208 protein-coding genes, 3 tRNA genes, 1 pseudogene and 2 riboswitches (2 of these 214 cut by a window edge) are annotated in these 222185 nt (G+C 67.0%); of the genes and pseudogenes, 119 read left to right on the plus strand and 93 right to left on the minus strand.

Annotated features, from left to right (window positions below):
* Window positions 1-236, plus strand: the 3' portion of a protein-coding gene (gene hemA / locus ACGRVM_RS00810; protein ID WP_377169660.1) for a 5-aminolevulinate synthase. Its footprint begins 979 nt before the window's first position; the window shows 236 of its 1215 coding nt (coding positions 980-1215); its start codon lies off the left edge, out of view; its stop codon occupies window positions 234-236.
* A gap of 100 nt (window positions 237-336) precedes the next feature.
* Window positions 337-795: a c-type cytochrome gene (locus tag ACGRVM_RS00815; RefSeq protein WP_377169658.1), complete on the plus strand. Its 459-nt coding sequence runs from the start codon at window positions 337-339 to the stop codon at window positions 793-795.
* 88 nt (window positions 796-883) lie between these two features.
* On the opposite strand, the gene ACGRVM_RS00820 is transcribed toward ACGRVM_RS00815, so the two are convergent.
* From ACGRVM_RS00820 to ACGRVM_RS00840, 5 genes are all read right to left on the minus strand, one after another.
* Complete coding sequence (locus ACGRVM_RS00820) at window positions 884-2434, minus strand: TRAP transporter large permease (RefSeq protein WP_377169656.1); 1551 nt, start codon at window positions 2432-2434, stop codon at window positions 884-886.
* Window positions 2431-2928 (minus strand): TRAP transporter small permease subunit, encoded by a 498-nt coding sequence (locus ACGRVM_RS00825; protein ID WP_377169653.1) that lies wholly within the window; start codon window positions 2926-2928, stop codon window positions 2431-2433. The genes ACGRVM_RS00820 and ACGRVM_RS00825 overlap by 4 nt, the downstream gene beginning before the upstream one ends.
* Window positions 2929-2983: 55 nt before the next feature.
* Window positions 2984-4069, minus strand: a complete 1086-nt coding sequence (locus ACGRVM_RS00830; RefSeq protein WP_377169651.1) for a TRAP transporter substrate-binding protein — start codon at window positions 4067-4069, stop codon at window positions 2984-2986.
* A 78-nt stretch (window positions 4070-4147) separates the two neighbouring features.
* On the minus strand, window positions 4148-5272 hold the full coding sequence (locus ACGRVM_RS00835) for an acyl-CoA dehydrogenase family protein (RefSeq protein ID WP_377169648.1): 1125 nt from the start codon (window positions 5270-5272) through the stop codon (window positions 4148-4150).
* A gap of 8 nt (window positions 5273-5280) precedes the next feature.
* Window positions 5281-6456, minus strand: a complete 1176-nt coding sequence (locus ACGRVM_RS00840) for a CaiB/BaiF CoA transferase family protein (protein ID WP_377169646.1) — start codon at window positions 6454-6456, stop codon at window positions 5281-5283.
* 81 nt (window positions 6457-6537) lie between these two features.
* Between ACGRVM_RS00840 and ACGRVM_RS00845 the strand changes: the two genes are divergently transcribed.
* Complete coding sequence (locus tag ACGRVM_RS00845) at window positions 6538-7455, plus strand: LysR family transcriptional regulator (RefSeq protein ID WP_377169644.1); 918 nt, start codon at window positions 6538-6540, stop codon at window positions 7453-7455.
* Between the two features lie 48 nt (window positions 7456-7503).
* A complete protein-coding gene (locus ACGRVM_RS00850; RefSeq protein WP_377169642.1) occupies window positions 7504-8193 on the plus strand; it encodes a UTRA domain-containing protein in 690 nt (229 codons plus the stop codon).
* Here ACGRVM_RS00850 and hutU read toward each other — a convergent pair.
* Genes hutU through hutI form a run of 4 tightly spaced genes read right to left on the minus strand, consistent with a single transcriptional unit; the run spans window position 8187 to window position 13418 of the window.
* The gene (gene hutU, locus ACGRVM_RS00855; protein WP_377169640.1) at window positions 8187-9866 is read right to left on the minus strand and encodes a urocanate hydratase; all 1680 of its coding nucleotides are present in this window, start codon (window positions 9864-9866) and stop codon (window positions 8187-8189) included. The genes ACGRVM_RS00850 and hutU overlap by 7 nt on opposite strands.
* Complete coding sequence (gene hutG / locus ACGRVM_RS00860; protein WP_377169638.1) at window positions 9863-10675, minus strand: N-formylglutamate deformylase; 813 nt, start codon at window positions 10673-10675, stop codon at window positions 9863-9865. Before hutG ends, hutU begins: the two co-directional genes overlap by 4 nt.
* Window positions 10672-12204: a histidine ammonia-lyase gene (gene hutH, locus ACGRVM_RS00865; RefSeq protein ID WP_377169636.1), complete on the minus strand. Its 1533-nt coding sequence runs from the start codon at window positions 12202-12204 to the stop codon at window positions 10672-10674. Before hutH ends, hutG begins: the two co-directional genes overlap by 4 nt.
* Window positions 12198-13418, minus strand: a complete 1221-nt coding sequence (gene hutI / locus ACGRVM_RS00870) for an imidazolonepropionase (protein WP_377169634.1) — start codon at window positions 13416-13418, stop codon at window positions 12198-12200. The genes hutH and hutI overlap by 7 nt, the downstream gene beginning before the upstream one ends.
* Window positions 13419-13505: 87 nt before the next feature.
* On the opposite strand from hutI, the gene ACGRVM_RS00875 reads away from it, so the two are divergent.
* Complete coding sequence (locus ACGRVM_RS00875; protein ID WP_377169632.1) at window positions 13506-14864, plus strand: formimidoylglutamate deiminase; 1359 nt, start codon at window positions 13506-13508, stop codon at window positions 14862-14864.
* Here ACGRVM_RS00875 and ACGRVM_RS00880 read toward each other — a convergent pair.
* The gene (locus ACGRVM_RS00880) at window positions 14825-15409 is read right to left on the minus strand and encodes a HutD/Ves family protein (protein ID WP_377169630.1); all 585 of its coding nucleotides are present in this window, start codon (window positions 15407-15409) and stop codon (window positions 14825-14827) included. The two genes, ACGRVM_RS00875 and ACGRVM_RS00880, sit on opposite strands and share 40 nt — an antisense overlap.
* 153 nt (window positions 15410-15562) lie before the next feature.
* Window positions 15563-15652, minus strand: a tRNA-Ser gene (locus tag ACGRVM_RS00885).
* 241 nt (window positions 15653-15893) lie between these two features.
* Between ACGRVM_RS00885 and ACGRVM_RS00890 the strand changes: the two genes are divergently transcribed.
* From ACGRVM_RS00890 to ACGRVM_RS00920, 7 genes are all read left to right on the plus strand, one after another.
* Complete coding sequence (locus ACGRVM_RS00890) at window positions 15894-16778, plus strand: SPOR domain-containing protein (RefSeq protein ID WP_377169628.1); 885 nt, start codon at window positions 15894-15896, stop codon at window positions 16776-16778.
* 62 nt (window positions 16779-16840) lie between these two features.
* Window positions 16841-18022 carry a D-alanyl-D-alanine carboxypeptidase family protein gene (locus ACGRVM_RS00895; RefSeq protein ID WP_377169626.1) on the plus strand — a complete coding sequence of 394 codons (1182 nt, stop codon included), beginning with the start codon at window positions 16841-16843 and terminating at the stop codon, window positions 18020-18022.
* Complete coding sequence (gene tmk, locus ACGRVM_RS00900; RefSeq protein ID WP_377169624.1) at window positions 18019-18651, plus strand: dTMP kinase; 633 nt, start codon at window positions 18019-18021, stop codon at window positions 18649-18651. Before ACGRVM_RS00895 ends, tmk begins: the two co-directional genes overlap by 4 nt.
* A complete protein-coding gene (locus tag ACGRVM_RS00905) occupies window positions 18648-19772 on the plus strand; it encodes a DNA polymerase III subunit delta' (RefSeq protein ID WP_377169622.1) in 1125 nt (374 codons plus the stop codon). The genes tmk and ACGRVM_RS00905 overlap by 4 nt, the downstream gene beginning before the upstream one ends.
* A 9-nt stretch (window positions 19773-19781) precedes the next feature.
* On the plus strand, window positions 19782-20585 hold the full coding sequence (locus ACGRVM_RS00910; RefSeq protein ID WP_377169620.1) for a TatD family hydrolase: 804 nt from the start codon (window positions 19782-19784) through the stop codon (window positions 20583-20585).
* Window positions 20585-21409, plus strand: a complete 825-nt coding sequence (locus ACGRVM_RS00915; RefSeq protein ID WP_377169618.1) for an MBL fold metallo-hydrolase — start codon at window positions 20585-20587, stop codon at window positions 21407-21409. The genes ACGRVM_RS00910 and ACGRVM_RS00915 overlap by 1 nt, the downstream gene beginning before the upstream one ends.
* A gap of 4 nt (window positions 21410-21413) precedes the next feature.
* Window positions 21414-22343 carry an AEC family transporter gene (locus ACGRVM_RS00920; RefSeq protein WP_377169616.1) on the plus strand — a complete coding sequence of 310 codons (930 nt, stop codon included), beginning with the start codon at window positions 21414-21416 and terminating at the stop codon, window positions 22341-22343.
* Between the two features lie 18 nt (window positions 22344-22361).
* Here the strand turns inward: ACGRVM_RS00920 and ACGRVM_RS00925 are convergent, their stop codons facing one another.
* Genes ACGRVM_RS00925 through ACGRVM_RS00940 form a run of 4 tightly spaced genes read right to left on the minus strand, consistent with a single transcriptional unit; the run spans window position 22362 to window position 26115 of the window.
* Window positions 22362-23594, minus strand: coding sequence for a mandelate racemase/muconate lactonizing enzyme family protein (locus tag ACGRVM_RS00925; protein WP_377169614.1), 1233 nt, complete (start codon window positions 23592-23594; stop codon window positions 22362-22364).
* A gap of 17 nt (window positions 23595-23611) precedes the next feature.
* The gene (locus tag ACGRVM_RS00930) at window positions 23612-24601 is read right to left on the minus strand and encodes a threonine ammonia-lyase (RefSeq protein WP_377169612.1); all 990 of its coding nucleotides are present in this window, start codon (window positions 24599-24601) and stop codon (window positions 23612-23614) included.
* On the minus strand, window positions 24598-25431 hold the full coding sequence (locus ACGRVM_RS00935) for an alpha/beta fold hydrolase (protein WP_377169610.1): 834 nt from the start codon (window positions 25429-25431) through the stop codon (window positions 24598-24600). Before ACGRVM_RS00935 ends, ACGRVM_RS00930 begins: the two co-directional genes overlap by 4 nt.
* Entirely contained in the window at window positions 25432-26115 is a 684-nt protein-coding gene (locus ACGRVM_RS00940) for a haloacid dehalogenase type II (RefSeq protein ID WP_377169608.1), read from the minus strand.
* Between the two features lie 305 nt (window positions 26116-26420).
* On the opposite strand from ACGRVM_RS00940, the gene ACGRVM_RS00945 reads away from it, so the two are divergent.
* Window positions 26421-26849 carry an FKBP-type peptidyl-prolyl cis-trans isomerase gene (locus tag ACGRVM_RS00945; protein ID WP_377170061.1) on the plus strand — a complete coding sequence of 143 codons (429 nt, stop codon included), beginning with the start codon at window positions 26421-26423 and terminating at the stop codon, window positions 26847-26849.
* 70 nt (window positions 26850-26919) lie between these two features.
* Here the strand turns inward: ACGRVM_RS00945 and ACGRVM_RS00950 are convergent, their stop codons facing one another.
* Both ACGRVM_RS00950 and ACGRVM_RS00955 read right to left on the minus strand, forming a co-directional pair.
* On the minus strand, window positions 26920-28035 hold the full coding sequence (locus tag ACGRVM_RS00950) for a glycine cleavage T C-terminal barrel domain-containing protein (protein ID WP_377169606.1): 1116 nt from the start codon (window positions 28033-28035) through the stop codon (window positions 26920-26922).
* Between the two features lie 46 nt (window positions 28036-28081).
* Complete coding sequence (locus ACGRVM_RS00955; protein WP_377169603.1) at window positions 28082-29065, minus strand: NADPH:quinone reductase; 984 nt, start codon at window positions 29063-29065, stop codon at window positions 28082-28084.
* Window positions 29066-29164: 99 nt separating this feature from the next.
* Here ACGRVM_RS00955 and ACGRVM_RS00960 point away from each other — a divergent pair, with 99 nt between their 5' ends.
* The gene (locus ACGRVM_RS00960) at window positions 29165-29482 is read left to right on the plus strand and encodes a hypothetical protein (RefSeq protein WP_377169601.1); all 318 of its coding nucleotides are present in this window, start codon (window positions 29165-29167) and stop codon (window positions 29480-29482) included.
* A 16-nt stretch (window positions 29483-29498) separates the two neighbouring features.
* Here the strand turns inward: ACGRVM_RS00960 and irrA are convergent, their stop codons facing one another.
* On the minus strand, window positions 29499-29972 hold the full coding sequence (irrA, locus tag ACGRVM_RS00965; protein ID WP_377169599.1) for an iron response transcriptional regulator IrrA: 474 nt from the start codon (window positions 29970-29972) through the stop codon (window positions 29499-29501).
* Window positions 29973-30216: 244 nt separating this feature from the next.
* On the opposite strand from irrA, the gene fabA reads away from it, so the two are divergent.
* From fabA to ACGRVM_RS00985, 4 genes are all read left to right on the plus strand, one after another.
* On the plus strand, window positions 30217-30726 hold the full coding sequence (gene fabA / locus ACGRVM_RS00970) for a bifunctional 3-hydroxydecanoyl-ACP dehydratase/trans-2-decenoyl-ACP isomerase (RefSeq protein WP_377169597.1): 510 nt from the start codon (window positions 30217-30219) through the stop codon (window positions 30724-30726).
* A gap of 100 nt (window positions 30727-30826) precedes the next feature.
* Complete coding sequence (fabB, locus tag ACGRVM_RS00975) at window positions 30827-32056, plus strand: beta-ketoacyl-ACP synthase I (RefSeq protein ID WP_377169595.1); 1230 nt, start codon at window positions 30827-30829, stop codon at window positions 32054-32056.
* A 6-nt stretch (window positions 32057-32062) separates the two neighbouring features.
* Window positions 32063-32881: an enoyl-ACP reductase FabI gene (locus ACGRVM_RS00980; protein WP_377169593.1), complete on the plus strand. Its 819-nt coding sequence runs from the start codon at window positions 32063-32065 to the stop codon at window positions 32879-32881.
* A gap of 121 nt (window positions 32882-33002) precedes the next feature.
* The gene (locus ACGRVM_RS00985) at window positions 33003-33674 is read left to right on the plus strand and encodes an FAD-binding oxidoreductase (RefSeq protein ID WP_377169591.1); all 672 of its coding nucleotides are present in this window, start codon (window positions 33003-33005) and stop codon (window positions 33672-33674) included.
* 25 nt (window positions 33675-33699) lie between these two features.
* Here the strand turns inward: ACGRVM_RS00985 and ACGRVM_RS00990 are convergent, their stop codons facing one another.
* Window positions 33700-34572, minus strand: coding sequence for a glycosyltransferase family 2 protein (locus ACGRVM_RS00990; RefSeq protein ID WP_377169589.1), 873 nt, complete (start codon window positions 34570-34572; stop codon window positions 33700-33702).
* 108 nt (window positions 34573-34680) lie between these two features.
* Between ACGRVM_RS00990 and miaB the strand changes: the two genes are divergently transcribed.
* From miaB to ACGRVM_RS01045, 11 genes are all read left to right on the plus strand, one after another.
* Entirely contained in the window at window positions 34681-36003 is a 1323-nt protein-coding gene (miaB, locus tag ACGRVM_RS00995; protein WP_377169587.1) for a tRNA (N6-isopentenyl adenosine(37)-C2)-methylthiotransferase MiaB, read from the plus strand.
* 272 nt (window positions 36004-36275) lie between these two features.
* A complete protein-coding gene (locus tag ACGRVM_RS01000; RefSeq protein WP_394624012.1) occupies window positions 36276-36833 on the plus strand; it encodes an OmpA family protein in 558 nt (185 codons plus the stop codon).
* 10 nt (window positions 36834-36843) lie between these two features.
* A complete protein-coding gene (locus ACGRVM_RS01005; RefSeq protein WP_377169583.1) occupies window positions 36844-37143 on the plus strand; it encodes a hypothetical protein in 300 nt (99 codons plus the stop codon).
* 182 nt (window positions 37144-37325) lie between these two features.
* A complete protein-coding gene (locus ACGRVM_RS01010; protein WP_377169581.1) occupies window positions 37326-38333 on the plus strand; it encodes a PhoH family protein in 1008 nt (335 codons plus the stop codon).
* Between the two features lie 22 nt (window positions 38334-38355).
* Window positions 38356-38844 (plus strand): rRNA maturation RNase YbeY, encoded by a 489-nt coding sequence (ybeY, locus tag ACGRVM_RS01015; RefSeq protein ID WP_377170059.1) that lies wholly within the window; start codon window positions 38356-38358, stop codon window positions 38842-38844.
* Window positions 38845-38908: 64 nt separating this feature from the next.
* Complete coding sequence (locus ACGRVM_RS01020) at window positions 38909-39865, plus strand: hemolysin family protein (RefSeq protein WP_377170057.1); 957 nt, start codon at window positions 38909-38911, stop codon at window positions 39863-39865.
* Entirely contained in the window at window positions 39858-41393 is a 1536-nt protein-coding gene (gene lnt / locus ACGRVM_RS01025) for an apolipoprotein N-acyltransferase (RefSeq protein ID WP_377169579.1), read from the plus strand. Before ACGRVM_RS01020 ends, lnt begins: the two co-directional genes overlap by 8 nt.
* Before the next feature lie 39 nt (window positions 41394-41432).
* Window positions 41433-41480, plus strand: a riboswitch (SAM-SAH riboswitch).
* Between the two features lie 5 nt (window positions 41481-41485).
* Window positions 41486-42685, plus strand: a complete 1200-nt coding sequence (gene metK, locus ACGRVM_RS01030) for a methionine adenosyltransferase (RefSeq protein WP_377169577.1) — start codon at window positions 41486-41488, stop codon at window positions 42683-42685.
* Window positions 42686-42728: 43 nt separating this feature from the next.
* Window positions 42729-43484, plus strand: coding sequence for a biotin--[acetyl-CoA-carboxylase] ligase (locus ACGRVM_RS01035; RefSeq protein ID WP_377169575.1), 756 nt, complete (start codon window positions 42729-42731; stop codon window positions 43482-43484).
* The gene (locus tag ACGRVM_RS01040) at window positions 43484-44254 is read left to right on the plus strand and encodes a type III pantothenate kinase (RefSeq protein ID WP_377169573.1); all 771 of its coding nucleotides are present in this window, start codon (window positions 43484-43486) and stop codon (window positions 44252-44254) included. Before ACGRVM_RS01035 ends, ACGRVM_RS01040 begins: the two co-directional genes overlap by 1 nt.
* A 6-nt stretch (window positions 44255-44260) precedes the next feature.
* Complete coding sequence (locus ACGRVM_RS01045) at window positions 44261-45928, plus strand: ribonuclease J (protein WP_377169571.1); 1668 nt, start codon at window positions 44261-44263, stop codon at window positions 45926-45928.
* Between the two features lie 86 nt (window positions 45929-46014).
* On the opposite strand, the gene ACGRVM_RS01050 is transcribed toward ACGRVM_RS01045, so the two are convergent.
* Together ACGRVM_RS01050 and ACGRVM_RS01055 are read right to left on the minus strand one after the other, a co-directional pair.
* The gene (locus tag ACGRVM_RS01050; protein ID WP_377169569.1) at window positions 46015-47562 is read right to left on the minus strand and encodes a DEAD/DEAH box helicase; all 1548 of its coding nucleotides are present in this window, start codon (window positions 47560-47562) and stop codon (window positions 46015-46017) included.
* A gap of 215 nt (window positions 47563-47777) precedes the next feature.
* Entirely contained in the window at window positions 47778-48722 is a 945-nt protein-coding gene (locus ACGRVM_RS01055) for a glycosyltransferase family 2 protein (RefSeq protein WP_377169567.1), read from the minus strand.
* A 150-nt stretch (window positions 48723-48872) separates the two neighbouring features.
* Between ACGRVM_RS01055 and ACGRVM_RS01060 the strand changes: the two genes are divergently transcribed.
* From ACGRVM_RS01060 to grxD, 3 genes are all read left to right on the plus strand, one after another.
* Entirely contained in the window at window positions 48873-49484 is a 612-nt protein-coding gene (locus ACGRVM_RS01060; RefSeq protein ID WP_377169565.1) for a type III secretion system chaperone family protein, read from the plus strand.
* A gap of 105 nt (window positions 49485-49589) precedes the next feature.
* Window positions 49590-49826, plus strand: a complete 237-nt coding sequence (locus ACGRVM_RS01065) for a BolA family protein (protein WP_377169563.1) — start codon at window positions 49590-49592, stop codon at window positions 49824-49826.
* 43 nt (window positions 49827-49869) lie between these two features.
* Entirely contained in the window at window positions 49870-50232 is a 363-nt protein-coding gene (grxD, locus tag ACGRVM_RS01070; protein ID WP_377169561.1) for a Grx4 family monothiol glutaredoxin, read from the plus strand.
* Between the two features lie 85 nt (window positions 50233-50317).
* Here the strand turns inward: grxD and ACGRVM_RS01075 are convergent, their stop codons facing one another.
* The 3 genes from ACGRVM_RS01075 to ACGRVM_RS01085 all read right to left on the minus strand — a co-directional run bounded on the left by ACGRVM_RS01075 (window position 50318) and on the right by ACGRVM_RS01085 (window position 52931).
* Complete coding sequence (locus ACGRVM_RS01075; RefSeq protein WP_377169559.1) at window positions 50318-50998, minus strand: DUF1638 domain-containing protein; 681 nt, start codon at window positions 50996-50998, stop codon at window positions 50318-50320.
* Window positions 50999-51077: 79 nt separating this feature from the next.
* Window positions 51078-52055 carry a phosphatase PAP2 family protein gene (locus ACGRVM_RS01080; protein WP_377169557.1) on the minus strand — a complete coding sequence of 326 codons (978 nt, stop codon included), beginning with the start codon at window positions 52053-52055 and terminating at the stop codon, window positions 51078-51080.
* A gap of 171 nt (window positions 52056-52226) precedes the next feature.
* Window positions 52227-52931 carry a corrinoid protein gene (locus ACGRVM_RS01085; RefSeq protein WP_377169555.1) on the minus strand — a complete coding sequence of 235 codons (705 nt, stop codon included), beginning with the start codon at window positions 52929-52931 and terminating at the stop codon, window positions 52227-52229.
* Between the two features lie 208 nt (window positions 52932-53139).
* Here ACGRVM_RS01085 and ACGRVM_RS01090 point away from each other — a divergent pair, with 208 nt between their 5' ends.
* Window positions 53140-54222, plus strand: a complete 1083-nt coding sequence (locus ACGRVM_RS01090) for a PA0069 family radical SAM protein (RefSeq protein ID WP_377169553.1) — start codon at window positions 53140-53142, stop codon at window positions 54220-54222.
* A gap of 13 nt (window positions 54223-54235) precedes the next feature.
* Here the strand turns inward: ACGRVM_RS01090 and bmt are convergent, their stop codons facing one another.
* Both bmt and ACGRVM_RS01100 read right to left on the minus strand, forming a co-directional pair.
* Window positions 54236-55243, minus strand: a complete 1008-nt coding sequence (bmt, locus tag ACGRVM_RS01095; protein ID WP_377169551.1) for a betaine--homocysteine S-methyltransferase — start codon at window positions 55241-55243, stop codon at window positions 54236-54238.
* 118 nt (window positions 55244-55361) lie between these two features.
* Window positions 55362-55676: a DUF1476 domain-containing protein gene (locus tag ACGRVM_RS01100; RefSeq protein ID WP_377169549.1), complete on the minus strand. Its 315-nt coding sequence runs from the start codon at window positions 55674-55676 to the stop codon at window positions 55362-55364.
* 171 nt (window positions 55677-55847) lie between these two features.
* Between ACGRVM_RS01100 and purC the strand changes: the two genes are divergently transcribed.
* The 6 genes from purC to ACGRVM_RS01130 all read left to right on the plus strand — a co-directional run bounded on the left by purC (window position 55848) and on the right by ACGRVM_RS01130 (window position 61098).
* Window positions 55848-56609 (plus strand): phosphoribosylaminoimidazolesuccinocarboxamide synthase, encoded by a 762-nt coding sequence (gene purC / locus ACGRVM_RS01105; protein WP_377169547.1) that lies wholly within the window; start codon window positions 55848-55850, stop codon window positions 56607-56609.
* A gap of 74 nt (window positions 56610-56683) precedes the next feature.
* The gene (gene purS / locus ACGRVM_RS01110; RefSeq protein ID WP_377169545.1) at window positions 56684-56914 is read left to right on the plus strand and encodes a phosphoribosylformylglycinamidine synthase subunit PurS; all 231 of its coding nucleotides are present in this window, start codon (window positions 56684-56686) and stop codon (window positions 56912-56914) included.
* Window positions 56914-57582: a phosphoribosylformylglycinamidine synthase subunit PurQ gene (gene purQ / locus ACGRVM_RS01115; protein ID WP_377169543.1), complete on the plus strand. Its 669-nt coding sequence runs from the start codon at window positions 56914-56916 to the stop codon at window positions 57580-57582. The genes purS and purQ overlap by 1 nt, the downstream gene beginning before the upstream one ends.
* Window positions 57583-57723: 141 nt before the next feature.
* Window positions 57724-59442, plus strand: a complete 1719-nt coding sequence (locus ACGRVM_RS01120) for a sensor histidine kinase (protein WP_377169541.1) — start codon at window positions 57724-57726, stop codon at window positions 59440-59442.
* A 6-nt stretch (window positions 59443-59448) separates the two neighbouring features.
* Complete coding sequence (locus ACGRVM_RS01125) at window positions 59449-60783, plus strand: sigma-54-dependent transcriptional regulator (RefSeq protein WP_377169539.1); 1335 nt, start codon at window positions 59449-59451, stop codon at window positions 60781-60783.
* Between the two features lie 48 nt (window positions 60784-60831).
* Window positions 60832-61098, plus strand: coding sequence for a hypothetical protein (locus tag ACGRVM_RS01130; protein ID WP_377169537.1), 267 nt, complete (start codon window positions 60832-60834; stop codon window positions 61096-61098).
* A gap of 45 nt (window positions 61099-61143) precedes the next feature.
* Here ACGRVM_RS01130 and ACGRVM_RS01135 read toward each other — a convergent pair whose 3' ends face one another.
* Window positions 61144-62376, minus strand: coding sequence for a glycerophosphodiester phosphodiesterase family protein (locus ACGRVM_RS01135; protein WP_377169535.1), 1233 nt, complete (start codon window positions 62374-62376; stop codon window positions 61144-61146).
* Between the two features lie 560 nt (window positions 62377-62936).
* Between ACGRVM_RS01135 and ACGRVM_RS01140 the strand changes: the two genes are divergently transcribed.
* Window positions 62937-65681 carry an Rne/Rng family ribonuclease gene (locus tag ACGRVM_RS01140; protein ID WP_377169533.1) on the plus strand — a complete coding sequence of 915 codons (2745 nt, stop codon included), beginning with the start codon at window positions 62937-62939 and terminating at the stop codon, window positions 65679-65681.
* 122 nt (window positions 65682-65803) lie between these two features.
* Here the strand turns inward: ACGRVM_RS01140 and ACGRVM_RS01145 are convergent, their stop codons facing one another.
* Window positions 65804-66025: a sulfurtransferase TusA family protein gene (locus ACGRVM_RS01145; protein ID WP_377169531.1), complete on the minus strand. Its 222-nt coding sequence runs from the start codon at window positions 66023-66025 to the stop codon at window positions 65804-65806.
* 93 nt (window positions 66026-66118) lie between these two features.
* On the opposite strand from ACGRVM_RS01145, the gene ACGRVM_RS01150 reads away from it, so the two are divergent.
* The 3 genes from ACGRVM_RS01150 to ACGRVM_RS01160 all read left to right on the plus strand — a co-directional run bounded on the left by ACGRVM_RS01150 (window position 66119) and on the right by ACGRVM_RS01160 (window position 69617).
* Window positions 66119-66874 (plus strand): cytochrome c biogenesis CcdA family protein, encoded by a 756-nt coding sequence (locus ACGRVM_RS01150; RefSeq protein ID WP_377169529.1) that lies wholly within the window; start codon window positions 66119-66121, stop codon window positions 66872-66874.
* 74 nt (window positions 66875-66948) lie between these two features.
* On the plus strand, window positions 66949-68253 hold the full coding sequence (locus ACGRVM_RS01155) for a hypothetical protein (protein ID WP_377169527.1): 1305 nt from the start codon (window positions 66949-66951) through the stop codon (window positions 68251-68253).
* Window positions 68250-69617 (plus strand): cytochrome P450, encoded by a 1368-nt coding sequence (locus ACGRVM_RS01160; RefSeq protein WP_377169525.1) that lies wholly within the window; start codon window positions 68250-68252, stop codon window positions 69615-69617. Before ACGRVM_RS01155 ends, ACGRVM_RS01160 begins: the two co-directional genes overlap by 4 nt.
* Window positions 69618-69642: 25 nt before the next feature.
* Here the strand turns inward: ACGRVM_RS01160 and ACGRVM_RS01165 are convergent, their stop codons facing one another.
* Window positions 69643-72045: a GcvT family protein gene (locus ACGRVM_RS01165; RefSeq protein WP_377169523.1), complete on the minus strand. Its 2403-nt coding sequence runs from the start codon at window positions 72043-72045 to the stop codon at window positions 69643-69645.
* Window positions 72046-72218: 173 nt separating this feature from the next.
* Here ACGRVM_RS01165 and ACGRVM_RS01170 point away from each other — a divergent pair, with 173 nt between their 5' ends.
* The gene (locus ACGRVM_RS01170) at window positions 72219-73556 is read left to right on the plus strand and encodes a DUF2254 domain-containing protein (protein ID WP_377170055.1); all 1338 of its coding nucleotides are present in this window, start codon (window positions 72219-72221) and stop codon (window positions 73554-73556) included.
* 127 nt (window positions 73557-73683) lie between these two features.
* Window positions 73684-76104: a GcvT family protein gene (locus tag ACGRVM_RS01175; RefSeq protein ID WP_377169521.1), complete on the plus strand. Its 2421-nt coding sequence runs from the start codon at window positions 73684-73686 to the stop codon at window positions 76102-76104.
* Window positions 76105-76191: 87 nt separating this feature from the next.
* Here the strand turns inward: ACGRVM_RS01175 and ACGRVM_RS01180 are convergent, their stop codons facing one another.
* Window positions 76192-77499 (minus strand): HlyC/CorC family transporter, encoded by a 1308-nt coding sequence (locus ACGRVM_RS01180; protein WP_377169519.1) that lies wholly within the window; start codon window positions 77497-77499, stop codon window positions 76192-76194.
* Window positions 77500-77570: 71 nt separating this feature from the next.
* Here ACGRVM_RS01180 and ACGRVM_RS01185 point away from each other — a divergent pair, with 71 nt between their 5' ends.
* The gene (locus ACGRVM_RS01185) at window positions 77571-78389 is read left to right on the plus strand and encodes a metallophosphoesterase family protein (protein WP_377169517.1); all 819 of its coding nucleotides are present in this window, start codon (window positions 77571-77573) and stop codon (window positions 78387-78389) included.
* On the opposite strand, the gene ACGRVM_RS01190 is transcribed toward ACGRVM_RS01185, so the two are convergent.
* From ACGRVM_RS01190 to ACGRVM_RS01200, 3 genes are read right to left on the minus strand one after another with little or no spacing between them, the layout of a single operon-like run.
* Window positions 78326-79294 carry a tyrosine recombinase gene (locus ACGRVM_RS01190; protein WP_377169515.1) on the minus strand — a complete coding sequence of 323 codons (969 nt, stop codon included), beginning with the start codon at window positions 79292-79294 and terminating at the stop codon, window positions 78326-78328. The two genes, ACGRVM_RS01185 and ACGRVM_RS01190, sit on opposite strands and share 64 nt — an antisense overlap.
* A complete protein-coding gene (locus ACGRVM_RS01195; protein WP_377169512.1) occupies window positions 79291-80880 on the minus strand; it encodes a hypothetical protein in 1590 nt (529 codons plus the stop codon). Before ACGRVM_RS01195 ends, ACGRVM_RS01190 begins: the two co-directional genes overlap by 4 nt.
* Window positions 80867-81052 carry a hypothetical protein gene (locus ACGRVM_RS01200; protein WP_377170075.1) on the minus strand — a complete coding sequence of 62 codons (186 nt, stop codon included), beginning with the start codon at window positions 81050-81052 and terminating at the stop codon, window positions 80867-80869. Before ACGRVM_RS01200 ends, ACGRVM_RS01195 begins: the two co-directional genes overlap by 14 nt.
* 54 nt (window positions 81053-81106) lie before the next feature.
* Between ACGRVM_RS01200 and ACGRVM_RS01205 the strand changes: the two genes are divergently transcribed.
* Together ACGRVM_RS01205 and aroB are read left to right on the plus strand one after the other, a co-directional pair.
* Window positions 81107-81685 (plus strand): shikimate kinase, encoded by a 579-nt coding sequence (locus ACGRVM_RS01205; RefSeq protein ID WP_377169510.1) that lies wholly within the window; start codon window positions 81107-81109, stop codon window positions 81683-81685.
* Window positions 81682-82794 carry a 3-dehydroquinate synthase gene (gene aroB, locus ACGRVM_RS01210; RefSeq protein ID WP_377169508.1) on the plus strand — a complete coding sequence of 371 codons (1113 nt, stop codon included), beginning with the start codon at window positions 81682-81684 and terminating at the stop codon, window positions 82792-82794. The genes ACGRVM_RS01205 and aroB overlap by 4 nt, the downstream gene beginning before the upstream one ends.
* A gap of 72 nt (window positions 82795-82866) precedes the next feature.
* Here the strand turns inward: aroB and tyrS are convergent, their stop codons facing one another.
* On the minus strand, window positions 82867-84117 hold the full coding sequence (tyrS, locus tag ACGRVM_RS01215) for a tyrosine--tRNA ligase (protein ID WP_377169506.1): 1251 nt from the start codon (window positions 84115-84117) through the stop codon (window positions 82867-82869).
* A gap of 63 nt (window positions 84118-84180) precedes the next feature.
* Between tyrS and ACGRVM_RS01220 the strand changes: the two genes are divergently transcribed.
* The 9 genes from ACGRVM_RS01220 (at window position 84181) to ACGRVM_RS01260 (ending at window position 93506) form a co-directional block, all read left to right on the plus strand.
* Window positions 84181-85290, plus strand: coding sequence for an anhydro-N-acetylmuramic acid kinase (locus ACGRVM_RS01220; RefSeq protein ID WP_377169504.1), 1110 nt, complete (start codon window positions 84181-84183; stop codon window positions 85288-85290).
* Window positions 85290-86060 (plus strand): maleate cis-trans isomerase family protein, encoded by a 771-nt coding sequence (locus tag ACGRVM_RS01225; protein ID WP_377169502.1) that lies wholly within the window; start codon window positions 85290-85292, stop codon window positions 86058-86060. The genes ACGRVM_RS01220 and ACGRVM_RS01225 overlap by 1 nt, the downstream gene beginning before the upstream one ends.
* 81 nt (window positions 86061-86141) lie before the next feature.
* Window positions 86142-87458 (plus strand): hypothetical protein, encoded by a 1317-nt coding sequence (locus tag ACGRVM_RS01230; RefSeq protein ID WP_377169500.1) that lies wholly within the window; start codon window positions 86142-86144, stop codon window positions 87456-87458.
* The gene (locus ACGRVM_RS01235) at window positions 87455-88231 is read left to right on the plus strand and encodes a COG3904 family protein (protein WP_377169498.1); all 777 of its coding nucleotides are present in this window, start codon (window positions 87455-87457) and stop codon (window positions 88229-88231) included. Before ACGRVM_RS01230 ends, ACGRVM_RS01235 begins: the two co-directional genes overlap by 4 nt.
* A 104-nt stretch (window positions 88232-88335) precedes the next feature.
* The gene (locus tag ACGRVM_RS01240; RefSeq protein WP_377169496.1) at window positions 88336-89148 is read left to right on the plus strand and encodes a TIGR00282 family metallophosphoesterase; all 813 of its coding nucleotides are present in this window, start codon (window positions 88336-88338) and stop codon (window positions 89146-89148) included.
* Complete coding sequence (locus ACGRVM_RS01245) at window positions 89145-90080, plus strand: DMT family transporter (protein ID WP_377169493.1); 936 nt, start codon at window positions 89145-89147, stop codon at window positions 90078-90080. Before ACGRVM_RS01240 ends, ACGRVM_RS01245 begins: the two co-directional genes overlap by 4 nt.
* Before the next feature lie 57 nt (window positions 90081-90137).
* The gene (locus tag ACGRVM_RS01250; protein WP_377170053.1) at window positions 90138-91877 is read left to right on the plus strand and encodes an SLC13 family permease; all 1740 of its coding nucleotides are present in this window, start codon (window positions 90138-90140) and stop codon (window positions 91875-91877) included.
* 111 nt (window positions 91878-91988) lie between these two features.
* On the plus strand, window positions 91989-92729 hold the full coding sequence (locus ACGRVM_RS01255; protein WP_377169491.1) for a YebC/PmpR family DNA-binding transcriptional regulator: 741 nt from the start codon (window positions 91989-91991) through the stop codon (window positions 92727-92729).
* 192 nt (window positions 92730-92921) lie between these two features.
* On the plus strand, window positions 92922-93506 hold the full coding sequence (locus tag ACGRVM_RS01260) for an HNH endonuclease (RefSeq protein ID WP_377169489.1): 585 nt from the start codon (window positions 92922-92924) through the stop codon (window positions 93504-93506).
* Window positions 93507-93578: 72 nt separating this feature from the next.
* Here ACGRVM_RS01260 and ACGRVM_RS01265 read toward each other — a convergent pair whose 3' ends face one another.
* The gene (locus ACGRVM_RS01265) at window positions 93579-93947 is read right to left on the minus strand and encodes a hypothetical protein (protein ID WP_377169487.1); all 369 of its coding nucleotides are present in this window, start codon (window positions 93945-93947) and stop codon (window positions 93579-93581) included.
* 171 nt (window positions 93948-94118) lie between these two features.
* Here ACGRVM_RS01265 and lepA point away from each other — a divergent pair, with 171 nt between their 5' ends.
* Window positions 94119-95918 carry a translation elongation factor 4 gene (lepA, locus tag ACGRVM_RS01270; RefSeq protein ID WP_377169485.1) on the plus strand — a complete coding sequence of 600 codons (1800 nt, stop codon included), beginning with the start codon at window positions 94119-94121 and terminating at the stop codon, window positions 95916-95918.
* A 6-nt stretch (window positions 95919-95924) separates the two neighbouring features.
* Here the strand turns inward: lepA and ACGRVM_RS01275 are convergent, their stop codons facing one another.
* A complete protein-coding gene (locus ACGRVM_RS01275; RefSeq protein ID WP_377169482.1) occupies window positions 95925-96341 on the minus strand; it encodes a hypothetical protein in 417 nt (138 codons plus the stop codon).
* A 111-nt stretch (window positions 96342-96452) separates the two neighbouring features.
* Entirely contained in the window at window positions 96453-96572 is a 120-nt protein-coding gene (locus tag ACGRVM_RS01280; RefSeq protein ID WP_377169480.1) for an entericidin A/B family lipoprotein, read from the minus strand.
* Between the two features lie 161 nt (window positions 96573-96733).
* On the opposite strand from ACGRVM_RS01280, the gene ACGRVM_RS01285 reads away from it, so the two are divergent.
* Together ACGRVM_RS01285 and ACGRVM_RS01290 are read left to right on the plus strand one after the other, a co-directional pair.
* On the plus strand, window positions 96734-96934 hold the full coding sequence (locus ACGRVM_RS01285; protein ID WP_377169478.1) for a CTP synthetase: 201 nt from the start codon (window positions 96734-96736) through the stop codon (window positions 96932-96934).
* Between the two features lie 74 nt (window positions 96935-97008).
* Complete coding sequence (locus ACGRVM_RS01290; RefSeq protein WP_377169475.1) at window positions 97009-97323, plus strand: hypothetical protein; 315 nt, start codon at window positions 97009-97011, stop codon at window positions 97321-97323.
* A 142-nt stretch (window positions 97324-97465) separates the two neighbouring features.
* Here the strand turns inward: ACGRVM_RS01290 and ACGRVM_RS01295 are convergent, their stop codons facing one another.
* From ACGRVM_RS01295 to ACGRVM_RS01305, 3 genes are all read right to left on the minus strand, one after another.
* Entirely contained in the window at window positions 97466-97990 is a 525-nt protein-coding gene (locus tag ACGRVM_RS01295; RefSeq protein ID WP_377169473.1) for a bactofilin family protein, read from the minus strand.
* The gene (locus ACGRVM_RS01300; protein ID WP_377169471.1) at window positions 97980-99299 is read right to left on the minus strand and encodes a DUF5930 domain-containing protein; all 1320 of its coding nucleotides are present in this window, start codon (window positions 99297-99299) and stop codon (window positions 97980-97982) included. Before ACGRVM_RS01300 ends, ACGRVM_RS01295 begins: the two co-directional genes overlap by 11 nt.
* 322 nt (window positions 99300-99621) lie before the next feature.
* Window positions 99622-100083 carry a peroxiredoxin gene (locus ACGRVM_RS01305; protein WP_377169469.1) on the minus strand — a complete coding sequence of 154 codons (462 nt, stop codon included), beginning with the start codon at window positions 100081-100083 and terminating at the stop codon, window positions 99622-99624.
* Between the two features lie 86 nt (window positions 100084-100169).
* Here ACGRVM_RS01305 and ACGRVM_RS01310 point away from each other — a divergent pair, with 86 nt between their 5' ends.
* The 7 genes from ACGRVM_RS01310 (at window position 100170) to uvrA (ending at window position 111892) form a co-directional block, all read left to right on the plus strand.
* Window positions 100170-103589, plus strand: a complete 3420-nt coding sequence (locus ACGRVM_RS01310) for a hypothetical protein (protein ID WP_377169467.1) — start codon at window positions 100170-100172, stop codon at window positions 103587-103589.
* A 32-nt stretch (window positions 103590-103621) separates the two neighbouring features.
* On the plus strand, window positions 103622-104674 hold the full coding sequence (gene queA / locus ACGRVM_RS01315; protein ID WP_377169465.1) for a tRNA preQ1(34) S-adenosylmethionine ribosyltransferase-isomerase QueA: 1053 nt from the start codon (window positions 103622-103624) through the stop codon (window positions 104672-104674).
* A gap of 115 nt (window positions 104675-104789) precedes the next feature.
* The gene (locus ACGRVM_RS01320) at window positions 104790-106079 is read left to right on the plus strand and encodes an MFS transporter (protein WP_377169463.1); all 1290 of its coding nucleotides are present in this window, start codon (window positions 104790-104792) and stop codon (window positions 106077-106079) included.
* 179 nt (window positions 106080-106258) lie between these two features.
* Window positions 106259-106843: a DUF924 family protein gene (locus ACGRVM_RS01325; protein WP_377169461.1), complete on the plus strand. Its 585-nt coding sequence runs from the start codon at window positions 106259-106261 to the stop codon at window positions 106841-106843.
* 130 nt (window positions 106844-106973) lie between these two features.
* Window positions 106974-108371 carry a dihydrolipoyl dehydrogenase gene (lpdA, locus tag ACGRVM_RS01330; RefSeq protein ID WP_377169459.1) on the plus strand — a complete coding sequence of 466 codons (1398 nt, stop codon included), beginning with the start codon at window positions 106974-106976 and terminating at the stop codon, window positions 108369-108371.
* 30 nt (window positions 108372-108401) lie between these two features.
* Complete coding sequence (locus tag ACGRVM_RS01335; RefSeq protein WP_377169457.1) at window positions 108402-108938, plus strand: methyltransferase domain-containing protein; 537 nt, start codon at window positions 108402-108404, stop codon at window positions 108936-108938.
* A 95-nt stretch (window positions 108939-109033) separates the two neighbouring features.
* Window positions 109034-111892 carry an excinuclease ABC subunit UvrA gene (gene uvrA, locus ACGRVM_RS01340; RefSeq protein ID WP_377169455.1) on the plus strand — a complete coding sequence of 953 codons (2859 nt, stop codon included), beginning with the start codon at window positions 109034-109036 and terminating at the stop codon, window positions 111890-111892.
* Between the two features lie 3 nt (window positions 111893-111895).
* Here the strand turns inward: uvrA and ACGRVM_RS01345 are convergent, their stop codons facing one another.
* From ACGRVM_RS01345 to ACGRVM_RS01365, 5 genes and pseudogenes are all read right to left on the minus strand, one after another.
* The gene (locus tag ACGRVM_RS01345) at window positions 111896-113164 is read right to left on the minus strand and encodes a sensor domain-containing phosphodiesterase (RefSeq protein WP_377169453.1); all 1269 of its coding nucleotides are present in this window, start codon (window positions 113162-113164) and stop codon (window positions 111896-111898) included.
* Between the two features lie 106 nt (window positions 113165-113270).
* Complete coding sequence (locus ACGRVM_RS01350; protein WP_377169451.1) at window positions 113271-114368, minus strand: AI-2E family transporter; 1098 nt, start codon at window positions 114366-114368, stop codon at window positions 113271-113273.
* Between the two features lie 79 nt (window positions 114369-114447).
* Window positions 114448-115341 (minus strand): annotated as a pseudogene (gene mmsB, locus ACGRVM_RS01355) (3-hydroxyisobutyrate dehydrogenase); the annotation flags it as partial.
* Window positions 115342-115407: 66 nt separating this feature from the next.
* Window positions 115408-116541 (minus strand): carboxylate-amine ligase, encoded by a 1134-nt coding sequence (locus ACGRVM_RS01360; RefSeq protein WP_377169449.1) that lies wholly within the window; start codon window positions 116539-116541, stop codon window positions 115408-115410.
* Between the two features lie 132 nt (window positions 116542-116673).
* The gene (locus tag ACGRVM_RS01365; RefSeq protein ID WP_377169447.1) at window positions 116674-118176 is read right to left on the minus strand and encodes a CoA-acylating methylmalonate-semialdehyde dehydrogenase; all 1503 of its coding nucleotides are present in this window, start codon (window positions 118174-118176) and stop codon (window positions 116674-116676) included.
* Window positions 118177-118283: 107 nt separating this feature from the next.
* Here ACGRVM_RS01365 and ACGRVM_RS01370 point away from each other — a divergent pair, with 107 nt between their 5' ends.
* The 3 genes from ACGRVM_RS01370 to coaD all read left to right on the plus strand — a co-directional run bounded on the left by ACGRVM_RS01370 (window position 118284) and on the right by coaD (window position 120272).
* On the plus strand, window positions 118284-119180 hold the full coding sequence (locus ACGRVM_RS01370; protein WP_377169445.1) for a LysR family transcriptional regulator: 897 nt from the start codon (window positions 118284-118286) through the stop codon (window positions 119178-119180).
* An 86-nt stretch (window positions 119181-119266) separates the two neighbouring features.
* Complete coding sequence (locus ACGRVM_RS01375; RefSeq protein ID WP_377169443.1) at window positions 119267-119698, plus strand: CBS domain-containing protein; 432 nt, start codon at window positions 119267-119269, stop codon at window positions 119696-119698.
* 79 nt (window positions 119699-119777) lie between these two features.
* A complete protein-coding gene (gene coaD, locus ACGRVM_RS01380; protein WP_377169441.1) occupies window positions 119778-120272 on the plus strand; it encodes a pantetheine-phosphate adenylyltransferase in 495 nt (164 codons plus the stop codon).
* Window positions 120273-120278: 6 nt separating this feature from the next.
* Here the strand turns inward: coaD and ACGRVM_RS01385 are convergent, their stop codons facing one another.
* Together ACGRVM_RS01385 and gap are read right to left on the minus strand one after the other, a co-directional pair.
* Window positions 120279-120422 (minus strand): hypothetical protein, encoded by a 144-nt coding sequence (locus ACGRVM_RS01385; protein WP_377169439.1) that lies wholly within the window; start codon window positions 120420-120422, stop codon window positions 120279-120281.
* Window positions 120423-120513: 91 nt separating this feature from the next.
* Window positions 120514-121515, minus strand: coding sequence for a type I glyceraldehyde-3-phosphate dehydrogenase (gap, locus tag ACGRVM_RS01390; RefSeq protein WP_377169437.1), 1002 nt, complete (start codon window positions 121513-121515; stop codon window positions 120514-120516).
* 168 nt (window positions 121516-121683) lie between these two features.
* Here gap and ACGRVM_RS01395 point away from each other — a divergent pair, with 168 nt between their 5' ends.
* Window positions 121684-122652 carry a DUF808 domain-containing protein gene (locus tag ACGRVM_RS01395; RefSeq protein ID WP_377169435.1) on the plus strand — a complete coding sequence of 323 codons (969 nt, stop codon included), beginning with the start codon at window positions 121684-121686 and terminating at the stop codon, window positions 122650-122652.
* Window positions 122653-122759: 107 nt separating this feature from the next.
* Here ACGRVM_RS01395 and tkt read toward each other — a convergent pair whose 3' ends face one another.
* Window positions 122760-124775 carry a transketolase gene (tkt, locus tag ACGRVM_RS01400; RefSeq protein WP_377169433.1) on the minus strand — a complete coding sequence of 672 codons (2016 nt, stop codon included), beginning with the start codon at window positions 124773-124775 and terminating at the stop codon, window positions 122760-122762.
* 252 nt (window positions 124776-125027) lie between these two features.
* Between tkt and ACGRVM_RS01405 the strand changes: the two genes are divergently transcribed.
* Complete coding sequence (locus ACGRVM_RS01405; protein WP_377169431.1) at window positions 125028-125561, plus strand: hypothetical protein; 534 nt, start codon at window positions 125028-125030, stop codon at window positions 125559-125561.
* Window positions 125561-125935, plus strand: a complete 375-nt coding sequence (locus ACGRVM_RS01410; protein ID WP_377170051.1) for a cell division protein ZapA — start codon at window positions 125561-125563, stop codon at window positions 125933-125935. The genes ACGRVM_RS01405 and ACGRVM_RS01410 overlap by 1 nt, the downstream gene beginning before the upstream one ends.
* An 80-nt stretch (window positions 125936-126015) precedes the next feature.
* On the opposite strand, the gene ACGRVM_RS01415 is transcribed toward ACGRVM_RS01410, so the two are convergent.
* The gene (locus ACGRVM_RS01415) at window positions 126016-126468 is read right to left on the minus strand and encodes a hypothetical protein (protein ID WP_377169429.1); all 453 of its coding nucleotides are present in this window, start codon (window positions 126466-126468) and stop codon (window positions 126016-126018) included.
* A gap of 160 nt (window positions 126469-126628) precedes the next feature.
* Here ACGRVM_RS01415 and ACGRVM_RS01420 point away from each other — a divergent pair, with 160 nt between their 5' ends.
* Together ACGRVM_RS01420 and ACGRVM_RS01425 are read left to right on the plus strand one after the other, a co-directional pair.
* A complete protein-coding gene (locus ACGRVM_RS01420; RefSeq protein WP_377169427.1) occupies window positions 126629-128995 on the plus strand; it encodes an ATP-dependent helicase in 2367 nt (788 codons plus the stop codon).
* A gap of 104 nt (window positions 128996-129099) precedes the next feature.
* Window positions 129100-129303: riboswitch (cobalamin riboswitch) on the plus strand.
* 116 nt (window positions 129304-129419) lie between these two features.
* Complete coding sequence (locus tag ACGRVM_RS01425; RefSeq protein WP_377169425.1) at window positions 129420-129683, plus strand: hypothetical protein; 264 nt, start codon at window positions 129420-129422, stop codon at window positions 129681-129683.
* On the opposite strand, the gene ACGRVM_RS01430 is transcribed toward ACGRVM_RS01425, so the two are convergent.
* From ACGRVM_RS01430 to ACGRVM_RS01440, 3 genes are read right to left on the minus strand one after another with little or no spacing between them, the layout of a single operon-like run.
* On the minus strand, window positions 129680-130480 hold the full coding sequence (locus tag ACGRVM_RS01430; protein ID WP_377169424.1) for an iron chelate uptake ABC transporter family permease subunit: 801 nt from the start codon (window positions 130478-130480) through the stop codon (window positions 129680-129682). The two genes, ACGRVM_RS01425 and ACGRVM_RS01430, sit on opposite strands and share 4 nt — an antisense overlap.
* Window positions 130470-131270 carry an ATP-binding cassette domain-containing protein gene (locus tag ACGRVM_RS01435; RefSeq protein ID WP_377169422.1) on the minus strand — a complete coding sequence of 267 codons (801 nt, stop codon included), beginning with the start codon at window positions 131268-131270 and terminating at the stop codon, window positions 130470-130472. The genes ACGRVM_RS01430 and ACGRVM_RS01435 overlap by 11 nt, the downstream gene beginning before the upstream one ends.
* On the minus strand, window positions 131267-131755 hold the full coding sequence (locus tag ACGRVM_RS01440; RefSeq protein WP_377169420.1) for a Fur family transcriptional regulator: 489 nt from the start codon (window positions 131753-131755) through the stop codon (window positions 131267-131269). Before ACGRVM_RS01440 ends, ACGRVM_RS01435 begins: the two co-directional genes overlap by 4 nt.
* A 101-nt stretch (window positions 131756-131856) precedes the next feature.
* Between ACGRVM_RS01440 and ACGRVM_RS01445 the strand changes: the two genes are divergently transcribed.
* From ACGRVM_RS01445 to ACGRVM_RS01455, 3 genes are read left to right on the plus strand one after another with little or no spacing between them, the layout of a single operon-like run.
* Window positions 131857-132987, plus strand: coding sequence for a zinc ABC transporter substrate-binding protein (locus ACGRVM_RS01445; RefSeq protein WP_394624013.1), 1131 nt, complete (start codon window positions 131857-131859; stop codon window positions 132985-132987).
* Entirely contained in the window at window positions 132975-133640 is a 666-nt protein-coding gene (locus ACGRVM_RS01450; RefSeq protein WP_377169416.1) for a DUF1007 family protein, read from the plus strand. The genes ACGRVM_RS01445 and ACGRVM_RS01450 overlap by 13 nt, the downstream gene beginning before the upstream one ends.
* Window positions 133622-134497 carry a nickel/cobalt transporter gene (locus ACGRVM_RS01455; protein WP_377169414.1) on the plus strand — a complete coding sequence of 292 codons (876 nt, stop codon included), beginning with the start codon at window positions 133622-133624 and terminating at the stop codon, window positions 134495-134497. The genes ACGRVM_RS01450 and ACGRVM_RS01455 overlap by 19 nt, the downstream gene beginning before the upstream one ends.
* A gap of 14 nt (window positions 134498-134511) precedes the next feature.
* Here the strand turns inward: ACGRVM_RS01455 and ACGRVM_RS01460 are convergent.
* Window positions 134512-134588, minus strand: a tRNA-Ile gene (locus ACGRVM_RS01460).
* A 128-nt stretch (window positions 134589-134716) separates the two neighbouring features.
* Here ACGRVM_RS01460 and purM point away from each other — a divergent pair.
* The 3 genes from purM to rnd all read left to right on the plus strand — a co-directional run bounded on the left by purM (window position 134717) and on the right by rnd (window position 137589).
* A complete protein-coding gene (gene purM / locus ACGRVM_RS01465) occupies window positions 134717-135763 on the plus strand; it encodes a phosphoribosylformylglycinamidine cyclo-ligase (protein WP_377169412.1) in 1047 nt (348 codons plus the stop codon).
* Window positions 135763-136353, plus strand: a complete 591-nt coding sequence (gene purN, locus ACGRVM_RS01470; RefSeq protein WP_377169410.1) for a phosphoribosylglycinamide formyltransferase — start codon at window positions 135763-135765, stop codon at window positions 136351-136353. The genes purM and purN overlap by 1 nt, the downstream gene beginning before the upstream one ends.
* Window positions 136354-136431: 78 nt before the next feature.
* Window positions 136432-137589 (plus strand): ribonuclease D, encoded by a 1158-nt coding sequence (rnd, locus tag ACGRVM_RS01475; RefSeq protein WP_377170049.1) that lies wholly within the window; start codon window positions 136432-136434, stop codon window positions 137587-137589.
* 9 nt (window positions 137590-137598) lie between these two features.
* Here rnd and ACGRVM_RS01480 read toward each other — a convergent pair whose 3' ends face one another.
* Window positions 137599-138123, minus strand: coding sequence for a hypothetical protein (locus ACGRVM_RS01480; RefSeq protein ID WP_377169408.1), 525 nt, complete (start codon window positions 138121-138123; stop codon window positions 137599-137601).
* Window positions 138124-138256: 133 nt separating this feature from the next.
* Here ACGRVM_RS01480 and ACGRVM_RS01485 point away from each other — a divergent pair, with 133 nt between their 5' ends.
* Entirely contained in the window at window positions 138257-138664 is a 408-nt protein-coding gene (locus ACGRVM_RS01485) for a SufE family protein (RefSeq protein WP_377169406.1), read from the plus strand.
* Between the two features lie 91 nt (window positions 138665-138755).
* Here ACGRVM_RS01485 and purL read toward each other — a convergent pair whose 3' ends face one another.
* Complete coding sequence (purL, locus tag ACGRVM_RS01490; RefSeq protein WP_377169404.1) at window positions 138756-140921, minus strand: phosphoribosylformylglycinamidine synthase subunit PurL; 2166 nt, start codon at window positions 140919-140921, stop codon at window positions 138756-138758.
* 176 nt (window positions 140922-141097) lie between these two features.
* Here purL and ACGRVM_RS01495 point away from each other — a divergent pair, with 176 nt between their 5' ends.
* Together ACGRVM_RS01495 and ACGRVM_RS01500 are read left to right on the plus strand one after the other, a co-directional pair.
* Entirely contained in the window at window positions 141098-142153 is a 1056-nt protein-coding gene (locus ACGRVM_RS01495) for a pyridoxal-phosphate dependent enzyme (protein ID WP_377169402.1), read from the plus strand.
* A complete protein-coding gene (locus tag ACGRVM_RS01500; protein WP_377169400.1) occupies window positions 142150-143280 on the plus strand; it encodes a M24 family metallopeptidase in 1131 nt (376 codons plus the stop codon). Before ACGRVM_RS01495 ends, ACGRVM_RS01500 begins: the two co-directional genes overlap by 4 nt.
* Window positions 143281-143287: 7 nt before the next feature.
* Here the strand turns inward: ACGRVM_RS01500 and mazG are convergent, their stop codons facing one another.
* Complete coding sequence (gene mazG / locus ACGRVM_RS01505) at window positions 143288-144109, minus strand: nucleoside triphosphate pyrophosphohydrolase (RefSeq protein WP_377169398.1); 822 nt, start codon at window positions 144107-144109, stop codon at window positions 143288-143290.
* Between the two features lie 88 nt (window positions 144110-144197).
* On the opposite strand from mazG, the gene speB reads away from it, so the two are divergent.
* The gene (speB, locus tag ACGRVM_RS01510; RefSeq protein WP_377169396.1) at window positions 144198-145166 is read left to right on the plus strand and encodes an agmatinase; all 969 of its coding nucleotides are present in this window, start codon (window positions 144198-144200) and stop codon (window positions 145164-145166) included.
* A 47-nt stretch (window positions 145167-145213) separates the two neighbouring features.
* Window positions 145214-145612: a DUF1499 domain-containing protein gene (locus ACGRVM_RS01515; protein ID WP_377169394.1), complete on the plus strand. Its 399-nt coding sequence runs from the start codon at window positions 145214-145216 to the stop codon at window positions 145610-145612.
* On the opposite strand, the gene ACGRVM_RS01520 is transcribed toward ACGRVM_RS01515, so the two are convergent.
* Complete coding sequence (locus tag ACGRVM_RS01520) at window positions 145550-145834, minus strand: hypothetical protein (RefSeq protein ID WP_377169392.1); 285 nt, start codon at window positions 145832-145834, stop codon at window positions 145550-145552. The two genes, ACGRVM_RS01515 and ACGRVM_RS01520, sit on opposite strands and share 63 nt — an antisense overlap.
* 61 nt (window positions 145835-145895) lie before the next feature.
* Here ACGRVM_RS01520 and prfA point away from each other — a divergent pair, with 61 nt between their 5' ends.
* From prfA to ACGRVM_RS01535, 3 genes are all read left to right on the plus strand, one after another.
* Window positions 145896-146945: a peptide chain release factor 1 gene (prfA, locus tag ACGRVM_RS01525; RefSeq protein WP_377169389.1), complete on the plus strand. Its 1050-nt coding sequence runs from the start codon at window positions 145896-145898 to the stop codon at window positions 146943-146945.
* Window positions 146942-147778: a peptide chain release factor N(5)-glutamine methyltransferase gene (gene prmC, locus ACGRVM_RS01530; RefSeq protein WP_377169387.1), complete on the plus strand. Its 837-nt coding sequence runs from the start codon at window positions 146942-146944 to the stop codon at window positions 147776-147778. Before prfA ends, prmC begins: the two co-directional genes overlap by 4 nt.
* Window positions 147779-148021: 243 nt before the next feature.
* Window positions 148022-148672, plus strand: coding sequence for a DUF4167 domain-containing protein (locus ACGRVM_RS01535; protein WP_377169385.1), 651 nt, complete (start codon window positions 148022-148024; stop codon window positions 148670-148672).
* Window positions 148673-148951: 279 nt separating this feature from the next.
* Here ACGRVM_RS01535 and ACGRVM_RS01540 read toward each other — a convergent pair whose 3' ends face one another.
* The gene (locus ACGRVM_RS01540; protein ID WP_377169383.1) at window positions 148952-149857 is read right to left on the minus strand and encodes a LysR family transcriptional regulator; all 906 of its coding nucleotides are present in this window, start codon (window positions 149855-149857) and stop codon (window positions 148952-148954) included.
* A 163-nt stretch (window positions 149858-150020) separates the two neighbouring features.
* Here ACGRVM_RS01540 and ACGRVM_RS01545 point away from each other — a divergent pair, with 163 nt between their 5' ends.
* From ACGRVM_RS01545 to ACGRVM_RS01580, 8 genes are all read left to right on the plus strand, one after another.
* Entirely contained in the window at window positions 150021-150833 is an 813-nt protein-coding gene (locus ACGRVM_RS01545; RefSeq protein ID WP_377169381.1) for a glutamate racemase, read from the plus strand.
* Between the two features lie 44 nt (window positions 150834-150877).
* Window positions 150878-151921, plus strand: a complete 1044-nt coding sequence (gene argC / locus ACGRVM_RS01550) for an N-acetyl-gamma-glutamyl-phosphate reductase (protein ID WP_377169379.1) — start codon at window positions 150878-150880, stop codon at window positions 151919-151921.
* Between the two features lie 31 nt (window positions 151922-151952).
* On the plus strand, window positions 151953-152399 hold the full coding sequence (gene ccmE / locus ACGRVM_RS01555; RefSeq protein WP_377170047.1) for a cytochrome c maturation protein CcmE: 447 nt from the start codon (window positions 151953-151955) through the stop codon (window positions 152397-152399).
* Window positions 152400-152480: 81 nt separating this feature from the next.
* The gene (locus ACGRVM_RS01560) at window positions 152481-153092 is read left to right on the plus strand and encodes a holin-associated N-acetylmuramidase (protein ID WP_377169377.1); all 612 of its coding nucleotides are present in this window, start codon (window positions 152481-152483) and stop codon (window positions 153090-153092) included.
* Window positions 153083-153628: a holin family protein gene (locus ACGRVM_RS01565; RefSeq protein ID WP_377169375.1), complete on the plus strand. Its 546-nt coding sequence runs from the start codon at window positions 153083-153085 to the stop codon at window positions 153626-153628. Before ACGRVM_RS01560 ends, ACGRVM_RS01565 begins: the two co-directional genes overlap by 10 nt.
* An 81-nt stretch (window positions 153629-153709) precedes the next feature.
* A complete protein-coding gene (locus ACGRVM_RS01570; protein WP_377169373.1) occupies window positions 153710-155683 on the plus strand; it encodes a heme lyase CcmF/NrfE family subunit in 1974 nt (657 codons plus the stop codon).
* Window positions 155680-156132, plus strand: a complete 453-nt coding sequence (locus tag ACGRVM_RS01575) for a cytochrome c-type biogenesis protein (protein WP_377169371.1) — start codon at window positions 155680-155682, stop codon at window positions 156130-156132. Before ACGRVM_RS01570 ends, ACGRVM_RS01575 begins: the two co-directional genes overlap by 4 nt.
* A gap of 1 nt (window position 156133) precedes the next feature.
* Complete coding sequence (locus ACGRVM_RS01580) at window positions 156134-156913, plus strand: enoyl-CoA hydratase-related protein (RefSeq protein ID WP_377169369.1); 780 nt, start codon at window positions 156134-156136, stop codon at window positions 156911-156913.
* A 135-nt stretch (window positions 156914-157048) separates the two neighbouring features.
* Here the strand turns inward: ACGRVM_RS01580 and gltA are convergent, their stop codons facing one another.
* Complete coding sequence (gene gltA, locus ACGRVM_RS01585) at window positions 157049-158344, minus strand: citrate synthase (protein ID WP_377169367.1); 1296 nt, start codon at window positions 158342-158344, stop codon at window positions 157049-157051.
* A gap of 77 nt (window positions 158345-158421) precedes the next feature.
* Entirely contained in the window at window positions 158422-159831 is a 1410-nt protein-coding gene (gltX, locus tag ACGRVM_RS01590) for a glutamate--tRNA ligase (RefSeq protein ID WP_377169365.1), read from the minus strand.
* Between the two features lie 77 nt (window positions 159832-159908).
* Between gltX and ACGRVM_RS01595 the strand changes: the two genes are divergently transcribed.
* A complete protein-coding gene (locus tag ACGRVM_RS01595) occupies window positions 159909-161969 on the plus strand; it encodes a ComEC/Rec2 family competence protein (RefSeq protein ID WP_377169364.1) in 2061 nt (686 codons plus the stop codon).
* On the opposite strand, the gene lexA is transcribed toward ACGRVM_RS01595, so the two are convergent.
* From lexA to ACGRVM_RS01625, 6 genes are all read right to left on the minus strand, one after another.
* Complete coding sequence (lexA, locus tag ACGRVM_RS01600) at window positions 161963-162661, minus strand: transcriptional repressor LexA (RefSeq protein ID WP_377169363.1); 699 nt, start codon at window positions 162659-162661, stop codon at window positions 161963-161965. The two genes, ACGRVM_RS01595 and lexA, sit on opposite strands and share 7 nt — an antisense overlap.
* A gap of 80 nt (window positions 162662-162741) precedes the next feature.
* Entirely contained in the window at window positions 162742-163914 is a 1173-nt protein-coding gene (locus ACGRVM_RS01605; RefSeq protein ID WP_377169362.1) for a molybdopterin molybdotransferase MoeA, read from the minus strand.
* Between the two features lie 38 nt (window positions 163915-163952).
* A complete protein-coding gene (gene moaC, locus ACGRVM_RS01610) occupies window positions 163953-164429 on the minus strand; it encodes a cyclic pyranopterin monophosphate synthase MoaC (RefSeq protein WP_377169360.1) in 477 nt (158 codons plus the stop codon).
* Window positions 164430-165245: an indole-3-glycerol phosphate synthase TrpC gene (gene trpC, locus ACGRVM_RS01615; protein WP_377169358.1), complete on the minus strand. Its 816-nt coding sequence runs from the start codon at window positions 165243-165245 to the stop codon at window positions 164430-164432. It lies immediately after the preceding gene.
* On the minus strand, window positions 165242-166264 hold the full coding sequence (trpD, locus tag ACGRVM_RS01620) for an anthranilate phosphoribosyltransferase (protein WP_377169356.1): 1023 nt from the start codon (window positions 166262-166264) through the stop codon (window positions 165242-165244). The genes trpC and trpD overlap by 4 nt, the downstream gene beginning before the upstream one ends.
* Window positions 166261-166854 (minus strand): anthranilate synthase component II, encoded by a 594-nt coding sequence (locus ACGRVM_RS01625; RefSeq protein ID WP_377169354.1) that lies wholly within the window; start codon window positions 166852-166854, stop codon window positions 166261-166263. The genes trpD and ACGRVM_RS01625 overlap by 4 nt, the downstream gene beginning before the upstream one ends.
* Before the next feature lie 191 nt (window positions 166855-167045).
* On the opposite strand from ACGRVM_RS01625, the gene ACGRVM_RS01630 reads away from it, so the two are divergent.
* Complete coding sequence (locus tag ACGRVM_RS01630) at window positions 167046-168440, plus strand: divergent polysaccharide deacteylase family protein (RefSeq protein ID WP_377169352.1); 1395 nt, start codon at window positions 167046-167048, stop codon at window positions 168438-168440.
* Window positions 168441-168443: 3 nt separating this feature from the next.
* Here ACGRVM_RS01630 and ACGRVM_RS01635 read toward each other — a convergent pair whose 3' ends face one another.
* Genes ACGRVM_RS01635 through fabI form a run of 7 tightly spaced genes read right to left on the minus strand, consistent with a single transcriptional unit; the run spans window position 168444 to window position 175603 of the window.
* Window positions 168444-168980: an rRNA large subunit pseudouridine synthase E gene (locus tag ACGRVM_RS01635; protein WP_377169350.1), complete on the minus strand. Its 537-nt coding sequence runs from the start codon at window positions 168978-168980 to the stop codon at window positions 168444-168446.
* A gap of 34 nt (window positions 168981-169014) precedes the next feature.
* The gene (gene trpE, locus ACGRVM_RS01640) at window positions 169015-170523 is read right to left on the minus strand and encodes an anthranilate synthase component I (protein WP_377169348.1); all 1509 of its coding nucleotides are present in this window, start codon (window positions 170521-170523) and stop codon (window positions 169015-169017) included.
* A 14-nt stretch (window positions 170524-170537) separates the two neighbouring features.
* Window positions 170538-172379 (minus strand): peptidyl-prolyl cis-trans isomerase, encoded by a 1842-nt coding sequence (locus ACGRVM_RS01645; protein WP_377169346.1) that lies wholly within the window; start codon window positions 172377-172379, stop codon window positions 170538-170540.
* Window positions 172380-172430: 51 nt separating this feature from the next.
* Window positions 172431-173648 (minus strand): aminotransferase, encoded by a 1218-nt coding sequence (locus ACGRVM_RS01650; RefSeq protein ID WP_377169344.1) that lies wholly within the window; start codon window positions 173646-173648, stop codon window positions 172431-172433.
* Window positions 173649-173662: 14 nt separating this feature from the next.
* The gene (gpt, locus tag ACGRVM_RS01655) at window positions 173663-174163 is read right to left on the minus strand and encodes a xanthine phosphoribosyltransferase (protein ID WP_377169342.1); all 501 of its coding nucleotides are present in this window, start codon (window positions 174161-174163) and stop codon (window positions 173663-173665) included.
* A gap of 14 nt (window positions 174164-174177) precedes the next feature.
* On the minus strand, window positions 174178-174783 hold the full coding sequence (locus ACGRVM_RS01660) for a LysE family translocator (RefSeq protein ID WP_377169340.1): 606 nt from the start codon (window positions 174781-174783) through the stop codon (window positions 174178-174180).
* 13 nt (window positions 174784-174796) lie between these two features.
* Entirely contained in the window at window positions 174797-175603 is an 807-nt protein-coding gene (gene fabI, locus ACGRVM_RS01665) for an enoyl-ACP reductase FabI (RefSeq protein ID WP_377169338.1), read from the minus strand.
* A gap of 187 nt (window positions 175604-175790) precedes the next feature.
* Between fabI and pdxH the strand changes: the two genes are divergently transcribed.
* From pdxH to ACGRVM_RS01690, 5 genes are all read left to right on the plus strand, one after another.
* The gene (gene pdxH, locus ACGRVM_RS01670; protein WP_377169335.1) at window positions 175791-176396 is read left to right on the plus strand and encodes a pyridoxamine 5'-phosphate oxidase; all 606 of its coding nucleotides are present in this window, start codon (window positions 175791-175793) and stop codon (window positions 176394-176396) included.
* A gap of 190 nt (window positions 176397-176586) precedes the next feature.
* Window positions 176587-177165 carry a cold-shock protein gene (locus ACGRVM_RS01675; RefSeq protein ID WP_377169333.1) on the plus strand — a complete coding sequence of 193 codons (579 nt, stop codon included), beginning with the start codon at window positions 176587-176589 and terminating at the stop codon, window positions 177163-177165.
* Between the two features lie 53 nt (window positions 177166-177218).
* Window positions 177219-177656: a DUF192 domain-containing protein gene (locus ACGRVM_RS01680; protein ID WP_394624014.1), complete on the plus strand. Its 438-nt coding sequence runs from the start codon at window positions 177219-177221 to the stop codon at window positions 177654-177656.
* 72 nt (window positions 177657-177728) lie between these two features.
* Window positions 177729-177805 (plus strand) — tRNA-Pro (locus ACGRVM_RS01685).
* Window positions 177806-178428: 623 nt separating this feature from the next.
* Complete coding sequence (locus ACGRVM_RS01690; RefSeq protein WP_377169329.1) at window positions 178429-182088, plus strand: vitamin B12-dependent ribonucleotide reductase; 3660 nt, start codon at window positions 178429-178431, stop codon at window positions 182086-182088.
* A 113-nt stretch (window positions 182089-182201) separates the two neighbouring features.
* Here the strand turns inward: ACGRVM_RS01690 and ACGRVM_RS01695 are convergent, their stop codons facing one another.
* On the minus strand, window positions 182202-183908 hold the full coding sequence (locus tag ACGRVM_RS01695; RefSeq protein ID WP_377169327.1) for an alkaline phosphatase family protein: 1707 nt from the start codon (window positions 183906-183908) through the stop codon (window positions 182202-182204).
* Between the two features lie 412 nt (window positions 183909-184320).
* Between ACGRVM_RS01695 and ACGRVM_RS01700 the strand changes: the two genes are divergently transcribed.
* From ACGRVM_RS01700 to ACGRVM_RS01720, 5 genes are all read left to right on the plus strand, one after another.
* The gene (locus tag ACGRVM_RS01700) at window positions 184321-185691 is read left to right on the plus strand and encodes a metal-dependent hydrolase family protein (protein WP_377169325.1); all 1371 of its coding nucleotides are present in this window, start codon (window positions 184321-184323) and stop codon (window positions 185689-185691) included.
* A gap of 38 nt (window positions 185692-185729) precedes the next feature.
* Window positions 185730-186956 (plus strand): carbohydrate porin, encoded by a 1227-nt coding sequence (locus tag ACGRVM_RS01705; RefSeq protein WP_377169323.1) that lies wholly within the window; start codon window positions 185730-185732, stop codon window positions 186954-186956.
* Between the two features lie 84 nt (window positions 186957-187040).
* Complete coding sequence (locus ACGRVM_RS01710) at window positions 187041-187364, plus strand: potassium channel family protein (RefSeq protein WP_377169321.1); 324 nt, start codon at window positions 187041-187043, stop codon at window positions 187362-187364.
* A gap of 110 nt (window positions 187365-187474) precedes the next feature.
* A complete protein-coding gene (locus ACGRVM_RS01715; RefSeq protein WP_377170044.1) occupies window positions 187475-188560 on the plus strand; it encodes an HlyD family secretion protein in 1086 nt (361 codons plus the stop codon).
* A 3-nt stretch (window positions 188561-188563) separates the two neighbouring features.
* Window positions 188564-189628 (plus strand): FUSC family protein, encoded by a 1065-nt coding sequence (locus tag ACGRVM_RS01720; RefSeq protein WP_377169319.1) that lies wholly within the window; start codon window positions 188564-188566, stop codon window positions 189626-189628.
* Window positions 189629-189653: 25 nt separating this feature from the next.
* On the opposite strand, the gene ACGRVM_RS01725 is transcribed toward ACGRVM_RS01720, so the two are convergent.
* Window positions 189654-191123, minus strand: a complete 1470-nt coding sequence (locus tag ACGRVM_RS01725; RefSeq protein WP_377169317.1) for a metal-dependent hydrolase family protein — start codon at window positions 191121-191123, stop codon at window positions 189654-189656.
* Between the two features lie 171 nt (window positions 191124-191294).
* Here ACGRVM_RS01725 and ACGRVM_RS01730 point away from each other — a divergent pair, with 171 nt between their 5' ends.
* The 3 genes from ACGRVM_RS01730 (at window position 191295) to ACGRVM_RS01740 (ending at window position 194908) form a co-directional block, all read left to right on the plus strand.
* Window positions 191295-193595: a heavy metal translocating P-type ATPase gene (locus ACGRVM_RS01730; RefSeq protein ID WP_377169315.1), complete on the plus strand. Its 2301-nt coding sequence runs from the start codon at window positions 191295-191297 to the stop codon at window positions 193593-193595.
* Between the two features lie 10 nt (window positions 193596-193605).
* A complete protein-coding gene (gene cueR / locus ACGRVM_RS01735; protein WP_377169313.1) occupies window positions 193606-194007 on the plus strand; it encodes a Cu(I)-responsive transcriptional regulator in 402 nt (133 codons plus the stop codon).
* 133 nt (window positions 194008-194140) lie between these two features.
* A complete protein-coding gene (locus ACGRVM_RS01740; RefSeq protein WP_377169311.1) occupies window positions 194141-194908 on the plus strand; it encodes a MauE/DoxX family redox-associated membrane protein in 768 nt (255 codons plus the stop codon).
* Window positions 194909-194947: 39 nt separating this feature from the next.
* On the opposite strand, the gene ACGRVM_RS01745 is transcribed toward ACGRVM_RS01740, so the two are convergent.
* From ACGRVM_RS01745 to ACGRVM_RS01760, 4 genes are all read right to left on the minus strand, one after another.
* On the minus strand, window positions 194948-195508 hold the full coding sequence (locus ACGRVM_RS01745) for a CHAP domain-containing protein (RefSeq protein WP_377169309.1): 561 nt from the start codon (window positions 195506-195508) through the stop codon (window positions 194948-194950).
* Between the two features lie 208 nt (window positions 195509-195716).
* Entirely contained in the window at window positions 195717-196775 is a 1059-nt protein-coding gene (locus tag ACGRVM_RS01750) for a methyltetrahydrofolate cobalamin methyltransferase (RefSeq protein WP_377169307.1), read from the minus strand.
* Window positions 196776-196796: 21 nt separating this feature from the next.
* Window positions 196797-197726: a methylenetetrahydrofolate reductase gene (locus ACGRVM_RS01755; protein ID WP_377169305.1), complete on the minus strand. Its 930-nt coding sequence runs from the start codon at window positions 197724-197726 to the stop codon at window positions 196797-196799.
* Window positions 197727-197752: 26 nt separating this feature from the next.
* Window positions 197753-198073: a virulence factor gene (locus ACGRVM_RS01760; protein ID WP_377169303.1), complete on the minus strand. Its 321-nt coding sequence runs from the start codon at window positions 198071-198073 to the stop codon at window positions 197753-197755.
* A 261-nt stretch (window positions 198074-198334) separates the two neighbouring features.
* On the opposite strand from ACGRVM_RS01760, the gene ACGRVM_RS01765 reads away from it, so the two are divergent.
* Window positions 198335-199453 carry a Ppx/GppA phosphatase family protein gene (locus tag ACGRVM_RS01765; RefSeq protein WP_377169301.1) on the plus strand — a complete coding sequence of 373 codons (1119 nt, stop codon included), beginning with the start codon at window positions 198335-198337 and terminating at the stop codon, window positions 199451-199453.
* Window positions 199450-200166: an RlmE family RNA methyltransferase gene (locus tag ACGRVM_RS01770; protein WP_377169299.1), complete on the plus strand. Its 717-nt coding sequence runs from the start codon at window positions 199450-199452 to the stop codon at window positions 200164-200166. Before ACGRVM_RS01765 ends, ACGRVM_RS01770 begins: the two co-directional genes overlap by 4 nt.
* Before the next feature lie 3 nt (window positions 200167-200169).
* Here the strand turns inward: ACGRVM_RS01770 and ACGRVM_RS01775 are convergent, their stop codons facing one another.
* Window positions 200170-200352, minus strand: coding sequence for a hypothetical protein (locus ACGRVM_RS01775; RefSeq protein WP_377169297.1), 183 nt, complete (start codon window positions 200350-200352; stop codon window positions 200170-200172).
* A 213-nt stretch (window positions 200353-200565) separates the two neighbouring features.
* Here ACGRVM_RS01775 and ACGRVM_RS01780 point away from each other — a divergent pair, with 213 nt between their 5' ends.
* Window positions 200566-201042: a fasciclin domain-containing protein gene (locus ACGRVM_RS01780; protein WP_377169295.1), complete on the plus strand. Its 477-nt coding sequence runs from the start codon at window positions 200566-200568 to the stop codon at window positions 201040-201042.
* Between the two features lie 92 nt (window positions 201043-201134).
* On the opposite strand, the gene ACGRVM_RS01785 is transcribed toward ACGRVM_RS01780, so the two are convergent.
* Window positions 201135-203396, minus strand: coding sequence for a hypothetical protein (locus ACGRVM_RS01785; protein WP_377169292.1), 2262 nt, complete (start codon window positions 203394-203396; stop codon window positions 201135-201137).
* Window positions 203397-203549: 153 nt separating this feature from the next.
* On the opposite strand from ACGRVM_RS01785, the gene ACGRVM_RS01790 reads away from it, so the two are divergent.
* Window positions 203550-204212, plus strand: coding sequence for a thiamine diphosphokinase (locus ACGRVM_RS01790; RefSeq protein WP_377170042.1), 663 nt, complete (start codon window positions 203550-203552; stop codon window positions 204210-204212).
* A gap of 3 nt (window positions 204213-204215) precedes the next feature.
* Here ACGRVM_RS01790 and ACGRVM_RS01795 read toward each other — a convergent pair whose 3' ends face one another.
* The 7 genes from ACGRVM_RS01795 to ACGRVM_RS01825 all read right to left on the minus strand — a co-directional run bounded on the left by ACGRVM_RS01795 (window position 204216) and on the right by ACGRVM_RS01825 (window position 212599).
* Window positions 204216-205163, minus strand: coding sequence for a DMT family transporter (locus ACGRVM_RS01795; RefSeq protein WP_377169290.1), 948 nt, complete (start codon window positions 205161-205163; stop codon window positions 204216-204218).
* Window positions 205164-205170: 7 nt separating this feature from the next.
* Window positions 205171-206544 carry an L-serine ammonia-lyase gene (locus tag ACGRVM_RS01800; protein ID WP_377169287.1) on the minus strand — a complete coding sequence of 458 codons (1374 nt, stop codon included), beginning with the start codon at window positions 206542-206544 and terminating at the stop codon, window positions 205171-205173.
* Between the two features lie 196 nt (window positions 206545-206740).
* Window positions 206741-208012, minus strand: a complete 1272-nt coding sequence (locus ACGRVM_RS01805) for an amidohydrolase family protein (protein ID WP_377169285.1) — start codon at window positions 208010-208012, stop codon at window positions 206741-206743.
* Window positions 208012-208956 carry an ABC transporter permease gene (locus tag ACGRVM_RS01810; RefSeq protein ID WP_377169283.1) on the minus strand — a complete coding sequence of 315 codons (945 nt, stop codon included), beginning with the start codon at window positions 208954-208956 and terminating at the stop codon, window positions 208012-208014. The genes ACGRVM_RS01805 and ACGRVM_RS01810 overlap by 1 nt, the downstream gene beginning before the upstream one ends.
* Window positions 208957-208959: 3 nt before the next feature.
* Window positions 208960-210009: an ABC transporter permease gene (locus tag ACGRVM_RS01815; protein ID WP_377169281.1), complete on the minus strand. Its 1050-nt coding sequence runs from the start codon at window positions 210007-210009 to the stop codon at window positions 208960-208962.
* Window positions 209999-211555 carry an ABC transporter ATP-binding protein gene (locus ACGRVM_RS01820; protein WP_377169279.1) on the minus strand — a complete coding sequence of 519 codons (1557 nt, stop codon included), beginning with the start codon at window positions 211553-211555 and terminating at the stop codon, window positions 209999-210001. The genes ACGRVM_RS01815 and ACGRVM_RS01820 overlap by 11 nt, the downstream gene beginning before the upstream one ends.
* Window positions 211556-212599 carry a BMP family protein gene (locus tag ACGRVM_RS01825; RefSeq protein ID WP_377169277.1) on the minus strand — a complete coding sequence of 348 codons (1044 nt, stop codon included), beginning with the start codon at window positions 212597-212599 and terminating at the stop codon, window positions 211556-211558.
* A 323-nt stretch (window positions 212600-212922) separates the two neighbouring features.
* On the opposite strand from ACGRVM_RS01825, the gene ACGRVM_RS01830 reads away from it, so the two are divergent.
* Window positions 212923-213378 (plus strand): c-type cytochrome, encoded by a 456-nt coding sequence (locus ACGRVM_RS01830; protein ID WP_377169275.1) that lies wholly within the window; start codon window positions 212923-212925, stop codon window positions 213376-213378.
* 52 nt (window positions 213379-213430) lie between these two features.
* On the opposite strand, the gene ACGRVM_RS01835 is transcribed toward ACGRVM_RS01830, so the two are convergent.
* The 5 genes from ACGRVM_RS01835 to ACGRVM_RS01855 form a co-directional block, all read right to left on the minus strand.
* Complete coding sequence (locus ACGRVM_RS01835; RefSeq protein ID WP_377169273.1) at window positions 213431-215869, minus strand: GcvT family protein; 2439 nt, start codon at window positions 215867-215869, stop codon at window positions 213431-213433.
* Window positions 215866-216759 carry a phosphotransferase gene (locus ACGRVM_RS01840; protein WP_377169271.1) on the minus strand — a complete coding sequence of 298 codons (894 nt, stop codon included), beginning with the start codon at window positions 216757-216759 and terminating at the stop codon, window positions 215866-215868. Before ACGRVM_RS01840 ends, ACGRVM_RS01835 begins: the two co-directional genes overlap by 4 nt.
* A complete protein-coding gene (locus tag ACGRVM_RS01845; RefSeq protein WP_377169268.1) occupies window positions 216756-218753 on the minus strand; it encodes an ABC transporter permease in 1998 nt (665 codons plus the stop codon). The genes ACGRVM_RS01840 and ACGRVM_RS01845 overlap by 4 nt, the downstream gene beginning before the upstream one ends.
* Window positions 218750-219781: a quaternary amine ABC transporter ATP-binding protein gene (locus ACGRVM_RS01850; RefSeq protein ID WP_377169266.1), complete on the minus strand. Its 1032-nt coding sequence runs from the start codon at window positions 219779-219781 to the stop codon at window positions 218750-218752. The genes ACGRVM_RS01845 and ACGRVM_RS01850 overlap by 4 nt, the downstream gene beginning before the upstream one ends.
* A gap of 84 nt (window positions 219782-219865) precedes the next feature.
* Window positions 219866-220801, minus strand: a complete 936-nt coding sequence (locus tag ACGRVM_RS01855; RefSeq protein ID WP_377169263.1) for an ABC transporter substrate-binding protein — start codon at window positions 220799-220801, stop codon at window positions 219866-219868.
* A 219-nt stretch (window positions 220802-221020) separates the two neighbouring features.
* Between ACGRVM_RS01855 and ACGRVM_RS01860 the strand changes: the two genes are divergently transcribed.
* Window positions 221021-221797, plus strand: coding sequence for a DeoR/GlpR family DNA-binding transcription regulator (locus ACGRVM_RS01860; protein ID WP_377169261.1), 777 nt, complete (start codon window positions 221021-221023; stop codon window positions 221795-221797).
* Window positions 221794-222185, plus strand: the 5' portion of a protein-coding gene (locus ACGRVM_RS01865; protein WP_377169258.1) for an inositol monophosphatase family protein. 388 nt of this gene lie beyond the right edge of the window; only the first 392 of its 780 coding nucleotides appear in the window; its start codon is at window positions 221794-221796; its stop codon lies off the right edge, out of view. The genes ACGRVM_RS01860 and ACGRVM_RS01865 overlap by 4 nt, the downstream gene beginning before the upstream one ends.

The raw sequence follows: 222185 nt of genomic DNA on the forward strand, positions 1-222185 counted from the left end.
GCCATATCATCCCGGTTCTCATCAAGGATCCGGTCAAGACGAAGATGCTGGCCGACACGCTGATGGAGGATTGGGGGATCTACGTGCAGCCGATCAACTATCCCACAGTGCCCAAGGGCACCGAGCGATTGCGCTTCACGCCGTCGCCGCTCCATAGCGACGCCGATATCGATTACCTGATGAGCGCGCTCGTCATGCTCTGGAAGCAATGCGCGATTTCGCGCGCCGTCGCCTGAGCGTGGGCGGCACCCGGCCGAAAGGGTTTCCCTTGCGGCAATCCGCCCTAGCTCAACTCTCAAACACCACTTCGCGTACCCCAAAGGGAGGAAAACCCAAATGATCAGATCACTCGCAATCACCTCGGTCCTGCTGGCAACACCGGCCTTCGCTCAGGACATGGCCAGCGGCGACGCCGAAGCCGGCGAAGGCGTCTTCAAGCAATGTGCCGCCTGCCACGTCGTCGAGAACGAAGCGGGCGAGACGCTCGCCGGTCGCAACGGCAAGGTCGGCCCGAACCTTTACGGCATCGCGATGCGCACCTTGGGCACCTATCCCGAATTCCGCTACAGCGACGCGCTCGTCGAGCTGGGCGAAGGCGGCGCGGTCTGGGACGAGGAGAATTTCGTCGGCTACGTGCAGGACCCGACTGGCTGGCTGCGCGAGGAGCTCGACAACAACCGCGCCCGCGGCAAGATGGCCTACAAGCTCGGCTCCGAGGAAGATGCCCGGAACGTCTATGCCTACCTCGCCTCGCTCGGCCCGGCGGAGGGCGAGGAGACCAAGGCAGCCGAATAGGCCTCAAGGTTTCGAACGAAATGCCCGGCGCGCGCGCCGGGCATTTTTTGTGCGATTGGCGGCGGGAGGCATCCGACTCGCTCAGCGCTCAGAAGATGAGAGCGGGAAGCCATGTCGCAAGGCTCGGCAGAAACCAGATGAGCAGCACGCCCATGGCCTGCAGCCCGATGAAGGGCAAGACGCCCGCGTAGATATGGCCCGTTGTGACCTCCTTGGGTGCCGCACCGCGCAGATAGAAGAGCGAGAAGCCGAACGGCGGCGTCAGAAAGGACGTCTGGAGGTTGATCGCGATCAGGATGCCGAGCCAGATCGGGTCATGCCCCATCACGATGAGCGGCGGCACGAGCAGCGGCAGAAGGATCACTGAGATCTCGACGAAATCGAGGAAGAAGCCCAGCACGAAGATGAAGGCCATACTGAAGACGAGCGCGCCGGTCGCGCCGCCGGGCATGCTTAGCAGTAGGCGCGCGACGCGGTCCTCCCCACCGAGGCCGATGAAGACGAGAGAGAAGATGCCCGCCGCGAGGATCGTGGCGAAGATCATCGCCGTCATCGTGAGCGTCGAGCCGATCGCTTCCTGCACCACCTCCGCGCGCAATGCCGAGCGCAGGGCAAGGGCGATGGCGATGCCGCCGCCAAGCGCCAGAAGGATGTAGACGCCGCCCGCGATATAGGAGCCCAGCTCGAGATCGCTGCGCTGAAGGCGCACCGGAAAGAGCCCGGCGAGAATACCCAAGACCACCAGCGCGGCGGTGCCCAGCATGATGAGCTTTCGGCTGACGCCCAGCCGTATGCCGGCCATGAGAAGCGCGCCTATGGCGCCGACGGAGGCCGCCTCGGTCGGAGTGGCGATGCCGCCGAGGATGGCGCCCAGCACGGCGAAGATCAGCAGGATGGGTGGAATGATGGCGCCGATCACCTCGTTATGGTCCGGCTTCGGCTGATCGAACGCGGCGGGCGGCATCTCGCCGGGTCGAAGCACACCGCGCGTCAGGATATAGACGAGATAGAGACAGACCAGCACCAGCCCCGGCACGATGGCGGCCGCGAAGAACTGGCCGACCGACAGCGCCTCTACCGCGAATTTGCCCTGCTCGTATTGCGCCTGCTGAAAGGCGTTCGACATGACGTCGGCGAGGATGATGAGCAGCGTCGAGGGTGGAATGATCTGGCCGAGCGTGCCTGCCGTGCAGACGATCCCGCTCGCCACGCGCGGATTGTAGCCCGCGCGCAGCATGGTGGGCAGGGCGATCATGCCCATCGCCACCACCGTCGCACCCACGATGCCGGTCGAGGCCGCGAGGAGGGCGCCGACAAGAACCACCGAAATTCCGAGCCCGCCGCGAAGCTGACCGAAAAGTCGGCCCATCGTGTCCAGCAACTCCTCGGCGATGCGGCTTTTCTCCAGAAGCGCACCCATCAGCACGAAGAGCGGAATGGCGATCAGCACCTGGTTGCTGATGAGGCCGAAGACGCGCTGCCCCATCGAGCCGAGAAGCGAGATGTCCATCACTCCGAGCGCCCAGCCGAGATAGGCGAAGACGATGCCGACGCCCGCGATGCTGAACGAGACCGGAAAGCCCGAGAGAATGGCGACCATGAGGGCCGCGAACATGATGAGGTCGAGATATTCGGTCATGGGCGCGCTTTCGGCGTGAGCAGCCCGATCAGCAGCGCGACGGATTGCAGCATGACGAGGATGCAGAAGGCGGGAATGAGCGACTTGAGCAGGAAGACCGCCTCGATCCCGCCGACCGAAATGGGGCCTTCGAGAATGCTCCATGAGTTGCGCACCGATGGCCAGGACCAGTAGAGCAGCGCCGCCATCGACGGCAGCAACAGGAACATATGCCCGAAAATGTCGATGCGCCGTTGGTTCGCCGCGCTCAGCTTGGCAAAGAAAACGTCGACGCGCACATGCTTGTCCACCAGAAGCGTATAGCCCGCGCCCAGCATGAAGAGCGTGGCGTGAAGGTAGAGCACGCTTTCCTGCGCGGCGATGGAATTCACGCCGAAGACGTAGCGCCCGACCACGATGGCGAACTGGATCAGCACCATGAAAAGTGCGAGCCATCGAACGAGTCGCGCGACCCAGGTGTTGAGACTGTCGATCGCGGCGGCGATGCGGATCATGGGTGCCCCTCGGGTCAGATGCCGGTGCGCGGAGAGGCCCGCGCACCGGAGCGTTTCAGTAGCCGAAGAGCTTGGCGCGGGCGTTCATCTGGCCGTTATCGGCGTAGGTCATGTAGCTGCCGACGCTGTCGCGATAGGCGATGAAACTTTCGGTGATGCGCTTGACCAGCTCGTCGTCATTCTGGCGCAACTCGTCGATCACTTCCTTGGCGGCGTTGCCCATCGCGGTGATGATGTCCTCGGGGAACATGCGCACCATGACGCCCTGTTCCTCGACCAGCGACTTGAGCGAGAGCGCGTGCTTGGTCGTGTATTCCGTCCAGACCGGGTTGTAGAGGCTCTCGCAGGCGAAGGCGACGGCCTGCTTGAGATCATCCGGAAGCTCGTCATAGGCCGCGCGGCTCACGCCGCATTCCTCGGCGGACGAGGGCTCACCCACGCCGGGCCAGTAGTAATTCTTGGCCACCTGGTAGAAGCCGAGCGCCGAGTCGGTCCAGGGCCCGATGAATTCGCCTGCATCGAGCGCGCCTGTCTGAAGCGCCTGGAACATGGCCGGCCCGCTCATCGCCTCGGCTGCGACGCCCAGCTTGGTCATCATCTCGGAGGCGAGTCCGGTGGTCCGGAATTTCATGCCCTTGAGATCTTCGGCGGAATTCAATTCCTCGCGGAACCAGCCACCCCATTGCGGGCCGGAATTGCCGCACAGGAACGGCTTGATGCCGAAGCGGCCATACATTTCGTCATAAAGCTCCTGGCCGCCGCCATGCGCGAGCCAGCCCACCTGCTCGTCCGCGCGCAGGCCGAAAGGCTGCGAGCCAAAGAGAAGGATGCCCTTGGATTTCGAGCCCCAATAGGCCGGAACCGCGTGATAAAGCTCGGCCGTGCCTTCGCTCACGGCGTCGAAAACGCCGGGGCCGGGAACAAGCTCGCCCGCGGCGAAAAGCTTGACCTCGATGCGCCCGCCCGAGAGCGCGGTGATCCGGTCGGCAAGGTTTTGCGCCGCGACGCCCGGCCCCGGCAGGTTCTTGGGCCATGCCGTGACCATCTTCCACTGGCGCGTGTCCTGCGCGATGGCGGGGCTGGCGAGGGCGGTGGCGGCAGCGCCCACGGCACCCGCCTGAAGAAATTTGCGTCTTTGCATCGGTCTCTCCTTGTTGGCTGTTCGCATGCCCGATTCTTAACTCTGTCGGACTTCGCATTTAGTCTAGACATAAAAATGTCAGGCCAGCAATCCCCGCGCGATGATCGTACGCTGAATTTCGGATGATCCCTCGTAGATGCGGAAGATGCGCAGATCGCGCAGATACCGCTCGAGCGGGAAATCGCGGGTATAGCCGTAGCCGCCGTGGATCTGGAGGGCGCGGTCCGCGATGCGCCATGCGGCCTCGGAGGCATAAAGCTTGGCGAGCGCGCTTTCGGTCGAGTAGCGCGCCCCGGTGCCGCGCAGGATCGCCGCCTGCATGCCAAGCGCGCGCGCGGCGGCCAGCTCGGTCGCGTTGTCGGCGAGCATCCATTGCAGGCCCTGGAAATCGGCGATTGCATGCCCGCCCACCTTGCGCTCCTTGGTGTAGGAGATGGCGGCGGCCTGTGCGGCGGCGGCGATGCCGGTGGCCTGCGCCGCGACCTCGATCCGGCCATTGTCGAGCACCTTCATCGCGGTCTTGAAGCCGCTGCCTTCCGCGCCCAGAAGGTTCTCGGCAGGCACATGGCAGTCGAAGGCGATGCCGAAGACATGCCCGCCCTTGAGGCCCATCGTGCGCTCGCTTGCGGCGATATCGACACCCTCGGTCCCCTTCGGCTCGACCAGAAAGGCGCTCACGCCGCGTGCGCCGGCGTCCCGGTCGGTCTTGGCGAAGACCACCATGAAATCGGCGGCGCCCGCGTTCGAGATGAAGCATTTCGCGCCCCTGATGCGATAGCCGTCGCCCTCGCGCGCGGCGAAGGTGCGCATGTCGGCGGGGTTCGATCCGGCCTGCGGCTCGGTCAGAGCGAAGGCGCCGAGCCGCTTGCCCTCGGCGGCCTCGGGCAGGATGCGCGCGCGAAGCGCGTCGCCTGCGCCCAGCAGCAGCGCGTCCGTTGCCAGGAAATGCGCGGTCAGCATGGAAGCGGTGGACCCGCAGGCACCCGCGATCGCCTCGACCGCGGCATAGAGCGCGGGGCCCGAAAGGCCGATGCCGCCATACTCCTCGGGCAGGTTCATGCCCATGAGGCCCATTTCGGCCATGGCGGGCAGATGACTTGTGGCGAAGAGCGCCTCCTCGTCGATCCGCGCGGCCTCGGGGGCCAGAACCTCGGCGGCGAAGCGTTCGATCTGCTCGATGACGGCGCGTTCGTCGTCGCTCATGGGGTAGATCATGCTTTTTCTCCTGTCGCGATCATGGCCAGAATATCCGCCGCATCCGCGCCGAGGGCGGGGGCGGGTTTGCGATGGGCGCGCGGGGCGCCGCTGAAATGGACGGGCTGTTCGGGCACGCGCAGCCGCCCGAGACGGGGATGCTCGACATCGGAGGCCAGGCCGCGCGCCTCGGCCTGGGGCGAGGTCCATGCGTCGGCGACGGACTGGATCTCGGCTGCGGGAATGCCCGCTTCGGAAAGACGGCGGACGATCTCGCGCGTATCATGGCGCCGCGCCCAGTCTTCGATATGCTCGGCCAAGGCGGGCTCGTTCGCGCGGCGCAGCGTGTCGCTGGCGAAGCGCGCGTCCGAAGTCAGGCCGGGCTGGCCGATGACGTCGCAGAAGGTGGCGAAGAGCCTGTCGTTGAGCACGGCCACGGCGAAATGACCGTCCTGCGCGCGGTAGGTGCCGAAAGGCGCCGAGAGAGGGTGACGGTTGCCGGTGCGCGTGGGCGTCTCGCCGCCCATGAGCGTGCGGCAGGCGAGGATGGGCATCATCGAGGTCAGCGCGTCGAAGAGGCCCACATCGACATGCCGCCCCTTTCCGGTGCGGCTGCGATCGAAAAGGGCCACCATCGCGCCCCAGGCGGCGAAAAGCCCGCCCGCCACGTCGGCCAGCGCCTCGCCGACCATCGTCGGCTGGCCATCCGGCTCGCCCGTGGCGTCCATGAGCCCGCTCATCGCCTGAATGATGATGTCATAGGCAGGCTTTTTCGCGTTCGGCCCGGTCTGCCCGAAGCCCGAGACCGACACGAAGACGAGGCCCGGATGCTCGGCCATCAGCGCCTCGGCCCCAAGGCCGAGCTTGTCCATCACGCCGGGGCGGAAATTCTCGACCAGAACATCCGTGTCGCGCAGAAGCGCGCGGACGGCAGCGATGCCCTCCTCGGTTTTGAGGTCCAGAACGATGGACCGCTTGCCGCGATTGACCGTCTGAAAAAGCAGGCTTTCGCCGTCCCGGAAGGGGCCGATATGGCGGTAATCGTCGCCCTGCGTAGTCTCGATCTTGATGACCTCCGCGCCGAGGTCGGCCATCATCGCGGTGCAGTAGGGGCCTGCGAGAACGCGGGTGAAATCCAGAACGCGGACACCCGCAAGCGGCTGCCCGGTGCCATTTTCCGTCACTGTCTGCACGGCATCTCTCCCATCATTGTCGCTGGAAGATACGCGCGGCGCTGCTATAGTCTGAAATATACTCTTCAAATATAGAGATTGATGAAACCTATACCCATCGCCCTGCGGCAGATCGACTACGTGATCGCCACCGCCGATACCGGCAGCACAGCGGCCGCCGCGCGACTGCTGAGCGTCTCGCAGCCCTCGGTCTCGCTCGCCATCGCGAAGGTGGAGGCGCATCTGGGCCGCGCGCTCTTTGCCCGGTCTGCTGGGCAGGGCGTCGTGCCGACGGCTTTCGGGCGGCAGAAGCTGGGCGAGTTCCGACAGCTTCGCGCGCGGGCCGAGCAGGCGCTGACCGGCGGCGAGCAGGGGAGTGAGGTGTTGGATCTCGGCGTCTTCTCCACCCTTGGGCCACGCTATGCGCCCTCGCTTGTGCGGGAATTCGAGCAGGCCCATCCCGGCGCGCGGGTCCGGCTGCATGAAGGCGATATCGAGACGCTGGCCGAATGGCTCGAGGGTGGGCAGATTGACGTGGCGCTCACCTATGATTTCGGCCTGCCCTCGACATGGGAGGTGATGCCCCTCGCCGATGTGCGTCCCTACGGTCTGGTGCCGGCGGGCCACCGGCTCGCCGGGCGCGCCACGGTGGAACTGGCCGAGCTTTTGCAAGATCCGCTGATCCTCATGAACCTGCCGCACAGCCGGGGTTACTTCCTCACGCTGGCGCAGATGAATGGCGTGACGCCCCGCATCGCCTACGAGACCGGATCGGTCGAGATGCTGCGCTCGATGGTCGCGAACGGGATGGGTGTCGGGCTTCTCGCCACCGACATCCCACACGGGACGGCCTATGACGGGCGCGCGGTGGTGCGACTTGCGCTCTCGGGCACGCTCGCCTCGCACCGCATCGCGCTCGTCCGCTCGAAGCGGCTTCGCGCCGACGCGCTGAGCGATGCCTTCTGCGCGCATGCCGCTGCTGCCTTGGCCGGTGCGCACGGCGGGCTTGGTGCGGTCTAAAATCTAGACTATAACCTCAATTGCATGCACTTGAACGAAGGTCCGTCCATGAAAGCCACCTATCGCGAGGTCAAGGCGGATATCCTGTCCAAGATCACCAAGGGTCATTGGGCGCCCGGTAGCCTCATCCCGAACGAGGTCGAGCTGGCCGAGACATATGGCTGCGCGCGCGCGACGGTCAATCGCGCGATGCGCGAGCTGGCCGATGACGGGCTGATCGAGCGGCGGCGCAAGGCCGGAACGCGCGTGCGGTCAAGCCCGGTGCGGCAGGCGCGCTTCGACATTCCGCTGGTGCGCCGCGAGATCGAGGACAAGGGCGCCGAGTATCGCTACAGCCTCGCCGCGCGGGCCGTCGAGGAGGCGCCGGACTGGCTGCGCGCGCGGCTTCAGCTCGAGGCCGGCGCGCGCGCGCTTCATCTCGTCTGCATGCATTACGCCAATGGCGATCCCTTCCAGCACGAGGACCGCTGGATCAATCTCGAGGCGCTGCCCGAGGCGGAGGAAGCGGATTTCACGCAGACGGGGCCGAACGAATGGCTGGTCGCGACCATTCCCTTCTCGACCGCCGAGATCAGCTTTTCGGCGGCGCTGGCCGATGCGGCGCTGGCCGATTTCCTGGCCTGCGATCCCGGCGCGCCGCTCTTCACGATCGAGCGCGCGACGTGGTTCGAGGGCGATGCGAACACCTTCGTGCGGCTCACCTACCGCCCCGGCCACCGCATGACGACGCGCTACTGAGCGCGCCGCCCGAGGATGCCGGGCAGGTTCAGCCCGTTCTCGCGCGCGCAATCGAGCGCGTCGTCATAGCCTGCATCCGCGTGGCGCATGACCCCCGTGGCCGGATCGTTCCAGAGCACGCGGGCGATGCGGCGATCCGCATCCTCCGAGCCGTCGCAGCAGATCACCATGCCCGAATGCTGCGAAAAGCCCATGCCGACGCCGCCACCATGATGAAGCGAGACCCAAGTCGCGCCCGATGCGGTGTTCAGAAGCGCATTCAGAAGCGGCCAGTCGGAGACAGCGTCAGAGCCGTCCTTCATCGCTTCGGTCTCGCGGTTGGGCGAGGCGACCGAGCCTGAATCGAGATGATCGCGCCCGATCACGATGGGCGCCTTCAACTCGCCGTTCCGGACCATCTCGTTGAAGGCGAGGCCCAGCTTGTGGCGCACGCCGAGCCCGACCCAGCAGATGCGCGCGGGCAGGCCCTGAAAGCTGATCCGCTCGCGCGCCATGTCGAGCCAGTTGTGCAGATGCGCGTCATCGACCAGCTCCTTCACCTTGGCGTCGGTCTTGTAGATGTCCTCGGGATCGCCCGAGAGGGCGGCCCAGCGGAAGGGCCCGATGCCGCGGCAGAAGAGCGGACGGATATAGGCGGGCACGAAGCCGGGGAAGGCGAAGGCGTTCTCGAGCCCCTCCTCGAGCGCAACCTGCCGGATGTTGTTGCCGTAATCCAGTGTCGGCACGCCCGCGTTCCAGAAATCGACCATCGCCGCGACATGCAGCTTCATCGAGGCGCGGGCGGCCTTTTCGACCGCCTTGGGATCGCTCTCGCGCTTGTCGCGCCACTCGGCCATGCTCCAGCCCTGCGGCAGGTAGCCGTTGACCGGATCATGCGCCGAGGTCTGGTCGGTGACGATATCGGGATGGACGCCGCGCTTGACCAGCTCGGGGAAGATATCGGCGGCATTTCCAAGCAGGCCGACGGATTTCGCCTCGCCCGCCTTCGTCCAGCGCTCGATCATCCCGAGCGCCTCGTCGAGCGTCTCGGCCTTCTCGTCGACATAGCCGGTGCGCAGACGGAAATCGATGCTGTCCGGATTGCACTCAACCGCGAGGCAGCAGGCGCCCGCCATGACGGCGGCCAGCGGCTGCGCGCCGCCCATGCCGCCGAGGCCGCCGGTCAGGATCCACTTGCCGGTCAGATCGCCGCCGTAATGCTGGCGCCCCGCCTCGACGAAGGTCTCGTAAGTGCCCTGAACGATGCCCTGGCTGCCGATATAGATCCAGCTGCCGGCGGTCATCTGGCCGTACATCGCCAGGCCCTTCTTATCGAGCTCATTGAAATGGTCCCAATTGGCCCAATGCGGCACAAGATTGCTGTTGGCAATGAGCACGCGAGGCGCGTCCTTGTGTGTCTGGAAGACGCCCACGGGCTTGCCCGATTGCACCAGAAGGGTCTGATCCTCCTCCAGATCCTTGAGGCTGGCCACGATGCGGTCGAAATCCTGCCAGGTGCGCGCGGCGCGCCCGATGCCGCCATAAACGACCAGTTCGTGCGGGTTCTCGGCCACATCGGGATGCAGGTTGTTCATCAGCATCCGCATCGGCGCTTCGGTCAGCCAGCTTTTCGCGGTGATATCGCTGCCGGTGGCGGGATAGATGTCGCGGGTGTTCTTGCGCGGATCGCTCATGCTCGGTCTCCGGAATGTTTGGGCAAGGAAGGGGCCAGATCGGACAATGTGGTCAGGATGCGGGCCAGATGTGCGCGCAGGCGGTCCGCCTTTCGCGCTTCATAGGGCCAGGGCGCAGCCTCGGCGCCGAGATAGCTCGACTGCGCGAGCTCCATCTGGATCGCGTGAAGGCCTTTCTGCGGCCGGCCGTAGTGGCGCGTGGTCCAGCCGCCCTTGAAGCGGCCGTTGAGGACGCTGGTATAGCCCTCGGCCTTGGCGCAGATCCTGTGGACGGCGTGCTCGATGGCCGGATCGCAGGTTTCGCCCAGATTGGTGCCGATGCTGAAATCGGGCAGGGTGCCGTCGAAAAGAAACGGGATCTCCGATCGGATCGAATGGCAATCATAGAGGATCGCCACGCCGTGACGCGCGCGCACGCGCTCGAGTTCGGCGGCGAGGGCTGCGTGATAGGGCGCGTGAAAGCTCCGGCGCCGCGCGTCGATCGCGGCCTCGTCCGGCGGTCGGTCCCAGATCGCGTTTCCGTCGAAATTGGTCAGCGGCACGAGGCCGGTTGTGTTCTGGCCCGGATAGAGCGATGCGCCCGAGGGATCGCGATTGGCGTCGATGACATAGCGGTGGAACGTGGCGCGCACCGATGTCGCGCCGGGCAAGAGGCCATCGTAGAGCCTCTCGATATGCCAGTCGGTATCGTCGAGCCTGCGGCCCCGCGCGTTCAGGTCGGCCATCATCGCACCCGGCACATGCGTTCCGGTATGCGGCAGGCCGAGCACGACGGGGCCGTCGCCGCGCGTGATCTCCACCGGGGTCATGCGCTCAGCTCCGGCATGGGAAGGCCCGCCGCCGCGGTCACATCTCCCGAGGCCACAAGCATTGCCGCGCGTTCGAGATCGGGCGCGAGATAGCGATCCTCGGCCAGTGCCGGCACGTCCCGGCGCAGGCGCGCGACGACGCGGGCGAGCGGCGCGCTCGTTTGCAGGGGGGCGCGGAAATCGACGCCCTGCGCCGCACAGAGAAGCTCGACCCCGAGAATGCGGTTGAGATTGTCGAGCATCGGCAAAAGGCGCCGCGCGCCATGGGCGGCCATGCTCACGTGATCCTCCTGATTGGCGGAGGTGGGCGTGCTGTCTGTGACGCAAGGGTTCGCCAGATGCTTGTTCTCGCTCATCAATGCGGCGGTCGTCACCTCGGCGATCATGTAGCCCGAATTCAGCCCGGGCTTCGGCGTGAGGAAGGCCGGCAGATCGTGGCTGAGCACCGGATCCACGATGAGCGCGACGCGGCGCTGGGCGATGGCGCCGATCTCGGCCAGGGCGAGCGCGATCATGTCGGCGGCGAAGCCCACGGGCTCGGCGTGGAAGTTCCCGCCCGAGACGATCATGTCGGCCTCGAGCAGGACCAAGGGATTGTCCGTGGCCGCGTTCGCCTCGATCTCGAGCGTGCGGGCGGCCTGGCGCAGCACGTCCATCGCGGCGCCGGTCACCTGCGGTTGGCAGCGGATGCAATAGGGATCCTGCACGCGCGCGTCGCCCTCGACATGGCTCGCGCGGATCTCGGAGCCGTCCAGAAGGGCGCGCATCGCCTCGCTCGCCGCGATCTGGCCCGGATGGCCGCGCAGCGCGTGGATTTCAGGCTGGAGCGGTGCGGTCGAGCCCATGACCGCGTCGGTCGACAGCGCCGAGGTCACCAGCGCCGCATGCGCCGCGCGCCACGCGCCGAAAAGCCCGGCCAGCGCGAAGGCGGTCGAGAACTGCGTCCCGTTGATGAGCGCGAGCCCCTCCTTGGGGCCGAGCTCGATTGGGGCGAGGCCCGCCGCCTCGAGCGCGGCGCCGCCCGGCAGGACCTCGCCGCCGAACTCCGCCTCGCCATGGCCCATCATCACGGCGGCCATATGCGCCAGCGGCGCCAGATCGCCCGACGCGCCGACCGAGCCTTGCGCCGGGATCACCGGCGTCACGCCCGCCTCCAGCATCGCCTCGATCAGATGCGTCAGCTCGAGCCGCACGCCCGAGGCGCCGCGCCCGAGGCTGACGAGCTTGAGCGCCATCATGAGCCGCGCGATCCGGCGCGGAATGGCGGGCCCGACGCCGCAACAATGCGACAGGATGAGATTGCGCTGGAGCGTGGCCGTATCCTCGGGCGCGATCTGGACCGAAGCGAGCTTGCCGAAGCCGGTATTGACGCCGTAGACGGCATCCGTCCCGGCTACGGCCTGCGCTATGCGTGCATGGGCGCGCACGATATCGGGATGGCAGGAGGGATCGAGCCGCGCGGGCGCCTCGCTCCAATAAAGGCGCGCCAGATCGGTCAGCGTCACCGCGCCGGGGGTCAGTGTCAGCATGCCGGAGCCTTCCCTGCGAAAATGCGCGCATGGAGCGGGTTGAAGCCGATGCGGTAGCTCAGCTCGGCGGGTTGGGCGATGTCCCAGATCGCGAGATCGGCGCGCATGCCCGCCTCGATCGTTCCGCAATCGGTCAGCCCGAGCGCGGCGGCGGCGTTGCGCGTGGTGCCAGCGAGTGCCTCCTCCGGCGTCATGCGAAAGAGCGTGCAGGCCATGTTCATCGCCAGCAGAAGTGACGTCATGGGCGAGGAGCCGGGATTGCAGTCCGTCGCCACCGCCATCGGCACGCCCGCCGCGCGCAGACCCTCGATGGGCGGGGCCTGCGTTTCGCGGATCGTGTAGAAGGCGCCGGGCAGGATCACGGTGACCGTTCCCGCCTCGGCCAGCGCGGCGACGCCGGCCTTGTCCAGATATTCGATATGATCGGCCGAGAGCGCACCGTGGCGCGCCGCCATGATCGCGCCGCCGAGGTCGGAAAGTTGCTCGGCATGGATCTTGACCGGCAGGCCCAATTCGCGCGCGGCGTCGAAGACGCGGCCAACCTGCTCGGGCGAAAAGGCGATCTCCTCGCAGAAGGCATCGACCGCATCGACCAGCCCTTCGTCATGGGCGGCGCGCAGGGCGGGAATGCAGACCTCGTCGATATAGGCATCCGCCCTCCCGCCGTACTCGGCAGGCACGGCATGGGCGCCGAGAAAGGTGGTGCGCACCCGGACGGGGCGGTCCTGCGCGATGCGGCGCGCGGCGCGCAGCATCCGCAATTCCGTCTCGCTGTCGAGGCCGTAGCCCGACTTGATCTCGAGCGTGCATATCCCTTCCGCCAGAAGCGCATCGACACGGGGCAGGGCGCTCGCCAACAGCGCCGCCTCATCCGCCGCGCGCGTCGCCTTCACGGTCGAGACGATGCCGCCGCCCGCGCGCGCGACCTCCTCGTAACTCGCGCCCTCGAGCCGCATCTCGAATTCGGCAGCGCGGTCGCCGCCATGCACGACATGGGTGTGGCAGTCGATCAGCCCCGGCGTGACGAGCCGCCCGCCGAAGCTTTGGCGCGGGGCATCGTGAAAGCTCTGGGGCAGATCCGCCTCGGGCCCGACCCAGACGATTCGCTCCCCTTCCACCGCGATGGCCGCTTTCGGGATCAGCCCGTAGGGCACTTGGCCCGCCACCATCGTGGCGGCGGTCACATCGACGTAGAGAGTTCTGCTATCCGTCATGATCTGTTCCAGATGGCTGAGGTTTCGCTTTGCCGAGGGGCAGGATCCGTATATATGTCTATACATAAACTTACGAAAGGCAGTCAAATGATTTTCGCAAACCGGGCTCTCCTCGCGCATGGCTGGGCGAGCGCTGTCAGGATTTCGGTCGAGGGCGGCAGGATCACCGGCATCGAAGAGGGCGCCGCCCCCAAGCCCGGTGATGCCTCGGTGGATACGCTTCTTCCGGCGCTGGCCAATCTGCACAGCCACAGTTTCCAGCGGGCGATGGCGGGCATGACCGAGTACCGCATGGCCGGGAAGGACAGTTTCTGGACCTGGCGCGATCTGATGTATCGCTTCACGGCGCATCTCGCGCCGGACGAGATCGAGGCGATCGCGGCCTTCGTTTTTCTCGAGATGCAGGAGGCCGGCTATGCCAGCGTGGGCGAGTTCCACTATCTCCACCACCAGCCGGACGGCACGCCCTACGCCGATCTCGGGGAGCTATCGGTGCGGATCGCCGCCGCTGCCGAGCGCACGGGCATCGGCCTCACGCATCTGCCGGTCCTTTACACCTATGGCGGCGCGGGCGCGGCACCCCTGCAGGCCGGGCAGGCGCGCTTCGGCAATGACGTGGACCGTTTCGCCGAGCTGGTGACGCGCGCGCGCGCGGCTGTGGCCGCGCTGCCCGCCGATTGCCGTGTCGGCATCGCCCCCCATTCGCTGCGCGCGACCGCGCCGGGCGATCTGGCGCGCGCGCTCGCCGCGCATGACGGCGGGCCGGTGCATATCCATGTGGCCGAGCAGCCCAGGGAAGTCGCCGACATCTCTGAATGGCTGGGCGCGCGCCCCGTCGAATGGCTCTTGCAAAACGCGCCGGTCGGCAGCGACTGGTGCCTCATCCACGCGACTCACATGACCGATGCCGAGACGGTGGAGCTCGCCGCGTCGGGCGCCGTCGCGGGGCTTTGCCCGATCACGGAGGCCAATCTGGGCGACGGCTCCTTCAACGGCCCGCGTTATCTCGAGGCCGGCGGGGCGTTCGGCGTCGGGTCGGACAGCAACGTGCGGATCTCGCTGACCGAAGAGTTGCGCATGCTGGAATACTCGCAGCGGCTGCGCGATGGGGTGCGCAACGTGATGGCCCCGGGCGAAGGCTCGGTCGGCGAATGGCTCTATCTCGGCGCGGCGCGGGGCGGCGCGCAGGCGCTCGGCCGCGATGCGGGCCGGATCGAGACGGGCGCGCTGGCCGATCTCGTTGCCATCGACGCGTCCGATACGGCGCTCTTCGCGCTTCGCCCCGATCAGCTCCTCGACGGGCTCGTCTTCGCCGCGACCGACCGCGCCGTGACCGATCTTTGGTCCGCCGGGCGCCATGTCGTCACCGAAGGGTGCCATATCGCCCGGGGCGCGGTCGAGCGGGCCTACCGGGACGCGATGACGAGCGTGATGTCCAAGCTCTGATCGAGCGGGGCGAGCGCGATCTCGAGGAACGCGTCGCCCTCGGCGAGCCGAGCCGCGACGCGCTCGGTCGCGAATACCGTATCGGCCACCCCGCAGGTCCGCCCGCCGATCTCGGGACTGCCCGAAACGACGTGGATGGCGCTCAGCCCGCGCGGCGGCGGTGTCAGACCCATGCTGCCCGCGCTTTGAAGCGGCCTCACACGCCCGTCGCAGGCCGCCGGATCGAACATCAGGTTGAGATCGGTCAGCGGCCCGCCATGCAGCCGTGATGTGACGGCAAGCCCGCCGTCGAAACTCACCGGCACAAAGGGCGCGGCGGTGAGTGCGCCCCCCTCATGCACGAGGTCCATGCCCTGACCCTCGACCACGGTCAGAATGCGCCGCAGCCCCGCGAAATCCGAAAACGGCCCGTTTTCCGAGACATCCGCCCGGCTGAGCGTCCAGACCACCCGATCCCCCACGACCCCGCGCGCGATCCCCCGCGTGATCCCGCCGCCGTTCTTCCACGGCACCTCGACCAGATCGGCGGCTTTGAGAACCTGCATGACGGACCTTTCGGTGGGGGTGTCGAACGCAATTTGCTGCGGATCAGGTCGGAAGACAATCGGGGCGTTGGCATCTCGACCTGTGAGGCAGAGCGATTGCGCGTTTCGAGCGCGCTGCGAATTGTGTGGAAGAGAACAAGAAAGAGACTTTCATGGCGGAGGAGGTGGGATTCGAACCCACGGAGGGCTTACACCCTCGTCGGTTTTCAAGACCGGTGCATTCGACCACTCTGCCACTCCTCCGACGGGTCGGGGTTTAGGGGGATATGAGCGATTCTGAAAGTGCCTGATTGACGACCCCGCCCCGCGCGGTGTCTGGGGAATTCCGCCGAAAGGCCACAGCGTGCTTTTCTTGGGCCGAGCGGTTGGCTAGAGTGCGCGCACGCGGCAACGACCGTGGTGGCAGGAAAAACCGGCCCGCCATGCCCGTGATCGGCCGAATTCGGCCATCCGGCAGGCGCGGCGACGAGGCAAGGGGCAGGACATGGCGCAACGCGCGGGGCGAAGAACACGGAGCATTCTGGCGGGCGGTGCGGCGCTTCTGGCGCTGGCGGGCTGCGAGGACATGCAGGGTGGCTTTCTTGGCGGCGGCTCGGGCGGCGCCGAGGCGTCGGGCGATGCCTCCTCGGTCCGGCTGGTCGAGCGCGATGTCGAGGCGCCGAACGTCTTTCAGGTGACCGACAAGGGGCTTTGGGACGGGCGCCCGTCGCTGGGCGGCGTCTGGGTCGCGCATCCCGACGTGACAGAGCCCGAGCGGGTCATCATCCGCAATACCGCCAATTCGAAATTCGTGATCGGCGCGCTCTTCCGCCGAGAGCGGGCCAATCCCGGCCCGGCTTTCCAGGTCTCCTCGGATGCCGCCGCGGCGCTCGGGATGCTGGCCGGCGCGCCAGCCGAGCTGAACGTGACCGCCCTGCGGCGGGAGGAAGCGCCCGCGCCGGTCGCCGAGGACGCCGAGGAGGAGGCCGCGGGCACGCTGTCGCCCAACACGGTCGAGACGAGCTCGCTCGATCCCGTGGCGGGCGCCGCCGCGGCCATCGAGGCCGCCGAGGAGGTGCGCCCGCCCGAGCAGGTGGCGCCGCAGGCGGCGAGCGCGCAGACGGCCACCGCAGCGGCGGCGCCGGCCTCGTCGCCGCTCTCGCGGCCCTATATTCAGATCGGCATCTTCTCGGTCGAGCAGAACGCCGAGAACACCGCTGTGGCCATGCGCCAGGCCGGCATGGTGCCGACCGTCCGGCGCGAGGGCAGCCAGGGCAAGACCTTCTGGCGCGTCATCGTCGGCCCCGCGCAGAGCGAGTCCGAGCGCGCGGCGCTTCTGGAGAAGATCAAGGGCGTCGGCTTCGACGATGCCTATGCGGTCGCCAACTGACAATGGGGTGCGGCGGGCGGACCGCCGCGCCCATTCCACCTGACGACGGAGCAAGACCCCCCATGCTGCACAAGGCGACATTCCCTTCGCTCAAATCCGGTCTCGCGGGGCTGGCGCTGGCCTGCCTCGCGCTGCCCGCCGCCGCCTTCGATACGGCGGCGGAGGCGGCTTTCGTGATGGATGTCGGCACGGGAACCGTCCTTCTGAACAAGAACGCCGACGAGCCGATGCCGCCCGCGTCGATGTCGAAGCTGATGACGCTCTATGTCGCCTTCGAGGCGATCCGCGACGGGCGCCTGTCGCTCGACGAGAAGCTTCCGGTCTCGAGCCATGCAATGAGCTATGGCGGCTCGACCATGTTTCTCGACACGACCGACCGGGTTTCGGTCGAGGATCTGCTGCGGGGCATCATCGTGCTGTCGGGCAACGATGCCTGTGCGGTGATCGCCGAGGCGCTCAGCCCCGACGGGACCGAGGCCGGGTTCGCGCGCTTCATGACGCAGCGCGCGCAGCAGATGGGCATGACCAACTCCACCTTCACCAACTCGAGCGGCTGGCCCGCACCGAACCACAAGATGAGCATGCGCGATCTCGCGCTCGTCTCGCTGCATATCATCGAGGATTTTCCCGAATTCTACCCGATGTTCGCCGAGACCGAGTTCGCCTTCGACGGGCGCGCGCCGCAGAACACGCAGAACCGCAATCCGCTCCTGTCGCTCGGCATCGGGGCGGACGGGCTCAAGACCGGCCACACGCAGGCGGCGGGCTATGGCCTCGTCGGCTCGGCCAAGCAGGGCGACCGCCGCGTGCTCTTCGTGGTTTCGGGGCTCGACACGGCACAGGCACGGGCCGAGGAATCCGAGGCGATCGTCAACTGGGCCTTCCGCCAATTCGCCGAGAACACGCTCATCCGCGCGGGCAGCGACGTGGCGCGCGCCGATGTCTGGATGGGCGAGGCGCCTTCGGTCGGGCTGGTGACGAGCGAGGATCTGACGATGCTCCTGCCGGTGCTGGGCGACGATCAGGTCAAGGCCGAGGTGATCTACAACGGCCCGCTCATGGCGCCCGTTGCCGCCGGCACGCAGGTGGCAGAACTCGTCGTCTCGCCCGAAGGCATGCCGCAGACGCGCGTGCCGCTTCTGGCCGCGAATGACGTGGCGCGCGGCGGCTTCGCCACGCGGCTCAAGACGGTCTCGACGCTTCTGATCCAGCGACTTCAGCAGGGGCCCGAGGGCACGCTGTGACGGCGGGCCTCTTCGTCAGCTTCGAGGGGATCGACGGATCGGGCAAGTCCACGCAGGCACGGATGCTGCGCGATCATCTGGCAGCCGAGGGCCATGACTGCGTGCTCACGCGCGAGCCGGGGGGCAGCCCCGGCGCAGAGGAAATCCGCGCGCTCGTTCTCAACGGCGCGCCCGACCGCTGGTCGCCCGAGACCGAGCTTCTGCTCTTTACCGCCGCGCGGCGCGATCACATGGAACGCACCGTGCGGCCCGCCCTCGCGGCGGGGCGCATCGTCATCTGCGATCGGTTCGCGGATTCGACACGGATGTATCAGGGCCTGCGCGGGCCGGGGCTGCGCGCGCGCGTCGATGCGCTGCACGAGCTGATGATCGGAGACGAGCCCGACCTGACCGTTTTGGTCGATATCGACGCCGAAGTCGGTCTCTCCCGTGCGCTCGAGCGGGGCGGCGAGGGCCGTTTCGAGGCGTTCGGCGCGGACATGCAGGCGCGGATGCGCGAGGGGTTTCTCGCGCTCGCCCAGGAATTCGCGTCGCGCTTCGCGGTGATCGACGGCGCGCGCGCGCCCGAAGCCGTGGCTGCGGATATCCGCGCCGCCGTGGTGGCGCGTATCGAGGCGCGCGGCGCATGAGCGAGGACGCCCCCGAGCCGGACCGCATCGAAGGCGCGCCGCACCCGCGCGAGACGTCGCGCCTTCTCGGGCAGGGGGCCGCCGAGGCGGCGTTCCTGGCCGCCTATAACGACGACCGGCTGCACCATGCGTGGCTTCTGACCGGCGCGCGCGGGGTCGGCAAGGCGACCTTCGCCTGGCGCGCGGCGCGCTTCCTTCTCGCGCATGACGAGGGCGATGGCGGCATGTTCGGCGCGCCGCCCGCGCCCGCGAGCCTCGACATTGCCCCGGGTCATCCGGTCGCGCGGCGCATGCTGGCCCGCTCCGAGCCGCAGCTTTTCCATATCACGCGCCAGATCAACGAGGACACCAAGCGCCTGCGCGACGTGATCCGGGCCGAGGACGTGCGCAGCCTGCACAACTTCCTGTCGCTCTCCAGCGCCGATGGGGGCCGCCGCGCCGTCATCATCGACAGCGCCGACGAGATGAACGTGACCGCCGCGAACAGCCTTCTGAAGATGCTCGAGGAGCCGCCCGCGCGCACGACCTTCTTTCTCGTGAGCCATCAGCCTTCCGGCCTTCTGCCCACGATCCGCTCGCGGTGCCGCGAGCTGCGCCTGCCGCCGCTCGGCGCGTCCGATATGGAAGCCGCGCTCGCTCAGGCGGGGATCGAGCAGGGGGGCGATGCCGGCGCGCTCGCGGCGCTCTCGGGCGGATCGGTGGGCGAGGCGGTCCGGCTCGTCAATCTGGGTGGTCTTGCGCTCTATGCGCAGCTTGTCGCGCTTTTCGCGGCGCTGCCCAGCGTGAACCGGCAGGATGCGCTGGCGCTTGCCAATCTCGCCGCGCAGCGCGGCGCGGAGGAGCGTCTGACGCTGCTGATCTGGATGATCGAGCTGATGCTGGGACGCATGGCCCAGACCGGCGCCACGGCCGCCGCCCCCAGCCCCGAGGCCGCCAGGGGCGAGGCGGCGATGCTCGCGCGGGCCGCGCCCGATCTGGCCGCCGCCCGCGCCTGGGCCGATTGCGCGCAGGATGTCGGCGCGCGGATGCGCCACGGGCGGGCGGTCAACCTTGACCCTGCCGCTCTCGTCCTAGATACCGTGTTCAGAATTGAGAAGACGGCGGCGGGTCAGCCCGCCTGAGGGGCGTGAATGACCGACATCACCATCACCGACAGTCACTGCCATCTCGATTTTCCCGATTTCGCCGACGAACTGCCGCAGGTGATCGCGCGCGCCGCCGAGGCGGGTGTCACGCGCATGGTGACGATCTGCACAAGGCTGCGCAACGAGCCTGCCGTGCGCGCCATCGCCGAGGCGCATGCACCCGTCTTCTACGCCGCAGGCACCCATCCGATGAGCGCCGCCGAGGAGCCGATGGCGAGCGTGGACGAGTTGATCGCGCTGGCCCGTCATCCCAAATTCGTCGGCATCGGCGAGACGGGGCTCGATTATCATTACACCGCCGAAAGCGCCGCGGTGCAGCAGCGCTCCTTGCGCATCCATATCGCCGCCGCGCGCGAGACGGGCTTGCCGCTCATCATCCACGCGCGGGACGCCGACGAGGACATGGCCCGCATCCTGGCCGAAGAGCATGCGAATGGCGCGTATGAATGCGTCATGCATTGCTTCAGCTCGGGCGCGGCGCTGGCGGAAAAGGCGCTCGATCTGGGGTTCTATCTCAGCATGTCGGGCATCACCGCCTTTCCGAAGTCGGGCGCGCTGCGCGACATTTTCGCCGCCGCTCCGCCCGAGCGCATTCTGGTCGAGACCGATGCGCCCTATCTCGCGCCGCCGCCCCACCGCGGCAAGCGCAACGAGCCGGCCTATACCGCGCATACCGCCCGCAAGGGGGCCGAAACGATGGGCATGGACTGGCCCGATTTCGCCGCGCAGACCGAGGCGAATTTCGAGCGCCTCTTCGCCAAGGCGGCGGCCTATCAGGAGCACGGCTGATGGCCGAGCGGCGCTTCACCATTTTGGGCTGCGGCTCGTCCGGGGGCGTGCCGCGCCTTGCCGAGACGCCGGGCGGCGACTGGGGCGAGTGCGATCCCGGCGAGCCGCGCAACCGCCGCACGCGCTGCTCCATGCTGATCGAGCAGGAGGGCGCGGATGGGGGGCTCACACGCGTTCTGATCGACGCCTCGCCCGACATGCGCGAGCAGCTTCTGCGGCAGGGGGTCGGCGCGCTCGATGCGGTCGTCTTCACCCATAGCCATGCCGATCACTGCCACGGGCTCGACGATCTGCGCATCCTCGTCTTCGCCATGCCGGGGCGCCTGCCGGTCTGGGCCGATCCCGCGACCCAAGCGGCGCTGATGGAGCGTTTCGGCTACGCTTTCGAGACGCCGCCCGGCTCGGCCTATCCGCCCATTCTCGATATGAACACGATCGAGGGGGACGTGACCATCGAAGGCGCGGGCGGCGCGGTCACGCTCACGCCCTTTACGGTCAATCACGGCGCGATGGACGCGCTCGGCTTTCGCATCGGCGACGTGGCCTATCTGCCCGACGTGGCCGATATGGGGCCAGAGGCGTGGAAGACGGTTGAGGCGCTGGATGTCTGGGTGCTCGATGCGCTCCGCCGCAAGCCGCACCCGACCCATCTGCATCTCGAGCGGACGCTCGAATGGCTGGCCCGCGCACGGCCGCGGCAGGGCATCATCACGAACATGCATACCGATCTCGACTACCGCACGCTTCTGGACGAGCTTCCGGACTGGATCGACGTCGCCTACGATGGCATGACCTTCGTCCAAAACGTGCAGACCAAAGGATAACCCATTGAGCGCACTTCTCGATGTCGTCCTTCCGGTCTTCGTGGTGATCGGCGCGGGCTATCTCGTGGTCTGGCTCGGCTGGTTCGCCGACAGCGCCGTCGAGGGGCTGATCCGCTTCACCCAGAATTTCGCCATTCCCTGCCTTCTCTTCACCGCGATCTCGCGGCTCGACCTCGGCGATCACTTCAACGCGCCCCTGCTGCTCAGTTTCTATACCGGTGCGCTGGCGGGCTTCGCGCTCGGCAGTCTCGGCGCGCGCTTCGTCTTCGGGAGGCCCTGGGAGGACGCGATCGCCATCGGCTTTTGCTGTCTTTTCTCGAACTCGGTCCTTCTGGGCCTGCCCATCACCGAGCGCGCCTATGGCGCGGATGCGCTCGAGGCGAATTTCGCCATCATCGCGCTGCATTCGCCCTTCTGCTACGGCGTCGGCATCACCGCGATGGAGGTCACCCGCGCGCGCGGGACGGCGGGGCTGGCGGTGGTGCGCAAGGTGCTCAAGGCGATGTTCTCGAACGCGCTCATCATCGGGATCGGGCTGGGCGTCGTGGTGAACCTCTCGGGCCTCACGGTGCCCGCGCCGCTGCAAAGCGGGCTCGACCTCATCTCGCGCGCGGCGCTGCCGGCGGCGCTTTTCGGGCTGGGGGGCGTGCTCGTGCGCTACAGGCCCGAGGGGGATCTGCGCGTGATCGCGCTGGTCTGCGTCGTCGCGCTGGGGGTGCATCCCGCGATCACCTTCACGCTCGGCTCGGCCTTCGGGCTGCCCGAGAACGCGATCCGCAGCGCCGTGGTGACGGCGGCGATGGCGCCGGGGATCAACGCGTATATCTTCGCCAACATGTACGGCGCCGCGCGCCGCGTCGCCGCCTCGGCGGTGCTGATCGGCACGGGGGCGTCCATCGTCACGGCGTGGCTCTGGCTCGGCGTGCTGCCGTGACCTCGGGCGCGGCGCGCGTCAATCCGGATCGCGCGGGGCGCCGCCCCTGAAGGTGTTCGGGCCGTGATAGCTCACCGGCTCCTCGGTCATTTCCAGATGCAGCCCCTCGCCATGCCACGGATGATCGCGTGCGAGCTCCTCGTCCACCTCGATCCCGAGGCCCGGCGCGTCCGGCACGGGGATGTAGCCGTTCTCGACCCGCAGCGTGTCGCAGATGAGGGCGCGGTGGAAATCGGTGTCGATCGTCTCGGCCATCAGAAGGTTCGGGATGCTCGCCGCCAGTTGCACGTTGGCGGCCCATTCGATGGGGCCGGCATAGAGATGCGGCGCCACCTGCGCGTTGTAGACCTCGGCCATCGCGGCGATCTTCCGGCTCTCCCAGATGCCGCCCGCGCGGCCGAGGGCCGGTTGCAGGATCGCGGCGCCGCCGTCGCGCAGCACGGGCGCGAATTCGGCCTTGGTGGTCAGCCGCTCGCCCACGGCGATGGGCAGGCCGGTGCGCGCGCCGATGCGCGCCAGCGCGCCCACATTGTCGGGCGGGCAGGGCTCCTCGTACCACAGGGGATCATAGGGCGCGATGGCGCGCCCGAGCCGGATCGCGCCCGCCGTGGTGAACTGCCCGTGCGTGCCGAAGAGCAGATCGGCCCTGCGGCCCACCGCCTCGCGGATCGCGGCGCAGAAGGCGACTGATTGGTCGATGTCGTAGAGCGAGGGCATGTGCCCGCCGCGCAGCGTGTAGGGGCCGGCGGGGTCGAACTTGACGGCGGTATAACCCTCGCTCACCAGCTCCGCCGCGCTTTCGGCGGCCATGTCGGGCGAGGACCAGAAGCTCGCCTCGTCGTGATGCGCGAGCGGGTAGAGATAGGAATAGGCGCGGATGCGGTCATTGACGCGCCCGCCCAGAAGCGCATGGACGGGGCGCCCCAGCGCCTTGCCGATGATGTCCCAGCAGGCGATCTCCAGCCCCGAGAAGGCGCCCATCGCCGTCAGGTCGGGGCGCTGCGTGAAGCCCGACGAATAGAGGCGGCGGAACATCAGCTCGATATTCTCGGGGTTCTCGCCGGCCATGTGGCGCTCGAACACGTCCTCGATCACCGCGCGCATCGCCTCGGGACCGACCGTCGCGGCATAGCATTCGCCCCAGCCGGTGATGCCGGTATCGGTGCGCAGCTTGACGAGGATCCAGTAGCGACCGCCCCAGCCGGGGGCGGGCGGCGAGGTCACGATGACGTCGAGGGTCGAAAGACGCATGGCAGGCACTCCGCTTTCTAGCGCTCGAGATCGCCGTGACGATCGAGCGCGCATTTGAAGATATCCGCATCGACATTGCCGCCCGAGATGGTGACGATCACATCGTCCCCTTCGATTTCGTCCTTGCGGAACAGCGCGGCCGCGAGCGCCACCGCGCCGCCCGGCTCGGCCACGAGCTTGAGCCGACCCCAGGCGAGGGCCATCGCGTGCAGCGCCTCGTCCTCGCTGACGACGAGGCCCGGCCCGCAAAGCCGCTGCATGATGGGAAAGGTGATCTCGCCGGGCTGCGGCGTGATGATCGCATCGCACAGCCCGCCCGAGCCGCGTGCGTTGCGCTCGATGCTCCCCGAGGCCAGCGAGCGGGCGGTGTCGTCGAACTCCTCGGGCTCGCAGGGACGCGCGCGCAGCCCCGGCGCCTCGGCCTCGAGCGCGAGCGCGATCCCCGAGGTGAAGCCGCCGCCGCCGCAGCAGACCAGAACATCGGCCCGCCGGATGCCCATGGCGGCCGCATCCTCGGCGATTTCCAGCCCCGCGGTGCCTTGTCCGGCGATCACCTGCGGCTCGTCGTAGGGGCGGATGAGGGTCAGTCCGCGCTCGGATTCGAGCGCCTCGCCGAGCGCCTCGCGGCTCTCGCCCCCGGCCCGGTCGTAGAGGATCACTTCCGCCCCGAGCGCGCGGGTATTGGCGATCTTGAGCGCGGGCGCGTCCGAGGGCATGATGATGACCGAGGGCACGCCGTGCTGCGATGCCGCCAGCGCCACGCCCTGCGCGTGATTGCCCGAGGAGAAGGCCAGAACGCCGCGCGCGCGGGTGGTGTCGTCGAGCGCCGAGAGGGCCGAATAGCCGCCGCGATACTTGAAACTGCCCGTGTGCTGAAGGCACTCGGGCTTGACCCAGACGCGCCGTCCGGCGATGCGGTCGAGGAAGGGCGAGGAGAGAAGGGGCGTGCGCCTTGCGTGCCCCTTGAGCCGCGCGGCCGCGGCGCGGATCAGGTCGATATCGCTCATGCGTGGTCTTTCAGATGGTCGAGTATGCCGACGAGCGACTCGCGCTCGTCGAGGAAGGGGACATGTCCGCGGGCGGGGACGGTGACGGCGCGCATGCCGGGCGCGCGGGCCTGCATGCGGGCCAGAATCTCGGCGTTCAGCAGATCGGAATTGGCGCCGTGGAGCACGGTGACGGGCAGGCGCGCCAGCGCATCCCAGAGTGCCCAGAGGTCGGGCGCGGGTCCGGCGCCCGCCTGTCCGCGCAGCGCATCGCGCAGCCGCGCGTCATAGCGCAGATCGAGCCCGCCGCCCTCGCGCTCGGCCCAGATCAGCTCGGCATGGAGGCGCCAGCGGTCGCGCGTGACGCCCGGAAAGCGCGGCGCCATCGCCGCGGCGAGGCCGTCCGCCGCCTCGGCGTAATCGGCATAGGCGGGCGGGATGCCGACATATTCCATGATGCGGTCGAGCCCGCCCGGCGCGATCTCGGGGCCGATATCGTTGAGGATCGCGCCGCGCAGCCGCTCGGGATGGCTCGCCGCCAGCAGCATCGCGATCAGACCGCCCCGCGAGGTGCCGAGGATCGTGGCGCGCGCGATGCCGAGGTGATCGAGCAGCGCGACGGCATCCGCGGCTTCCTGAACGATGGAATAGGTGCTGATATCCTCGGCCCGGTCCGACAGGCCGCGCCCGCGATAATCCATGCGGATCACCCGGTAGTCAGGCAGGAAGGGCAGAACGAAGCGGAAATCGTCCGAATTGCGCGTCAGCCCCGCGAGGCAGAGCACCGCCGGCCCCTCGCCGGTATCGGTGTAATGCAGCTCGAGGCCGTCCGGGACGGCGAAGCGCGGCATTCAGGCACCCGCCAGTGCGGGAATGGTCTCAAGATCGCTCAGGACGTGATGCGGCTTGCCGGGGAGCGCCTCGACAGGCTCGCTCGCGCGATTGGCCCATGCGACGGTGAAGCCGTAGGCCGAGGCCGCCGCCGCGTCCCAGCCGTTCGATGAGACGAACAGAACCTCGCCGGGTGCGCAGGCGAAGCGGCGCCCGACCATGTCATAAACCGCGCGGCTGGGCTTGTAGATGCCTACCATTTCGACCGAGAGGATATCGTCCAGATCGCCGCGAATGCCCGCCGAGACCGTCGCCGCCTCGAGCATGTCCGGCGTGCCGTTCGACAGGATCGCCGTGTTCAGCCCCGCCGCCTTGAGCCGGCGCAGCATGGGCGCGACCTCGGGGAAGGCCTCGAGTTCGCGGTAGAGCTCCATCAGGCGGGCGCGCAGGTCCGGATCGTCGATGCCCTCGGCCGCCAGCGCCCAGTCGAGCGCATCGCCCGTCACCGTCCAGAAGTCGGCGTGATCGTCCATGATCGTGCGCAGCCAGGTGTAGCCGAGCTGCTTGGAGCGCCAGTTCTTCGCGATCTCGGGCCAACAATCGGCCAGCCGCTCGCGCCCCGGCTCGGCCGCCGCCGCGCGCGCGGCGGCGCTCACGTCGAGAAGCGTGCCATAGGCGTCGAAGATGCAGGTCGTGATGGGCATGAAGGCTCCCCCGGCTCGCGGCTGGCGTCAGACTGGCACGGATGGCAGGGTGTGGAAAGGGCGATGTTGCCTCCGCATCGCTACCGGGCGGGCAGAGCGCCCGTGGTGAGCCGCAAGGCCCGCGCGCGGCGGAGAGATGCGAAAACCTTCCATGCGCATCAATGGGTTGGCGGGGCAAGGGCGGGCATCCGTTTGCAATCCGGGCGCATGGCCTCTATGTGATTTTTCAATTCGCACAAGCACCCGCGCGCCGCGCGGCCTTGCAATTCACCCCCCTCGACATCGACCAGAACTGGAGTTCATCCATGACCGAAGTGAAATCGGGCGACACCGTACATATTCATTACACCGGCACGCTGACCGACGGCACCGTCTTCGACAGCAGCGAAGGCCGCGATCCGCTGAAATTCGAAGTCGGCTCGGGCCAGATCATCCCCGGCCTCGACACCGCCATGCCCGGCATGACCGTGGGCGAGAAGAAGACCGTCGAAGTGCCCGCCGATCAGGCCTACGGCCAGGTCGATCCCAACGCGCGCCAGCAGGTGCCGCGCGAAGGCATCCCGGCGGACATCCCGCTCGATCCCGGCACGCAGCTTCAGGTGCAGACCGAGAACGGCCAGGTCCTGCCCGTGACCGTTCTGGAAGTCACCGAAGAGCATGTGACGCTCGACGCGAACCATGCGCTGGCCGGCAAGGATCTGAAATTCGACATCGAGCTGGTCGCCATCGCGTAAGCCCTCGGCAAAACCTCTACGAGAAGGCCCCGACCATCGGTTCGGGGCCTTTTTCGTGCCGGGGCGCGTCTCAGGCGATGAAGGGCAGATCGTGCGCCTGTGCCGTGTAGGAGACGCCTTCGACCTCGACGGCGAGGGGCTTGCCGCTGTCCAGCGCCTCGGTGTGAACGAGCCCCACGCCGATCGTCTCGCCGAGGCGGGGCGAGAAGGCGAGCTCGCTCATGAAGCCCGCCTCGCGCCCCTCGCAGGTGACGGGCACCGGCTGATTGGCCAGTGGCGGCCTGCCGTTCAGGACGAGGCCTGTGCGGCGGCGGGCGGGCGGCTGCGTCGCCCATCGCTCGAGCGCCGCGCGGCCGATGAAATCATGGCCCGCGTCCAGATCGACCATCGCGCCGAGGCCCATCTCGTAGGGCGTGGCGCGGCGGTCCTGCCAGCGCATGTCGGCCCCGTAGGAAATCAGCCCGCTCTCTAGCCGCTCGGTATCGTTGGGCGCGCCCGGCCCGATGCCGAAGGGCGCGCCCGCCGCCTTGACCTTGTCCCAAAGCTCGGAGCCGCGCGCGGCATCCATGAGATAGAGCTCGAAACCGCCCTGTTTCGACCAGCCGGAGCGCGCGAGCAGGAGCGGGATGCCGTCCAGCTCGGTCTCCTCGAAGCCGAAGAACTTGAGGCGCCGCGCGAGATCGCCGAACAGCGCCTCGGCCACGTTCTGCGCAAGCGGGCCCTGGATCGCGAGGGGCGCGACGTCCGGCTCCTTCACCTGCACATCCCAGCCCTTGGTCGCGGAAATGGCCGCCGCCCAGAGGTGGATATCGCTGTCGGCGACCGAGAGCCAATAGCGGTCCTCCTCCAGCTTGAGCAGCACCGGATCGTTGATGAGCCAGCCCTCGTGATCGCAGAGGGGGACGTATTTGCCCTGTCCGATCTTCACCCCGGAGAGATCGCGCGGCGTGAGATATTGCGCAAGGCGGACCGCATCGGGGCCGGTCAGCTCCACCTGACGCTGCGCTGCCACATCCCACATCGCGGCGCCGTTGATGAGCCGGTCATACTCGGCCTCGGGATCGCCGTAATGGGTCGGAAGGAACATGTGGTTATAGACCGAAAAGCCGCGCACCCCGTCGCGCACGGTGGCGTCGAAATAGGGGGACTTGCGGACATTGGGTCCGATGCCGATCGAGAAATCCATGGGATCGTCCTGTGTGGGTGGGGCCGGGCGAATGCCGCGCGTGCCTTCAAATCTCGAGAAGGACCGCACCGGCCCGGCCGGGGGTCATGAGGGCCTCATGCGCCTCGGCGCAGCGTGCGAGCGGCATCACCTCGTCAATCTCGGGCGCAAGAGCGCCTGCCGTCAGCGCGGCGTGAAGGCACGAGATAATCTTCTCGCGCTGAACGGCCGGCAGCAGGTAGATGAGCGTGATATCCACCTTGAGCGCCTTGAAGAGAAAGGCGCCGAAGGGCAGCGTGGGCGTCATGTCCTTGCCCGAACCATAGGCCGCCACGGTGCCGAGCGGCTTCATCACCTCACCCAGAAGCGCGGCGTTCACGCCGAATTCGACCTCGACCGCACGGTCGATCCCCTCGGGCGCGGCCTCGGTGATCTTGGCGGCGAGTTCCGGATCGCTGTAATCGAAGACCGCATCGGCTCCCGCGGCGCGCACGCGCTCCGTGCCGGAACTGCCGCAGGTGGCGATGACGCGCGCGCCGCCCCATCTGGCGAGCTGGACCGCATTATGCCCGACCGCGCCAGCGCCGCCGCTGATCAAAAGCGTCTGCCCGCTGACGTCGCCGCCGCCGAAGACGGTCTGCGCCGCCGTGAGGCCCGGAATGCCCAGCGTCGCTCCGGTCCGAAGGTCCGTGCCGTCGGGCAGGGCCACGGCCTGCTCGGCGGGCAGGCAGATATACTCCGCCGCCGTGCCGAAGGGGCGCTGCCACGCGCCGTTCCAGATCCAGACGGGCTGGCCGATGCGCGCGGCCTCGACACCCTCGCCGACGGCCTCGATCTCGCCCGCGCCGTCCGAATGCGGGATGACGCGCGGATAGGGCGGTTTGGTCACGCCCGGGCGGATGCCGCTCCGCGCTTTGGCGTCGGACGGATTGACGCCCGAATAGGCCAGCTTGACCCGCACCTCGCCCGGCCCCGGCTCGGGCGTGTCGATCTCGCCGATCTCGATCACCTCTGCGGCGGGTCCGAAACGGCTGTAGCTGGCGGCACGCATAGAATTGTCTCCATCTCGATCTGCATTTTTATCGGAGTGTTAAGCACCCGGCGCTTAGCCAGAGCCTCACACCGTGACCAAACTCAAGGAGAGTTGTGAATGTTCCACTTCAAAAGACAAGCCTTCGGCGCCCTCGCTGTCGCTCCGGTCCTCGCCCTGATGGGCTGCGCCGTGCCCAACCCGGAGCCGGTCGTCGCCTCGTTCAACGAGGCGAGCGTGGGCATTCAGATCGATGGCAACAGCCTCGATTTCGCGAGTGCGGAGGCGAAGGCCGCAGCCATCGCCAAGGCCGATGCCAAGGCCGCCGAGATATGCAGCCGGGGGCCGAAACGCCGTGCGGAATTCGCCAGCAGCCGCAGGATCACGACAGGCGACTACACCTATGTGACCGAGCGTCTCTATCTTTGCTTGAAGTGAAACCGGCGCGCCTGCGTCAGCCGCGGCGGCGCAGGCGGATCACCACGTCCACGGACGCGATTTCGGCGCCTTCGGGCGCGCTGGGCAGGCGGGTGATCTCGAGCTGTTCGGCGGGCGCGTCGCTGAGGCGGTTCTCGTCTTCCCAGTAGAAATGCGGGTGGTCATGCGTGTTGGTGTCGAAATAGGACTTGGTGCCGTCGACCAGCACCTCCTGCATGAGGCCCGCATCGCAGAAGGCGCGCAGCGTGTTGTAGACCGTGGCGAGCGACACGCGCTCGCCGCGCTTCTGCACATCCGCGAAGAGGCTCTCGGCGGTGACGTGCCGGTGCTGCCCGTCGCCGATCAGCAGGCTCGCCAGCGCGACGCGCTGGCGCGTCGGGCGCAGGCCCGCATCCGCGAGCCACGCGCTGCCGCGCTCTTCGGCTTCTGCCCGCGCGGAGGCGTCGGTGCCGAGAGGGGCGGTGCCGTGAGAAGATGCTGGGCGTGTCATAACCAACCTGGCTGTTGCTTTCGTTCCTGCTTTATAAGGCCTTCCCGCGGGGGAATTCAAACAAAAACCCCCATGGGCCCGAGGGGGCGGCGCGGTGCCGCAGCAGGGCCCCTCCGAGGCCCCCGTCTTCGCGCCCGTGCCAGCGGGCTTGCACCTGCGCGGGCCCGGGTGATAGAGGATGTCGCGCGATCGGCGGCGGGATACGCTCCCACGCCGCGGGAAACAGCACGAAGGGACTGCCTGAATGGCCGACTATCCGACGCAATTCGCAAAGGAAGACCTGCTGAAATGCGCCAGGGGCGAGCTTTTCGGGCCCGGCAATGCGCAGCTCCCGCTGCCGCCGATGCTGATGATGGACCGCATCACCGATGTGAGCGCCGATGGCGGCGCGCACGCCAAGGGCCATATCACCGCCGAGTTCGACATCACGCCCGACCTTTGGTTCTTCGAGTGCCATTTTCCCGGCAATCCCATCATGCCGGGCTGTCTCGGCCTCGATGGGCTTTGGCAGCTCACGGGCTTCAACCTCGGCTGGCGCGGCTGGCAGGGGCGGGGCTATGCGCTGGGCGTGGGCGAGGTGAAACTCACCGGCATGGTGCGCCCCGACCGCAAGATGCTGACCTACAAGATCGACTTCACCAAGGCCGTGCAGACGCGCCGCCTGACGATGGGCGTCGCCGACGGTATCGTCGAGGCCGATGGCGAGGAGATCTACCGCGTCAAGGACATGAAGGTCGCGCTGAGCGAAAGCTGAGCCGTAGCGCCGACCTCCGCACGCGCCGGCGCTCCGAACGGGTTGCGCAAGGCGCGCCCGCTGGCCTAAACAGAATTAGCAAAACCTAGAGGAGTGCGCCATGCGCCGCGTCGTCGTTACAGGGCTGGGAATCGTCTCGTCCATTGGCAACACAGCGGATGAGGTGCTGGCCTCGCTCAGGGACGGGCGATCCGGCATCACCGCGAGCGAGGAAATGGCCGAGCACGGCTTTCGCAGCCGCGTCGCCGGGGCGCTCAAGCTCGACGTGACGGACCATGTCGACAAGCGCACGCTGCGCTTCATGGGGCCGGGCGCGGCCTATGCGCATATCGCGATGGAGCAGGCGATCGGCGATGCGGGCCTCGAGGAGAAGGATATCGTCAACCCGATGACCGGCCTCATAGCCGGATCGGGCGGCCCGTCCACCTCGGCCATGCTGAGCGCGCATCAGACCGTGCTCAAGACCGGCGGAACCAAGCGGATCGGGCCCTTCGCGGTGCCGAAATGCATGTCCTCGACCGTGAGCGCGAACCTCGCCACGGCGCATCAGATTAAGGGCGTCAACTTCTCGATCACCTCGGCCTGCTCGACCTCGCTCCATTGCATCGGCATGGCGGCGCAGCAGATCGCGCTGGGCCAGCAGGACGTGATGTTCGCGGGCGGCGGCGAGGAGCTCGACTGGACCCTCAGTTGCCTCTTCGACGCGATGGGCGCGATGTCGTCGAAATACAACGACACCCCCGAGAAAGCCTCCCGCGCCTTCGATGCGGGCCGCGACGGCTTCGTCATCTCGGGCGGCGGCGCGATGCTTGTGCTGGAAAGCCTCGAGCATGCGCAGGCGCGCGGCGCGAAGATCTATGCCGAAGTCACTGGATTCGCGGCCACATCCGACGGGGCCGACATGGTCGCGCCCTCGGGCGAGGGCGGCGAGCGGGCGATGCGCGGCGCGCTGCGCACGCTGAGCGAGGACCGCAAGGTGAGCTACATCAACGCGCATGGCACTTCGACGCCCGTGGGCGATGTGGGCGAGGTGGAGGCCGTGCGCCGCGTCTTCGGACAAGGCAAGACGCCTCCTATAAGCTCGACCAAGTCGATGACCGGCCACAGCCAGGGCGCGACCGGCGCGCAGGAGGCGATCTACTGCCTTCTCGCACTTGAACATGACTTCATAATCCCATCCATCAACGTCGAAAATCTCGATCCCGCTCTCGATGCGTCCGAAGTCGCCACCGCGCGCGTGGACAATGCCGGACTCGACACGGTGATGACGAATTCCTTCGGCTTCGGCGGCACCAACGGCTCGATGCTGCTCAGCAAATTTCACGGATAAGCGCCCATGACACAGATCCCCGAACTGCCGACCGCGCCGCTGCCCATGCAAGGCAAGCGCGGGCTCATCATGGGCGTCGCGAATGACCGCTCGATTGCGTGGGGCATCGCGAAGGCGATGCACGCGGCGGGCGCCGAGCTTGCGTTCAGCTATCAGGGCGAGGCATTCGGCAAGCGGCTCGAGCCGCTGGCCGAGACTGTCGGCTCGGATTTCATGGTCGATATGGACGTGACGGACGATGCATCGATGGATCGCGGCTTCGAGGCACTGGCCGCGCATTGGCCGACCATAGACTTCGTCGTGCATGCCATTGCTTTTTCGGACAAATCCGAACTGACGGGCCGCATCCTCAACACCAGCCGCGCCAATTTCAAGCATTCGCTCGATATCTCCTGCTACAGCTTTCTCGATGTCGCGCGGCGCGCGCATCCGATGATGGTGGAGAATGGCGGCACGCTTCTGACGCTGACCTATCAGGGCAGCAATCGCGTCGTGCCCAGCTACAACGTCATGGGCATCGCCAAGGCCGCGCTCGAGTCGGCCACGCGCTATCTGGCCAACGATCTCGGTCCCGACGGCATCCGCGTGAACGCGATCAGCCCCGGCCCGATGAAGACGCTCGCGGGCGCGGCCATCGGCGGCGCGCGCAAGACCTTCAAGCATACCGACATGAACGCGCCCCTGCGCGCGAACGCCACACTCGAGGCGATCGGCGGCACGGCGGTCTATCTCGCCTCCGACGCGGGCGCCTGCACCACGGGCGAGATCATCCGGGTCGATGGCGGCTTCCACGTGCTGGGCATGCCGCAGGCCGAAAACCTCTGATCGGGCCGCGGCGCGCTGCACCCCGTGCCGGAATGCGAGTATTTTCACCAAGATGAAGCAGCGGGGCGCCGAGGGAACGGCGGCGGCGCGCGCGGCGTTGACGGCTCAAAGGAGATGATCCATGAGCTTCGAGTTGACCTTGCGCGAGACCCAGAAGGCCACGCATGACACCTATCATCTGATCTTCGAGAGGCCCGACGGCTTCGAGTTCGAGCCGGGTCAGGCGATCGAGATGACCTTGATGAAAGAGGGCTGGACCGATGAGGGCCGGCCCTTCACCCCGATAAGCCTGCCCGGCGAGGAGACGCTCGAATTCCTAATCAAGAGCTATCCCTCGCATGACGGCGTGACCGAGCAGATCGCCACGCTCGAGCCGGGCGACAAGGTGCGCATCGACGGCCCGTTCGGCGATATCAGCGACCGGGGCCCCGGCGTCTTCATCGCCGGCGGTGCCGGGATCACACCGATGATCGCGATTCTGCGCAAGCGACTGCGCGATAAGGGCGATCTGTCGGACTCGACGCTGGTCTTCTCAAACAAGAGCGAGGAGGACATAATCTGGCGCGACAAGCTTTCGGCGATGCCGGGCCTGACCGTCGCCTATGTCGTCAGCGAGGGGAAGGGCGAGACGGTGCCCGAGCGCGAGCTCGATCGCGATTACCTGCGCCAATTCGTCGAGCCGGGCGCGCTTTGCTATCTTTGCGGGCCGCCGCCGATGATGGATGCGGTCCAGAAGGAGCTGGAGGCGCTCGGGGTGGGCCGCGACGATCTGGTGGCCGACGACTGGAGCTGATCGCGTTGTCGCGAGGAGCCGGGGGTCAGAACCACTGCCCCGGCTCCATCAGCCCAAGGTCGAGCAGCTGGCGGGAGTGCCATTCGAACCGCGCCGAATTATGCCACTTAAAGGTGTGAATGTCGAAGGTCGAGCCGGGATTGCGCTTGAGCGCCTTGGCGGTGCGAAAGGACGCGATGGCCGCCGTCAGATTGTTGTGCCACGGGCAGGCGAAGGTGTTGTATTCCTCATCCGAGAAGACATGCCCCTCGCGCAGGGTCAGGCCCTTGGCGGTTCGGAAAAGCGATATGCGGTCGATGGTGCGGCGCGGGGCGGGGATATGCTCCTCGTAGCGCCAGCGCAGGCCGCCGAAGAAATCGAGCTGGCGGTCCTTGGGATAGTGATTGTTCGCCGGGTCCGGGCGCGCGAGAGCGTAATAGCCCGACTTGTCGAGCCAGGTGTCGTCGAGCGACACGGCGTTCGGGTGCCGGTCGAGATCCCCGGCGTAGATGTCCACGACATAGCTCAGCATGGCGCTACGCCGCTCTTCGCCGTGAAAGGCGAGCATCTCGCCGATGCTGCGCGTCTCGCAGAACGGGTAGAAGAGATATTCCGCGTTGAAGCAGTAGTATAGCCACGTGCCGGTCGGCGCCGCCGCGATGACGGCGTTGACGGCGGCGATATGGTGGCTCTCTTCGACGGGCGAATGATCGACCTGCACGACCACCTCCGAAAGATCGGCGGTCAGGCGGAATTCGGGCGGGGCGAAGGCGATCAGCGCCTTGAAGCCGAGGCTCTGGTGATGGCGCAGGCAGGTGTCGAGTTCGATCTCGTCCTCCGCGAAGACGAGCGCCACCGGACCCTTCGCCAGATGCGCCTTGCCGCGCGTGCAGAGATCCTGAACCGAGGTGTAATGCATGCTGCCCATCTTTTTTCACGCAAGTTCGGCCAATTCGCCGCGCATTGCAAGACGGGACCGCTGTGATATAGCCCGCCCTATCCCATGCGCAGAAACCGGAGGCCCGTCATGGCCGAGCCAAAGAAGCTCTATATCAAGACATATGGATGCCAGATGAATGTCTATGACAGCGAGCGCATGGCCGAGGCCATGGGCGGTGCGGGCTATACCGAGGTGACGCGTCCCGAAGATGCGGACATGATCCTGCTCAACACCTGTCATATCCGCGAGAAGGCGGCCGAGAAGGTCTATTCCGAGCTGGGCCGCTTCCGCGATCTGAAGGAGGCGCGCCCCGATCTCAAGATCGGCGTGGCGGGCTGCGTGGCGCAGGCCGAGGGCGCCGAGATCATGCGCCGCCAGCCGCTCGTCGATCTGGTGGTCGGACCGCAAAGCTATCACCGCCTGCCCGAGATGGAGGCGAAGGTCCGCGCGGGCGGCACCGCGCTCGACACGGATTTTCCCGAGGAGGACAAGTTCGAGAAGCTGGCGCGTCGCCCCAAGGCCAAGCGCGGGCCGACCGCCTTCCTGACCGTGCAGGAAGGCTGCGACAAGTTCTGCGCCTTCTGCGTGGTGCCCTACACGCGCGGCGCCGAGGTCAGCCGCCCCGCGGCGCGCATCATCGACGAGGCCAAGGATCTGGTCGAGCGCGGCGTGCGCGAGATCACGCTTCTGGGCCAGAACGTCAACGCCTATCACGGCACGGGCCCGAAGGGCGAGGACTGGACGCTCGCCCGTCTCATCTGGGCGCTGAACGAGGTGGACGGGCTGGAGCGCATCCGCTTCACCACATCGCACCCGAACGACATGGGCGAGGACCTGATCGAGGCGCATGGCGCTTGCGCCAAGCTGATGCCCTATCTGCATCTTCCGGTGCAGTCGGGAAGCGACCGTATCCTCAAGCGGATGAACCGCAGCCATACCGCCGAGGCCTATATCCGTCTCATCGAGCGCATCCGCGCGGCGCGGCCCGATCTGCTCCTGTCGGGCGATTTCATCGTGGGCTTTCCCGAGGAGACCGAAGAGGATTTTCAGGCGACGCTCGATCTGATCGAGGCGGTCCGTTACGGGCAGGCCTATTCGTTCAAGTATTCCACCCGCCCGGGCACGCCCGCCGCCGAGCGCGCGCAGGTGGATGCAAAGGCCGCCTCCGAGCGGCTCCAGCGGCTTCAGGCGCTCCTTGCGCGCCAGCAGCGCGAGATCCAGGCCGAGATGGTGGGCCGCGACGTCGAGGTGCTTTTCGAGCGGGCAGGGCGCCAGCCGGGGCAGATGGTGGGCAAGTCGCAATATCTGCACGCCGTGCATTGTCTGGCGCCGGACGCGGAGATCGGCGACATCGCGCGGGTGCGCATCACGGGCACCGCGCCCAATTCGCTCGCCGGCACGCTCCTCTGATCTCGGCGCGCGGCGGGCGCCGCCGCGCGACTCGCCTCAAGCCGTCGCCGCGCCGCGCGGCCCCCGCATGTGGTGCCGCGTCGCGGCTTTGCCACGAGACTTGGCCCCACTGGGCGGCCCGCGCCCGTCATTTAGGCTTCACAAGGCATCCAAAGCTGCTAAGGTCCAACGTTATAAAAGGTTTGGACAGGGCGGGCTCGCCCATGTCCGGATGGGGGAACAGTAGAAGGATTGAAGCTGTGACGGGAAGACTTGCAATGTCGGTCCGCAAGATGACGAGCGTTTGCGCCGCGCTCGCTCTTGGAGGGGCCGTCGCGGTGACGGGCGCGCTGTCGGGCGCCCCGGTGGAGGCTCAGCAGAGCCGATCCGCGGCCAACAGTTACGTGCCCACGATCTGGGTCGACCCGGACGGGTGCGAGCATTGGGTCATGGATGACGGCTGGGAAGGCTTCATGTCGCCCCATGTCAACCGCCAAGGCATTCCGGTCTGCCGCCGGGGCAATGTCTGCGGCGTGATGAACTCCGATCAGTATTTCGCGACCGACAGCGCCCGCATCCATCCCGCTGGCAAGCAGAAGCTGGCCGAATTCTTCCAGCAGGCGAACGCGGTCTCCTACATCATCACGGGCCATACGGACAGCCGGGCGTCGGATGCCTACAACATGGACCTGTCGCTGCGCCGCGCCAATTCGGTCGCCAAGATCGCGCAGCAGACGGGCGCGCGTATCGCCGATGTGCGCGGCTATGGCGAGCGGATGCCGAAGGCGCCGAACAACACCGCCGCCGGGATGCAGCAGAACCGCCGCGTCGAAATCATCTGCATTCGCTGAGGGGATTGAAATGAAACCTGTGAAAATCGCCCTCGCGCTCTGCGCCGCCGTCTCCCTGGCGGCCTGCGATGCGCCCAAGAAGGACAAGACGGTCGATCGCGGCCTCGACAGCAAGCATCTGAGCCAGCTCAAGGCCGGTATCTGGATCGACCCGAACGGGTGCGATCACTGGATCATCGACGACGGGATCGAGGGGTATCTGTCGCAGCGGCTCGATCCCTACGGCAAGCCGGTCTGCTCGGGCACCGCGCCGCCCAACACGGTGACGGGTCCGTTCAAGCGCGGCTCGACCGTGCCGGACCCCGTTTGATCCAAGGCATTCGCCCGATCGAGAATGCGCCGCGCGCCCGCAAGCCGGGTGGGCGGCTTTTCATTTTGGACGGAGCCTCAGCGGAAATCGGGGTCTGCCCCGCTTCTCGTCTTGCACCTGCGGGCGCAACTTGGCACGGTCGGACCAAGACGTTCCGGAACCCAGTGAAATCGGAGACCTGATTGGCCAATACCGACGCGCCCGGCGCCGCCCAGACGAGCGATCTGCACCACCAGATCGTCGAGTTTCCCGACAATTTCCTGCTGATCGACCTCTGCGGCGAGCATGACCGCAACATCGCGCAGATCGAGACCACGCTCGAGGTCCAGATCGTGCGCCGCGGCAACCAGCTCGCCGTGCATGGCGAGGCCGAGCAGGTGGCGAGCGCGGTGCAGGTGCTTCAGGCGCTCTATCTCCGGCTCGAGACGGGCAAGGACGTGGAGCAGGGCGATATCGACCGCGAGCTTCGGATGGGACCGGCCGGTGACGATGACGAGGACGGGCCGGGCGACCAGCTCGAGATGTTCAAGGGCGGGCGGGTCGAGATCAAGACCCGCAAGAAACTGGTCGAGCCGCGCACCGAGGCGCAGAAGGCCTATGTCAAATCGCTCTTCGATAAGGAGATGGCCTTCGGCATCGGCCCCGCGGGCACGGGCAAGACCTATCTCGCCGTCGCCGTGGGCGTGTCGATGTTCATCGAGGGCCATGTCGACAAGATCATCCTCGCGCGTCCCGCCGTCGAGGCCGGAGAGAAGCTCGGCTATCTGCCGGGCGACATGAAGGAGAAGGTCGATCCCTACATGCAACCGCTCTACGACGCGCTGAACGATTTTCTGCCGTCCAAGCAGCTCGCCAAGCTGATCGAGGACAAGAAGATCGAGATCGCGCCGCTGGCCTTCATGCGGGGCCGCACGCTCGCGCGCGCCTTCGTGGTGCTCGACGAGGCGCAGAACGCGACCTCGATGCAGATGAAGATGTTCCTCACGCGTCTCGGCGAAGGCAGCCGCATGGTCATCACCGGGGACCGCACGCAGATCGACCTGCCGCGCGGCGTCGCCTCCGGGCTTCATGACGCGGAGCGGCTTCTCAAGACGATCCCCAAGATCGGCTTCAACTATTTCACCGCCAAGGACGTGGTGCGCCACCCGCTCGTCGCGGCGATCATCGAGGCGTACGAGGCAGATGGCTGACAGGCGCGGGGCGACGGCGCCCATGCTGATGGATGTCATGATCGAGGATCGGCGCTGGCGCGCGCTGGGGCTCGAGGCGCTGGCCGAAAAGGCGGCGCGCGCGACGCTCGTGCATCTGGGCCTCGATCCCAAGGCGTTCGAGATCAGCCTTCTGGCCTGCAACGACGCGCGGATCGCCGCGCTCAACGAGGATTTTCGCGGCAAGCCACAGCCGACCAATGTGCTGAGCTGGCCCAGCGAGGAGCGCGGCGCCGCGCGCCCGGGCGAGGTGCCCGAACCGCCCGAGCCGGGCGTCGATGCCGAGCTTGGCGATATCGCCATCGCCTATGAGACCTGCGCGCGCGAGGCCGAGGCCGGCGGGAAACCGCTGGCCGATCACGCCGCGCATCTGATCGTGCATGCGGTTCTGCACCTTCTGGGCTATGACCACGTTCGTGACCAAGATGCCACGCTGATGGAAGCCTGCGAGGTTGCCATCCTTGGCAAACTGGGCATACCTGACCCATATTGAACGCAGGAGGCCGTCATCGCCCGAGGGGAGGGCGGTCCTCGTGACATATCTGGATATTGGACGCATGGGCGACAGCACCGACGATTCTTCTCGCGCAGCGCATGGCGCGCTGCAGGACATGGCCGAGGGCGCGGAGGACGACAGTCCGGACGCGGCGGCGATCGAAAGGTCCGGCGACAAGCCGACCGAAGACGATGAGAACAGCGGGTTTTTCCGGCGCATCTTCGGCGCCTTCTCGACCTCCGACAGCGACGACGACGAAGATGAGAGTGCCTCTGGCACGCATGCGCGCGACACGCGAGGACTCGTCAATCTGCGCGACAAGGTGGTCGAGGACGTGGCCATCCCCAAGGCCGATATCGTCTCGATCCCCGCGACCATCACCCAGGCCGAGCTCGTGCATGTCTTCCGGGACAGCGGCATGACGCGCATCCCGGTCTACGAGGGCACGCTCGACTCGCCCGTGGGCTTCGTTCATCTCAAGGATTTCGCCCTGCGCCACGGCTTCAACGGCGATACCGAGGACGCCTTCTCGCTGACCGACATGCTCCGCCCGCTTCTCTATGTGCCGCCGTCGATGCGCATCGGAGTGCTCTTGCAGAAGATGCAGACGGACCGGCGGCACATGGCGCTTGTGATCGACGAATACGGCGGGGTCGATGGCCTCGTGACGATCGAGGATCTGATCGAGCAGGTTCTGGGCGAGATCGAGGACGAGCACGATATCGGCGAGGATGATTACTGGACCCAGGAAAAGCCCGGTTGCTATGTCGCGCTGGCCAAGACCCCGCTCGAGGAGTTCGAGGCCGAGATCGGCCAGTCGCTGACCGATCACGACGATGTCGACGAAGAGGAGATCGACACGCTGGGCGGTCTCGTCTTCATGCTGCTCGGCCGGGTGCCGGTGCGCGGCGAAGTGGTCGAGCATCCGGGCGGCGTCGTCTTCGAGGTGGTCGAGGCCGATCCGCGCCGGATCAAACGGCTGCGCGTGCGCGTGCCCTACGCGGGCGCGCATGCCTGACGCCCCCGCCCGCAGGCAACGGCGGAGCGGGTGGGGCAGGGCGGCGCTGGGCCTGTCGTGCTTCGCGCTTGGCGCGGCCGCGGCGCTGGGTCAGGCGCCCTGGTCGCTCTGGCCGGTGAGCTTCATCGCCTTTGCGGGCCTCTACGCGATCTTCGCGCGCGCCGAGACATGGCGCGCCGCAGCATGGATCGGCCTTGCGGGCGGCGCCGGATATTTCGCCCTCGCGCTCAGCTGGATCGTCGAGCCGTTCCTGATCGACATCCCCCGTCATGGCTGGATGGCGCCTTTCGCGCTCGTGTTCTCGGCGGCGGGTTTCGCGCTCTTCTGGGCGGGTGCGCAGGCGGGGGCGCGCGCGCTGGTGCCGTCCGGCGGGCGCGGCGCGGCGCTCGCCTGGGTCGGCGCGATGACGCTCGGCGAGGCGCTGCGTGGCCGGCTCTTCACGGGCTTTCCCTGGGCGCAGCCGGGCCATGCGCTGATCGACACGCCGATGCTGGCCTGGTCCGCCTATGGCGGCGCGCTCCCGCTCACCGCCTTCGTGCTGGGCGCGGGCGCGGCCCTCTGGCACTTGGCCCAAGGCAGGCGCGTCGCGGGCGCTGCCGCCCTGGCCGCCTTTGGAGCGCTTTTCGCGGCGGCGCCGCTCCTGCCGCGCGCGCCCGCGCCGGGCGAGGACGCGCCGATCATCCGCATCGTGCAGCCCAACGTGCCGCAAGCGCAGAAATGGGATCCGGCCTATATGCAGGAGCATTTCATGCGCGCGCTCGGCTACACGTTCGACGGCACGCCGCCCGATCTCGTCGTCTGGCCCGAAACGGCGCTGCCGGTGCTGCTGCATCAGGCCGACGGCCTTCTCGACGACATCTGGCACGCCGCGGGCGGCGCGCCCGTTGTTCTCGGTGTGCAGCGCGCCGAGGGTGCGCGGTATTTCAATTCGATGATCCTTCTGGACGCCGAAGGCCGCCAGACCGAGCTTTATGACAAGCATCACCTCGTGCCCTTCGGCGAATACGTGCCCTTCGGAGACATGCTCGCGAATTTCGGCATTCGCGGCCTCGCGCAGCGCGACGGGCAGGGCTTCTCGGCCGGACCCGGCCCCGCGCTCATGGATCTGGGCGGGATCGGGCGCGCGGTGCCGCTCATCTGCTACGAGGGCGTGTTCGCGCGCGATGTGGCGGGCGCACCGGGGCGGGCCGATCTGCTGCTGCTTTTGACCAACGATGCGTGGTTCGGCAAGGTCTCCGGCCCCTACCAGCATCTCGCGCAGGCCCGGCTGCGCAGCGCCGAGCAGGGCCTGCCGATGATCCGCGCGGCCAATACCGGCATCTCCGCGATGATCGACGCGGGCGGGCGTGTGACGCAGAGCATCGCGCTCGACGAGGCGGGTTACATCGATGCGCCGCTGCCGCCGCCCTTGCCCCCGACGGTTTACGCGCGCACCGGCGACTGGCCGGCGCTGATGCTGCTTTTCCTCTTGATCTGCGTGCCTGCGGCGCTGCAACGCGGCAGATTCGGCGCCACGCCGCGCGCTTAGCGATTGACCTTTGCCCGCAGAGGGCGCTACGCACACCGATACCCGTCGCAACGGCTTCCTGGCGCGGCGGAGTTACATAATGGAGCGATCTCATGGCACGACAGAATTATACTTTGACCTCCGAGTCCGTCTCGGAGGGGCATCCCGACAAGGTGTGCGACCGGATCTCGGACGCGATCCTCGATGCCTTTCTCAACGAGGAAGCGGAGGCGCGCGTCGCCGCGGAAACCTTCGCCACCACGAACCGTGTCGTGATCGGCGGCGAAGTGCGGCTGATGGACGAGGACAACCTGATCCGCGTCAAGGACAGCATGGCCGACGTCGTGCGCGCCTGCATCAAGGATATCGGCTACGAGCAGGACAAGTTTCACTGGAAGACCGTGGAGGTCACGAACCTTCTGCACGCCCAGTCGAAGGACATCGCGCAGGGCGTCGATGCGTCCGGCAACAAGGACGAGGGCGCGGGCGATCAGGGCATCATGTTCGGCTATGCCACGACCGAGACCGACGATCTCATGCCGGCCCCCATCCAGTTCAGCCATGCGATCCTGCGGCGCCTCGCCGAGGCCCGCAAGAACGGGAGCGAGCCGCTCCTGCTGCCCGACGCCAAGAGCCAGCTTTCGGTCGTCTACGAGAACGGCAAGCCCTCGCATATCAGCTCGGTCGTGCTCAGCACGCAGCACGAGCGCTTCGACAAGGCGAGCGGCAAGGAGCTGACGCCGGGCGACGTGCGCGACATCGTCGAGCCCTATATCCGCGAGGTTCTGCCCGATGGCTGGCTGCGCGATGAGACCGAATGGCATGTGAACCCCACCGGCGTCTTCGTGATCGGCGGCCCGGACGGGGATGCGGGCCTGACGGGCCGCAAGATCATCGTCGATACTTATGGCGGCGCCGCGCCCCATGGCGGCGGCGCGTTCTCGGGCAAGGATCCGACCAAGGTCGACCGCTCGGCCGCCTATGCCGCGCGCTATCTCGCCAAGAACGTCGTCGCGGCGGGCATGGCCGAGAAGTGTACGATTCAGCTCAGCTATGCGATCGGCGTCTCGAAGCCGCTGTCGATCTATGCCGAAACGCACGGCACCGGTGAGGTCGATCCCGCCGCGATCGAGAAGGCGATCCGCGAATGCATGGACCTGAGCCCGCGCGGTATCCGCGAGCATCTGCAACTCAATCAGGCGATCTACCAGCGCACGGCGGCCTATGGCCATTTCGGGCGCGCGCCCGAATCCGACGGCGGCTTCAGCTGGGAGCGCACGGATCTCGTCGACCGTCTGCGGGCCTGCGTCTGAGCGCCGGTCCGCGGCGCCGCGCGCCGGGAGTGTTTGGAGAAAGATGAAAGATCCGGGTTGGCCAGAGGGATATGCGCGGCGCGTGCTGGACGAGGTGGACAGCACCAATGCCGAGGGCCTGCGCCTTGCCAAATCCCTCGCCGGGCCGACCTGGATCTTCGCGCACCGGCAGGTGGCGGGGCGCGGGCGGCGCGGGCGGGCCTGGACCGATCCCGCCGGAAATTTCGCGGCCAGCCTCGTTCTGAAACCCGCCGAGCCGCCCGGGCAGGCGGCGCTGCGCTCCTTCGTCGCGGCGCTTGCGCTGCATGACGCGCTCTCGACGCTCGTGCCCGGGGCGGAGCTCTCGCTGAAATGGCCCAATGACGTGCTCTTGTCGGGCGGCAAGCTCGCGGGGATACTCCTCGAAGGCTCGGGGAGCGGGCGCGTGATGGATCATCTCGTCATCGGCATCGGCGTCAATCTCGCCGAGGCGCCGCCGGGTGCGGAAGGGGCGGTGCCGCCCGTCTCGCTGCGGCAGGGCACGGGCGCCGAGGTGGCGCCCGAGACGCTTTTGGCGCATCTTGCCCATGCCTATGCCGCGCGCGAAACCGTCTTCGGCGCGCGCGGCTTCGGCCCGCTGCGCGAGGCGTGGCTCGCGCGCGCGGCGCGGCTGGGCGAGGAGGTGATCGCGCGCACGATGCGCGGCGAGACGCGTGGCCTCTTCGAGACGGTAGACGCCGAGGGCAAGCTGGTTCTCAAGACCGAGGGCGGCCGCGTTGCGATCGCGGCGGCGGATGTTTTCTTCGAGAGGGGCACGTGATGCTTCTGGCTATCGATTGTGGCAATACCAACACGGTCTTCTCCATCTGGGACGGCGAGAAGTTCCTCTGCACCCTGCGCACCTCGACGCATCACGCCCGCACGGCGGATGCCTATTTCACGTGGTATTCGACGCTGGTGAAACATTACGGGATCGAAGTGACGATCACCGATGTCATCATCTCCTCCACCGTCCCGCGCGTCGTCTTCAACCTGCGCGTCTTCGCCGACCGTTTCTTCGGCTGTCGCCCGATGGTGGTGGGCAAGCCCGACTGCGCGCTGCCGGTGCCGCCGCGCGTCGATGCGGGAACGCTTGTCGGCCCCGATCGTTTGGTCAACACCGCCGGGGCCTTCGCGCGCCACGGGGGCGATCTCATCGTGGTGGATTTCGGCACCGCCACGACCTGCGATGTGGTCGCCGAGGACGGCGCCTATGTCGGCGGCGTGATCGCGCCCGGCGTCAATCTGAGCCTCGAGGCGCTGCACATGGCCGCCGCCGCGCTGCCGCACGTGGATGTGACCACGCCGCCGCGCGTGATCGGTACGAATACGGTCGACTGCATGCAGTCAGGGGTCTACTGGGGCTATGTCGGCCTCGTGAAGGGGCTCTGCGAGAAAATTCGCGCGGAATACGCGCGCCCGATGAAAGTGATCGGAACGGGCGGCCTTGCGCCGCTCTTCGCCCAAGGCGCCGATCTGTTCGACGAAATCGAAGATGATCTGACAATGCACGGCCTGACCGTGATCCACGACTACAACAAGAAAGGCTAACGCCTCATGAGTAATGAACGTGTAATCTACCTTCCCCTCGGCGGGGCGGGTGAAATCGGCATGAACGCCTATGTCTACGGCTACGGCAAACCCGGCAAGGAAAAACTGATCCTCGTCGATCTGGGCGTGACGTTCCCTGACATGGACGGCAGCCCCGGCGTCGATCTTATCCTGCCCGACATCTCGTGGCTGGAGAAGCGCAAGAACGATCTGGAGGCGATTTTCGTCACCCATGCGCATGAAGACCATGTGGGCGCCATCGCGCATTACTACGCGCAGCTCGGCGCGCCGGTCTATGCGCGCGCCTTCACCGCCAACATCGCCCGCCGCAAGATGGGCGAGCACGGCCATCCCGAAAAGGCCGTGACAGTGGTGCAGCCCTGGCCCGAGACGGTCAAGGCCGGCCCCTTTTCCGTCGGCTTCGCGCCCATTTCGCATTCCATCCCCGAAAGCTCGGCGTTGGTCATCGACACGCCGAAGGGTCGGCTTCTGCACACGGGCGATTTCAAGATCGATACCAATCCCGGCGTGGGCGAGCCCTTCGATCACGCGATGTTCGAAGAGATCGGCAAGGACGGCGTTCTGGCGCTGATGTGCGATTCGACCAACGTCTTCAGCCAGCATGAAGGCCGCTCGGAATCGACGGTCAGCCCCGAGATCGAGAAGCTCGTGGCAGGGGCCAAGGGCATGGTCGCCGCGACGACCTTCGCGAGCAATGTCGCGCGCGTTCTGACGCTGGCCGAGGCGGGCGAGCGGGCAGGGCGGAGCATCTGCCTCATGGGGCGCGCGATGCGCCGCATGATCGAGGCGTCGATCGAGACGGGCGTGCTCACGCATTTCCCGACGACCGTCAGCCCTGAGGATGCCAAGAACCTGCCGCGCGAGAACGTGATGCTGATCGTCACCGGCAGCCAGGGCGAGCGGCGCGCGGCCAGCGCACAGCTTGCGAACGGCAAGTATCAGGGCATCAAGCTGGTCGAGGGGGATCTCTTCCTCTTCTCGTCCAAGACCATTCCCGGCAACGAGCGCGGCGTCATCCGCATCATGAACCAGTTTTCCGAAATCGGCGTCGATGTCGTGGACGACGATGGCGGGCGCTATCACGTCTCGGGCCACGCGAACCGGCCCGATATCGAGGTGATGCATGATCTGGTGAAGCCGCAGATGGTCGTGCCGATGCATGGCGAGCATCGCCACCTGCGCGAGCATGTGAAGATCTGCAATGCCAAGGGTATACGCGGCGTTCTTGCAGTGAACGGCATGTTGATGAACCTGACCGCCAAGACACCGACCGTGGACGAATACGTCGAGACGGGCCGCACGTATCTCGACGGATCTGTTCGCGTCGGCGCGCTCGACGGCGTCGTGCGCGACCGCATCCGCATGGCGCTGAACGGGCATGTGACGGTGAACGTGATCCTCGACGAGGACAACGAGAGCCTCGGCGATCCCTGGTGCGAGATCAAGGGCCTCGCCGAGACGGGGACGTCGAACGCGCCGCTCATCGACGTGCTCGAAGAGGATCTCGCGCAGTTCATCAACCGCGCGGGCAAGAAGGTTCTGGCCGACGAGGACAAGCTCGACGACGAGCTTCGCCGCATCACGCGCCAATCGGCCATGACCGAAGTGGGCAAGAAGCCCGAGGTCACGGTGATCGTCAGCCGCCTGACCTGAAAACGCTGAAGTGCAACGAAAAACGCCCCGGTCACCTGGTGACCGGGGCGTTTTTATTTGGGGCCTTCATGACCAGCGCACGTGGATCAACCCGCGCGGCGATCCTCGAAGCTGAGGGCGATGAAGCTGGGCATGTGATCGCCCATGCCGACGACCTTTTCGCCGCCGCCATTGCCGCCGCCCGAGCGGCCACGGCCGCCCCGGCTGCACGAGCGGGACGACTTGCCCTCCTGCTGCTGGTCCGCAGTCTCGGGCTCGCGGCGCTGATCCTGACGCGGCGCATTCTGCTGGTCGCGGCGCGGCTCGGCCTTGCGCTCTTCCTGCGCGGGCTGCTCCTCGGCAAGGGCGGTCTCGGGCACTGCGGCGTCGACCGTGCCGGCCTCGGCCTTGTCGCCGATCGGCTTGCGGCGGCTGCGGCTCCGGCGCGGCTTCGGCGGCGCCGCCTCGGCAGCCTCGTCCTCGGGGCCGGGCTCGGCGCTCTCGCCCAGCGGGTTCGGCAGGCGTGGGATGTCCTTCTGGATCAGCGCCTCAATCGCGGCCATGTTCTTTTCATCCTTCGGCACGCAGATCATCATCGCCTTGCCGTCGCGGCCCGCGCGGCCGGTGCGGCCGATGCGGTGGACGTAATCCTCGGGATGGCTTGGCACATCGAAATTGAACACATGGCTCACCGCCGGCACGTCGAGGCCGCGTGCGGCCACGTCCGAAGCGACGAGGATACGCAGATCGCCCGCGCGGAAGCCGTCGAGCGTGCGCGTGCGCTGGCTCTGGTCCAGATCGCCATGGATGGGCGCGGCATCATAGCCGTGCTTTTTCAGGGACTTCGCGACGGCATCCACGTCGATCTTGCGGTTGCAGAACACGATGGCATTGCTGCACTTGTCGCCCTCGGCATCGATCATCATGCGCAGGACCTGACGCTTCTCGCTCGCCTCGCGGTCGCGGCGCGAGCCCTTGAACATCACGACGCCCTGTTCGATCGTCTCGCTCGCCGTGGCTTGACGCGCGACCTCGACCTTGGCGGGATTGCTGAGGAACGTGTTGGTGATCCGCTCGATCTCGGGCGCCATCGTGGCGCTGAAGAAGAGCGTCTGCCGCGTGAGCGGGTTGGTGAAGCCGAAGATGCGTTCGATATCGGGGATGAAGCCCATGTCGAGCATGCGGTCGGCCTCATCGACGACCATCACCTTGACGTCCGAGAGGATGAGCTTGCCGCGCTCGAAATGGTCGATCAGCCGGCCCGGCGTCGCGATCAGCACGTCGACGCCCTTGTCGATCAGCTTGTCCTGCTCCTTAAAGCTGACGCCGCCGATCAGAAGCGCCTTGGTAAGTTTCAAGTGCTTGGAATAGGTGTCGAAATTCTCGGCCACCTGCGCGGCAAGCTCGCGCGTGGGGCAAAGCACGAGGCTGCGCGGCATGCGGGCGCGGGCGCGCCCGCGCGCCAGCAGCGACAGCATGGGGAGCGTGAAGCTCGCCGTCTTGCCGGTGCCGGTCTGGGCGATGCCGAGCACGTCGCGCCCTTCGAGCGCGGGGGGAATCGCGCCTTCCTGAATGGGGGTGGGCTGCGTGTAGCCCGCTTCTTCGATGGCCTTGAGGACCTTCGGGTTCAGATTCAAATCGGAAAATTTGGTCATGTATATCCGTGGTTTACGGACACGACTTGGCCCGCACGTCTGATTGGATCCGGGCCCGTACGGCCCTGCGGTTTTCCACATGGGTGGATCCTTGACGCGCATTTATCCCAAGATTGGCCAAATGGTCAATCGGCTGCGCCGAAAGCGAGGAAATGGGCGCAAAACAGCCCCGATTGGTGCCATTCCCGCGACAATCGTCCCTCGGGACCTTGAAGTCAGGCCGCCCCCGGAAAGATCCGCGCGCGCGCCGCGCCGGGATCGAGATCGATGCGGTGGAGAAGGCCATGCGCGTCGAGCCGGCTCAGGAGCTCCGGCGAGGCGGTGCAGACCTCCTCGTAGAAGCGGCGCAACGCGGCCTCGCCCCCATCTGCCTCGATCGCGGTGAAGAGCGCGTTCATCGTCGTGGGCACGCTGGCTGCACCCTGCAATTCGGGCCGGTAGGAGCCTGCGGCGAGGCGGTAGCGATAATTGCGCTGCCACGTCTCCCAACTCGGGGCATGCATGTGGCACAGATGCGTCTGCCCTAGATCATGATCGTTCGGGATGCGGCCGCCCGCATCGAAGGCGTTGTGGATGCGCAGGCTGATATCCTCCATCCCCGTCCGCACGAAGATCTTGCCGGTGACATGGCTCAGGAACCCGCCGTTGAGGAGCGCGCCGTAGGTGGGATAGACCCGCTCGGTCTGCGCGTTGCGCGGAGATTGGCGCGGATGGCAGGCCTTGAACCAGCGCGGCGCGCCGCCATCCGGCTCGGCCAGCGCCTCGATGGGGCGGATGCGCGCGGTGCGCGCGTCCTGCGGCAGGGCGGCGAGCTGTGCGGCAAGCGGCGTTCCGCCCGGCATCAGAAATTCATCGACATCGATATGGCCGAGCCAGTCCACGCCCGGATTGCGCCGATAGGCGCGGGTGGCGTTGGCTGTCTGGCGCGCCTGATGCTTCTCGGGACGCTGGCGACGGCGCGACCAGTAATCGTCGTTCGTCACGGTCACGGTGCAGCGCGGATCCGAGCGCAGGACGCGCCGCGCCTCGGGGCGATCCTCGTCGAGATAGATATGCAGCCGATGCGCGCCCAGCTCGAGGTGATGCGCCGCGAAATCGAGGATCTCGCGCGCCGGGGCCTTGATCGTCGCCACGAGACCCCAGGTGATGTCACGCCCCATATGCCGCTTTCCTTGTTCCGCAGCGTCAAACATGGCCCGCCCCTTGCAGGGGCGCAAGCGGGCTATTGGCGAAAAGGAATTTGGGAAATTGAATAAAGTTTTAATGAGCGCGTTGATGATCGCGCGCGGCGCTGTCAGCGTGCGTGCATCATGATGAAAATTCCTTTCATTCGGATTACGCGCGCGGCGATGCTCGCCTCGGCTCTGGCTTGCGGGGGCGCGGCGCTTCATGCGCATGCGCCGGCGGGCGGCCCCGCGGTGACCGAGCGGCAGGGAATGGACTTGGGCCGCATCGGGCGCATCCTCGCCGCGATCGATCCCGAACTGCGCGCGCAGGGGAGTGGCTGGCGGCTGACCGTCGAGGGGCAGATCGTCCTTGTCGTGACCGATATTCCGGCGGGGCGGCTGCGGGTCATGGCGCCGGTGGTGCTGGCCACGCGGCTCGAGCCTACCGATCTAGAGGCGCTCCTGCGCGCCAATTTCGACAGCGCGCTCGATGCGCGCTATGCGCTGGCCGAGGGTCTCGTCTGGGCGATGTTCGCGCGCCCCCTCGCGGATCTGGGCAAGGGCGAATTCATCTCGGGGCTGGCGCAGGTCGTGACGCTGGCGCGCGGCCATGGCGCGGGCGATCTCGCCGCCGGCCTGCGCCCCGGCGCGCCGGAGAGCCCGGCGGAGGAAGAAGGCGCCGCGCCCGATGCGGCAGAGGATGCGCCAGAAAAGTCCTTGTTCGAGCGACTGCTGCGCCGCGGCTCGGACCTCTGAGCGCGGCGCCTGCGGCATGGCGCGTCTTGCGCTTGCGCGGGTGCGCCTCTACATCTGCGAGGAAAGGGGCCGCGAGCGGCCCGCGACGGCAAGAGGAGCGCGCAGATGGCCATAACCGCCACCGATATCGAGGCGATGATCCGCGAGGCGTTTCCCGACGCTCAGGTGAGCGTTCAGGGCGATGACGGCCAGCATTTCGCAGCCGAGGTCGTCGACGCATCCTTCGCCGGCATGAACCGCGTGCAGCAGCAGCGCGCGGTCTATGCCGCGCTCAAGGGCAAGATGGACGGCCCCGCGGGCGAGCTGCACGCGCTGGCCCTGACGACACGCGCGCCGGGCTGATCGTGCCGGACGCGCCTTGAGATTACCCCCGAAAGGACATGACATGACTGACGCGAAGACCCGTATCGACGAGACCGTCAAGGCATCCGACGTGGTGCTTTTCATGAAGGGCACCAAGGAGCAGCCGCAATGCGGGTTCTCCTCCCGCGTGGCGGGCGTGCTCAATTTCATGGGTGTCGAGTACAACGACGTGAACGTGCTGGCCGACGAGGAGATCCGTCAGGGCGTCAAGGATTACTCCGACTGGCCCACCATCCCGCAACTCTACGTCAAGGGCGAATTCGTGGGCGGCTGCGACATCATCACCGAGATGACCCTCTCGGGCGAGCTCGACGCGCTCTTCGAGCAGAACGGCGTGACCTACGACAAGGATGCGGCGGACAAGATCCGCGAAGCGAACGCCTGACCGGGTCTGTGGCGCCCGTTGCGGGCGCTGCGGTCGAGTATTTTTGCCAAGATGAAGCAAGGCGCGGCGCCGACGGAGGCCGCGCCTATTTTCGTGCCGCGCCTTCGAGCGCCGTGGCCAGATCGCCGTAACCGGTGTGCCGGTATTCGAAGGCGAGCCCGAGGCGCCGCGCGCAGTCCTCGGCCTTGGCCAGAAGGGCCGGGTCCTCGGTCTGCGCCTGATAGACCAGCTTGGTGTAGTTGCCGAAAATCATGTCGCGCAGCTCGGGGTGGCGGTCGAGCCCCATGGGGCGCCAGACGAAGGCGTCGAACTGCTTGACGAGAAAGTCGGTGAGGTAGAAGGCCGTGATCTCGTCCTCGTGCCGCGCGAAGGCGTCGTTGCCCTCGAAGAAGCTGTAGCAATGCGGCCCCGCGATCATCTCGACCCCGAGCGCCTCGCATTTCGCCTCCAGAAGGCCGCCGGTGCCGCAATCGGCATAGGCGATGAAGATCCGCTCGAAGCGCGCGCGATGCTTGAGAACCGCCGCCTCGACCGCTTCGGTGATCTGCTCAGGATAAAGGTGCAGCTTGGCGGGCAGGCAGGCGAGGGTCATGTGATCCCAGCCGTTGATGCGGATGAGCGCGAGGATCTCGCGCGCGAGCGCGCCGCAGGCGATGACGAGGAGCGGCGCGGCGCCCGATTTGGACCCCGTCCCTGTGCCTGTCCCGGCGCGGGTCGGCGTCAGCCCCTCGAGCGTCAGCACGTCGTCGGAAGGCAGGGAAGTCATCGCGCGCGGCCCCTTTCGCTGGTCATGGGCGAAAGATAGGCCGCGCGCGCCGGTTTTGCGAGGCCGGCGCGCGACGCAATCAGGCGGTTTGCGGCAGCGCGCCCTTGCCGGATGCGGCGCGGCGCGGGGCGAACATGCCCTCGTAGCGGCGCAGGCGCAGCACGGCGGCCGAGACGGCGAGGGCGATGGCGGTGCCCGCGATGAGATCGACGAAATAGTGACCGCCGAAGATCGGGGAGGAGGCGATCATGATGGCCGAGTAGAGCGCCACCGGCCAGAACATCCAAGTGCGCCACGCGGTGATGCAAAGCAGGATGCCCGAGGCGGTATGGTAGGACGGGAAGGTCACGAGGCCCGGCGCGCTCACGGGGTTGATGAGCGGCGATTGCGCCGGATCGCGCAGCATCTCCATCCACGGCAGGTGATAGACGCCGGGCGCGTTCGGGAAATTGGTGTAGGCCGCAATATCCTCGATATACATGTCCACCGCCGCGAGGGCCGGGAAGGCCGCGCCGATCAGCACGCAGATGATGACGGTGTAGAAGAAGATCTCCATGTGAAAGAGCACGCGGCGCGTCTCCTGCGTGAGGATCAGAAGAGCCATCACGGCGAGGCCGACGAGCGAGAGCTTGTTGTAGCTCCATTCCATCACGGCGATCACGGTCGGGCTCGCATGCACCCATTCGAAATAGGCGAGCCAGTCGAGACCGAGCGCCACGTCGCCCGCGTTCAGAAGCTCGTCCTGATAGGGGAAGGGAATCGTCATCGTCAGATGGTTCAGCGCCGGGATGTTGAGCGAGATCAGCGTCGTGAAGAACATCGCTTCGCAGAAATAGCGCCCGGAATAAAAGGCGCGGCCCGCCAGCCCGCCGAAGCCCTTGTCCGAGAGGCGCGCGAAAACGAAGAAGAAGGCGCCGAAGGTCAGCGTGAAGAGCAGCACGTCCCAGATGGTCGACAGATCCAGCACCGCGCGCGTCGCCGCGAAAAGCACCATGTTGAGCACGAAAACCGCGCCCATGGCGAGATAGAGCGGTTTGTTGGTCACTGTCAGTGTCATGTCGGCCTGGCCTCTCGAACGCTGCTGGATGCGCCCGGTTGTGGCAGCGAATTCTGGCCGAATTAGGGACAGCTTGGGGCGCGGCGCGGATTTAATCTCTTTTCCGCACCGCTCAACGGAAAAACGGGGCCCGCCGGGCCCCGTTTGTCCGTGTCGTTCGGCGGCCTCGTCTCAGGCGCGGGCGCCTTGGTTGTGCTTGCGCGCAACGAATTCCTTGGCCGTCTCGACCGCGACGGCGGCATCGCGGCAATAGGCGTCGGCACCGATGGCCTTGCCGAATTCCTCGTTGAGGGGCGCGCCGCCGACGAGGACGATATAGTCGTCGCGGATGCCCTGCTCGACCATCGTGTCGATCACGACCTTCATGTAGGGCATGGTCGTGGTCAGCAGCGCGGACATGCCGAGGATGTCGGGGCCTTCGGTCTCGAGCGCGGTGAGGTAGTTCTCGACCGGGTTGTTGATGCCCAGATCGACCACCTCGAAGCCCGCGCCCTCCATCATCATCGAGACGAGGTTCTTGCCGATGTCGTGGATGTCGCCCTTGACCGTGCCGATGACCATCTTGCCGACGCGCGGCGCGCCGGTTTCGGCCAGAAGCGGCTTGAGGATGAACATGCCGCCCTTCATCGCGTTGGCGGCCAGAAGAACCTCGGGGACGAAGAGGATGCCGTCGCGGAAATCCTTGCCCACGATGGTCATGCCGCCGACGAGCGCCTTGGTCAGGATGTCGTAGGGGGCCCAGCCGCGCTCGAGCAGGATGTTGACGCCTTCCTCGATCTCTTCCTTCAGACCGTCGTAGAGGTCGTCGAACATCTGCTGGACAAGCTCATCGTCGTCCAGTTCCGAGAGAATGATTTCGTCCTGATCGTCGGACATGATGGAATCCCCATGCAAGGGAGGGCGGGCGCCCTCGAATTGTGTTCGGCCACATGTCGTCAATTCGCGGCGCCTGCACTTGGCGAATTGCGACACTGACCGCGTCTCTACCGACCTAACGCCTCCAAAGGCGGATCGCCAGCATCGAAATACGCAAGTTCATTATGGCGTTCTTGCATATGTTCGCTTTTTGTTCTATCTTCGGACCATGGGCCAGCATTCGACATTCCCCTTCGGCATGGAGCGCCGCGCGCGCGGCGCGCTCAGCAATGCGGCGGGCCGGTTCGAGCGCGAGGCGCGCAGCTTCGAGGCCGACGGGTGGGACGTGCAGGAGGCGGCGCCGCTGCGCACCCAGACGACGCTCGAGGCGCCGCGCCGGATCATCAGCTACAACCGCTCGCCCGATCTGCCCTTCGATCGCTCGATCAACCCCTACCGGGGCTGCGAGCATGGCTGCATCTACTGTTTCGCGCGCCCGACCCATGCGTGGCTCGGCCTCTCGGCGGGGCTCGATTTCGAGACGCGGCTGATCGCGCGGCCCGAGGCGCCCGAGGTTCTGGCGCGCGAGTTGCGCCACGGCGCCTACACGCCGCGCACCATCGCCATCGGCACCAATACCGATCCCTATCAACCGATCGAGAAGACGCATGGCATCATGCGCGCGTGCCTCGAGGTGCTGCGCGATTTCCGGCATCCCGTGGCCATCGTCACCAAGGGCACGCTGATCGAGCGCGATATCGACATCCTGTCGGACATGGCGCGCGAGGGGCTGGTGCGGGTCGGCATCTCGGTCACGTCGCTCGACGCGGAGCTGTCGCGCAAGCTCGAGCCGCGCGCGCCGACGCCGGGGCGGCGCCTCGCCACGATCCGCGCGCTGAGCGATGCGGGGATCGAGACGCGGATCATGACGTCGCCCATCATTCCGGGTCTGACCGATCACGAGGTCGAGGCGCTTTTGAAGGCGGGGCGCGATGCGGGGGCGATCGCGGCGAGCTGGGTGATGCTGCGCCTGCCGCTCGAGGTGGCGCCGCTCTTCCGCGAATGGCTCGAGACGCATTACCCGGACCGGGCATCTCGCGTTATGGGTCACGTGCGCGCCATGCAGGGCGGCAAGGATTACGACAGCACCTTCGGCACGCGCATGCGCGGCACCGGGCCCTATGCCGACATGATCGCGCAGAGGTTCGAGGCGGCGCTGCGGCGCTACGGCTATGCGCGCAAGCTACCCGAGCTGCGCTGCGATCTCTTCAAGCCGCCCGCGCGGGCGGGCGATCAGTTGTCGCTGTTCTAGCTAGAAAGGCGCCTCAGCCGCGACGCCGGTTGCGCCGCGGGGCAGGGGTGTCGTCGCCCGTGCCGTCCACCGCCGAAGAGAACGGCCCGAGCGCCTCGGTGATCTGATCGAGCGTCGGGCGCGGGCCGCGCTCGCGGGTCTCGAGCGCCTCGCGCATCTTCGACAGGTGTTCGGGCATGGTGCCGCAGCAGCCGCCGATGATCGTGGCGCCCGCATCGCGCGCGAGGCAGGCATAATCGGCCATTAGGTCGGGCGTGCCGTCGTAATGGATATGCCCGCCCACGAATTTCGGGATGCCCGCATTGCCCTTGGCGATGATCGGCCGTTCCGTTCCCTGCGCGGCGAAGCCGAGCACGGTGCGCAGAAGGTCCGACGAGCCGACGCCGCAATTCGCGCCGAAGGCCATCGGCTTGTTGTCCAGCGTCTCGACCATGTCGGCCATGTCCGACGAGGTCAGGCCCATCATCGTGCGCCCGGCGGTGTCGAAGCTCATCGTGCCGCACCAGGGCATGCCCGCCAGCTTGAACGCCTCGGCTGCGGCCTTGTATTCCTCGGGGGCGGAGATGGTCTCGAGCCAGAGCACGTCCGCGCCGCCTTCTTTCAGGCCCTCGGCCTGCTCGTGGAACATCTCGACCGCGATCTCGTGGGTCAGAGTGCCCATCGGCGCCATGATCTCGCCCGTCGGCCCGGCCGAGCCGGCGACGATCACCTCGCGCCCGGCCTTGTCGGCCACGTCGCGACCGATCTCGGCGGACATGCGCGACAGCTCGCGCGCGCGTTTCTGGGCGCCGTGCAGCTTGAGCCGCGAGGCGTTGCCACCAAAGCTGTTGGTCAGAAAAAGGTCGCTCCCCGCATCCACCGCCATCTGGTAGAGCTTGGTAATCCGGTCCGGATGCTTTTCGTTCCAGAACTCGGGCGCGTCGCCCGACTCGAGGCCCATGTTGAAGAGGTTCGTGCCCGTGGCGCCATCGGCGAGGATCCAGTCGCGCTGCGCCATCATCCGGGAAAGGGGGTTGCTCATGAAATCATCCAAATATGCGGTTTGCGCCCTTGTGGCATGCGGGCGCGCGCGCCGCAAATCCATATCCTTCATGATGATGGTGCGGCGCGCGCATGATGAAGCGCGCGGGACGGCGCGATCAGCTTTCGGCGACGAGCTGCGCCTTGGCGGCGGCCATCAGCTCGGCGCGCTTGGCGCGCACGGTGTCGGCATCGGCCTTGTCGCCCAGATCGCCAGCGACCTTGCGCACCACGTCCTCGCTGCCGGCTTCCTCGAAATCGGCCTTGATGACTTCGCGCACATAGGCGTCGACCTCGTCGCCGCTCTTGCCCAGAAGGTCCGCGGCCCATTGGCCCAGCAGCTTGTTGCAGCGCGCTTCGGCCTTGAACTTCATCTCCTCGTCATGGGCGTATTTGTTCTCGAATGCGTTTTCGCGATCCTTGAAAGTGCTCATGGGCAATGTCCCTTCGGTTGACTGCGGCGCCGCTTGCGCCGCTCTAGATATGGCCGCGCGCAGGCTGGATCGCAAGGGCGGGCAAGCGTGCTTGCGGCAGGGCGGGCCATCCTCTACATACGCAGCATGACAGCGCGGGGCCCGCGCCCCAATGGCAAGGACAGGCATATCATGGCACGTCGCAAGAAGATCTACGAAGGCAAGGCCAAGACGCTCTACGAAGGCCCCGAGCCGGGCACGATCGTCCAGTATTTCAAGGATGACGCCACCGCCTTCAACGCCGAGAAGAAGGCCGTGATCGAGGGCAAGGGTGTGCTCAACAACATCCTGTCGGAATACTTCATGACCGGGCTGAACAATATCGGCGTGCCGACCCATTTCCTCAAGCGCCTCAACATGCGCGAGCAGCTTGTCCGCGCGGTCGAGATCATCCCGCTCGAGGTGATCGTGCGCAACTATGCTGCCGGCACGATGGCCAAGCGCCTCGGTCTCGAAGAGGGCGCGCAGCTTCCGCGCCCCATCGTCGAATACTGCCTTAAGGACGACAAGCTGGGGGATCCGCTCGTCACCGAAGAGCATATCGCGGCCTTCGGCTGGGCCAGCCAGCAGGATCTCGACGACATGCTGAGTCTCGCGCTGCGCGTGAACGATTTCCTGGCGGGCGTGATGTACGGCGTCGGCATCAAGCTGATCGACTTCAAGATCGAGATCGGCCGCGTCTATGACGGTGATTTCCAGCGCCTCATCGTCGCCGACGAGATCAGCCCCGACAGCTGCCGCCTGTGGGACATCGAAACGGGCCAGAAGCTCGACAAGGATGTCTTCCGCCGCGATCTGGGCAGCCTCACGGACGCCTATACCGAAGTCGCCAAGCGCCTCGGCGTGCTGCCCAAGGGCGCGACACCCATGGCGCGCCCCACGCTCATCAACTGACCAACCTGCCTGCGAGACACAATGCCCGAATTTCTGCCGCCGATCATCTACCCCAAGACCCGAGGATTCCGCTCATGAAAGCCCGCGTTCACATCATGCTCAAGACCGGCGTTCTCGACCCGCAGGGCGAGGCGGTGCGCCACGCGCTGGGAAGCCTCGGCTTCGACGGTGTCGAGGCGGTGCGGCAGGGCAAAGTCATCGAACTCGACCTCGCCGACGGAACGAAGGAGGCGGCGATCAACGATATGTGCGAGCGCCTTCTGGCCAATACCGTGATCGAAAGCTACCGGGTGGAGATCCTCTGATGCACGCAGCCGTCGTCGTTTTCCCCGGATCGAACTGCGACCGCGACCTCGCCGTCGCCTTCGAGCGGGCGGGGGCCAAGGTCACGATGGTCTGGCACAAGGACACGTCGATGCCCGAGGGGATCGACATCATCGGCGTGCCCGGCGGCTTTTCCTTCGGCGACTACCTGCGCTGCGGCGCCATCGCGGCCAATTCGCCGATCTGCCGGTCGGTCAAGGCGCATGCGGACAAGGGCGGCTATGTGCTCGGTGTCTGCAACGGCTTTCAGATCCTGACCGAGACGCGCGTCCTGCCCGGCACCCTCCTGCGCAATGCGGGGCTGAAATACATCTGTCGCGCCGTGCCGCTCACCGTGGCGACGTCCGATAGCGCCTTCACCTGCGGTTACGAGACCGGCCAGACCATCACCGTGCCGATCGCGCATCATGATGGCAATTACCATGCCGATGCCGAGACACTGGCAGCGCTCAAGGCCGAGGACCGCATCGCGTTCCGCTATGGCGACAACCCCAACGGCTCGGCCGACGATATCGCCGGGATATTGTCGGAAAACCGCCGCGTGCTGGGCATGATGCCTCATCCCGAGCGTATGGCCGAGGCCGCGCATGGCGGCACGGACGGCGCCGCGATGTTCGCGGGGCTTGTCGGGCAGCTGGAAAACGCCTGAAATCCGCCTGCGGCGCGGGCGGGGCTTGAGGCGGCGCGCAGGGCGCCGTAATTTGACGCGATGAGCGACCGAGCCTCCTTGCCGCCCCCTGCGAAGGGCACCTCGCGATCTGGGCGGCCCCGCCCGGAGCCGCAGGCACCCATGACGAGCTGGCGGGTGCGGCTCGCGCTGATCGTGTTGACGGCCATCGCCATCGCCACGGTCTATGTCACCAACCATCTTCTGACCGAGCGCTTCACGCAGAACACCCGAAATCGGGCCGAGCTGCGGCTGGTGCTCTATTCGGGCAACCTGCTGAGCGAGCTGCGCCAGAACGCCATCGTGCCGCAGCTTCTCGCGCGCGATCCGGCGCTGATTTCGGCGCTGAACTCGGGAAATTACTCGCAATCGACGCAGCGCCTCATTTCCTTCGTAGACGAGATCGGGGCCGCCTCGCTCACCCTCCTCGACCGGGACGGGCGCACCGTCGCCTCGACGGAGCGCGAATCCTTGGGGGAATCGCACCGCGCGCAGCCCTATTACGTAGACGCGACCCGCTCCAAGGACACTGTCTTCACGCTCATCCAGGACGATACCGGACGCTTCAATTTCTACTATTCGCGCCGCGTCGAAAGTCAGGGGTCGCTGATCGGTGTCATCATGGTCGCGGTCGATCTGCACAAATACGAACGCGCCTGGGCCGGGATCACCGACGCGGTGATCGTGACCGATACCGAAGGCCGCATCATCCTGTCGACCGAGCCGCGCTGGCGCGGGCTGACCGAGGCGCAGGCGTTGGCCGAGCAACCCGTCAACAGCGCCTTCGAGCGCGCCATCCAGGCGACCGCTGACTGGACGCTTCTGCCCGCCGACGCCTATCTGAGCGGCGAGGCGGTGATGCGCGTCGAGGGGCGCGTCGCCTTCCGCGGCTGGCGCATCGCCAATTTCACCACGTTCGATTCGGTCCGCGAGAAGGTGAACGGCTTTCTCGCGCTCGAAATCATGGGGTTCGCGATTCTGCTGGCACTCACCTTCTACTTCCTCAGCCGCAAGACGGCAGTGCGCATGGCGCTCTTCCAGCGCGAGTCGGCAGAGCTTCGCCAGTTGAACATGCGCCTCCAGCGGGAAATCGCCGAGCGCGAGCGGGTGCAGGAGAACCTCGCCGTGGCCGAGCAGACCCTCGCGCAGAGCTCCAAGCTGGCGGCCCTGGGCGAGATGTCGGCGGCGGTCAGCCACGAGCTGAACCAGCCTCTCGCGGCGATGAAGACCTACCTTGCCGGCGCGCGTCTTCTGCTGACGCGCAACCGCCCGGACGAGACGATGTCCTCCTTCCAGCGCATCGACGATCTGATCGAGCGGATGGGCGCCATCACGCGCCAGCTCAAATCCTATGCCCGGCATTCGGGCGACACGTTCGAGCCTGTAAATATTGGCGATGCGCTCGCCTCGTCGCTGTCGATGATGGAGCCGCAACTGCGCCAGAGGCGGGTCACGATCAACCGCACGCTGCCCGACGATCCGGTAATGGTGATGGGCGACCGGGTGCGCATCGAGCAGGTGATGATCAACCTGCTGCGCAATGCGCTCGACGCCACGCAATCGGTCGATGACGCGCAGATCGACATCGTGCTGACGGCGGGGTCTATGGCCGTGCTGACGGTGCGTGACAACGGGCACGGCATCAAGGATCTCGACAAGATGTTCGAGCCTTTCCACACCACCAAGCAGCCGGGCGAGGGCGTCGGGCTGGGTCTTGCCATTTCGTCGGGGATCGTGAACGACCATGGCGGCAGGCTGACCGCGCGGGACGCGGCGGCCGGCGGCGCGGTCTTTGAAATGCGCCTGCCGATCCTACATGTAGATGCAGCCGCAGCGGAGTAGAGCAGAATGGCCAATGCGATGAAGATTGCGATCGTCGACGACGAAAAGGACATGCGCCAATCGATCAGCCAGTGGCTGGCCCTCTCGGGATACGACACCGAGACCTTCGGCTCGGCCGAGGATGCGCTGAAGGCACTCGGGCCGGATTACCCCGGCATCGTGGTGACGGACATCCGCATGCCCGGCATGGACGGGATGCAGTTCCTCAAGAAGCTGATGGGCACGGACAGCACGTTGCCGGTCATCATGATCACCGGCCATGGCGACGTGCCGATGGCGGTGGAAGCGATGCGCGTCGGGGCCTATGACTTCCTCGAGAAGCCCTTCAACCCAGACCGCATGACTGAGTTGGCCAAGAAGGCCACCCATGCGCGCCGCATGACACTCGACAACCGCGCGCTGCGCCGCGAGCTCTCGGACGGCGGCCAGCTGATGAAGAAACTCATCGGCTCGAGCCCTGTGATGGAGCGCCTCAAGGAGGACATTCTCGATCTGGGGCAGGCGGATGGCCATGTCCTGATCGACGGCGAGACCGGGACGGGCAAGACGCTCGTTGCGCATGCGCTGCATGCCGTCGGCGCGCGTGCGGGCAAGAAATTCGTGCTGGTCTCCTGCGCCGCCTACGAGCAGGAGCAGCTTGCGCAGCGCCTTTTCGGGCCGATGAACCCCGACGACAGCCGCCTTCCGGCGGTGGAGGAGGCGCGGGGCGGCACGCTCGTCCTCGAGGATATCGAGGCGCTGAGCGACAGCCTTCAGGCGCGCCTCCTGACTTGGCTCAACGAGGAGGGCACGCCGCCCGAGACGCGGCTCGTGGCCATCTCGAATCTTCAGGACGAGGGCAAGACGTCCGAAGACGCGCTGCGCCCCGATCTTTTCTATCGGCTCGCCTCGCTTCGGATCACCGTGCCGCCGCTGCGCCAGCGCGGCGAGGATATCCTGACGCTCTTCACCCGCTTCGCGGACCAGTTCGCCGACGATTACGGCTGCGACGCCCCGCAGGTCAGCGCGCAGGAGGCGGCGCAGCTTTTGCAAGCGCCCTGGCCCGGCAACGTGCGCCAGCTCTTTAACGTGGCCGAGCGCGCGGTGCTGCAATCGCGCCGCGGCTCGGGCACCATCGTGTCGCTTCTGATGAGCGATCATCAGGACATGCAGCCCGTCATGACCACCGAAGGCAAGCCGCTCAAGGAATATGTCGAGGCGTTCGAGCGGATGCTGATCGACAACACGATGCGGCGCCACAAGGGCAGCATCGCTGCCGTGATGGACGAATTGTGCTTGCCGCGGCGCACGCTCAACGAGAAGATGGCAAAGTACAACCTTCAAAGATCCGATTACCTGTAGCCGGCGCGTGCCTCCCTGGCCGCGCCTCTTTTCGAGGTGGGCCAGATCATGTCGGCATGTCTTGAACGCATCCGCCCCGTGCTGCGGCTCGCCGCGCTTCTGACGCTGGCGGGCGGGGCAGCCCTCGCGCAGGACTGCGGATGCAACCCGCTCCCCGCCGAGGGGATTTACGGCAAGGCCGAGCCGGTGACGCTCAGCCATGTGGGCGGCCGCGCCGAGGCCTGCCCCACGCAGCTTCGCCTGCGGGCCAAACGTGTGGATGCGCCCGATATGAATGTCATCCTCACCGAATGGCTGGGCGCCAATTGCGAGTGAGGCGCGCGGGCCGAGATCCGCGCCGCGCGCCTCGCCAAGGTTCGATTATTCGAGGTCCATGCAGCTTGCGTAGAAGGTCGTCGTCGCGGGCCAATCCGAGAAGATGCCGACCACGCCCACATCCTGCGCGAGGACATCGACCATCGTCAGGTAATCGGCATCCGAGCGGGTGATGTCCGCGACCGACTGGAAATACCAGCCGCCGCCCGAAGCCAGCGGTCCGGACCGCTCGAGCGACCACGCGATTATCTTGAGACCCGCCGCCTTCGCTTCTTCGGCATAGACGGAGGGCGCCATCTTGCCGTCCTTCTCGGTCACCAGCATCCAGAGCGGCGGCGCGATGTAGCGCACGCCCATATCCGCCAGCTCCTGCATCGTCGGCTTGAAGGTCGCGGCATCCATCGGATCGATCAGCCCCTCATCCTCGTCCGACGCCTCGTAGCGGTCGTCGAGATAGACCGCCTGCGCGCCGAACTCGGGCTCGTTCTCGATCCAGTACTTGATATCGTCGAGGTTGAAGGATTGCGCCCAGACGTCGGAGGCGGGCACGCCGGACGCCTTGTACTCGTCGATCATCTTCTGCGCGTAATCTTCCTGGGTAAAGCCGTCATAGGGCATCTCGACGGAGGGCGCCTTGAGCTCGGGCGTGAACTTGCCGCCGAGCGACTTGATGAGCTCGATGGATTCGGCATGCGTCATGAGCGTGCCGCGCGTGGCGTAGAGGTCGGTGCGCCAGGGCGCGGTGCCGTTCATGTAGCCCGCGACATCGGTGGCGGACGTGTCCGCCGCGTCCATCTTGCCGTTGAGCGTGCGGAACTCGGCGAGCGTCAGATCGGAGGTGCGGCACTCGGCGCTGGCCTTGGTCTCGCCGCTCGCGGGGGAGAAGGGCGCGGTGCATTTGGCCGCGAGATCGCTCGCCAGAATGTCGGTCGTGGTGTGCAGATCGTTCTGCGCGTGGCGGCAGACCAGTTCCTTGTCCGCCGTGAAGGTGACATCGCATTCGATGATGCCCGCGCCGGTCCGGGCGGCGGCGCGATAGCTTTCGGCGGTATGCTCGGGGAACATCAGCGCTGCGCCGCGATGCCCGATCGAGAAGAGCGTCGCGCGCGGCTCGGCGGTGCAGGACGACAGCCGGTCCTTCAGCGCGCCCTCGGGCAGCAGATCGACGAGATAGGCCGGACGCGGCCCCAGCTCGATCATGGGCGGCTCGGCGGCGGCGGTCGCGCCCGGCAGGGCCATCAGAGCGCCGAGCGCGGTAAGTGTGAGGGTCTTGGACATTGAATTCCCTTTCGATCGATGTCGGCCGAGCGGTAGCGGGTTTCGATGGCAGGCAGGCGACGGATGCGCAAAACTTATGTGACAGCGCCTCTCGCGCCGCGCCGCGGGCGCTCATTAGTGGGTCACTGGCGCCCCGAGGGGCCAGGTTTCCTTGCTCCGCGCAGGGCGCGAGGCATTTTGCCCATTGTCATTGAACCCCTTGGCGCTTTAGTGTGACTAAGCGGGAATGCGCCGCAAATCGCGCGCTCCGCTTGAGTTTCGCTGCGCCGGACAAGTGCCCAGGCATCCAAGCCCGCCTGTCCGCGCGGACCGATCAGGCCCTTCGAAAGAGGGGCCGCACAAACGCCGGGCCGCCTTTCGGGAACGCTTCGGATATATCATGGGCGCCCCACAAGGCGCCGGAGAAGAAACGCGATGACGCGCGCATTACAGGATGACACTCCGCCGCGGGGCCGACACGGCACCCGCGCCAGCGCGCCTGACTTCGCCACAATAAGACATCCCCGGCACGACGCCGCCCCACCCGGGCAGGTGCGCGTGCGCGGATGCGAACGGAAAACATGGCCAAGAAAATGCTTATCGATGCCACCCACGCCGAGGAGACTCGCGTCGTGGTGGTTGATGGAAACAAAGTCGAAGAATTCGATTTCGAGTCCGAAAACAAACGGCAACTCGCCGGAAACATCTATCTCGCAAAGGTAACCCGGGTCGAGCCGTCGCTTCAGGCGGCCTTCATCGACTACGGCGGAAACCGGCACGGCTTCCTCGCCTTTTCGGAGATCCATCCCGATTACTACCAGATCCCCGTCGCCGACCGCGAGGCGCTGATGGAGGAAGAGCGCGCCCATGCCGAGGCGCAGGCCGCCGAGGAAGAAGAGCGCGCCAAGCCCAAGAGCCGCTCGCGCGGCGGGCGCAGCCGCTCGAGGGCGGCGCGTTCGGACGAGGGCGATGCGGTCACCAGCGGCGAGATCGCCGGGATGGAGACGATCGACTTCGACGAGGATGACGAAGGCTCCTCGCCGATGGAGCGCGTGGGCGAGACGCCGGTGGAAGAGCCGAACGGCGACGACGGGGGCGCGAGCGATGCGGGCGAGACCGGCGACGAGGGCGAGGACAAGCCCAAGCCGCGCCGTTCGCGCTCCCGCTCGCGCCGGAGTGGCTCGAGGGATGAAGACGAGGGCGAGGACGACGCCGCCGATGCTGCCGACAAGGATGACGGCATCGAGACCGTCGCCGACGAGGACAGCCACGACGACATCCGCCCGCCGCGCAAGCCGCGTCCGCGCAAATACAAGATCCAGGAAGTCATCAAGGTCCGCCAGATCCTGCTCGTGCAGGTCGTCAAGGAAGAGCGCGGCAACAAGGGCGCGGCGCTGACCACGTATCTCAGCCTCGCGGGCCGCTATTGCGTGCTCATGCCCAACACCGCGCGCGGCGGCGGCATCAGCCGCAAGATCACCAACGCCGCCGACCGCAAGAAGCTCAAGGAAATCGCGACCGAGATCGACGTGCCGCGCGGCGCGGGCCTCATCGTGCGCACGGCGGGCGCCAAGCGCACCAAGCCCGAGATCAAGCGCGACTACGAGTATCTCCAGCGCATGTGGGAGCAGATCCGCGAGCTGACGCTGAAATCCATCGCGCCGGCCAAGATCTACGAGGAGGGCGACCTCATCAAACGCTCGATCCGCGATCTCTACAATCGCGATATCGACGAGGTTCTGGTCGAGGGCGATCGCGGCTACCGCATCGCCAAGGACTTCATGAAGATGATCATGCCGTCCCACGCCAAGAACGTGAAGCATTACGTCGACACGATGCCGCTCTTCGCGCGCTTCCAGGTCGAGAGCTATCTCAACTCGATGTTCAACCCGACGGTTCAGCTCAAATCGGGCGGCTACATCGTGATCGGCGTCACCGAGGCGCTCGTCGCCATCGACGTCAACTCGGGCCGCGCCACCAAGGAAGGCTCGATCGAGGAAACGGCGCTCAAGACCAACCTCGAGGCCGCCGAGGAAGTGGCGCGCCAGCTGCGCCTGCGCGATCTTGCGGGCCTCATCGTCATCGACTTCATCGACATGGACGAGCGCAAGAACAACGCCGCCGTCGAGAAGCGCATGAAGGACAAGCTCAAGACCGACCGCGCGCGCATCCAGGTCAGCCGCATCTCGGGCTTCGGCCTGATGGAGATGAGCCGCCAGCGCCTGCGCCCCGGCATGATCGAGGCGACGACGCAGCCTTGCCCCTCGTGCCACGGCACCGGGCTCATCCGCTCGGACGACAATCTCGCGCTCAACATCCTGCGCCAGATCGAGGAAGAGGGCACCAAGGGCCGCTCGCTCGAGGTTCTGGTGCGCGCGCCCGTGGGCATCGCCAACTTCCTGATGAACCAGAAGCGCGAGCATATCGCGCAGATCGAGGTGCGTTATGGCCTCTCGGTTCGCATCGAGGGCGATCCGTCGCTGGTGAGCCCGGATTTCGCGCTCGAGAAGTTCAAGACCGCGACCCGCGCCGTGCCCGAACAGGTGATCCGCGTCGTCTCTGCCGACAGCACGCTGATGGACGATATCGACAGCGAGACCGAGGCTGATCCGGACGAGCTTCCGTCGGACGAGGATGACGAGGACGAGGGCAGCCGGCAGTCCTCGCGCCGCTCCAATGACGGCGAAAACGGCGAGGAGGGCCAGCCCAAGAAGCGCCGCCGCCGTCGCCGCCGCAGCAAATCGTCCAGATCGCGCGAAGAGGGCGAGAACGGGGCGTCCGAGAATGGCGGCACCGATCAGCAATCCGAGGCGGAGGTCGAGACGTCGGGTGCCGAAGAGGGCGGCAAGCCCCGGTCGAGCCGCAGCCGCAAGCCCGCATCGAAGCCGGCGTCGAAGGACGAAGCGGTCGAGGCGTCCGATGAGACCGCCGAGAGCGCGGGCGAAGAGGCCAAGGCCGAAGCCCAGCCCGAGGAAAAGCCCAAGCGCACCCGCAAGCCGCGCGCCAAGAAATCGGATACGCCCGAGGCCGAGGCGCAGACCGATGCGCCCGAGGCCGAGACCGCGGCGGCCGAGCCTGCCGAGGAGGCGCCCAAACCCAAGCGGACCCGCGCGCCGAGCAGCAGGAAAGCGGCTGCAAAGCCTGCCGAGACGCCTGCCGCCGTCGATGTCGCGCCCGAGGCCGCGACGCCCCCGGCGCCCGAACCCGCGCCGGCCGCCGCCGAGCCCGCGCCGACGCCCGAGCGTGAGCCCGAGCCTGCCGCCGCAGAAGCGGAGGCGGAGGAGCCAAAACCGAAGCGCAAGGGCTGGTGGTCGCTCGGCCGGTGACGCCGAACGGTCCCCGGTAAATCGAAAAAGGCGCAGCGATCCCCGCTGCGCCTTTTTTCATGCGCGATCAGAGCGTCGCACAGGCTCAGTCTTGCATGGAAACCGTGCTTAAAATGCCGCGCTCAGCCGCCCTTGCGGACGCGGTAGACACTATGCGCCGCCTCGTCTTCGATGGAGACGAGCGCATGGCCCGCCTCGGCGCAGAAATGCGGCACATCGACCGCCGCCGCCGGATCGTCGCACAGAAGCCGCACCTCGGCGCCCTCGGGCAGGGCGGAGAGGCGCTTGCGCAGCCGCAGCACGGGCAGTGGGCACAGAAGGCCGATGGCGTCGATCTCGGTCATGGCGCAAGGCCTAGCGCGGCGCCGGGGGGCTGTCCACAAACTTGTGACAAGCTGCCGCGTGACGGCGCCCGGGCGATAGGCTAAGGCAGGATCATGTTCGGAATCGAAATCATGGACGCGGGCCTTCTCCCCGCGATGATCGTGGCGCTAATCGCAGGGACGCTGTCCTTCCTCAGCCCCTGCGTGCTGCCCATCGTGCCGCCTTACCTCGCCTATATGAGCGGCGTGACCCTTCCCGATCTGACCGAGGAAGGCAGCGTGCATCGGCGCCGCGCGATCCTGCCCGCGGTCTTCTTCGTGCTGGGACTTTCGACCATCTTCATCCTGCTCGGCGCCGCGGCATCGGCGCTCGGTCTTGCGTTTTTGCAATATCAATCGACGCTCAACACCATCGCGGGCCTTTTGGTCATGGGGTTTGGTTTGCATTTTCTGGGCATCATCCGCATCGGCTTTCTCGACCGCGAGATGCGCATGGATGCGGGTGACCGGGGCGGAAGCGCGTTCGGCGCCTATATCCTCGGCCTCGCCTTCGCCTTCGGCTGGACGCCCTGCATCGGCCCGCAGCTCGGCGCGATCCTCAGCCTCGCGGCCAGCGAGGCGTCGGTGGCCAAGGGCACGGCGCTTCTGTCGGTCTACGCCATCGGCCTCGGCCTGCCCTTCATCCTCGTTGCCGCGTTCCTGCCGCGCCTCACGGGCGTGATGGGCTGGGTCAAGCGGCACATGACGCGGATCGAGCGGATCATGGGCCTTCTTCTGTGGACCATCGGCCTCATGATGCTGACGGGCGGCTTCTCGGCCTTCGCCTTCTGGCTGCTCGAGACCTTCCCGGCGCTCGCGGTTCTGGGCTAGGGCGCTTCGGCCTTACTCTTGCCCCGATCATCGCCTAGCATGCGCGGGCAGAAGAGGACCCGGACGGCCCGCGCATGAGCAAGACCCATTCCACTGACGCTGGCAGCGCCGCGCCGCGCGTGGCGCGGCGGCATGTCTTCTACATTCCCGGCTATGATCCGATCCATCCGCGCCGCTACCGCGAGCTTTATCGCAAGGAAGGCGCCGATCAGGCCGCTATTTCGGGCTATGAGCTGAGCCTCGCCGCGCGGCCCGCTGAGGCCGGCGGGCGTTATGGCTGGAGCGTGACGGGCGAGATGGAGGGTGGGCGCGTCGCCGCGCGCATCGACGTGCTTGTCTGGTCCGACATCGTGCGCCGCTCGATGAGCCACACGATCCCGGCGACCTATCTCCAGCTCGTCCGCACCGCCTGGGCCTATATCGGCAGCGGCGCGCTCTGGCGTCTCATGCGGCTGCGCAAGGGGCCGGTGATCGCGGCGCTCTACCCGGTGGGATTTCTGCTTTTGCAACTCGCGCTGGCACTGCTCTTGGGCCACTGGGCGGGCAGGGGACTCGCGCTCCTTGCGGCGCAGGTGCCGCTCGGCGCGGAAGGAACGATACTGGCGGCGCGGATGATGCTCGAAAGCGCGGTGCATCTCGTGACGCTCTGCGTGGTCGCCTGGGCTGTGCTGCGCTGGTTCAAGGCGCGGGACGGCAAGTTCTTCGCCTATTATCTCATGCATGATTATGCCTATTCGGCCCGCCATGGCGGCGCCAATCCGCCCGCGCTCGAGGCGCGAATGGCCGAATTCGGAAAGGAGATCGCCGCCGCCCTCACGGGCGACGTGGACGAGGTGCTGATCGTCGGCCATTCCTCGGGAGCGCATCTGGCCGTGTCGATCCTCGCCGATCTCATCCGCGCGGGGCGCGTGCCGGAGCATGGCCCCGCGCTCTCGTTCCTGTCGCTCGGTCAGGTGGTTCCGATGGTGTCCTTCCTGCCCGGCGCACACCGGCTGCGCGCCGATCTTGCGTATCTGAGCACGTCGCGCGCATTGACCTGGGTGGACGTGACCGCCCCCGGCGATGGCTGCGCCTTCGCCCTGTGCGATCCGGTGGCCGTCTCGGGCGTCGCGCCGCCGCGCCGCCGCTGGCCTCTGGTCCTCTCGGCGGCCTTCACCCAGACGCTCAGCCCGATGCGCTGGCGCGAGCTGCGCTGGAAGTTCTTTCGCCTGCATTTCCAGTATCTCTGCGCGTTCGACCGACCCGGTGATTACGATTATTTCCGCATCACGGCGGGCCCGCTCACGCTCGGCGCGCGCTATGCGGGCCGCGCGCCTTCGGCCAGCCGGATCGAGACGCCCGTGAACAAGTTCACCTCGCAATCCCCTGCCGCCGCATGAGCCTTCCGCCGAAACCGCCCTCGCGGCCCGATCGCGTCTCGCTCTGGCGCTACCTGCGGCTCTTTCGCGCCGATCTTCTCTCGGCCCAGCCCGCGCGCCTCTACCGCGCTTGGATGGCCGAATTCCGCACGCCCTTCTTTCGCTCGTATCTGTGCAACCAGCCGGACCTCGTCGAGCTTGTCCTGAAGGGCCGACCGGACGATTTTCCGAAATCGAACCGTGTGCGCGAGGGGCTGACGCCGCTTCTGGGCAATTCGGTCTTCGTCACGAACGGCGACGTCTGGAAGCGCCAGCGCCGCATCATCGATCCGGCCTTCGAGGGCGGGCGGCTGCGCGACGTCTTTCCGGCGATGCGCGACGCGGGCGAAAGCGCGGTGCGGCGCCTCGCCGCGCTGGCCGACGGAACGCCCCACGATCTCGAGGCCGAGGCGAGCCACGCCGCCGCCGACGTCATCTTCCGCACGCTCTTCTCGATTCCCATCGAGAATGCAGTGGCGGCGCAGGTCTTCGAGGCGTTCCGCGCGCATCAGCGCACGCAGCCTGTGGTGAACCTCGCCGCGCTCATTCCGCTGCCGAAATGGATGCCCCGCCCGCATCGGCGCGCGACGCGGCAGACGGCGCAGACGATCCGCGGCCTCATCCGGCAGCTCACCGCCGAGCGCATGAGCGCCATCGAGGCAGGAGATGCGCCCGAGGATCTCGCCACCAAGATCATGACGACCGCCGATCCCCGGACCGGCGCGCGGTTCGATACCGAGGAGATGGTCGATCAGGTGGCGATCTTCTTTCTCGCCGGGCACGAGACGAGCGCCTCGGCGCTCGGCTGGGCGCTCTATCTTCTGGCGCTTTACTCTGATTGGCAGGAGAAGGTGGCCGCCGAGGCCGAGGCGGCCTTCGGCGGCGGTGCGCCCGACTTCTCGCAGATGTCGAAGCTGGCCCTCACCCGCGACGTCTTTCGCGAGACGCTGCGGCTCTACCCCCCGGTGCCGATGATGGTGCGCGAGGCGCGCTGCCCCGAGACGTTCCGGAACCGCAGCATATCGCCCGGCAGCCAGATCGTGCTGAGCCCCTGGCACCTGCACCGGCACGAGCGCATCTGGGACGCGCCCGACGCCTTCCGGCCCGAGCGTTACGGCACGGACGAGGGCCGCAAATGCCTGCGCGAGGCGTTCATTCCCTTCTCGGCGGGTCAGCGGGTCTGCCCCGGCGCGGGCTTTGCGATGATCGAGGGGGTTTTGCTCCTCGCCATGCTCGTGCGCGCCTTCCGCTTCGAGACGGTGCCGGAGCGTCCCGCGATGCCCGCAGCGCATCTGACGGTGCGCGGCAAGGACGGCATCTGGCTCAGGATCACGCCGCGCGCTTAGGGCCGCGAGCGTCTGGCGATTGCCGTCAGCCCCGCATCCGCGCGCCGTCCGCATCGAAAAGCGGCTCGGTGAGGCGCGCCGCGTCGCGCATCTCCCCGAGGATTTCGATCTGCGCCTTGGCGTCCTCCAGTCCACGCGGGATCAGCCCCAGCGCGATGGATTTGCCCGCATGGTGCGCATAGCCGCCAGACGTCACGAACCCCTTCACCGCACCGTCGAGCCAGATCGGCTCGTAGCCATGCGCGTCCGCATCGTCCGCATCGACCTCATAGGCGACGAGCTGGCGCGCGGCGCCCTTGGCCCTCTCGGCCTCCGCCGCGCCGCGCCCGATGAAATCGGCCTCCTTCGACCAGGCGATGAACCGGTCCATCCCCGTCTCGCCCGGCGTATAGTCGGGCGAGAATTCAGCGCCCCATGAGCCGAAGAACTTGTCGAGCCGCAGCGACATCATCGCGCGCATGCCGAAGGGGCGCATGAAATGCGGCGCGCCCGCCTCGGTCAGCGTGCGCCAGAGCGCCCGCTGCGCCATCGGGTCGCAATAGATCTCATAGCCCAGATCGCCCGTGTAGCTGACGCGCTGGACGAGGCAGTCGGCCATGCCGATGCTGGCGTGGCGCAGGTCCATGAAGCGCATGTCGCCCAAGACGGCGCCGCCGCAGGCCACCAGCACCTCGCGCGCCTTCGGTCCCGCGATCTGAAAGCCGGTCAGCCGGTCGCTGACATTCTCCAGATGCACGCCGTCCTGCCCATGCGCTAGGAACCAGCGCATATGCATCGCCTGCGCGCCGTAGGATGCGGTGAGCTGAAACGCCGTGTCCGAGAGGCACGAGACGGTGAAATCGCCCAGAAGGCGCCCGGCGGGCGAGAGCATCGGCGTGAGGCTCATCCGGCCCGGCTGAGGGATGCGGCCCGCCATGATACGATCGAGCCATGCGCGCGCCTGAGGCCCCGTCACGAGATACTTGCCGAAGTTCTGCACTTCGTTGATCCCGACGCTTTCGCGCACGGCGGCCACCTCGCGCGCGGTCGCCTCGAAGGCGTTCGAGCGCCGGAAACTCGGGGTCTCGTATCGCGGCTCGTCGCCCGATGCGAAGTAATTGGCCACCTCCAGCCCGTATTGCGCGCCCCAGACGGCGCCCAGATCGTCGAAGATCTCGTACATGGGCGTCTGGCGGCAGGGACGGGCGGCGGGCAGCTCCTCGTTCGGATAGCTGACGGAAAAACGCTTCTGATAGTTCTCGATCACCTTGGGGCGGGTATAGCCGGGCGTGATCCAGTCGCCGAAGCGGGCGACGTCCATCGCGCTCACGTCGCGCTCGCATTCCCCCGCCGTCATCCACTGTGCCAGCATCAGGCCGACACCGCCGCCTTGGCTGAAGCCGGCCATGACGCCGCAGGCCGACCAGTAGCCGGGCATGCCGGGCACCGGACCGACCAGCGGATTGCCATCGGGCGCGAAGGTGAACGGGCCGTGAATGACCGATTTGACGCCCGCGCGGCCGAGGGCCGGAAAGCGGCGATAGGCGAATTCGATACTGGCTTCGATTTTGTCGAGATTATCCGGCAGCAGCTCATGCCCGAAATCCCAGGGCGTTCCGTTTACCGCCCAAGGCTGGCAGGGCTGCTCGTAAAAGCCGATGCAGAGACCGCGCCCCTCCTGCCGGAGATACGACTCCCCGGCGGGGTCCATCACATGCGGATGCTCATCGGACCGCTCGACGATCTCGGGCACATCGTCGGTCACGATGTACTGATGCTCCATTGGGTGGAGCGGCAGGTAGACGCCCGCCATCGCGCCCACCTCGCGCGCCCAGAGCCCGCCCGCGTTGACGACATGCTCGGCATGGACATTGCCCTTGTCGGTGACGACATCCCATGTGCCATCGGGGCGCTGGCGCGTCTCGCGGACCATGCAATGCGTCTCGATCGTCGCCCCGCCCATGCGCGCGGCCTTGGCATAGGCATGGGTGGTGCCCGAGGGGTCCAGATGCCCGTCGAGCGGATCGTAGAGGCCGCCGAGGATGCCGTCGATATTCGTCACCGGCGCGATCTTCGCGATCTCCTCGGGCGTCACGATATGCGTATCGAGGCCCATGTAGCGATGCTTGGCCCGCTCGGCGAGCAGCATGTCGAAGCGGTCGCGGTTGTCGGCCAGCGTGACGCCGCCCACATGGTGCAGCCCGCAGGACATGCCCGTGATCTCTTCCAGCTCCTTGTAGAGGCGGATCGTGTAGCCCTGAAGGGCGGCCATGTTGGTGTCGCCGTTCAGCGTGTGAAACCCGCCCGCCGCATGCCATGTCGAGCCGGAGGTCAGCTCGGAACGCTCGATCAGCATGACATCGGACCAGCCGAGCTTCGTCAGATGGTAAAGCACGCTGCATCCGACGACGCCGCCGCCGATGATGACGGCCCGAGCAGTGGTTTTCATGGATCTTCCCCTCCTGTTGCCGGGACCAGACTGCGGTGGCGCGCCCGCCATGCGCATGTGCGCCTGCGACATCGGCTGTCGCGATCGGCGCAGCATTCGGCCTCCTGTGGCGCAAACGGCTTGGAAACGGCGCAAATGATGGAACCGGCGGCGGTCGGGGAGTATTGGCACATATGGACAACATCCTGCTGATCCCCGCGACGCTCTGGCGCAAGGCACGCGCTCTGGCCCAAAAGCTGTGGGTGCGGGTGCTGGCCATGGGCCTTCTGTCCATCCTCTCGCTCGGCCTCACGCAGCTTGTCGAGATCTTCGTCCCCGAGCACGTCGCGGCGAGCATGTCCGGCGCGTCGGCGGACCGGCTGCTCGACATCATCGCCACGGCGATGCTGTCGGTCACGATCTTCTCGATGACGGTCATGGTGTCGGTCTATCGCAGCTCGGCCTCGCAATGGACGCCGCGCGTGCACCGCCTCATCATGAAGGATGCCGTCACGCAAAAGACGCTGGCGGCCTTCATCGGCGCCTATGTCTATTCGCTCGTCGCGATCGTCCTGCGCGAGATGGGCGTCTTCGGCGACGATCACGCGCTCGTCGTCTTCTGGCTGACGGTGCTTGTGCTGGCCTTCGTGGTTTGGTCGCTGATCCGCTGGGTGCTGCATCTTCAAACCTTCGGCAGCCTGCTGCACACGACGCGGCAGGTGGAGGGGATCACCAAGGAGCGCTTTCAGGAGCGGCTGCGCACGCCCTGCCTCGGCGCCAATCCCTTGACGGGCGATGTGCCCGAAGCGGCATCGCCCATCGAGTCGCGTCAAAGCGGCTATATCCAGCATCTCTATCCCGAGGGGCTGAACGCCGTGGCCGACCGCTATGACGTGCATATCTACCTGCCCAAGCCCATCGGCTCCTTCGTCTTTCTGCACGAGCCGCTGGTCTGGGTCGAGGGCGAGGTGAGCGACGAGGACCGCGAGGAGTTCACGTCGCTCGTGCTGGGCCACATCAATGTCGAGGATCTGCGCGACTATGATCAGGATCCGCGCTTCGGCCTGATCGTGATGGGCGAGATCGCGTCGAAGGCGCTTTCGCCCGGCATCAACGATCCCGGCACCGCGATCGACGTCATCACCCGCGTCGGGCGGATCCTCTCGAGCTATTCGGGCCACGACACGCGCTGCAAGGCGCATGACGATGGCGAAGAGGACGAGAGCGCCGAAGGCTCCGGTCCCGAGCTCGAGCGGCTCTGGGTGCCGCCGCTCGATCCGGCCGAGCTCCTGGAAGACGGGTTCGGCGCGCTCATGCGCGACGGCGCGCAGCTCTACGAGGTCCAGCACCGGCTGCAATCCACGCTCGACGGGCTGATGCGCCACCCCGACGAGGGCCTGCGCGACGCCGCCTTCGATTTCGCCGCCCTCGCGCTGCGCCGCGCGCTGCACGACATGACCTTCGAGCCGGATCGCGAACGCCTTCTGGCCTCGGTCAGCACACGTTTGCGGCGGCATGTCGAAGGCGAGTGACAGCGGCCTTGCGGCATGATCTCCGGATGGTCCATGAGCGACGCTTCATGTCGCTAAATGACAATTAATCGGCATCCGCGAACGCCAGATTGGCGGCGATTCGTATCTCAGGAGAGCCCCCCCTAAAATGAAAACACATGCACAGGCCGTCGTGATCGGCGGGGGCGTCATCGGATGCTCCATCCTTTACCATCTGACCAAGCTGGGCTGGACCGATGTGGTGCTTCTGGAGCGCGACGAGCTGACCTCCGGCTCGACCTGGCACGCGGCGGCGAACATCCACGGCCTGCATGACAGCGCCAATATCAGCCGCCTTCAGCATTACACGATGACGCTCTACAACCGGCTCGAGGCCGAGACGGGTCAAAGCTGCGGCGTCTTCCAGCCCGGCTCGCTCTATCTGGCCCAGACCGAGGCGCGCGAGCATCAGCTCCGCCTTCAGGCGGCCAAGGCCAAGCTCTACGGCATGAACTTCCACGAGATCGACCGCGCGCGCGCCGAAGAGCTGCATCCGCTGGTCAATTTCGACGGTATCCGCTGCATCATGTGGGAGCCCGATGGCGGCAATGTCGATCCCTCGGGCGTCACGGCGGCCTATGCCGCGGGCGCGCGCGCCGCGGGCGCCGAAATCCACCGCTTCACCCCCGTCACCGCGACCGTGCAGCAGCCGGACGGAAGCTGGATCGTCGAGACGCCCAAGGGCAACATCCACACGCAATGGGTCGTCAACGCCGCCGGTCTCTGGGGCCGCGAAGTCGCCGCGCTGGCGGGCATCACCCTTCCGCTCCAGCCGACCGAGCACCAGTATTTCGTGACCGAGACCATCGCCGAGATCGACGCGCTCGACCGCCGGCTTCCCTCTGTCGCGGACCGCGACGGCGAATACTACCTGCGCCAGGAGGGCAAGGGCCTCCTGATCGGCGCCTACGAGAAGGACATGCGCTTCTGGGCCGAGGAGGGCACGCCGCTCGACTTCGCGCACGAGCTTTTCGCCGACGACCTGGACCGCATCGAGGACAACATGATGCGCGCGATCGACCGCGTGCCCGCGGTGGGCGAGGCCGGGATCAAGCGGGTCATCAACGGCCCGATGATCTGGTCGCCCGACGCGAACGTCCTTTTGGGGCCGGTGCCCGAGAAGAAGGGCTATTTCTGCTGCAACGGCATCATTCCGGGCTTCAGCCAATCGGCGGGCATGGGCCTCATGGTCGCCGACTGGATCGTCGAGGGCGAGATGCGCTACGACATGTTCGCATGGGACATGGCGCGCTTCGGCGACTGGGCGGACAAGGCTTTCACCAAGGCCAAGGTGCGCGATCAATACGCCAACCGCTTCGCGATCCACTTCCCCTACGAGGAGCGCAGCGCGGGCCGTCCCTGCCGCGTGCGCCCCGCCTACGAGATGCAAAAAGAGATGGGTGCGGTCTTCGGCCTCAACTACGGCTGGGAGCATCCGCTCTGGTTCGCCAAGGCGCCCGGCACCGAGGAGACAAAGGGTTTCACCCGTCAGAACTGGTGGGCGCCCGTGGGCGAGGAGTGCCGCATGCTGCGCGAGAGCGCGGGCATCATCGACATCTCGAACTTCGCCAAGTATCGCTGCAAGGGCGCGGGCGCCGAGGATTGGCTGAACGCTGTCTTCGCCAACACGATGCCCAAGGCCGTGGGCCGCTCCTGCCTGACGCCGCTCATCTCGGTGCGGGGCGGGATCGCTGGCGACTTCACCGTCACCCGCACCGCCGAGGATGAGTTCTGGATCATCGGCTCGGGCATGGCCGAGCGCTATCACAAGCGTTTCTTCGACATGGTGCCGCTCCCCGAGGGCACGAGCTTCGAAAGCCGGACCGAGGCGATGTGCGGCTTCAACGTCGCAGGTCCCAAGTCGCGCGAGATGCTCCAGCGTCTGACCAACGCGTCGCTGGCGACGGCCGACTTCCCGTTCATGCGCTCGCAGCGGATCGAGCTCGGCGGCGTCAAGTGCCTTGCCCTGCGCGTCAGTTTCACCGGCGATCTGGGTTGGGAGCTGCATTGCGCCGCCGAGGATCAGGTTCGGCTCTACACCGCTCTGCTCGAGGCGGGGCGCGCCTTCGGCGCGGGTCCGGTCGGCAGCCGCGCGCTGATGAGCCTGCGCATAGAGAAGGGCTATGGGTCCTGGTCGCGCGAATACAGCCCCGAATACTGGCCGCAAGAGGTGGGCCTCGCGCCGCTCGTCAAGATGGGCAAGGACTTCCTGCACAAGGAAGCCGCCGCCACCGCGATGGAGAAGGACGCGCGCGAGACGCTGGTCCTGCTGCATCTGAGCGAGGAGGATACCGCCGCCTCGAATGCCGACGCCACGGGCGGCGAGCCGATCTTCAAGGACGGCAAGGGCATCGGGCGCGTCACCTCGGGCAGCTACGGCTATTCGGTGGGGATGAGCCTCGCGCTCGGCTATGTGAAGGGCGCGCAGGCCGGTGACGCGGTCGAGGTGATGGTCCTCGGGCGTCCGCACCGCGCGGTGATCCTGAGCGAGCCGCCCTTTGACGCCAAGGGCGAGATCCTGCGGGGCTGAGCCGCCGCAGGGCACTGAAATCGAAACGGGCCGGACATGACAGTCCAGCCCGTTTTTCTGTGGAAAAACGCGTCCCGTCTTGCGTCGTCAGAGCGGGCCGATCTTGAGCCGGGTGATCCGGTTCTCCTTGCGCGCCAGCACCTCGAAGCGGAAGCCGTGGAAGCTGAACACCTGGTTCACCTTGGGGATCATCTGCGCCTCGTGGATGACGAGGCCGGCGATGGTGTTTGCCGCCTCGTCGGGCAGGTTCCAGTCGGTCGCGCGGTTGAGGTCGCGGATCGTCATGGCGCCGTCCACCAGATACTGGTTGTCCTCGCTGCGGCGGATGGGATGCTCGGCATCGGCGTCGAACTCGTCCGTGATCTCGCCCACGATTTCCTCGAGAATGTCCTCGAGCGTGATGAGGCCCTGAAGCGAGCCGTATTCGTCCACCACCAGCGCGAAATGGGTGCGCATGCGCAGGAACTGGCGCATCTGATCGTCGAGCGTGGTCGTCTCGGGCACGAAATAGGGCTTCATCGCGACCGAGGTGATGTCGAAGGCGCGCCACGCATCCGTGCTGCCGCCATCGCCGAGCGCGAGCTTGTGCATCGCGCGCAAGAGATCCTTGGCATGAACGACGCCGATGATGTTGTCGGGATCGCCCTGATAGACCGGCAGGCGGGTATGGGGCGACTTGAGACACTGATCGAGGATCGCCATCGGCTCAAGCCCTGCATCGATCATCTCGATCTGGCTGCGATGGCGCATGATCTCCTCGACCGCGCGCTCTCCGAGATCGAGCGCGCCGAGAATGCGGTCGCGGTCCTCCTTCTCGACGACGCCCTCGGAATGGCCGAGATAGAGCGCGCCCGCGATCTCCTCGCGCACGGCGAGGATATGGCCGTCCGGATCGGTCTTGACGCCGACGACGCGCAGGATGACTCGCACCAGCGCCCGCACCGCCGACACGATGGGCGAGAAGATGCGGATGACGATGGTGATGGCCGGTGCGACCCGGCTCGCCGCGGCCTCGGCATTGGTGATGGCGTAGGTCTTGGGCAGCACCTCGGCGAAGATCAGCACGAGGAGCGTCATCACCAGCGTGGCGAGCGCGACGCCCGATTCCCCCAGAAGGCGCGTGAAGAGCGCGGTCGCCAGCGACGTGGCGAGGATGTTGACGAGGTTGTTGCCCAAAAGGACGCTGCCGATCAGCCGCTCGTTATCCTCGGTGATGATGAGCGCGCGTTCGGCGCCCTTGTCGCCCTTGTCGGCGCGCGAGCGCAGCTTGCCGCGCGAGGCGGCGGTCAGCGCGGTCTCGGAGCCCGAGAACATGCCCGACATCACCAGAAGCGCGAGGATCGCAACCGACGTGATCCAGAAGGCTGCGTCGAAGGTGGTGCTGATCGGGTCCATTGGTTTTCGGTTCCTTGTATGCCACACGGGTTATGGGGTGCGCGGCGCCTCTCTTCAAGGGATACCGGCCTATGAGATGGATCGATCTTGGCACGCAGGATGCGCCTTTGCTGCTCTTCGGCGGGCCGTACTCGAACCTCTATGCGCTGGATGCGCTGCTGGAGGCCGGGGCGAGGGCGGGCATCCCCACCGCGCGCATGATCTGCACCGGCGACGTCGTGGCCTATGGCGCGGCACCCGGCGAGACGGTGGCCCGCATCCGTGCGGCGGGCTGCACCGTGATCGCCGGCAATGTCGAGCGGCAGCTCGGCGCGGGCGAAGGCGATTGCGGCTGCGGCTTCTCACCCGGCAGCACCTGCGACCGGCTGAGCGCGGGCTGGTTCGCGCATGCGGATGCCGCCGTTTCGGCCGAGGACCGCGCATGGATGGCCGATCTGCCGGGCATGGCTGTCTTCCGGCATCAAGGCGCGCGCTACGCCGTCATTCACGGCGGCGCGCGCGATGTCTCGCGCTTCATCTGGGAGTGCGACGCCGAGGAGGTCTTCGCCGAGGAATTGGCGGCCATCGCCGAGATGGTGGGACCGGTCGATGGCGTCATCGCCGGGCATGCGGGCCTGCCTTTTGTCCGGCAGGTCGGCGGGGCCACATGGATCAACGCGGGCGTCATCGGCATGCCGCCCCATGACGGCGCCCCCGCGACACGTTTCGCGGTGCTCGAACATGGGCGCGCGCGGATCGAGCGGCTCGACTACGATCATGCAGGCGCGCGCGCGGCGATGGTCGCGGCGGGCCTCACGCAGGGCTACGACCGGGCGCTCGAGACGGGTTACTGGCCGTCGGAGGACGTGCTGCCCGCCGTCTTGCGCGTCGCGACCTCCGACAGGGGGTGATGGTCGAGCACGAGCGCCTGAAGCCGCGCGTCCAGAACATGCGTGTAGATCTCGGTCGTCGCCACATCGGCATGGCCCAGAAGCGCCTGGATCGCCATGAGATCGGCGCCATTGGCCAGAAGATGCGTCGCGAAAGCGTGCCGGAGCGTATGGGGCGTGACCTTGGCCGGGCTGATCCCCGCCGCGACGGCCAGTTCCTTGATGAGCGCGTGGAAGCGGTGGCGGGTCAGATGCCCGGCCTTACCCGATGAGGGAAAAAGGAAAGGCGAGGGGGCGCGGCCCTCGGCGCGGTCGCGCTCGGTCTGCGCGTCCAGCATCGCGACCCAATCCTGCGTCGCCGCGCGCGCGCCGCGCGAGAGCGGCACCATCCGCTCCTTGCCGCCCTTGCCGCGGATCATCAGCATCTGCGGATCGCCCCGCGTCGCGGCGAGGGGCAGGCTCACCAATTCGCTGACGCGCATGCCGGTGGCGTAGAGAAGCTCCATGAGGCAGGTGTTGCGGCACCGCTCGCGCGCGCCGCGACCGGTCTCGCGGGCGGCGCCCAGAAGCCGGTCGACTTCCTCTTCGGTGAGCGTCTTGGGCAGGCGCGCATCGCGGCCCGGACCCTTGATGCGCATCGCCGGATTGTCCGCGCGCAGACGATCCTCGAAGGCGAAACGGTAGAGCTGCTTGATCGCAGAAAGCCTGCGCGCCCGCGTCGCGCGCGCCAGCCCCTCTGCCTCGAGCGCGATGAGATAGCGCTCGATATCGTCCTGCGCGGCGCTGTCGGGCGCGAGGCCCTGCCGACCAAGCCAGCCGGTGAAATCCGCCAGATCACGCGCATAGGCCTCGAGCGTGTTGCGCGCGGCGCCCTGTTCGGCGGCCTGCGCCTCGAGAAAGGCGGCGCACCACTCGGCGGCGCTCACGAATCCCGCCCGAGAATGAGCGCCTGTAGCGCCGCGCGGCGCGCCGTGTCCTCGAGCCCGACGGCGCGAAAGCTGCGCAGCGCGCTGGCCATCTCGCCCGGATCGCCGCTGGCGCGGTCGAATTGCAGCGCCGCCGACAGGATCGCTTCGCCCAGACGGCCTTTCTCGATCAGCAGCGCATGCTCTGGCGCGGCCTCGGGCGCCTCGGAAAAGGCGGCGGCGATCATCGCCTGATCGGGATCGTTGGCGAGCGCCGTGTCGGGCCGCCCGCGCGCGAGGCCTGCGAGGAATTGCGCCTCGCGGCCCGGCGGGGCCTCGGCGGCCGCCGCCTCGTAATCGGGCGTCAGAAGGGCAAGGCGAAACGCCAGATCCGCGGAAGTGTGCGGCAGGCCGCCCGGCTCGATCCGGCCCGCGACGATCTGCGCGAAGGGCATCTCGAGACCTTCGTCGCGCATCAGCCGCCATGCGGCCTCGAGCGCGGCGCCGGACGCCGCCAGATCGCCCCGCGCCAGCGCCTCGTCGAGATCCTGCACCGCGCTCACGCGGTCCCAGACCCCGCCCGAAGCCGAGGCGCTCTGGCGGGTGTAAAGCCCCATCAGCCGGTTCGGGGCGAGCGCGCCGACCCGCGCGAGGCGCTCGGCCGCCTCGATTTCGGCCTTCCAGCCGACCGTGCCGCGCAGATCGGCCATCGCATAGGCGGTCGGCAGGCCGAGCGTCGGCAGCGGTGCGCCGATCGCCTCGAAGAGACGGAATTCGAGCGGTGAGGGCGCGGCGCTCGGGATGGGCGGCTCCGCCTCCTCGGCAAGTTCCGGATCGAGAAACTGCTCCAGAAGAACCGCTTCGGTCCCGCGCAGCGTGCCGAGGGCGGCGCCGGTGTCGAAAAGCAGCGCCGCCGTGGGCCAGTCGCCGGTGAGGGTGGCGCAATAGATGCGCGCGCCGTCGTCGCTCAGAAGGCTCGGCGCCTTGCTGAGCGCGGCGCAGGCCTCGCTTTCGGCGCCCGACAGGAGCGCCAGCTCGAACCAAGCCGGGAAGAGCTCGGGCGTGAACGGCCCCGCGCGCTCCAGAAGCTCGAGCGCGGGCTCGACCGCACCGAGGCGGCGCAGCATCTCGACGCGGCTGCGCAAATACGCACCCTCGGGGCCCTGCGGCGGCTCGGCCTCGGCCAGAAGGAGAGTATGATAGAGCGCGGCGATGGCGGGCATGGGCGCCTGGCTGGCGCGGCCCCAAAGGTCCGAGAGCGCGGTCGCGGTGCTCTGCGCCCACATGTCGGCGGGCAGGCCGGTGACCGAAGGCGGCAGAAGGCCGACCGCGCCGCTCGTCGCGGCGGCGAGGGGCGTGACCTCGATATCGGGGATGCTGACCGCGCCGGCGACCGGCGGCTCGCCCGCTCCGAGCGCCGCGGACGGGCGCCATGCGCCCCCATCGGGCCGGCGCGACCCGCCGCCCGGCAGGCTTTGCGGCCCATCGGGCTGGGCGAGCCAGTCGATGGCGGAAAGAGGGGCGCCCTCGCCGGACTGGGCGCGGGCGCCCTCCGGCGTCAGCGCCAGCGCGAAAGCGGCAGCGCAGCAGGCGCTACTGCGTATCAAGAAGGATGTCCTGACGAATCTCGGTCGCGTCCGGCGTGAAATCGGCGCCGAAGAACGGGCCGACATAGGCATAACCGACAAGCGCGATGAAACCGAGAACAGCAAGATAAAACAACCACTTGATAAGTCTGAACACGATATGCCTGCCTGCGGTTCGATCCGTTTTGCCCAACTTATAACTGGCCTTTGCCGCAAGATCACGTCATTCAGTGCCCGGATTGTGCGAATGGGCGGGGGAGTGCCGACAGTGGCGGGCAAGAAGCCAGCGACCTTGGGCCGGACTGTTGTTCTGGTCGGCATGATGGGGGCGGGCAAGACGGCGGTCGGCAAGGCGCTGGCGGCGCGGCTGGGCGTTCCCTTCCGCGATTCCGACGCCGAAATCGAGGCCGCCGCCGCCATGTCCATCGCCGAGATCTTCGCCCGCGACGGCGAGACCTTCTTTCGCGCCCGCGAGACCGAGGTGATCGGGCGGCTTCTGTCGGGCAGGACCTGCGTGCTGAGCACCGGCGGCGGCGCCTTCCTGCAGGCGCGCAATCGCGAGCTCATCGCGGAGCGCGGGGTCTCGGTCTGGCTGAACGCGGATCTGCAACTCCTCTGGAGCCGGGTCAAGAACAAGGACACGCGCCCGCTTTTGCGCACGCCCGATCCCTACGGCACGCTGCGCGCGCTCTACGAGGCGCGCACGCCGATCTACGCCAAGGCCGACATCGAGGTCTGCCCGCAGCCCGGCTACACGATCGAGACCATGACCACCCGCGTGATCGAGGCGCTCGCCGCCCGGCCCGGCATCCTGGAGCCCACATGAGCCAGATCATCCATGTCCCCCTCGGCGCGCGCGCCTATGACGTCCATGTCGGCCCCGGCCTTCTCGGGAAGGCGGGCGCGCTCGTCGGGCCGCTGCTGAAGCGTCGGCGCGTCGCCGTCATCACCGACGAGGCCGTGGGCGCGCTTCATCTCGAGAGCTTGCGCGCGGGGCTGGCCGAGGCGGGCATCGAGATGACCGCGCTCGCCCTGCCGCCCGGCGAGGCCACGAAATGCTGGGCCGAGCTTCAGCGCGCCACGGAATGGCTTCTCGAGGCGCAGATCGAGCGGGGGGACGTGGTCGTCGCGCTCGGCGGCGGCGTGATCGGCGATCTGGTGGGCTTCGCGGCGGCGATCCTGCGGCGCGGCGTGCGCTTCGTTCAGATCCCGACCAGCCTTCTTGCGCAGGTCGACAGCTCGGTCGGCGGCAAGACGGGCATCAACTCGACGAAGGGCAAGAACCTGATCGGCGCCTTCCATCAGCCGAGCCTCGTTCTGGTCGATACGGACCTTCTCGCGACGCTGAATTCCCGTGACTTCCTCGCAGGTTACGGCGAGGTCGTGAAGTACGGCCTGCTGGGCGATGCCGCCTTTTTCGAGTGGCTCGAGCAAAACGCGCCCAAGATGGCGGCGGGGGACATGGAGGCACGCATCCATGCCGTCGCGCGCTCGGTCGAGATGAAGGCCGAGATCGTCGCGCGCGACGAGACCGAGCAGGGCGACCGCGCGCTTCTCAATCTCGGGCACACCTTCTGTCACGCGCTCGAGGCCGCGACGGGCTATTCGAGCCGCCTGCTGCATGGCGAGGGCGTCGCCATCGGCTGCGCGCTGGCCTTCGAGCTGTCGGCTCGCCTCGGCCTTTGCCCGCAGGAGACACCGAGCCGGGTGCGCGCGCATCTGCGCGACATGAACATGAAGGTCGATCTATCTGACATCGAAGGAGATTTGCCGGACGCGCCCGCGCTATTGTCGCTGATGGCGCAGGACAAGAAGGTCAAGGACGGCCGGCTTCATTTCATCCTTGCGCGCGGCATCGGCGAGGCCTTCGTCACCTCGGACGTGCCGCCCGAGGCGGTCCTGTCGGTACTCGGGGATGCGCTCGCCGCGCGGTGAGCGGCCGAGGCTTCATCTTGGCGAAAATACTCGAAAACCGGCCCGCCGATCAGGGGCCGGTCTCTGAAGCCGTCAGCCCAGCTTGACCAGCGCGTGGCGCTTCTTGCCCGCGCTCAGCTTGATCGGCTGCGAAAGGTCCGCCGCGCCGATCATCAGCCCCGCATCCTCGAGCGGCGCATCGTTCATCCGCGCGCCGCTTTCCGCGATGAGGCGTTTCGCGTCCTTGCCCGACTTGGCCAGTCCCGCTCGTACGATGAGCTGCACGATCGACACGCCCTCCGCCGCCTCATCGGGCGCGAGCACGAGTGTCGGCAGATCGTCCCCCACGCCGCCTTTCTCGAATACCTCGCGCGCCGTCGCCTCGGCGGCCTTCGCCGCTTCAACTCCGTGAAGCAGTCCCGTGACTTCATTGGCCAAAATTACCTTGGCCTCGTTGATCTCCGAACCGCCGAGGGCGCCGAGACGCGCGCATTCCTCGAGCGGCAGCTCTGTATAGAGCCGCAGGAAGCGCCCGGTATCGGCGTCCGTCGTGTTGCGCCAGAACTGCCAGAAATTATAGGGGCTGCACATCTCGCCATTGAGCCAGACCGCGCCGCCCTCGGACTTGCCCATCTTCTTGCCGTCCGACGTGGTCAGGAGCGGCGAGGTCAGGCCGAAGACATGGCCCTCGATCACGCGGCGCGTCAGGTCGATCCCGTTGACGATGTTGCCCCACTGATCCGATCCGCCCATCTGAAGCGCGCAGCCATAGCGGCGGTTCAACTCGAGAAAATCATAGGCTTGCAGGATCATGTAATTGAATTCGAGAAAGCTGAGCGATTGCTCGCGGTCGAGGCGCGACTTGACCGACTCGAAGGACAGCATGCGGTTGACCGAGAAATGCCGCCCGATGTCGCGCAGGAACTCGAGATAGTTGAGCCCGTCCAGCCACTCGGCGTTGTTGATCATGATCGCGTCCGTCGCGCCGTCGCCGTAGGTCAGGTATTGAGCGAAGACCTGCTGCATGCCGGCGATGTTCTCGTCGATCACGTCGTTCGTCAGGAGCGGCCGCTCGTCCGCGCGAAAGCTGGGATCGCCCACCTTGGTGGTCCCGCCGCCCATGAGCGTGATCGGCCGGTGCCCGCATTTCTGGAGCCAGCGCAGCATCATGATGTTGAGCAGATGCCCGACATGCAGCGATTTCGCGGTCGCGTCATAGCCGATGTAGCAGGAGGTCACGCCCGCCATCATCCGATCGTCCAGCCCCTGAAGGTCGGTGCAATCGGCCATGTAGCCGCGCTCGACCATCACGTTCAGGAATTCGGATTTCGGATGGTAGGTCATGGCGCTTGTCCCGGATTACTTTGCGCGGCATGTATAGGTGGGCATCGGGCAAAGGAAAAGACCATGTTGAAGGCCGTCGGGGATGGGGCGCGGGTATGGGCGCTGGGGGCCATGTCGGGCACGTCTCTGGACGGTGTCGACGCCGCGCTCGTCGAGACGGACGGGCAGGATATCTTCGCCTTCGGCGAGACCCGCTACCGCGCCTACAGCGCCGCCGAGCAGAAGGTGCTGGCCGCCGCGCTCGGCCGCTGGCCGGGCGATGATCTGGCCGATGCGGAGGCCGTGGTGATGGGCGCCCATATCGAGGCGCTGAGCGGGATGGGCGGGGCGCTCGTCGGCTTTCACGGCCAGACGCTCGCGCATGAGCCGGGCGGGCGCGGCACGCATCAGCTCGGCGACGGCGCGGCGCTGGCCGAGGCGCTGGGACTGCCGGTGGTCTGGGACTTCCGCAGCGCGGATGTGCGGCTGGGCGGGCAGGGCGCACCGCTCGCGCCTTTCTTTCACCATGCCTGCGCGCGCCATATCGGCGCGGATGCGCCCGTGGCGTTTCTCAACCTCGGCGGCGTGGGCAATCTGACTTGGGTCGATCCCTCGGTCCGGCGGCCCGAAGAGCCGGGCGCGCTCATCGCCTTCGACACGGGGCCGGCCAATGCCCCGATCAACGATCTGATGATGGCGCGGCGCGGCCTGCCCTATGACGAGGGCGGCCGGCTCGCGCGCAGCGGGACCGTCGCCGATGGCGCGCTCGAGCTTTTTCTCGAAGAGGCCTATTTCCTCAAGATGCCGCCCAAGTCGCTCGACCGGGACGCTTTCGCCGACATGATCGATCTCGTGGAGGAGTTGCCCGATGCCGATGCCGCCGCGACGCTGACCGCCATGTCCGCCGCCGCCGTCCTGCGCGGGATTGAGCATTGCCCCGCACAGCCCGCGCGCCTTCTGGTGACGGGCGGCGGGCGGCACAACCCGGTGATGATGGACATGCTGCGCGCCGCGCTCGATTGCGAGGTGGCGCCGGTCGAGGATGTGGGCCTCGATGGCGACATGCTCGAGGCGCAGGCCTTCGGCTATCTCGCCGTGCGGGTTGCGCGCGGATTGCCGACCTCCTGCGCGAGCACAACGGGTGTGCGCGCGGCGGTCTCGGGCGGCACGCTCAGCCGTCCGGGGGAGGGGTGATGGATTACCGCCTGAACGAGGGTGCGGGTGGCGGCGGCGCCCGGATGGGGCTGATCGTGCTGGCCACGGACGAGACGCTGGAATTCGAGGCGCGGCGCATGCTGGGCGCGCGCGACGTGCAGCTCCTGCATGCGCGCATTCTGGTGGCGGCGGCCATCACGCCCGAGACGCTGGCGACGATGGACGCGGCCATGCCGGTCGCCGCCGCGCTCCTGCCCGAGGGGCTGGACGTGATCGGCTATGCCTGCACCTCGGGCGCGACCGTGATCGGTCAGGCGCGGGTCGCGGCGCAGGTGCGCTCGGTCCATCCCGGCGCCGCCGTCACCGACCCGATCAGCGCGGTCATCGCGGCGCTGGCGCATCTGGGCGCCGCGCGTATCGGGATGGTCACGCCCTACGTGCCCTCGGTCACCGCCCCGATGCGCGCGCTTCTAGCCGCGAACGGCATAGAGACGCTGCACGAGATCAGCTTCGCCGAGGGCGACGACCGCCGCGTCGCGCGCATCGATCCCGCCGCGACGCGCGCCGCGCTCATCGCGGCGGCGCAGGTGCCGGGCACCGAGGCGCTCTTCGCGAGCTGCACCAATCTTCAGACCTTCGGGATCATCGACGAGGTCGAGGCCGAGACGGGCCTGCCGGTCGTCACCTCCAACCAGGCGCTGCTGTGGCACATGCTGACGCTCGCGGACGCCGGTAAGAAGGTCGGGGAGAAGGCCGGTAAGAAGGCCGGGGCGAAGGCATGGGGTCCGGGCCGGCTTTTCGCGGTGTGAGGGCCTTGGCTCCCAGCGGCCCTTTTGTCACGGGCCCGCGCGGCCCCATATAGGAAGAGATCCAACGGGGGAGAGCCGCGCATGAGCGACGCCGAAACATCCAAGATGCAGGCCGGAATCAGCCGCGCCGAAGCCCAGGGCGTGCGCTACGCGGCCGAGCTCGAGGGCCATGTTCGCTGGCTCGACGCCATCACCGGCGCGGCGCTGGGCGTGCTCGCCACGGCCTCGGGGATATACACCTATCTCGGCGTCTCCTCGCTGCTCGACGACAACGGCGCGCTCAGCTTCTTCGCCGCGGCGTCCTACTCCATCGCCGTGTCGGTCGGCATCTTCGTCTTCTGGTCCTATCTCATGCGGCTGTTGCCCTCGGTGCGCAGCATGGCCTCGCGCATCGGGCTTCTGGTGTCGATGGGCATCGGATCGGTCGCCATCATCGCCATGTCCTCGTGGCTCAACGCCGCCGCGCTGGCCGGATCGGCGGCGGTGGAGCAGCATCTGGCGAAGACCGTGCAGGAGTATCAATCCTCGCTCGAGCAGGCCAACAGCATCGCCGTCTCGGCGCAGGGGCTCGAGCGGGACGTGGCGCGCGTGCGCCAATCCTTCGAGGATCTGAGCGCGCAGGAGGCGAGCGGCGATCTGTCGGGCCTCGCCGGGCGCGGCGCCGTCTTTCGCGTCCTCAGCCAGAAGGCGGACGAGTTGCGCGGCCTCGAGGCGCAGATCGCGAGCCAGCAGCCCTTGGTCGAAGCGGCCTTCGCCGAGGGCAACGCCACGCTCAGCCGGATGCGCGCGCTGACGGTCGAGCCGGGGCCGGTCGAAGCGCGCTCGGTGCATTTCTCCGAAGAAGCGGTGCGGCTCGCCGGGTTCATCACGCAGCTTCGCCAGCTGTCCGTCGCGCCGCTCGTCTCGCGCGCGGCGCAGGATCTTGCGGCCTCGGTCGTGCTGCCCGAACTTGACGGGCGCTCGGATGCCGCCCGCGAGGGCCAGCAGAGCACCATCGCCTCGGTGCTCGAGGTGCTGGGCCAGCGCGCCGACACCCTGCGCAGCGCCGCCGATGCCGTGATCGCCATGCCCCCGCCGAGCGATACGACCTACACGCCCATCTCGACCGCCGATGCCGTGATCCGCTACGCCTCGGATTTCGCGCCGAGCTGGGCCGGGGCCATCGCGATCGACCTGCTCCCCGCGGTGCTCGTCTTCATCCTGATGGTGACGCAGGCCGCGATCCGCTCGGGGCGCGAGGGCGTCGGGATCGAGCAAACGCTGACTCTGTCGGAGCTGCGCGCGGCGATGATGGTGCTTCACGAGATGGACGAGGTGCGCGCGCCGCCCGCCCGCGCCGTGCCGCCGCCCGAGGACGGCGCGGGTCCGCGTCCGGGCAACGGGCACGCGCGGCCATGAGCGCGGAAGGCCGCCGAAGCTGGGACGTGCGCCGCGTTCTTCTTGCGGTGCTGGGGCTTCAAATCGGCATGGCGGTCCTGCTGGCGGGCTCCGATATCCTCGGCGCGCTGCCGCAGCTTCTGCGCCCCTCCGAGGCGCCCGGCTTCGAGAGCCCCGTCGCCCCTGGCGATCAGACCCGCCGCTACGCGCCGCGCGACACGCCGCTGCCCGAGCGCGCGCCCGGCGCGCCCGAGCGGCCCTATCGCAACACCGGCGACATGCCGAGCCGCCTCGATCTGGCGCGCGAGGACGCCCTGTTGCGCCTCACCGGAACGATCGCGCCCGGTGACGCCGCGCGCGTCGCCGAGTGGCTCGGTGCGCAGGAGGGGCTCGAGACGGCGGCGCTGAACAGCCCCGGCGGCTCGGTGAGCGATGCGCTCGCCATCGGGCGCAGCCTGCGCGAGGCCGGCCTCGCCACCGTGGTGGAGGCGGGCGACGTCTGCTTTTCGGCCTGTCCCTACCTTCTGGCCGCAGGCGTGTCGCGCCGCGTCGAGGAGGGCGCGCAGGTCGGCGTGCACCAGCATTACTTCGGCGAGAACACCGTCCTGCCCGCCTTCCTCGCCGTCGAGGACATCCAGCGCGGGCAGGGCGAGGTGATGGAGTTCCTGATCGACATGGACGTCGATCCACGCCTCATGCGCCACGTTCTCGCCACCCGCCCCGATGATATCTACCTGCTTCTGCCCGAAGAGATGCAGGACTACCGCCTCGTCACCGACGGCGGCGAGAGCTGACAGCGTCGCCTCTGGCGGGAGTATTCGGGCCAAGATGAAGGAGGCCCCATTGCGCTTCGGCATTCGGCTTGCGCGTGGCGGGTGCGGGGCCTAACACTGGCGGCATGAAACTGCTTTTCCTCGGAGATGTGATGGGGCGCGGAGGGCGCCGGGCCGTGGGCGAGATGCTGCCGCGTCTACGCCGGGACTGGTCGCTCGATTTCGTCGTGGTCAACGGCGAGAACGCGACGGGCGGCATGGGGCTCAGCGGCGAGCATGCCAAGGGTCTTTTCGAGGCCGGGGCCGATTGCGTCACGCTGGGCGATCACGCCTTCGATCAGAAGGACATGCTGCGCGTCATCGAGGACGAGCCGCGCGTCATTCGGCCGATCAACTTCGCCAAGGGCGCGCCGGGGCGCGGCGCGCGGGTCTTCTCGGACGCGCGCGGGCGCAAGGTGCTGGTGGCGCAGGTTCTGGGGCAGGTCTTCATGAAGCGGGCCTTCGACGATCCCTTCTCGGCGCTCGATGCCACGCTGCGCCAGCATGTGCTGGGCGGCGCGGTGCAGGCCGCGATCGTCGACATCCATTGCGAGGCGACGAGCGAGAAGATGGGCGTCGGCCATTTCTGCGACGGGCGCGCCTCGCTCGTGGTCGGAACGCACACCCATGTTCCGACCGCCGATGCGCAGATCCTGCCGGGCGGCACGGCCTATCTGTCGGATGCGGGCATGTGCGGCGACTATAACAGCGTGATCGGCATGGAGAAGGACGAGCCCTTGCGCCGCTTCGTCACCGGCATGCCTAAGGCGCGCTTTCAGCCGGCGATGGACGAGGTGACGCTCTCGGGGGTCTATGTCGAGACCGACGACCGCACCGGACGCGCCACCCGGATCGAGATGGTCCGGCAGGGCGGGCGCCTTGCCCAGGCCGGTCCATGACGATCCGCCCGTCGCTGGCCTATCTCGTGCTCTTCGTCATGGGGGCGGGATGGGGGCTCAGCGTTCCGCTCTCGAAGATCGCGGTCAGCACCGGGCATCAGCCGCTCGGCCTCATCTTCTGGCAGCTGGTGGTGGTCGTGACGCTCCTCGGGGGCATCAACATCCTGCGCGGCAAGCGGATCGAGTTCGCACGGCCGTACTGGCGCCTCTATCTCGCCATCGCGCTCTGCGGCGCGGTTCTGCCCGACATCTTCTTCTATCTGGCCGCGGCGCGCCTGCCGGGCGGCATCATGGCCATCGTGATCGCGAGCGTTCCGATCTTCTCGCTGCCCATCGCGCTCTTGCTCGGCAACGAGCGTTTTGCGTGGCGGCGTCTGCTCGGCCTCAGCTTCGGCCTTGCGGGGATCATCCTGCTGGTCGGGCCGGAGGCGAGCCTTCCGGACCGCGCGATGGCCGCGTTCGTGCCCATCGCGCTCCTTGCGCCGATGCTCTACGCGACCGAGGGCAACCTCGTGGCGAAATGGGGCACGCAGGGTCTTGATCCCATCCAGACCATTCTCGGCGCCTCCATGCTGGGCCTCGTCATCACCTTTCCGCTCGCCCTCGTCAGCGGACACTGGGTGGATCCGACGGCAAGCTTCGGTGGGCCGGAACTGGCACTGATCGCGTCGGCGGCCATCCACGGCATCGTCTATGCCGTCTATGTCTGGCTGGTGGGGCAGGCGGGATCGGTCTTCGCCGCGCAGGCGAGCTATCTCGTGACGGGCTGCGGCGTGCTCTGGTCGATGCTGCTCCTTCAGGAGCGCTATGCGATCTGGGTCTGGGTCGCGCTGGGCGTGATGATGATCGGGATCGCGCTGGTGCAGCCGCGCCGGGGCCGCTCGCCGCTTGTGCCGGTCGCGCCCATGGGCGATCATGCGCCGCATTCTTGAAGGGCAGGTGCCTCGGTGATCGCATATTTCGACGTGTCCCAGACGGCGCAGGCCTTCATGACGCTCTGCGTCGTGGGAATCATGTTCGCGCTCTTCATCCGCGAAAGCTATCCGACCGAGGTGGTCGCGCTCGGCGGTGTGGCGGTGATGCTGGCGGTGGGGCTTCTGCCATATGACGCGGGGCTCGAGGTGCTGTCGAACCCGGCGCCCTGGACCATCGCGGTCATGTTCATCGTCATGGGCGCTCTGGTGCGCACCGGCGCGCTCGAGGCCTTCACGTCGCTCGCCGACCGGCAGGCGCGCACCAACCCCAAGCTGGCGGTCGCGATGATGCTGGGGCTGGTCGTGATCGGCTCGGCCGTGATGAACAACACGCCCGTGGTCGTGGTGATGATCCCCGTTTTCGTCCAGCTGGCGCGCACGCTGAAGATTCCGGCCTCGAAGCTGCTGATCCCGCTCAGCTATGCCGCGATCCTCGGCGGCACGCTCACGCTCATCGGGACCTCGACGAACCTTCTGGTCGACGGCGTGGCGCGGGCGCGCGGCATGGAGCCTTTCGGCATCTTCGAGATCACGCCGCTCGCCGTGGTGCTCGTCGCCTGGGGCATGATCTACCTGCGCTTTTTCGGCCCGATGCTGCTGCCCGACCGCGACAGCATGGCTGACATGCTCTCGGATCGCAGCCGTATGAAATTCTTCACCGAGGCGGTGATCCCGCCCGACAGCAACCTCATCGGGCGCGAGGTGACGGGCGTTCAGCTCTTCAAGCGCGAAGGCGTGCGCCTCATCGACGTGGTGCGCGGGGACGTCTCGCTGCGGCGCGACCTGACGGGCGTCACGCTCGAGGTGGGCGACCGGGTGGTGCTGCGCACCCAGATGACCGAGCTTCTGAGCCTTCAGAACAACAAGAGCCTGCGCCGCGTCGATCAGGTGAGCGCGGTCGAGACGACAACGGTCGAGGTGCTCATCACGCCGGGGTGCAAGATGGTCGGGCGCAGCCTGGGCTCGCTGCGGCTGCGGCGGCGCTACGGGGTCTATCCGCTCGCCGTGCACCGCCGGAACCAGAATATCGGCCGGCAACTCGATACGCTGATCGTGAAGGTGGGCGACACGCTCCTCCTCGAAGGGGCGCCCGAGGATATCAAGCGCCTGTCGTCCGAGATGGACATGGTCGATGTCTCGCAGCCCTCGGCGCGCGCGTTCCGGCGTGGACATGCGCCCATCGCCATCGCCGCGCTCGTCGCCATCGTGGCGCTCGCGGGTCTGGGCGTCGCGCCCATTCTCTACCTGTCGGTCCTCGCCGTGGCGGTCGTGCTGCTCACGCGCTGCATCGACGCGGACGAGGCGTTCAGCTTTGTCGACGGGCGGCTTCTGGCGCTCATCTTCTCGATGCTGGCGATCGGCGCCGCGCTCGATCATTCGGGCGCGGTCGAGCTGATCGCGAACGCGCTCGCGCCCTGGATGATGCAGCTGCCGCCCTTCGCCATCGTGCTGGCGGTCTACCTGCTGGCGACCACGCTGACCGAGGTGGTGTCGAACAACGCGGTCGCCGTGGTTATGAGCCCGATCGCCATCGGGCTTGCCGATGTGATGGGCGTCGATCCGCGCCCGCTCGTCGTCGCGGTGATGTTCGCGGCCTCGGCCAGTTTCGCGACGCCCATCGGCTACCAGACCAATACGCTCGTCTATGGTCCGGGCGGCTATCGCTTCGCCGATTTCATGCGCATCGGGATACCGCTCAACCTGAGCGTCGCGCTGCTCGCTTCGGCGCTCATTCCGCTGATCTGGCCGCTCTGAGCGGGGGGCGGGAGGCGCGCATCGCGCCCGGCTGCTGCCCGTCTTGCGCCCATCCCCCGCGCTGCCTTATAGAGACGCCAAACCCGCAACACCCGCTTTCAGAGGTATTCCATGGCCGGCCATTCCAAATGGGCAAACATCCAGCACCGCAAGGGACGCCAGGACGCCGCGCGCTCCAAGCTCTTCTCCAAGCTGAGCAAGGAAATCACCGTCGCCGCCAAGATGGGCGATCCCGACCCCGAGAAGAACCCGCGCCTGCGCATGGCCGTCAAGGAGGCCAAGAGCCAATCGGTGCCCAAGGACGTGATCGACCGGGCGATCAAGAAGTCGCAGGCGGGCGACGGCGAGGATTACGAGGAAATCCGCTATGAGGGCTATGGCCCCAATGGCGTTGCCGTCATCGTCGAGGCGATGACCGACAACCGCAACCGCACCGCATCGACCGTGCGCTCGACCTTCACCAAGAACGGCGGCAATCTCGGCGAGACGGGCAGCGTCGGCTTCATGTTCGAGCGCAAGGGCGAGATCGTCTATGCCGCCGATGTGGGCGACGCCGACGACGTGATGATGGCCGCGATCGAGGCCGGCGCCGAGGATGTCGAGTCGGGCGAGGAAGGGCACACGATCTGGTGCGCCGATACGGACCTCAACGAGGTTTCGACCGCGCTCGAGGCGAGCCTCGGGGAGAGCGAGGCGACGCGGCTCGCCTGGCGGCCGACCACGACGACCGAGATGGATCTCGAGGCGATGCAGAAGCTGATGAAGCTGATCGACGCGCTCGAGGATGACGACGACGTGCAACGCGTCACCACCAATTTCGAAGCCTCCGACGAGGTCATGTCGCAGCTTTGATCGGGTGCGGGCCTCGCGCCCGCCAAGGCCCGGCCCCGCGCCGGGCCGACCCTATCCTTCGGATGTCACGCTCTTGTCATCTGGACATGCCACGTTCCCCCCAGATATGCCACTCAACGGCGGGCTTGCCGTGTGGTGGATACGATATATAGTCATCTGGACGGATCAGCGCAGGCAGGGACGATCACAGCGATGCAAGGCGATTTCAGAACCGAATTCGTGCGGGAACCGGCGGCGCTACGCCACCACCCCGCGCTCGTGCTCAACGCGGATTACAGGCCGCTGAGCTACTACCCGCTGTCGCTCTGGTCCTGGCAGGACGCGGTCAAGGCGGTGTGGCTCGACCGGGTCGATATCGTCGCCGAATACGACCACGTCGTCCATTCGCCCAGTACGAGGATCAGGATCCCGTCGGTGATCGTCCTGAAGGATTTCGTCAAACCCCAGAAGCGCGTGGCATTCACGCGCTTCAATCTTTTTCTGAGGGACGAATTCTGCTGCCAGTATTGCGGCGCGAAGGGCGATCTGACCTTCGATCACGTGGTGCCGCGCGCCAGCGGCGGGCGCACGAGCTGGCAGAACGTCGTCGCCGCCTGCGCGCGCTGCAACCTCGCCAAGGGCTCGAAAAGTCTCGCGCGCTCGGGCATGACCCTGCGCAAGCCGCCGCGCGCGCCGGGCGCGGAAGAGCTGCGCAATCTCGGCCGGAAATTCCCGCCGGGCCATCTGCACGACAGTTGGCTCGATTTTCTTTACTGGGATGCCGAGCTGGAGGCGTAAATGCTTCGGGCTCAAGGCCAGCGCCGTTCGGTCTGGCGCAGTTTTACCCGAAAAATGCGGGCGCGATGCGGCCTAGCTGCACACCCGCTCGGCCGTCTTGCCGTAGTTCGAGTAGGCGTCCCAGAACCGCTCGTCCGACGCGTTGTCGGATTGCCGCGTGTCCTGCGCCGCTTGCGGATCGTCATAGAACCGCACCGCGCGGATCTGGTCCGAACGGCTGAGCGTCTGGTCCGCCACGGCCTGAATGCAGCCGCAGAGCTGGGAGGAGCGGGCCTTGCGGTCCGATGCGAGGCAGGCCGAATTGATCGGGCCCGTGGCCGTCGGCGCATAGACCGGTGCGGGGCTGCGGCCGCCGCCGCGGTTCTCGAAGCGATTGGAGCCGCCACAGGCCGCGAGCGTCCCGAGGCTCAGCATCATTCCCGCAATCACGATTTTTCTCATCTGCCGTGCCTCGTCACCCTTGCGCGGAGCCCGGCTGCGGGGCCCTTCACTGCTCCGAGCGTTCTGCCCCATCCGCGCCGCTTTTTCAATTCGGAAGATGGGCCGGGCCGCGGCATCTGCGCACACCGATCCAGCTTGACCAGACCCCAATTCCCATACATATCCCGTTGCATGACAGACCTCGCACATATTCGCAATTTCTCCATCGTGGCGCATATCGACCACGGCAAATCCACGCTGGCCGATCGCCTGATCCAGCAGACCAACACGGTCGCGGAACGGGACATGAAAGAGCAGATGCTGGACAGCATGGATATCGAGCGCGAGCGGGGCATCACGATCAAGGCCCAGACCGTGCGCATCAACTACACCGCGCAGAACGGCGAGGAATATGTCCTCAACCTGATCGACACGCCGGGCCATGTCGATTTCTCCTACGAGGTGAGCCGCTCGATGCGCGCGGTCGAGGGATCGCTCCTCGTCGTCGACTCGACGCAGGGCGTCGAGGCGCAGACTCTCGCCAACGTCTATCACGCGATCGATGCCAATCACGAGATCGTCCCCGTCCTCAACAAGATCGACCTGCCCGCAACCGATTGCGACCGCGTGGCCGAGCAGATCGAGGATGTGATCGGCATCGACGCGTCGGGCGCGATCCGCGTCAGCGCCAAGACGGGGCAGGGCATCATCGAGACGCTCGAGGCGATCATCACCCATCTGCCGCCGCCCAAGGGCGACGCGAACGCGCCGCTCAAGGCGATGCTCGTCGACAGCTGGTACGACCCCTATCTCGGCGTCGTCGTTCTGGTTCGGATCATGGACGGCGTGCTGAAAAAAGGCGACCGGGTGCGCATGATGCAGAACGGCTCGGTGCATCAGGTCGAGCGGATCGGCGTCTTCCGCCCCGCGATGACGGTGCAGGATCGGCTCGGGCCGGGCGAGATCGGCTTCATCACGGCGTCGATCAAACAGGTGCGCGACACGAAGGTGGGCGATACGATCACGCTCGACAAGAACCCTTGCTCCGCGCCGCTGCCGGGCTTCAAGCCGTCGGTGCCGGTCGTGTTCTGCGGTCTTTTCCCGGTGGACTCGTCCGAGTTCGAGGATCTGCGCAACGCGATCGAGAAGCTGGCGCTGAACGATGCGAGCTTCACCTACGAGATGGAGACATCGGCGGCGCTCGGCTTCGGTTTCCGCTGCGGGTTTCTCGGGCTTTTGCATCTCGAGGTGATCCGCGACCGGATCGACCGCGAGTATGACATCGACCTCATCACGACGGCGCCCTCGGTCATCTACAATGTCTTCATGAAGGACGGCACGGACTTCCCGCTGCACAACCCGGCGGACATGCCCGACCTCAGCACCGTCGATCACGTCGAGGAGCCGCGCATCAAGGCGACGATCCTCGTGCCGGACGAGTTCCTGGGCGATGTTCTCAAGCTCTGCCAGGACCGGCGCGGCATCCAGCTCGACCTGACCTATGCAGGCTCGCGCGCGATGGTGGTCTATGACCTGCCGCTGAACGAAGTGGTGTTCGACTTCTACGATCGGCTGAAATCGGTGACAAAGGGCTATGCGAGCTTCGATTACCAGATCATCGGTTACCGGACCGACAATCTCGTGAAGATGTCGATCCTCGTCAATGACGAGCCTGTCGATGCACTCTCGATGATGGTGCACCGCGACCGCGCCGAGATGCGCGGGCGGGCGATGGTAGAGAAGCTCAAGGATCTCATTCCGCGCCACATGTTCAAGATCCCGATCCAGGCGGCCATCGGCGGCAAGGTGATCGCGCGGGAGACGCTGAGCGCGATGCGCAAGGACGTGACCGCGAAATGCTATGGCGGCGACGCGACGCGGAAGAAGAAGCTTCTTGAGAAGCAGAAGGCCGGCAAGAAGAAGATGCGCCAGTTCGGCAAGGTGGACATCCCTCAGGAAGCCTTCATCTCCGCCCTCAAGATGGACAGCTGAGCCGCGTCAGGTGAGGATCATCTCGGAGGGCGCGTGATCGCGGATCGTCGAGGCGGCCCAATGGACGGGATCGCGCACGAGGGCGCGCTGCGCCGGTGCGAAATGGCAATGGTCGATCCGCTCGCGCAGCATCTTTTGCGTCGTGATTTCTTTCGCCCTGATGGCGCGGCCTCCCGGCCGCCGCGCGATGCGGTCCAGCCATCGGGTCTGTAAGAGGTGCGGCATGCTGTCAGGCGGTGTCCGAAAGGTCAGGACCGCGAGGATACTGCCCGGCAGGGCGACCATCGCCGTGATGCGGCACTCGCCAATGGCCGCGCGGTCATGCAAATGCAGGAAGCGCGCGGCGGCGCTTAGGGAAAGCGGCCCTTCATAGGGAAGTGTCACGAAATAGGTGCGGCCTGCGCTGTGGCGATTCTCGGTCATGTCGCCACTCTGCCAGCCAAAGATTAAGCGAAGATTGCCGGATCATTTTCTCTGCACCAAAGAAAAAGGCTGCCCGCGCGGGCAGCCTTCGATGGTCGATCTGGCCTCGATTTATTCGGCCTCTTCCTCGATGGCCTCGCCGGTATTTTCGACGTCTTGGCCGAAGCCTTCGACGGTGTTGCACGCGGCGAGCGCGACGAGAGCGGCGAGGGTGAATGCGATCTTCGGCATGGGTCATCTCCTTTTGCTGCGTCATTTTGCCAACGCGGTCTTGCCGGGCCGGGTTCCTGTCTCGGCGTCAAAAACGCGGTGGCATGACATGGATCAAGGCCCGCGCCCGCAAGCGGAGCGATGGTGAGCGCGAAGAGGGCTCCCGAAGAAAGGAACGCATCATGTGGTTGCTCGCCAGTTTTCTGAACATCATCGTCGGCACCAGCCTCGCCGGCATCGGCGTCATCATCGCGCTGGTTGCGGGGTTCGATGACATGCAGGGTGTCGCGATCGCGGCGGCGATCGGTTTCGCGCTCGCGATGCCGGTCACATGGGGTGTGATGCGCCAGATCACGGCGCGGGGCGCCGCCCAAAGAAATTGACAGAAGGCCGGGCATCTATACCATGATCCCCGTGCAAACAGTGCCGGCCCCGCCGGGGTAAAGGCGCGCGGAACATGGGGGACATGATGCGCAACCTGACGAAATCCTACCTCGCGGGGGCGGCGCTGGCCGTCTGCGCCGCCGTAACGGCTGCACCGTCTTTCGCGGTCGAGGCCAAGATCTATCCTTACGCGGTCTCGACGCATGAGAATTACTGCCCGGCGGGCCTTCAGCCGATCACGCTCTCGGGCGTCGTCTGCTGCGGCGTGCCGAACCAGGCGCATACGTACCAGCAGGTGATGCGCCACCCGGTTCACAAGGTGCGCCACAAGCCCGTGAGCTACAGCGCGCGCCCCGATTGCCGCGAGGGCGAGAAGGGCTGCTCGTAAGGCGTCCCGCTGACATATGAGAGCAAAAGGGCGTGCCTGGGGGCGCGCCCTTTTTCATTGCGGGAGCGCCAATCGGTGAAAAGAAAACCGCCTCCGCACCGGGCGGTGCGAAGGCGGCATGATTTGGGAGATGGGGGGCGTCTCAGCCCTGCTTGTCACCCGACGCCTGCGGCGCTGCCGGAGCAGGCTCGGCGGTCTTGGCCTTAGGGTTGAGCGGGTCGTCCTGACGCTGCACCGATCCTTCGAAATGCGCGCCCGACTCGATGGCGATCGTCTTGTGGATGATGTCGCCCTCGACACGCGCTGTCGATGTGAGGCGCACCTTGAGGCCGCGCACGCGGCCCACGATGCGGCCATTGATGACGACATCGTCGGCGATGACTTCGCCCTTGATCGTCGCCGTCTCGCCGATGGTCAGCAGATGTGCCCGGATATCGCCCTCGACCGTGCCTTCGACCTGAATGTCGCCGGTGGTCTTCATGTTGCCGGTGACGTGCAGATCGGACGACAGGACCGATGCGGGCGGCTTGGCCTTGGGGGCCGAAGACTTGTAATCGCCTTGAGGCGCTGCGGGCTTGGGAGCGTCCTGCGGCTTGTCATGGCCTGCCTGCGTGGCCGTATCGGCCTTTTGCGGGCTCGGGTCGTTGATTTTGCTTTTAGAAAACATCTCTCGCAGCCTTGATATATGTCATTGGATCGACGGGATTGCCGTTGACGCGGACCTCATAGTGTAGATGGGTGCCGGTGGACCGTCCAGAGTTCCCCATATCACCGATACGGTCCCCGCGCGAGACCCTTTGGCCCTTGGTCACGCGGATTTTGGAGAGATGCGCATAGCGCGTCTCGACGCCGAAGGCATGCTGGACCTTCACGAGGCGGCCATACCCCGAAAGCCAGCCTGCATGGGTCACGACGCCATCGGCGGTCGTATAGATCGGCGTGCCGGAGGGGCCGGCCATGTCCGTGCCCGCGTGGAGCCGGCCCCAGCGCTTGCCGAAGCCCGAGGTATAGCGGAAGGCGCTTTTGATCGGCAGGGCGAAGGGCGCCTTCTCGGCGGCGATTCGGTAGAGGTTCAGCCGGTCCATCTGATTGAGGATATTGTTCGCGCGCTCGGCGTCGGGTGAAGGCTCCTCGCCGCGGGTCGAGAAGCTGAGCGGCATGAGCGGGCCGCCCTGGCCGGAATAGCCCTTGCGCACGGTACTCAGCATGTCGTCGGTGTTCATCCCCGCGGCGCGGAACATCTTGTCCAGCGGCTCGACCGAGATGGTCATGGCATTCTCGAGCTGGCGGAAGATCTGATCGTTCTGATCCTGCATGAGGCGGATCTGGGCCTGCATCTCGTCGGCCTGAAGCAGCGCGTCCTGCGCGTCGGCGCTGATCTGGTCGCGCTCGGCGGCGGTATCGGCCAGCGCGGCGGTCAGGAAATCGACGGGGCTCGGCCCGGATTCGCTGTCCTCGACCAGCGGCCCGGACGCGCCCGAGGTCTCGAGCTGCGCGGTGAGCGTCTCGGCCTTGTCGCGGGCCGCGTCCCGCTCCTGCATGGTGCGGCGCAGCGTGGACTGGATGACGCCGATGCCCGTCTCCATCTCGCGGCGGCGGGTCTCGGAGGCGAGAAGCTCGGACTGCATGACCGAAATCTGCTCGAGCGCGGAGTTGAAGCGCTCCTGCGCCTCGCGGGCCTCGGCGGCGCGCATGTCGCGCTCGGCGCTCAGATCGTTCAGGCGGCGCTCGTAGGTGCGCTGGTCGCGCTTGGCCTGCTCGCGGAAATTGCCCGATCCGATGCTGTCCATGAGAAGGATGGCGGTGGCGATGATGGCCCAGGCGACGACGAGCGAGGCGCCGGTGAAGGCGATGAGCTGTGTCGCGGGCTTGAGCCGCATGAAGCGCGTGTCGGTGTCCGATCGCAGAAAGACCCTGCGTTCCGGAAAATGGCGCTCAAGAAAAGCGTGCGTTGCGATTGCGATACGTGTCCGCAAATGTCCCGTCCCCGATTGTCCAGCTTCCGTCCCGTGGGTGGCGCATGTCATTTGCGTCGGTGCCGCGCCCTGCAAAGGTGCTTAGCCAGCGCGGCCATGATGGGCAACAGTTTTGGGGTGCATTATGGCCAAATGGGGGCAGGGGCGCGATAAATGGCAGAATATTGCCGATCTGCAACGACTTGAGCGGGCTTTTGCAAGTGGGCCCTGCGCTCTCGTGCCGCAGTTCGGGGCGGGGCGACCTCAGGATAACCCCGGCACGGATCGAGGCGCGCCGGGGATCAGGTCTTTCATGGTGAAGGTGTGAATACCGACGTGCCCATCAGAGCGCGCGAAGTGCCTCCAGCACTTCCTGCGCATGGCCCGGCACCTTGACCTTGGTCCATGCCTGCACGATCCGCCCGTCCTCTCCGACAAGGAAGGTGCTGCGCTCGACCCCGAGGAAGGTCTTGCCGTACATCTGTTTTTCCTTCCAGACGCCATAATCCTCACAGGCCGTGCCATGCTCGTCCGAGGCGAGCGGCACGGTCAGCCCGTGCTTCGATGCGAATTTGTCGTGCTTGGCGACGCTGTCCTTGGAGATGCCGACCACCTTGGCGCCCGCCGCCTCGAATTCGGGCAGCAGGGCCGAGAAATCCTTGGCCTCGTTGGTGCAGCCGGGCGTGTCGTCACGCGGATAGAAAAAGACGATGACGGGCGTGCCCTTCATCGCGCTGAGCGTAAATTCGCCGCCGCCTCCCAAGGGAAGCGTGAAATCCGGCGCGGTGTCTGAAATATCGGGCATGTGCGATCCTTGGGTCTGCTGATGTTGATGATATATTAGGATGGTGCAGGCCGAATGCAAAAGGGTCCGCGCCCCCGAGGGATGAGATGAGCCAGCACACCCCCGATCCTTCCGCGCCCGACAGATCGGCGCATGCCGCGCGCCATGCGCGGCGGCGCCGCCGGCGCAAAGCCGGGCTGTGGTCGGTGCTGAGCGTTCTGGTGATGACGGGCGCGGCGGCGCTGGTGCTGATCTCCTATCTCGGTACGCCCGTCTATGTGCCCGACTGGCTGCGCACGCGCATCGTCGAGCGGATCAACACCGAGGCGGGCGGCTTCGATCTGTCGCTGCGCGAGATGGTCGTCGTGGTCGAGCGCGGCTGGGTGCCGCGCCTCGCACTCCGCGATGTGAGCCTGCGCGGCCCCGACGGGCGCACCCTCGCCACCCTGGCCGAGCTGGGCGGCACCGTCGCGCTGCGCCCGCTGCTGGAAGGCGCGCTGCAGCCCGCGCAGATCCGCCTCTCGGGCTTGCAGGTGAACCTGCGGCGCAAGGATGATGGCGATCTCGATGTGCAGCTCGGCGGGATGGCGATGCCGGGCGATCCTTCGGCGCCGCCGCCCGCCCGCGATCCGAGCGCGCTGATCGCGCAGATCGACCAGGCGCTCGGGCGGCCCGGCATGGCCGCGCTGCGCGAGATCACCGCCGACAACCTGACGCTGCGCTACGAGGATGCCCGCACCGGCCGCGCCTGGACGATCGACGGCGGCACCGTCGAGGCAACGCGCGAGGGCGGCATGCTGAGGATGCGCGGCGATTTCACCGTTCTGGGCGCGCGCGCCTATCCCAGCACGCTCGAGATGAGTTTCTCGAGCCGGATCGGCAGCAGCGCGGCGCAGCTCGGCCTCAACTTCTCGGACCTGCCGGCGGGCGATCTGGCGATGCAGTCCCCGGCGCTCGCTTGGCTCGACGCGCTCGATGCGCCCATCTCGGGGGCGCTGCGGGCGCGGCTCGGAGCAGAGGGCGAGCTGGGGCCGCTCAATGCCAGCTTGCAGATCGGCAAGGGCTCGCTGCGCCCCACGGCGGGCACGACGCCCATCCCCTTCGAGGCGGCGGGCAGTTATTTCACCTATGATCCCGCCGCGCAGACCATCGCCTTCGAAGCCGTCTCGGTCGAGAGCGAATGGGTCACCGCACGCGCCGAGGGGATCGCGCATCTCGTCGGCGGCGCGTCGGGCTGGCCGGACGAGCTTGTCGCGCAGCTTCAGGTCAGCGAGATCACGGCGGACCCGGCGGATCTTTACGACAGCCCCGTGGAGATCGACGGCGCCGCGCTCGATCTGCGCCTGAGGCTCGAGCCCTTCCATCTGACCATCGGCCAGCTCAGCCTTTCGGATGCCGGGCGCCACCTCGTCCTCAAGGGCGATCTGCGCGGCGAGGAGGAGGGTTGGGATCTCGCGCTCGACGGGCGCTTGGACGGGATCGACCGCGACCGGCTGATGGCGCTCTGGCCCGAGGCGGCGGTGCCCAACACGCGCCGCTGGGTGTCCGAGAACGTCGCCGAGGCCGAGCTGAGCAACGTCCAGCTTGCCCTGCGCTCGCCGCCCAAGCATCGCGCGGACGTCTTTCTGGGCTTCGACTTCGAGGGGATGGAGGCGCGGTTCATCAAGGAGATGCCGCCCATCCGCGCCATGTCGGGCAAGGCGCAACTTCTCGACGGGCGCTTCGCCATCGCCGCCGAGTCCGGCTGGGTCGATCCGGGGATGGGCGGGCGCATCGACATCGCGGGGACGAGCTTCGCGGTGCCCGAGGTCGACATGGAGGATCCGCCCGCCGAAGTGCGCCTGCGCACCCAAAGCAGCATTCCCGCCGCCCTCGCGCTCATCGACACCGAGCCCTTGTCGATCCTCTCGAAACAGGGGCGCGCGCCCGACATCGCCGAGGGGCGCGCCCGCATCGACGCGCGGCTCGGCTTCGCGCTCAAGAAGGATCTGCAAACCGACGATGTGGCCTTCGAGGTGGCGGGCAGCCTCGCGGATGTGTCGAGCGAGGTTCTCGTGCCGGGCCGCGTGCTGCGCGCGCCGAGCCTCACGCTCGATGTTGACGAGAAGGGTCTGCGCGTCGCGGGCGCGGGGCAGCTCGGCGAGGTGCCCTTCAACGGGGTCTATACCGCGGCGCTCGGCCCGGATGCGGGCGGCGGGCAGGTCGAGGGGCGGATCACGCTCAGTGAGGGGTTCGCGCGGGAATTCGGCCTCGGCCTTCCGCCCGGCAGCATCACGGGCGCCGCGCCGGGTTGGATCGAGATCGCGCTTGCGGAAGGCGGCGGCGGCAGCTTCGCGCTCAGCTCGGATCTCGCGGGCCTCGGGCTCTCGCTCGAGCAGCTCGACTGGAGCCTTCCGCGAAACGCGCGCGGCGCGCTCGAGATCACCGGGCAGCTCGGCGAGCCTGTGTCGATCGACCGGGTCTCGATCGACGCGCCGGGACTCGAGGCGATTGGCGCGATCAGCCTCGCGCCCGGCGGGACGCTGGCGCGCGCGACGTTCAGCCGGGTGCGCGCGGGCGGCTGGCTCGATGCGCCGGTCACGCTCGTCGGGCGCGGGCGGGGCGCGGCGCCGGGGATCGAGATCGAGGGCGGCGAGATCGACCTGCGTCGCGCCGATCTGAGCGGGGGCGGCACAGGGCAGGGCGGGCCGATCTCGCTCCGGCTCGACCGTCTGATCCTCTCGGACGGGATCACGCTGGGCGGGCTGCGCGCGCGTCTCAACACCGCTCGCGGGCTCGACGGCAGTTTCACGGGCCGGGTCAATGGCGGCGCGGCGATCCGGGGGCAGATCGTGCCGCAGAACGGGCGAAGCGCCTTTCGCATCGTGACCGAGGATGCGGGCGGCGTGCTCGGCTCGGCGGGGCTGCTGAAACAGGCGCGGGGGGGCGAGATGGAGTTGATCCTCCAGCCCGCCGGCGCGCCGGGCACCTATGAGGGCCAGCTTACGGGGGGCGATATCTGGCTGACCGAGGCGCCCGCGCTGGCCGAGCTGCTGAGCGCGCTCAGCGTCGTCGGTCTGCTCGAGCAGATGGCGGGGAGCGGCATTCATTTCAGCGATGTGGACGCGCGCTTCCGCCTCGGGCCGGACCGGCTCACCGTCTATTCGAGCAGCGCGGTGGGTGCGTCGATGGGGATTTCGATGGATGGATACTACTATCCCAACGCGCGGCGGATGGACATGCAGGGCGTCGTCTCGCCGCTTTACATCGTCAACGCGATCGGGGGCATGTTCACCCGGCAGGGCGAGGGGCTCGTCGGGGTGAATTACACGCTGACGGGCGATGCGGCCTCGCCCGATGTGAACGTCAATCCCCTGTCCATCTTCACGCCCGGCATGTTCCGCGAGATTTTTCGCCGCCAGCCGCCGCAGCGCCTTGCACCCGCCCCCCAAGGCAGCGCACAAGGCGCCACGGCCGAGCCGGACGCGCCTGCGCGCAGCGGCGCCCCGAGGACGCAGGGCGGCGGGCGCCTCGGAAACAGCCGCTAGATCCATCCCATCCCGAGCGAGACCAACCTGCCATGCAATTGAGCGATTTCGATTACGACCTGCCCGAAGAGCTGATCGCCGTGCGCCCCGTGCGCCCGCGCAGCGCCGCGCGCCTCCTGGTGGCCACGGGCGACGCGATCAGCGACGCGCATGTCGGCGATCTGCCGGACTGGCTGCGTCCCGGCGATCGGCTCATCCTCAACGACACGCGGGTGATTCCGGCGCGGCTCTCGGGTCTGCGCCGCCGCGAGGGCGCGCAGGGCGCGACCGAGGCGCGCATCGAGGCGACCCTGCTCGAGGCGCGGCCCGATGGCGGCTGGACCGCGCTCATAAAGCCGCTCAAGAAGCTGCGCGAGGGCGAGGTCATCGTTTTCTCCGAGCGTCTCAGCGCCACGCTCACCGCCAAGGAGGAGGGGCAGGGCGCGCTCCAGTTCAATCTCGACGGCGAGGATTTCGACGCGGCGCTGGCCGAGGCGGGGGCGATGCCGCTGCCGCCTTATATCGCCGCGCGCCGCGCCGCCGATGCCGCCGACAAGGACGACTATCAGACCGTCTGGGCCAAGAACGCGGGCGCCGTGGCGGCGCCCACCGCGTCGCTCCATTTCGACGCGCCGCTTCTCGACGCGCTGCGCGCGCGGGGCGTCGCCTTCACGCATGTCACGCTCCATGTGGGCGCGGGCACCTTCCTGCCGGTCAAGGTCGAGGATGTGACGACCCACAAGATGCATGCCGAATGGGGCGAAGTGACCGAGGCCGCGGCGGCCGAGATCGCGGCGACGAAGGCGGCGGGCGGGCGCGTCATTCCCGTCGGCACCACCGCGCTGCGCCTGATCGAGAGCGCGGCGCGCGCCACGGGCGAGATCGCGCCCTGGCAGGGAGAGACGGATATCTTCATCTACCCGGGCTTCGAGTTCCGCGTGACCGACGCGCTGATGACGAATTTCCACCTGCCGAAATCGACGCTGATGATGCTCGTCGCGGCGCTGATGGGGCAGGAGACGGTGCGCCGGATCTATGCCCACGCGGTCGCCGAGCGCTACAGGTTTTTCTCCTACGGGGACGCATCGCTGTTGATCCCCGGGTGAATCGCTGCCAAGGCGCTTATGGCGGTGCCGCGAGGCGCGGGGTCGCATTCGACGCAGACTTTTCGCGCGTCCCGGCGCACATGGGCCGGGCAGGGCGCACCCGAAAGGAAACGAGATGTTCAAGGTTCTGACGGGCGCATGGGCGCTGCTTTTCGGCATGATGCTGCTTCAGGTCGGCAATGGCATGCAGGGCACGCTTCTGGGGATCCGGGGCGAGATCGAAGGTTTTTCGACCTTCGCCATGTCGCTCGTCATGTCGGGCTATTTCGTCGGCTTCCTCTTCGGCTCGCGCATGGCGCCCGAGATGATCCGCCGCGTCGGCCATGTGCGCGTCTATGCGGCACTCGGCTCGCTCATCTCGTCGGTGATGCTGCTCTATCCGAGCTGGACCGACCCCTGGGCCTGGGGCGCGGCGCGGGTGCTCATCGGGTTCTGTTTCTCGGGGGTCTACGTCACCGCCGAATCCTGGCTCAACAACGCGGCCAGCAACGAGAACCGGGGCAAGGCGCTCTCGCTCTACATGATCGTGCAGATGATCGGCATCGTCTCGGCGCAGGGCCTGATGGTCGTCGCCGATCCCGGCGGCTTCATCCTCTTCATCATCCCGTCGGTGCTCATCTCCATCAGCTTCGCGCCGGTCCTTCTGTCGGTCAGCCCGACACCGGCCTTCGAGGCGACGAAGCCGATGACGCTCCTGCAGATCTACCAGACCTCGCCGCTGGGCTGCGTGGGCATGTTCCTTCTGGGCGGCGTCTTCTCGGCGCAGTTCGGCATGGGGGCGGTCTATGGCGGCAAGGCCGGGCTGAGCGTCGGCGAGATTTCGGCCTTCGTGTCGGCCTTCTATGTGGGCGCGATGCTGGTCCAGTATCCGCTCGGCTGGCTGTCGGACCGGATGGACCGCCGCCTTCTGATCCTGATCGCGAGCGCGCTTGTCGCGGTGGGCGCCGCGCTGGCGATGGCCTTCGGCGGATATTTCCCGATGCTGCTGGTCGCGGCCTTCATCGTGGGCGGCATGTCGAACCCACTCTATTCGCTGCTCATCGCCTATACGAACGACTTTCTGCAACATGACGACATGCCCGCCGCCGCGAGCGGGCTGGTCTTCATCAACGGGCTCGGGGCCATCGCCGGTCCGGTCACGACGGGCTGGATGATGTCCGTCATGGGGCCGAACGGCTTTTTCCTCTACATCGCGATCCTCGGCGCGCTGATGGTGGCCTATGCGGCATGGCGCATGGTGCAGCGCCCGCGCACGACGGTCATCGATCCGGTCGAAAGCTACACGCCGGTCATGCCGTCCTCCTCGCCCATGGCGGTCACGTTGGCGCAGGAATTCGCCATCGACACCGCCGAGGAGGCCGAGGACGGCGCGGGCCATGACGCGCGCCGCGCGCTCGGCGGCTGAGCCGGGCCTCTTTGCACGCACGGTGAGCCATGTGCCGGCGGAAAGTTGCGCGAATAACGTCCGAAAGGCGCGTTATGTGAGTCTGATGTCGCGATTGTAGGAATACTTTACTGTTCACGCGCTTAAATATGACAGTAACATGAAGCCAGTCGGCATGCTGCAGATGAGGAGCGCGCACCGTGACGTCACCCGATGATGTTTTGAATTTTTGGCTCGACGAGGTCGGTCCGAAAGGGTGGTACGCCGCCAGCGATGATCTGGACGCCGAGATCCGCGCCCGTTTCGGGGATGCATGGCGCAGCGCGCGGGCCGGCACCTTCGGCCTCTGGCTGACCTACCCGGCGGGCACGCTGGCCTACATCATTCTCATGGACCAGTTCTCGCGCAACATGGGGCGCGGCACGGGCGAGGCCTTCGCCACCGATCGGCCCGCCGTCGCCGCCGCAAAGGCCGCGATCGGCCGGCGCTGGGACATGACCATCGACGAGCCCGCGCGGCAGTTCTTCTACCTGCCGCTCATGCATTCCGAGAATCTCTGCGATCAGGAGCGCTGCATCCGCCTCATCTGCGAGCGGATGCCCGAGACCGGCGCCGACAACCTGCTGCATGCGCGCGCGCATCGCGAGGTCATCCGCGCGTTCGGGCGGTTCCCGCATCGCAACGAGGCGCTGGGCCGCAAATCCACGCTGGCCGAGATCGCCTATCTCAAGGCGGGCGGATACGGGCAGACCGTGCGCCAGCTTCAACAGAAAGACGCCGCCTGAGCCAAGCGCCGGGCCGCAGACATGCAGCCGCGTTCGGGTGAACCGGGCGCGGCTCTTGCGTTGTGCCTTTCCGTGAAACGATTTAGCATTGAACCAACTCACCGATGCCCATCAATTCCCGGAGACGCACATGGCTTCCAAATCCTTCGACCTGATCGTGATCGGCGCTGGCCCGGGCGGCTATGTGGCCGCAATCCGCGCCTCGCAACTGGGTCTGTCGGTCGCCATCGTCGAGCGCGAGAACATGGGCGGGATCTGCCTCAACTGGGGCTGCATTCCGACCAAGGCGATGCTGCGCTCCTCCGAGGTGTTTCACCTCATGCACCGCGCCAAGGAATTCGGCCTTTCGGTCGAGAAGGTGGATTACGATCTCGATGCGGTGGTCAAGCGCTCGCGCGGCGTGGCCAAGCAGCTTTCGGATGGCATCGGCCATTTGATGAAGAAGAACAAGATCACCGTCTTCCGGGGCGAGGCGAGGCTGCCCGCGAAGGGCAAGGTCGCGATCAAGATGGACGCGGGCGGCGACGAGGAACTGACGGCCAAGAACATCGTTTTGGCGACCGGCGCGCGGGCGCGCGAGCTGCCGGGTTTCGAGGCGGATGGCGATCTCGTCTGGACCTATCGCCACGCGCTTCAGCCCGTGCGCATGCCCAAGAAGCTTCTGGTCATCGGCTCGGGCGCGATCGGCATCGAATTCGCCAGCTTCTACAACACGCTCGGCAGCGACACGACCGTGGTCGAGGTGATGGACCGCATCCTGCCCGTCGAGGATGCCGAGATTTCCAAATTCGCGAAAAAGCAGTTCGAGAAGCAGGGGATGAAAATCCTCGAGAAAACCTCGGTCAAGAAGCTCGACCGCGCCAAGGGCAAGGTGACCGCCCATATCGAGGCGAACGGCAAGACCGAGCAGCACGAGTTCGACACGGTGATTTCGGCCGTGGGCATCGTCGGCAATACCGAGGGGCTGGGCCTCGAGGAGCTGGGTGTGAAGATCGACCGCACGCATGTGCTGACGGACGAGTATTGCCGCACGGGCGTCGAGGGCCTCTATGCGATCGGCGATATCGCGGGCGCGCCGTGGCTTGCCCATAAAGCCAGCCATGAAGGCGTCATGGTGGCCGAGCTGATCGCGGGCGGGCATCCTCACCCGGTCAAACCGGCGAGCATCGCGGGCTGCACCTATTCCAACCCGCAAGTCGCCTCAGTCGGCTATACCGAGGCGAAGGCCAAGGAGCTTGGGCACGAGATCAAGGTGGGCCGCTTTCCCTTCATCGGCAACGGCAAGGCCATCGCGCTCGGCGAGGCCGAGGGCATGGTGAAAACCGTCTTCGACGCCAAGACGGGCGAGCTTCTGGGGGCGCATATGATCGGCGCCGAAGTGACCGAGCTGATCCAGGGCTATGTCGTCGGGCGCCAGCTCGAGACCACCGAGGAAGACCTGATGAACACCGTCTTCCCGCATCCGACGCTCAGCGAGATGATGCACGAGAGCGTTCTCGACGCTTACGGCCGCGTCATCCATATGTGACGGGCGGTGCCATCGCTCAACCGCATCGTGATGCAGCGAACCTCGCGCGACTGGCTCGAGGCGCTGCCGCTCTCGACGATGGACGCCGCCGAGATCTCGGGCAAGAACGGGCGGCGCTACGAGTTCCGCAGCTACACGCGCTTCCGTTTCCCGCCGCATGACATCTGCGATGGCCCGTTCCTGAACGAGGACGGGCTGGTGCAGAAATTCGACATCATCCTCGCCAACCAGGTGTGGGAGCATCTCGACAAGCCTTACGAGGCGACGCGCAACGTGCTCCGCATGCTGCGGATGGGCGGCTATTTCTGGCTCGCCGTGCCCTTCTTCGTGCGCTACCACAGCGCGCCCTATGATTGCAGCCGATGGACGGCGCGGGGCCTCACCAATCTGCTGGTCGAGGCGGGCTTCGATCCCGCGCATATCAAGGCCGAGCAGTGGGGCAACCGCGCCGCCGCCGCGCGCAATCTCGAGGATAAATGGCCGCCCGCCTACCGCCCCGAGATCGACGATCTGACGAATGATCCCAACTACCCGATCTGCTCCTGGGCGCTGGCGCAGAAACTCTAGCCGGGCGCGGGTGGACGTTCCCGCTCCGTTCGCAAATCGGGGTTGGAAGCGCGGCGCCCTTACACTATCTGTGAAGCCTCAACCCCGGGGGCATCATGGCCGAGCTGAAAAACATCGAAGTGCGCGGCGCGCGCGAGCATAATCTCAAGAATATCGACGTCGATATCCCGCGCGACCAACTGGTTGTGATCACGGGGCTTTCCGGCTCGGGCAAGTCAAGCCTCGCCTTCGACACGATCTATGCCGAGGGCCAGCGCCGCTATGTCGAATCGCTCTCGGCCTACGCGCGCCAATTCCTCGACATGATGCAGAAACCCGATGTGGATCACATCAGCGGCCTCTCCCCGGCGATCAGCATCGAGCAGAAGACGACCTCCAAGAACCCGCGCTCGACCGTGGGGACGGTCACCGAAATCTACGATTACCTGCGCCTTCTTTTCGCCCGCGCCGGCACGCCCTATTCGCCCGCCACCGGCAAGCCGATCGAGGCGCAGCAGGTGCAGGACATGGTGGACCGCATCATGGCGATGGAGGAGGGCACCCGCGCCTATCTGCTCGCGCCCATCGTGCGCGACCGCAAGGGCGAATACCGCAAGGAATTCGTCGAGTTGCGCAAGAACGGCTTCCAGCGCGTCAAGGTGAATGGCGAGTTCCACGAGCTTGACGAGCCGCCGACGCTCGACAAGAAGTTTCGTCACGACATCGACGTCGTGGTCGACCGGCTGGTGGTCAAGGAGGGGCTGGAGACGCGGCTGGCCGACAGTCTGCGCACCGCGCTCGATCTCGCGGACGGGATCGCCATTCTCGAGACCGCGCCCAGCGAGGGCGAGCCCGAGCGCATCACCTTCTCCGAGAAATTCGCCTGCCCGGTCAGCGGCTTCACGATCCCCGAGATCGAGCCGCGTCTTTTCTCGTTCAACGCGCCATTCGGTGCGTGCCCCGCCTGCGACGGTCTCGGGGTCGAGCTTTTCTTCGACGAACGGCTGGTCGTGCCGGATCAGAACCTCAAGATCTACGACGGCGCGCTGGCGCCCTGGCGCAAGGGCAAGAGCCCCTATTTCCTCCAGACGATCGAGGCGATCGCGCGGCATTACGAATTCGACATGAAGACCAAGTGGAAGGACCTGCCCGCGCATGTGCAGCAGGTGTTCCTGCATGGCTCGGGGGACGAGGAAATCGGCTTCCGCTATGATGAGGGCGGGCGCGTCTACAATGTCAGCCGCGTCTTCGAGGGTGTCATTCCCAACATGGAGCGGCGCTATCGCGAGACGGATTCGGCCTGGATCCGCGAGGAATTCGAGCGCTATCAGAACAATCGCCCCTGCGGCGTCTGCGACGGGTATCGCCTCCGCGAGGAGGCGCTGGCGGTCAAGGTAGCGGGGCTGCATATCGGCCAGGTCGTGCAGATGTCGATCCGCGAGGCGCTCGACTGGGTGACCGAGGCGCCCGCGAGCCTCAGCAATCAAAAGCAGGAGATCGCCCGCGCGATTTTCAAGGAAATCCGCGAGCGGCTCGGTTTTCTCAACAATGTGGGCCTCGAATATCTGACGCTCAGCCGCAATGCGGGAACGCTTTCAGGGGGCGAGTCGCAGCGCATCCGCTTGGCCTCGCAGATCGGCAGCGGATTGACGGGCGTGCTCTATGTGCTGGACGAGCCCAGCATCGGCCTTCATCAGCGCGACAATGACCGCCTGCTTCAGACGCTGAAAAATCTGCGCGATCAGGGCAATACGGTGATCGTGGTCGAGCATGACGAAGAGGCGATCCGCGAGGCGGATTACGTCTTCGATATCGGCCCCGGTGCGGGCGTGCACGGGGGGCAGGTGGTCAGCCACGGTGTCCCTTCGGCGGTCGCCGCCGATCCCAATTCGATCACGGGTCAGTACCTGTCGGGCACGCGCGAGATCGCGGTGCCGGCCAAGCGGCGCAAGGGCAACGGCAAGAAGCTGAAAGTCGTCAAGGCCACGGGCAACAACCTCAAGGACGTGACGGCCGAGTTCCCTCTCGGCAAGTTCGTCTGCGTCTCGGGCGTCTCGGGCGGGGGCAAGTCGACGCTGACCATCGAGACGCTGTTCAAGACGGCGTCGATGCAGCTTAACGGCGCGCGCCAAACGCCCGCGCCCTGCGAGACGATCAAGGGGCTCGAGCATCTCGACAAGGTGATCGATATCGACCAGCGCCCCATCGGGCGCACCCCCCGCTCGAACCCGGCGACCTATACCGGCGCATTCACGCCCATTCGCGACTGGTTCGCGGGCCTTCCCGAGGCCAAGGCGCGCGGCTACAAGCCGGGGCGCTTTTCCTTCAACGTCAAGGGCGGGCGCTGCGAGGCGTGCCAGGGCGACGGTGTCATCAAGATCGAGATGCATTTCCTGCCCGATGTCTATATCACCTGCGAGACCTGCCAGGGCGCGCGCTACAATCGCGAAACTTTGGAAATCCGTTTCAAGGGCAAGAGCATAGCGGACGTTCTTGATATGACGGTCGAAGATGCGCAAGAGTTCTTCAAGGCAGTGCCGAGCATCCGCGAGAAGATGGATGCGCTGGTGCGGGTTGGCCTTGGCTATATCAAGGTCGGCCAACAGGCGACGACCCTCTCGGGCGGCGAGGCGCAGCGGGTGAAGCTGTCGAAGGAGCTGGCCAAGCGCTCGACGGGCCGCACGCTCTACATCCTCGACGAGCCGACGACGGGGCTTCATTTCGAGGATGTCAAGAAGCTGCTCGAGGTGCTGCACGAGCTTGTCGACAGCGGCAACACGGTGGTGGTGATCGAGCACAATCTCGACGTCATCAAGACCGCCGACTGGATCATCGATATCGGCCCCGAGGGCGGTGATGGCGGCGGCGAGGTCGTGGCCGTGGGCACGCCCGAGAAGGTGGCCGAGGAGCCGCGCAGCCACACCGGGCGCTATCTCGGCCCGATGCTGCGGCCCCGCAAGGTCGCGGCGGAGTAACGCTCAGCCCAAGGCGCTGCCCTTGGCGGCGCCGGGCGCGAACCACGCGATCGCGGCGACGAGATCATCGGGCCTGCCGAGATAGTAGCCCTGCGCGAGCGTCACGTCGAGCGCTTGCAGGCAGGCAAGCTCGCCCTCAGTCTCGATCCCTTCGGCGACGATGGCGGCGCCTATCTGGCCCGCGAAGCCGACGAGCGCCGCCCCGAGCGAGCGGCGCACCACATCCTCGTCGATGCGGCTCGTGAGCGACATGTCGAGCTTGATGATGTCGGGCGCGAGCCGCACGATATGCTGGAGGCCCGAATAGCCTGCGCCCGCGTCGTCGATCGCAAGGCGGATACCGCGAAAGCGCAGGTTGCGTAGCTGCGCCATCAGATCCCCGTAATCCTCGACCATCGCGTGTTCGGTCACTTCGAGCACGATCCTTTCGGCGGGCCAGGGCGCGAAGACGGGCGCGAGCCGGCCCGAGGCCACCGTCGCGGGCGAGGCGTTGACCGAGACGTAGACATGCGGCGGCAAATGGTGCAGCGCGGCGAGCGCCGCCTCGATCACGCAGATTTCGAGATCGGCCTGCAACGACACGCGCGCCGCGTCCTCGAACCAAAGATTCGGGGTGCGGTAGGGGCTGGGCCGGAAACGGCAGAGCGCCTCGAACCCTTTCGGGCGCCGCTCGGCGGCGTCCATGATGGGCTGGTAGACGATATCGAAATCGCGCGCCGCGATGACGCCCGTGATGAGATCATGCGTCTCGGCATGGGCCACGCGGGCGGCGATCTTTTCGTTTACCTGATCGGCGGACAGGCTGGCGAAGGCGCGCATCACCTCCAGATCGCGGGGCGTGAGGTCGGGCTTGGCGGTGCGGGCAAGGCAGCAGAACATGCCGTAGACGCTGCCGTCGCTGCGGCGGATCGGAACGCTTACGTGGCTTTTGATCGGGATGGTTCGCGTGATCGGGATGGACCGGCACAGCGGCTCCTCCTCGGTGTCGGGGATGAGTTCGGGCAGGCGCCCGGCGAGGATGTGACGGCAATAGACCTGATCGAGCGGCATCGTCGCGCCGACATGGGCCATATGCTCGAGGCCCGGAGCGCTCACCGCGCGAAAGACCAGATCGTCGCCCACGAACTCCGACAGATACGCCACTTCCATCGCCAGATGGCTGCGCACGAAATCGAGCGCCGCGTCGATCAGGGCATCGCCGCTGCGCGCGCCGAGCCCGGCGGCGGCGGGCAGAAGGCCGATGGCGTCATCGGGCGAAAGGGGGGAGGTCATGCGGGGCACCGGCGCTTGGGATCGAAGGCCAAGAATGGGCGTAAAATCTGACCAAACCCTTGCCGGCCGCCTGCGAATTGCACGGCAATTTAGACAAATGCGCCTTTCAGCTTGCCCCGCGCGGCTTCGTATGCGCCTTGCGCGTCTGCTCGGACGCGTCCCCGAGGAAATGGCCGACAGGGCGCAGCCCCTCGATCTCGTCGCAGACGATCTTGGCCACGATCAGGATCGGCACCGCGACCACCATGCCGACGACCGACCAGATATAGGCGAAGAAGGCGACCATCAGGAACAGGATGGGCGTGTTGAGCTGCATCCGGCGCGAAATCATGAGCGGTGTGACGAGCTGACCCTCGAAGGAGGTGAGCGCCATGTAGGTGATGAAGACGCCGAACGCCTCCCAGCCTGTCCCGAGCGAGACGAAGGCGATGAGCGTCGCAACGCACGCCCCGGCGACGGCGCCGAGGAAGGGCACGAAGTTGAACGCGAAGCCCATGACGCCGATGGCGATGGCGTTGGGCAGGCCCCAGAGATACATGGCGATGCCGATCGCGACGCCCAGCCCCGCATTGATGATGGCGATACCGCCCAGATAGCGCCCGAGGCGGTCTTCGATCGTCTTGATGACCTCGACGGCGCGGCGCTTGTCCTGGAGCTTGGGCAGGCTCTCGACCGTGCGCAGCGCGAAGAAATCGCCCGACCCGATCAGGAAGAAGGTGAGGAAGATCGCGAAGATCACCTGGCTCAGAACCTTCGGCGCCATCGTGAGGATGGTGAGCGAGGTGGAGGTCTCGGACACGACCTCGACCTCCATGGCGCGCTTTTCCTCGCCGTTGCCGACCGCCTCATCGATGGCCTTGGCCGCGTCGTTGACCTTGGCCAGCGCCCCTTCCGAAGAGCCGAGCTTGGCCTGCATTTCGCGCATGATGCCGGGCATGTCGTCGATCATCGTCGTCACCGGCTCGGCGAACCAGGCGATCGCGATGCCCACGCCGATGAAGAGGAACGAGGTGAAGAGCGTCGCGATGGCGAGGCTCGGCATGCCCAGCCGCTCGAGCGCGCGGCGCGGGCGGCTGAAGACGAAATAGGAGAGGATTGCAGCGGTGACGGGGATGAGGAAGTTCGCGGCGGCGACGAGGGCGGCGACGAGAACGACGATGAAGATGCCGATCAGCGGCACATAGATGCGTTTCTGTCCGGCCATGCGCTGTCCCCCAAGGCCCGGCCGTCATGTCGGCGGCCGGGTGCAGGAAGAACGTCGCGGGGCTTGGGCCGGTTCCCGCTCAGCCGCGCCCGCGCGCCGCCAGACGCGGCAGCATGGCGCTGAAATCGCGGCCCCGGCCGTCCTCGGCCTCGACGAATTGCGCATAGAGCGCGCGCGCGGCCTCGCCGAGGGGGGTGTCGGCATCGGCGGCCTCGGCGGCCTGCTGGGCGAGGGTCAGGTCCTTCAGCATCAGCTCGGCGGCGAAGCCCGGCTTGTAGCAGTTGTCCGACGGGCTTTGCGGCCCTACGCCGGGCGCCGGGCAATAGGTGTTCATCGACCAGCTCGACCCCGACGAGGTGCTGACCACGTCGAACATCGCCTGCCGGTCGAGGCCCAGCTTGTCGGCGAGCGCGAAGGCCTCGCAGGTGACAATCATGGTCGCGCCGAGGATCATGTTGTTGCAGATCTTGGCTGCCTGGCCGTTGCCCGAGGGGCCGCAATGGACGGTCTTCTGGCCCATGATGTCGAAAAGCGGCTTGGCGGTGGCGAAACCGGCTTCGTCGCCGCCAACCATGAAGGTGAGCGTGCCGCCCGCCGCGCCGCCGACGCCGCCCGAGACGGGTGCGTCGAGCGCCGAGAGCCCGGCGGCCTGCGCCTCGGCGGCCACGTCGCGCGCGCTCGCCACATCGACGGTCGAGCAATCGAGAAAGACGGCGCCTTTTTGCATCACGGGAATGACCTGCGCCGCCACGCTGCGCAGCACGTCGCCGTTCGGCAGCATCGTCACCACGACATCGGCGCCGCGCGCGGCATCCTCGGCGCTGGCGGCGCCGGTCACGCCCTCGGCCGCGACCCCGGCAGGATCGAAGCCGGTCACATCATGGCCCGCCTTGGCGAGGTTCGCCGCCATCGGCCCGCCCATGTTGCCCAGCCCGATAAATCCGATCTTCATGCCTTGCCCTTTCATATGCGTGAAATCCGCGCGGAACTTACCCGGATCGCGGGGGCGGGGGCAATGGCGTGCGGGCCTTCCGCAGGGCTAGAGATCGTGATGAAATTCCTCGATCAGATGCGCGACGACCTCGCGCAGCGCGCCGTCGCGGTCCTTGCCCGAGGTTGCGGCGGCATCGAAGACGCGGCGCTGGCGGTCCGCACTGGTGCCGCTCGCCGCGATCTCCTTGGTCCGCGCGATCTCGTCCACGGCATCGAAATGGGCGGCATCCTCCTCCAGCAGCGCGATCAACTCGTCCATCAGCGCCTCGAGCGGCACGATCTCGCCCCGGCCGAAATCGATCAGCCCCTCGCGCACGCCGTAGCGCTGCGCGCGCCAGCGGTTTTCGGAGATGAGAAACGTCTCGTAGATGCGCCAGCGCTGGTTCTTGACCGAAAGGCGCCAGAGCATTCGGGCGAGGGATTGCGTCACGGCAGCCAGGGTCAGCGCGTCCTCCATGCGGGGCTGCACGTCGCAGATGCGCGCCTCGATGGTCGGATATTTCGACGAAGGCCGCAGATCCCACCAGATTTTCGACGCGTCCTCGATGACGCCGAGTTCGGTCAGAATGCCGGTCGCGCGCTCATATTCGCCGAAACTGCTCATCCGGGGCGGAAGGCCGGTGCGCGGCAGGTTGTCGAAGACCGTCAGGCGATAGCTGTCGAGCCCGGTGTCGTGGCCCTGCCAGAAAGGCGAGGAGCAGCTGAGCGCCAGAAGATGCGGCAGAAAATAGCTGAGCTGGTTCATGATGTCGATGCGCCGGTCCGGCGCGCCGACGGCGACATGAACGTGCATTCCGCAGATCAGCATGCGCCGCACGACCCCGGCGAGATCGGTCGAAAGCTCGTTGTAGCGGTCCTTGTCGGTATGGGTCTGCTCGCGCCAGCGCGAGAAGGGATGGCAGGAGGCGGCGATGGGCGCGAGGCCATGCCGCGCCGCCTCGCGGGCGATGCAGGCGCGCAGGCGGCGCAGATCGTCCCGCGCCTCCGCGATCGTCGCGCAGACCTTGGTGCCGATCTCGATCTGGCAGTTGAGAAATTCGGGGCTGACCTGGTCCTGGAGCTCGGTTTGGCAGGCCTTCATCAGGGCCTCGGGCGCCTCGGCGAGGGCCATGGTCTCGGCGTCGACCAGAAGATATTCCTCTTCGATGCCGATGGTGAATTCGGGCTCGTCCAATGCCATGCGCGCCTCCCTGACCGGAGGCCCAGCAAAGCGCAGGTGAGGCGCGCTGCCAAGAAATTTCTAAACGGCCCGTTGGAAAGCCCCGCAGAGGAGGGGTGGCGCCCGGCTCGAGGCCGGGCGCCGGGTCTTTTGTCAGTCGGCCAGCTTGAAGTGGAATTCGCCGCCTTCCTTGATGCCCGAGGGCCAGCGCGAGGTGACGGTCTTGGTCTTGGTGTAGAACCGGAACGCGTCGGGGCCGAACTGGTTGAGATCGCCGAAGGCCGATTTCTTCCAGCCGCCGAAGGTGTAATGCGCCAGCGGCACGGGGATGGGGAAGTTGATGCCCACCATGCCCACATTCGCCCGGCTGGCGAAATCGCGCGCGGCGTCGCCGTCGCGGGTGAAGATGGCGGTGCCGTTGCCCATCTCGTGCTCGGACGCGAGTTTCAGCGCCTCCTCATAGGAGCCTGCCCGTACGGTCGAGAGAACCGGGCCGAAGATTTCCTGCTTGTAGATATCCATATCGGGCGTCACGCGGTCGAAGAGATGCGGGCCGACGAAGAAGCCGTTCTCGTAGCCCTGCAGGCTGAAATCGCGGCCATCGACGACAAGCTCGGCGCCCTGATCGATGCCGGACTGGATGAGGCCGAGGATGCGCTGCTTGGCCTCTGCGGTGACGACGGGGCCGTAATCCATCTCGGTGTCCGAGGTGTAGGGTCCGACCTTCAGCTTCTCGATGCGCGGCACGAGCTTCTCGATCAGGCGGTCGGCTGTCTCCTCGCCCACCGGCACGGCCACCGAGATCGCCATGCAGCGCTCGCCCGCGGCGCCGTAGCCCGCGCCGATCAGCGCGTCGGCGGCCTGATCCATATCGGCGTCGGGCATGATGATCATGTGGTTCTTGGCGCCGCCGAAGCACTGCGCGCGCTTGCCGTTCGAGCAGGCGCGGCCATAGATGTATTGCGCGATCGGCGTCGAGCCGACAAAGCCCACGGCCTTGATCGTCTCGTTATCGAGGATCGCGTCGACCGACTCCTTGTCGCCGTTGACGACCTGGCAGATGCCGTCGGGCAGGCCCGCCTCGGTCAGAAGCTCGGCCAGCATGAGCGGGCAGGAGGGATCGCGCTCGGAGGGTTTGATGATGACGGCGTTGCCCGCCGCGATCGCCGGACCCATTTTCCACATCGGGATCATGGCGGGGAAGTTGAAGGGCGTGATGCCCGCGACGACCCCCAGCGCCTGACGCATCGAATAGATGTCGATGCCGGTCGAGGCGTTTCCGGAATATTCCCCTTTCAGGAAATGCGGTGCGCCGATGCAGAATTCGATGACTTCCATGCCGCGCTGCACGTCGCCGCGCGCGTCGGGGATGGTCTTGCCGTGCTCGCGGCTGATCGCCTCGGCGAGCTTGTCCATGTCGCGCATGATGAGGCGCACGAATTCCATCATTACACGGGCGCGTTTCTGCGGATTGACCTGCTCCCATTCGACCTGCGCCTTCGCGGCGTCGGCGACGGCCTGGTTCAGCTCTTCCACCGTGGCGAGCGGGCACTTCGCCTGCACTTCGCCGGTGGCGGGATTGTAGACATCCGAGAAGCGTCCCGAGGTGCCTTTGACATGCTTGCCGTTGATGTAATGCGTGAGTTCCGTGGTCATGATCGCCTCCTCATTGCGTTTGCGCGCAGCATAGGCTTGCAAAATTGAGGCGAACAGAGGCAATCATTCAAACATGATTTGCGTTTATGCAAAGGCAGGAGGGCGGGATGCAGCCACATTGGGACGATCTTCGGATATTTCTGGCCGTCGCACGCCACGAAAGCCTTTCGGCGGCGGGGCGCGTGCTCAAGATCGACCCGGCCACCGTGGGCCGCCGCATCGCACGGCTGGAGGAGAGCCTGCGCGCGCCGCTCTTCGCCAAATCGCCGCAGGGCTATGCGCTCACCGGGGGCGGGCAGCGCCTGATGGAACACGCGGCGCGCGCCGAGCAGGAGATGACCGCCGCCTTCGAGGATCTGTCGGGGCAGGGCGCGCAGCTCAGCGGGCAGATCCGCCTCGGCGCGCCGGATGGTGCGGCCAACTTCCTTCTGCCGCAGGTCTGCGCGCGGATCACGGCGGAGAACCCCGATCTCGAGGTGCAGATCGTGGCCCTGCCGCGCGTCTTCAATCTGTCGCGGCGTGAGGCGGACATGGCCATCGCGGTCAGCGCGCCCACGGCCGGGCGGCTCAGCGTGCAGAAGGTCACGGATTATCGCCTGAGCCTCGTGGCCTCGCGCAAATACCTGCGGTCGGCGCCCCGCATCCGGCGGCTGGACGATCTCGGGGCGCATCGCATCGTCGGCTACATTCAGGACATGATCTTCGACAAGGAGCTCGATTATTCGGCGGAAGTCGGCCTGCCGCCCGCGCAGCTCGCCAGCAATTCGGTCTCGGTCCAGTTCAACTGGATCCGGCAGGGCGCAGGGGTCGGCATGATGCATGATTTCTCGATTCCCTACGGGCGCGGCATGGTGCGGGTGCTTCCCGAAGAGGTGGGCCTCACGCGCAGCTTCTATCTCATCCGCCATGTCGACGACCGAAGGCTCGAGCGTCTCAATCGCTTCGCCGAGGCACTGGCGGCGGGCATGCGCCGCGAGGTGGCCCGGCTCGAGGGGCGCGAGTGAGCGCGGCGCAGATGTCTTGACAGGTGCGGCACCGGCCTTACGCTGGGGCAACTGGTAACGGGCCCTGGGCCGGAAGGGAGGCGAGCATGCTGGTTTCGAACATCCTCAAGTCGAAGGGCGATGGCGTCCATACCGCGACGCCCGAAATGGCGGTCTCCGAGGCCGCAGGCATTCTCGGCGCACGCAAGATCGGTGCGCTGATCGTGACCTCCGCCGAGGGGCGCGTCGCCGGTGTGCTGTCCGAGCGCGACATCGTGCGCGCCCTGGGCGAGCGCGGCGCCGATTGCCTGAGCGACAAGGTGGGCGACATGATGACGCCCGATCCCGTCTGCGCGGCGCTCGGCGACACGGACGCGCAACTGCTCGAGCGGATGACAGAGGGGCGCTTTCGCCACATGCCGGTGCTCGAAGAGGGCCGGCTGGTCGGGATCGTGACGCTGGGCGACGTGGTCAAGGCCCGGCTGAGCGAGCTCGCGCTCGAGAACGAGTCGATGCAAGGCATGATCATGGGCCGCTGAGCGGCGCGGGCGCGCGGCGCGCTTGCAATCCGGCGCGCCGTCGTGTGCATTGGCGCAAATTGACAGAAGATGAGACGCCATGCGCATCGGCCTATACCCCGGCACGTTCGACCCGATCACACTGGGGCATATCGACATCATCCGCCGCGCGAGCACGTTGGTCGACCGTTTGGTCATCGGCGTCGCGATCAACCGCGACAAGGGCCCGCTCTTCTCGCTGGAGGAGCGTGTGGCGATGATCGAGGCCGAGGCCGCGCGCCTTTCGGCGCCCGGCGGCGGCGAGATCGTGGTGCATCCCTTCGAGAACCTTCTGATCGATTGCGCGCGGGACGTCGGCGCGCAAGTGATCGTGCGCGGGCTGCGCGCTGTCGCGGATTTCGAGTATGAATTCCAGATGGTCGGCATGAACCGCGCGCTCGATGACAATATCGAGACGGTGTTTCTCATGGCCGATACGGGCCATCAGGCGATCGCGTCCAAGCTCGTCAAGGAGATCGCGCGGCTGAACGGCGATGTCTCGAAATTCGTCACCGGCGAGGTGAACGCGGCCCTCGTCAGGAAATTCGCCAAGTAGCGCGGATCAGCGCCAGAAGGCCATCCATTCGATCAGCTCGCCAAGCTTGGCGCCCAGAAAGATCAGCCCGTCCATCCCGGCGAAATAATAGTCGAGCCCGAGGCCCAGCAGGATCAGCGCGAAAAGCCACAGCGCGATGCGGTCGGTCATGGGATCGCCCCCGAATGATGCTGCCGAAACGAAATGCGGCCCCGCGCCTTATGACAGACGGGGGCCGCAGGGCGCAATATGTCCGGCAGGCTCAGCCGATCCGGCCCATGAGGGCTGCGACATCGGCCATGCGGCACGAAAAGCCCCATTCGTTGTCGTACCACGCCAGAACGCGCACCAGCGTGCCGCCGACGACCTTGGTCTGCTCGGGCGCGAAGATGCTGCTTTCCTCGGTATGGTTAAAATCGATGCTGACCTTGGGCGCCGCGTCATAGCCAAGAATGCCCTTCATCGGCCCGGCGGCGGCCTCGGCCACGAGGGCGTTCACCTCATCCTCGGTGACGGATTTGGAGGCCACGAAGGTCAGGTCCACCGCCGAGACATTCGGCACCGGCACGCGGATGGCCGAGCCGTCGAGCTTTCCCTTGAGCGCGGGCAGCACTTCGGAGAGGGCCTTGGCCGCGCCGGTCGAGGTGGGGATCATCGACATGGCGGCGGCGCGGGCGCGGTAGAGATCCTTGTGGCGGCGGTCGAGCGTCGGCTGATCGCCGGTATAGGCGTGGATCGTGGTCATGATGCCGCTCTCGATGCCGATGCCCTCATGCAGGACCTTGGCCAGCGGCGCGAGGCAGTTGGTGGTGCAGGAGCCGTTCGAGATCATGCGCTCGCCGGGTTGCAACTCGCCGTCATTGACGCCCATCACCACGGTGCGGTCGACATTCTTGCCCGGCGCCGAGAGCAGCACCTTGCCCGCGCCGCGCTCGAGATGGGTCTTGGCCTTCTCGCCATCGTTGAAATTGCCGGTGCATTCCAGAACGACGTCGCAGCCTTCCCAATCCAGCTCGTTCATCTCGTAGGTCGAGAACATCTGGATGTCGCCGCGCCCCAGGTTCATCGTGCCGTCGCCGGTCGTCACGGTGCCGGGGAAGCGGCCATGCACCGAATCGAAACGGATGAGATGCGCCGCCGTCTCGAGCGGGCCGGTGGCGTTGAGCTTGACCACCTTGATATCCTCGCGGCCCGATTCCGAGATATGCGCGAGCGTCGCCCGCCCGATCCGCCCGAATCCGTTGATGCCGACATTGATGGTCATGGGAGGCGCTCCTTGCTCTGTCTCATGCTTGGGCGCGATATACGGCGCGCGCGGGCCTGCCGAAAGGCCAAAAAGCACCGAAAATCACTTGTTAGCGCAATCTTGCGAGGGGCCTTGTGCCTTGCCACCGCTCCGCTAGGGTGAGGGCGCAGCGAACGGAGCACGGTCATGAGCGGACTTCTGGCACTTCTCGACGACGTGGCGGCCATCGCCAAGGTGGCGGCTGCCTCGGTCGATGATGTGGTGGGGCAGGCGGCCAAGGCCGGTGCGAAAGCCGCGGGCGCGGTGATCGACGACGCGGCGGTGACGCCGAAATACGTGACCGGCTTTGATGCGGCGCGCGAATTGCCGATCATCTGGCGCATCGCGCGCGGCTCGCTGATCAACAAGCTGGTCTATCTTCTGCCCGCGGGTCTCGCGCTCAGCGCCTTCGCGCCCTGGGCGATCACGCCGCTTTTGATGCTGGGCGGGTGCTATCTGTGCTTCGAGGGGGCCGAGAAGGTGGCCCATGCGCTCGGCTGGGCGCATCACGAGAAAAGCCACATGCCGACCGAGCCGGACGATCCGGCGCATCTCGAGGAGCAGAAGGTCAAGGGCGCGATCAAGACGGATTTCATTCTCTCGGCCGAGATCATGACCATCGCGCTCGCCGCCATTCCGGCCAGCACTTTCTGGATGGAGGCCGCGACCCTCGCCGCCGTCGCGGTGATGATCACGGTCGCGGTCTATGGCGCGGTCGCGCTCATCGTGAAGGCCGACGATCTGGGCCTCTGGATGGCGGCTGCGGGGCGCCTCGGGATCACCCGCTCGCTCGGCAAGGGGATCGTCGCGGCGATGCCGAAGGTGCTGGCGCTGTTGATGATCGTCGGGACGGCGGCGATGCTCTGGGTGGGCGGCAATATCGTGCTGCACGGGCTCGACGTGCTGGGCTTCTCCTGGCCCTACGACACGGTGCATCACATCGCGGAAGGCGCGACGCACGCGCTGACGCAATGGCGCGGCGCGGCGGAATGGGCGCTCGTCGCCACGATGGACGGCATTTTCGGGCTGGCCTTGGGTCTCGTGCTCATTCCCATCGGCACGAAGCTCATCACACCGGTCTGGCAGAAGGTCCGCGCGCTCAACCCGGTGGGGTGACGCTCACCGGACGCGGAGCTGCGCAAGGCAGACTTCGCGTGCGGACATGACGCGTGCGATGGAGAGTGTTGGGAAGACTATCCCGAAAGGCAGTCTTCCCTCGCACGTCAGAGCAGCGATTTCACCTTCTCGGCGACCGCCTCGGCGGTGATGCCGAACTTCTCGTAGAGCACTTCGGCGGGGGCCGACGCGCCGAAGCTGTCCATGCCCACGAAGCCCGATTTCGCCGCGCGCCCGCGCTCGCCGCTCAGCCACTTGTCCCAGCCCTGGCTCACGGCCGCCTCGACGGCGACGCGCACCGGGCCCGCGGGCAGAACGCGCTTGCGCACCGCTTCGTCCTGCGCCTCGAACAGCTCCATGCAGGGCATGGACACGACGCGCGTGCCGATCCCTTCGGCCTGAAGCAGATCGCGGGCCTTCATCGCGATTTCCACTTCCGAGCCGGTCGCCATGATGATCGCCTGACGCTTGCCCTCGGCATCGGCCAGCACATAGGCGCCCTGCGCCGTCAGGTTCTTCATTTTGTGCTCGCGCCGCAGGGTCGAGACGTTCTGGCGCGTGAGCGACAGGACCGACGGCGTCTCCTTGGAGGTCAGCGCCAGCTCCCATGCCTCGGCGGTCTCGACCGTGTCGCAGGGGCGGAAGACCCAGGTGTTCGGCGTCGCGCGGCTGATCGCCAGATGTTCGACCGGCTGGTGCGTCGGGCCGTCCTCACCCAGACCGATGCTGTCATGGGTCATGACGAAGACGGTCGGAATTCGCATCAGCGCGGCAAGGCGCATCGCGGGGCGGGCGTAATCGGTGAAGCACATGAAAGTGCCCCCATAGGGACGGATGCCGCCATGCAGCGCCATGCCGTTCATCGCGGCGGCCATGCCATGCTCGCGGATGCCCCAATAGATGTAGCGGCCCTTGCGGTTATCGGTGTCGAACACGCCCAGATCGCCTGTCTTTGTGTTGTTCGAGCCGGTGAGGTCCGCCGAGCCGCCGACCGTTTCGGGCATGATCGGGTTGACGACTTCGAGCACCATCTCGCTCGACTTGCGGGTGGCGACCTTGGGCGCTTCCTCGCTGATCTGCTTCTTGAGCGCCTTGATGCGCGCGCTCAGGTTCTTCGGTGCCTCGCGCTTGAGCGCGCGGGTGAAGTCCTTCCGGCGCCGCTCGGATGCTTCGGCGAAGCGGGCCTCCCAGGCCTTGCGCTCCTCTGCGCCGCGCGCGCCGATGGCTTCCCATGCCTTCTTCACGTCGCCCGGCACTTCGAACGGGCCGGTGGTCCAGCCATAGGCGGCTTTTGCCGCGGCCATCTGCGCCTCGTCGGTCAGCGCGCCGTGGCCCTTCGACGTGTCCTGAGCCGCATGCCCAAGCGCGATATGCGTCTTGCAGGAGATCATGCTCGGCTTCTTCGATGTCTTGGCCTTGGTGATGGCGGCGTCGATCTCGGCGGGGTCGTGCCCGTCGATCTCGATCACCTGCCAGTTCGCCGCGCGGAAGCGCTTCACTTGGTCAGTTCGGTCCGACAGCGACACCTTGCCGTCGATGGTGATGTCGTTGTTGTCCCAGAAGACGATGAGCTTGCCGAGGCTGTGACGCCCGGCCAGCGCAATCGCTTCCTGGCTGATGCCCTCCATCAGGCAGCCGTCGCCGGCGATGACGTAGGTGTAATGATCGACCAGCTTTCGGCCATGGCGCGCGCGAAGGATCTCTTCGGCCATGGCGAAGCCGACCGAATTGGCGATACCCTGGCCGAGCGGCCCGGTCGTGGTCTCGATCCCCTTGGCATGGCCGTATTCGGGGTGACCCGCCGTGATCGCGCCCCATTGGCGGAAATTCTTGATCTGCTCGAGCGTCATGTCCTCGTAGCCGGTGAGGTGCAGCAGCGAATAGAGCAGCATCGAGCCGTGGCCCGCGCTGAGGATGAACCGATCACGGTCGGGCCAGTCGGGCGCCTTGGCGTCGAATTTCAAGTGTTTCTCGAACAGGACCGTCGCGACATCGGCCATGCCCATCGGCATCCCCGAATGACCCGAATTGGCGGCGTGGACGGCGTCCAGCGTCAGCGCGCGGATGGCGGTCGCTTTGGACCAGTGGTCGGGATTGGCTTGGGCGAGGGCGGTAAGATCCACGGCAGCGGTATCCTTGTCAGAAAGGGCGATTTGCCGGGCCTCAATAGCAGCCCGGCCCCGAAGATCAAGCACCGCCATGCCGCGCCCCGGCAAAGCGGCGCGGAGCCGCGCGTGGGGGGAAGCCTTTTTGCCAGTCATTCGCTAGACTTGGCCTCGACAGGGCCGGGGGGCGATTCGGCGGCGGGCTTCTGCATTGGCCGCCGCGATGTTCCAACGGCAAAAAGACGACAGAATAAAAGGGGTAGTCACGCGATGAGCGATATCGACGCGATGCAAGGCCGGATCATGGCGGCGCTGGACAGGATCGGGCAGGGCCTCGACGGGCTGGGTGGCGCTGGGACCGCGGCCGGCTCGGAGGAGATCGAGACGCTGCGCCAGCAGATCGAGGACGAAAAGCTCGCCAATGCCCAGCTAGAGGAGCGCGTCAAGCAGCTCGGCGCGCGCGCCCGCGAGGCCGAGGCCGAGCTCGAGCGCGTCAAGGCCGCCGCCCAGAGCGGTGCGCAGGACGCGGCGCATGCCAGCGCGCTGAAGAAGATCGACGGCGATCTGCAATCGCTGCGCCACGCGAACCAGCAACTGCGCGAGAACAACGCCAAGCTGCGCGAGGCCAATGCCCAAGGCGTCGCCGAGCCGCATCTCATCAACAAGGCGATGATGGCCGAGCTCGACGGGCTGCGCGCGACCCGCGCCGCCGACCGGGCCGAGATGGACGCGATCCTGGGCGAGCTGGCCCGGATCGGCGAGGGCGCCGGGAGCGCCGATGGCACCGAAATGGAGGATGCATGATGCCCGAGGTCGATATCGAGATCGGTGGCCGCAACTTTCAGGTGTCCTGCCAGGAGGGCGAGGAGCATTTCCTGCATTCGGCGGCCAAGATGCTGGACGAGGAAGCCTCGGTGCTGGCCGCCCAGATCGGTCGCATCCCCGAGGCGCGGATGCTGCTGATGGCGGGCCTTATGCTGGCCGACAAGACCGCTGGCCTTCAAGATCGGCTGGCCGAGGTCGAGGCCGAACTGACCAGCCTGCGCGACACCCCCGCGCCCGCACCGGAGCGGGTCGAAGTGCCTGTGGTGCCTGCTTCGGTGACCGACACGCTGGCCGAGATCGCCGCGCGCGCCGAAGCGCTGGCCGAGACGCTGGATGGGCGCAAGGCGGGCTGAGCGGGCCGAGAAGTCCCGTCATGCGCAAACGAAAAGGGCCGGAGAATGCTCCGGCCCTTCTGCGTTGAACCGAGCGGGATTTACATCCAGTTGCTGCGCTCGACGCGCTCGATCTCGCTCATTTCGCCTGCGGTGTAATCGATCGCATAGCGCGGCTCGCCCGCGACGTCATCGATCACGCTGACATTGCTGCGCGGGAAAAACCACAGCATCTCATCATCGTCGAGCGTATCAACGGGATCGACGAGGATGCCGGCAACTTCGTTGTTGTCCGTCATGACGACATCCTGCACCTGACCGATCTTCTTGAGCTTGTCGCCGTCGATCGGTGCCTCCGTGTTTCCGACACCGCGCTCGGTCGTGACCACATCGCTGCCGACGAGGCCGGTCGAGCTATAGCTGTCGGGCGGGAACTTGCCGGAATAGACTTCGGAGGTCGGTTGATTCTGCTGGCGTGTGTTCAGATCATCGGCCGCCAGTGCCGGTGTCGTGGCGAGAATCGTTGCTGTTGCGAGCGTTACGAAACGTTTCATCAGAACTCTCCTTGCGTTGCGTTTCAGATGCCGAAAAAACCGATGCCCCCCGGGCGAAGTTCCTGATCTTGGAAAAAACTGCACGCCGCCCGCCAGGATGCTGGGAACATAGGCCGAACATCTATTTAACTTCTCTGCCCGGGCGGCTATGCTGCCGCGCATGAGCAGCTTTGACGAATCCGATGCCTTCGAGGGCGCGTCCCTGTCGTCCCGCGCGATGGCCGCGCGCCCGGTTCCCTATCTCGAGGGTCTCAACCCCGAGCAGAGGCAGGCGGTCGAAACGCTCGACGGGCCGGTCCTCATGCTGGCGGGGGCGGGCACGGGCAAGACCAAGGCGCTGACGACGCGCATCGTGCATTTGCTCAACACCGGCCGCGCACGCCCGAACGAGGTGCTGGCGGTGACCTTCACCAACAAGGCCGCGCGCGAGATGAAGACGCGCGTCGGCACGCTTCTGGGCCAATCCATCGAAGGGATGCCGTGGCTCGGCACGTTCCACTCGATCTGCGTCAAGCTTCTGCGCCGCCATGCCGAATTGATCGGCGTTGCGGGCACGAATCTCACGCTCAAGTCGAATTTCACCATTCTCGACACCGACGATCAGCTTCGCCTTCTCAAGCAACTCGTGCAGGCCGCCGGAATCGACGACAAGCGTTGGCCCGCGCGACAATTGGCGGGCGTCATCGACAACTGGAAGAACCGCGCGTGGATGCCGGACAAGGTGCCCGCCGCCGAGGCGAGCGCCTATAACGGCAAGGGGGTCGCGCTCTACAAGCAGTACCAGCGCCGCCTGATCGAACTCAACGCCGTCGATTTCGGCGATCTGCTGCTCCATGTCGTCACGATCTTTCAGACCCATGACGATATTCTACAGCAATATCAGCGCTGGTTCCGCTACATCCTCGTGGACGAGTATCAGGACACGAACGTCGCGCAATATCTGTGGCTGCGGCTTCTGGCGGGCGGGCACAAGAATATCTGCTGCGTGGGCGACGACGACCAGTCGATCTATGGCTGGCGCGGCGCCGAGGTGGGCAACATCCTGCGCTTCGAGACGGATTTTCCGGGTGCGCATGTCGTCCGGCTCGAGCAGAATTACCGCTCGACGCCGCATATCCTCGCCGCCGCGTCGGGCGTGATCGCGGGCAATCAGGGACGCCTCGGCAAGGAGCTTTGGACCGAGGTGGAGGAGGGCGAGAGGGTCCGCCTCATCGGCCATTGGGACGGCGAGGAGGAAGCCCGCTGGATCGGCGAGGAGATCGAGGCGATGCAGCGCGGCACGCGCGGCATGCGCGCTTTCGGCCTCGACGACATGGCGATCCTCGTGCGCGCCTCGCACCAGATGCGCGCTTTCGAGGACCGCTTCCTGACCATCGGTCTGCCCTACCGCGTCATCGGCGGGCCGCGCTTCTACGAGCGGATGGAGATCCGTGACGCGATGGCCTATTTCCGCTGCGTGACCTCGCCCTCGGACGATCTGGCGTTCGAGCGGATCGTGAACACCCCGAAGCGCGGCCTCGGCGACAAGGCGCAGCAGAAGATGCAGGTGACCGCCCGCCAGAACGGCGTGCCCCTGATCGAGGGCGCGCGTATCCTGCTCGAAGAGGGCGGGATCACCGGCAAGGGCGCGCGCGAGTTGCAGCTTCTTCTCGACGGCCTCACCCGCTGGGGCCGCATGAATGGCGACAAGGCGGTCAGCCATGTCGAGCTGGCCGAGATCATCCTCGACGAATCCGGCTATACCGAGATGTGGCAGAACGACAAGACGCCCGAGGCGCCGGGCCGGCTCGAAAACCTCAAGGAACTGGTCAAGGCGCTGGAGAATTTCGAGAACCTCACCGGCTTTCTCGAGCATGTCAGCCTCATCATGGATAACGAGAGCGACGATGCCGGAGCGAAAGTCAGCATCATGACGCTGCACGCCGCCAAGGGTCTCGAGTTTCCGGCGGTCTTTCTGCCCGGCTGGGAGGATGGCCTCTTCCCCTCGCAGCGCTCGATGGACGAGTCTGGTCTCAAGGGCGTCGAGGAGGAGCGGCGGCTCGCCTATGTCGGCATCACCCGCGCCGAGGAGGTCTGCACGATCTCCTTCGCGGGAAATCGCCGCGTCTTCGGCCAGTGGCAATCCTCGCTGCCCTCGCGCTTCATCGACGAGCTGCCCGAGGCGCATGTCGAGGTGCTGACGCCGCCCGGTCTCTATGGTGGCGGCTATGGCGCGGCGGCCGGTGTCCAGAACAGCATCGACGCGCGCGTGGCCGAGGCGAATGTCTACAACTCGCCCGGCTGGAAACGGATGCAGGCCCGCGCGGGGCAACGTCCCACGGCCCAGCCGCGCGAGGCGACATCGCCGGTGATCGACATGGCCGCCGCATCCTCGCACACGGTGGGCGAGCGGGTGTTCCATCAGAAATTCGGCTATGGCGAGATCGTCGCGCTCGAAGGCGACAAGCTCGAGATCGCTTTCGAGAAGGCCGGCACCAAGAAGGTCGTCGCGCGCTATGTGACCAGCCCGGACGACGTGCCGTTCTAGGCACCGCGCGCCCCTTTTCTTCTTGCCCCAAATATCCCTGCCGGAGGCGCAGGCCGCTTTCCGCGCGAGGGCGGCATGAATCGTTGCGCGCTCCTGCCGAATGCGCTTAGGTGATCGTCCAGGGTGCCGCGCGCTGCGCGGAGAATTGGGAAGCCGGTGGAAATCCGGCACTGCCCCCGCAACGGTCAGGGTGGGCGAGACGGCAAGAGCCACTGGGCGTATCCGCCCGGGAAGGATGCCGGATCATGGAGCGCCGCGGCGCTCCGGCCCCTCGAAGTCCGGAAACCAGCCTTGGACGATGACGTCAAACCGCGTGGGGCGGTGGGGGCGGCGTGACGGGTCCGCAGGATGCGGCCACCGTCCTTGCCCTCGCAGCCGCCCGCGCCCCAGGAGGTCCGGGGTTGGGCCGAGGAGAAGACTAGAGATGACCGTGACCCAGATCCTGAACGGGCTCGAGCGCGTGGAGGCCGTGGGCGCCGATGCCGATGCGGCGGCGCGCATGGGGCTGCTCGAATGGGCCTTCGCCCTGCCGGGCGCCGCCACGCCCGAAGCCGCGCGCGCGGCGCTCGACGCCGCGCCCGACCGTGTCGAGAGCGCGGCCGCGCGCGCCTTCGTACGCTATCTCGGCGAGGCGAGCACGCCCATGCCTCCCCCGGCGCGCCGGGGGCGCAAGGCGCGGTTTCACTAGCCGCGCCGCCGCGCCCCGATGCCCGTATAGATGCAGGACAGCGCGAAGAGGCCCGCCGCGGCGCTGACGATGGTCGGCCCCGTGGGCGTGTCGAGCCGGTAGGATACGAAAAGGCCCGATCCCGCCGAGGCGACCGCAAGCATGGCGGCGATCAGCGCCATGCCTTCGGGCGTGCGAGCGAAGGGCCGCGCCGTCGCGGCGGGGATGATGAGCAGCGCCGTGATGAGGAGCGCGCCGACCACCTTGATCGCGACCGCCACGACGATGGCGAGGGCGAGGGTGAGGATCAGTTCCTCCCGGCGCGGCTCGATGCCGCTGGCGCGCGCCAGATCCGGATCGAGCGTCGCCGTCAGAAGCGCCGACCAGCGCCAGCAGACCAGCGCCAGAACCAGCGCGGCCCCGCCCCAGATGATGCCCAGATCCCCGCGCGAGACCGACAGGATATCGCCGAAGAGGAAGGCCATCACATCGACGCGCACGCCGTCGAGAAGCGATACGCTGACGAGGCCGATCGCCAGCGCCGAATGCGCCAGCACGCCCAGCACGGTGTCGACGCTGCGCCCGCGCCCCGAAAGGGCCGTCACGAGCGAGGCCATGCAGAGCGCCACGAGGAGCGCGCCCGTGAAGATCGGCAGCGACAGCGCGAGCGAGAGCGCGACGCCGAGAATCGCCGCATGAGCCGTCGCATCCCCGAAATACGCCATGCGGCGCCAGACGACGAAACAGCCGAGAGGCGCCGCCGCCAGCCCCGTGCCGATCCCGGCAAGCGCCGCGCGCGTCATGAAATCATCCAGCATCGATTACCTTCTCCGGCTCTTTCGGGCCGTGCTCATGCGCGCAATCCTCGCCATGCACATGGTCATGGCGGTGGCGGTAGAGCGCCAACGCGCCTTGCGTGCCTTCGCCGAACAGCGCGCGATAGACCGGCGCCTCGGCCACGACCTCGGGCGTGCCTTCGCAGCAGATATGCCCGTTAAGGCAGATCACCCGGTCCGAGGCGCTCATCACGACATGCAGATCATGGCTCACCATCAGAACGGCGCAGCCCGTCTCGCGGCGCACATCCTCGATCTGGCGGTAGAAGGCGGCGGCGCCCGGCTGATCGAGCCCCGCCGCGCCTTCGTCGAGCATCAGAAGGTCCGGCTTCTCCAGAAGGGCGCGGGCCAGAAGGACGCGCTGGAATTGGCCGCCCGAGAGGCCCGCCATGGGGCGCTGAGCGATGTCCGGCACACCCGCCGCGATGAGCGCCTCGGCCGCAGCGCGGGCGCAGACGCGGCGCGGCAGGCCCAGAAAGCGGCGCACGGTGATGGGCAGGCTCGCGTCGAGGACGAGGCGCTGGGGCACATACCCGAGCCGCAGGCCCGGCTTGCGGCGGATCTCTCCCCGGCTGGGCCGCACACCGCCGAGAAGCGTGCGCAGGAAGGTGGACTTGCCCGAGCCATTGGGACCGACGATGGTCACGATCTCGCCGCGCCGAATGCTGAAATCGATATTGTCCAGAATGGTTTGCGAACCAATCTTGATGTTTAGGCCACGGCTCTCGATCAGCGCCTCTTCAGCGCCGCTTCGGCTCTTCGGTAGCGTCATGCTCGGGCCTCGTTATCGGTGCGGCAGACCCGGCAAAGGCCGATCGCCTCGCGCGTCACGCCTTCGATCTCGAAATGCGCTTCCTCGGCGGCGCGCGCCAACTCGCCCGCGCCCGGTGCGGTGTCGGCTTCGTCCACCCGTTTGCAGTTGCGACAGATCAGAAAGGCGGGCGCGTGGCGCTGCCCGGTATGGGCACAGGCGATGAAGGCGTTGAGCCGTTCGATTCGATGCGCGAAGCCGTGGCTGACCAGAAAATCGAGCGCGCGGTAGGCGATCGGCGGTTGTGTGCCGAGACCTTCGGCGCGTAGAACCGCGAGGATGTCGTAGGCGCCGAGGGCCTTGTGTTCCTCGAGAAGAAGCTCGAGAACGCGGCGTCGCACCGGCGTGAATTGAAGCCCTTTATCCGCGCAAGTCCGCTCGGCCGCGCGCATGCAGGTTTCGATGCACCCGTCATGATCGTGGCTCTGCGCGGCGTGGTTTGACATCGAGGTCCTGTGGCGCGGCAAGGCGCTTGAAATGTTATATTATAGCATGTATTGCCCGGTGAGATGTTACATAGTTACAATGCGGAGAGCTGTCCATGAAAATGTTGCGCACTTGCCTTGTCGGAACCTTCGCCTTCTCGGCGTCGGTCCAGGCGGGCCATTCCGAAGTTCCGCGCGTCGCGACCGATATCGCGCCCGTCACGGGGCTTGTCGCGCGGGTGATGGAAGGCGTGCCCGGGGCCGAGCCGGTGGGGCAGGTCGTGCGCGCGGGCGCATCGCCCCATGGCTATGCGATGCGTCCCTCCGAAGCGGCTTTTCTCGAGCAGGCGGACGCGGTATTCTGGATCGGTGAGACGCTGACGCCGTGGCTGGATGGGTCCATCGAGACACTGGCGCCTGACGCCCGCGTCGTCGGCCTCCTGGATGCGGACGTGACAGAGGTAATGGAGTTCCGCGAAGGCGCGCGCTTCGATCACGATGGGCATGGACATGGTGACGAAGGGCACGGCCACGACCATGACGAGCATGCCAAGGACGAGCACGACCACGACCATGATGAGCACGCCAAGGACGAGCACGACCACGGGCATGACGAGCATGCCAAGGACGAGCACGACCATGGGGATGAAGAGCATGCCAAGGACGAGCACGACCACGGGCATGACGAGCAAGCCAAGGAAGAAGGACACGGCCATGAGGGCCACGACCACGATCACTCCGGCGTCGATCCGCATGCCTGGCTCGATCCGGACAACGGCCGCGCGTGGCTCGACGTGATCGCGGCGGAGCTTTCGCGCCTCGATCCGGCCAATGCCGAGATCTACGAAGCCAATGCCGCGGCGGGCAAGGAAGAGATCACCGCCGCCGAGGCGGATGTGCGCGCGATGCTCGAGCCGCGGAGCGGTGCGCGCTTCGTGGTCTTCCATGATGCCTATCACTATTTCGAACACCATTTCGGGTTCCCCGCCGCCGGCGCGATCGCGGATGGCGACGCCGCCGATCCCGGCCCCGCGCGTCTCGAGGAGATCCGCAACCTCATCGCGGATATCGGCGCGACCTGCGCGCTTGCCGAGCCGTCCCACAATCCCGGCTTCGTGGAGACCGTGACCGACGGCACCGGCGCGCGCATCGGCATGGTCGATCCGCTCGGCTTCGAGATCGAGATGGGTCCGGGCTATTATCCGGCGCTTCTGCGCGACATGGCGGAACGGCTGGCTGAATGCACAAGCTGAAGGCGATCATGACGGCCGCGATGCTGGCCCTGCCCGCCGGGCAGGGCACGGCGCATCCGCATGTCTTCATCGACGCGGCGCTGTCGCTGATCTTCGACGACGAGGGCCGGCTGGCGGCGCTGCGCATCGGCTGGTCCTACGACGAGTTCTATTCTCTGGTGATGATCGAGGATGCGGGCCTCGATGCGGATGGCGACGGCACGCCCGAGCCCGACAAGCTCGAGGCGTTCGCGGGCAAGGACGTGGACTGGGACGCGGGGTTTCCGGGTGACGTGACGCTCGAGCGCGAGGGCAGCGACGTCGCGCTCGCGCGGCCCGTCAAGCACCGCGCCTATTACGAGGAGGGCCGGATCATCACGACGCATGTGCGCCCCTTGGCCGAGCCCATCGAGGTCGATCCCGAAGCGGTGGCGCGCATCTATGATCCGAGCTTCTTCGTGGCCTATGATGTGCCAACGCTGCCCGTGATCGAAGGCGCCGAGGCCTGCGAGGTGACGCGCCGCGCCGCCGACACCGACAAGGCCTATGCCGAATACGGCGAGAAACTGGCCTCGGTCGACATGGACGAAGACCCCTTCGCCGAAGTCGATCTGGGCGATATCGGCATCCTTTTCGCGGATGCGTTCGAGGTGACATGCGCCGCGCCCTCCTGATTTTCGGCCTCATCGCGCTCGCGCTTGCCGCGCTTTTCTGGAGCGGGGCAGACGCCGCCGTCGCCCGGTGGGCTGCGGGTTGGCAGCGCGAATTCCAGAACGGGCTCGCCGGGGCGCTCAGGGCGCTTCGGGCGCGCGATCCGGGCGCCTTCGCCGCCCTGATGGGCCTCGCCTTCGCCTATGGCGTGGTGCACGCGGCGGGGCCGGGTCATGGCAAGCTTCTGATCGGCGGCTACGGCCTCTCGGCGCGGGTGCCCGCGCTTCGCCTCTCGATTGTGGCCATGGCCGCCTCGCTCGGGCAGGCGGTGACGGCGATCGCGCTGGTCTATGGCGGCATGCTGCTGCTGGGCTACACCCGCGCGCAGCTCACCGGGCTTGCGGAAGGCGCGATGAGCATGGTCTCGGCCGTCGCCATCGGGCTGATCGGCCTTTGGCTGCTGGTTCGGGGCGCGCGCAAGCTGCGCGGCCAGATCGCGCATGAGCATCACGGCGATGATTGCGGCTGCGGCCATGCCCATGCGCCGAGCGCCGAGGAGGTCGCTCGCGCCCATGGCCTGCGCGCGACCCTCGCGCTCATCGGCGCGGTCGCGGTGCGGCCCTGCACCGGGGCGCTTCTTCTGCTGGTCCTGACATGGCAGATGGGCATTCCGGCCGCCGGAGTGGCCGGCACGCTCGCGATGGCGCTGGGAACGGGGGCGGTGACGGTCGCGGTCGCGGTCATGGCGGCCTTCGCCCGCGAAGGCGCGCTTGGCTCGGCGCCCGGTGCGGCGGCGCTCACGCGCGTCATGCCGGTCATGGAGATCACCGCGGGCGCGGCCATCGCGCTCATCTCGCTGCGGATGCTGGGCTGGGCGTAGGCGAGGGCGGTTTGTGGTAGGCCCGGCAGGACTTGAACCCGCAACCAAAGCGTTATGAGCGCTCTGCTCTAACCAGTTGAGCTACAGGCCCGCCTGAGCCGTTTCCTACGCAGCGGGGCGGCGCGCGTCAAGTCGCGAGCGCGCGGGCGCACGGAGGCTTTGAGATTGCGCCGCGCGCCGCTTTGGGCTAGGCCCGCGATCAAATTCGAGGAGAGCCCCATGACCCATCCCAAGAACGGTGTGAGCTATGCCGACGCGGGCGTCGATATCGATGCCGGCAACGCGCTCGTCGAGCGGATCAAGCCCGCGGCGAAGCGCACCGCGCGCCCCGGCGTCATGTCCGGGCTCGGCGGTTTCGGCGCGCTGTTCGATCTGAAGGCGGCGGGCTATGACGATCCGGTGCTGGTCGCGGCGACGGACGGCGTGGGCACCAAGCTGCGCATCGCCATCGACACGGGCAACGTGGACGGCGTGGGCATCGATCTTGTGGCCATGTGCGTCAACGATCTGGTGTGCCAAGGCGCCGAGCCGCTCTTTTTCCTCGACTATTTCGCGACCGGCAAACTCGAGACCGAAAAGGCCGCGCGCATCATCGAGGGCATCGCCGAGGGCTGCGCGCTGTCGGGGACCGCGCTGATCGGCGGGGAGACGGCGGAAATGCCGGGCATGTATCCGGCGGGTGATTTCGATCTCGCGGGGTTCGCCGTGGGCGCGATGGAGCGCGGTGCGGCGCTGCCCGAGAATGTCGCCGAAGGCGACGTGCTTCTGGGCCTCGGCTCGAACGGCGTGCATTCCAACGGCTACAGCCTCGTGCGCAAGCTGGTCGAGATGTCGGGCCTCGGCTGGGATGCGGATTGCCCGTGGAGCGAGGGCACGCTGGGCGGCGCGCTGCTGACACCGACGCGGCTCTACGTCAAGCCCGCGCTGGCGGCCATCCGTGCGGGCGGCGTGCATGCGCTCGCCCATATCACCGGTGGCGGCCTGACCGAGAACCTGCCGCGCGTCCTGCCAGAGGATCTGGGCGCCGATATCGACCTCGGTGCTTGGGATCTGCCCGGCGTCTTCGGCTGGCTGCGCGAGACCGGCGGCATGGATGAGGGCGAACTGCTCAAGACGTTCAATTGCGGCATCGGCATGATCGTCGCCGTCGACGCGGACCGCGCGGACGCGCTGGCGGAGCTGCTGACCGAAGAGGGCGAGACGGTGCACCGCATCGGCCATGTCACAAAGGGCGCGGGCATCCGCTACAGCGGCAGCCTCGCCTGATGAAACGGGTCGCCATCCTTCTGTCGGGCAGCGGCTCGAACATGGTGGCGCTTGCGGACAGCATGACGGGCGATCATCCAGCGCGCCCCGTGCTGGTCCTGTCAAACCGCGCGGATGCGGGTGGACTGCAAAAGGCGGCGGCGCGCGGCATCCCGACCGAGGTGGTCGATCACCGCCCCCACGGCGAGGACCGCGCCGCCTTCGAGGAGGCGCTCCATGCCGCGATCATGGCGCATGAGCCCGACATCATCTGCCTCGCCGGTTTCATGCGCGTGCTGACCGAAGGCTTCGTGGGCCGCTGGCAGGGGCGCATGATCAACATCCATCCCTCGCTTCTGCCCAAGTATCGCGGCCTTCACACGCACCAGCGCGCACTCGAGGCGGGGGAGGCGGAGGCGGGCTGCACGGTCCACGAGGTGACGGCGGCGCTGGATGACGGCCCGATCCTCGGTCAGGCCCGCGTGCCGGTTCTGCCGGGTGACAGCGCCGAGACGCTCGCCGCCCGCGTGCTCGAGGCCGAGCATCGCCTCTATCCCGCCGTACTGCGCCGCTTCGCCGCCGGGGAGCGCGATCCGCTTCACCTGCCGTGACGCCCCGCGCCCGTTCCAATTCGTTCCGATCCGGCCTATAGGATCACAAAAGCTATCATCGAAAGAAGCCTCGCCTTGATCCAGACCATCACCAAGACCGAAGAGCTGGCCGATTTCTGCGCCCGCGCCGCCGAGCACCCCTACGTCACCGTCGATACCGAATTCCTGCGCGAGCGCACCTATTACTCGAAACTCTGCCTCGTGCAGCTGGCCTTTCCGGGCGAGGAGGACGAGAACGCCGTCCTCGTCGATCCGCTGGCCGAGGGCCTTTCGCTCGAGCCGCTCTACGCGCTTTTTAGGGACGAGAGCACGGTCAAGGTGTTCCACGCGGCGCGGCAGGATCTCGAGATCTTCTATGTCGATGCGGGCCTCATCCCATCGCCGCTTTTCGACACGCAGGTCGCCGCGATGGTGTGCGGCTTCGGCGAGCAGGCGGGATACGAGACGCTGGTCAAGCGGATCGCGCGGGCGCAGATCGACAAGTCCTCGCGCTTCACCGACTGGTCGCGCCGCCCGCTGAGCGATGCGCAGAAGAAATACGCGCTCGCGGATGTGACGCACCTGCGCAAGATCTACGAATATCTCGCGCGCGAATTGCAAAAGAGCGGGCGCGACAAATGGGTGGCCGAGGAAATGGCCGTCCTCACCACGCCCGAGACCTATATCAGTCGCCCCGAGGACGCCTGGCAGCGCATCAAGACGCGCAACAACGGCGGCAAGTATCTCGCCATCGTGCGCGAGCTCGCGCGCTTCCGCGAAGCCTATGCGCAGGAGCGCGACATCCCGCGCAGCCGCGTCTTCAAGGATGACGCGCTGGTCGAGCTGGCGGCGACTAAGCCGGGCAACATCCAGGATCTCGGGCGCTCGCGCCTGCTCCTGCGCGAGGCGCGCAAGGGCGAGATCGCCGATGGCATCCTGAAGGCGGTGGCCGACGGGCTGGCGACGCCCGCCTCCGAGCAGCCGCAGCCGGACCTCAGCCGCGAAAAGCTTCAGGTCAACCCGGCGGTGGCCGATCTGCTGCGGGTGCTGCTGAAAGGCGCGTCCGACCGCGAGGGGGTCGCATCGAAGCTGATCGCCACGGCGTCCGATCTCGACGCGATCGCGGCGGGGCAGCGCGACGTGGCGGCTCTGTCGGGCTGGCGCCGCGATGTGTTCGGCGCCGAGGCGCTGCGCCTTTGTGAGGGCAGGATCGCGCTGCGCGTGAAGGGCAGCACGATCGAGACGGTCGCGGTCTGAGCGCGCGCCCTAGCGGCGCGAGACCGAGGCGGCGCTGTTGGTCTGGGCCAGAACGCGCACTTCGCGCGCCTCGCGCAGGGTCTGGGCGGTGATGAAACGGCCGGCGCTCACGCGGCGCGTCTGCTCGGGGCCCTGCGGCGTGTCGGTGCGCTGCACCGCGCGCAGGGTATAGCTCAGCACACCGTCCACCGGCACGCCCTCGTTCTCGGGCACGAGGCGCACGTCGAAGGCGCCCTGGCGCAGCGACAGGCCCGTGGCCTTGATGATCGCGCCGCCCGAGGACGGCTCGATCAACACTTCTTGGACCGCATGGATCGGCGTGCCCTGATAGCGCTCCTCTTCGGGTGCGCGGCGGAAGATGCTGTCGCGCTCCTCGGGGATGAGCGGGTTGGCGGCGGCGGCGTCGGTCGTCAGGGCAGGGGCGCTGCGCCCGCCACCGAACCAGTTCGCCGGGTTGGCGCGCGAGTCGCGAAAGCCCGAGCAGCCCGCCAGTGTCAGGCTGGAAATCGTCACGAGGGTCACCACGGCGCGCATCGGCAAGGTCCTTGTCAGGGGTCATGAGTTCGGCGGACCCTAGCAGGCCCGCGCGCCCCTGCGCAAGCGCGCGGGCTGGACCTTTCGCGCCCGCGGGCCTACCTCTGGCGCGAGCGTATTAAAGGAGTGGAACATGGCCCAGCCGGCATTCGAGGAGATCGTCGAGGATTTCGAATTCCTGGAGGATTGGGAGGATCGCTATCGCCATGTGATCGAGGCCGGCAAGGCGATGGAGCCGCTCGACGATGCGCTCAAGGTGCCTGCGACGCGGGTCGAGGGATGCGCGAGCCAGGTCTGGCTGCACCCGCAGATCGAGAGCGGCACGTTCCGCTTCGACGGGGACAGCGACGCGCTGATCGTACGCGGCCTCATCGCGGTGCTGCGCGCGCTCTACAACGATCTGCCCGTCGCGGAGGTGCCGCGCGTCGATGCGGGCGGCGAGCTTGCGCGGCTCGGGCTCACGGATCATCTCTCGGCGCAGCGCTCGAACGGGCTGCGCGCCATGATCGAGCGCATCAGGACCGTCGCGCAAGGCGCCTGAGGGAGAGGGCGCCCGAGCGCGACGGCATCAGAAGAAGCGGGGAGAGCGCCCCTGCTTCATCTTGGCGAAAATACTCTATCCCCGCCCGCCCTCAGGCGAAACGCTCGCCGAAGCTCGCGCGGAAGATCCGCGACAGCTCGTCGAGCGGGGCTTTCGAGCCGCCCATGCGCACCGCATCGCCGGTGAACTTGCCGACGCTCGTGACGCTCACGCCCGCTTTCGCGGCTTCGGTCATCAGCGCTTCGGCCTGATCGAAATTGCAGGCCACGAGATAGCGCGCCTGATCCTCGCCGAAGAGCGTAGCGGTATCGTCCGAGTCGAGCTGAACGCCGACGCCCGCCGCCTCGGCCATCTCGAAGGCGGCAAGCGCGAGGCCGCCATCCGACAGGTCAGTGCATGCGGTGATGAGCGCGTGGTTGGCGCGGATGAACTCGCCATTGCGGCGCTCGGCGGCGAGATCGACCGCGGGCGCGTCGCCCTCGCTGCGGTTGAAGACTTCGGCCAGCAGGGCCGAACGTCCGAGATGGCCATGCGTCTCGCCGATGACCAGCGCGACATGCCCCTCGCGGGCCTGCCCGGTGATGGCGTCGTCCGCATGGGCGACGAGGCCGACGGCGCCGATGGTCGGCGTCGGCAGGATCGCCGCGCCGTCGGTTTCGTTGTAGAGCGAGACGTTGCCCGACACGATCGGCATGTCGAGCGCCTCGCAGGCGGCGCCGATGCCCTTGATGGCATGGACGAGCTGACCCATGATCCGGGGCTTCTCGGGGTTGCCGAAATTGAGATTGTCGGTGCTGGCCAAGGGCTTGGCGCCCAAGGCCGTGAGGTTGCGATAGGCTTCGGCCACGGCCTGCATGCCGCCCATCTCGGGATTGGCCTCGACATAGCGGGGCGTCACGTCCGAGGTGAAGGCAAGGAGCTTGTCGGTGCCGTGCACGCGGATCAACCCGCCGCCGAGACCCGGCCCGCGCACGGTATCGGCCATGACCATCGTGTCGTATTGCTCGTAGACCCAATCGCGGCTGCAATAGTTGGGCGATGCTATCAGCGCGCGCAGCCCGTCGATCGGGTCGATCTGCGGCACGCTCGCCGGGTCCAGCGCCTCGGCCGGCGTGGGCGCCTCCCACGGGCGGTCGTATTCGGGCGCGGTGCCCGACAGAGCCGCCAGCGGCAGGTCGGCCTTGACCTCGTTGTGGTGCATGATGAGGAAGCGGTCCTCGGCGATGGTCTCACCGACGATGGCGAAATCGAGATCCCACTTCTCGAAGACGGCGCGCGCCTCGGCCTCGAGCGACGGCTCGAGCACCATGAGCATGCGCTCCTGGCTTTCGGACAGCATCATCTCGTAGGCGGTCATGTTCGGCTCGCGCTGCGGGACGGCCTCGAGGTTGAGCCGCACGCCGAGACCACCCTTGTCGCCCATTTCCACGGCCGAGCAGGTGAGGCCCGCGGCGCCCATGTCCTGGATGGAGATCACCGCGCCCGTCGCCATCAGCTCGAGCGTGGCTTCCATCAGGCGCTTTTCGGTGAAGGGATCGCCCACCTGCACGGTCGGGCGCTTTTCCTCGATCGTGTCGTCGAACTCGGCGCTGGCCATCGTCGCGCCGCCGACGCCGTCGCGGCCCGTCTTGGCGCCGAGATAGACGACAGGGCGACCCACACCCGACGCGGCGGAATAGAAGATCTTGTCGGCGTCCGCGAGGCCCGCCGCGAAGGCGTTGACGAGGCAGTTGCCGTTATAGGCCGGATCGAAGCGCAGCTCGCCGCCCACGGTGGGCACACCGAACGCGTTGCCATATCCGCCGATCCCCTCGACCACGCCATGCACGAGCTGGCGCGTCTTGGGATGGTCGGGGCTGCCGAAGCTGAGCGAGTTCATCGCCGCGATGGGCCGCGCGCCCATGGTGAAGACGTCGCGCAGGATGCCGCCCACGCCCGTCGCCGCGCCCTGGTAGGGCTCGATATAGGACGGGTGGTTGTGGCTCTCCATCTTGAAGATGACCGCCTGACCGTCGCCGATATCGACCACGCCCGCGTTCTCGCCCGGACCGCAGATGACCTGCGGGCCCTTGGTGGGCAGGGTGCGCAGCCATTTCTTCGAGGATTTGTAGCTGCAATGCTCATTCCACATGGCCGAGAAGATGCCCAGCTCGGTGAAGGTGGGCTCGCGGCCGATGATCTCGAGAATGCGCTCGTATTCGTCCGGCTTCAGCCCGTGAGCAGCGATCAGATCGGGGGTGATGTCCGGCTCGGTCATAAGAGGGGATTCCTTCGGGCTGGCAGGTCGGTAGGGTTCGGCGCCTCTTTAAGTCATTGCGCGAGAGGGGGGAAGGGGGGTGGTGCCGGGCAGGGCCGCGCGGGACGGATCGCGCGTCGAGGCTTGACGGGCGCCGCCGGGCTGCGTCCTATGCCCGGAAAAGGGAGGAGCCGTCCATGCAGATCGAGGAAAACCCCTGGCGGGGCGCGGAATTTCCGGACGCGGCGCTGGCGGATGTGCTCTGGCCCAGCACGGATGCCGAAGCGCCGCGCACGCTCTTGGCACGCTGTCCGGCGGCGGGCGCGACGCCGCTCGTGCCGGTCGAGGGGTTCGGGCCCGCGCTTTGGGTCAAGGACGAGCGCGGGCGCATGGATCTCGGCAGTTTCAAGGCGCTGGGGGCGGCCTATGTCATCGCGCATGAGGCGCAGGAGGCGGAGCACGCTTCCGAGGGCGCAGACATGACGCGCATCCTCGAAGGGCGCACCTATGTGACGGCGAGCGCGGGCAATCACGGGCTTTCGGTCGCGGCGGGGGCCGCGATCTTCGGCGCGCGGGCGGTGATCTATCTGGCCGACCCGGTACCCGAAAGCTTCGCGGACCGGCTGCGCGCGCGGGGCGCCGAGGTGGTGCGGGCGGGCGCGCATTACGAGGCCAGCATGGAGGCGGCGCACGAGGCCGCCGAGGATAACGGCTGGACGCTGCTCTCGGACAGCTCCTGGCCCGGCTACACCGCCCTGCCGCATCGCCTGATGGAGGGCTATCTCGTCATGGCCGCCGAGGCCGCCGAGCAGATGGAGGAGCAGGCGGGCGCCCCGCCGACCCACATCCTGTTGCAGGCCGGGGTGGGCGGCCTTGCCGGGGCCTGCGCCGCGCATTTCCGCAAGGTCTGGGGCGATGCGCCGCGCATCGTGGTCGTCGAGCCCGAGGCGGCGCCCGCGCTCTGGACCGCGATCGAGGCGGGCCGGTTCGTCGAGGCGGAGGGGCCGGTGTCGAATATGGGCCGGCTCGATTGCAAGGCGGCGTCGCTAATCGCCTTGAAGGGGCTGGCGCGCGATGCCGATGCCTTCGCGCTCGTCACCGATGAGGAAGCCTCCGCCGTGCTGCCCGAGCTCTCGGCGCTCGGCCTCGATACCTCGCCTTCGGGCGGGGCGGGCATCGCCGCGCTCTGCCATATGGGTCTGCCCGAGGATGCGCGCGTGCTCTGCATTCTGAGCGAAGGTCCGGCCGAGTGACGCGCGGCTTCGCGCGCGCCGAATATGCGGCGCGGCTGGGCGCGGCGCAGGCGCGGATGGACGCGGCGGGCCTCGGCGCGCTTTTGCTGACGACCGAGCCGGAGATCCGCTATTTCACCGGGTTCCTCACGCGGTTCTGGGAAAGCCCGAGCCGTCCGTGGTTCCTCGTCGTGCCGGTCTCGGGACTGCCCGTCGCCGTCATTCCGTCGATCGGCGCCGCGCTGATGGCTCGGACATGGATCGAGGATATCCGCGTCTGGCCCGCGCCGGACCCTGCCGATGACGGCATCAGCCTTCTTGCGGCGACATTGCGCGAGATCGGCGGGCCGGTGGGCGTGCCCTCCGGCCCCGAGAGCGTGCTGCGCATGCCGCTGGCGAGTTTCGACGCGGTCAAGGCGGCCTCCGGTCTGGTCTTCACTCATGATCACGGGATCACCGCCGCCTTGCGCGCGGTGAAGTCCGAGGCGGAGATCGCCAAGATCGCCCATGCCTGCGCCATCGCGAATCGCGCCTTCGACCGGGTCCCGGAGATCGCGCGGGAGGGCCGCGCGCTCGGCGCCGTCTTCCGCGATTTTCAGCGCCTGCTGCTCGAGGAGGGGGCCGATCTCGTGTCCTATATCGCGGGCGGTGCGGGGCCTGACGGCTATGGCGACGTGATCTCGCCCGCCTCCGACGCGCCGCTGGCGCGGGGCGACGTGCTGATGCTCGACACTGGCGCGGTCTGGGACGGGTATTTCTGCGATTTCGACCGCAATTATGCGGTCGGCGCGGCGTCGGGGAACGCGGCGCTGGCCCATGCGCAACTGTCCGAGGCGGTCGAGGCGGGACTGGAGGCCGCACGTCCCGGCGCGCGCGCCTGCGATGTTCATGCCGCGATGGCCGCGATCACCGGCGCGGGCGAGGGCGCGGGGCGGCTGGGCCACGGCCTCGGGATGCAATTGACGGAAGGCCTCTCGCTAATTCCGCAGGACCGCACCGAACTCCTGCCGGGTATGGTCATCACGCTCGAGCCGGGGATGACGACGGGGCCGGGGACGATCATGGTGGCCGAAGAGAACATCGTGATCCGCGAAGGCGGCGCGCAAAAGCTGACGCGCTTCGCGGGGCCGGATCTGCCGGTGGTCTGAGCCGCGCTCAGCCCTGACGTTCCTCGGCCTTGGCGCGATTCCAAAGAGCGTCCATTTCTACCAGATCGCTTTGGTCGGGCGTCTTGCCGGCCTCGGCCAACAGGGCCTCGATCCGCTCGAAGCGCCGCGTGAACTTGTCGTTGGCGCGGCGCAGGGCCGCTTCGGGGTCGATCTTCATGTGGCGCGCGAGGTTCGCCATCACGAAGAGAAGATCGCCGAATTCCTCTTCGGCGTGATCCGCGTCGCCGCTGGCTTGGGCCTCGGCGAGCTCGGCCACTTCCTCGGTGATCTTGGCCAGCACGCCCTCCGTGCCGGGCCAGTCGAAGCCCACCCGCGCCGCCCGCTTTTGCAGCTTGACCGCGCGCAGAAGGGCCGGAAGTCCGAGCGCCACGCCGCCCAGCGTGCCGCTCTCGCGCGCCGCCGCGCGCTCGGCGGCCTTGATCGTCTCCCAATCGCGGGTCTGCTGCTCCGCGCTCTTGTCGCGGCTCTCGTCTCCGAAGACATGGGGGTGGCGCGCGACCATCTTGTCCGCGATGCCGTCGGCGATGTCGCTGAAATCGAAGAGGCCGCGATCCTCGGCGATCTGGGCATGAAAGACGACCTGAAGCAGCAGATCGCCCAGCTCGCCCGTAAGATCGGACCAGTCGGCGCGCGCGATCGCATCGGCGACCTCGTAGGCTTCCTCGATCGTGTAGGGGGCGATGGTGGCGAAATCCTGCTCGATATCCCAGGGGCAGCCGGTTTCGGGATCGCGCAGCGCGCGCATGATCGCCAGAAGGCGCGGCAGGCCACCCTCGGGGTCGTGGATCAGGGCATCGGTCACGGGCATATCCTCTGGCATGTCCTCAGGCGGGCTTGCATGTGCCCGCGTTTGTCTTACAGGGTGCGGCATCGGCGCAAGAGCGAAAGGGGCCATCATGGGATTGGAAGACGCACGTAGCACGGTGGACGAGGCCTTTACCCGCAAGAACGACCGCGGCCTCAGCTTCGAGAACACCTTCGGCGGCGCCACGTCCTTTCTGCGGCGGCGTTACACCAAGGACCTGACCGGCGTCGATGTGGCGGTGACGGGCGTGCCCTTCGATCAGGCGGTAACGAACCGCACCGGCACGCGGCTCGGGCCGCGCGCGATTCGCGAGGCGAGCGCGCTGCAAACGGCGGATGCGCCCTATGGCTGGGGATACAACCCGATGGAGACGCTCAGCATCGTCGATTACGGCGATCTGGCCTTCGACTATGCGATGGTGCCCGAGTTTCCGGGGCTTTTGACGCAGCATATCAAGGGCATTCTCGACGCGGGCGCGGCGAGCGTCGTGCTGGGCGGCGATCACTATATCAGCTTTCCCATCCTCAAGGCCTACGCCGAAAAATTCGGCCCCATGGCCCTCCTGCATTTCGATGCCCACACCGACACGTGGCAGGACGACAATTTCGAGCGGATCGACCACGGCACGATGTTCTACAAGGCCATCAAGCTGGGCCTGATCGACCCTGCGAAATCCGTGCAGGTGGGCATCCGCACCACCGTGCCCGATCCGATTGGCATGACCATCATCGACGCCCGCGAAGTGCATGAGGGTGGCACGACGGCGGCGGTCGAGAAGATCAGGGGTATTCTCGGCGATGCGCCGGTCTATCTCAGCTTCGACATCGACGCTCTGGATCCGGCCTTCGCGCCCGGCACCGGCACGCCGGTCTGGGGCGGGCTGACGAGCGCGCAGGCCTCCATCATGCTGCGCGATCTGGCGGGGATCGATCTCAAGGGCGGCGATATCGTCGAGGTCTCGCCGCCGTTCGACACCACGGGCGCCACGGCCATCGCGGGCGCGCATGTGGCGACGAGCATCATCTGCCTGCTGGGCTGGAACGCGCATGGCGGCGCGTGAGGCGGGCCGGGCATGAGTATTTGCCGCCAAGATGAAGGAGCGGGCACATGAAATGGATCGTCCTGCTGGTTCTGCTGGCCGCGCTCGCGCTTCTGGGGTGGGTCCGGCTCGCGCCCGATGACGCCACGCGCTGGCACGTCCTGCCCGAGGAGGTGGAGAGCGCGGATATGGACGGCGGCGTCATGCGCCGCGTCGAGGGCGATCTCGCCGCGCTCGACGAGATCATCCGCGCCGAGCCGCGCACCGAGGTGCTGGCCGGATCGGTGGCGGAAGGGATGATCACCTACATCACCCGCTCGCGTGTTTTCGGCTTTCCAGATTACACCACCATCGCGCAGCGCGGCGAGGACATCGCGATCCACGCGCGGCTGCGCTACGGCAAGTCAGATATGGGCGTCAACCGTGCCCGTGTCGAGCGCTGGCTGGCGATCCTTCGGCAGCGATGAGCTGAGGCAGCCGTCGGAGATCTTGCGCCACATCGGCACGTTCAGCGACATCTGGCACTGCGCCATGAACATCTTGCCATCGACCTGAAGGCAGGTCATCTCGCCCAGCTCGACGCGGGAGCCGGACTTGTCGGTGCAATAGCACTCGACCGTCTTGGTGCCGATCGTGGTATCGGCCAGGGCCGGGGCGGCGATGAGAAAGAGGGCGATGAGGCTGCGCATGGAGTGATGATACCACGCGCGCGCCGCTTGACCAAAGCATTTGGATGAAGGACATGGAGCCATGGTTCCATTCGACAGACTAGAGCAGATCCTGCAACGCTTCGAATTCCTCGAGGCCAAGATGTCCCAGGGCGGCGGGGATATCGCGGCGCTGGGCCGCGAATATTCCGAGCTGCGCCCGGTGGTCGAGGAGATCCGCCTCTGGAAGGCGCTGCGCAGCGATATCGAGGGGGCGCGCGCCATGCTGGACGATCCCGAGATGCGCGCGCTCGCGCGCGACGAGCTCGAGACGCTGGAGGCGCGTCTGCCCGAGGTGGAGGCCGCGCTTCAGCTGAGCCTTCTGCCCAAGGACGAGGCCGATGCGCGCCCCGCCATGGTCGAGATTCGCCCCGGCACCGGCGGCGAGGAGGCGGCGCTCTTCGCCGGAGATCTGCTGCGCATGTATCAGCGCTATGCGGAGGCGCGCGGCTGGTCGATGGACCTCGTGGAGATGAGCCAGACCGAGCTTGGCGGCATCAAGGAGGTCGTCGCGCATGTGAAGGGCAATCACGTCTTCGCCCGGCTCAAGTTCGAAAGCGGGGTGCACCGCGTGCAGCGTGTGCCCGAAACCGAGAGCGGCGGGCGCATCCATACCAGCGCCGCGACGGTCGCCGTTCTGCCCGAGGCCGAGGATGTGGATGTCAGGATCGATGCGAACGATCTGCGCATCGACACGATGCGCAGCTCGGGCGCGGGCGGCCAGCACGTGAACACCACCGATTCGGCCGTGCGGATCACGCATATTCCCACGGGCATCGTCGTCACGAGCAGCGAGAAGTCGCAGCACCGCAACCGCGAGATCGCGATGCAGGTCCTCAAGGCGCGGCTCTATGACGCCGAGCGCCAGAGGGTCGACAGTGCGCGCAGCGCCGACCGCGCGGCGCAGGTCGGCACCGGCGATCGCAGCGAGCGCATCCGCACCTACAATTTCCCGCAGGGGCGCATGACCGATCACCGGATCAACCTCACGCTCTACAAGCTCGATCAGGTCATGCAGGGCGATCTCGACGAGGTGATCGACGCGCTGACGGCGGATGCGCAGGCGCGGCTTCTGGCCGAGATGGGGGCGTGAGCCGGCGCCTCGCGGATCTGCTGCGCGAGGGTGCGGCGCGGCTCGAGGCGGCGGGTGTCGAGGGCGCGCCCCGCGATGCGCGGCTGCTGCTTGCGCATGTGACGGGGATCAGCGCGGCCCGGCTCGGCGCCGAGATGGGCGCGCCGGCGGAGGCGGGCTGGGCCGAGGCGTTCGAGGCGGCCATCACGCGGCGCGCGGCGCGCGAGCCGCTGTCGCATATCACGGGCAAGCGCTTGTTCTACGAGCATGAATTCCGCGTGACGCCAGACGTGCTCGACCCGCGCCCCGAAACCGAATGCCTCGTGCGCGCGGCGCTCGATCTGCCGTGGCGGAGCGTTCTCGATCTCGGGACCGGCTCGGGCGCCATCCTGCTGTCGCTCCTTGCCGCGCGCCGGGAAGCGCGGGGCGTGGGATCGGATCTTTCGGGCGCGGCGCTCGACGTCGCGCGCGGCAATGCGGCCCGGCTCGGGGTCGAGGATCGCGCGGAATTTCTGCAATCGGATTGGTTCGCGAGCGTCGGCGGCCGCTTCGATCTCATCGTCAGCAATCCGCCCTATATCGCCGAGGCGGAGATGGGCGCGCTTGCGCCCGAGCTCGGATACGAGCCGCGTATGGCCCTGACCGATGGGGCCTGCGGGCTCGGCGCCTATCGCGCGATCTGCGCGGGGGCGCGTGCGCATCTCGTGCCTGGCGGGTGGCTCATGGTCGAGATCGGCTGGCGCCAGGGCGCGGATGTGGCCGCGCTGATGGCCGGCGCGGGCCTGGGGTCGGTGCGCATCCTGCCAGATCTCGACGGGCGCGACAGGGTGGTTATGGGCCGCGCGCCGGCGTGACGCGGCTGCAACGATCAACCGAAACGGGCCGATTTTAGCGAAATATCGCCCAATCGGCCTGCTTTTCCCTTGTGCGCCACCGCTTGGCGTGATTACTGAAAGCGTCGCAGCGGTGGATATCCTGACATGGGTGGTCCCGCGCGACGCCAAGCCAACATAGCCGAACCCGGTTTATTGCAATCGGCGCATCGGGCGCCTCTCGGGTTTAACACGGTTCTAGAAACAAGGCTGGACACCATAAATATGAGATCATCGAAGTCCCGTTCGCGCAACAAGTCGAACAGAAACCGCCCCAATTCGGTCGGCAACGTGGTGAACCGCGTGTTCGACAGTTCCGGCCCCGAGGGCAAGGTGCGCGGCACGCCTCAGCAGATCATCGAGAAGTACAACCAGCTCGCGCGCGACGCGCAACTGGCCAATGACCGCGTGGCGACCGAGAATTTCCAGCAGCATGCCGAGCATTACCTGCGTCTTCTGGGTGAGGCCCAGAAGGAAATCGACGCCAAGCGCGAGCAGGATGCCAAGCGCGAGCAGCAGGAACGCGAGAATCGCGAGCGCCAGGCCGAGCGGGACCGGGAGCGCGCGCAGCAGAACGACGAGCGCCGGGGTGAGGGCGATCCGCGCGGCGATGGCGGCCATCAGGGTCAGCAACAGGGCGCTCGGCACGACAGCGGCGAAGACGATGCGAGCACGCTCGTCGAGACCCCCGAAAATCAGCCGGGCGCCAAGCGCCAGCCGCGCAAGCCGCGCCAGAAACAAGAGGGCGACGGGGCCTCGGGCGATGCACAGCAGGGCGGGGCCGAGGACGCGCCGAAGCCCAAGCAGCGCCGCCCGCGCAAGCCCAAGGGCGAGCAGGACGAGGCGAGCGCGCCTACGGATACCGCCGCCGAATAGGCCGCTTACTTTAGACATGACGAGCCGGGCGCCCCGAGGGCGTCCGGCTTTTTCATGTCCGGTGATCGGGAGCGGCAGGCGCGTGACCGAGCAAGGCCATGCGCCAAAAAAAAGGCCGAGCATCAAGCTCGGCCATAGTCCAACAGGGAGGTATGACGGCTGCGCCGCGTGGCGCTACCGTCAACGGTGCAGTTAGTGGCTCATCCCGCGCCGATCAAGGGAAATTGCCACCCGTCACGGCATGGCCGCTATGCGTTTCTTGCATGGCTGCCGAAAGCTTTAGCTAATCTTTTGATCTTTCACGTTTTTGCGGTAGGCGAAGATCTCTTGCTGCACGAAGTCCCGGAAGGCGGCAATCCGCTGGGAATGACGCAATTCCTCGGGATAGGCGAGAAAGACCGGCACCTCGACCGACTCAACTTCCGGTAGCACGCGGACGAGATTCGGAAAGTCGTAGGTCAGGTAGTCGGGCAGCACCCCGATCCCGAGGTGGTTGAGCACACCCTGGAGCACTCCGAAATAGTTGTTGACCGTCAGCATCGAGGCAATGTCGTTGGCGACGAGATCCTTGACCAGATAGGTCGCGGCGCTGACTTGCGCGGAATTGACGTTCTGGCAGATCAGGCGGTGATCGCACAGATCCTCGACGCCCGAGGGTGCGGTGTTGCGCCTCAGATATTCGGGCGAGGCGTAAAGTCCCATATGCACGCCCATGAGGCGCTTGCGGATGAGATCGGCCTGGCTCGGCTCCTTCATGCGGATGGCGACATCGGCCTCGCGCATGGGCAGGTCGAGCACGCGCTCCTCCAGCATCAAGTCGATCTTGAGATCGGGGTATTTCTCATAAAGCTTGGCGAGGCGCGGGGCGAGCCAGAGCGTGCCGAAGCCGATGGTCGTGGTCACGCGCAACTCGCCGAAGACCTCGTCCTCGCTGTCGCGGATGCGCGCTGTCGCGGCGTCGAGACGCTTCATCATGGCGCGCGTCGCATCGAAGAGAAGCTCGCCCTGCTCGGTCAGGATGAGGCCGCGTGCATGGCGATGGAAGAGCGTCGCGTTCAGCGCTTCCTCGAGCGAGCGGATCTGGCGCGAGACCGCCGATTGCGACAGGTGAAGCTGATCGCCCGCATGCGTCAGGCTGCCGGCATCCGCCACGGCATGAAAAATCCTCAGCTTGTCCCAATCCATCGCGCCCTGTCCCGCTGGTCCGTTTCTTGGGCCAAGCCTTAGCAAATAAATGGCGTTCCTGCATAGGTGGAACGCGGCCGGGCCGGGCAGATCGCTATGGCGTGTGACCTTGTGCCGCTTTAGGATCGGGCCAAATCGGGTGCGGGCGCGTGAAAGGGGCATCATGGCGGTTGGAATTTTCGATAGCGGCCTCGGCGGGCTGACCGTGATGGACAAGGTCGCGGCGCGCCTGCCCGAACAGGGGCTGATCTATCTGGGCGACAACGCCCATGCACCCTACGGCGTGCGCACCGCCGACGATATCCACGCGCTCACCCGCGCCGGGGTGGAGCGCCTCTGGTCCGAGGGCTGCAACCTCGTCGTGCTGGCCTGCAACACCGCCTCGGCCGTGGCGCTGCGACGTATGCAGGAGGCGGGCGTGCCCGAGGGCAAGCGGGTGCTGGGCGTCTTCGTGCCGCTGATCGAGGCGCTGACCGAGCGGCAATGGGGCGATAACTCGCCCCCGCGCGAGGTGAACGCGCGCCATGTCGCGCTCTTCGCCACGCCCGCCACCGTCAGCAGCCGTGCCTTCCAGCGCGAGCTTGCCTTCCGCGCCATCGGCGTCGATGTCGAGGCGCAGGCCTGCGGCGGCGTGGTCGACGCGATCGAGGAGGGCGACATGATCCTCGCCGAGGCGCTGGTGCGCAGCCATGTCGATGCGCTCCTGCGCAAGATGCCCGAGCCGCAGGCGGCGGTTCTCGGCTGCACGCATTATCCGCTCCTCGCCGAAACCTTCCAGGAGGCGCTCGGGCCGAACGTCACGGTCTTCTCGCAGCCCGATCTCGTGGCCGAGAGCCTGGCCGATTATCTCGAGCGGCGCCCGGCGATGCGCAGCGCGGGCGAGGGGCGGCGCTATCTCACGACGGGCGATCCGAGCCGCGTGTCGGACCGCGCGACGCAATTCCTGCGCCGCTCGGTGCGCTTCGAAGCCGCGTAGGGGCGATTGCCGAGGCGCGCGCGATGGGCTAGGCCTGCGCGCGAATGAAAAGGGCTGATCTCATGCAAAACATCGCCATTCTCGGAGCATCTGGCTATACAGGTGCAGAACTCATCCGCCTGATTGCCGTGCATCCGTCCATGCGCATCGCCGCGCTCGCCGCCAACTCCAAGGCGGGGCAGAGCATGGCGGAAGTCTTCCCGCATCTGCGCCATCTCGATCTGCCGGGTCTCGTGACCATCGACGAAATCGACTTCTCTGGGATCGATCTGTGCTTTTGCGCGCTGCCCCACGCGACCAGCCAGGAAGTGATCGCGGGCCTTCCCAAGGATCTCAGGATCGTCGATCTGAGCGCCGATTTCCGCCTGCGCGATCCCGAGGCCTATGCCAAGTGGTACGGCAATCCCCATGCCGCGCTCGAGTGCCAGGCCGAGGCGGTCTATGGCCTGACCGAGTTCTATCGAGACGACATCCGCGCCGCGCGCCTTGTCGCCGGGACGGGCTGCAACGCCGCCACGGGGCAATACGCCCTGCGACCCTTGATCGCAGGCGGTCTGATCGACCTCGACGAGATCATCATCGACCTCAAGACCGGGGTGAGCGGCGCGGGCCGCAGCCTCAAAGAGAACCTCCTCCATGCCGAGCTGAGCGAGGGGGCCGCGGCCTATGGCGTGGGCGGCACTCATCGCCACCTCGCGGAGTTCGATCAGGAGTTCTCGGCCATTGCGGGACGCCCGGTCAAGGTGCAGTTCACGCCGCATTTGTTGCCTGCGAACAGGGGGATACTGGCCACTGTTTATGTGAAGGGCGATCCTCGAAAGGTCCATGGCGCCTTGCATGGCGCCTATGCCGAGGAGACCTTTCTCGAAGTTCTGCCCTTTGGACAGGTGCCGAGCACGCGGCATATCCGGGGCAGCAACTTCTGCCATATCGGCGTCACGGGCGACCGCATCGAGGGCCGGGCCATCGTGATCGCGGCGCTCGACAACCTCACCAAGGGCTCGAGCGGTCAGGCCTTGCAGAACGCGAACCTGATGTTAGGTCTCGACGAGACGGCGGGCCTCATGGCGCCGCCCGTCTTCCCGTAGAAATCCAAGCCGAGGTGCCGGCCGCATGGCGATGAAATCGCTCAAGAAAAAGCGCAGGATCCAGGTCATTGCGATCGCCGCCATGGCGCTCGTCCTGTCGACGGTGCTGATCGGCTACGCGATGCGCGACGGCATCAATTTCTTCCGCTCGCCCTCGCAGGTCATGGCCGAGCCGCCGGGCCCGGACGAGGTGTTCCGCATCGGCGGTCTCGTCGAGGCGGGCAGCCTGAGCCGCGGCGCGGGCGAGGAGGTGACGTTCCTCGTCACCGACGGGGGCGCGAGCGTGCCCGTCGCCTTCGTCGGTGTCCTTCCGGATCTTTTCGGCGAGGATCAGGGGATGGTCGGCCTCGGCAGCTATGACGGCGAGACCTTCCGCGCGACCGAAATCCTCGCGCGTCATGACGAAAGCTACATGCCCAAGGAAGTGGTCGATGCGCTGAAGGAGCAGGGCGTCTATCAGGAGCCGGTCGGCGAGTAAGCACCGCGTTAACCCTTCATCCGCCACGTTTCGCAGACCGCCGGGAAGGGTCTCCCGCCGGCTTCGCAAAGGGGCGGTCCGATGGACAAGGTGCAGGAAATCGCAAGGGAAATCGTGGCCCGCGAGGGCGGGTATGTGGACGATCCGGACGATCCCGGGGGCGCGACGAACCATGGCGTCACGATCCACACGATGCGCCGCCTCGGCCTCGATCTCGACGGCGATGGCGCGGTCAGCGAGGCCGATGTGCGGCGGCTCGGGCGCGCGCAAGCCGAAAGCATCTTCATCGAGCATTACTTCGAGGCGCCCGGCATCGACCGCCTGCCCGGTGTGCTACAGGCCAGCGTTTTCGACATGTATGTGAACGCCGGCGCCAATGCCGTGCGCATCCTTCAGCGGCTCTTGCGGCAGATGGGGCAGGACGTGGCCGTCGACGGCGTGATCGGCCCCCAAACCGTCGAGGCCGCGCGGCTCGCTGCGCAGACGGCGCCGTCGCATATCGCCGACGCCTATGCCATCGCCCGGCGCAACTACTACCTGCGCCTCGCCGACAGGCGTCCCGCGAGCCGCAAGTTCGCCCGCACCCGCGCGGGCGGGAAGGGCGGGTGGATCCTGCGGGCCGAGGAGTTCATGTCGCCGCGCTATCACCTGAGTGCCGCCGAGTTCAGCGCGCGGGTGGCGGCATGGGACTGATCGAGCGGGTCGTGACCCTCCTCTTCGGTGACGGGCGCAACGTGGTCGCGCGCACGGCCGAGGTCTTCCGCGAGAATGCGGAGGCGGGCGCCAAGCGCCGCAGCGCCGAGCGCGGCGCGGCGCTCGGACAGTTCGATGCCGAATTCTCGGGCGGCCAGCAGGGGCTTTTCGACCGGATCATGGACGGTGTGAACCGCCTGCCGCGCCCGGCCCTGGCGCTCGGCACGCTCGGGCTCTTCATCTCGGCGATGGTCGATCCCGTTTGGTTCGCAGCGCGCATGCAGGGCATCGCGCTCGTGCCCGAGCCGCTCTGGTGGCTTCTGGGCGTGATCGTCTCGTTCTATTTCGGCGCGCGGCACCAGTTCAAGGGACAGGCCTTTCGCCGCGAGATTGCCCAGAGCGCGGCGCAGGCCCCGCGTGTTGCGGCCAGCATCGCGGCGCTCGAGAGCGGCACCGGCGAGGCCCTGCCGCCCGAGCCGGAACGCCGGGAGGATCCGAACCCCGCGCTGCGTGCCTGGCGCGAACAGGACCGCTGATCGGGCGATTGCGACAATCTGATGCGTCCCGCGAGGCGATTCCCGTTGGTGGAGCGCGCGCGGGACGGTTATAGAAGGGCCATGATTACAGAGCTTGGTCATTTCGCCCTCATTCTCGCGCTCGTTCTTGCCTGCGTTCAATCCACCGTGCCGCTTGTCGGCGCCCATCGGCGCTGGAGCGGGTGGATGGCCGTGGGCGATACGGCGGCGGGCCTGCAATTCCTGATGATCTCGCTCAGCTTCGCGGCGCTGACATATGCGTTCGTCGTCTCGGATTTCTCGTTGCGGCTGGTCGCGCTCAACAGCCATTCGGCCAAGCCGATGCTCTACAAGGTGACCGGCGTCTGGGGCAATCACGAGGGCTCGATGCTGCTCTGGGTGCTGATCGTGGCGCTTTTCGGGGCCTGCGCTGCGTGGTTCGGCACGAACCTGCCGCCCGGCCTGCGCGCCCGCGTTCTGGCGGTTCAGGGCATGATCGGCGTGGCGTTCCTCGCCTTCATCGTCTTCACCTCGAACCCGTTCCTGCGCCTCGCGGTGCCGCCGCTGGACGGCCAGGATCTCAACCCGCTCCTTCAGGATCCGGGCCTCGCCTTCCATCCGCCCTTTCTCTACATCGGCTATGTCGGCCTTTCGATGACCTTCAGCTTCGCCGTCGCGGCCCTGATCGAGGGGCGCGTCGATGCCGCATGGGGCCGCTGGGTGCGTCCCTATACGCTGGCCGCATGGGTATTTCTGACCATCGGCATCGCGATGGGCAGCTGGTGGGCCTATTACGAGCTCGGCTGGGGCGGCTTCTGGTTCTGGGATCCGGTCGAGAACGCGAGCTTCATGCCGTGGCTCATCGCTGCCGCGCTGCTGCATTCCGCCATCGTGGTCGAAAAGCGCGAGAGCCTCAAAAGCTGGACGATCCTTCTGGCCATCATCGCCTTCGGATTTTCGATGATCGGCGCCTTCATCACGCGCTCGGGCGTGCTGACCTCGGTGCATGCCTTCGCCAATGACCCCGAGCGGGGCATGTTCCTGCTGGGCATCACGGCGATGTTCATGATGGGCGGGCTGACGATGTTCGCGGCGCGGGCGGGCGCGATGCAGGCGCGGGGCGTCTTCGCGCTCTCGAGCCGCGAGTCGATGCTGGTGGCCAACAACGTGCTTCTGGGCGTCTCGGCCTTCGTGGTGTTCGTCGGCACGATCTGGCCGCTCGTGGCCGAGCTTTTCTTCGACCGCAAGCTGTCGGTCGGCGCGCCCTTCTTCAACATGGCGTTCACGCCCTTCATGGTCGTGCTCGGCGCGCTCTTGCCCGTGGGCGCGATGATGCCGTGGAAGCGCGGACAGATGGGCCGGACGCTGCGCGTGCTCGCGCCGGCGCTTCTCTTCGGTCTTGCCGTCGTCGGGCTTGCCTGGGCTGTCCAGTCGGGCCGCAGCCTTCTGGGGCCGGTCGGGCTGGGGCTCGGGGCTTGGCTCGTGGTCGGATCGGCGATCGACCTTTGGTCGCGCACCGGCGCGCGGGGCGATCTCGGCAGCCGCCTCGGGCGGCTCGGACGCCTGCCGCGCGCCGATTGGGGCAAGGCGACGGCCCATGCGGGCCTCGGCGTCACGATGGCGGGCGTCGCCGGGCTGCTCGCATGGGAGGCCGAGGATATCCGCGTTCTCAACACGGGCGAGAGTTTCACCCTTGCCGGCCACACTATCACGCTCGAGGCCGTGCGCCAGACCGAGGGGCCGAATTACGTCACCACCATCGCCGACATGCGCCTTACCAAGAATGGCGAGACGATCGGCGTGATGCGCCCCGAAAAGCGCTTCTATCCCGTCGCCGAGATGCCGACGACCGAGGCGGCGATCCATAACGGCTTCCTGCGCGACATGTATGTCGTGATCGGCGATCCACAGGACGATGGCGGCTGGGCGGTGCGCACCTATTACAAGCCGCTGGCCAACTGGATCTGGGGCGGCGCGATCCTCATGTCGCTCGGCGGGTTCCTGTCGCTCAGCGACCGGCGCTATAGGGTCGCGGCGGGCGCGCGGAAGGTTCCCGGAGGGGTGCCGGCCGAATGAAACGCCTCGCTCTCATCCTCGCGCTGATCGCCGGCCCGCTCTATGCCGTGCAGCCCGACGAGGTTCTGGACGACCCGGCCCTCGAGGCGCGTGCGCGTGCGCTTTCGGAAGGGCTGCGCTGCCTCGTCTGCCGGAACGAGAATATCGACGCCTCGAACGCGCCCCTCGCGCGTGATCTGCGCCTTCTGGTGCGCGAGCGGCTCATGGCGGGCGACAGCGACGACGAGGCGATGGCCTATATCGTGGATCGCTACGGCGAGTACGTCCTGCTGAACCCGCCCGCATCGGGCAGCACATGGGCGCTCTGGCTCGCCGGGCCGGTCATGCTGCTCATCGGGGCGGGCATCGCGGTGATCTATATCCGCCGTCGCGGCGCGGCGGCCACGGATGAGGACGCGCTGAGCGATGAAGAAGCGGCGCGGCTGCGCGACATCCTGAACGGATCCTGACATGACCACATACAGCACGATCACCCTCGAGATCGCGGAGGATATCGCGCTCCTGCGGCTCGACCGTCCGGACCGGATGAATGCGCTCAACGCGCAGATGCGGGCGGAAATTCTCGATGCGGTGACGGATGCGGGCAAGGCGGCACGCGTGCTGGTGATGACCGGCAATGGCCGTGCCTTCTGCGCGGGGCAGGATCTGAGCGACGCGGGCAATGTCGCCGCGCTCGATCTCGAGCGCGTGCTGCGCGACGAATATGCGCCCATGCTTCATGCGATCTGGGAATGCCCGATCCCGACCATCGCCGCCGTGAACGGCGTCGCGGCGGGGGCCGGGGCCAATCTCGCGCTGGCCGCCGATGTCGCGATCGCCGCCGAGAGCGCGAGCTTCATCCAGGCCTTCACCCGCATCGGTCTCATGCCGGATGCGGGCGGCACCTATTGGCTGCCGCGCCAGATGGGCGCCGCGAAGGCCATGGGCGCCGCGCTCTTCGCCGAGCCGATCAGCGCCCGCGATGCCTCGGACTGGGGCATGATCTGGGAGGCGGTGCCGGATATGGAATTCGAGGCGACGTGGCGCGCGCGCGCCGCACACCTGGCCAGCGGCCCGACCGAAGCCTACCGACACCTCAAGACGGCGCTGCGCGGCACCTGGGATGCCCATGCCGATGCCCAGCTCGATACCGAAGCGAGGCTGCAAGGCGCCTGCGCGCAGACGCGCGATTTCCGCGAGGGCGTCGTGGCGTTTCTGGACAAGCGCAAGCCGGGGTTCGAGGGGCGCTGAGGCGCCGGGGCGGATCGCCCCGCCCATGGCCGGCCTGCGCCTTCGGCGAGGATATTTTCAGCAAGAAGAAACAGGCGGAGACACGCAAAAGGGGCGCGGCCTCTCGGCGGCGCCCCTTCCGGTTAGTGCTGACCTTCAGCGCTTTTCGATATCGACATAATCGCGCGCGCCGGCGCCGACATAGAGCTGGCGCGGGCGACCGATCTTGAGCTGCGGGTCCGCGATCATCTCTTTCCACTGCGAAATCCAGCCGACCGTGCGCGAGACCGCGAAGATCGCCGTGAACATCGATGTCGGGAAGCCCATCGCCTCGAGGATGATGCCCGAGTAGAAATCGACGTTCGGGAAAAGCTTCTTGTCGACGAAATAGGGATCGGCCAGCGCCTGACGCTCGAGCTCCTTGGCGACTTGCAGCGTCGGATTGTCCTCGATCCCCATGAGGTCGAGAACTTCGTCGGCGGATTGCTTCATCACCTTCGCGCGCGGGTCGAAATTCTTGTAGACGCGGTGGCCGAATCCCATCAGGCGGAAGGGATCGTCCTTGTCCTTGGCGCGGGCGATGAATTCGGGGATGCGGTCCACGGTCCCGATCTCGCGCAGCATCTCGAGGCAGGCCTGGTTGGCGCCGCCATGCGCGGGGCCCCAGAGGCAGGCGATGCCCGCCGCGATGCAGGCGAAGGGGTTCGCGCCCGAGGAGGAGGCGAGGCGCACCGTCGAGGTCGAGGCATTCTGCTCGTGATCGGCGTGCAGGGTGAAGATGCGGTCCATAGCACGGCTGAGGATCGGATTGACCTCGTAATCCTCGGCCGGGACGGCGAAGCACATGCGCAGGAAGTTCGACGCGTAATCGATATCGTTGCGCGGATACACGAAGGGCTGACCGATCGTGTACTTATAGGCCATCGCGGCGATGGTCGGCATCTTGGCGATCATGCGCACCGAAGCGACTTCGCGCTGCCACGGATCGTTGATGTCGGTGCTGTCGTGATAGAAGGCCGAGAGGGCGCCGACCACGCCCACCATGATCGCCATGGGCGGCGCATCGCGGCGGAAGCCGCGGAAGAGGAACTGCATCTGCTCGTGCAGCATCGTGTGATTCGTCACGCGCGATTCGAAATCCTCGAGCTGCGCGGCCGAGGGCAGCTCGCCGTAAAGCAGCAGGTAGCAGACCTCGAGATAATGGGATTTCTCGGCCAGCTGGTCGATCGGGTAGCCGCGATGCAGAAGCTCGCCCTTGTCGCCGTCAATATAGGTGATCGTGCTGTCGCAGCTCGCCGTGGAGGTGAAGCCCGGATCGTAGGTGAAAACGCCGGCCTGGCCGTAGAGCTTGCGGATGTCGATGACATCGGGGCCGGCGGTGGGCGAGTGGACGGGGAACTCGTATTCCTTGCCGTCGATATGAAGCTTGGCGGTTTTCTTGTCGTCGGCCATGAGGCGTCCTCCCTATTGCAAGCCGCGGGCCGGGAGCCCGGCACGGGCCTGGATAAACTATCGGCCTTAGAGCGACGTTAATCGCCTCCGGCGCCCGCATCCTCGAGGCGGGCCAGGGTCTCGGCCTGGCCCAGCACCAGCATCATGTCGAAGACGCTGGGCGTTGCGCTGCGTCCGGCCAGAGCGGCCCGGAGCGGACCCGCCAATTTGCCGAACTTGGTATCGCGCGCCTCCGCGAAGTCGTTCATGAACGCCTCCAAGGCTGCCCGGTTCCACGTAGCATTTCGCAATTGCGGCGTCAATTCTCGCAGCATACCACGGGATACCGTATCGAGCTGCGCCGCTGCCTTCTCTTCCATCTCGAGGGGGCGGGAGGCCAGGATAAAGTGAGCTTTGTCAATGAGTTCAGGGTAGGTGCGTGCACGCTCCTTGAGGTGCGGCATGGCCTCGAGAAACATCGCCGCCTGCTCGGGCGTGAGGCGCGCTGCGCCCGTGAAGGCGAGAAAATCCTCAAGTTGATGCAGCAGTGCAGCATCCTCGGTCGCGGCGAGATGCTGGCCGCAGATATTCTCGAGCTTCTTGAAATCGAACCGCGCGGCGGATTTGCCGATCCCGTCCAGATCGAACCAGTCCTGCGCCTCGGCATCGGTGAAAAACTCGGCATCGCCATGGCTCCATCCGAGGCGCGCGAGATAGTTGCGCATACCCGAGGCGGGATAGCCCATTGCGCGGTACTCGCTTGTCCCGAGCGCGCCGTGGCGCTTGCTCAGCTTCTTGCCGTCGGGGCCGTGGATGAGCGGGATATGCGCGTAGACGGGCAGGGGCCAGCCCATCGCGGCATAGATCAGCATCTGGCGCGCGGCGTTGTTGAGGTGATCGTCACCGCGGATCACATGCGTCACGCCCATGTCGTGATCGTCCACCGCGACCGCCAGCATGTAGACGGGCGTGCCGTCCGAGCGCAGCAGCACCATGTCGTCGAGCTGATCGTTGCGGATCGTCACATCGCCCTGCACCGCGTCCTCGATCACCGTCGTGCCCTCGAGCGGCGCCTTGATGCGGATGACATAAGGCAGATCGGGATGCGTGGCGGGGTCCGCATCACGCCAAGGGCTGCGATAGAGGGTCGAGCGGCCCTCGGCCTTGGCGGTGTCGCGGAAGGCCTGGATCTCTTCTTGCGTGGCGAAGCATTTGTAGGCCTGGCCCGCAGCGAGCATCTGCCGCGCGACCTCGGCATGGCGCGGTGCGCGATCGAACTGGCTGACCACCTCGCCATCGTGATCGAGCCCCATCCACGCCATGCCGTCCAAAATGGCCTCCGTCGCCTCGGGGGTCGAGCGGGCGCGGTCAGTGTCCTCGATGCGCAGGAGGAACTTGCCGCCCCGGCCCCGCGCGAAGAGCCAGTTGAACAGCGCGGTCCGCGCGCCGCCGATGTGAAGATACCCGGTGGGCGAGGGGGCGAAACGGGTCACGACCTGTTGGGACATGGGGCGCATTAACCTTTCGGTAACGATGTCGGGGCTAGGCTCGGCGCCTGTCTATCCACCCGAGGGAAGGGAAACAAGTGGCGGCGCTCCGGCAGACTTGCGCGCAGCTTTCGCTTCTCCAGCGGGGGCATCTCATCGGCTGGGCGCCGGTCTGCCTCGCCATCGGGATCGGACTCTATTTCTCATGGCGCTCCGAGCCGGCCTTGGCGGAGTATCTCGCCCTCGCGGCGGCTTGCGGCGCTCTCCTCGTCCTCGCGCGCCTCATCGGGCCGGCCCTGTCGCCCCTCGCCATCGGGGCGGCGCTGATCGCGGCGGGCTGCATCCTCGCCGGCGCGCGGGCGCATCAGGTGGCGGGGCCGATCCTCGGCTGGCGCTATTACGGCCCGATCGAGGGGCGCGTCGTCGCGATCGACCGCTCGGCCTCCGACGCGCTGCGCGTGACGCTCGACCGGGTGAAGCTGGCCAAGGTGCCGCCGCACCGCACCCCGACCCGCGTGCGCCTCTCGCTCCATGGCGCGCATCAGGGGGCCGAGCCGCGTCCCGGCCTCTACATGGGCGCGACGGGCCATCTTTCGCCGCCCTCCGGCCCGGTCGAGCCGGGCGGCTTCGATTTCCAGCGCCATGCGTGGTTTCAGGGCCTCGGCGCGGTGGGCTATACCCGCGTGCCGATGGTCGCGCTCGCGCCGCCCGAGGGCGGGCAGTGGATGTTCCGCGTCCGAATGGCCCTCTCGTCCCGGGTGCAGGCCGCGCTGCCGGGCGAGACGGGGGCCTTCGCGGCGGCGATCATGTCGGGCGATCGCTCGGGGATGGGGCAGGAGACGCTCACCGCCCTTCGCGTGTCGAACCTCGCGCATCTCCTCGCGATCTCCGGTCTCCATATGGGCCTTCTGACCGCCTTCGTCTTCGGCGCGCTGCGCTACGGGCTGGCGCTCGTCCCGTTCCTCGCGCTCCGCGCCCCGGTCAAGCCCATCGCGGCGGCGCTCGCGCTTGTCGTCGCGGCCTTCTATCTCGGGCTGTCGGGCGGCAGCATCGCGACCGAGCGCGCCTTCATCATGGTGGCCGTCATACTCGTCGCCATCATGCTGGGGCGCCGCGCCCTCAGCCTGAGATCGGTCGCGCTGGCCGCGCTGATCGTGCTGGTGCTGCGCCCCGAAGCGCTCATGAGCCCCGGCTTCCAGATGAGTTTCGCCGCCACGACCGCACTCATCGCCGTCTTCGGCTGGATGCAGCACGAGGCGGTGCCGCGCGGGCCGAAATGGTTTCGGCCCGTGGTGGCGGTCGTCGTCTCGTCAGGTGTCGCGGGGCTGGCGACGGCGCCGATCGCGGCGGCGCATTTCAATCAGTTCGCGCATTACGGCCTGATCGCGAACCTCGCGTCGGTCCCGCTCATGGGGGCGCTGGTCATGCCGGCGGCGGTGGTCTCGGTCTGCCTGATGCCGCTCGGCCTCGAGAACGTGGCGCTTTGGGTCATGGGGCTGGGGCTCGACTGGATCCTCGGCGTCGCGCATTGGACCTCGAACCTCAGCGGCGCGCGCGGAATGGTGGCGAGCCCCGATGGCAAGGTGCTGCCGATGATGGCGCTCGGCGCGCTTTTGCTCGTTCTGGCGCAGGGCTGGCCGAGATTTCTGGGCGTTTTGCCCATCGCGGCGTCCTTCGTCATCTGGTCGGGAACCACGCGGCCCGAGGTGCTCATCTCCGAGACGGGCGGGCTGGTGGGCGTCATGACGCCCGAGGGCCGCGCGCTCAGCTCGGCCAAGGGCGACGGGTTCGCGGCGCTGAACTGGCTCGAGAATGACGGCGATGCGGCGACGCAGGAAGAGGCGGCGGCGCGCTGGCCGCGCGATCCGCCCAAGGACTGGCCGGCGATCCTGCCGCTTCGCGGCAAGGCGGCGCTCGGAGTCGTGAATGACTGCGGCGCGGCGCGGTGGATCGTGACGAACACGATCATTCCCGAAGACAGCACGGAGCGCTCCTGCACCATTCTCGACCCCCGTGCGTTGAGTGCGACCGGCGCGATCGCGCTTCGCGGACCCAGCCTCGACGCGCTCAGCGCCCGCGATGTCGCGGGCGCGAGGCTCTGGAACCAGAGGCGGGAGAGGCGCGGCACAGTGCGCAGCGCCGAGGCCCTCGCTCAGTAGGTGCGGATCAGGCCGACGAGGCGGCCCTGCACCTTCACCTTGTCGCCGGGCAGAACGCGCGTCTCGTAGGCCGGATTGGCCGCCTCGAGCGCGATGGCGTTGCCGCGCCGGAAAAACCGCTTGAGCGTCGCCTCCTGATCCTCGACCAGCGCCACGACGATATCGCCGTTATCGGCGGTCGATGTCTCGCGAATGACCACCACGTCGCCATCGTTGATCCCGGCGTCGATCATCGAGTCGCCCTTAACCTCGAGTGCGTAATGCTCTCCCGAGCCTGCGATCATCGCGCTCGGCACGGCGACATTGTGCGATGCGTGCTGGATCGCCTCGATTGGAACGCCGGCGGCAATGCGGCCCATGACCGGCACCTCGCGCGCGTCGATGGTGATGTGCTGCGCGTTGGCGGGGGGCGGCGTGTCGGGCTTGTCGCCATCGATGACCCGCGCGGCGAAGCCGTGCGAGGCGGTGCCGCCGAGGGACTCGGGCAGCTTGACGATCTCCAGCGCGCGGGCCCGGTGGGCGAGGCGGCGGATGAACCCGCGCTCTTCAAGCGCGGTGATGAGGCGGTGGATACCGGATTTGGAGCGCAGGTCGAGCGCGTCCTTCATCTCGTCGAAACTGGGGGGCACACCATCGCGTTGCACGCGCTTGTTGATGTAATCGAGCAAGTCGAGTTGCTTTTTCGTCAGCATCGGTCGCGTCCCTCCGGCGATTTATCCGCCTTTGTTCTACGCATGTTCCCGGTTTGTGTCAAGCGGCGGATGACTTTGCGTCAAAGCGCGATAAACTCGGCCATATCGCCCGGCGCGGCGGCAGGCGCGTCGATGGGGCGGATCAGGAGCGCCTCGGCCTCGGCCAGGACGCTGAGAAGCGCGCTGTCCTGCGACGCGGCCGGGATGAGCGCGCCGTCCTCGAGGCGCGCGCGCATGTAATGCTCGCGCGGCCCATTCGCGGGTAGCGGCGCGCCGAGCCTCGCCTGTTGCCGTGGGGCGGGCGCCTGGCCGAGGCCCAGCATGGCGCGCAGCATCGGAAGGATGAAGATATGGCCACAAACCATTGCGGAGACGGGATTTCCCGGAAGGCCAACCATCGCCGCGCCCTTCATGCGCCCGGCCATCAAGGGTTTTCCGGGACGCATCGCGATCTTGTAGAACCGCCGCTTCAGCCCGTGCTCTTCCGCCACGGCGGCGACGAGATCATGATCGCCCACCGACGCCCCGCCAACGGTCAGAATGAGATCCGCGCCCTCGGCCAGCGCGAAGGCCATTTCGAGCGACGCCGCATTGTCGCGCGCGATGGGCAGGAGCCGGGCGTCGCCACCGTTCTCCTCGATCAGAGCGGCGAGGCCGAAGGTGTTCGATGCGATGATCTGGTCGGGGGCGGGCGCCTCTCCGGGCATGACGAGCTCGTCGCCGGTGGCGATGATCGCGACGCTGGGCTTGCGCATCACCTCGACATGCGCCGCGTTCATCGCCGCGAGCAGCGCGATGTCCTGCGGGCGGAGGCGCCGCGGCGCTTCCATCACGGCGCCTGCGGCGAAATCCGCGGCGGCTGGGCGCACATGGGCGCCGCTGTCGAGCCGCTCGCCGAGCACGATGCGCGATCCCGAGCGCGTCACGTCCTCCTGGATGACGACGCGGTCCGCGCCTTCGGGCAGGGGTGCGCCGGTGAAGATACGCAGCGCCTCGCCCGGGCCGATCCGCCCGGACCAGGCGTGGCCCGCCGCCGCCTCGCCGACCACGTTCAGCGCGGCGCCCGGCACGGCGTCCTCGGCGCGCAGCGCATAGCCATCCATCGCCGATGCTGCGAACGGGGGCTGATCGCGCCCAGCACGCACAGAGCGGGCGAGCACGCGCCCGGCGGCGCCGCGAAGCGGCACGGTCTCGGTGCCGCAAGGCGCGCTCAATTCGAAGAGATGCGCGAGGGCTTCCTCGACGCGGATCATGGGAGCGGCGCGCGGTGATCAGGCGGGGCGATGTGCATTCACGTCGCCTCGTAACGGCCTGATTTTCCGCCATCCTTCAGCAAAACGCGCAGCCCGCCGATCTCCATCGCGCGGTCCACCGCCTTGGCCATGTCGTAGACGGTAAGAGCCGCGACGCTCGCGGCGGTGAGTGCCTCCATCTCCACGCCGGTCTGGCCCGTCGTCTTGACGGTCGCCTCGATGCGCAGCCCAGGAAGATCCGGATCGAGCGTCAGATCGACGCTCGCCTTCGAGATGGGGAGCGGATGGCAGAGCGGAATGAGATCGGGCGTGCGTTTGGCGCCCATGATCCCGGCCAGGCGCGCGACGGCGATCACGTCGCCCTTCTTGGCGCGGCCTTCGGAAATGATATCAAGGGTTTCGCGCGCCATCTTGATGTAGCAGCCCGCCGAGGCCACGCGCGCCGTCACGGGCTTGTCCGACACGTCCACCATATGCGCGTCGCCCTTGGCGTCGAAATGGGTGAGGCCGCTCATTCACATCCCCCCGGCGGTGAGCGGGTTGGCGAGGATGCGCCGCGTTGCGCTCGCCACGTCCTCGGCGCGCATCAGCGTCTCGCCGATGAGGAAGCAGCGCGCGCCGTAGCGGGCGATATCGGCCAGGTCCTCGGGCGTCTCGAGGCCGCTTTCGCAGATGATGATGCGATCCTCGGGTACGTAGCGCGCCAGCTTGCGCGATGTGTCGAGACTGGTCTCGAACGTGTTGAGATCGCGGTTGTTGATCCCGATGAGCGGAGAGGCGAGCGCCTCGGCGCGCTTCAGCTCTTCGGCATTGTGCACCTCGATGATCGCGTCCATGCCCCAGTCCGTCGCCGCCTTCTCGAGCGCGGCGGCCTCGGCATCGGTCACGCTGGCCATGATGATGAGGATGCAATCGGCCCCGAGGCTGCGGGCCTCGGCGACCTGATAGGTATCGTACATGAAGTCCTTGCGCAGCACCGGCAGATCGCAGGCGGCGCGGGCCTCGACCAGAAACTCCTTCGCGCCCTGAAAGCTGGGCGTATCGGTGAGGACCGACAGGCAGGCGGCGCCGCCCTCGGCATAGGCGGCGGCGAGCGCGGCGGGGTCGAAATCCTCGCGGATGAGGCCCTTGGACGGGCTCGCCTTCTTGATCTCGGCGATGAGGCCGTAGCCGTTGATCGAGGCCTGGAGCAGCGCATCCTTGAAGGGCCGAACAGCCGGTGCGGCGCGCGCGCGATCCTCCATCTCCTCGAGCGGGGTTTCGGCCTTGGCGGCTTCGATCTCGTCCAGCTTGTAGCTCTTGATCTTCTCGAGGATGGTGGGCGTGCTCATGTCGTCTCCGATGTTATCTTGGCAAGCGCGGTCAGGCACTTGAGCGCTGCGCCGCTGTCGATGCTGGCGGCGGCCTGCGCCGCGCCCTCGGTCAGATCGGCGGCATGCCCCGCCACCAGCAGCGCGGCGGCGGAATTGAACAGGACCGCATCGCGGTAGGCGCCGGGCGCGCCGTCAAGAAGCGCGCGGAAGGCCGCGCCGTTCTCTTCGGGGGTGCCGCCGAGGATGTGCTCGAACGGGTGCAGCGGCAGGCCCGCCTCTTCGGGATGGGTCTCGAATTCGTCGATGTCGCCATCCTCGTTCAGCGCGGCGACCCAGCTCGGCCCGCTGATGGCGAGCTCGTCTGTTCCGTCGCTGCCATGAACGAGCCACGCGCGTACCGAGCCGAGCTGGCCCAGAGTCTCGGCCATGGGCCGGATGAGATCGCGGCGATAGGCGCCGGTGAGCTGCCGCTTGACGCCGGCGGGGTTGGTCAGGGGGCCGAGGATGTTGAAGATCGTGCGCGTTCCGAGCTCGGCCCGCACCGGGCCGACATGCGCCATCGCCGGGTGGTGCATGGGCGCCATCATGAAGGCGATGCCTGCGTCTTCCAGCGCCTTTTCAACCACTTCCGGGCCGATCATCACGTTGACGCCCATCTGTGCCAGCGCATCCGCCGCGCCAGATTTCGAGCTGAGATTGCGGTTCCCATGCTTGGCCACCGGCACGCCGGCGCCCGCCACGACGAAGGCCGTCGCGGTCGAGATGTTGAGCGTGCCCTTGCCGTCGCCGCCGGTGCCGACGATGTCCATCGCGCCTTCGGGCGCACGCACCTTGTTGCATTTGGCGCGCATCACGGCGGCGGCGGCGGCGTATTCGTCCACCGTCTCGCCGCGCGTGCGCAGCGCCATGAGAAAGCCGCCGATCTGGCTGGGCGTCGCCTCCCCGTCGAAAAGGATGCCGAAGGCGTCCTCGGCCTGAGCGCGGCTCAGCGGGCCGTTGGCGGCGGCGTCGATCAGGGGCTTGAGCGCGTCGCTCATGCGGGGACCTTCCGCGCCTCGGGGAGCGTGTCGAGGAAATTCTTGAGCAGGGCATGGCCATGCTGCGAGGCGATGGATTCGGGGTGGAACTGCACGCCTTCGATGGGCAGCTCGCGGTGACGCAGACCCATGATCGTGCCGTCCTCGAGATGCGCGGTGATCTCGAGACAGTCGGGCAGGCTCGCGCGCTCGACCACGAGGCTGTGATAGCGCGTCGCCTCGAAGGGCGAGGGCAGGCCGGCGAAGACGCCTTTGCCCTCGTGATGCATGAGGCCCATCTTGCCATGCACGATCTCGGAATGGCGGATGACGCGCCCGCCGAACGCCTGTCCGAGGGTCTGATGGCCGAGGCAGACGCCGAGGAGCGGGATACCCTCGCGCGCGGCGGCGAGCGTGAGCGGCAGGCAGATGCCGGCCTGATCGGGGTCGCAGGGACCGGGCGACAGAAGGATGCCCGAAGGCTTCATCGCCAACGCCGCCTCGACATCGAGCGCATCGTTGCGGCGCACGACGACCTTCGCCCCGAGCTCGCCCACGTAATGCACGAGATTATAGGTGAAGCTGTCGTAATTATCGATCAGAAGCAGCATCTTGGCGGGTCCGTGTTGGAATTGCCCCATCCGCTTTGCCTCTCCCCTGATTTGGGGTGGAGGCCGGGGGGCCGGTCGCGGTATACTTGCTCAGGCTTGGCCCCGAGGGTCAAGGGGGAGCGGGGCGCGAGCGGCGGGAAACGCGGCCGTCATCCGCGAAAAGGCAGGGCGATCGCAGGAGGGTCAGGCGCATGGCGGGCGGATTTTTGTCGGGTCTCTTGACCGGGGCGGTGGTCTCGGGCGCGGCGCTCGGTGTCTTGTCGGTGGTCTCGGGCGGACCCGTGCCGCACGCGCAAGAGGCCCCCGAGGCGGCGGGCGTCGAGGTGCCGGCAGGCTCGGAATTTAACCGCGCGCGCGTCGATGCCCCGGCCACAATCCCCGAACCCGATGGCGCGCCGCAGGTTCAGGGCGATGCGCCGCAGGTGGGCGCGGTCGCCCCCGACGATCTGAGCGCGGTCGATGCCGGAGACACGGCGCCCGCCGCCCGGCCCGATCCGGCCGAGATCGACGCCGATCTGAGCGCGCCGCAAGTGCCCGCCGAGGGCAGCGGCATCACCCCGAGCCTGCCCGACGGCGCCGCCGATCTCGATGCCGAGGGCGAGAGCACGATTTCCGAAGACCCGGCCCAGCCCGAATTGCCCGAAGTCGAAACCGGCTCGGGCCTCGCCGAGGCGACCGAGGCCGAAAGTGGCGCGGGCGATGAGGACACGGCGTCCGCCGTGGTCCCCGAAAACGCGCTCGCGCCCGAAGACGCGCCCGCCGCGTCCGCGCCCGAGGAAGAGGCCCCCGCCGGCACTATCGGCAATCTGGCGACGAATGTCGAAACCGGGCGTCTGCCTTCTGTCGGCAGCGAGGCCCCCGTGCCCGAGCCGGCGGAAGAGAGCGCCGAGACGGCCGGGCCCGAGGACAGCCGCGCCATCACGCGCAACGCCGCGTCCTTCGAGAACCCCGAGGGCAAGCCGCTCCTGTCGATCGTGCTCATTGACGACGGGACCAGCCCCATCGGTCTCGATGCGCTTGCCGCCTTTCCCTATCCGCTCAGCTTCGCGGTCGACGCCGCCGCGCCCGGCGCCGCCGAGGCCATGGCGCGGTACCGGAATGCGGGCTTCGAGGTTCTGGCCATCGCGGATCTGCCCGAGGGTGCCGATCCGCGCGATACCGAGACGGTCATGCAGACAGTCATGAGCACGTTGCCCGAAGCCGTCGCGATCCTCGAAGGAACGGGCAGCGGCCTTCAGATCAGCCGCGATGCGAGCGAGCAACTGGCGCCGATCCTGCTCGAGTCGGGGCATGGCCTTGTCCTCTTCGCCAAGGGTCTTGGCACCGCGCCCAAGCTTATCGCGCGCGAAGGTGTGCCCGTCGGCACCGTCTTCCGCGATTTCGACGCCAACGGGCAGAACCCGACCGTCATCCGCCGTTTCCTCGATCAGGCCGCGTTCAAGGCGGCGCGCGAGGAGGGGGGCGTCATCATGCTGGGCCGGCTGCGCGCCGACACGATCAGCGCGCTTCTCCTTTGGGGGCTTCAGGACCGCGCGAGCAGCGTGGCCGTCGCGCCCGTCTCGGCGGTGCTTCTGTCCGGGGAGTAGGGCTCAGACCTGCCGCCATGCGCCGGGCGCGAGCCCGTCGAGCGACCATTCCCCGATGCGCCAGCGCACCAGCCGCAAGGTGGGGTGGCCCACATGCGCGGTCATGCGGCGCACCTGCCGGTTGCGCCCTTCTGTGATGGTGAGCTCGATCCATGTGTCGGGCACGGATTTGCGAAAGCGCACGGGCGGCACGCGCGGCCAGAGATCGGGCGCCTCGATCCGGCGCACCGTGGCGGGCCGCGTCGGGCCGTCCTTGAGCGTGACGCCTTGGGCGAGCGCGCTCAGCGTTGCATCGTCCGGCACTCCTTCGACCTGCGCGAGATATGTCTTGGGTTTCTTGAATTTCGGATCTGCGATGCGGGCCTGCAGCTTGCCGTCATCGGTCAGCAGCAAGAGCCCCTCGCTGTCCCGGTCGAGCCGCCCGGCGGGATAGACGCCCGGCATGTCGATATAGGCAGCCAAGGTCGGATGGCCGCTGCCTTCGTCCGTGAATTGCGAGAGCACGCCGAAGGGCTTGTTGAAGAGGATCAGGCGGCTCATCGGCGCCCGGCGCGCGGCAAGGCCGCCGCCCGCATCAGCTGTTGCCGCTGCCGCCGAAGCGCGCGGCGTCGGCGGCGGCGCGGCGGATCGCGTTCGATTTGTGGACGGTTTCCATATATTCCGCCTCGGGATCGCTGTCATAGACGACGCCGCCCCCGGCCTGAATGTAAAGCTGCGCGTCCTTGACCACGGCGGTGCGGAGCGCGATGCAGATGTCCATGTCGCCCCCGGCGCTGAAATAGCCCACGCCGCCGCCATAGACGCCGCGCTTTTCCGGCTCGAGCTCGTCGATGATCTCCATCGCGCGCACCTTGGGCGCGCCCGAGACCGTCCCGGCGGGCAGGCCCGCGAGAAGCGCGCTCAGCGCGTCCTGATCCTCGGCCAGCTCGCCCACCACGTTCGAGACGATGTGCATGACGTGGGAATAGCGCTCGATCACGAATTCCTCGGTCGGGCGCACGGTGCCCACCTTGCTGACGCGGCCCGTGTCGTTGCGGCCCAGATCGAGCAGCATGAGATGCTCGGCCCGCTCCTTGGCATCGGCCAGAAGATCGGCCTCGTTCGCGCGGTCCTGCTCGGGTGTCGCGCCGCGCGGTCGGGTGCCGGCGATGGGGCGGATCGTGACCTCGCCGTCCATCACGCGTACGAGGATCTCGGGGCTTGCCCCGATCACCTGAAAGCCGCCGAAGTTGAAATAGAACATGAAGGGCGAGGGGTTGGTGCGGCGCAGGCTGCGATAGAGCGCGAAGGGCGGCTGCGCGAAGGGCTGTGTCCAGCGCTGGCTCGGCACCACCTGGAAGATGTCGCCCGCCTTGATGTATTCCTTGGCCTTCTCCACGGCGGCCTTGTAGCCCTCCCGGGTGAAGTTCGATGTCGCCTCGCCATCCGCGGCGGCCTGTCCCAGCCCGCGCCCCTGCGGCAGCGCGCGGTCGAGATCGCGCACGGCGTCCATCACCCGCTCGGCGGCGCGGGCATGCGCGGCGCGCGCCGTGGTGCCCGTCTCGTGCCATGCGGGGGCCACGACGATGACCTCGCCCTTGACCCCATCCAGAACGGCGATGACCGAGGGGCGCAGCATGAGCGCGTCGGGCAGGCCAAGGGGGTCGGGATTCACGTTCGGCAGATGCTCCACCAGCCGGATCATGTCGTAGCCGAGATACCCGAAAAGCCCCGCGCTCGCGGCGGGCAGATCCTCGGGCAGGTCGATCCGGCTTTCGGCGATGAGCGCGCGCAGGGTATCGAGCGGATCGCCATCCTGCATCTCCCATGCCTCGGGATCGAAACGCGCAGCGCGGTTGATGCGGGACGTTGTGCCGTGGCACTGCCAGACCAGATCGGGCTTCATGCCGATGATCGAATAGCGCCCGCGCACCTCTCCGCCGGTGACCGATTCCAGCATGAAGGCGTCGGGCGCGCCGCCCGCCAGCTTCATCATCAGCGAGACGGGGGTGTCGAGATCGGCGGCAAGGCGCGTATAGACAAGCTGGTTCGCGCCCGCCTCATAGCCCTTGGCGAATTCCTCGAATGACGGGGTCAGCTCCATGGGCCTCGGCTCGCTCACTGGAAGTTGGCGTGGACGGCGGCGATCGCCTGCTGGTCGATCGTGATGCCGGCGCGGGTGCGGATATCCTCGGCCAGCGCCTGATAGAGATCCTGCGCGATGTCGTTCGCCGCCGAATCCTGGAGGCTGCCGCGGATCGCGTCCATCTCGCCGCCATTGCCTTCGGGCACGGACACATCGTCGAGACGGATGACATAAAGCTGCGCATCGCCCGCGACGGTCGTCACGTCGCCGGTCTCCATCTCGAAGATGGTAGGGATCGTGCCGGGAGGGGTGCTGCCCTGAAAGCCCTGCCGCGTGATACCGCCGGCCTCGCGCGGGGTGAGGCCCGCCTCCTCGAAGCTGGCGCCGCCCTCGATCTTTTCGACGGCCTCCTCGGCCTGCGCGCGCAGCGCCTCGATCAGCGCATCGCGCGACCAGGCCTGCGCGACCTCTTCGCGCACGGCGTCGAAGGGCTGCACTTCGGGCTCCTTCACCTCGTCGAGGCGCAGCGCGAAGATACCGCCGCTGCCGAGATCCATCACTTCGGGGAAATCGCCGACCTCGACCTCGGCGGCGGCGTTGCGGAAATTGGCGTAGCCCGCGATGCCCTCGCTCATGCCGGGGCGCCAGTCGATCGTGCCCGTCTCCATCTGCGTCTCGTCGCCCAGCTCTTCGAGCGTCGCGCCGCCCGCCAGAAGATCGTTGGTGCTCTCGACCTGGCCCTCGATCACGCGCGCGGCGCGGTCGATGGCGAGCGCGTCGCGCAGCTCGGGCTCGGCCTCCTCGAAACTGGTCTCCTGCGCCTCGAGCACGGCGTTGACGCGGATGAGCGCCGGGCCGAGATCGGTCTCGACCGGCCCGACCACATCGCCCGCCGTGGCGGAGAAGACCGCATCGCCCGCCGCGCCCATCTCGGACTTGTCCACGTCGCCCAGATCGACGTCCTGAAGGGTCAGGCCGCGCTCCTCGACCAGCGCGTCGAAATCGGCCCCGCCCGCATTGAGGCGCGCACGGGCGGCCTCGGCGGCCTCGGCATCGGGATAGACGAGCCGCTCGACAAGGCGGCGCTCGGGCTGGTTGAACTCCTCCTCGCGGGCGTCATAGGCCTCGCGGAGCGCGGCCTCGTCCACCTCGACCTCGTCGAGGATCATCTCGGGCGTGAGCCACGCATAGGTGATGGCGAAGGTCTCGGGCGTGGTGAAGAGGGGGATGTTCGCCTCGTAGAAGCTTTGCAGATCCTCGTCCGTGGGCACCGGCAGGCCGGTGGAAAGATCGCTGCGCGCGAGGGATGCGAAGGTGACGGCACGCTCCTCGGCGATGTAGTCGAGGATGGCGTTCGTATAGGCATCGGGGGCGGAGACGCCCGAGATGACGGCGCCCTGGATGAGCGTGCTCGCCGTCTCGGCGCGCACGTCCTCTTCGAATTCGCTCTCGCTCAGCCCCGCGCGCTCGAGCGCGAAGCGATAGCCTTCGCGGTCGAACTGGCCGTCCACGCCCTGAAATCCGGGGATCTCCATGATCTGCCGTCCGAGCGTCGCATCGCCCACCGAAATGCCCATGCGCGCGGCCTCGTCCTCGAAGGCGGCGGTGCTGACCAGACGCGAGAGCACGCGCTGCGGCAGCCCTTCGGCCTGCGCCTGCGAGAAGGGCAGCGGCTGGCCCGACGCGGCGACGGCGGCATTCACTTCCTGCCGCAGGGCGCGCGAATAGTCGTTGATGTCGATCGCGGTGTCGCCGACCGTGCCGACGCGGGTTATGCCGCCGCCGAGATTGGTCACGCCGAAGCCGCCGAGGCCGAGGATCAGAAGGCCCATCAGGACCCACATCGCGGATTTGGAAATGCTCTTGGCTCGCATGATGGGGCGCCTTCGTGGTGAATTATGGGTGCGTCTGCTCTGACCGTTTGTCTATGCGCTCGCCGCATCCGGGGCAAGGGCCCAGCCCTGCGGCGCGTCCGGTCCGCCGAGCGCGGCCAGACGGTCGAAGAGCGTCCCGATCCCGGCGCGGTCCACATTGGCGAAGGCGATGCGGAAATGCCGCGCGCCCGAAGGATCGTTTTCGGGCGTGAACATCGTGCCGGGCAGGGTGAGCACGCCCGCATCGCGCACGAGGCGCGGCGCCAGCACGTCCGAGCCGGCCGCGAAGGGATGCGCGAGATAGGCGAAATAGGCGCCGACGCCCTTCAGCACCCAGCCCTGCGCCTCGAGCCGGGGCATCTGCTCGGCGATCGCGGCGCGCCGGTCGAGGATTTCCGCCCGCTCTCCGGCGAGCCACTGGGCGAGGTTCTGCATGCCCCAGAGCGCGCCGATCTGGCCGAGCTGATTGGGGCAGATCGCCACGCAATCGAGGAATTTCTCGGCCTCCATCAGCCGCGCGGGCGAGGTGACCATCGCGCCGACGCGGTGGCCGGTCAGGCGGTAGGCCTTGGAGAAGGAGTAGAGCTGGATGAGAGTGGCATCCCAATCGGGATCGGTGAAAAGATCATGCGGCGCGCCGGTTCTGGCGTCGAAATCGCGGTAGGTCTCGTCGACCATGAGCGCGATGCCGCGCGCCTTCGCCAGATCGTAGAAGGCGCGCACGAGCTCCGCCGGGTATTCCACGCCGCCCGGATTGTTCGGCGTCACCAGCACGATGGCGCGGGTGCGCGGCGTGATGAGGGCGGCGGCCTCCTCGGGATCGGGCAGAAGGCCCTCGCGCGCCGGAAGCGGCAGGGTGCGCACGCCGTTCATGTCGCACCACATTTTATGATTGAAATACCAAGGGGTTGGAAGGATGACTTCATCCCCTTCGTCGCAGAGCGTCGCCAGCGCGGCGCAGAACGCCTGATTGCAGCCCGAGGTGATGGCCACGTTTCCGGCGGCGATGCTGCCGCCATAGGCCGCGCTCCACTGGCGCGCCACTTCGGCGCGCAGATCGTCCCGGCCCAGCACGGCGCCATAGAGATGCGCGTCGGCCAGATCCATCGACGCCTCGGCCATCGCGCGGCGCAGCCCCTCGGGCGGCACCTCGACGGGGGCGGCCTGGCTCACGTTGATGAGTGGGCGCTCGGGCGCGAAGTGGACGCCCGCCAGCCAGCGGCGGGCCTCCATGACGGGCGGGGCGAAGCTATGGGCGGTGCGGCTCATGGGGCTGGCCTTTCTCATTTGCCGCGATAGGGCTGGACATATTGCAGGGCGAGATCCCAGGGAAAGAAGATCCAGGTGTCCTGGCTGACTTCGGTCACGAAGGTCTGGACGCGCGACTTGGCCATCGGCTTGGCATAGACGGTGGCGATATGCGCGTTCGGCATATGGGCGCGCACCACTTCGAGCGTGCGGCCCGTGTCCACCAGATCGTCGATCACGAGAATGCCGGTGCCGTCGCCGATGATGTCCATATCGGGAGATTTGAGGATCTGCGCCGCGCCTTGGGTCTGATGATCGTAGCTCTTCACGCTGATCGTATCGACGGTGCGGATATCGAGCTCGCGCGCGACGATCATCGCGGGGGCCATGCCGCCGCGCGTGATGGCGACCACCGCGCGCCACGCGCCGTCATCCGGGCCCTTGCCGTCGAGCCGCCACGCCAGCGCGCGCGCGTCGCGATGCAGCTGGTCCCAGCTGACATGAAAGCCTTTCTCGTGGGGCAGGGGTTCGTGCATGGCGGGCCTTGCGATTAACGGGTCAGAAGCAGGCGCAGACCGAAAGCGCCGAGGATCGCGGCGGTGGCGCGGTCCAATATCGGCTTGGCCGCGAGGTAGCGGCGACGGACAGCGCCGGTGGACAGAAGGATCGCCAGCGCGGGCTGCACGATCATCTCGATGGCCAGATGATTGGCAAAGATGATCGCCTTTTCAGTAGCGCTCAGCGACGGGGGGAAGATCACCACCAGCACGGCGGCGGCGAAGAACACGGATTTCGGATTGCCGAGATTGACCAGCATGCCCGAGAGGAACGCCCGGCGGTGGGGCACCTCGGCGGCGGCGCCGATCGGATCGCGCGCATGGCGCCACATCTGGATCGCCATGTAGATGAGATAGGCAGCCCCCGCCGTCTTCATCAGGGCGTAAAGCCACGGGAACAGCGTGAAGAGGCTGTCGAGCCCCAGAAGCGCGGCCAGGGTCCAGAGCGCGGCCATGAGCGCAAGACCCGACGCCGCCGCGATCCCCGCCGCGCGTCCGGCGCTCAACGTCGTCTTGATGAGAAAGAGCAGGGACGGGCCGGGGCTGGCGATGGCGGCCAGAAGCGCGATGTTGAATGCGACGAGGTGGGCGATCTCCATCGGACGCGCCTTTTCAGGTGGCGTCGATATCGGGCGCGTCGACGGCCTTCATGCCGACCACGTGATAGCCCGCATCGACATGCAGGTTCTCGCCCGTGGTGCCGCTGCCCAGATCGCTGAGCAGATAGAGCGCGGCCTTGCCCACGTCCTCGATCGTCACGTTGCGGCGCAGCGGCGAGTTGAGCTCGTTCCACTTCAGAATATAGCGGAAATCGCCGATGCCCGACGCGGCCAGCGTCTTGATGGGACCGGCGGAGATGGCGTTCACGCGGATGCCGTCGCGGCCCAGATCCTCCGCGAGGTATTTCACCGATGCCTCGAGCGCCGCCTTGGCGATGCCCATGACGTTGTAATGCGGCATGACCTGTTCGGCGCCGTAATAGGTGAGCGTCAGCATCGAGCCGCCGTCCTTCATCAGCGTCTCGGCCCGCTTGGCCACGGCGGTGAAGCTGTAGCAGCTCACGTCCATCGTGTTGAGGAAGTTCTCGCGGCTCGTGTCGATATAGCGCCCGCGCAGCTCGTTCTTGTCCGAAAAGCCGATGGCGTGGACCAGAAAGTCGATCTTGCCCCAGACCCGCTCGATCTCGGCGAACGCGGCGTCGATCGAGGCCGGATCGGACACGTTGCAGTCGATCATGACCTCCGAGCCGAGCGATCTGGCCAGCGGCTCGACCCGCTTCTTGAAGGCGTCGCCCATATAGGTGAAGGCCAGCTCGGCGCCCGCGTCGGCGCAGGCTTGGGCGATGCCCCAGGCGATGGATTTGTCGTTCGCGAGGCCCATGATAACGCCGCGCTTGCCCGCCATAAGGTTGTTTGCCATGTCCCGCTTTCCCGACCCGGTTAGATACTTCCGCTGACCTTTAGGCGATTGGCAGGGGTGCATCAAGGGTCGGCTTGCCGGGCCATGTCGCGGGGTGCGCGGACATATCGGGTGCGGCGCTGGAAATCTCCGGCGCCTTGCGCCATATCTCGCCCGGACGGGACGCAGCATCGAAGGAGCGGGACGGATGACCGAGAGAACAGGCAAATTCGCGGGAGACGATCCCTTCGTCATCGCGCGCCGCTGGCTCGAGGAGGCCGAGGGCACCGAGCCGAACGATCCCAATGCCATCGCGCTTTCCACGGTGGACGCGTCGGGCATGCCCAACGCGCGCATGGTGCTTTTGAAAGAGATCGCCGAGGACGGCTTTGTTTTCTACACCAATTACGAGAGCGCCAAGGGCGGCGAGTTGGCGGCGACCGGCAAGGCCGCCTTCGTCATGCATTGGAAGAGCTTGCGCCGCCAGGTGCGCGTGCGCGGCACCGTCTCGCGGCAGGACGGGCCCGAGGCGGATGCTTATTATGCCTCGCGCTCGCTCAAGAGCCGGCTCGGGGCCTGGGCCTCGCAGCAGTCGCGCCCGCTTTCGAGCCGCGGCGCGCTCATGGCCGAGGTCGCCAAGGTCTCGGCCCGGCACGGGATCAACCCGCCGCGCCCGCCCTTCTGGGGAGGGTTCAAGATCACGCCGCTCGAGATCGAGTTCTGGGCTGATGGCGATTACCGGCTGCATGACCGTTTCGTGTGGCGCCGGCCCGATGCGGGGTCGGCATGGGAGGTTTCCCGCCTCAACCCCTGAGGGATCTGGGCGGATTGATGCCGCTCCGGCGGCTCACGCGGGGAAAGGCTTGCCCCTCCCGCACATTGTCGAACAGATTGTTAACCAAGATGGAACGCTCGAAATGCAACCTATGAGTGCAATTCGGTGGACCTGTGGATAAACTACACGTATAACGTGTTCTGATATTTTGGAGTGGGTGCGCGTGGGCATGTTCGACATCAACCGGGAAGGCGCCTCCGCCGTGACTTCGGACGCTGCCGAGGCCGAGGGCCACCGCCCCAAGGCGCGGCGTATTCAGGGACGGGTGAAGTGGTTCGATCCGGTGCGCGGCTTCGGCTTCGTCCTCGACGACGAGGGGGGTGAGGACATTCTCCTTCATGCCAACGTCCTGCGCAGTTTCGGACAGAGTTCGGTCGCCGATGCCGCGATCGTCGATCTGGACGTACAGGCCACCGAGCGGGGCGTTCAGGCGACCGCCGTTCATTCGATCACGCCGCCCGAGACGGGGCAGATGCCCGGTCTGGCCGATTTCGACGACATCGATCCCGAGATCCTGCGGAACGCGCCGCTGATGCCCGCGCGGGTCAAGTGGTTCGACAAGGCGAAGGGCTTCGGCTTCGCCAATACCTTCGGCGAGGAGGGCGACGTCTTCGTGCATATCGAGGTCGTGCGCCGCTCGGGCCTTGCGGATCTGCAACCGGGCGAGGCGCTGGCGATCCGCGTGATCGAAGGGCGGCGCGGCCGCATGGCCACCGAGGTCAGCGGCTGGGAGAGCGCCATCAAATGAGGATCGCCGCCGCCGCGCTTGCGCTGGTCCTCTCCGGGCCGGCCCTTGCGACCATGTCCCGCGCCGCCGATGAGGTCTGCACCGAAACCGCCGTGCATCTGCGCGGCGATTGGGGGCAGGCGCGCTTTTCCGTCGAGCTCGCCGATGACGAGGCCGAGCGGGCGCAGGGGCTGATGAACCGCGAATCGCTGCCGCAGGCCGCGGGCATGCTCTTCGTCTATCCCGAGCCGCGCGAGGTGGGGTTCTGGATGAAGAACACGCTCATCCCGCTCGACATGATCTTTCTCGATGCGACAGGCACGGTGCGCCGCGTGCATTCCAACGCGGTCCCCGGAGACCTGACGCCGATCATGGGCGGCTCGCCCGATATCAAGGCGGTTCTCGAGATCAATGGTGGCCTCGCGCGGCGCCTCGGGATCGATAAAGGCACCGAGCTGCGCCATCCGTCGCTCGAGCAGGGCGCCGCCGCCTGGCCCTGCGACGCCGGGTAGGCCCCTCGTGCATTTCGCGTCATTCCGGGCTTTTCAACGCAGGCGATAATGCGTATTGCTCCGCCCATGGTCCGGGGTGTGGCGCAGTCTGGTAGCGCACCTGTTTTGGGTACAGGGGGTCGTAGGTTCGAATCCTGCCTCCCCGACCATTCTTCCGAAAAGCCGAGAGCCGCGCGGATCGCCGCCCGAGAGGCGCCGTTTCGAGCGCGTTCCCGCGCTTGCCTGTGGCCGCGCTGCACCTATCGCAAAGGTTGCGCGCATGCTGTGGATGAAAAAATGATGCGGCCCGCGTGCCCCTGCGTCATCCCCACGAGCCGCGCGCCCCGCTCGGGATAAACTTCAGACGACATGTCAGCGTCGCGCCCTAAACCGGCTTAAAACAAACGTAATCGAAATCCTGCATTCACCGGGCACCCGCGCGGGAGGGCCTGTGGATAGCCTGTGAATGAATCATCACGCGATACCCGGGATGCGAAAGCGAAGAAAAAGCAACTCCAAAGACCTCAGTTTTCCGAAAATTTGCGATTGACTGTCTAGTGCCGAATGCGTCAGGTTGTGCTGGTCGCCCGGGGGTCACACAACATATAGTGTGATGGAGGCGGCAGGGGACAGATCCACCACCAGCCCGGATTCGGGACAGCCAAGCGCTCATCGATGGATGCGCGCACGGGGTGCGTCGCGATTTGCCCTCACTTAGCGGCTCGGCGCGGAACGGCGCGCGGAGCATTCAATGTGACAGGAAACGGCAACAGCCGAGGCGAGAGGCAGCGACATGAAAATCGACAGGAAGTTCACGAAGGCCGGACAGGACGCGTATGCGGAGCCGGATTTCACGGTGACCTCTTCGGAGATCCGCAATCCCAATGGCAGCTCGGTTTTCAAGCTGGACAATGTCGAGGTGCCCGCAGGCTGGAGCCAGGTCGCGAGCGACGTGATCGCGCAGAAGTATTTCCGCAAGGCGGGCGTTCCCGTGCGGCTCAAGAAGGTCAAGGAAAAGGGCGTGCCCGAATTCCTCTGGCGCTCGGTCCCCGATGGGGATGACGTCGAGACGACGGGCGAGACCTCGGCCAAGCAGGTCTTCGACCGGCTCGCGGGCGCTTGGACATACTGGGGCTGGAAGGGCGGCTATTTCACCACCGAGGCTGATGCGCGTGCCTATTTCGACGAGATGCGCGTCATGCTCGCCCGCCAGATGGGCGCGCCCAACAGCCCGCAATGGTTCAACACCGGCCTGCACTGGGCCTACGGCATCGACGGTCCGGGGCAGGGGCATTACTATGTCGACTACAAGACCGGCAAGCTGACCAAGTCGACCAGCGCCTACGAGCATCCGCAGCCCCACGCCTGCTTCATCCAGTCCGTCCGCGACGATCTGGTGGGCGATGGCGGCATCATGGACCTCTGGGTCCGCGAGGCGCGTTTGTTCAAATACGGCTCGGGCACCGGCACCAACTTCTCGAGCCTGCGCGCCGCGAACGAGCCGCTCTCGGGCGGCGGCAAGTCCTCGGGCCTGATGGGCTTCCTCAAGATCGGCGACCGCGCGGCGGGCGCGATCAAGTCGGGCGGCACGACGCGCCGCGCGGCCAAGATGGTCATCTGCGACGCCGACCATCCCGATATCGAGGAATTCATCAACTGGAAGGTGCGCGAGGAGCAGAAGGTCGCCAGCATCGTCGCCGGCTCCAAGATGCACGAGGAAAAGCTGAACGAGATCTTCGGTGCGATCCGCGCCTGGGACGGCACCGCCGAGGACGCGGCCGACCCCAAGAAGAACGTGGCGCTCAAGGACGCGATCCGCAGCGCCAAGAAAAGCGCGATCCCCGAAACCTACGTCAAGCGCGTGCTGGATTACGCCAAGCAGGGCTATGACAGCATCGAATTCCCGACCTACGACACCGATTGGGACTCCGAGGCCTATGCGTCCGTCTCGGGCCAGAATTCCAACAACTCGATCCGTGTGACCGATGCCTTCCTTCAGGCCGTCAAGGACGATGCCGACTGGGCGCTCATCAACCGCACCGACGGCAGCGTGGCCAAGACGATCAAGGCGCGCGATCTGTGGGAGGACGTGGGCCACGCCGCATGGGCCTGCGCCGATCCGGGCATCCAGTATCACGACACGGTCAACGCGTGGCACACGTGCCCCGAGGACGGCGAGATCCGCGGCTCGAACCCCTGCTCGGAATACATGTTCCTCGACGATACGGCCTGCAACCTCGCTTCGATGAACCTTCTGAAGTTCTACGAGGACGGTCGCTTCGACGCCGAGGCCTACATGCACGCGTCGCGCCTCTGGACCGTCACGCTCGAGATCAGCGTGATGATGGCGCAGTTCCCCTCGAAGGAGATCGCGCAGCGCAGCTACGACTTCCGCACGCTTGGCCTCGGCTATGCCAACATCGGCGGCCTTCTGATGAACATGGGCTACGGCTACGACTCGGACGAGGGCCGGGCCCTCGGCGGCGCGCTGAGCGCGATCATGACGGGCGTGGCCTACGCCACCTCCGCCGAGATGGCGGGTGAGTTGGGCGCCTTCGCGGGCTACAAGCGCAACGCCAAGCACATGCTGCGCGTGATGCGCAACCACCGCACCGCCGCGCATGGCAAGACGGACGGCTATGAAGGTCTCGCGGTCAAGCCCGTGCCGCTCGACCATGTCAACTGCCCCGACAGCCGCCTTGTCGAGCTGGCCATGTCCACCTGGGACGAGGCTCTGCGCCTCGGCGAGCAGCACGGCTATCGCAACGCGCAATCCACCGTCATCGCGCCCACCGGCACGATCGGCCTCGTCATGGATTGCGACACGACCGGGATCGAGCCCGACTTCGCGCTGGTGAAGTTCAAGAAGCTCGCGGGTGGCGGTTACTTCAAGATCATCAACCAGTCGGTGCCCGCTGCGCTCGAGATGCTGGGCTACGGCTCGGCGCAGATCGAGGAGATCATCAGCTATGCCGTGGGCCACGGCACGATCGGCAATGCGCCCGGCATCAACCACACCTCGCTCGTCGGTCACGGCTTCGGCCCGAACGAGCTGGCCAAGGTGGATGCGGCGCTGGGCTCGGCCTTCGATATCCGCTTCGTCTTCAACCAGTGGACGCTGGGCGCCGAGTTCTGCACCAACGTGCTCGGGATCCCCGAGGCCAAGCTGAACGATCCGGCCTTCGATCTCCTGGCGCATCTGGGCTACAGCAAAAAGGACATCGAGGCGGCGAACGATCATGTCTGCGGCACGATGACCCTCGAGGGTGCGCCGCATCTGAAGGAAGAGCATCTCAGCGTCTTCGATTGCGCCAATCCCTGTGGCAAGAAGGGCAAGCGCTATCTCAGCGTCGAGAGCCACATCACCATGATGGCCGCCGCGCAGTCCTTCATCTCGGGCGCGATCTCCAAGACGATCAACATGGCGAACGACGCCACGATCGAGGATTGCCAGAAGGCCTACGAGCTGTCGTGGTCGCTCGGCGTCAAGGCCAACGCACTCTATCGCGACGGCTCGAAGCTGTCGCAGCCTCTGGCTTCCGCGCTGGTCGAGGATGACGACGAGGCGGCCGAGATCCTCGAGAGCGGCTCGCAGCACGACAAGGCCGTGACCCTCGCCGAGAAGATCGTCGAGAAGATCGTCATCAAGGAAGTGAACAAGTCGCACCGCGAGAAGATGCCCGAGCGCCGCAAGGGCTATACCCAGAAGGCGGTGATCGGTGGTCACAAGGTCTATCTGCGCACCGGCGAATATGCCGATGGCCAGCTGGGCGAGATCTTTATCGACATGCACAAGGAAGGCGCCGGCTTCCGCGCGATGATGAACAACTTCGCCATCGCCGTCTCGGTCGGCCTACAATACGGCGTGCCGCTGGAGGAGTTCGTCGATGCCTTCACCTTCACCAAGTTCGAGCCCTCGGGCATGGTGCAGGGCAATGACAGCATCAAGAACGCGACCTCGATCCTCGACTACATCTTCCGCGAGCTTGCGGTCTCCTATCTCGACCGCACGGACCTCGCGCATGTGAAGCCCTCGGGCCACAGCTTCGACGATCTGGGGCGCGGCGAAGAGGAAGGCGTGAGCAATATCAGCGAGATGAGCGAGGCCGCGGCCTCCAAGTCGCTCGAAGTGCTCAAGCAGATCAGCTCGACCGGCTATCTGCGCAAGCGCCTGCCGCAGGAGCTTTACGTCCTCAACGGCGGCCAGGCCTTCTCCACCAGCGCCGATCCGGTGAGCAGCCTGCAAACGCTGGTCCCCGAAACGGCGGGCGCCTCGATGACGGCCTCGGCCGCCACGATCACCGCGACCTCGGTCTCGATGGACGCGCGCGCCAAGGCCAAGATGCAGGGCTACGAGGGCGAGGCCTGCGGCGATTGCGGCAACTACACGCTGGTGCGCAACGGCACCTGCATGAAGTGCAACACCTGCGGCGCAACGAGCGGATGCAGCTGAACATGCAGGGCAGGGCGCCGGGCGATGGGTCTGGCGACCGCCTCGATGGATAAAAGAAACGGGCGCCCCGAGGGCGCCCGTTTTGCGTTTCAGCCGGCCTTAGTGTGCCGACGTTATTGCCCCAGCACCTCCAGCAGCACCTCTCCCGTGGCGCCCGAGGGCGGGCGGGTGGCGGCCACGATCGAGAGCGTCAGCGCGAGGTCGATCGTGTGCACGCGGCGCGAGACGACTTGCGGCGCGATGCCGTATCCGGCGGCCATGATCGGAACGAAGGTGTTGTAGCGCCAAGGCCCGCTATGGGTGACGGTGACCGAGAGGCCGTCGAGATCGTTGATGTACCACTCGGGATGGAAGACGAGGAAGATGTCGCCCGAGCGGTCCGGGTGGTAGTTGTTCATCACCGCCTGCATCAGCGGATTGTCGGGCACCGAGCCTTCGGCGAGCCGCGCGCTCGGGACTGCGTAGGCGACGCCGTCGAAGCGCACCAGCTCCTCCACGATGGCCGTCTCGAGCGCGACCTTGTCGATATCGGGATTGCCGCGCACCTCCGGCGAGAGGTTCAGATAGGGGCTGTCGAACCCCTCGAGGAGCGGCCCGGTGATGCCGAAGCGCGCCTTGACGCGCTCGATCGCCGGGCCGCTGTCCCAGCGGTCGGGAGAGACATAGCCACCCGGCATGCCGATGGAATGAAGATATCCCGGCGCCTCGGGCGCGCCGTGATCTGCCGAAAGCACGATCAGCGTGTTCTCGAGGCCGACCGTCTCGTCGACATGCGCGAAGAGATCGGCGAGCGTGCGGTCGAGTTGCAGGATGTTGTCCTCCGACTCGAGGCTCGACGGGCCGAAGAAATGCCCGACATAATCGGTGGCCGAGAAACTGACGCTGAGATAATCCGTCACCGCATCCGCGCCGAGCCCTTCGGCGTCGATCAGCGTCTTGGCGAAATCGGCGGTCATGCGGTCGCCGAAGGGGCTGACCGTGAGAAGGGTGGTGAAGAACTTGCTGTCGGCCGCGCCCATCGGATGCGGGAAGGTGCGGCCGAAGCCGCCGATATCGGGCTCCCACATCTGGTCGTCCCGGTCGCCGAAAAGATAGGTTTCGCGCGCACTGAGAAGCTCCCAGGACTGCCCGCCGAAGCTCTGCGGCAGGCCCTTGGCGTTCCATGCATCCACCCAATCGGGGTAGCTCTCGTAATAATAGCGCGAGGTCACGAACCGCCCCGCCGATTTCGAGAACCAGAAGGCCTTGCCCGCATGCCCGGCCATCGTCACCGCCGCGCGGTCCTTGATCGACACGCCGAAGACCTTGGCCCCGCCCGCCGTGTTCAAGACGAGTTCGTCCCCGAAGGTCGAGGTCAGGATCGTGCGGGGCGAGCGCCCGTCGCTCGTCGCGGCGCGCTGTGTCGGATCCAACTCGGCGCTGTCGTCGCCGGAGGCGGGCGCGGCCTCGGCGACGGTGAGGATCGGATACTCGGCATCCTCGATATTGTAGATTTTCTGGCCCGTCTCGCGGTCGAACCAGATATTGCCGATCATCCCATGCGCCGCCGGAACCGCACCCGTGGCGAGGGTCGCATGACCCACGGCGGTCTCGGTATTGGCATGGGTGTGATGGGCGTTGTTGTAATGGATGCCTTGCTCCATCAGATAGCGGAAACCGCCGTCTCCGAACCGCTCGCGATAGCGCATCGGCAGATCGCCGCGCAGCTGATCGACCGTGATCTGCAGGATCAGCCTCGGCTTGTCCTTGGCGGCGGCGGCGCCGGGCAGGAGCGGGCAGGCGAGGACCAGAAGGGCGGCGAGGGGTGTGAGCGATTTCATGAAATGACCTGTCAATCTGAACAATTATAGAGGGCGCAGACGGGAAGAGTGCCCCCAGTCCTGCGGCGCGAATTGTTCAAAAGCTTAACCGTTGACTTGATCCGCGCCAAACGCCTAAACCGGATTGAGGAGATTTTAATGCGCGTTGCCAGTCTGATTTGTCGTAATTTCGCAAGGATCGGGGCCGCTCGGCGGTCTCTTTCGGTGGCGCCATGCAACGTCTCCCGCGCGCCTCAATTCCGCGACATCCCTTGCCGACAAGGGCGGGCGCTTTGAGCGGCATCGCCGTTCCGGGCACCGCGTGTGCCGGCGCGGCGGCCATCGTCCTTTCAAATTCCGATTTCAGCATGTTGCGGCGGAGGCTCGAGCCTGGCCGCGCGGCGTTTCCCATTCATTCAGTCAGGACATTTACATGACGAGCATATCTTCCCCGGACCTTACACGTCGCACGTTTCTCGCCGGGGCGAGTGCGCTCGGCCTTGGCGCGGCGACGCCTTCCGCACTGCGCGCGCAGGTCGCGCCGCGCACGACGATCATCAGGAATGCCGCGATCTTCGACGGCAGATCGAGCGATCTTCTGACCGGATCGGACGTGCTGATCGAGAACGGCATGATCGCGCGGATCGGGCCGGATCTGAAAGCCGAGGGGGCGGAGGAGATCGACGCGACCGGACTCACCATGACGCCGGGGCTGACGGACGCGCATGTGCATATCATGTGGAATGACGAGATCGAGACTTTGATCTACGGCGCGCCGCATGAATACACCGGCGTGATGGCTGCCGAGAGTGCGCATCGCATGCTCTTGCGCGGCTTTACCACGGTGCGCGATGCGGGCGGCCCGTCCTTTGGGCTCAAGATGGCGATCGACAAAGGGACGATCGCGGGCCCTCGCATTCTGCCATCGGGTTTCTTCATCTCGCAGACGGCGGGCCACGGGGATTTCGAGCCGCGGCTCAATTACCTCTCGCCGCATTTCACCGGCCAGCTCGATCCGGCCTATCTGCGTGGCTGGACGATCATCGCGGACGGCAAGGCCGAGGCGATCAAGGCCGCGCGCGAGACGCTGCGCTATGGCGCGAGCCAGATCAAGATCATGGGGTCTGGGTCGATCACCGGCGCGCATGATCCACTCGACGTGACCGAATTCACGATCGAGGAGCTTCAGGCGATCATCGGCGAGAGTGAGAAATGGGGCACGTATTCGTGCATTCACGCCTATTCCAATGCGTCGGTTCAGAACGCGATCAAGGCGGGCGTGCGCTCGGTCGAGCATGGGCTCTTCGCCTCCGAGGAATCCATGCAGATGATGAAGGACAATGACGTGTTCTTCTCGACGCAGTACCTGACCTATGCAGCCAGCCCCGAAGATGCCGGACTGACCGGCGGGGCGGTGCCCAAGTTCCTTCTGGCGCAGGCCGGCGCGCAGGCCGGCTACGAGCAAGCGAAGGCCCTTGGTCTCAAGATCGCCTGGGGCACCGACATTCTCGGCACCATCGACAAGGGACCGTTCCAGTCGCTCGAATTCACCGCGCGGCGGGCCTACTACACGGCGCCCGAAATCATGATGCAGGCGACCTCGGGCAATGCCGAGCTTTTCGAGCGCAGCGGCGCGCGCCACCCCTACCAGGACGGCCCGCTCGGCGTCATCGAACCCGGCGCCTATGCCGACTTGCTGCTGGTCGATGGCAATCCGCTCGACGACATCGCGCTCCTGACGACGCCCGAGACCTCTCTCGCGCTCATCATGAAGGGCGGCGTCATTCACAAGAACACTCTCTAGGCGCCGCGCGCGGGGCCGATATGCACCGAGGATCGCGCATGTCTTCTTATGTCTTCAAGTTCTGCGCCGCCGCGCTTCTGCTTGCCCTGCCGCTCGAGGCGGGCGCGCAATCGGCGAACAGGGCGCTGGCCGGGCCGGACGCCACGCCCAGCCTTCTCGATCAGGACGCGCCCGAGCGCGCGTCGGCGCGCCGCAGCGCGCAGGACTGGAAGGCCGATTTCACCGCGCGGACCGACCTCGATTTCGGGATCGACTACAACTTGCTGGGCTACGCGGCCAATGCGAGTCCCGGCGACGACACCAGTGCCGCCGGGGCGTGGCGGCTCTTCGGCAAGTGGGATCTGCTGGGGCAGGGCGGGCCGCGTCCGGGCGCACTCGTCTTCAAGTTCGAGAACCGTCACAGCCTCGACGATACCAGCCCCGCGAATTTCGGCACCGAGCTCGGCTATGCGGGCCTCGTGAGTTCCGTCTTCAACGATCAGGGCTGGCGCGCGACGCATCTTTACTGGCAGCAAGCCTTCGCGGGCGGGCGCGGCGTGGTCTGGGCCGGGTGGCTCGATACCTCCGATTTCGTCGATGTCTTCGCGCTGGCGAGCCCGTGGTCGGGCTTCTCGAACCTCGCCTTCCAGACCGGATCGGGCACGATCGGCGGTATCCCGGACGGCGCCTTCGGCACGATGGCGGGCGGCTTTCTGAGCGACAACATCTATGTGGCGGGCAGCATCGTCGATGCGAATGCGGACCCGACCGACATTCTCGCCGGGCCGGACAGCCTTTTCAGCGAGGGCGAGACCTTCAAGACCCTCGAGATCGGCTGGACGTCGAGCGCCGAGGCGCTCTTTCTCGACAATGCGCATCTGACCTTCTGGCAGATCGACCGGCGCACCGACGCGAACGCGCCTTCGGGCCACGGCGTCGCCTTTTCCTACACCAAGGCGGTCGCGAACCAGTGGCTCTTCTTCGGGCGCGGCGGCTGGGCCGACGGGGGCGGAAGTCTTTACGAGGCCTCGCTCAGCGGCGGCTTCGGCTATACCGACGATCCCGGCAAGCGGCTGACGGGCCTCGGCCTCAACTGGAGCCGGCCGAACGCGGACACGTTCGGGCCGGGCCTCGGCGATCAGCAGGCGCTCGAGCTTTTCAGCCGCTGGGAGCCGACCGAGGGCTTCGAGGTGACGCCGAGCGTGCAGCTCATCCACCAACCGGCGCTCGACCCGGACGAGGATTTCGTGGGACTTCTGGGCCTGCGCCTGCGTCTTGCCTTCTGACCGGCCACAATTGTCGCGCGGTCGGGGCTTGTTCGCGGCCCCGATGCGCGGGCATATGGGCGCGGCGACAAGGGGACGAAGCTGATGAGATTTCTGCTCGAGCATCTTCTGGGGGGCATTACCGAAGCCTTCAAGGACGCGCGCGTGCGTGGTCTTCTGGCGCTGACCTTCTCGCTTATCCTGATCGCCTCCTGTTTCTACTGGTATGTCGAAGGCTGGAGCCTGCTCGACGCGGTCTATTTTTCGGTCATCACCATCGCCACGGTGGGCTACGGGGATTTCTCGCCGCAGACCGTGGCGGGCAAGGTCTTCACGATGTTCTACGTGCTCTGCGGGTTGGGGATCTTCGTCGCCGCCGCGAGCGCGATCGCCGAGAGCATCCTGAAGGACCGCAAGGACCGGCACTGAGCGCGGGACGAAACGCCGCCCCGGCGACGTTAGCATTTGCGCCCGCGCTCCGCTGGGGTAGGGTGCGCGGGCCGACTGGCCGAGCGTGGAAAGGACGAGACTTGAGCGACATGACGACCCCGGCCAAAGGCCCGAGCAGCGCGCGGATCATTGCCCTCGGCGTGATACTTCTCCTTCTTCTGATCGCCGCGCTCTACGCGCTGATGGATCGCAGCGTGCCCAGCAGCGCGCGCGGGATCGTGTCGGCCTATGTCGTGCAGATCGCGCCGCGCGTCTCGGGCACGGTGACCGAGGTGCATGTCTCGGACGACGCCATCGTCGAGGCGGGCGATCCGCTCTTCTCGCTCGATCCGCGCCCGTTCGAGCTGGCCGTCGCGCAGGCCGAGGCGAACCTCGCCAGCGCGCTTCAGAATGTCGATGCGTCGAGCGCGTCAATCGTGGCGGCCCAGGCGGCGGTGACCCAGGCGCGCACCGCATTGGACAACACCCGCACCGAGGCCGAGCGCACCTTCAAGCTGGAAGAGCGCGGCATCGTCGCCGCCGCGCGCGGCGATCAGGCGCGCACCGCCGTGGCCGAGGCCGAAGCCGCACTCGACGGCGCCGAGGCGAATTTGCGCAGCGCGCAGGTGCAGCTCGGCCCCGAGGGCGAGGACAACCCCGCCTTTCAGGCCGCCGCCGCGCAGCTCGAACAGGCGCAATACGATCTGGCCTCAACGACGGTGCGCGCCCAGCATCTGGGCGCCGTCACGAACCTCACGCTCTCCGAAGGGCAGTTCATCGGCGCGGGCAGCCCCGCGCTCACCTTCGTCGATGCCGAGGCGGGCTGGATCACCGTCGATCTGCGTGAGAACCAGTTGCAGAAGGTCGAGCCGGGCGATCCCGCGCATGTGCTGTTCGACGCGCTGCCGGGCCGCATCTTCGAGGGCCGTGTCCAGAGCGTCGCATGGGGCATCGCGCCAGGGCGGAACGTGCAGGGCGGTCTCATCGTGAACCAGACCTCCAAGACATGGTTCGAGCCCGCACGCAGCATTCCCGTTCGGATCGAGCTCGAGGGCGGCATGGAGGACTGGCCCTATGCCGCGCGCGTGGGCGGCAAGGCGCATGTCGTGGTCTTCGCCAATGGCGGGGGCGGGCCGCTCGGCCTCATCGCCAAGGGGTTGCAGCGTCTGCGCTCCTGGACCAGCTTCCTGCACTGAGCCATGTATGTCCCGCCCCGCCCGAGCCCGGAGGACGATCCGCATTACGCCATCCGGCTGGGGCTGACCGGCGCTCTCTCGGTCGCGGCGATCCCGCTGATGGAGCCGAACATGCCCACGATCATGGCCGCGCTTCCCGCGGGCCTCATCGCGGCGCAGCGCAAGGCGTTCAATCCGGTTCTGGTGATCGCGGCGGTGGTGGCGGTCTGCATCCTCGCGACGCTCATGGCCTGGGTGGTCAACCTGCTGCAACCGCTGCCGGTGATCTATGCGGGCGCGATGTGGCTCGTCTATTTCCTCGGCTTCGGGATGATCCTGCGCACCGGCGCGGCGCCCGGCATGCTCCTCGTCATAATGGCGGTGCTCTTCTCGGTCGTGGGGATGAACGGCAGCGCCGCGGTCGCGATGATGCGGGCCGAGTTCTTCTCGGCCTCGCTCGTGGGGCTGGTGGTGATCCCGCTTGCCTATGCTCTGGTGCCCGCGCGCACGCGGCAGATACATGTGGCCGAGCCGGTGCCGCCCGGCGGGGATGCCGTGGTCGGGGCCGCGATCCGCGCGAGCGTGCTCATGGCGCTGACCTTCTGGCTCTATGCCGTGATGCCGCCCTCGGACATCATGCTGGCGATCATGGCGGCGATGGTGCTCGTCTTTCCGACGCGGCAGGCGGTTTTCTTCGAGGCGGGCCAGCGCATGCGCGCGACGCTCTACGGGAGCGCGCTGGCGGTGGCGGTGGTCGCGGTCTATCCGCTCTCGCCCAAATTGCCGATCCTTCTGGGCCTTGTCTTTCTCGCCGGGCTTTGGGTGGGCACCAAGGTGCTCTACGATCCGCGCCCGCACATGGCCTATCAGAACGCCTATCCCGCCGCGATGGCGCTGATCGCGGGTGCGCTCAGCACGCAGGATCTGGGGCAGGCGGTGCTGAGCCGGGTTCTGCTCACTCTCGTCGGCGCCTTCACCGCCGCCTATGCCGTCGCGCTGCTCGACAGCGTGACGGGCTGGCGCGAACGGGCGGGGCGAGGAATGCAAGACGGCGCCGCAGGGGATCCCGCGGCGCCGCCCGAAGCCTGATCGCGGGGCCGGCCCCGCCGACGCGTCAGTTCAGCTTGTTCTTCACGATCTCGCCGTCTTTCATCACGAGCGGGATATGATCGCCGTTGCTGCCCAGAAGGTTGATGTCCTCCAGCGGGTTGCCGTCCACGAGGATCAGGTCCGCATAGGCGCCTTCCTCCACCACGCCGAGCGGGCCTTCCTGGTAAGGGTTGCGCAGGCCGCTGAGCGCGAGGATCTCGGCATTGGTCGAGGTGATCATGCGCAGCATCTCGATATTGCTGAACCAGGGCGAGAAACGGCCCAGGAAATCGCCTTGCGTTCCGTTCATGTCGGGCGCGAAGACGAGATCGGTGCCGAAACCCATCTTGACGTCGTATTGCTTGACCAGCTCGGCTGTCTGCTCCCAGCCTTCGACGACCTGAACGTATTTGTTCCACTGGATCGGGTCCGCGATGGCCTTGAGGCTCTCGTCCGCCTGGAAGGGCTGGGTGATGAGATAGACGCCGCGCTCGGCCATCTCGCGGGCGGTCTCCTCGTCCATGAGCTGGCCGTGCTCGATGGTCTTCAGACCATTGCGGATCCCGCGCAGCACGCCCTTGGGCGTATAGACATGCGCGGTGACGTAGGTGCCCCAGTCGGAAGCCGCATCCACCGCCGCCTTGATTTCGTCCTCGGTGAATTCGGTCACGTCGAGCGGATCGTAGAAGGAATAGACCCCGCCGCCGATGGCGATCTTGATCTGCGTCGCGCCCTGCTTGAGGTTCTGGCGCGCGGCGGCGAGCACCTCGTCGCGCCCGTTGACCACCCGGTCGAGCTTCATGACGCCTTCGCCCACGGGAACCGTCCCGCTGAAGACGCGCGGCTCCTCGAAGGGAAGGGTGCGGTCGGCATGGCCCGAGGTCTGGGTGATGAGCGTGCCCGAGAGATACATGCGCGGGCCGGGGATCATTCCCTCGTCCACGGCCTTCTTGATCCCGAAGCCCGGACCGGCCGTGTCGCGGATCGAGGTGAAGCCGCGTTGCAGAAGGTTGTTCGCCTCGATCACCATCGTGGCATGGGTGTAATCGGGTTGCTCGAGCCGCCATGCGTCGCCCTTGCTCGCCGCGAGCATGAGATGATAATGCGCGTCGATCAGGCCGGGCATAAGGGTGCGCCCCTCGCCGTCGATCACCTCGACCTCGACCTCGCGGGTCTCGGTCTTGCCGGCCTCGTCCGTCACGATCACCTCGTAGCCGCCCGCCGCCGAGCCGGGCAGGGCTTCGACGCGCTCGATGCGCCCGGTCGAGACTTCGAGCTCGTAAGTGCCCGAAGTCGGGATATCCTGGCCGATCTGCTGGATCATGTTGCGCACGACCAGCACGTCATGCCCCTCGAGCAGCGCCTCGTTCTTGCCGTCGAAGACATTGACGTTCTTGAAGAGCGTCACGGAGGCGGGGACCTCCTGCGCGGCGGCAGGCAGGGCGAGAAGCGTCGACACGGCAATGGCGGCGACCAGTTTTCCAGCGTGGAACATGCGAAAAATCCTAGATTCAAAGGCAAATATCTGCGTCGAGAAGCCCCGCGATAGTCCTGCAAGGCTGGGGTCCTGTCAATCTATCAATGGTCGCACCCATGCCGAGAGGCCCCTTGACCTTCCAGCAGGTGGAAGGCTTATCTGCGGGCCATGGACATGCAGGAGGCCCCAATGCGTGATGAACGGATCTTGCGGCTCGCGGTCAGCCGGATGACCTGCGGCGGCTGCGCGGCACGGGTCGAGCGCGCGTTGCAAGGCGTGCAGGGCGTGACGGACGTCTCGGTCAACCTCGCCGCCGAGACGGCGCAGATCCGCATCGACGCGCCAGCGCGCGCCGCCGATGTGATGGCCGCGCTCGAGGCGGCTGGCTATCCGGCGGCGCCGGTCGAGGAGACACCGCCTCAGGAGACCGCCGCGCGCAAGGAGGACGAGGCGCGCGGCATGGCCCGCAAGGCCGCGCTCGCCGCAATTTTGGCACTGCCGGTCTTCCTGCTCGAGATGGGCGGGCATGTCTTGCCGGGATTTCATGCTTGGATCGGCCACGGCATAGGGCAGGGTACGAGCTGGCTCATCCAGTTCGTGCTGACCACCGCCGTGCTCGCCGGGCCGGGGCGCGGCTTCTACACCGCCGGTGTGCCCGCGCTTTTGAAGGGGGCGCCCGACATGAACAGTCTCGTCGCGCTCGGCACGGCGGCGGCCTATCTCTATTCCTGCGCCGCGCTTTTCGCGCCCGCGCTGCTTCCCGAAGCCGCGCGCGCGGTCTATTTCGAGGCGGCGGCGGTCATCGTGGTGCTGATCCTGCTCGGCCGCTGGATGGAGGCGCGGGCCAAGGGACGGACCGGCGCCGCGATCCGCCGTCTTCTGGGCCTGCAGTCGCGCACGGCGCGGGTGCTCGTCGCGGGCGAGGCAAAGGACATGCCCATCGAAGAGATCCGCCCGGGCGCGGTCCTTCTGGTGCGCCCCGGCGAGCGCATCGCGGTCGATGGCGAGATCACCGAGGGCCGTGCGCGCATCGACGAGAGCATGATTACCGGCGAGCCTCTGCCCGTCCTCAAGGCCGAGGGCGATCCGGTGACCGGCGGCACCGTCAACGGCGCGGGCAGCTTCCAATTCCGCGCGACCCGCGTGGGCGCGGACACGGTGCTGGCTCAGATCATCCGCATGGTCGAGGAGGCCCAGGGCGCCAAGCTGCCGGTTCAGGGAATGGTCGATCGGATCACGCTCTGGTTCGTGCCGGCGGTAATGGCGCTGGCTGCGCTGACGGTGTTTTCGTGGCTTCTTCTCGGTCCGGCGCCCGTGCTGCCGCATGCGCTCGTCGCGGGCGTGTCGGTGCTCATCATCGCCTGCCCCTGCGCGATGGGCCTCGCAACACCGACCTCGATCATGGTCGGGACGGGGCGCGCGGCGGAGATGGGCGTTCTCTTCCGCAAGGGCGACGCGCTCCAGCAATCCGCGCGGCTGAGTGTTGTCGCCCTCGACAAGACCGGCACGGTGACCGAGGGCCGCCCGGAGCTGACCGACATGGTGATGGCCGAAGGGTTCGAGCGGGCCGATATCCTCGCCCTCGTCGCCGCGGCCGAAGCGCGTTCCGAGCATCCCGTCGCCGAGGCGATCACGCGTGCGGCGCGGGCCGAAGGGGTGGCGGCGGCGGAGGTCGAAGGGTTCGAGACCATCACGGGGCAGGGCGTCCGCGCCAGGGTCGCGGGGCGCGATGTGCTGATCGGAACGGACCGGCTGATGGCGCGCGAGGGCACCGAGACGGGCGCCTTGTCAAAGACGGCCAAGCGGCTTGCCGGCCAGGGCCGCACCGCCTTTTTCGTCGCTGTGAACGGGCGCATCGCGGCGCTCCTCGCCGTTGCCGACCCGGTGAAGCCGACGAGCGCCGCCGCCATCCGTGCGCTCAAGGACCTGGGCCTTGAGGTCGCCATGATCACCGGCGACGCGCGCGAGACGGCGGAGGCCATCGCGCGCGAGACCGGCATCGATCACGTCGTCGCGGGCGTTCTGCCGGGCGGCAAGGTCGAGGCGCTGGAAAAGCTGCGCGGCAGGGGCCTCGTCGCCTTCGTCGGCGACGGGATCAACGATGCGCCCGCGCTCGCCCATGCCGATGTCGGCATCGCCATCGGCACGGGCACGGATGTCGCGATCGAGTCTGCCGACGTGGTGCTGATGTCGGGCGATCTGCGCGGCGTGGTCAACGCGGTCGATCTTTCGCGCCGCACGATGCGCAACATCCGGCAGAACCTTTTCTGGGCCTTCGGTTACAATGTCGCGCTGATCCCGGTCGCGGCGGGGGCGCTCTATTTCGCCTTCGGCCTCATGCTTTCGCCGATGCTGGCGGCGGGCGCGATGGCGCTTAGCTCGGTCTTCGTGCTGGGCAACGCGCTGCGTCTGAACGGCCTGCGCCCGGCGATGGACGAGCGCGCGGCACCGCGCGCGCCCGCCGCGCCACTTGTGCAGCCGGCGGAATGAGGGGGCGCGCATGAACATCTCCGACGTCGCCGCCCGCTCGGGCCTGCCGCCCAAGACGATCCGCTATTACGAGGATATCGGCCTCATCGCGCCTCGGCGGAGCGCCAACGGCTACCGCGATTTCAGCGACAGGGACGTGCACCGTCTGGCCTTTCTGGGCCGCGCCCGCGCGCTCGGGTTCAGCATCGAGGATTGCCGCAGCCTGATGCGCCTCTACGAGGACCGCGCCCGCGAGAGCGCCGAGGTCAAGCAGATCGCCGAAGAGCATCTGGGCCATATCGACGCGAAGATCGCGGAGCTGACGCAGATGCGCGCGACGCTTGCGGCGCTGGTCGAGGCCTGTGCCGGGGATCATCGCCCGGATTGCCCGATCCTCGCCGATCTGGCCGCGCGGGAGTCGGGCGCGTCCTGAAAGGCTGGAGTCAAGCTTGCGCCCGAGATGCCGCCCGCGTGGAACCTTCCAGCGCCGGAACGTGGTTTTGCATGTGAGAGGCGCGCAGCCGCTGCGCGCGCGACATGCGGACCATTGGGAGAGGAGGTGCATCATGCCGAAGGACGATGCCAAGACGGCCACGCTCTACAGGATGGTTATGCCAGGCCATCTTTGCCCCTTCGGTCTCAAGTCCAAGGACCTGCTCGAGCGGGAGGGCTTCGAGGTCGAGGACCATCCGCTCACCAGCCGGGAGGAAACCGACGCCTTCATGGAGCGCCACGGCGTCGAGACGACGCCGCAGACCTGGATCGGGGACGAGCGGATCGGCGGCTATGACGATCTGCGCGTCTATTTCGGGCGCGACAAGCCCGAGGAGGAACGATCCGATACCTCCTATCAGCCCGTCATCGCGATTTTCGCGGTCGCTTTCCTGATGGCGCTGGGGCTGTCGTGGTTCACCTACGGGAGCCTGCTGACGCTGCGCGGCTTCGAGTGGTTCATCGCCATTTCGATGTGCTTTCTGGCCGTGCAGAAGCTTCAGGACGTCGAAAGCTTCTCGACGATGTTTCTCAATTACGACCTCTTGGCGCGGCGCTGGGTGCGCTACGGGTATCTCTATCCCTTCGCCGAGGCGTTCGCGGGCACCCTGATGGTCGCGGGCGCGCTCATCTGGCTGGCGGCGCCGGTGGCGCTTTTCGTCGGCACGGTGGGGGCGGTGTCGGTCTTCAAGGCAGTCTATATCGACAAGCGCGCGCTCAAATGCGCCTGCGTGGGCGGCGGCAGCAACGTGCCGCTCGGCTTCGTGTCGCTCACCGAAAACCTGATGATGATGGCCATGGGCATCTGGATGCCGCTCAAGCTCTACGTGCTCGGATGGTAGGGGCCGGGCAGGGCGGCGCGCCCGCCCGGCCGCGCCCGCTCAGCCCTGATCGGACGAGGGCGGCAGGATGAAGCCGTTGACCGGATAGACGCTGCCGAAGGCATCGGGGTTCGTCTCGACCCGCACCGCGGACCAGTCGCCCTTTTCCGACACGTCGATGACCGCCATGTCCTGACTGATCTGGTCGCGATGCCAGTTGGCATGATCGATGAGGATGCGGTCCTTGGCGACGACCTTCGAGACGACGGCCACATGGCCGAGCGGCATGGACGGCGTCGAGCGGAAGGACATGACAGATCCCGGCACCGGCGTCTTCGATTGCTCGAACGTGCCCTTGGCCTTGCCCCACCAGGTGTGGGCGTTGCCGCGAATGTCGATGCCGCTGACGTTGCGCGCGAAGGGCACGCACCAGACGCGCTGGCCCTTGGCCCGAAGCGCGGCAGCCTCGCGGAGCGCCATCGCCTCGCGCACGGGGTCGATCCCGCCGATCATCGGTGCCGTCTCGGTGCGGGGCGATCCCGCGCAGGCCGAGAGGGCAAGAGCCGCGATGCAAAGAAGCGGCGCGGCGCGCCATCGGGGCGAAATCGTCTTGATCGTCATGCGTGGCTTTGTCCTTCAACTGCCTCTCGCGCTCTGTCGGCGCTTTCGCATCACGTTTTGCTACACTTTTCCTTGAAACCGAAGTGATTTGAGAACGCTTGGCGAAAAACCGCCTGCCGCGAAGTCAACTGCCCGGAGACACGCCCCGCAACGCAAAAGGCCCCGCGCGATCGGCGGGGCCTTCGATTTATCGGCGCGCTCGGCGCTTTTACCGGCGACGGCGTCCGCCCACACGGCCCGCGCGGCCGCGGCCTTCGTGGCCGGCCTTCGGGGCCTGCTTGTTGAATTCGATCCAGGCGCCGCCATGCGGGTCGTTGTTGGTCAGGAAGTTGGCGGCGCGGATCGCCTCCATTTCCTTGCCGGGCTTGGGCATCGTGCTGCCGAGGCCGAAAAGCTGGCAGAAGGTCTCGTCATCCATGTCCTCGGGAATCTCGAGGCCGGTCGCGGCGACTTCGGCGCGCTTTTCCGCGATCTTCGAGGGCGGGACGGGCAGGGCGACCGGGTTCATGATGGCCGAGGTCATGCCGGCGCCCATCGCCATCGGCAGGAAGGCGTTGTTGATGCCGTGGCGGTTGGGCAGGCCGAAGCTGATGTTGGACGCACCGCACGTGGTGTTGACGCCCAGCTCTTCGCGCAGGCGCCGAACGAGGGTAAAGACCTGAAGACCGGCGGTGCCCATCGCGCCGATGGGCATGACCAGCGGATCGACCACGATGTCATGCGCGGGGATGCCGAAGTCGGCGGCACGCTCGACGATCTTCTTGGCGACGGCGAAACGCACGTCGGGATCTTCGGAAATGCCCGTGTCGTCGTTCGAGATCGCCACGACCGGCACGTTGTACTTCTTGACCAACGGCAGCACGAATTCGAGCCGGTCCTCCTCGCCCGTCACCGAGTTGAGGAGCGGGCGCCCCTCGCAGGCTTTCAGACCCGCTTCCAGCGCGGCGGGCACCGAGCTGTCGATGCAGAGCGGCAGATCGACGAGGCCCTGGACCAGCTCGACGATCTTGGTCATCAGCGGCGGCTCGGTCTCGTTCGGGTTGGGGTTCGAGTTATAGACCACGCCCGCGTTGATATCGAGAACGGTCGCGCCGCAATTGGCCTGGGCCACGGCATCCATCTCGACGGTCGAGAAATCCCCGGCCTCGAGCTCGGCCGCGAGCTTCTTGCGGCCCGTCGGATTGATGCGCTCGCCGATGACGCAAAAGGGCTCGTCAAAGCCGATGACGGCGGTTTTCGTTTTGCTCTCGACGATCGTGCGGGTCATGATGGTTCCTTGTTTACTTGATTATTGAGCCGAAGCGGGAACGCCCGAAGCGCCCGCATTCTCGATGGCCCATGTCGCATTCGCCTTGATACCGCCCAAGGGGAAGAAATGCACGTTGGTGATGTTGAAGTCCGGGTTGGCCGCCTTGTGGGCCGCGAGCGCGTCGATGACCTCGTTCGGCTCGTAGGGCAGCAAGAGCTTGGTCACGTCCATCGCGCGCTTCTGCAGCACCTTGAGCGACGGGCCGACACCGCAGGCGATGGCGAACTTGATGAGCGTCTGAAGCTTGGCGGGACCGGCGATGCCGATATGGATGGGCAGATCGATGCCATTGGCCTTCAGCGTGTCCGCCCATTCGATGATCGGGCCCGCCTCGAAGGCGAATTGGGTGGCGAGCGCCATCTCGGCATCCGAGGAATTCGCGAAGGCCTGCTTCCATTTCAGCGCGGCGCTGACATTGGTCATGCTGCCGTCGGGATCGATATCGCGGTTGCCTTCGGGATGACCCGCGACATGAAGGCGCTTGAAGCCCGCCTTGCCGAATTCGCCCGACTCCAGAAGCTGCATGGAGCTGTCGAATTCGCCATGCGGCTCGGTGACGCCGCCCGCCAGCACCAGCGCCTGATCGACGCCCGCCTCGCCCTGATAGCGCGCGATCCAGTCGGCCAGCGTCGCGCGGTCCTTGATGATGCGCGCGGGAAAATGCGGCATGACCGGGTAGCCGTCCTTGGCCAGACGCTTGGCCGTCGCGACCATGTCCTCGATCGGTGTGCCCTCGATATGGGCGATGTAGACGCGCGTGCCTTCGGGCAGCAGGTCGCGGAAATTCTCGACCTTCTCGGCGGTGCGCGGCATCACCTCGATCGAGTAATCCTTGAGAAGGGCCTCGACGGCGGCGGGGGGCGTGGCTGTTGCGGGTGCGCTGCGCTTCTTGAAGTTCAAAAGGGCCATGAGAGCCTCCTTAATCCCTGTTGGGGTCATGCCTGAGAGGGCGCGGCCGCGTCCTGCCATCCATCATTCGCGATCAGGGCCTTGATCCGATCGCGGTCGTATTCGGCGTCGATGCGCGCCGCCTCGGCCTCGGCGACGTCGGCGGCATCGCCCTCGACGCTGTAGGGCTCGGCCTTGCGCCATTCGGCTAGGTAATCGTCGGTGCCGGCGGCGCCGACCTTCATCGCCGCCCGGTCGATCGCCTGCTCGAAGCGTTCGGGCAACTGGCGCTTGGATGCGCTGCGCCCCTTGCCCGCGATGACCTGCGCGGGGATATCCCTCCAATAGACAATCGTGACATCGACCATGATGATTCCCCTTCCGCTGTCGGCCCCTTCTAATGCACCCCCCACGGGCTGCGGCGCCTGTTTTCGACCGAACACGCGTGTTGCGCGACGCATGCCGTTTGTAGCGCGGCGGGCGGTAAAGGGCCATCGCCGGAGGGCGCCGAAATATTCATCACCCATATGAGGTGAATGAGGGCCGGAGCGGGTGCATCGCGGGGGCGGGCTTGCGCAACGGGCGCGAAGATCATAATTTGGAGACAACTCGAAATGGAGGGCGTTCCAATGGCGCCCAAGCGTCCCGAAGGTGCGGGCGCAGTCCCGAAACCGGTTGAAAGCCCCGCGCCGAAACCGCCCGACCGGCCGCCGCTCTACGCGGCGCTGGACCTGGGTACAAATAGTTGCCGGATGCTGATCGCGGAGCCCCGCGGCAGTCAGTTCCGCGTGATCGACAGCTTCAGCAAGTCGGTGCAGCTCGGGGCGGGCCTCGAGTCTACCGGGCGGCTGTCGCGTGCGTCGATCGGGCGCACGATTCAGGCGCTGCGCGTCTGCCAGCAAAAGCTCAAGCGTCACAAGGTCCGCTCCATGCGCCTCGTCGCGACCGAGGCGACGCGCCGCGCGCAGAACGGCGCGGCCTTCATGGCGCGCGTCAAGCGCGAGACGGGCCTCGTCCTCGATGTGATCTCCCCGCTCGAGGAGGCGCAACTCGCCGTGGTGAGCTGCGCGCCGCTCGTCGCGCCCGAGACGGACCAGCTTCTCGTGGTGGATATCGGCGGCGGCTCGACCGAGCTTGTCTGGATCGACCTGACCGATGTGGCCCCGCCCGAGCGCAGCCGCGCGATCATGCGCCTGCATGGCGGCTTTCACGCCGCCGCGCCCGGCGAGGGGCCGCGCGCGCGGGTGGTCGATTGGATCAGCGTGCCGCTCGGCGTCGCCACCCTGCGCGACCAGTTCCGCGATGTCGATGACGATGCCGCGCGCTTCGCCCTGATGAGCTGGTTCTTCGAGGAGAACCTGACCGAATTCGCGCCCTACAAGAGCGAGCAGTCACGCAAGGGCTTTCAGATCGTCGGCACGAGCGGCACCGTCACGACCGTCGCCGCCAGCCATCTGGGCCTCAAGCGCTATGACCGCAATCGCGTCGACGGGCTGCGCATGACCTCGGACCAGATCGACGCGGTGATCCGCAACTATCTCGCCCTCGGCCCCGAGGGGCGGCGCGCCGATCCCCGGATCGGGCTTGACCGCCACGCGCTTATCATGTCTGGGGCGGCCATATTGCAGGCGCTCCTGCGCTGTTGGCCCACGGACCGGCTCTCGGTCGCGGATCGGGGCCTGCGCGAGGGGATGCTCTATGCGCAGATGTCGGCGGATGGCGTGCTGAGCACGCAGGAGGAAGCATGACCAAGGGACCGGACGGCAAGAACACATCGGGACGCGGCCAGCGCGATCTGACCGTCAAGGTCAAGTCGGCGCGCGGGCGGCGGGCCTCCTCGACGCGCTGGCTGCAACGCCAGCTGAACGATCCTTACGTGAAACGCGCGCAGGCCGAAGGCTATCGCGGGCGCGCGGCCTACAAGATCATGGAGCTCGACGACAAGTTCCGCTTCCTCGTGCCGGGCGCGCGCGTCGTCGATCTGGGCTGCGCGCCGGGCGGCTGGGTGCAGGTCGCCGTGCCGCGCATCAACGCGTTGGGGGAAAAGGGCGGCAAGGCCGTCGGCACCATCCTCGGGATCGATCTTCAGGAGATCGAACCCATCGCGGGCGCGACGCTGCATACGCTCGATTTCATGGAGGAGGGCGCGGACGAGAAGGTGAAGGAGTGGCTCGGCGGCAAGGCCGACGTGGTCATGTCCGACATGGCCGCCGCATCCTCGGGTCACAAGCAGACGGACCATCTGCGCATCATCTCGCTCTGCGAGGCGGCGGCGTATCTTGCGTTCGACGTGCTTGAGGAGGGCGGAACCTTCGTGTCGAAAGTGCTCGCCGGCGGCGCCGAGGGCGAGCTTCAGAAGCTCTTGAAACAGCGCTTCGCAAAGGTGGCGAACGTCAAACCGCCGGCCTCGCGCCCCGACAGCTCCGAGAAATTCGTCGTCGCCACCGGCTTTCGCGGCTGACGCTCAGCAGACCTTGGACCAGGACGCGGCGGCGCGCGCCGCGACGCGCGCCAGCGTTAGTGCATCCGCAACCGGCGCGCGGGCGAGGCGCTCGGCCACCCGCGCGGCGCGATCCTGTTGGCGGATCAGCTCGAAAAGGCGCGCATGGCGGGCCGGAGCGGGCGGATCAATGGCAAAATGTCGCATGTGTCTGCGTCCTGACTGGTGAGGTCGTGAGCCGACAATACCATGGAAATATGGGCATTCTCGGGCGCCGAGCCGGCAGAGGCGGGGCAGAGGCGAGGCGCCGCGCACGCATCGCTCGATTGATCACGCAGACGTGAGTGATCCTTATGAGGGTGCGCGGCGTAGTCCATTTATCGCCGATGACGGCGACACTCATGACAGGAGTTTTACGATATGATCCGCAGAACATTCATGGCACTCGCCGCATCCACCGCACTGGCGATGCCCGCCTTCGCCGCTGAAAAGGACATCGTCGACACCGCGGTCGACGCCGGCAACTTCTCCACGCTGGTCGCCGCCGTCGAGGCCGCGGGCCTCGTTGAGACGCTGAAAGGTGAAGGCCCGTTCACCGTTTTCGCTCCCACCGACGAAGCGTTCGCGGCTCTGCCCGAAGGAACCGTCGAGGACCTGCTCAAGCCCGAGAACAAGGACAAGCTGACCTCGATCCTGACCTACCACGTCGTCCCCGGTAAGGTGATGTCGGGCGATCTGTCGGACGGCATGACCGCCGCGACGGTCGAGGGCACCGACGTGACGATCAAGACCGAAGGTGGCGTCATGGTCAACGAGGCCACTGTCAGCACCGCCGACATCGAGGCGTCGAACGGCGTCATCCATGTCATCGACAGCGTGCTGATGCCGTCGATGTAAGCACCTCAGGCTCGGCGCGGTTTGCCGGGCCTTTGGAAAACGCAGCGCCGCCGGGAGCGATCCCGGCGGCGCTTTGCGTCCCTGATAAGCGATCAGGCGGATTGGCGGAATTCCGTCACATCGGTGATCGCGAAGCGCCCGCCCTTCAGCTTTTGCAGCTTGCCCTGGCGCAGAAGCTGCCCGAAGGAGCGCAGCCCGTCCTCGCGCGAGAATTCTTCGTCCTGAGCCTCGCGCAGTTTCTGCATCAGCATGGGGCGCGAGAATTGGGGCATCCCCTCGACATCGGCCATATAGGCCGCCGCCGCCTCGAGCATCTCGGTCAGGTTGCTTGCGCCCATCTGCTCGGCGAAGGCCGCGAAACCGGGCGCGTCCTTGACCTCTTCGCGCGACGCGGCCTCGGGGGCCGGGGCCAGATCGGCGCGGGTGATGCGGCGCGGGCGCACCGGCGCGGTGCCCGTGTCGATGCGCTGCTCGGCCACCAGTTTGAGCGGGGCCGGGCGCTGAGGCGCGGCGGCGCTGGGGCGCGGTGTCGAGCCGGTGGACACGGGGCGCGGGCGGCGGGGGCGCACGGCGGTCTGCAGATCGTCGCGGTAGGGGCGATCGTCCACATCGGCCTGCATCGCGCCCCCGGCGCGCCGCTCGGCACGGGTGGCGGCGACGGCGGCGCGCAGGTGCTGGATCGCGCTGCGCCGCTCGTTCGAGGCCGGCTCTTCGAGCTGGGTGTCGGCCTCGTCGAAGATGCGCGCGGCCTGCGCGTCGGGCGCGGGCGTGTCCAGCCGCTTGCCGCGGCTCTCGGCCTCATCGCGGGCGCTTTTTTCTTCGGCGGCGGGTGCGTTGTCCGCGTCCTCGTCCTCGAACTCATCGGACATGAAGTCGTCCGGGAGTTCCTCGGCGTCGAGGTCGCTTGCGTCCATCTTCTCGTCGTCGTCCATCGCCGCGTCCGCGTCCGCGTCCGGGCGGACGGCGTCGAGCGCCGCATCGGGTGCGCGCGCGTTTTGCAACTCGGCCTCGACCTCGGCCAGCTCGCGCTGAAGCTCGGCTTCGGCTTCGGGGCTGAGCACGGAGGCGCTGTCCGCCTCCTCCGTCTCTTCCTCGAATTCGCCGCCGGCCAGCGCCGCATCGAGATCGGCGCGCTTCATCTTGACCACGCGCGCGGCGAGCGGACGCTCGTCCTCGTCGCCGGTCTTCGCGTCCAGGGCGCCGACGGCCTCCTTGGCGCGCGCATCCGCCGCGTCTGCCTCGCTCGGCGTCATCGCATCGGCCAGAAGCTGCGCAAGCGTGTCGTTGGCGTCATCTGAGGAGGTGTCGGCGTCGTCCTCGCCGAAGATGTTGTCATCGTCCTCGTCGTCGGCTGCGGCCTCGATCGCAGCGTGGTCTTCGGCCTCTTCGGGCATCTCGGCCGCCTCGGCCGCGTCCTCTGCGTCGTCGTATGACGCGTAGTCGAACGAGTCGATGCCGTAGGGATCATCGTCATTCTCCGCGCTCTCGGCGGGCATGTCGGCATCCGCCTCGGCGGCCACTTCGGGCTGCGACAGGCGGGTCAGGATATCCGCGTCCGACTCGGCCTCGTCTTCGGTATCATCGGCGGCGGCGGCGTCTGCCGGCTTTTCCTCGGCCTCATTGGCCTCTGCCACCTCGGCGGGCGCGGGCATGTCCTCTTCATCGGCTTCCGGCTCGAACGCCTCCTCGAGGCTGTCGAGATCGACGGGCGCGGGCGCGTCTTCATCCTCGAAGGAATCGTCCACCTCCGGCATGGCCTGCTCGACCGTTTCGGCCTGCTCTTGCTCGGCCGGGGAAGGCGCCTCGGCCTCGGGCGTTTCGGTCAGGAAGTCCTGCGCGTGCTCGTCCTCGTCGAAACCGGGTGCGCCGGTGCCGGCGGGCGCGGCGACGGCGCGGATGCGGCGCAGCTTGTCGGCGATGCTCTCGGCGGCGGGCGCGGAGGCGCGGGCCGTGGGCGCGGGCATGAACGCCGCCTCGTCGGGCATGTCCTCGGCGTCCGGCTTGGCGAAAGCGGGCTCGGCAGCGGCAGGCGCGGGCTGGGGCGCGGCCTCGGCCTTTGGGGCGGGCGCGGCGGCGGCGGGCTCGGCGGTCAATGCCGAAGGGCCGGCCTTGAGATGATAGGCGCCGTTGGTGCCGTGCGCCTCGACGCGGCGCGAGATTTCGCGCTCGGCGATGCGGGCCAGCATCTCGGCATCGGGGCTGGGCGGCTCGGCGCCGAAATACCGGTCATCGGCGGCCAGATCGCGGAAATACTCGGCAATCGCCTTCATGGTGTTGAACGAGTCGTCAAAGCCCTCCAACGTGCACGAGAACGTGCCGTAGGAGACCGTGAGGATCTTGCTGTTGCTGACCATCTGAAATCGCCTTTCATTGACTGCGACGCCATTCTTTACCATGGCAGGCAAGCCCAAAGCGGCCCGAATCTGCGATATTCACCGTATCATTTCATGGCGAGATTGTGATTTGTTTCCCCAACGCCCGGAAGTGCGAAGGATTTTACCTTGATTGTGCATAAATCTGATCCAATCGCGCTGATCGGCGGCGCGCAGCTCTCGGACAGCGTGCTTGAGAAGGCGCTTTCCCATGGCGCGCGCCTCGTCGCGGCCGATGGCGGGGCCGTCACGCTCGCGGCGCGCGGGATCGTCCCCGACGCGGTGATCGGCGATTTCGACTCGATCCCGGAGGAGGTCCGCGCGGCGCTGCCCGAGGAGATCCTGCACCCCATCGCCGAACAGGACAGCACCGATTTCGAGAAATGCCTCGCGCGGATCGATGCGCCGCTGATCGTGGGGGCAGGGTTCAGCGGGCAGCGGGTCGATCACCAGCTTGCGGTCTGCAACGTGCTGGTGCGCTGGCCCGCGCGGCGCTGCGTGCTCGTGAGCGAGGATGATGTGATGTTCCTCGCGCCGCCCGCATTCGCGCTGGCGCTTCCGGAGGCGTGCCGCGTCTCGCTCTTCCCGATGGGCGCGGTCGAGGGGCGCTCGGAAGGGCTGAACTGGCCCATCGGAGGGCTGGTGCTGACGCCCGACGGGCAGATCGGCACATCGAATTTCGCCACCGGCCCCATTCAGCTGAGCGTGACGGCGGCGAAACTTCTGGTGATCCTGCCCGCCGCGCATCTCGATCTCGTGGTCCGGATGCTGATGGAGAACCCGGCGCGCTGGCCCTGAGGGTCAGGGCTGCGGCAGGGGCCGGCGCTCGAGATGCCGCTCGCGCAGAAAGACGAAGAGCCCCGAGCCGACGATGAGCGCGATGCCGCAAAAGGCCATCGCGTCGGGCAGATCCCCGAAGATCCAGAAGCCGAAGGCGGTAGCGGTGACGATCTCGAGATATTGCACCGGCGCCAGCGTCGAGGCCGGCGCGAACTTCAGAGCGAAGCTGATGCAGATATGGCTGACCGTCGCGGCGAGGCCGAGGCCGACCAGAAGCCACATCTCGCGCGCGGCCGGCCATTCGGGATCGAATTGCGCAAGGCCGGAGCCGTTCGCGGCGACGAGGACCGGAACCGCCAGCACCAGCGCGGCGAGGCCGGTATAGGCCTGAAGCGTGATCGGGTGCATCCGTGTCGCCATGCGCCGCGTGAGGATCATGTAGAAGGCGAAGAGCAGCGCCGTGACGAGCGGCAAAAGCGCGGGCGCGCCCACGTCCTGAAAGCTGGGCCGGATCACCAGCATCGCGCCGACGAAGCCGATGGCGCAGGCGATGTAGCGGCGCGGGCCGATCGCCTCGCCCAGAAGAAGCCCGCCCAGAAGCGTCAGGATGAAGGGCTCGACGAAGAAGATCGCGATGGCGTCGGCCACGGGCATGAATTGCAGCGAGAAGAAGAAGCAGCCCGTGGCGACCAGAAGGAGCGCGGCGCGCACGAGATGCAGACCGCTTTCGGCCCGGTCCGGGCGATGCAGCCAGCCCATCGCCCAGGCGAGCGGCGTCAGCAGCAGCGCCTGCGCGAAAAAGCGGATCGCGGCCACCTGCGCCACCGGCAGCGCGCTGCCGATCAGCTTGGCGAAGCTGTCCATGATGGGCGCGGTCAGCGAGAAGGCGACCATCAGAAGGATGCCGAGCGTCACCCGCGCGGCGGGCAGGGCGCTCAGGCCGGGGGCTGTCGGCGGGGCGGCCTGCATGGCGCGCTCAGCAATTGGGCACATTGACGGCGAGGCCGCCGAGTGAGGTTTCCTTGTACTTGTCCATCATGTCCGCGCCGGTCTGGCGCATCGTCTCGATACAGGCGTCGAGCGGGACGAGGTGCGTGCCGTCCCCGCGCATGGCGAGCGAGGCCGCCGAGACGGCCTTGATCGCGCCGAGGCCGTTGCGCTCGATGCAGGGCACCTGGACAAGGCCCTTGACCGGATCGCAGGTCATGCCGAGGTGATGCTCGAGCGCGATCTCGGCCGCGTTCTCGATCTGCATGGGCGTGCCGCCCATCACGGCGCAGAGGCCCGCGGCGCCCATCGCGGCGGCACTGCCCACCTCGGCCTGACAGCCCGCCTCGGCGCCCGAAATGCTGGCGTTGAACTTGACGAGGCCGCCGATGGCGGCAGCGGTCAGCAAGAAATCCTCGACATGCGCCTCTGAGGCGCCGGGATAGTGGTCGAGGTAGTAACGGATGACCGCAGGCACGACGCCCGCCGCGCCGTTGGTCGGCGCGGTGACGACTTGCCCGCCGGCGGCGTTCTCCTCGTTCACGGCCATGGCGTAGAGGCTCATCCAGTCGTTGATCTTGTGCGGCGCTTGCAGGTTCGTGCCCCGCTCGGCGATGAGCGCGTCGCGGATGCCCTTGGCGCGGCGCTTGACGTTGAGCCCGCCGGGCAAGATGCCGTCGGTGTTCATGCCGCGCTCGATACAGTCGTTCATCACCTGCCAGATGCGCTTGACGCCCGCCGTCATGTCCGTCTCGCCCTTGCGGGAAATCTCGTTGGCCTTCTTCATCTGGGCGATGGACTTGCCCGATGTCTCGGCCATCTGGAGCATCTCAGCGGCGGATTTGAACGGGTAGGGCACGGGCGCGCCCTCTTCGGTGTTGCGCCCCGCCGCCAGCTCGGCCTCTGTCATCACGAAGCCGCCGCCGATGGAGTAATAGGTCTCCTGAAGGATCGTGTCGCCCTGGCTGTCGGTCGCCATCAGGATCATGCCGTTCGCGTGCCCGGGCAGGTTCGGGCCGAAATCGAAGACCAGATCCTCCTTCGGGTTGAAGCGGAGCGTGCCGAGACCTTCGGGCGAGAGCGTATGCGTCTCGCGGATATGCTCCATGACCGTCTCGGCCTTCTCATGATCGTAGGTCTCGGGCACGAAGCCCGCGAGGCCGAGGATCGTCGCGCGGTCGGTCGCATGGCCGATGCCCGTGAAGGCGAGGCTGCCATGGAGCGATCCCTTGACCCCGTGGCAGGTGAAGGGTGCGGCGCGCATCTTGTCCAGAAAGCGCGCGGCAGCCACCATCGGCCCCATCGTGTGCGACGAGGACGGGCCGATGCCGACCTTGAACATGTCGAAGACGGAGAGGAACATTGCGGCCTCCTTGGGGCGTTGGGCGAGCAGTGCGTGCTGCGGCTCTTGTGACAGCCTATCCGCACGCGGCCTATACCGAAAGCGACATGCCGGAGCGGTCTTGTGTCATGCGGCGCGGAAGGGGCTTCGCCCCTCGGCGGAGGCTTTCTGCGAAACCCTCCGCCTCACCCCAAGATATTTCGGGCAAGAAGAAAGATCAGGCGCCGTGACGGCAGCGGATACGCGCCGGACGACCGGGCAGGCTCAGCGCCGCGTCCATCCTCGGGGCGCGCGAGATGACGCGGCCCTTGGCGATGACGCACAGACGCGCGGCGCGCAGGCGCAATGCCTCGGTCGGCGTGGCGGCGTCGAGGATGACGAGCGAGGCCTGAGCGCCCTCGTGAAGGCCATAGCCCTCGAGTCCCATGATCTTCGCGTTCTCGGACGTGACCATGTGAAAGCAGCGCGCCATCTCCTCGGGCGAGGACATCTGCGCGACGTGAAGCCCCATGAAGGCCACATCCAGCATGTCGGCGGTGCCGAGCGGATACCACGGATCGAGCACGCAATCCTGCCCCCAGCCGACGGTGATGCCATGGGCCTGCATTTCCTTGACCCGCGTGAGGCCGCGCCGCTTGGGAAAGGTGTCGTGGCGGCCCTGGATCATGATGTTGATGAGCGGGTTGGGCACCGCCGAGACGCCCGCCTCGGCGATCAGCGGCAGGAGTTTCGAGACGTAGTAATTGTCCATCGAATGCATCGAGGTGAGGTGGCTGCCGTTGACGCGTCCCGAAAGGCCGAGGCGCTGGGTCTCGAAGGCGAGCGTCTCGATATGGCGGCTCATCGGATCGTCGGTCTCGTCGCAATGCATGTCGACGCGCAGGCCCCGCGCGGCGGCGATCTCGCAAAGCTCGCGGACCGAGGCGGCGCCGTCGGCCATCGTGCGCTCGAAATGGGGGATGCCGCCGACGACATCGACGCCCATATCGAGGGCGCGGATGGTGTTCTCGCGCGCGGTGGGGTCGCGGTAGAGGCCGTCCTGCGGGAAGGCGACGAGTTGCAGGTCGATATAATCCTTCACCCGTTCGCGCACCTCCAGCATGGCGCGCACGCCCTTGAGGCTGTCGTCGCAGGTGTCGACATGGCTGCGGATCGCCAGAAGGCCCATCGAGGCGGCCCAGTCGCAATAGGCGAGGGCGCGCTCGACCATCTCCTCTTCGGTGACGATCCGCTTCAGCTCGCCCCAGAGGCCGATCCCCTCGAGAAGCGTGCCCGAGGCGTTGATGCGCGGTGTGCCGTAGCTCAGCGTCGCGTCGAGATGGAAATGCGGATCGACGAAGGGCGGCGAGACGAGATCGCCGGCGGCCTCGATCACCTCGCCGGCCTCGCCACCGAGTTGGCCGATCGCCTTGATGCGTCCCGCCGCGATCCCGATATCGGCGACGCGCCCGTCCGGCAATGTGCCGCCCTTGACGAGGATGTCGAACATCAGCGTTCTCCCTTGTTGAACGGCACCATGAGGGCGGCGGGGACCTCGGCGCGGCGCGACATGACGACGAGCGCGAGGATCGACAGGAAATAGGGCATCATCAGGAAGACCTGATAGGGGATTTCGGCCCCGAGCGGCGTCTGTTGCAGGCGGATCTGCGCCGCATCGAAAGCCGCGAAGAGGATCGCGCCGAGGAGGGCCTTGCCCGGGCGCCAGGCGCCGAAGACGACGAGCGCGATGCAGATCCAGCCGCGCCCGTTCACCATCTCGAAGAAGAAGCTGTTGAAGGCCGACATGGTGAGGAACGCGCCGCCGATGGCCATGAGGCCGCTGCCGACCATGACCGCGCCCATGCGGATGCCCGTGACGGAGAGGCCCTGCGCCGCCACCGCCTGCGGATTTTCGCCCGCCGCGCGGACGGCGAGGCCGAGCGGTGTGCGGTAGAGCGTGATCGACACGATCAGCACCATCGCAAAGGCCAGATAGGTGAGCGGCGTCTGCGCGAACAGCGCGGGACCGATCAGCGGGATCTCCGACAGGAACGGGATCTCGAGCGGCTGGAACGCCTCGATCTTGGGCGGGGAGGTCACTTCGGGCAGGGCGAGGCGGTAGGCGAAATAGGTGCTCGACGTCGCCAGAAGCGTGACGCCGAGGCCGACCACATGCTGCGAGAGGCCGAAGGGCACGGTCAGGATCGAATGGACGAGGCCGAAGCCCATGCCGACGACGAAGGCGACCATGACGCCCGGCCAGAGACCGAGGCCCGAATAGACCGCCATCCAGCCCGCGAAGGCGCCCGCGACCATGATGCCCTCGATCCCGAGGTTCAGAACGCCCGCCCGCTCGCAGATGAGCTCGCCCAGCGTGGCGAAGATGAGGGGCGAGGCGATGCGGATCGCGGCGGTCCAGAAGCTGGCGGTGAGAAGGATCTCGAGAATGTCCATGGCCTACTCCCTCACCACGCGGAACCGGGTCAGAAGGATCGCGACCACCATCAAGAGGAGCGCCGTGGCCAGCATGATGTCCGCAAGATAGGTCGGAACGCCCACGGCGCGGCTCATGCTGTCGGCGCCCACGAATATGCCCGCGACGAAGAGCGCGGCGGCGATGACGCCGAGCGGATTGAGCAGCGCCAGCATGGCCACGATGATGCCCGTGTAGCCGAAGCCGGGGCTTAGATCGAGCGTGAGATTTCCCTTGAGCCCCGCGACTTCGGAATAGCCCGCGAGCGCCGCGAGACCGCCCGAAAGGAGCGCGGTCTTGATCAGGACGCGGCCCACCGGGATGCCCGCGAATTCCGCGGCCTCGCGGTTGAGGCCGACCGCCCGCATCTCGTAGCCGAGCGTTGTGCGCGCGCCGATGATCCAGACGATACCGGCCGCGATCAGCGCGAGCCCGAAGCCCCAATGAAGGCGCAGGCCCTCGGCCATGCGGGGCAGGCGCGCCTCGTCGATGAGGCGCGGCGATTTGGGCCAGCCCATGCCCATCGGATCCTTGAGCGGGCCTTCGAGCAGCATCGAGATGAAGAGCAGGAAGATGAAGTTGATGAGCAGCGTCGTCACCACCTCGTCGACGCCGAGCCGCACCTTGAGGAGCGCCGGGATCAGCAGCAGAACGGCGCCCGCGATCATGGCGAGGACCGCCATGGCCGGCAGGAGCAGGGCGCTCGGCCAGCCCAGCAGACCGGTGCCGAGCACCGCCACGACGAGCGCGCCGGCATAAAGCTGCGCCTCGGCCCCGATGTTCCAGAGCCGTGCGCGAAAGGCGACGGCGACGGCGAGGCCGGTGAAGATGAGCGGGGTCGCGCGGTTGAGCGTCTCGAGGAGCGCGAATTGGCTGCCGAACGCGCCCTTGAGGATGAGGCCGAGCACCGAGAAGGGATTGGCGCCCGCCATCATCGCCAGAAGCGAGGCCACGAGCACCGTGGCCGCGATGGCGAGCGCGGGCGGGGTGAGCGTGCGGGCGAGCGATGGATTGGCGATCGGCTCAAGACGCATGAGACGCCTCCCGGGCATCCTCGGCGAAGCCATGGCCTGCCATCCAGACACCCAATTCGGCGGGAGTCATGCTGCCGCGCGCGAAGGGTGGTGACAGGCGGCCTTCGGAAATGACGTGAATGACGTCCGACAAGGCCATGATTTCATCCAGATCTTCGGAAATGAGTAGCACCGCCGCGCCGCGATCGCGCGCGGCCAGCAGCTGCGAATGAACATAATTCACCGCGCCGATATCGAGGCCGCGCACCGGCTGGTTGGCGAGGATGATGCGCGGCTCGCCCTCCATCACCCGGCCGAGGATCAGCTTTTGCATGTTGCCGCCCGACAGAAGCCGGATGCGCGTTCCCGGACCGGGGCAGCGCACGTCGTAGCCCGCGATGATCCCTTCCGCGAAAGCGCGCGCCCGGCGCCAGTCCAGCCAGCCGTTGCGGCTGAAGGGCGCATCGCGGTAGGTTTCGAGGATGGCGTTCTCTGTCAGATCGAAATCGGCGATGGTGCCGGTCTTGTGCCTGTCCTCGGGGATGCGGGCGATGCCGGAATGAACGGCCTCGCGCGGCGACCATGCCGTGACCTCGGCGCCGTTCAGCGCCAATCTGCCCGAGGCGGGACGGATCACCCCGCCGACAAGCGCGGCGAGCGCCGCCTGACCGTTGCCCGAAACCCCCGCAAGGCCGGTGATCTGACCGGCATGAAGCGTGAAATCGAGCGATTTGAGCCCCGGCGCCGCGCCCTGATCGGGGGTCGAGACGCCGGTGAGCGACAAAAGCGGCGCGCCGGGTGTGCCGGGGGCCGCCTTGGGGGCCGCCACCTCACCGCCGACCATGCGCGCGGCCAGATCGTGCCTGTCCGTGCCCGATGTCGGCCCCTCATGCACGACCTTGCCGTGGCGCAGGATCACCACGCGGTCCGAGATGGCCATGACCTCGTGCAGCTTGTGCGAGATGAAGATGATCGAAAGGCCGAGCGCCACCGCCTTGCGCAGCGTCTCGAACAGGTCAGTCGTCTCCTGCGGGGTCAGCACCGCCGTCGGCTCGTCGAGGATGAGGATGCGCGCGTCGCGGTAGAGCGCCTTGAGGATCTCGACCCTCTGCCGCTCGCCCACGGTGAGCGTGCCGACACGGGCATCGGGATCGACGCTCAGCTTGAAATCCTGGCTCAGCCGCACGATCCGCGCGCGCGCCGCCGCGCGGTCCTGGCCGAGCGACCAGAGCGAGCGGGTGCCGAGGGTCACATTTTCGAGCACGGTCATGTTCCCGGCCAGCGTGAAATGCTGGTGCACCATGCCGACGCCAGCATCGAGCGCGGAGCGCGGATTGCCCGGGGGCAGGGCACGGCCCATGACTTCGACGCGTCCCGCATCGGCCGTGTATTGGCCGAAGAGGATGTTCATCAGCGTCGTCTTGCCCGCGCCGTTCTCGCCCAGAAGGGCGATGACCTCGCCCTTGTGCAGGGTGAGGTCGATCGCGTCATTGGCCTTGAAGGCGCCGAAACTCTTGGTGATCTGGTCGAGGCGCAGGACGACCTGCGCCTCCTTGTCTTCAGGCATTTATTGGGACTTCGGCTCTTCGTCGTTGATCTCGGTGATGTAGTCGCCCGACATGATCTCGGCCTTGCGCTGCTCGACGAGGTCCATCGCCTCCTGCGGGACCTTGCCCGCGAAGGTGCCGAGCGGGGCGAGCTCCGCGCCGCCTTCCTTCATGAAGGAGAACTTGCCGTAATCGTCGGCGGTGAAGGTGCCGGCCTTGACCTGGCTGATCGCCATGTTGAGCGTCGGCTCGAAATTCCAGATCGCCGAGGCGACGACGGTCTCGGGGTATTCGGCCTGCGTGTCGATCACGTTGCCGATGGCCAGAACGCCCTTTTCCTGCGCCGCGTCGCTGACGCCGAACCGCTCGGCATAGAGCATGTCCGCGCCGTTCTCGATCATCGCATAGGCGGTTTCCTTGGCGGCGGGCGGATCGAACCACGAGCCGATGAAGCTGACCTGGAACTTGGCATCGGGATTGGTTTCGCGCACGCCGGCCATGAAGGCGTGCATGAGGCGGTTCACCTCGGGGATCGGGAAGCCGCCGACCAGGCCGATATTGCCGCTTTCGCTCAGAGATCCTGCAATGATACCGGTCAGATACGAGGCGTCCTGAATGTAGTTGTCGAAGACCGCGAAATTCGGAAGCGCGGGGTCCGGCTTGAAGCTCGAGCCCAGAAGGAAGGCGATATCGGGATATTCGGCCGCGACGTCGCGGGCCTCCTGCTCGACCGCGAAGGCCTCGCCGATGATGAGCTCGGTGCCCGCTTCGGCATATTCACGCATCACGCGCGCATAGTCGGTGTTGCTGACATTCTCCGAGAAGGTGTATTCGATATCGCCGCGCTCCTGAGCCGCCACGGCGGCCTTGTGGATGCGGCTCACCCATTGCTGTTCGACCGGAACGGTATAGACGGCGGCGACCTTGATCGGCTCCTCGGCCATCAGAGGGCGGGCGCCCGAGAAAAGACCGGCGGTCAGCGCGGCGGCAGCGGCGGTGGCCAGAAAGCGGCGGCGCGTCAGGTGGCCCATCGGGCTGCGCTTGGGTGTCGATACCTTGGTCATGTAACTGGATCCCCTCAGGAAGTTTGGCATGCGCCGATCAGGGTAAAATCAAATCCCGGCGATGGCCAGAGCTTTGACGCGCGCGTGGGCTTTGGAGAGGTTTTCGCGCGCCCTGCCGAAGCTGCGTGCCCAACTCTTGGCACTTTCGCATGGCGGAGCAGCGCGTTAGCTTCGGCATGGACGGCCCTCTTTCATCCGGCGCCCTGCGGCAAGGTGCCGCCTCGCACAGCAGGGTCCTGGGGGAGAGTGTCGGAACCACGGGGCCAACCGATGGGTTTGCCCGGCAAGTAGGAATAGGCCCGCGATCGGGCCAAGGAGGACTGATGAAGCCGAATTTCGCAACAGCCACCGCAGCCGCATTCATGCTGGCCGCGCCAGCCTTTGCCGCGGAAGGCGCCGCCCCCACGGGTGATGCCGCCGCGGGCGAAGAGGTTTTCGCCAAGCAATGCGTGACCTGCCATGTCGTCAAGGACGATTCGGGCGAGCTTCTGGCCGGCCGCAACGGGCGCCAGGGGCCGAACCTTTATGGCGTCGCGGGCGCGCCCGTCGCGCATGTGGAGGATTTCAAATACGGCAAATCGACCATGGAAGCCGCCGAGAAGGGTCTTGAGTGGACCGAGGAGAATTTCGTGGGTTATGTGCAGGATCCGACCGGATGGCTGCGCGACGTGCTCGAGGACGACCGTGCGCGCTCGAAAATGAGCTGGAAGGTCCGCGACGAACAGGATGCGAAGGATCTTTACGCCTATCTGCACTCCATTGGCCCGGACGCCGAGTGACTCTGGTAACGCGATAAGCGACAAGAGGGGCGGGCCGCGATGGCCCGCCCTTTCACGTTTTGACCCGCTCCATCTTCGGATCGTAGAGCGGCGCGAGGTGGATTTGGGCCGCCACCCGGTCGCCCGCGACCTCGAGCTGATAGCTCCCGGCCGCCACTTCGTCGCGCGTCAGAACATCGTCCGAGCGCACATAGCCCATGCCGATCGGCGCTCCGATCGTGTGGCCGTAGCCCGCCGAACTCAGCCAGCCGCAGCGCTTGCCGTCTTTCAGGATCGTCTCGCGCCCCGACAGGATCACGCCCGGATCTGCGGTGAAGCTGGCCATCATCTTGCGCACGCCCTTCGCCTTCTGCGCTTCGCAGGCGGCACGGCCCCGGAAATCGAGATCGGTCTTGAGCTTGACGGCCCAGCCGAGCCCCGCTTCGAACGGCGTATGATCCGGCCCGATATCCGCGGCCCAGGCGCGATAGCCCTTTTCGAGCCGCAGGGTCTCGAGCGCGCGGTAGCCTGCGTTGCGCAGCCCGTGCGCCGCGCCCGCTTCGGAAAGCCTGGCATGGACGGGGGTCGCGTATTCGGTCGGGATATGCAGCTCCCAGCCCAGCTCGCCCACATAGGTCACGCGCAGCGCGCGGACCGGCGCGCCCGCGATGCCGATGGTCCGGACCGCGCCGAAGGGGAAGGCCGCGTTCGAGACATCCGCATGCGTGACCGACTGAAGGATATCGCGCGCCTTCGGTCCCATCAGCGACAGCACCGAATAGGCCGATGTCACATCGAAAAGCTGCGCGTTCATGCCGGCGGGAATGTTGCGCGCGATATGGTCGAAATCATGCGTGGCGAAGCCTGTGCCGGTGACGATGTAGAACGTATCCTCGGCCACCCTTGCGCAGGTCAGATCGCACTCGATGCCTCCGTGATCGTTGAGCATCTGTGTATAGGTCAGCTTGCCCACCGGCCCGCGCACGTCATTCGCCGCGATCCAGCCCAGCGCGGCCTCGGCATCCGGGCCTTTAAGCACGAATTTGGCGAAGGAGGTCTGATCGAAGATCACCGCCGCCTCGCGCGCCGCCTTGTGCTCGCGCGCGACGGCGCCCTGCCAGTTGGGCGTGCCGAAAGTGTAGATGTCATGCGCCTCCTCGCCCGGCTCGGCGAACCAGTTGGGCCGCTCCCAGCCCAGTTTCTCGCCAAAGACGGCGCCCTGAGATTTCAGCACATCGTAGAGCGGGGACTTGCGGCAGGGGCGCGCGCTTGTCTGCTCCTCGCTGGGCCAGGCCATCGTGTAATGCTTGCCATAGGCTTCGTAGGTGCGCGCGCGGATCCAGTCATCGTCGAAATGCGGGCGCCCGAAGCGGCGGATATCGACGGCCCAGAGATCGTAGGGCGGCTGCCCCTTGGCGACCCATTCCGCGAGGGCCATGCCCGCGCCGCCGCCCGCCGCGATGCCGTAGGCGTTGAAGCCCGCGCCGACGAAGAAATTGCGCAGCTCGGGCGCCTCGCCGAGGATGAAATTGCCATCGGGTGTGAAGCTTTCGGGGCCGTTCGTGAGCGTCTTGATGCCTGCGGTCTCGAGCGCCGGGACGCGGCCCAGCGACAATTCCATCAATTGCTCGAAATGGTCGAAATTGCTGTCGAGAAGCGTGTAATGGAACCCCTTCGGAATGCCGTCCCTGGCCCAGAGGATCGGGTTCGCCTCGTAGCCGCCCATGACGAGGCCGCCGACCTCCTCCTTGTAATAGGTCAGCCGGTCGGGATCGCGCAGGGTGGGCAGGTCCGGGGTGACGCCCTCGATCGGTTCGGTCACCATGTATTGATGCTCGACCGGAACGAGCGGGACATTGACCCCGACCGTCTTGGCGAAGGCCCGCGTCCACTGACCGCAGCAGGCGATGACGATGGGCGCGTCAATGCGGCCCTTTTCCGTCTCGACGCCCTTGATGACGCCATCTTCGACGATAACCTCCGTCACTTTAGTATCCTCGAAGATGCGCGCGCCCTTTTGCCGTGCGCCCTTGGCCAGCGACAGGGTGATGTCCGAGGGGTTCGCTTGCCCGTCCGTGGGCAGGTAGGCCGCGCCGATCACGTCATCGACCTGCATCAGGGGCCAGAGCTTCTGCGCTTCGGACGGCGTCAGTAGTTCCATCTCCAGCCCGAAACTATGTGCTGTGGTCGCCTGCCGTTTGACTTCGGTCCAGCGCTCCTCGTTGCAGGCAAGGCGCAGGCCGCCGTTCATCTTCCAGCCCGTCGCCTGGCCCGTCTCGGCCTCGAGCCGTTTGTAGAGATCGACGGAATAGCCCAGAAGCTGCGTGATGTTGGCGCTCGAGCGCAACTGGCCCACGAGGCCCGCCGCGTGAAAGGTGGTTCCCGAGGTCAGCTTCTTGCGCTCGAGCAGCACCACGTCCCACCCTAGATCGGCGAGGTGATAGGCGGTCGAGCAGCCTATGATGCCGCCGCCGACGATGACCGCTCGGGCCTCTTTTGGAAAGTCGCTCATGTCAGGTGTCCTTGGGCTTTGAGGGCGGCCAGCGCCTCGCGGTAGCGGCCGAGATTCTTGTCGGTGTAATCGGCATAGTCGAAATCGATGGCGGAGGTCTGCTCGCTCACCATCGACCACATCGTCTCGCGCAGGAGCGAGGCGCATTTCATCGCCTCATAGCTGCGCCAAAGGTCCGGGCCGGGCGCGTCGCCATGGTATCGCGCCAGCATCGCCTCCTCGGCCTCGCGCGGCAGGGCGGCGTTGCTGGCCAGCCCGCCCAGATCGAAGAGGGGCGAATTCCAGCCGCCGTATTCCCAGTCGATCAGCCACATGCGGCTGTCGTCTCGCAGGATGTTGGCGGGCAGAAGATCGTTATGGCCGAGCACCATCCGCACCGGGCCGACGGCCCGCTCGAGCGCATCCGCCTCCTCCAGAAGGCCGCTCAGCTTCGGCGTGTGGCGCGAGCCGCGCTGGCGCAGGTCATGCGCGTAGCTGCGCAGGATGTGAAAGACCCAGAAGGCGAGCGTCGGGCCGTGCGCGTGTCTCGGCAGATCGCGGTGGAGCTGTGCCACGAGGTCCGTCGCCTGCATGAGCGTCGCCTCGTCGTGCAGATCCTCTTCGGTGAGCGCGGTGCTGGGGATGTAGTCGATCACCAGCGCGCCCTCCTGATGGTGGCGCACGGGCGGAGAGAGGCCCGCATCGGCGGCGGCATGGCTCAAAGCCAGTTCGTGCCAGCGCAGGATGCCATGCTCGGGGATGTCCTGCCCGAGCCGCACCACGTAATCGCGGCCCGCATCGGTGACGCGAATATTGTGATTGGTGATGCCGCCGTCCAGCGGGGCGGCCGCCGTGACATCGCTCCAGCAGGGCAGGGCGCGCGCGGCGGCGATGGCGTCATCGGGTGTCATGTCAGTCCCAGCCTTTCCTTCGATCGTCGCGCCATGGCCGAAATGATGCGATCCGCGATGATGGCGATGAAGGCCACCGCGACGCCCGCCACGATGCCTTGCCCGGTATTGGCCTTGGTCAGTGCGATATAGACTTCCTGCCCCAGATCGCGCGTCCCGACGAGCGCGGTGATGACCAGCATCGAGAGCGCCAGCATGATCGTCTGGTTAAGACCCAGCAGCAGCGAGGGCGCGGCGAGCGGCAGCTTGATGCGCCACAGAAGCTGCCGGGGCGTGCACCCCGCGACCAGCCCCGCCTCGATCATCTGCGGATCGACCGAGCGCACGCCATGCGCGGCATAGCGCACGGCCGGGGCGAGCGCGTAGAGCACGACCGCGATCATGGCCGAGAATTCCCCCACCCGGAAGAGCATGACGACCGGGATGAGATATACGAAACTGGGCAGCGTCTGCAGCGTGTCGATGAAGGCGCCGACCCAGGCATGCGCCCGCGCGCGCTGCCCGGCCCAGATGCCAAGGGGCACGCCGATGGCATAGGCGATCAGAACCGAGACACCGCAAAGATAGACCGTCGTCATCGCCTCGTTCCAAAGGCCCACGCAGGCGATGAGCGCGGTCATGATCCCGGCCATCAGCCCCAGCTTCCAGCCTCCGATGCGCCCCGCCGCGAGCGCTGCCGCGACGATGCCCCAGGCCCAGGGAATGCCGGTGAAGAAGCGTTTGACCGGCAAGAGAAGCCAGGTGAGGAAGAAGGACTTGATCGCATCGAGCGTGTCGAAGAACGTCACGTTGATCCAGCGCATCGCATCCTCCCAGAAGGCGGAGGTGGTGAGGGTGAGCCGCTCGGGATAGTCCTGAACGAAGGGGATCGCGAGACCGGCGAGATAGGTGCCCGCGACGATCAGCGCGGCGGCGACGAGATAGGGATGACGCTGCAAGGGGCCGGCGCCCTGGGCTGGCACCGCGTCCGGCAGGCGGGTGGCGAAGGCCTGGCTGACCCGGTCGAGCGCGATGGCGATGACCACGATGGCGAGGCCCGCCTCGATCCCGCCGCCGATATCGAGGCTGCGCAGCGCGCTCAGCACGTCGAAGCCGAGGCCGCCTGCGCCGATCATCGACGCGATGATCACCATGTTGAGCGAGAGCATGATGACCTGATTGACGCCCACCATCAGCGTGGGTCCCGCGCTGGGCACAAGGACCTTCCACATCATCTGGCGCCGCGTGCAGCCCGCCATATGGCCCGCCTCCACCACTTCGGGCGGCACGGTCTGCAAGGCGACCGTGGCGACGCGCACCATCGGGGGCATCGCGTAGATCACCGTCGCCACCAGCGCCGAGACGGGGCCGAAGCCGAACAGAAAGAGGATCGGCACCAGATAGGCGAAGATGGGCACCGTCTGCATGAGGTCGAGCACCGGGCGCAAGGCCCGCTCGAACCAGGGCGCGCGGTAGCACGCGATACCGAGCGCGAGGCCGCCCAGGACGCCGATGGGCACGGCGATGACCACCGAAGCGAGCGTCACCATCGCGCTCTGCCATTGGCCGAAGACGGCGAGATAGGCGAAGCAGGCACCGACGAGCGCGGCGAGCGTCCAGTCCTTGGCATAGCGCGCCAGCATCACCATCAGCGCGGTCACCGCCAGCCAGCTGAGGGGCGGCGCGATCTCGACCGCGTTCGAGCCGAGGCCGCTGATGAAGCCGTCCGCCAGAAGGGCGCGCGCCGCGTCGTAGGGAATTTCGATCAGCCCCGAGATGAAGCGGGTCAAGTCGCGAAATGTGAAGAGACCGAATGTGGCATCCTCCAGCAGCCAGCGCATGAAGGCCGAAATCCAGCCCTCGAAATCCACTTGCCAGCCCGCGGGGAAACGGATGATCCAGCGCGCGTCGAACGCCTTGTAGAGCGCGAAGGAGTACTGCGACAAAAGCCACGTCACCGCCAGAAGCCCCCACCAGAAGAGGGCGCCGGGCGTGCTGATCCGCCGCCAGATCATGCAGGGGCGCCCGCCCGCTGCCGCCCGATCAGCACGTCGATCACCGCGGCGGCGCCGAGTTGCCCGATGGGCCTGCCCGCCTCTATCACCCGGAACGGGTGCGGGGCGGCTTCGACCGCGTCGGCCACGTCCGCGACGCGCGCGCTGGCCTCGAGATCGCCCGCAAAGGGGCCATCCCCCAGAGGCGCCATCACGCTGCGGGTTGTGAGAACCTTGCCGCGCGGGATATGTTTCGTGAATTCAGCGACATAGCCAGTCGCGGGGTTCAGCACCAGCTCCTCGGGCGTCGCGGTCTGCACGATGCGCCCGTCCTTCATCACCGCGATGCGGTCGGCGAGGCGGATCGCCTCGTCGAAATCATGCGTGATGAAGACGATGGTCTTGTGCAGAAGCCCCTGAAGGCGCAGGAATTCGTCCTGCATCTCGCGCCGGATCAGCGGATCGAGTGCCGAGAACGGCTCGTCGAGAAACCAGATCTCGGGTGCGCCCACGAGGCTGCGGGCGATGCCGACGCGCTGCTGTTGCCCGCCCGAAAGCTGGCGCGGAAAATAGTGCTCGCGGCCCTTGAGGCCGACGATCTCGATCATCTCATGCGCGCGGGCTTCGCGCTGGGCGCGCGGCGCGCCCTGAACCTCGAGCGGGAAGGCCACGTTCTGCAGGACGGTCAGATGCGGCAGAAGCGCAAAATTCTGAAAGACCATGCCGATCTTTTTGCGGCGAAGCTGCGTGAGCTGCGCCTCGCTCATGGCCAGAAGGTCGTCGCCGTCGAATTCGATCGCGCCGCCTGTCGGCTCCACGAGGCGCGAGAGACACCGCACCAGCGTGGACTTGCCCGAGCCGGAAAGCCCCATGATGACGAAGATCTCGCCCTCGCGGATTTCGACATCGGCAGCGCGCACGGCGCCGATCATGCCCGCCTCGCGCAGCGCGGCATCCTCGGGCGACGGGTTTCGGGCGAGAAACTGCACAGGGTCGGGGCCGTAGAGCTTCCAGACATCGCGGCAGATCAGCTTGGGGGCGCGGGGCATCGGCACCTCGGGTGGTGGTCGTTCGGAACGGGGGCAGCGAAAAAACGGGGGGCAAGTCGCGCCCCCCGTCAGGCTCAGGGAGGTTCAGTTGATCCAGCCATCCACCTTCTCGGCATTGTCGGTCATCCACGCATCCGCCACCTCGTCGATCGACTTGCCCTCGAGATCGACGGCCGAGACCATGGCGCCCATCTCTTCGTTGGTAAGCGTGTAGTTGCGGATGATCTCGGCGGCGCCGGGCCATTTCTCCTCGACGCCCGACCATGCGACCTTCCAGATCGGGCCGGTGGGCTTGCCGCAATCATAGGCGGCATCGGGGTTCACGCCGACCGAGGGGTCCTCGTAGCATTCCTTGGAATATTCGGGGAATTCGATGAACTTGCCCTCGTATTTCGCGGGCGCCCAATGCGGCGAGTAGAGCCAGAGCACGATGGGCGCCTCGCGCTGATAGGCCGATTCGAGTTCGGCGAAGAGCGCGGCGTCCGTGCCCGCATGGACCACCTCGAAATCAAGGCCGAGCGCTTCGACGCGTTCCTCGTCGAAGCCGCCCCACGTCACCGGCCCGCCCAGATAGCGCCCGAGCGGTGCCGTCTCGGAGGTGGCGAATTCGGATGCGCAATCGTTGAGCGCCTCCCAGTTCGGCAGGCCGGGGCAGCGCGCCTCCATATAGGCGGGATACCACCATTCCTCGATGGCGATCATGCCGCTCTCGCCCATGTTGACGACATTGCCGCTGGCCACGGCCTCGTCCATCGCCTCGCGGCCCGTCGTCTCCCAGATCTCCGACGCGACATGCAGATCCCCCGTCTTGAGCCCCGCGAATTGCGCGATGTAATCGGCCTGAACCAGCTCGACATTGTAGCCGGCCTTTTCGAGCACGTTCTTCAGAATGGTCGTGTTGACGATCTGGCCGGTCCAGTCATGCGTGGTCAGGCGGATCGGATCCTGGCTCTCGACGTCGGCGAAAGCGGGGAAGGCGGCAGCGGCGAGCGCGGCGGCGCAGGTGGCAATGCGTTTCATAAAATGGCTCCCATGTTGGTGGCCGCGCCTCGTTTCGCTGGGGCGGCTTGGGAAAGTGAAGCGCAGAAAACAACATTTCGCAACATAAATTGTGGAATTATGTTGGATATGGGCGGGGCTCATGCCAAGTTTGCGCCGACCGCCCTTGTATTTCGCGCTGCGTGCTGTATCGCGCGCTGGCCGAGGCAAGGCGGCGAAACACTCCCAAACGGTAGAACCATGGACAGCGCGCACCCGACCCACAGACAGCAGGAGATTCTCGACGCGCTGCGCCGCGCGGGCGGCTCGCTGCGCGTGGGGCGGCTCGCCTCCGATCTCGGCGTGAGCGAGGAAACGGTGCGCCGCAATCTCAAGGTTCTGGCCGAGGCCGGGCATGTCGACAAGATGCATGGCGGCGCGCGTCTGGCCGAGATGGCGGGCGAGGGCGACTTCCAGCACCGGCTGCGCATCGCGCCGGAGGCCAAGCAGCGCATCGCGCGCCATGTCGCGGGCATGATCCCCGACGGCGCGTCGATCTTCCTCGATGTGGGCAGCACCACAAGCTATATCGCCGACGCGCTGCGCGAGCATCTGGGGCTGATGGTCGTGACCAATTCCGTGTCGGTCGCCTACAAGCTGGCGACGCGGGGCGGCAACCGCGTCTATATGGCGGGCGGGGCGCTGCGCGCCCATGACGGGGGCGCCTTCGGGGCCGAGGCGATGGAATTCGCCCGCAATTTCAAGACCGATTTCGCGGTCCTCTCGACGGCGGGCATCACGGCGGAGGACGGCTTCATGCTCTTCGATCTGGAAGAGGCAAATTTCAGCCGCGCGATCCTCGGAAATGCGGCGCGGCGCATCGTGGCGGGCGACTCGGCCAAGTTCGGCGCGCCCGCGCCGATCACGCTGTGCGATCCGTCCCTGATCGACATCCTCGTCACCGATGCCGCGCCACCCGAGGCGCTGGCGCGCGCCGCGCGCGGCTGGTCGCTGCGTATCGAGGTGGCGGCGCCATGATGCTCGAGGAGATCGCCCGCATCGCCGCGCGCATCGCCGAGGAGGCGAGCGCCGTGCCCATGCGCCACTTCCGCCAAGGCGGTCTCGGGATCGAGATCAAGGACGATCACGACGCAAGCCCCGTCACCGTCGCCGACCGCGCGACCGAAGAGGCGATCCGCGCCGCGCTCGCCTCGGAATTTCCCGGTCACGGCATCTTCGGCGAGGAGTTCGGCACCGAAGGCTCGCTCGAGGGGCCGGCCTGGATCATCGACCCGATCGACGGCACGCGCTTTTTCCTGACGGGCTATCCGGCCTTCGGTATGCTGATCGGGCATCTTGTGGACGGCGTGCCGCAGGTGGGCATCGTGCGCATGCCGGCCCTGAACGAGACCTTCGCGGGCGTGCT

It is taken from the genome of Roseovarius aquimarinus, assembly GCF_043661195.1.
Classification (GTDB): domain Bacteria; phylum Pseudomonadota; class Alphaproteobacteria; order Rhodobacterales; family Rhodobacteraceae; genus Roseovarius; species Roseovarius aquimarinus.

What these genes read in the sequence shown, in the direction of transcription:
- ACGRVM_RS00815 (WP_377169658.1), top strand. Translation starts at nt 337, where the DNA reads ATGATCAGATCACTCGCAATCACCTCGGTCCTGCTGGCAACACCGGCC.
- ACGRVM_RS00820 (WP_377169656.1), bottom strand. Translation starts at nt 2,434, where the DNA reads ATGACCGAATATCTCGACCTCATCATGTTCGCGGCCCTCATGGTCGCC.
- ACGRVM_RS00825 (WP_377169653.1), bottom strand. Translation starts at nt 2,928, where the DNA reads ATGATCCGCATCGCCGCCGCGATCGACAGTCTCAACACCTGGGTCGCG.
- ACGRVM_RS00830 (WP_377169651.1), bottom strand. Translation starts at nt 4,069, where the DNA reads ATGCAAAGACGCAAATTTCTTCAGGCGGGTGCCGTGGGCGCTGCCGCC.
- ACGRVM_RS00835 (WP_377169648.1), bottom strand. Translation starts at nt 5,272, where the DNA reads ATGAGCGACGACGAACGCGCCGTCATCGAGCAGATCGAACGCTTCGCC.
- ACGRVM_RS00845 (WP_377169644.1), top strand. Translation starts at nt 6,538, where the DNA reads ATGAAACCTATACCCATCGCCCTGCGGCAGATCGACTACGTGATCGCC.
- ACGRVM_RS00850 (WP_377169642.1), top strand. Translation starts at nt 7,504, where the DNA reads ATGAAAGCCACCTATCGCGAGGTCAAGGCGGATATCCTGTCCAAGATC.
- hutU (WP_377169640.1), bottom strand. Translation starts at nt 9,866, where the DNA reads ATGAGCGATCCGCGCAAGAACACCCGCGACATCTATCCCGCCACCGGC.
- hutG (WP_377169638.1), bottom strand. Translation starts at nt 10,675, where the DNA reads ATGACCCCGGTGGAGATCACGCGCGGCGACGGCCCCGTCGTGCTCGGC.
- hutH (WP_377169636.1), bottom strand. Translation starts at nt 12,204, where the DNA reads ATGCTGACACTGACCCCCGGCGCGGTGACGCTGACCGATCTGGCGCGC.
- hutI (WP_377169634.1), bottom strand. Translation starts at nt 13,418, where the DNA reads ATGACGGATAGCAGAACTCTCTACGTCGATGTGACCGCCGCCACGATG.
- ACGRVM_RS00875 (WP_377169632.1), top strand. Translation starts at nt 13,506, where the DNA reads ATGATTTTCGCAAACCGGGCTCTCCTCGCGCATGGCTGGGCGAGCGCT.
- ACGRVM_RS00880 (WP_377169630.1), bottom strand. Translation starts at nt 15,409, where the DNA reads ATGCAGGTTCTCAAAGCCGCCGATCTGGTCGAGGTGCCGTGGAAGAAC.
- ACGRVM_RS00890 (WP_377169628.1), top strand. Translation starts at nt 15,894, where the DNA reads ATGGCGCAACGCGCGGGGCGAAGAACACGGAGCATTCTGGCGGGCGGT.
- ACGRVM_RS00895 (WP_377169626.1), top strand. Translation starts at nt 16,841, where the DNA reads ATGCTGCACAAGGCGACATTCCCTTCGCTCAAATCCGGTCTCGCGGGG.
- ACGRVM_RS00905 (WP_377169622.1), top strand. Translation starts at nt 18,648, where the DNA reads ATGAGCGAGGACGCCCCCGAGCCGGACCGCATCGAAGGCGCGCCGCAC.
- ACGRVM_RS00910 (WP_377169620.1), top strand. Translation starts at nt 19,782, where the DNA reads ATGACCGACATCACCATCACCGACAGTCACTGCCATCTCGATTTTCCC.
- ACGRVM_RS00915 (WP_377169618.1), top strand. Translation starts at nt 20,585, where the DNA reads ATGGCCGAGCGGCGCTTCACCATTTTGGGCTGCGGCTCGTCCGGGGGC.
- ACGRVM_RS00925 (WP_377169614.1), bottom strand. Translation starts at nt 23,594, where the DNA reads ATGCGTCTTTCGACCCTCGACGTCATCGTGACCTCGCCGCCCGCCCCC.
- ACGRVM_RS00930 (WP_377169612.1), bottom strand. Translation starts at nt 24,601, where the DNA reads ATGAGCGATATCGACCTGATCCGCGCCGCGGCCGCGCGGCTCAAGGGG.
- ACGRVM_RS00935 (WP_377169610.1), bottom strand. Translation starts at nt 25,431, where the DNA reads ATGCCGCGCTTCGCCGTCCCGGACGGCCTCGAGCTGCATTACACCGAT.
- ACGRVM_RS00940 (WP_377169608.1), bottom strand. Translation starts at nt 26,115, where the DNA reads ATGCCCATCACGACCTGCATCTTCGACGCCTATGGCACGCTTCTCGAC.
- ACGRVM_RS00945 (WP_377170061.1), top strand. Translation starts at nt 26,421, where the DNA reads ATGACCGAAGTGAAATCGGGCGACACCGTACATATTCATTACACCGGC.
- ACGRVM_RS00950 (WP_377169606.1), bottom strand. Translation starts at nt 28,035, where the DNA reads ATGGATTTCTCGATCGGCATCGGACCCAATGTCCGCAAGTCCCCCTAT.
- ACGRVM_RS00955 (WP_377169603.1), bottom strand. Translation starts at nt 29,065, where the DNA reads ATGCGTGCCGCCAGCTACAGCCGTTTCGGACCCGCCGCAGAGGTGATC.
- ACGRVM_RS00960 (WP_377169601.1), top strand. Translation starts at nt 29,165, where the DNA reads ATGTTCCACTTCAAAAGACAAGCCTTCGGCGCCCTCGCTGTCGCTCCG.
- irrA (WP_377169599.1), bottom strand. Translation starts at nt 29,972, where the DNA reads ATGACACGCCCAGCATCTTCTCACGGCACCGCCCCTCTCGGCACCGAC.
- fabA (WP_377169597.1), top strand. Translation starts at nt 30,217, where the DNA reads ATGGCCGACTATCCGACGCAATTCGCAAAGGAAGACCTGCTGAAATGC.
- fabB (WP_377169595.1), top strand. Translation starts at nt 30,827, where the DNA reads ATGCGCCGCGTCGTCGTTACAGGGCTGGGAATCGTCTCGTCCATTGGC.
- ACGRVM_RS00980 (WP_377169593.1), top strand. Translation starts at nt 32,063, where the DNA reads ATGACACAGATCCCCGAACTGCCGACCGCGCCGCTGCCCATGCAAGGC.
- ACGRVM_RS00985 (WP_377169591.1), top strand. Translation starts at nt 33,003, where the DNA reads ATGAGCTTCGAGTTGACCTTGCGCGAGACCCAGAAGGCCACGCATGAC.
- ACGRVM_RS00990 (WP_377169589.1), bottom strand. Translation starts at nt 34,572, where the DNA reads ATGCATTACACCTCGGTTCAGGATCTCTGCACGCGCGGCAAGGCGCAT.
- miaB (WP_377169587.1), top strand. Translation starts at nt 34,681, where the DNA reads ATGGCCGAGCCAAAGAAGCTCTATATCAAGACATATGGATGCCAGATG.
- ACGRVM_RS01000 (WP_394624012.1), top strand. Translation starts at nt 36,276, where the DNA reads ATGACGAGCGTTTGCGCCGCGCTCGCTCTTGGAGGGGCCGTCGCGGTG.
- ACGRVM_RS01005 (WP_377169583.1), top strand. Translation starts at nt 36,844, where the DNA reads ATGAAACCTGTGAAAATCGCCCTCGCGCTCTGCGCCGCCGTCTCCCTG.
- ybeY (WP_377170059.1), top strand. Translation starts at nt 38,356, where the DNA reads ATGCTGATGGATGTCATGATCGAGGATCGGCGCTGGCGCGCGCTGGGG.
- ACGRVM_RS01020 (WP_377170057.1), top strand. Translation starts at nt 38,909, where the DNA reads ATGGGCGACAGCACCGACGATTCTTCTCGCGCAGCGCATGGCGCGCTG.
- lnt (WP_377169579.1), top strand. Translation starts at nt 39,858, where the DNA reads ATGCCTGACGCCCCCGCCCGCAGGCAACGGCGGAGCGGGTGGGGCAGG.
- metK (WP_377169577.1), top strand. Translation starts at nt 41,486, where the DNA reads ATGGCACGACAGAATTATACTTTGACCTCCGAGTCCGTCTCGGAGGGG.
- ACGRVM_RS01035 (WP_377169575.1), top strand. Translation starts at nt 42,729, where the DNA reads ATGAAAGATCCGGGTTGGCCAGAGGGATATGCGCGGCGCGTGCTGGAC.
- ACGRVM_RS01040 (WP_377169573.1), top strand. Translation starts at nt 43,484, where the DNA reads ATGCTTCTGGCTATCGATTGTGGCAATACCAACACGGTCTTCTCCATC.
- ACGRVM_RS01045 (WP_377169571.1), top strand. Translation starts at nt 44,261, where the DNA reads ATGAGTAATGAACGTGTAATCTACCTTCCCCTCGGCGGGGCGGGTGAA.
- ACGRVM_RS01050 (WP_377169569.1), bottom strand. Translation starts at nt 47,562, where the DNA reads ATGACCAAATTTTCCGATTTGAATCTGAACCCGAAGGTCCTCAAGGCC.
- ACGRVM_RS01055 (WP_377169567.1), bottom strand. Translation starts at nt 48,722, where the DNA reads ATGGGGCGTGACATCACCTGGGGTCTCGTGGCGACGATCAAGGCCCCG.
- ACGRVM_RS01060 (WP_377169565.1), top strand. Translation starts at nt 48,873, where the DNA reads ATGATGAAAATTCCTTTCATTCGGATTACGCGCGCGGCGATGCTCGCC.
- ACGRVM_RS01065 (WP_377169563.1), top strand. Translation starts at nt 49,590, where the DNA reads ATGGCCATAACCGCCACCGATATCGAGGCGATGATCCGCGAGGCGTTT.
- grxD (WP_377169561.1), top strand. Translation starts at nt 49,870, where the DNA reads ATGACTGACGCGAAGACCCGTATCGACGAGACCGTCAAGGCATCCGAC.
- ACGRVM_RS01075 (WP_377169559.1), bottom strand. Translation starts at nt 50,998, where the DNA reads ATGACTTCCCTGCCTTCCGACGACGTGCTGACGCTCGAGGGGCTGACG.
- ACGRVM_RS01080 (WP_377169557.1), bottom strand. Translation starts at nt 52,055, where the DNA reads ATGACACTGACAGTGACCAACAAACCGCTCTATCTCGCCATGGGCGCG.
- ACGRVM_RS01085 (WP_377169555.1), bottom strand. Translation starts at nt 52,931, where the DNA reads ATGTCCGACGATCAGGACGAAATCATTCTCTCGGAACTGGACGACGAT.
- ACGRVM_RS01090 (WP_377169553.1), top strand. Translation starts at nt 53,140, where the DNA reads ATGGGCCAGCATTCGACATTCCCCTTCGGCATGGAGCGCCGCGCGCGC.
- bmt (WP_377169551.1), bottom strand. Translation starts at nt 55,243, where the DNA reads ATGAGCAACCCCCTTTCCCGGATGATGGCGCAGCGCGACTGGATCCTC.
- ACGRVM_RS01100 (WP_377169549.1), bottom strand. Translation starts at nt 55,676, where the DNA reads ATGAGCACTTTCAAGGATCGCGAAAACGCATTCGAGAACAAATACGCC.
- purC (WP_377169547.1), top strand. Translation starts at nt 55,848, where the DNA reads ATGGCACGTCGCAAGAAGATCTACGAAGGCAAGGCCAAGACGCTCTAC.
- purS (WP_377169545.1), top strand. Translation starts at nt 56,684, where the DNA reads ATGAAAGCCCGCGTTCACATCATGCTCAAGACCGGCGTTCTCGACCCG.
- purQ (WP_377169543.1), top strand. Translation starts at nt 56,914, where the DNA reads ATGCACGCAGCCGTCGTCGTTTTCCCCGGATCGAACTGCGACCGCGAC.
- ACGRVM_RS01120 (WP_377169541.1), top strand. Translation starts at nt 57,724, where the DNA reads ATGACGAGCTGGCGGGTGCGGCTCGCGCTGATCGTGTTGACGGCCATC.
- ACGRVM_RS01125 (WP_377169539.1), top strand. Translation starts at nt 59,449, where the DNA reads ATGGCCAATGCGATGAAGATTGCGATCGTCGACGACGAAAAGGACATG.
- ACGRVM_RS01130 (WP_377169537.1), top strand. Translation starts at nt 60,832, where the DNA reads ATGTCGGCATGTCTTGAACGCATCCGCCCCGTGCTGCGGCTCGCCGCG.
- ACGRVM_RS01135 (WP_377169535.1), bottom strand. Translation starts at nt 62,376, where the DNA reads ATGTCCAAGACCCTCACACTTACCGCGCTCGGCGCTCTGATGGCCCTG.
- ACGRVM_RS01140 (WP_377169533.1), top strand. Translation starts at nt 62,937, where the DNA reads ATGGCCAAGAAAATGCTTATCGATGCCACCCACGCCGAGGAGACTCGC.
- ACGRVM_RS01145 (WP_377169531.1), bottom strand. Translation starts at nt 66,025, where the DNA reads ATGACCGAGATCGACGCCATCGGCCTTCTGTGCCCACTGCCCGTGCTG.
- ACGRVM_RS01150 (WP_377169529.1), top strand. Translation starts at nt 66,119, where the DNA reads ATGTTCGGAATCGAAATCATGGACGCGGGCCTTCTCCCCGCGATGATC.
- ACGRVM_RS01155 (WP_377169527.1), top strand. Translation starts at nt 66,949, where the DNA reads ATGAGCAAGACCCATTCCACTGACGCTGGCAGCGCCGCGCCGCGCGTG.
- ACGRVM_RS01160 (WP_377169525.1), top strand. Translation starts at nt 68,250, where the DNA reads ATGAGCCTTCCGCCGAAACCGCCCTCGCGGCCCGATCGCGTCTCGCTC.
- ACGRVM_RS01165 (WP_377169523.1), bottom strand. Translation starts at nt 72,045, where the DNA reads ATGAAAACCACTGCTCGGGCCGTCATCATCGGCGGCGGCGTCGTCGGA.
- ACGRVM_RS01170 (WP_377170055.1), top strand. Translation starts at nt 72,219, where the DNA reads ATGGACAACATCCTGCTGATCCCCGCGACGCTCTGGCGCAAGGCACGC.
- ACGRVM_RS01175 (WP_377169521.1), top strand. Translation starts at nt 73,684, where the DNA reads ATGAAAACACATGCACAGGCCGTCGTGATCGGCGGGGGCGTCATCGGA.
- ACGRVM_RS01180 (WP_377169519.1), bottom strand. Translation starts at nt 77,499, where the DNA reads ATGGACCCGATCAGCACCACCTTCGACGCAGCCTTCTGGATCACGTCG.
- ACGRVM_RS01185 (WP_377169517.1), top strand. Translation starts at nt 77,571, where the DNA reads ATGAGATGGATCGATCTTGGCACGCAGGATGCGCCTTTGCTGCTCTTC.
- ACGRVM_RS01205 (WP_377169510.1), top strand. Translation starts at nt 81,107, where the DNA reads ATGGGCGGGGGAGTGCCGACAGTGGCGGGCAAGAAGCCAGCGACCTTG.
- aroB (WP_377169508.1), top strand. Translation starts at nt 81,682, where the DNA reads ATGAGCCAGATCATCCATGTCCCCCTCGGCGCGCGCGCCTATGACGTC.
- tyrS (WP_377169506.1), bottom strand. Translation starts at nt 84,117, where the DNA reads ATGACCTACCATCCGAAATCCGAATTCCTGAACGTGATGGTCGAGCGC.
- ACGRVM_RS01220 (WP_377169504.1), top strand. Translation starts at nt 84,181, where the DNA reads ATGTTGAAGGCCGTCGGGGATGGGGCGCGGGTATGGGCGCTGGGGGCC.
- ACGRVM_RS01225 (WP_377169502.1), top strand. Translation starts at nt 85,290, where the DNA reads ATGGATTACCGCCTGAACGAGGGTGCGGGTGGCGGCGGCGCCCGGATG.
- ACGRVM_RS01230 (WP_377169500.1), top strand. Translation starts at nt 86,142, where the DNA reads ATGAGCGACGCCGAAACATCCAAGATGCAGGCCGGAATCAGCCGCGCC.
- ACGRVM_RS01235 (WP_377169498.1), top strand. Translation starts at nt 87,455, where the DNA reads ATGAGCGCGGAAGGCCGCCGAAGCTGGGACGTGCGCCGCGTTCTTCTT.
- ACGRVM_RS01240 (WP_377169496.1), top strand. Translation starts at nt 88,336, where the DNA reads ATGAAACTGCTTTTCCTCGGAGATGTGATGGGGCGCGGAGGGCGCCGG.
- ACGRVM_RS01245 (WP_377169493.1), top strand. Translation starts at nt 89,145, where the DNA reads ATGACGATCCGCCCGTCGCTGGCCTATCTCGTGCTCTTCGTCATGGGG.
- ACGRVM_RS01250 (WP_377170053.1), top strand. Translation starts at nt 90,138, where the DNA reads ATGACGCTCTGCGTCGTGGGAATCATGTTCGCGCTCTTCATCCGCGAA.
- ACGRVM_RS01255 (WP_377169491.1), top strand. Translation starts at nt 91,989, where the DNA reads ATGGCCGGCCATTCCAAATGGGCAAACATCCAGCACCGCAAGGGACGC.
- ACGRVM_RS01260 (WP_377169489.1), top strand. Translation starts at nt 92,922, where the DNA reads ATGCAAGGCGATTTCAGAACCGAATTCGTGCGGGAACCGGCGGCGCTA.
- ACGRVM_RS01265 (WP_377169487.1), bottom strand. Translation starts at nt 93,947, where the DNA reads ATGAGAAAAATCGTGATTGCGGGAATGATGCTGAGCCTCGGGACGCTC.
- lepA (WP_377169485.1), top strand. Translation starts at nt 94,119, where the DNA reads ATGACAGACCTCGCACATATTCGCAATTTCTCCATCGTGGCGCATATC.
- ACGRVM_RS01275 (WP_377169482.1), bottom strand. Translation starts at nt 96,341, where the DNA reads ATGACCGAGAATCGCCACAGCGCAGGCCGCACCTATTTCGTGACACTT.
- ACGRVM_RS01280 (WP_377169480.1), bottom strand. Translation starts at nt 96,572, where the DNA reads ATGCCGAAGATCGCATTCACCCTCGCCGCTCTCGTCGCGCTCGCCGCG.
- ACGRVM_RS01285 (WP_377169478.1), top strand. Translation starts at nt 96,734, where the DNA reads ATGTGGTTGCTCGCCAGTTTTCTGAACATCATCGTCGGCACCAGCCTC.
- ACGRVM_RS01290 (WP_377169475.1), top strand. Translation starts at nt 97,009, where the DNA reads ATGGGGGACATGATGCGCAACCTGACGAAATCCTACCTCGCGGGGGCG.
- ACGRVM_RS01295 (WP_377169473.1), bottom strand. Translation starts at nt 97,990, where the DNA reads ATGTTTTCTAAAAGCAAAATCAACGACCCGAGCCCGCAAAAGGCCGAT.
- ACGRVM_RS01305 (WP_377169469.1), bottom strand. Translation starts at nt 100,083, where the DNA reads ATGCCCGATATTTCAGACACCGCGCCGGATTTCACGCTTCCCTTGGGA.
- ACGRVM_RS01310 (WP_377169467.1), top strand. Translation starts at nt 100,170, where the DNA reads ATGAGCCAGCACACCCCCGATCCTTCCGCGCCCGACAGATCGGCGCAT.
- queA (WP_377169465.1), top strand. Translation starts at nt 103,622, where the DNA reads ATGCAATTGAGCGATTTCGATTACGACCTGCCCGAAGAGCTGATCGCC.
- ACGRVM_RS01320 (WP_377169463.1), top strand. Translation starts at nt 104,790, where the DNA reads ATGTTCAAGGTTCTGACGGGCGCATGGGCGCTGCTTTTCGGCATGATG.
- lpdA (WP_377169459.1), top strand. Translation starts at nt 106,974, where the DNA reads ATGGCTTCCAAATCCTTCGACCTGATCGTGATCGGCGCTGGCCCGGGC.
- ACGRVM_RS01335 (WP_377169457.1), top strand. Translation starts at nt 108,402, where the DNA reads ATGCAGCGAACCTCGCGCGACTGGCTCGAGGCGCTGCCGCTCTCGACG.
- uvrA (WP_377169455.1), top strand. Translation starts at nt 109,034, where the DNA reads ATGGCCGAGCTGAAAAACATCGAAGTGCGCGGCGCGCGCGAGCATAAT.
- ACGRVM_RS01345 (WP_377169453.1), bottom strand. Translation starts at nt 113,164, where the DNA reads ATGACCTCCCCCCTTTCGCCCGATGACGCCATCGGCCTTCTGCCCGCC.
- ACGRVM_RS01350 (WP_377169451.1), bottom strand. Translation starts at nt 114,368, where the DNA reads ATGGCCGGACAGAAACGCATCTATGTGCCGCTGATCGGCATCTTCATC.
- ACGRVM_RS01360 (WP_377169449.1), bottom strand. Translation starts at nt 116,541, where the DNA reads ATGGCATTGGACGAGCCCGAATTCACCATCGGCATCGAAGAGGAATAT.
- ACGRVM_RS01365 (WP_377169447.1), bottom strand. Translation starts at nt 118,176, where the DNA reads ATGACCACGGAACTCACGCATTACATCAACGGCAAGCATGTCAAAGGC.
- ACGRVM_RS01370 (WP_377169445.1), top strand. Translation starts at nt 118,284, where the DNA reads ATGCAGCCACATTGGGACGATCTTCGGATATTTCTGGCCGTCGCACGC.
- ACGRVM_RS01375 (WP_377169443.1), top strand. Translation starts at nt 119,267, where the DNA reads ATGCTGGTTTCGAACATCCTCAAGTCGAAGGGCGATGGCGTCCATACC.
- coaD (WP_377169441.1), top strand. Translation starts at nt 119,778, where the DNA reads ATGCGCATCGGCCTATACCCCGGCACGTTCGACCCGATCACACTGGGG.
- ACGRVM_RS01385 (WP_377169439.1), bottom strand. Translation starts at nt 120,422, where the DNA reads ATGACCGACCGCATCGCGCTGTGGCTTTTCGCGCTGATCCTGCTGGGC.
- gap (WP_377169437.1), bottom strand. Translation starts at nt 121,515, where the DNA reads ATGACCATCAATGTCGGCATCAACGGATTCGGGCGGATCGGGCGGGCG.
- ACGRVM_RS01395 (WP_377169435.1), top strand. Translation starts at nt 121,684, where the DNA reads ATGAGCGGACTTCTGGCACTTCTCGACGACGTGGCGGCCATCGCCAAG.
- ACGRVM_RS01405 (WP_377169431.1), top strand. Translation starts at nt 125,028, where the DNA reads ATGAGCGATATCGACGCGATGCAAGGCCGGATCATGGCGGCGCTGGAC.
- ACGRVM_RS01410 (WP_377170051.1), top strand. Translation starts at nt 125,561, where the DNA reads ATGCCCGAGGTCGATATCGAGATCGGTGGCCGCAACTTTCAGGTGTCC.
- ACGRVM_RS01415 (WP_377169429.1), bottom strand. Translation starts at nt 126,468, where the DNA reads ATGAAACGTTTCGTAACGCTCGCAACAGCAACGATTCTCGCCACGACA.
- ACGRVM_RS01420 (WP_377169427.1), top strand. Translation starts at nt 126,629, where the DNA reads ATGAGCAGCTTTGACGAATCCGATGCCTTCGAGGGCGCGTCCCTGTCG.
- ACGRVM_RS01425 (WP_377169425.1), top strand. Translation starts at nt 129,420, where the DNA reads ATGACCGTGACCCAGATCCTGAACGGGCTCGAGCGCGTGGAGGCCGTG.
- ACGRVM_RS01430 (WP_377169424.1), bottom strand. Translation starts at nt 130,480, where the DNA reads ATGCTGGATGATTTCATGACGCGCGCGGCGCTTGCCGGGATCGGCACG.
- ACGRVM_RS01435 (WP_377169422.1), bottom strand. Translation starts at nt 131,270, where the DNA reads ATGACGCTACCGAAGAGCCGAAGCGGCGCTGAAGAGGCGCTGATCGAG.
- ACGRVM_RS01440 (WP_377169420.1), bottom strand. Translation starts at nt 131,755, where the DNA reads ATGTCAAACCACGCCGCGCAGAGCCACGATCATGACGGGTGCATCGAA.
- ACGRVM_RS01445 (WP_394624013.1), top strand. Translation starts at nt 131,857, where the DNA reads ATGTTGCGCACTTGCCTTGTCGGAACCTTCGCCTTCTCGGCGTCGGTC.
- ACGRVM_RS01450 (WP_377169416.1), top strand. Translation starts at nt 132,975, where the DNA reads ATGCACAAGCTGAAGGCGATCATGACGGCCGCGATGCTGGCCCTGCCC.
- ACGRVM_RS01455 (WP_377169414.1), top strand. Translation starts at nt 133,622, where the DNA reads ATGCGCCGCGCCCTCCTGATTTTCGGCCTCATCGCGCTCGCGCTTGCC.
- purM (WP_377169412.1), top strand. Translation starts at nt 134,717, where the DNA reads ATGACCCATCCCAAGAACGGTGTGAGCTATGCCGACGCGGGCGTCGAT.
- purN (WP_377169410.1), top strand. Translation starts at nt 135,763, where the DNA reads ATGAAACGGGTCGCCATCCTTCTGTCGGGCAGCGGCTCGAACATGGTG.
- ACGRVM_RS01480 (WP_377169408.1), bottom strand. Translation starts at nt 138,123, where the DNA reads ATGCGCGCCGTGGTGACCCTCGTGACGATTTCCAGCCTGACACTGGCG.
- ACGRVM_RS01485 (WP_377169406.1), top strand. Translation starts at nt 138,257, where the DNA reads ATGGCCCAGCCGGCATTCGAGGAGATCGTCGAGGATTTCGAATTCCTG.
- purL (WP_377169404.1), bottom strand. Translation starts at nt 140,921, where the DNA reads ATGACCGAGCCGGACATCACCCCCGATCTGATCGCTGCTCACGGGCTG.
- ACGRVM_RS01495 (WP_377169402.1), top strand. Translation starts at nt 141,098, where the DNA reads ATGCAGATCGAGGAAAACCCCTGGCGGGGCGCGGAATTTCCGGACGCG.
- mazG (WP_377169398.1), bottom strand. Translation starts at nt 144,109, where the DNA reads ATGCCCGTGACCGATGCCCTGATCCACGACCCCGAGGGTGGCCTGCCG.
- speB (WP_377169396.1), top strand. Translation starts at nt 144,198, where the DNA reads ATGGGATTGGAAGACGCACGTAGCACGGTGGACGAGGCCTTTACCCGC.
- ACGRVM_RS01515 (WP_377169394.1), top strand. Translation starts at nt 145,214, where the DNA reads ATGAAATGGATCGTCCTGCTGGTTCTGCTGGCCGCGCTCGCGCTTCTG.
- ACGRVM_RS01520 (WP_377169392.1), bottom strand. Translation starts at nt 145,834, where the DNA reads ATGCGCAGCCTCATCGCCCTCTTTCTCATCGCCGCCCCGGCCCTGGCC.
- prfA (WP_377169389.1), top strand. Translation starts at nt 145,896, where the DNA reads ATGGTTCCATTCGACAGACTAGAGCAGATCCTGCAACGCTTCGAATTC.
- ACGRVM_RS01535 (WP_377169385.1), top strand. Translation starts at nt 148,022, where the DNA reads ATGAGATCATCGAAGTCCCGTTCGCGCAACAAGTCGAACAGAAACCGC.
- ACGRVM_RS01540 (WP_377169383.1), bottom strand. Translation starts at nt 149,857, where the DNA reads ATGGATTGGGACAAGCTGAGGATTTTTCATGCCGTGGCGGATGCCGGC.
- ACGRVM_RS01545 (WP_377169381.1), top strand. Translation starts at nt 150,021, where the DNA reads ATGGCGGTTGGAATTTTCGATAGCGGCCTCGGCGGGCTGACCGTGATG.
- argC (WP_377169379.1), top strand. Translation starts at nt 150,878, where the DNA reads ATGAAAAGGGCTGATCTCATGCAAAACATCGCCATTCTCGGAGCATCT.
- ccmE (WP_377170047.1), top strand. Translation starts at nt 151,953, where the DNA reads ATGAAATCGCTCAAGAAAAAGCGCAGGATCCAGGTCATTGCGATCGCC.
- ACGRVM_RS01560 (WP_377169377.1), top strand. Translation starts at nt 152,481, where the DNA reads ATGGACAAGGTGCAGGAAATCGCAAGGGAAATCGTGGCCCGCGAGGGC.
- ACGRVM_RS01565 (WP_377169375.1), top strand. Translation starts at nt 153,083, where the DNA reads ATGGGACTGATCGAGCGGGTCGTGACCCTCCTCTTCGGTGACGGGCGC.
- ACGRVM_RS01570 (WP_377169373.1), top strand. Translation starts at nt 153,710, where the DNA reads ATGATTACAGAGCTTGGTCATTTCGCCCTCATTCTCGCGCTCGTTCTT.
- ACGRVM_RS01575 (WP_377169371.1), top strand. Translation starts at nt 155,680, where the DNA reads ATGAAACGCCTCGCTCTCATCCTCGCGCTGATCGCCGGCCCGCTCTAT.
- ACGRVM_RS01580 (WP_377169369.1), top strand. Translation starts at nt 156,134, where the DNA reads ATGACCACATACAGCACGATCACCCTCGAGATCGCGGAGGATATCGCG.
- gltA (WP_377169367.1), bottom strand. Translation starts at nt 158,344, where the DNA reads ATGGCCGACGACAAGAAAACCGCCAAGCTTCATATCGACGGCAAGGAA.
- gltX (WP_377169365.1), bottom strand. Translation starts at nt 159,831, where the DNA reads ATGTCCCAACAGGTCGTGACCCGTTTCGCCCCCTCGCCCACCGGGTAT.
- lexA (WP_377169363.1), bottom strand. Translation starts at nt 162,661, where the DNA reads ATGCTGACGAAAAAGCAACTCGACTTGCTCGATTACATCAACAAGCGC.
- ACGRVM_RS01605 (WP_377169362.1), bottom strand. Translation starts at nt 163,914, where the DNA reads ATGATCCGCGTCGAGGAAGCCCTCGCGCATCTCTTCGAATTGAGCGCG.
- moaC (WP_377169360.1), bottom strand. Translation starts at nt 164,429, where the DNA reads ATGAGCGGCCTCACCCATTTCGACGCCAAGGGCGACGCGCATATGGTG.
- trpC (WP_377169358.1), bottom strand. Translation starts at nt 165,245, where the DNA reads ATGAGCACGCCCACCATCCTCGAGAAGATCAAGAGCTACAAGCTGGAC.
- trpD (WP_377169356.1), bottom strand. Translation starts at nt 166,264, where the DNA reads ATGAGCGACGCGCTCAAGCCCCTGATCGACGCCGCCGCCAACGGCCCG.
- ACGRVM_RS01625 (WP_377169354.1), bottom strand. Translation starts at nt 166,854, where the DNA reads ATGCTGCTTCTGATCGATAATTACGACAGCTTCACCTATAATCTCGTG.
- ACGRVM_RS01630 (WP_377169352.1), top strand. Translation starts at nt 167,046, where the DNA reads ATGGCGGGCGGATTTTTGTCGGGTCTCTTGACCGGGGCGGTGGTCTCG.
- ACGRVM_RS01635 (WP_377169350.1), bottom strand. Translation starts at nt 168,980, where the DNA reads ATGAGCCGCCTGATCCTCTTCAACAAGCCCTTCGGCGTGCTCTCGCAA.
- trpE (WP_377169348.1), bottom strand. Translation starts at nt 170,523, where the DNA reads ATGGAGCTGACCCCGTCATTCGAGGAATTCGCCAAGGGCTATGAGGCG.
- ACGRVM_RS01645 (WP_377169346.1), bottom strand. Translation starts at nt 172,379, where the DNA reads ATGCGAGCCAAGAGCATTTCCAAATCCGCGATGTGGGTCCTGATGGGC.
- ACGRVM_RS01650 (WP_377169344.1), bottom strand. Translation starts at nt 173,648, where the DNA reads ATGAGCCGCACCGCCCATAGCTTCGCCCCGCCCGTCATGGAGGCCCGC.
- gpt (WP_377169342.1), bottom strand. Translation starts at nt 174,163, where the DNA reads ATGCACGAACCCCTGCCCCACGAGAAAGGCTTTCATGTCAGCTGGGAC.
- ACGRVM_RS01660 (WP_377169340.1), bottom strand. Translation starts at nt 174,783, where the DNA reads ATGGAGATCGCCCACCTCGTCGCATTCAACATCGCGCTTCTGGCCGCC.
- fabI (WP_377169338.1), bottom strand. Translation starts at nt 175,603, where the DNA reads ATGGCAAACAACCTTATGGCGGGCAAGCGCGGCGTTATCATGGGCCTC.
- pdxH (WP_377169335.1), top strand. Translation starts at nt 175,791, where the DNA reads ATGACCGAGAGAACAGGCAAATTCGCGGGAGACGATCCCTTCGTCATC.
- ACGRVM_RS01675 (WP_377169333.1), top strand. Translation starts at nt 176,587, where the DNA reads ATGTTCGACATCAACCGGGAAGGCGCCTCCGCCGTGACTTCGGACGCT.
- ACGRVM_RS01680 (WP_394624014.1), top strand. Translation starts at nt 177,219, where the DNA reads ATGTCCCGCGCCGCCGATGAGGTCTGCACCGAAACCGCCGTGCATCTG.
- ACGRVM_RS01690 (WP_377169329.1), top strand. Translation starts at nt 178,429, where the DNA reads ATGAAAATCGACAGGAAGTTCACGAAGGCCGGACAGGACGCGTATGCG.
- ACGRVM_RS01695 (WP_377169327.1), bottom strand. Translation starts at nt 183,908, where the DNA reads ATGAAATCGCTCACACCCCTCGCCGCCCTTCTGGTCCTCGCCTGCCCG.
- ACGRVM_RS01700 (WP_377169325.1), top strand. Translation starts at nt 184,321, where the DNA reads ATGACGAGCATATCTTCCCCGGACCTTACACGTCGCACGTTTCTCGCC.
- ACGRVM_RS01705 (WP_377169323.1), top strand. Translation starts at nt 185,730, where the DNA reads ATGTCTTCTTATGTCTTCAAGTTCTGCGCCGCCGCGCTTCTGCTTGCC.
- ACGRVM_RS01710 (WP_377169321.1), top strand. Translation starts at nt 187,041, where the DNA reads ATGAGATTTCTGCTCGAGCATCTTCTGGGGGGCATTACCGAAGCCTTC.
- ACGRVM_RS01715 (WP_377170044.1), top strand. Translation starts at nt 187,475, where the DNA reads ATGACGACCCCGGCCAAAGGCCCGAGCAGCGCGCGGATCATTGCCCTC.
- ACGRVM_RS01720 (WP_377169319.1), top strand. Translation starts at nt 188,564, where the DNA reads ATGTATGTCCCGCCCCGCCCGAGCCCGGAGGACGATCCGCATTACGCC.
- ACGRVM_RS01725 (WP_377169317.1), bottom strand. Translation starts at nt 191,123, where the DNA reads ATGTTCCACGCTGGAAAACTGGTCGCCGCCATTGCCGTGTCGACGCTT.
- ACGRVM_RS01730 (WP_377169315.1), top strand. Translation starts at nt 191,295, where the DNA reads ATGCGTGATGAACGGATCTTGCGGCTCGCGGTCAGCCGGATGACCTGC.
- cueR (WP_377169313.1), top strand. Translation starts at nt 193,606, where the DNA reads ATGAACATCTCCGACGTCGCCGCCCGCTCGGGCCTGCCGCCCAAGACG.
- ACGRVM_RS01740 (WP_377169311.1), top strand. Translation starts at nt 194,141, where the DNA reads ATGCCGAAGGACGATGCCAAGACGGCCACGCTCTACAGGATGGTTATG.
- ACGRVM_RS01745 (WP_377169309.1), bottom strand. Translation starts at nt 195,508, where the DNA reads ATGACGATCAAGACGATTTCGCCCCGATGGCGCGCCGCGCCGCTTCTT.
- ACGRVM_RS01750 (WP_377169307.1), bottom strand. Translation starts at nt 196,775, where the DNA reads ATGACCCGCACGATCGTCGAGAGCAAAACGAAAACCGCCGTCATCGGC.
- ACGRVM_RS01755 (WP_377169305.1), bottom strand. Translation starts at nt 197,726, where the DNA reads ATGGCCCTTTTGAACTTCAAGAAGCGCAGCGCACCCGCAACAGCCACG.
- ACGRVM_RS01760 (WP_377169303.1), bottom strand. Translation starts at nt 198,073, where the DNA reads ATGGTCGATGTCACGATTGTCTATTGGAGGGATATCCCCGCGCAGGTC.
- ACGRVM_RS01765 (WP_377169301.1), top strand. Translation starts at nt 198,335, where the DNA reads ATGGCGCCCAAGCGTCCCGAAGGTGCGGGCGCAGTCCCGAAACCGGTT.
- ACGRVM_RS01770 (WP_377169299.1), top strand. Translation starts at nt 199,450, where the DNA reads ATGACCAAGGGACCGGACGGCAAGAACACATCGGGACGCGGCCAGCGC.
- ACGRVM_RS01775 (WP_377169297.1), bottom strand. Translation starts at nt 200,352, where the DNA reads ATGCGACATTTTGCCATTGATCCGCCCGCTCCGGCCCGCCATGCGCGC.
- ACGRVM_RS01780 (WP_377169295.1), top strand. Translation starts at nt 200,566, where the DNA reads ATGATCCGCAGAACATTCATGGCACTCGCCGCATCCACCGCACTGGCG.
- ACGRVM_RS01785 (WP_377169292.1), bottom strand. Translation starts at nt 203,396, where the DNA reads ATGGTCAGCAACAGCAAGATCCTCACGGTCTCCTACGGCACGTTCTCG.
- ACGRVM_RS01795 (WP_377169290.1), bottom strand. Translation starts at nt 205,163, where the DNA reads ATGCAGGCCGCCCCGCCGACAGCCCCCGGCCTGAGCGCCCTGCCCGCC.
- ACGRVM_RS01800 (WP_377169287.1), bottom strand. Translation starts at nt 206,544, where the DNA reads ATGTTCCTCTCCGTCTTCGACATGTTCAAGGTCGGCATCGGCCCGTCC.
- ACGRVM_RS01805 (WP_377169285.1), bottom strand. Translation starts at nt 208,012, where the DNA reads ATGTTCGACATCCTCGTCAAGGGCGGCACATTGCCGGACGGGCGCGTC.
- ACGRVM_RS01810 (WP_377169283.1), bottom strand. Translation starts at nt 208,956, where the DNA reads ATGGACATTCTCGAGATCCTTCTCACCGCCAGCTTCTGGACCGCCGCG.
- ACGRVM_RS01815 (WP_377169281.1), bottom strand. Translation starts at nt 210,009, where the DNA reads ATGCGTCTTGAGCCGATCGCCAATCCATCGCTCGCCCGCACGCTCACC.
- ACGRVM_RS01820 (WP_377169279.1), bottom strand. Translation starts at nt 211,555, where the DNA reads ATGCCTGAAGACAAGGAGGCGCAGGTCGTCCTGCGCCTCGACCAGATC.
- ACGRVM_RS01825 (WP_377169277.1), bottom strand. Translation starts at nt 212,599, where the DNA reads ATGACCAAGGTATCGACACCCAAGCGCAGCCCGATGGGCCACCTGACG.
- ACGRVM_RS01830 (WP_377169275.1), top strand. Translation starts at nt 212,923, where the DNA reads ATGAAGCCGAATTTCGCAACAGCCACCGCAGCCGCATTCATGCTGGCC.
- ACGRVM_RS01835 (WP_377169273.1), bottom strand. Translation starts at nt 215,869, where the DNA reads ATGAGCGACTTTCCAAAAGAGGCCCGAGCGGTCATCGTCGGCGGCGGC.
- ACGRVM_RS01840 (WP_377169271.1), bottom strand. Translation starts at nt 216,759, where the DNA reads ATGACACCCGATGACGCCATCGCCGCCGCGCGCGCCCTGCCCTGCTGG.
- ACGRVM_RS01845 (WP_377169268.1), bottom strand. Translation starts at nt 218,753, where the DNA reads ATGATCTGGCGGCGGATCAGCACGCCCGGCGCCCTCTTCTGGTGGGGG.
- ACGRVM_RS01850 (WP_377169266.1), bottom strand. Translation starts at nt 219,781, where the DNA reads ATGCCCCGCGCCCCCAAGCTGATCTGCCGCGATGTCTGGAAGCTCTAC.
- ACGRVM_RS01855 (WP_377169263.1), bottom strand. Translation starts at nt 220,801, where the DNA reads ATGAAACGCATTGCCACCTGCGCCGCCGCGCTCGCCGCTGCCGCCTTC.
- ACGRVM_RS01860 (WP_377169261.1), top strand. Translation starts at nt 221,021, where the DNA reads ATGGACAGCGCGCACCCGACCCACAGACAGCAGGAGATTCTCGACGCG.